This is a genomic window from Chitinophagales bacterium, from assembly GCA_041392475.1.
Lineage (GTDB): Bacteria > Bacteroidota > Bacteroidia > Chitinophagales > UBA2359 > JAUHXA01.
In genome coordinates this window covers 1,072,569-1,303,254 of the sequence record JAWKLZ010000003.1, presented here as the reverse complement: position 1 = coordinate 1,303,254, position 230,686 = coordinate 1,072,569, and the positions used below count along the sequence as shown (strand labels likewise).

193 protein-coding genes, 1 tRNA gene and 4 pseudogenes (1 of these 198 running past the window's edge) are annotated in these 230,686 nt (G+C 39.2%); 80 read left to right on the top strand and 118 right to left on the bottom strand.

What is annotated here, in order from left to right; all coding sequences use genetic code 11:
• Positions 1 to 38, bottom strand: partial view of a glycine--tRNA ligase gene (locus R3E32_27960; protein MEZ4888592.1) — the 5' portion only. It extends 1,522 nt beyond the left edge of the window; 38 of the gene's 1,560 nt are visible here — the first part of the coding sequence; its start codon is at positions 36 to 38; its stop codon lies beyond the left edge, outside the window.
• A 117-nt stretch (positions 39 to 155) separates the two neighbouring features.
• Between R3E32_27960 and R3E32_27955 the strand changes: the two genes are divergently transcribed.
• The gene (locus tag R3E32_27955) at positions 156 to 356 is read left to right on the top strand and encodes a hypothetical protein (protein ID MEZ4888591.1); all 201 of its coding nucleotides are present in this window, start codon (positions 156 to 158) and stop codon (positions 354 to 356) included.
• Here the strand turns inward: R3E32_27955 and R3E32_27950 are convergent.
• Positions 346 to 2,439, bottom strand: a complete 2,094-nt coding sequence (locus tag R3E32_27950; GenBank protein ID MEZ4888590.1) for an ATP-binding protein — start codon at positions 2,437 to 2,439, stop codon at positions 346 to 348. The genes R3E32_27955 and R3E32_27950 overlap by 11 nt on opposite strands.
• Positions 2,440 to 2,457: 18 nt before the next feature.
• On the opposite strand from R3E32_27950, the gene R3E32_27945 reads away from it, so the two are divergent.
• A complete protein-coding gene (locus tag R3E32_27945; GenBank protein ID MEZ4888589.1) occupies positions 2,458 to 3,300 on the top strand; it encodes a DUF6733 family protein in 843 nt (280 codons plus the stop codon).
• 20 nt (positions 3,301 to 3,320) lie between these two features.
• On the opposite strand, the gene R3E32_27940 is transcribed toward R3E32_27945, so the two are convergent.
• Complete coding sequence (locus R3E32_27940) at positions 3,321 to 4,640, bottom strand: glycosyltransferase N-terminal domain-containing protein (GenBank protein ID MEZ4888588.1); 1,320 nt, start codon at positions 4,638 to 4,640, stop codon at positions 3,321 to 3,323.
• Positions 4,641 to 4,862: 222 nt separating this feature from the next.
• On the opposite strand from R3E32_27940, the gene R3E32_27935 reads away from it, so the two are divergent.
• Positions 4,863 to 6,290, top strand: a complete 1,428-nt coding sequence (locus R3E32_27935) for a tetratricopeptide repeat protein (protein ID MEZ4888587.1) — start codon at positions 4,863 to 4,865, stop codon at positions 6,288 to 6,290.
• Between the two features lie 106 nt (positions 6,291 to 6,396).
• Positions 6,397 to 8,127, top strand: coding sequence for a M12 family metallopeptidase (locus tag R3E32_27930; protein MEZ4888586.1), 1,731 nt, complete (start codon positions 6,397 to 6,399; stop codon positions 8,125 to 8,127).
• A gap of 186 nt (positions 8,128 to 8,313) precedes the next feature.
• Here R3E32_27930 and mscL read toward each other — a convergent pair whose 3' ends face one another.
• From mscL to R3E32_27890, 8 genes are all read right to left on the bottom strand, one after another.
• The gene (gene mscL, locus R3E32_27925; protein ID MEZ4888585.1) at positions 8,314 to 8,745 is read right to left on the bottom strand and encodes a large conductance mechanosensitive channel protein MscL; all 432 of its coding nucleotides are present in this window, start codon (positions 8,743 to 8,745) and stop codon (positions 8,314 to 8,316) included.
• A gap of 146 nt (positions 8,746 to 8,891) precedes the next feature.
• The gene (locus R3E32_27920; protein ID MEZ4888584.1) at positions 8,892 to 11,606 is read right to left on the bottom strand and encodes a CHAT domain-containing protein; all 2,715 of its coding nucleotides are present in this window, start codon (positions 11,604 to 11,606) and stop codon (positions 8,892 to 8,894) included.
• Positions 11,607 to 11,732: 126 nt separating this feature from the next.
• Positions 11,733 to 14,033: a T9SS type A sorting domain-containing protein gene (locus R3E32_27915; GenBank protein MEZ4888583.1), complete on the bottom strand. Its 2,301-nt coding sequence runs from the start codon at positions 14,031 to 14,033 to the stop codon at positions 11,733 to 11,735.
• 183 nt (positions 14,034 to 14,216) lie between these two features.
• On the bottom strand, positions 14,217 to 15,443 hold the full coding sequence (locus R3E32_27910; protein ID MEZ4888582.1) for a hypothetical protein: 1,227 nt from the start codon (positions 15,441 to 15,443) through the stop codon (positions 14,217 to 14,219).
• Between the two features lie 185 nt (positions 15,444 to 15,628).
• Positions 15,629 to 16,543 carry a DUF3078 domain-containing protein gene (locus R3E32_27905; GenBank protein ID MEZ4888581.1) on the bottom strand — a complete coding sequence of 305 codons (915 nt, stop codon included), beginning with the start codon at positions 16,541 to 16,543 and terminating at the stop codon, positions 15,629 to 15,631.
• 3 nt (positions 16,544 to 16,546) lie between these two features.
• Entirely contained in the window at positions 16,547 to 17,503 is a 957-nt protein-coding gene (locus R3E32_27900; protein ID MEZ4888580.1) for an HTTM domain-containing protein, read from the bottom strand.
• 25 nt (positions 17,504 to 17,528) lie between these two features.
• Positions 17,529 to 18,086: a hypothetical protein gene (locus R3E32_27895; GenBank protein ID MEZ4888579.1), complete on the bottom strand. Its 558-nt coding sequence runs from the start codon at positions 18,084 to 18,086 to the stop codon at positions 17,529 to 17,531.
• 196 nt (positions 18,087 to 18,282) lie between these two features.
• A complete protein-coding gene (locus tag R3E32_27890) occupies positions 18,283 to 18,684 on the bottom strand; it encodes a hypothetical protein (protein ID MEZ4888578.1) in 402 nt (133 codons plus the stop codon).
• Positions 18,685 to 18,811: 127 nt separating this feature from the next.
• Between R3E32_27890 and R3E32_27885 the strand changes: the two genes are divergently transcribed.
• Positions 18,812 to 19,378, top strand: a complete 567-nt coding sequence (locus tag R3E32_27885) for a sigma-70 family RNA polymerase sigma factor (protein MEZ4888577.1) — start codon at positions 18,812 to 18,814, stop codon at positions 19,376 to 19,378.
• A gap of 115 nt (positions 19,379 to 19,493) precedes the next feature.
• Positions 19,494 to 20,438 (top strand): hypothetical protein, encoded by a 945-nt coding sequence (locus R3E32_27880; protein ID MEZ4888576.1) that lies wholly within the window; start codon positions 19,494 to 19,496, stop codon positions 20,436 to 20,438.
• A gap of 73 nt (positions 20,439 to 20,511) precedes the next feature.
• Here R3E32_27880 and trmB read toward each other — a convergent pair whose 3' ends face one another.
• Both trmB and R3E32_27870 read right to left on the bottom strand, forming a co-directional pair.
• Entirely contained in the window at positions 20,512 to 21,225 is a 714-nt protein-coding gene (gene trmB / locus R3E32_27875; protein MEZ4888575.1) for a tRNA (guanosine(46)-N7)-methyltransferase TrmB, read from the bottom strand.
• A 99-nt stretch (positions 21,226 to 21,324) separates the two neighbouring features.
• Entirely contained in the window at positions 21,325 to 21,996 is a 672-nt protein-coding gene (locus R3E32_27870; protein ID MEZ4888574.1) for a phosphatidylserine decarboxylase family protein, read from the bottom strand.
• Positions 21,997 to 22,161: 165 nt separating this feature from the next.
• Between R3E32_27870 and rplS the strand changes: the two genes are divergently transcribed.
• Together rplS and R3E32_27860 are read left to right on the top strand one after the other, a co-directional pair.
• The gene (gene rplS, locus R3E32_27865; GenBank protein ID MEZ4888573.1) at positions 22,162 to 22,524 is read left to right on the top strand and encodes a 50S ribosomal protein L19; all 363 of its coding nucleotides are present in this window, start codon (positions 22,162 to 22,164) and stop codon (positions 22,522 to 22,524) included.
• A 135-nt stretch (positions 22,525 to 22,659) separates the two neighbouring features.
• Positions 22,660 to 23,031 (top strand): MmcQ/YjbR family DNA-binding protein, encoded by a 372-nt coding sequence (locus R3E32_27860; protein ID MEZ4888572.1) that lies wholly within the window; start codon positions 22,660 to 22,662, stop codon positions 23,029 to 23,031.
• A gap of 162 nt (positions 23,032 to 23,193) precedes the next feature.
• On the opposite strand, the gene R3E32_27855 is transcribed toward R3E32_27860, so the two are convergent.
• Positions 23,194 to 23,997, bottom strand: a complete 804-nt coding sequence (locus R3E32_27855; GenBank protein ID MEZ4888571.1) for an endonuclease — start codon at positions 23,995 to 23,997, stop codon at positions 23,194 to 23,196.
• Between the two features lie 129 nt (positions 23,998 to 24,126).
• Between R3E32_27855 and lepA the strand changes: the two genes are divergently transcribed.
• On the top strand, positions 24,127 to 25,917 hold the full coding sequence (gene lepA, locus R3E32_27850) for a translation elongation factor 4 (protein MEZ4888570.1): 1,791 nt from the start codon (positions 24,127 to 24,129) through the stop codon (positions 25,915 to 25,917).
• Positions 25,918 to 26,016: 99 nt separating this feature from the next.
• Positions 26,017 to 26,901 carry a tetrahydrofolate dehydrogenase/cyclohydrolase catalytic domain-containing protein gene (locus tag R3E32_27845; protein MEZ4888569.1) on the top strand — a complete coding sequence of 295 codons (885 nt, stop codon included), beginning with the start codon at positions 26,017 to 26,019 and terminating at the stop codon, positions 26,899 to 26,901.
• 146 nt (positions 26,902 to 27,047) lie between these two features.
• Here the strand turns inward: R3E32_27845 and R3E32_27840 are convergent, their stop codons facing one another.
• Complete coding sequence (locus R3E32_27840; GenBank protein ID MEZ4888568.1) at positions 27,048 to 27,797, bottom strand: ParA family protein; 750 nt, start codon at positions 27,795 to 27,797, stop codon at positions 27,048 to 27,050.
• A gap of 60 nt (positions 27,798 to 27,857) precedes the next feature.
• Here R3E32_27840 and R3E32_27835 point away from each other — a divergent pair, with 60 nt between their 5' ends.
• Positions 27,858 to 29,192: a DUF58 domain-containing protein gene (locus R3E32_27835; GenBank protein ID MEZ4888567.1), complete on the top strand. Its 1,335-nt coding sequence runs from the start codon at positions 27,858 to 27,860 to the stop codon at positions 29,190 to 29,192.
• A 161-nt stretch (positions 29,193 to 29,353) separates the two neighbouring features.
• Here R3E32_27835 and R3E32_27830 read toward each other — a convergent pair whose 3' ends face one another.
• From R3E32_27830 to R3E32_27815, 4 genes are all read right to left on the bottom strand, one after another.
• The gene (locus R3E32_27830) at positions 29,354 to 29,671 is read right to left on the bottom strand and encodes a HEPN domain-containing protein (GenBank protein MEZ4888566.1); all 318 of its coding nucleotides are present in this window, start codon (positions 29,669 to 29,671) and stop codon (positions 29,354 to 29,356) included.
• Positions 29,668 to 29,997, bottom strand: a complete 330-nt coding sequence (locus tag R3E32_27825) for a nucleotidyltransferase domain-containing protein (protein MEZ4888565.1) — start codon at positions 29,995 to 29,997, stop codon at positions 29,668 to 29,670. Before R3E32_27825 ends, R3E32_27830 begins: the two co-directional genes overlap by 4 nt.
• A 381-nt stretch (positions 29,998 to 30,378) precedes the next feature.
• Positions 30,379 to 30,723 (bottom strand): DUF5615 family PIN-like protein, encoded by a 345-nt coding sequence (locus R3E32_27820; GenBank protein ID MEZ4888564.1) that lies wholly within the window; start codon positions 30,721 to 30,723, stop codon positions 30,379 to 30,381.
• Complete coding sequence (locus tag R3E32_27815; GenBank protein MEZ4888563.1) at positions 30,717 to 31,031, bottom strand: DUF433 domain-containing protein; 315 nt, start codon at positions 31,029 to 31,031, stop codon at positions 30,717 to 30,719. The genes R3E32_27820 and R3E32_27815 overlap by 7 nt, the downstream gene beginning before the upstream one ends.
• Before the next feature lie 48 nt (positions 31,032 to 31,079).
• On the opposite strand from R3E32_27815, the gene R3E32_27810 reads away from it, so the two are divergent.
• Positions 31,080 to 31,250 (top strand): hypothetical protein, encoded by a 171-nt coding sequence (locus R3E32_27810; GenBank protein ID MEZ4888562.1) that lies wholly within the window; start codon positions 31,080 to 31,082, stop codon positions 31,248 to 31,250.
• Positions 31,251 to 31,315: 65 nt separating this feature from the next.
• On the opposite strand, the gene serA is transcribed toward R3E32_27810, so the two are convergent.
• Both serA and prfA read right to left on the bottom strand, forming a co-directional pair.
• Positions 31,316 to 32,566: a phosphoglycerate dehydrogenase gene (gene serA / locus R3E32_27805; protein ID MEZ4888561.1), complete on the bottom strand. Its 1,251-nt coding sequence runs from the start codon at positions 32,564 to 32,566 to the stop codon at positions 31,316 to 31,318.
• Positions 32,567 to 32,659: 93 nt separating this feature from the next.
• Entirely contained in the window at positions 32,660 to 33,733 is a 1,074-nt protein-coding gene (gene prfA / locus R3E32_27800; protein MEZ4888560.1) for a peptide chain release factor 1, read from the bottom strand.
• Positions 33,734 to 33,907: 174 nt separating this feature from the next.
• On the opposite strand from prfA, the gene R3E32_27795 reads away from it, so the two are divergent.
• On the top strand, positions 33,908 to 35,086 hold the full coding sequence (locus R3E32_27795; protein ID MEZ4888559.1) for an AI-2E family transporter: 1,179 nt from the start codon (positions 33,908 to 33,910) through the stop codon (positions 35,084 to 35,086).
• Between the two features lie 220 nt (positions 35,087 to 35,306).
• On the opposite strand, the gene R3E32_27790 is transcribed toward R3E32_27795, so the two are convergent.
• The 3 genes from R3E32_27790 to R3E32_27780 all read right to left on the bottom strand — a co-directional run bounded on the left by R3E32_27790 (position 35,307) and on the right by R3E32_27780 (position 41,746).
• Positions 35,307 to 36,953 (bottom strand): T9SS type A sorting domain-containing protein, encoded by a 1,647-nt coding sequence (locus tag R3E32_27790; GenBank protein MEZ4888558.1) that lies wholly within the window; start codon positions 36,951 to 36,953, stop codon positions 35,307 to 35,309.
• Between the two features lie 166 nt (positions 36,954 to 37,119).
• Entirely contained in the window at positions 37,120 to 40,836 is a 3,717-nt protein-coding gene (locus R3E32_27785) for a T9SS type A sorting domain-containing protein (GenBank protein ID MEZ4888557.1), read from the bottom strand.
• Between the two features lie 19 nt (positions 40,837 to 40,855).
• Positions 40,856 to 41,746: a hypothetical protein gene (locus tag R3E32_27780; GenBank protein MEZ4888556.1), complete on the bottom strand. Its 891-nt coding sequence runs from the start codon at positions 41,744 to 41,746 to the stop codon at positions 40,856 to 40,858.
• A 710-nt stretch (positions 41,747 to 42,456) separates the two neighbouring features.
• Here R3E32_27780 and fabG (R3E32_27775) point away from each other — a divergent pair.
• Complete coding sequence (gene fabG, locus R3E32_27775) at positions 42,457 to 43,203, top strand: 3-oxoacyl-[acyl-carrier-protein] reductase (GenBank protein MEZ4888555.1); 747 nt, start codon at positions 42,457 to 42,459, stop codon at positions 43,201 to 43,203.
• Between the two features lie 70 nt (positions 43,204 to 43,273).
• On the opposite strand, the gene R3E32_27770 is transcribed toward fabG (R3E32_27775), so the two are convergent.
• The gene (locus tag R3E32_27770; protein ID MEZ4888554.1) at positions 43,274 to 43,726 is read right to left on the bottom strand and encodes a hypothetical protein; all 453 of its coding nucleotides are present in this window, start codon (positions 43,724 to 43,726) and stop codon (positions 43,274 to 43,276) included.
• Positions 43,727 to 43,809: 83 nt separating this feature from the next.
• Here R3E32_27770 and R3E32_27765 point away from each other — a divergent pair, with 83 nt between their 5' ends.
• Together R3E32_27765 and R3E32_27760 are read left to right on the top strand one after the other, a co-directional pair.
• On the top strand, positions 43,810 to 44,334 hold the full coding sequence (locus R3E32_27765) for a hypothetical protein (GenBank protein MEZ4888553.1): 525 nt from the start codon (positions 43,810 to 43,812) through the stop codon (positions 44,332 to 44,334).
• Positions 44,335 to 44,411: 77 nt separating this feature from the next.
• On the top strand, positions 44,412 to 45,143 hold the full coding sequence (locus R3E32_27760; GenBank protein MEZ4888552.1) for a YebC/PmpR family DNA-binding transcriptional regulator: 732 nt from the start codon (positions 44,412 to 44,414) through the stop codon (positions 45,141 to 45,143).
• A gap of 86 nt (positions 45,144 to 45,229) precedes the next feature.
• Here R3E32_27760 and R3E32_27755 read toward each other — a convergent pair whose 3' ends face one another.
• Entirely contained in the window at positions 45,230 to 46,843 is a 1,614-nt protein-coding gene (locus R3E32_27755; GenBank protein MEZ4888551.1) for an AAA family ATPase, read from the bottom strand.
• Between the two features lie 129 nt (positions 46,844 to 46,972).
• Complete coding sequence (gene pruA / locus R3E32_27750; protein MEZ4888550.1) at positions 46,973 to 48,604, bottom strand: L-glutamate gamma-semialdehyde dehydrogenase; 1,632 nt, start codon at positions 48,602 to 48,604, stop codon at positions 46,973 to 46,975.
• A 238-nt stretch (positions 48,605 to 48,842) separates the two neighbouring features.
• Here pruA and R3E32_27745 point away from each other — a divergent pair, with 238 nt between their 5' ends.
• Positions 48,843 to 49,343 carry a hypothetical protein gene (locus R3E32_27745; GenBank protein ID MEZ4888549.1) on the top strand — a complete coding sequence of 167 codons (501 nt, stop codon included), beginning with the start codon at positions 48,843 to 48,845 and terminating at the stop codon, positions 49,341 to 49,343.
• Between the two features lie 483 nt (positions 49,344 to 49,826).
• Here R3E32_27745 and R3E32_27740 read toward each other — a convergent pair whose 3' ends face one another.
• The 3 genes from R3E32_27740 to R3E32_27730 are packed head-to-tail and all read right to left on the bottom strand — an operon-like array spanning position 49,827 to position 55,547.
• Positions 49,827 to 51,494: a TonB-dependent receptor gene (locus tag R3E32_27740; protein ID MEZ4888548.1), complete on the bottom strand. Its 1,668-nt coding sequence runs from the start codon at positions 51,492 to 51,494 to the stop codon at positions 49,827 to 49,829.
• 29 nt (positions 51,495 to 51,523) lie between these two features.
• Positions 51,524 to 52,417: a hypothetical protein gene (locus R3E32_27735; protein ID MEZ4888547.1), complete on the bottom strand. Its 894-nt coding sequence runs from the start codon at positions 52,415 to 52,417 to the stop codon at positions 51,524 to 51,526.
• A gap of 22 nt (positions 52,418 to 52,439) precedes the next feature.
• The gene (locus R3E32_27730) at positions 52,440 to 55,547 is read right to left on the bottom strand and encodes a tetratricopeptide repeat protein (protein ID MEZ4888546.1); all 3,108 of its coding nucleotides are present in this window, start codon (positions 55,545 to 55,547) and stop codon (positions 52,440 to 52,442) included.
• Positions 55,548 to 55,708: 161 nt separating this feature from the next.
• On the opposite strand from R3E32_27730, the gene R3E32_27725 reads away from it, so the two are divergent.
• Together R3E32_27725 and rnr are read left to right on the top strand one after the other, a co-directional pair.
• On the top strand, positions 55,709 to 55,840 hold the full coding sequence (locus tag R3E32_27725; GenBank protein MEZ4888545.1) for a hypothetical protein: 132 nt from the start codon (positions 55,709 to 55,711) through the stop codon (positions 55,838 to 55,840).
• A gap of 383 nt (positions 55,841 to 56,223) precedes the next feature.
• Positions 56,224 to 58,473: a ribonuclease R gene (gene rnr / locus R3E32_27720; GenBank protein MEZ4888544.1), complete on the top strand. Its 2,250-nt coding sequence runs from the start codon at positions 56,224 to 56,226 to the stop codon at positions 58,471 to 58,473.
• 287 nt (positions 58,474 to 58,760) lie between these two features.
• Here the strand turns inward: rnr and R3E32_27715 are convergent, their stop codons facing one another.
• Positions 58,761 to 62,906 (bottom strand): tetratricopeptide repeat protein, encoded by a 4,146-nt coding sequence (locus R3E32_27715; protein MEZ4888543.1) that lies wholly within the window; start codon positions 62,904 to 62,906, stop codon positions 58,761 to 58,763.
• A gap of 904 nt (positions 62,907 to 63,810) precedes the next feature.
• On the opposite strand from R3E32_27715, the gene R3E32_27710 reads away from it, so the two are divergent.
• A complete protein-coding gene (locus tag R3E32_27710) occupies positions 63,811 to 64,239 on the top strand; it encodes a (4Fe-4S)-binding protein (GenBank protein MEZ4888542.1) in 429 nt (142 codons plus the stop codon).
• Here the strand turns inward: R3E32_27710 and R3E32_27705 are convergent.
• On the bottom strand, positions 64,229 to 65,653 hold the full coding sequence (locus R3E32_27705) for an aminotransferase class I/II-fold pyridoxal phosphate-dependent enzyme (protein MEZ4888541.1): 1,425 nt from the start codon (positions 65,651 to 65,653) through the stop codon (positions 64,229 to 64,231). The two genes, R3E32_27710 and R3E32_27705, sit on opposite strands and share 11 nt — an antisense overlap.
• A gap of 90 nt (positions 65,654 to 65,743) precedes the next feature.
• On the opposite strand from R3E32_27705, the gene R3E32_27700 reads away from it, so the two are divergent.
• The 4 genes from R3E32_27700 to R3E32_27685 all read left to right on the top strand — a co-directional run bounded on the left by R3E32_27700 (position 65,744) and on the right by R3E32_27685 (position 75,030).
• Positions 65,744 to 67,045: a dicarboxylate/amino acid:cation symporter gene (locus tag R3E32_27700; protein ID MEZ4888540.1), complete on the top strand. Its 1,302-nt coding sequence runs from the start codon at positions 65,744 to 65,746 to the stop codon at positions 67,043 to 67,045.
• A 53-nt stretch (positions 67,046 to 67,098) separates the two neighbouring features.
• Positions 67,099 to 68,412, top strand: coding sequence for an NAD(P)/FAD-dependent oxidoreductase (locus tag R3E32_27695; GenBank protein ID MEZ4888539.1), 1,314 nt, complete (start codon positions 67,099 to 67,101; stop codon positions 68,410 to 68,412).
• Positions 68,413 to 68,678: 266 nt separating this feature from the next.
• On the top strand, positions 68,679 to 69,995 hold the full coding sequence (gene ahcY, locus R3E32_27690; protein MEZ4888538.1) for an adenosylhomocysteinase: 1,317 nt from the start codon (positions 68,679 to 68,681) through the stop codon (positions 69,993 to 69,995).
• Between the two features lie 352 nt (positions 69,996 to 70,347).
• Entirely contained in the window at positions 70,348 to 75,030 is a 4,683-nt protein-coding gene (locus tag R3E32_27685) for a hypothetical protein (protein ID MEZ4888537.1), read from the top strand.
• 132 nt (positions 75,031 to 75,162) lie between these two features.
• Here the strand turns inward: R3E32_27685 and R3E32_27680 are convergent, their stop codons facing one another.
• Complete coding sequence (locus tag R3E32_27680) at positions 75,163 to 76,050, bottom strand: dienelactone hydrolase family protein (protein ID MEZ4888536.1); 888 nt, start codon at positions 76,048 to 76,050, stop codon at positions 75,163 to 75,165.
• A 597-nt stretch (positions 76,051 to 76,647) separates the two neighbouring features.
• Between R3E32_27680 and R3E32_27675 the strand changes: the two genes are divergently transcribed.
• The 3 genes from R3E32_27675 (at position 76,648) to R3E32_27665 (ending at position 79,806) form a co-directional block, all read left to right on the top strand.
• Positions 76,648 to 77,556, top strand: coding sequence for a Stf0 family sulfotransferase (locus R3E32_27675; GenBank protein ID MEZ4888535.1), 909 nt, complete (start codon positions 76,648 to 76,650; stop codon positions 77,554 to 77,556).
• A gap of 68 nt (positions 77,557 to 77,624) precedes the next feature.
• Positions 77,625 to 78,296: a DUF6000 family protein gene (locus R3E32_27670; GenBank protein ID MEZ4888534.1), complete on the top strand. Its 672-nt coding sequence runs from the start codon at positions 77,625 to 77,627 to the stop codon at positions 78,294 to 78,296.
• A 190-nt stretch (positions 78,297 to 78,486) separates the two neighbouring features.
• A complete protein-coding gene (locus R3E32_27665) occupies positions 78,487 to 79,806 on the top strand; it encodes a glycoside hydrolase family 140 protein (GenBank protein MEZ4888533.1) in 1,320 nt (439 codons plus the stop codon).
• A 22-nt stretch (positions 79,807 to 79,828) separates the two neighbouring features.
• Here the strand turns inward: R3E32_27665 and R3E32_27660 are convergent, their stop codons facing one another.
• The 3 genes from R3E32_27660 to sucD form a co-directional block, all read right to left on the bottom strand.
• A complete protein-coding gene (locus tag R3E32_27660; GenBank protein MEZ4888532.1) occupies positions 79,829 to 81,214 on the bottom strand; it encodes a hypothetical protein in 1,386 nt (461 codons plus the stop codon).
• A 362-nt stretch (positions 81,215 to 81,576) separates the two neighbouring features.
• Positions 81,577 to 84,108, bottom strand: a complete 2,532-nt coding sequence (locus R3E32_27655; GenBank protein MEZ4888531.1) for a hypothetical protein — start codon at positions 84,106 to 84,108, stop codon at positions 81,577 to 81,579.
• Between the two features lie 642 nt (positions 84,109 to 84,750).
• Entirely contained in the window at positions 84,751 to 85,623 is an 873-nt protein-coding gene (gene sucD / locus R3E32_27650; protein MEZ4888530.1) for a succinate--CoA ligase subunit alpha, read from the bottom strand.
• A gap of 202 nt (positions 85,624 to 85,825) precedes the next feature.
• On the opposite strand from sucD, the gene R3E32_27645 reads away from it, so the two are divergent.
• The 9 genes and pseudogenes from R3E32_27645 to R3E32_27605 all read left to right on the top strand — a co-directional run bounded on the left by R3E32_27645 (position 85,826) and on the right by R3E32_27605 (position 92,018).
• Positions 85,826 to 85,911, top strand: a tRNA-Leu gene (locus R3E32_27645).
• A gap of 642 nt (positions 85,912 to 86,553) precedes the next feature.
• On the top strand, positions 86,554 to 87,228 hold the full coding sequence (locus R3E32_27640; protein MEZ4888529.1) for a hypothetical protein: 675 nt from the start codon (positions 86,554 to 86,556) through the stop codon (positions 87,226 to 87,228).
• Entirely contained in the window at positions 87,176 to 87,535 is a 360-nt protein-coding gene (locus tag R3E32_27635) for a hypothetical protein (protein ID MEZ4888528.1), read from the top strand. The genes R3E32_27640 and R3E32_27635 overlap by 53 nt, the downstream gene beginning before the upstream one ends.
• A 22-nt stretch (positions 87,536 to 87,557) precedes the next feature.
• Positions 87,558 to 87,686: pseudogene (locus R3E32_27630) on the top strand (IS4 family transposase).
• 341 nt (positions 87,687 to 88,027) lie between these two features.
• A complete protein-coding gene (locus R3E32_27625) occupies positions 88,028 to 88,543 on the top strand; it encodes a VUT family protein (GenBank protein ID MEZ4888527.1) in 516 nt (171 codons plus the stop codon).
• A 75-nt stretch (positions 88,544 to 88,618) separates the two neighbouring features.
• A complete protein-coding gene (locus R3E32_27620) occupies positions 88,619 to 88,924 on the top strand; it encodes a metalloregulator ArsR/SmtB family transcription factor (protein ID MEZ4888526.1) in 306 nt (101 codons plus the stop codon).
• A 286-nt stretch (positions 88,925 to 89,210) separates the two neighbouring features.
• Positions 89,211 to 90,536 carry a hypothetical protein gene (locus R3E32_27615; GenBank protein MEZ4888525.1) on the top strand — a complete coding sequence of 442 codons (1,326 nt, stop codon included), beginning with the start codon at positions 89,211 to 89,213 and terminating at the stop codon, positions 90,534 to 90,536.
• Positions 90,537 to 90,660: 124 nt separating this feature from the next.
• Positions 90,661 to 90,915: a DUF4212 domain-containing protein gene (locus R3E32_27610; GenBank protein ID MEZ4888524.1), complete on the top strand. Its 255-nt coding sequence runs from the start codon at positions 90,661 to 90,663 to the stop codon at positions 90,913 to 90,915.
• Between the two features lie 56 nt (positions 90,916 to 90,971).
• Positions 90,972 to 92,018, top strand: coding sequence for a sodium:solute symporter family protein (locus R3E32_27605; GenBank protein MEZ4888523.1), 1,047 nt, complete (start codon positions 90,972 to 90,974; stop codon positions 92,016 to 92,018).
• Here the strand turns inward: R3E32_27605 and R3E32_27600 are convergent, their stop codons facing one another.
• Positions 92,019 to 92,900 (bottom strand): hypothetical protein, encoded by an 882-nt coding sequence (locus R3E32_27600; protein ID MEZ4888522.1) that lies wholly within the window; start codon positions 92,898 to 92,900, stop codon positions 92,019 to 92,021. It lies immediately after the preceding gene.
• Complete coding sequence (locus tag R3E32_27595; protein MEZ4888521.1) at positions 92,875 to 93,258, bottom strand: hypothetical protein; 384 nt, start codon at positions 93,256 to 93,258, stop codon at positions 92,875 to 92,877. The genes R3E32_27600 and R3E32_27595 overlap by 26 nt, the downstream gene beginning before the upstream one ends.
• Before the next feature lie 15 nt (positions 93,259 to 93,273).
• Here R3E32_27595 and R3E32_27590 point away from each other — a divergent pair, with 15 nt between their 5' ends.
• Both R3E32_27590 and R3E32_27585 read left to right on the top strand, forming a co-directional pair.
• A complete protein-coding gene (locus R3E32_27590) occupies positions 93,274 to 94,029 on the top strand; it encodes a hypothetical protein (GenBank protein MEZ4888520.1) in 756 nt (251 codons plus the stop codon).
• A gap of 186 nt (positions 94,030 to 94,215) precedes the next feature.
• The gene (locus tag R3E32_27585) at positions 94,216 to 94,407 is read left to right on the top strand and encodes a hypothetical protein (GenBank protein ID MEZ4888519.1); all 192 of its coding nucleotides are present in this window, start codon (positions 94,216 to 94,218) and stop codon (positions 94,405 to 94,407) included.
• A gap of 70 nt (positions 94,408 to 94,477) precedes the next feature.
• Here the strand turns inward: R3E32_27585 and R3E32_27580 are convergent.
• A pseudogene (locus tag R3E32_27580) lies at positions 94,478 to 94,813 on the bottom strand (element excision factor XisI family protein).
• 120 nt (positions 94,814 to 94,933) lie between these two features.
• Here R3E32_27580 and R3E32_27575 point away from each other — a divergent pair.
• The 9 genes from R3E32_27575 (at position 94,934) to R3E32_27535 (ending at position 106,922) form a co-directional block, all read left to right on the top strand.
• The gene (locus tag R3E32_27575; GenBank protein ID MEZ4888518.1) at positions 94,934 to 95,131 is read left to right on the top strand and encodes a hypothetical protein; all 198 of its coding nucleotides are present in this window, start codon (positions 94,934 to 94,936) and stop codon (positions 95,129 to 95,131) included.
• Position 95,132: 1 nt separating this feature from the next.
• Positions 95,133 to 97,841 (top strand): sensor histidine kinase, encoded by a 2,709-nt coding sequence (locus R3E32_27570; protein ID MEZ4888517.1) that lies wholly within the window; start codon positions 95,133 to 95,135, stop codon positions 97,839 to 97,841.
• A gap of 123 nt (positions 97,842 to 97,964) precedes the next feature.
• Positions 97,965 to 99,329, top strand: coding sequence for an ATP-binding protein (locus R3E32_27565; GenBank protein ID MEZ4888516.1), 1,365 nt, complete (start codon positions 97,965 to 97,967; stop codon positions 99,327 to 99,329).
• Positions 99,304 to 99,915, top strand: coding sequence for an RloB family protein (locus R3E32_27560; GenBank protein MEZ4888515.1), 612 nt, complete (start codon positions 99,304 to 99,306; stop codon positions 99,913 to 99,915). Before R3E32_27565 ends, R3E32_27560 begins: the two co-directional genes overlap by 26 nt.
• A gap of 13 nt (positions 99,916 to 99,928) precedes the next feature.
• Positions 99,929 to 101,911, top strand: a complete 1,983-nt coding sequence (locus R3E32_27555) for a DUF294 nucleotidyltransferase-like domain-containing protein (protein MEZ4888514.1) — start codon at positions 99,929 to 99,931, stop codon at positions 101,909 to 101,911.
• 61 nt (positions 101,912 to 101,972) lie between these two features.
• Entirely contained in the window at positions 101,973 to 103,589 is a 1,617-nt protein-coding gene (locus R3E32_27550; GenBank protein MEZ4888513.1) for an AAA family ATPase, read from the top strand.
• Positions 103,590 to 103,622: 33 nt separating this feature from the next.
• Positions 103,623 to 104,315, top strand: coding sequence for a 3'-5' exonuclease (locus R3E32_27545; protein ID MEZ4888512.1), 693 nt, complete (start codon positions 103,623 to 103,625; stop codon positions 104,313 to 104,315).
• Positions 104,316 to 104,401: 86 nt separating this feature from the next.
• A complete protein-coding gene (locus R3E32_27540; protein ID MEZ4888511.1) occupies positions 104,402 to 104,779 on the top strand; it encodes a response regulator in 378 nt (125 codons plus the stop codon).
• Between the two features lie 244 nt (positions 104,780 to 105,023).
• Positions 105,024 to 106,922: a propionyl-CoA synthetase gene (locus R3E32_27535; GenBank protein MEZ4888510.1), complete on the top strand. Its 1,899-nt coding sequence runs from the start codon at positions 105,024 to 105,026 to the stop codon at positions 106,920 to 106,922.
• A 13-nt stretch (positions 106,923 to 106,935) separates the two neighbouring features.
• Here the strand turns inward: R3E32_27535 and R3E32_27530 are convergent, their stop codons facing one another.
• On the bottom strand, positions 106,936 to 107,754 hold the full coding sequence (locus tag R3E32_27530; GenBank protein ID MEZ4888509.1) for a PepSY domain-containing protein: 819 nt from the start codon (positions 107,752 to 107,754) through the stop codon (positions 106,936 to 106,938).
• 112 nt (positions 107,755 to 107,866) lie between these two features.
• Between R3E32_27530 and R3E32_27525 the strand changes: the two genes are divergently transcribed.
• Positions 107,867 to 107,989, top strand: coding sequence for a hypothetical protein (locus R3E32_27525; GenBank protein MEZ4888508.1), 123 nt, complete (start codon positions 107,867 to 107,869; stop codon positions 107,987 to 107,989).
• 37 nt (positions 107,990 to 108,026) lie between these two features.
• On the opposite strand, the gene acs is transcribed toward R3E32_27525, so the two are convergent.
• The 3 genes from acs to R3E32_27510 all read right to left on the bottom strand — a co-directional run bounded on the left by acs (position 108,027) and on the right by R3E32_27510 (position 111,950).
• Complete coding sequence (acs, locus tag R3E32_27520; GenBank protein ID MEZ4888507.1) at positions 108,027 to 109,928, bottom strand: acetate--CoA ligase; 1,902 nt, start codon at positions 109,926 to 109,928, stop codon at positions 108,027 to 108,029.
• Between the two features lie 84 nt (positions 109,929 to 110,012).
• The gene (locus R3E32_27515) at positions 110,013 to 111,377 is read right to left on the bottom strand and encodes an NAD-dependent succinate-semialdehyde dehydrogenase (protein MEZ4888506.1); all 1,365 of its coding nucleotides are present in this window, start codon (positions 111,375 to 111,377) and stop codon (positions 110,013 to 110,015) included.
• A gap of 213 nt (positions 111,378 to 111,590) precedes the next feature.
• Complete coding sequence (locus R3E32_27510) at positions 111,591 to 111,950, bottom strand: helix-turn-helix domain-containing protein (protein MEZ4888505.1); 360 nt, start codon at positions 111,948 to 111,950, stop codon at positions 111,591 to 111,593.
• A gap of 292 nt (positions 111,951 to 112,242) precedes the next feature.
• Here R3E32_27510 and R3E32_27505 point away from each other — a divergent pair, with 292 nt between their 5' ends.
• The 4 genes from R3E32_27505 to R3E32_27490 all read left to right on the top strand — a co-directional run bounded on the left by R3E32_27505 (position 112,243) and on the right by R3E32_27490 (position 115,358).
• Positions 112,243 to 113,007: a type 1 glutamine amidotransferase domain-containing protein gene (locus R3E32_27505; protein MEZ4888504.1), complete on the top strand. Its 765-nt coding sequence runs from the start codon at positions 112,243 to 112,245 to the stop codon at positions 113,005 to 113,007.
• 38 nt (positions 113,008 to 113,045) lie between these two features.
• Positions 113,046 to 113,657 carry an NAD(P)-binding domain-containing protein gene (locus tag R3E32_27500; GenBank protein MEZ4888503.1) on the top strand — a complete coding sequence of 204 codons (612 nt, stop codon included), beginning with the start codon at positions 113,046 to 113,048 and terminating at the stop codon, positions 113,655 to 113,657.
• Positions 113,658 to 113,737: 80 nt separating this feature from the next.
• Complete coding sequence (locus R3E32_27495; protein ID MEZ4888502.1) at positions 113,738 to 114,730, top strand: bestrophin family ion channel; 993 nt, start codon at positions 113,738 to 113,740, stop codon at positions 114,728 to 114,730.
• Between the two features lie 10 nt (positions 114,731 to 114,740).
• Positions 114,741 to 115,358: a hypothetical protein gene (locus R3E32_27490; protein MEZ4888501.1), complete on the top strand. Its 618-nt coding sequence runs from the start codon at positions 114,741 to 114,743 to the stop codon at positions 115,356 to 115,358.
• A gap of 14 nt (positions 115,359 to 115,372) precedes the next feature.
• On the opposite strand, the gene R3E32_27485 is transcribed toward R3E32_27490, so the two are convergent.
• The 8 genes and pseudogenes from R3E32_27485 to cysQ all read right to left on the bottom strand — a co-directional run bounded on the left by R3E32_27485 (position 115,373) and on the right by cysQ (position 121,550).
• Positions 115,373 to 115,627 carry a hypothetical protein gene (locus tag R3E32_27485; GenBank protein MEZ4888500.1) on the bottom strand — a complete coding sequence of 85 codons (255 nt, stop codon included), beginning with the start codon at positions 115,625 to 115,627 and terminating at the stop codon, positions 115,373 to 115,375.
• A 32-nt stretch (positions 115,628 to 115,659) separates the two neighbouring features.
• Positions 115,660 to 115,959, bottom strand: a pseudogene (locus R3E32_27480) (PD-(D/E)XK nuclease domain-containing protein).
• 108 nt (positions 115,960 to 116,067) lie between these two features.
• Entirely contained in the window at positions 116,068 to 117,234 is a 1,167-nt protein-coding gene (locus R3E32_27475) for an AAA family ATPase (GenBank protein MEZ4888499.1), read from the bottom strand.
• A gap of 81 nt (positions 117,235 to 117,315) precedes the next feature.
• Entirely contained in the window at positions 117,316 to 118,521 is a 1,206-nt protein-coding gene (locus R3E32_27470) for a glycoside hydrolase family 130 protein (protein MEZ4888498.1), read from the bottom strand.
• Positions 118,522 to 118,543: 22 nt separating this feature from the next.
• Positions 118,544 to 119,596 carry a Gfo/Idh/MocA family oxidoreductase gene (locus R3E32_27465; protein ID MEZ4888497.1) on the bottom strand — a complete coding sequence of 351 codons (1,053 nt, stop codon included), beginning with the start codon at positions 119,594 to 119,596 and terminating at the stop codon, positions 118,544 to 118,546.
• 155 nt (positions 119,597 to 119,751) lie between these two features.
• On the bottom strand, positions 119,752 to 120,330 hold the full coding sequence (locus R3E32_27460) for a hypothetical protein (GenBank protein ID MEZ4888496.1): 579 nt from the start codon (positions 120,328 to 120,330) through the stop codon (positions 119,752 to 119,754).
• Between the two features lie 82 nt (positions 120,331 to 120,412).
• Entirely contained in the window at positions 120,413 to 120,742 is a 330-nt protein-coding gene (locus R3E32_27455) for a hypothetical protein (protein ID MEZ4888495.1), read from the bottom strand.
• Positions 120,743 to 120,776: 34 nt separating this feature from the next.
• Positions 120,777 to 121,550 carry a 3'(2'),5'-bisphosphate nucleotidase CysQ gene (gene cysQ / locus R3E32_27450; GenBank protein ID MEZ4888494.1) on the bottom strand — a complete coding sequence of 258 codons (774 nt, stop codon included), beginning with the start codon at positions 121,548 to 121,550 and terminating at the stop codon, positions 120,777 to 120,779.
• A gap of 554 nt (positions 121,551 to 122,104) precedes the next feature.
• On the opposite strand from cysQ, the gene R3E32_27445 reads away from it, so the two are divergent.
• On the top strand, positions 122,105 to 123,109 hold the full coding sequence (locus R3E32_27445) for an ankyrin repeat domain-containing protein (GenBank protein MEZ4888493.1): 1,005 nt from the start codon (positions 122,105 to 122,107) through the stop codon (positions 123,107 to 123,109).
• Positions 123,110 to 123,112: 3 nt separating this feature from the next.
• Here the strand turns inward: R3E32_27445 and R3E32_27440 are convergent, their stop codons facing one another.
• The 9 genes from R3E32_27440 to R3E32_27400 all read right to left on the bottom strand — a co-directional run bounded on the left by R3E32_27440 (position 123,113) and on the right by R3E32_27400 (position 136,890).
• A complete protein-coding gene (locus R3E32_27440) occupies positions 123,113 to 124,186 on the bottom strand; it encodes a DUF2855 family protein (GenBank protein MEZ4888492.1) in 1,074 nt (357 codons plus the stop codon).
• 118 nt (positions 124,187 to 124,304) lie between these two features.
• Entirely contained in the window at positions 124,305 to 125,624 is a 1,320-nt protein-coding gene (locus tag R3E32_27435) for a hypothetical protein (GenBank protein MEZ4888491.1), read from the bottom strand.
• Positions 125,625 to 126,146: 522 nt separating this feature from the next.
• On the bottom strand, positions 126,147 to 126,608 hold the full coding sequence (gene tnpA, locus R3E32_27430; GenBank protein MEZ4888490.1) for an IS200/IS605 family transposase: 462 nt from the start codon (positions 126,606 to 126,608) through the stop codon (positions 126,147 to 126,149).
• A gap of 463 nt (positions 126,609 to 127,071) precedes the next feature.
• Entirely contained in the window at positions 127,072 to 128,187 is a 1,116-nt protein-coding gene (gene lpxB / locus R3E32_27425) for a lipid-A-disaccharide synthase (GenBank protein ID MEZ4888489.1), read from the bottom strand.
• A 3-nt stretch (positions 128,188 to 128,190) separates the two neighbouring features.
• Positions 128,191 to 130,302, bottom strand: a complete 2,112-nt coding sequence (locus tag R3E32_27420; GenBank protein MEZ4888488.1) for an ATP-binding protein — start codon at positions 130,300 to 130,302, stop codon at positions 128,191 to 128,193.
• A 292-nt stretch (positions 130,303 to 130,594) separates the two neighbouring features.
• Positions 130,595 to 131,851 carry a transposase gene (locus R3E32_27415; GenBank protein MEZ4888487.1) on the bottom strand — a complete coding sequence of 419 codons (1,257 nt, stop codon included), beginning with the start codon at positions 131,849 to 131,851 and terminating at the stop codon, positions 130,595 to 130,597.
• A gap of 142 nt (positions 131,852 to 131,993) precedes the next feature.
• The gene (locus R3E32_27410; GenBank protein MEZ4888486.1) at positions 131,994 to 132,584 is read right to left on the bottom strand and encodes a hypothetical protein; all 591 of its coding nucleotides are present in this window, start codon (positions 132,582 to 132,584) and stop codon (positions 131,994 to 131,996) included.
• A 99-nt stretch (positions 132,585 to 132,683) separates the two neighbouring features.
• The gene (locus R3E32_27405; GenBank protein ID MEZ4888485.1) at positions 132,684 to 133,727 is read right to left on the bottom strand and encodes a hypothetical protein; all 1,044 of its coding nucleotides are present in this window, start codon (positions 133,725 to 133,727) and stop codon (positions 132,684 to 132,686) included.
• Between the two features lie 121 nt (positions 133,728 to 133,848).
• Complete coding sequence (locus R3E32_27400; protein ID MEZ4888484.1) at positions 133,849 to 136,890, bottom strand: CHAT domain-containing protein; 3,042 nt, start codon at positions 136,888 to 136,890, stop codon at positions 133,849 to 133,851.
• Positions 136,891 to 137,094: 204 nt separating this feature from the next.
• On the opposite strand from R3E32_27400, the gene R3E32_27395 reads away from it, so the two are divergent.
• The 4 genes from R3E32_27395 to R3E32_27380 all read left to right on the top strand — a co-directional run bounded on the left by R3E32_27395 (position 137,095) and on the right by R3E32_27380 (position 139,793).
• Complete coding sequence (locus R3E32_27395) at positions 137,095 to 138,204, top strand: hypothetical protein (protein ID MEZ4888483.1); 1,110 nt, start codon at positions 137,095 to 137,097, stop codon at positions 138,202 to 138,204.
• A gap of 99 nt (positions 138,205 to 138,303) precedes the next feature.
• Positions 138,304 to 138,942 carry a hypothetical protein gene (locus R3E32_27390; GenBank protein MEZ4888482.1) on the top strand — a complete coding sequence of 213 codons (639 nt, stop codon included), beginning with the start codon at positions 138,304 to 138,306 and terminating at the stop codon, positions 138,940 to 138,942.
• Between the two features lie 13 nt (positions 138,943 to 138,955).
• Entirely contained in the window at positions 138,956 to 139,315 is a 360-nt protein-coding gene (locus R3E32_27385) for a hypothetical protein (GenBank protein ID MEZ4888481.1), read from the top strand.
• Between the two features lie 115 nt (positions 139,316 to 139,430).
• Entirely contained in the window at positions 139,431 to 139,793 is a 363-nt protein-coding gene (locus R3E32_27380) for a DUF1801 domain-containing protein (GenBank protein ID MEZ4888480.1), read from the top strand.
• A gap of 3 nt (positions 139,794 to 139,796) precedes the next feature.
• Here the strand turns inward: R3E32_27380 and R3E32_27375 are convergent, their stop codons facing one another.
• The 3 genes from R3E32_27375 to R3E32_27365 all read right to left on the bottom strand — a co-directional run bounded on the left by R3E32_27375 (position 139,797) and on the right by R3E32_27365 (position 141,879).
• Positions 139,797 to 140,363 carry a hypothetical protein gene (locus tag R3E32_27375; protein MEZ4888479.1) on the bottom strand — a complete coding sequence of 189 codons (567 nt, stop codon included), beginning with the start codon at positions 140,361 to 140,363 and terminating at the stop codon, positions 139,797 to 139,799.
• Positions 140,364 to 140,650: 287 nt separating this feature from the next.
• Complete coding sequence (locus tag R3E32_27370; GenBank protein MEZ4888478.1) at positions 140,651 to 141,142, bottom strand: dual specificity protein phosphatase family protein; 492 nt, start codon at positions 141,140 to 141,142, stop codon at positions 140,651 to 140,653.
• A complete protein-coding gene (locus R3E32_27365) occupies positions 141,142 to 141,879 on the bottom strand; it encodes an FkbM family methyltransferase (GenBank protein ID MEZ4888477.1) in 738 nt (245 codons plus the stop codon). The genes R3E32_27370 and R3E32_27365 overlap by 1 nt, the downstream gene beginning before the upstream one ends.
• Positions 141,880 to 142,044: 165 nt before the next feature.
• Between R3E32_27365 and R3E32_27360 the strand changes: the two genes are divergently transcribed.
• From R3E32_27360 to R3E32_27345, 4 genes are all read left to right on the top strand, one after another.
• A complete protein-coding gene (locus R3E32_27360; GenBank protein ID MEZ4888476.1) occupies positions 142,045 to 142,404 on the top strand; it encodes a hypothetical protein in 360 nt (119 codons plus the stop codon).
• A gap of 225 nt (positions 142,405 to 142,629) precedes the next feature.
• Positions 142,630 to 143,661: a PorP/SprF family type IX secretion system membrane protein gene (locus R3E32_27355; protein MEZ4888475.1), complete on the top strand. Its 1,032-nt coding sequence runs from the start codon at positions 142,630 to 142,632 to the stop codon at positions 143,659 to 143,661.
• Between the two features lie 123 nt (positions 143,662 to 143,784).
• Positions 143,785 to 145,299: a GH3 auxin-responsive promoter family protein gene (locus R3E32_27350; protein ID MEZ4888474.1), complete on the top strand. Its 1,515-nt coding sequence runs from the start codon at positions 143,785 to 143,787 to the stop codon at positions 145,297 to 145,299.
• Between the two features lie 270 nt (positions 145,300 to 145,569).
• Positions 145,570 to 147,333: an exonuclease domain-containing protein gene (locus tag R3E32_27345; GenBank protein ID MEZ4888473.1), complete on the top strand. Its 1,764-nt coding sequence runs from the start codon at positions 145,570 to 145,572 to the stop codon at positions 147,331 to 147,333.
• A gap of 98 nt (positions 147,334 to 147,431) precedes the next feature.
• Here R3E32_27345 and R3E32_27340 read toward each other — a convergent pair whose 3' ends face one another.
• The 6 genes from R3E32_27340 to R3E32_27315 form a co-directional block, all read right to left on the bottom strand.
• A complete protein-coding gene (locus R3E32_27340; GenBank protein MEZ4888472.1) occupies positions 147,432 to 148,097 on the bottom strand; it encodes a cyclase family protein in 666 nt (221 codons plus the stop codon).
• A 41-nt stretch (positions 148,098 to 148,138) separates the two neighbouring features.
• Positions 148,139 to 148,495 (bottom strand): XisI protein, encoded by a 357-nt coding sequence (locus R3E32_27335; protein ID MEZ4888471.1) that lies wholly within the window; start codon positions 148,493 to 148,495, stop codon positions 148,139 to 148,141.
• A complete protein-coding gene (locus R3E32_27330) occupies positions 148,471 to 148,896 on the bottom strand; it encodes an element excision factor XisH family protein (GenBank protein ID MEZ4888470.1) in 426 nt (141 codons plus the stop codon). Before R3E32_27330 ends, R3E32_27335 begins: the two co-directional genes overlap by 25 nt.
• A gap of 139 nt (positions 148,897 to 149,035) precedes the next feature.
• On the bottom strand, positions 149,036 to 150,268 hold the full coding sequence (gene rocD / locus R3E32_27325) for an ornithine--oxo-acid transaminase (protein MEZ4888469.1): 1,233 nt from the start codon (positions 150,266 to 150,268) through the stop codon (positions 149,036 to 149,038).
• Between the two features lie 62 nt (positions 150,269 to 150,330).
• Positions 150,331 to 150,825 (bottom strand): CBS domain-containing protein, encoded by a 495-nt coding sequence (locus tag R3E32_27320; GenBank protein ID MEZ4888468.1) that lies wholly within the window; start codon positions 150,823 to 150,825, stop codon positions 150,331 to 150,333.
• Between the two features lie 62 nt (positions 150,826 to 150,887).
• Positions 150,888 to 151,631: a hypothetical protein gene (locus R3E32_27315; GenBank protein ID MEZ4888467.1), complete on the bottom strand. Its 744-nt coding sequence runs from the start codon at positions 151,629 to 151,631 to the stop codon at positions 150,888 to 150,890.
• Positions 151,632 to 151,800: 169 nt separating this feature from the next.
• Here R3E32_27315 and R3E32_27310 point away from each other — a divergent pair, with 169 nt between their 5' ends.
• The 3 genes from R3E32_27310 to R3E32_27300 all read left to right on the top strand — a co-directional run bounded on the left by R3E32_27310 (position 151,801) and on the right by R3E32_27300 (position 154,365).
• Positions 151,801 to 152,670: a hypothetical protein gene (locus tag R3E32_27310; protein MEZ4888466.1), complete on the top strand. Its 870-nt coding sequence runs from the start codon at positions 151,801 to 151,803 to the stop codon at positions 152,668 to 152,670.
• A 234-nt stretch (positions 152,671 to 152,904) separates the two neighbouring features.
• Positions 152,905 to 153,654, top strand: a complete 750-nt coding sequence (locus R3E32_27305) for an SDR family oxidoreductase (GenBank protein ID MEZ4888465.1) — start codon at positions 152,905 to 152,907, stop codon at positions 153,652 to 153,654.
• A gap of 129 nt (positions 153,655 to 153,783) precedes the next feature.
• Complete coding sequence (locus tag R3E32_27300; GenBank protein MEZ4888464.1) at positions 153,784 to 154,365, top strand: TetR/AcrR family transcriptional regulator; 582 nt, start codon at positions 153,784 to 153,786, stop codon at positions 154,363 to 154,365.
• 213 nt (positions 154,366 to 154,578) lie between these two features.
• Here the strand turns inward: R3E32_27300 and R3E32_27295 are convergent, their stop codons facing one another.
• Positions 154,579 to 155,001 (bottom strand): hypothetical protein, encoded by a 423-nt coding sequence (locus R3E32_27295; protein MEZ4888463.1) that lies wholly within the window; start codon positions 154,999 to 155,001, stop codon positions 154,579 to 154,581.
• A gap of 1 nt (position 155,002) precedes the next feature.
• Positions 155,003 to 156,172, bottom strand: coding sequence for an RHS repeat-associated core domain-containing protein (locus R3E32_27290; GenBank protein MEZ4888462.1), 1,170 nt, complete (start codon positions 156,170 to 156,172; stop codon positions 155,003 to 155,005).
• Between the two features lie 247 nt (positions 156,173 to 156,419).
• On the opposite strand from R3E32_27290, the gene R3E32_27285 reads away from it, so the two are divergent.
• On the top strand, positions 156,420 to 157,967 hold the full coding sequence (locus tag R3E32_27285) for a hypothetical protein (GenBank protein MEZ4888461.1): 1,548 nt from the start codon (positions 156,420 to 156,422) through the stop codon (positions 157,965 to 157,967).
• A gap of 41 nt (positions 157,968 to 158,008) precedes the next feature.
• Here the strand turns inward: R3E32_27285 and R3E32_27280 are convergent, their stop codons facing one another.
• The 9 genes from R3E32_27280 to R3E32_27240 form a co-directional block, all read right to left on the bottom strand.
• Positions 158,009 to 158,320: a hypothetical protein gene (locus R3E32_27280; protein MEZ4888460.1), complete on the bottom strand. Its 312-nt coding sequence runs from the start codon at positions 158,318 to 158,320 to the stop codon at positions 158,009 to 158,011.
• Positions 158,321 to 158,345: 25 nt separating this feature from the next.
• A complete protein-coding gene (locus R3E32_27275; protein ID MEZ4888459.1) occupies positions 158,346 to 159,533 on the bottom strand; it encodes an RHS repeat-associated core domain-containing protein in 1,188 nt (395 codons plus the stop codon).
• A gap of 213 nt (positions 159,534 to 159,746) precedes the next feature.
• Entirely contained in the window at positions 159,747 to 160,244 is a 498-nt protein-coding gene (locus R3E32_27270; GenBank protein MEZ4888458.1) for a hypothetical protein, read from the bottom strand.
• A gap of 111 nt (positions 160,245 to 160,355) precedes the next feature.
• Positions 160,356 to 160,541, bottom strand: coding sequence for a hypothetical protein (locus R3E32_27265; protein MEZ4888457.1), 186 nt, complete (start codon positions 160,539 to 160,541; stop codon positions 160,356 to 160,358).
• Between the two features lie 154 nt (positions 160,542 to 160,695).
• A complete protein-coding gene (locus tag R3E32_27260) occupies positions 160,696 to 161,304 on the bottom strand; it encodes a hypothetical protein (GenBank protein MEZ4888456.1) in 609 nt (202 codons plus the stop codon).
• Positions 161,305 to 161,377: 73 nt separating this feature from the next.
• Positions 161,378 to 161,806 (bottom strand): RHS repeat-associated core domain-containing protein, encoded by a 429-nt coding sequence (locus R3E32_27255; GenBank protein MEZ4888455.1) that lies wholly within the window; start codon positions 161,804 to 161,806, stop codon positions 161,378 to 161,380.
• A gap of 199 nt (positions 161,807 to 162,005) precedes the next feature.
• Complete coding sequence (locus tag R3E32_27250) at positions 162,006 to 162,608, bottom strand: hypothetical protein (GenBank protein ID MEZ4888454.1); 603 nt, start codon at positions 162,606 to 162,608, stop codon at positions 162,006 to 162,008.
• Complete coding sequence (locus R3E32_27245; GenBank protein MEZ4888453.1) at positions 162,581 to 169,231, bottom strand: RHS repeat-associated core domain-containing protein; 6,651 nt, start codon at positions 169,229 to 169,231, stop codon at positions 162,581 to 162,583. Before R3E32_27245 ends, R3E32_27250 begins: the two co-directional genes overlap by 28 nt.
• 78 nt (positions 169,232 to 169,309) lie before the next feature.
• Positions 169,310 to 170,911: a T9SS type A sorting domain-containing protein gene (locus R3E32_27240; GenBank protein MEZ4888452.1), complete on the bottom strand. Its 1,602-nt coding sequence runs from the start codon at positions 170,909 to 170,911 to the stop codon at positions 169,310 to 169,312.
• 556 nt (positions 170,912 to 171,467) lie between these two features.
• Between R3E32_27240 and der the strand changes: the two genes are divergently transcribed.
• The 3 genes from der to R3E32_27225 all read left to right on the top strand — a co-directional run bounded on the left by der (position 171,468) and on the right by R3E32_27225 (position 173,838).
• On the top strand, positions 171,468 to 172,772 hold the full coding sequence (gene der / locus R3E32_27235; GenBank protein ID MEZ4888451.1) for a ribosome biogenesis GTPase Der: 1,305 nt from the start codon (positions 171,468 to 171,470) through the stop codon (positions 172,770 to 172,772).
• Between the two features lie 127 nt (positions 172,773 to 172,899).
• A complete protein-coding gene (locus tag R3E32_27230) occupies positions 172,900 to 173,172 on the top strand; it encodes a hypothetical protein (GenBank protein MEZ4888450.1) in 273 nt (90 codons plus the stop codon).
• Between the two features lie 135 nt (positions 173,173 to 173,307).
• Positions 173,308 to 173,838, top strand: coding sequence for a shikimate kinase (locus tag R3E32_27225; protein MEZ4888449.1), 531 nt, complete (start codon positions 173,308 to 173,310; stop codon positions 173,836 to 173,838).
• Between the two features lie 23 nt (positions 173,839 to 173,861).
• Here the strand turns inward: R3E32_27225 and R3E32_27220 are convergent, their stop codons facing one another.
• The gene (locus R3E32_27220) at positions 173,862 to 174,548 is read right to left on the bottom strand and encodes a hypothetical protein (protein ID MEZ4888448.1); all 687 of its coding nucleotides are present in this window, start codon (positions 174,546 to 174,548) and stop codon (positions 173,862 to 173,864) included.
• A 102-nt stretch (positions 174,549 to 174,650) separates the two neighbouring features.
• On the opposite strand from R3E32_27220, the gene R3E32_27215 reads away from it, so the two are divergent.
• Positions 174,651 to 175,265 (top strand): hypothetical protein, encoded by a 615-nt coding sequence (locus R3E32_27215; protein MEZ4888447.1) that lies wholly within the window; start codon positions 174,651 to 174,653, stop codon positions 175,263 to 175,265.
• 119 nt (positions 175,266 to 175,384) lie between these two features.
• On the opposite strand, the gene R3E32_27210 is transcribed toward R3E32_27215, so the two are convergent.
• On the bottom strand, positions 175,385 to 176,155 hold the full coding sequence (locus tag R3E32_27210) for an alpha/beta fold hydrolase (GenBank protein ID MEZ4888446.1): 771 nt from the start codon (positions 176,153 to 176,155) through the stop codon (positions 175,385 to 175,387).
• A gap of 223 nt (positions 176,156 to 176,378) precedes the next feature.
• Between R3E32_27210 and R3E32_27205 the strand changes: the two genes are divergently transcribed.
• Positions 176,379 to 178,793 (top strand): transglycosylase domain-containing protein, encoded by a 2,415-nt coding sequence (locus tag R3E32_27205; protein MEZ4888445.1) that lies wholly within the window; start codon positions 176,379 to 176,381, stop codon positions 178,791 to 178,793.
• Between the two features lie 77 nt (positions 178,794 to 178,870).
• Positions 178,871 to 180,811, top strand: a complete 1,941-nt coding sequence (locus R3E32_27200) for an N-6 DNA methylase (protein MEZ4888444.1) — start codon at positions 178,871 to 178,873, stop codon at positions 180,809 to 180,811.
• On the opposite strand, the gene R3E32_27195 is transcribed toward R3E32_27200, so the two are convergent.
• The 3 genes and pseudogenes from R3E32_27195 to R3E32_27185 all read right to left on the bottom strand — a co-directional run bounded on the left by R3E32_27195 (position 180,749) and on the right by R3E32_27185 (position 183,384).
• Positions 180,749 to 181,579: a hypothetical protein gene (locus R3E32_27195; protein ID MEZ4888443.1), complete on the bottom strand. Its 831-nt coding sequence runs from the start codon at positions 181,577 to 181,579 to the stop codon at positions 180,749 to 180,751. The two genes, R3E32_27200 and R3E32_27195, sit on opposite strands and share 63 nt — an antisense overlap.
• A gap of 102 nt (positions 181,580 to 181,681) precedes the next feature.
• The gene (locus tag R3E32_27190; GenBank protein MEZ4888442.1) at positions 181,682 to 182,311 is read right to left on the bottom strand and encodes a polysaccharide deacetylase family protein; all 630 of its coding nucleotides are present in this window, start codon (positions 182,309 to 182,311) and stop codon (positions 181,682 to 181,684) included.
• Positions 182,312 to 182,400: 89 nt separating this feature from the next.
• Positions 182,401 to 183,384, bottom strand: a pseudogene (locus R3E32_27185) (type IX secretion system membrane protein PorP/SprF).
• A gap of 124 nt (positions 183,385 to 183,508) precedes the next feature.
• Between R3E32_27185 and R3E32_27180 the strand changes: the two are divergent.
• Complete coding sequence (locus R3E32_27180) at positions 183,509 to 183,823, top strand: transposase (protein ID MEZ4888441.1); 315 nt, start codon at positions 183,509 to 183,511, stop codon at positions 183,821 to 183,823.
• A gap of 184 nt (positions 183,824 to 184,007) precedes the next feature.
• Here the strand turns inward: R3E32_27180 and R3E32_27175 are convergent, their stop codons facing one another.
• The 3 genes from R3E32_27175 to R3E32_27165 all read right to left on the bottom strand — a co-directional run bounded on the left by R3E32_27175 (position 184,008) and on the right by R3E32_27165 (position 187,013).
• Positions 184,008 to 185,414, bottom strand: a complete 1,407-nt coding sequence (locus R3E32_27175) for a hypothetical protein (GenBank protein MEZ4888440.1) — start codon at positions 185,412 to 185,414, stop codon at positions 184,008 to 184,010.
• Positions 185,415 to 185,697: 283 nt separating this feature from the next.
• Positions 185,698 to 186,003: a DUF952 domain-containing protein gene (locus R3E32_27170; GenBank protein ID MEZ4888439.1), complete on the bottom strand. Its 306-nt coding sequence runs from the start codon at positions 186,001 to 186,003 to the stop codon at positions 185,698 to 185,700.
• Between the two features lie 5 nt (positions 186,004 to 186,008).
• On the bottom strand, positions 186,009 to 187,013 hold the full coding sequence (locus tag R3E32_27165) for a hypothetical protein (protein ID MEZ4888438.1): 1,005 nt from the start codon (positions 187,011 to 187,013) through the stop codon (positions 186,009 to 186,011).
• A gap of 239 nt (positions 187,014 to 187,252) precedes the next feature.
• Between R3E32_27165 and R3E32_27160 the strand changes: the two genes are divergently transcribed.
• Both R3E32_27160 and R3E32_27155 read left to right on the top strand, forming a co-directional pair.
• On the top strand, positions 187,253 to 187,885 hold the full coding sequence (locus R3E32_27160) for an RNA polymerase sigma factor (GenBank protein ID MEZ4888437.1): 633 nt from the start codon (positions 187,253 to 187,255) through the stop codon (positions 187,883 to 187,885).
• Positions 187,886 to 187,927: 42 nt separating this feature from the next.
• Entirely contained in the window at positions 187,928 to 188,644 is a 717-nt protein-coding gene (locus R3E32_27155; protein ID MEZ4888436.1) for a hypothetical protein, read from the top strand.
• Between the two features lie 144 nt (positions 188,645 to 188,788).
• On the opposite strand, the gene R3E32_27150 is transcribed toward R3E32_27155, so the two are convergent.
• From R3E32_27150 to R3E32_27125, 6 genes are all read right to left on the bottom strand, one after another.
• Positions 188,789 to 190,387 (bottom strand): T9SS type A sorting domain-containing protein, encoded by a 1,599-nt coding sequence (locus R3E32_27150; GenBank protein MEZ4888435.1) that lies wholly within the window; start codon positions 190,385 to 190,387, stop codon positions 188,789 to 188,791.
• A gap of 108 nt (positions 190,388 to 190,495) precedes the next feature.
• On the bottom strand, positions 190,496 to 192,262 hold the full coding sequence (locus tag R3E32_27145) for a T9SS type A sorting domain-containing protein (GenBank protein MEZ4888434.1): 1,767 nt from the start codon (positions 192,260 to 192,262) through the stop codon (positions 190,496 to 190,498).
• 159 nt (positions 192,263 to 192,421) lie between these two features.
• Positions 192,422 to 193,597, bottom strand: a complete 1,176-nt coding sequence (locus R3E32_27140) for a hypothetical protein (GenBank protein ID MEZ4888433.1) — start codon at positions 193,595 to 193,597, stop codon at positions 192,422 to 192,424.
• Between the two features lie 174 nt (positions 193,598 to 193,771).
• Complete coding sequence (locus tag R3E32_27135; protein MEZ4888432.1) at positions 193,772 to 195,013, bottom strand: aminotransferase class I/II-fold pyridoxal phosphate-dependent enzyme; 1,242 nt, start codon at positions 195,011 to 195,013, stop codon at positions 193,772 to 193,774.
• A gap of 253 nt (positions 195,014 to 195,266) precedes the next feature.
• Positions 195,267 to 196,022 carry a glucose 1-dehydrogenase gene (locus tag R3E32_27130; GenBank protein MEZ4888431.1) on the bottom strand — a complete coding sequence of 252 codons (756 nt, stop codon included), beginning with the start codon at positions 196,020 to 196,022 and terminating at the stop codon, positions 195,267 to 195,269.
• Between the two features lie 16 nt (positions 196,023 to 196,038).
• Positions 196,039 to 196,494, bottom strand: coding sequence for a DinB family protein (locus R3E32_27125; protein MEZ4888430.1), 456 nt, complete (start codon positions 196,492 to 196,494; stop codon positions 196,039 to 196,041).
• A gap of 94 nt (positions 196,495 to 196,588) precedes the next feature.
• Here R3E32_27125 and R3E32_27120 point away from each other — a divergent pair, with 94 nt between their 5' ends.
• A complete protein-coding gene (locus R3E32_27120; protein ID MEZ4888429.1) occupies positions 196,589 to 196,819 on the top strand; it encodes a VF530 family protein in 231 nt (76 codons plus the stop codon).
• Positions 196,820 to 196,892: 73 nt separating this feature from the next.
• On the opposite strand, the gene fabG (R3E32_27115) is transcribed toward R3E32_27120, so the two are convergent.
• The 5 genes from fabG (R3E32_27115) to R3E32_27095 form a co-directional block, all read right to left on the bottom strand.
• Positions 196,893 to 197,630 (bottom strand): 3-oxoacyl-ACP reductase FabG, encoded by a 738-nt coding sequence (gene fabG / locus R3E32_27115; protein MEZ4888428.1) that lies wholly within the window; start codon positions 197,628 to 197,630, stop codon positions 196,893 to 196,895.
• A 70-nt stretch (positions 197,631 to 197,700) separates the two neighbouring features.
• Positions 197,701 to 197,853 carry a hypothetical protein gene (locus tag R3E32_27110; GenBank protein ID MEZ4888427.1) on the bottom strand — a complete coding sequence of 51 codons (153 nt, stop codon included), beginning with the start codon at positions 197,851 to 197,853 and terminating at the stop codon, positions 197,701 to 197,703.
• 12 nt (positions 197,854 to 197,865) lie between these two features.
• Complete coding sequence (locus tag R3E32_27105; GenBank protein ID MEZ4888426.1) at positions 197,866 to 198,210, bottom strand: hypothetical protein; 345 nt, start codon at positions 198,208 to 198,210, stop codon at positions 197,866 to 197,868.
• Positions 198,211 to 198,246: 36 nt separating this feature from the next.
• Positions 198,247 to 200,763, bottom strand: coding sequence for a PIG-L family deacetylase (locus tag R3E32_27100; GenBank protein MEZ4888425.1), 2,517 nt, complete (start codon positions 200,761 to 200,763; stop codon positions 198,247 to 198,249).
• Positions 200,764 to 201,151: 388 nt separating this feature from the next.
• Positions 201,152 to 201,757: a hypothetical protein gene (locus R3E32_27095; GenBank protein ID MEZ4888424.1), complete on the bottom strand. Its 606-nt coding sequence runs from the start codon at positions 201,755 to 201,757 to the stop codon at positions 201,152 to 201,154.
• 116 nt (positions 201,758 to 201,873) lie between these two features.
• Between R3E32_27095 and R3E32_27090 the strand changes: the two genes are divergently transcribed.
• From R3E32_27090 to R3E32_27075, 4 genes are all read left to right on the top strand, one after another.
• Entirely contained in the window at positions 201,874 to 203,016 is a 1,143-nt protein-coding gene (locus tag R3E32_27090; GenBank protein MEZ4888423.1) for an NAD(P)/FAD-dependent oxidoreductase, read from the top strand.
• Positions 203,009 to 203,362 (top strand): hypothetical protein, encoded by a 354-nt coding sequence (locus tag R3E32_27085; GenBank protein ID MEZ4888422.1) that lies wholly within the window; start codon positions 203,009 to 203,011, stop codon positions 203,360 to 203,362. The genes R3E32_27090 and R3E32_27085 overlap by 8 nt, the downstream gene beginning before the upstream one ends.
• Before the next feature lie 361 nt (positions 203,363 to 203,723).
• Positions 203,724 to 204,230 carry a hypothetical protein gene (locus R3E32_27080; GenBank protein ID MEZ4888421.1) on the top strand — a complete coding sequence of 169 codons (507 nt, stop codon included), beginning with the start codon at positions 203,724 to 203,726 and terminating at the stop codon, positions 204,228 to 204,230.
• Positions 204,231 to 204,295: 65 nt separating this feature from the next.
• Positions 204,296 to 205,855: a hypothetical protein gene (locus tag R3E32_27075; protein ID MEZ4888420.1), complete on the top strand. Its 1,560-nt coding sequence runs from the start codon at positions 204,296 to 204,298 to the stop codon at positions 205,853 to 205,855.
• 598 nt (positions 205,856 to 206,453) lie between these two features.
• On the opposite strand, the gene R3E32_27070 is transcribed toward R3E32_27075, so the two are convergent.
• The 4 genes from R3E32_27070 to R3E32_27055 form a co-directional block, all read right to left on the bottom strand.
• Positions 206,454 to 207,347, bottom strand: coding sequence for a DUF5777 family beta-barrel protein (locus R3E32_27070; protein MEZ4888419.1), 894 nt, complete (start codon positions 207,345 to 207,347; stop codon positions 206,454 to 206,456).
• A 188-nt stretch (positions 207,348 to 207,535) separates the two neighbouring features.
• Complete coding sequence (locus tag R3E32_27065; protein ID MEZ4888418.1) at positions 207,536 to 208,096, bottom strand: YceI family protein; 561 nt, start codon at positions 208,094 to 208,096, stop codon at positions 207,536 to 207,538.
• 323 nt (positions 208,097 to 208,419) lie between these two features.
• Positions 208,420 to 208,836, bottom strand: a complete 417-nt coding sequence (locus R3E32_27060) for a hypothetical protein (GenBank protein MEZ4888417.1) — start codon at positions 208,834 to 208,836, stop codon at positions 208,420 to 208,422.
• Positions 208,837 to 208,997: 161 nt separating this feature from the next.
• Positions 208,998 to 209,369, bottom strand: a complete 372-nt coding sequence (locus R3E32_27055; GenBank protein MEZ4888416.1) for a hypothetical protein — start codon at positions 209,367 to 209,369, stop codon at positions 208,998 to 209,000.
• Between the two features lie 232 nt (positions 209,370 to 209,601).
• On the opposite strand from R3E32_27055, the gene R3E32_27050 reads away from it, so the two are divergent.
• Entirely contained in the window at positions 209,602 to 209,979 is a 378-nt protein-coding gene (locus R3E32_27050) for a GxxExxY protein (GenBank protein ID MEZ4888415.1), read from the top strand.
• Between the two features lie 209 nt (positions 209,980 to 210,188).
• Here the strand turns inward: R3E32_27050 and R3E32_27045 are convergent, their stop codons facing one another.
• From R3E32_27045 to R3E32_26975, 15 genes are all read right to left on the bottom strand, one after another.
• The gene (locus tag R3E32_27045) at positions 210,189 to 214,424 is read right to left on the bottom strand and encodes a PKD domain-containing protein (protein MEZ4888414.1); all 4,236 of its coding nucleotides are present in this window, start codon (positions 214,422 to 214,424) and stop codon (positions 210,189 to 210,191) included.
• Between the two features lie 116 nt (positions 214,425 to 214,540).
• Positions 214,541 to 215,278 carry a hypothetical protein gene (locus tag R3E32_27040; protein ID MEZ4888413.1) on the bottom strand — a complete coding sequence of 246 codons (738 nt, stop codon included), beginning with the start codon at positions 215,276 to 215,278 and terminating at the stop codon, positions 214,541 to 214,543.
• Positions 215,279 to 215,394: 116 nt separating this feature from the next.
• Positions 215,395 to 215,655: a hypothetical protein gene (locus R3E32_27035; protein MEZ4888412.1), complete on the bottom strand. Its 261-nt coding sequence runs from the start codon at positions 215,653 to 215,655 to the stop codon at positions 215,395 to 215,397.
• A 53-nt stretch (positions 215,656 to 215,708) separates the two neighbouring features.
• A complete protein-coding gene (locus R3E32_27030) occupies positions 215,709 to 215,852 on the bottom strand; it encodes a hypothetical protein (protein MEZ4888411.1) in 144 nt (47 codons plus the stop codon).
• Between the two features lie 32 nt (positions 215,853 to 215,884).
• A complete protein-coding gene (locus R3E32_27025) occupies positions 215,885 to 216,916 on the bottom strand; it encodes a plastocyanin/azurin family copper-binding protein (protein MEZ4888410.1) in 1,032 nt (343 codons plus the stop codon).
• A gap of 173 nt (positions 216,917 to 217,089) precedes the next feature.
• Entirely contained in the window at positions 217,090 to 218,415 is a 1,326-nt protein-coding gene (locus tag R3E32_27020) for a plastocyanin/azurin family copper-binding protein (protein ID MEZ4888409.1), read from the bottom strand.
• Positions 218,370 to 218,624, bottom strand: coding sequence for a hypothetical protein (locus R3E32_27015; GenBank protein ID MEZ4888408.1), 255 nt, complete (start codon positions 218,622 to 218,624; stop codon positions 218,370 to 218,372). Before R3E32_27015 ends, R3E32_27020 begins: the two co-directional genes overlap by 46 nt.
• Positions 218,612 to 220,612: a PKD domain-containing protein gene (locus tag R3E32_27010; GenBank protein ID MEZ4888407.1), complete on the bottom strand. Its 2,001-nt coding sequence runs from the start codon at positions 220,610 to 220,612 to the stop codon at positions 218,612 to 218,614. Before R3E32_27010 ends, R3E32_27015 begins: the two co-directional genes overlap by 13 nt.
• 400 nt (positions 220,613 to 221,012) lie before the next feature.
• Positions 221,013 to 221,768: a PepSY-like domain-containing protein gene (locus tag R3E32_27005; GenBank protein MEZ4888406.1), complete on the bottom strand. Its 756-nt coding sequence runs from the start codon at positions 221,766 to 221,768 to the stop codon at positions 221,013 to 221,015.
• A gap of 912 nt (positions 221,769 to 222,680) precedes the next feature.
• Positions 222,681 to 223,472: a c-type cytochrome domain-containing protein gene (locus R3E32_27000; protein MEZ4888405.1), complete on the bottom strand. Its 792-nt coding sequence runs from the start codon at positions 223,470 to 223,472 to the stop codon at positions 222,681 to 222,683.
• 154 nt (positions 223,473 to 223,626) lie between these two features.
• Positions 223,627 to 224,391 carry a LytTR family DNA-binding domain-containing protein gene (locus R3E32_26995; GenBank protein MEZ4888404.1) on the bottom strand — a complete coding sequence of 255 codons (765 nt, stop codon included), beginning with the start codon at positions 224,389 to 224,391 and terminating at the stop codon, positions 223,627 to 223,629.
• A 175-nt stretch (positions 224,392 to 224,566) separates the two neighbouring features.
• Entirely contained in the window at positions 224,567 to 225,517 is a 951-nt protein-coding gene (locus tag R3E32_26990) for a PepSY-like domain-containing protein (protein ID MEZ4888403.1), read from the bottom strand.
• Positions 225,518 to 225,794: 277 nt separating this feature from the next.
• Positions 225,795 to 228,875, bottom strand: coding sequence for a two-component regulator propeller domain-containing protein (locus tag R3E32_26985; protein MEZ4888402.1), 3,081 nt, complete (start codon positions 228,873 to 228,875; stop codon positions 225,795 to 225,797).
• The gene (locus R3E32_26980) at positions 228,844 to 229,404 is read right to left on the bottom strand and encodes a YceI family protein (GenBank protein MEZ4888401.1); all 561 of its coding nucleotides are present in this window, start codon (positions 229,402 to 229,404) and stop codon (positions 228,844 to 228,846) included. The genes R3E32_26985 and R3E32_26980 overlap by 32 nt, the downstream gene beginning before the upstream one ends.
• Positions 229,405 to 229,543: 139 nt before the next feature.
• Positions 229,544 to 230,167 (bottom strand): hypothetical protein, encoded by a 624-nt coding sequence (locus R3E32_26975; protein ID MEZ4888400.1) that lies wholly within the window; start codon positions 230,165 to 230,167, stop codon positions 229,544 to 229,546.
• Positions 230,168 to 230,686: the final 519 nt, after the last annotated feature.

Genomic DNA, 230,686 nt, shown 5'->3' with positions numbered 1-230,686 from the left:
GCTATCAGTGTTTTGAAGTCGTCTGTTGAATTTTTCATATTGGACGCAAAGGTAAGGAATAAATCAAAAATAATATGATGCTTTTGTTTACAAAAACCCAACACCTGATATTAACGAATATACAACATCAAATTCCACACTAAAAACCCAACAATATGCAAACTTTAAATGCTTTTTTCACTCAAATATTGAATTTCTTTGCAGATAAAAATACTATTTTGAGTACTCACAATCAAAACAATACACCTGAATTAAAGTTAGAAACTTATTCTTCAGAATCCGTACAAAGAGATTTTTTTGAAGAACTTCCTCCTATGGAATACTACATTCTGAGTGCACATTTCTTTATGCCGTAATTGCAGATACTCTAATCGTTGCTTTTGGAAGTGTGAAGTAAAAAGTCGTTCCTACATCTGGCTCCGACTCTACCCAAATTTTCTCACCATAATGTTCCGCTATTTTTTTGCAGGTCGCCAAACCCAATCCTGAACCATCGTATTCTGATCGAGTATGTAAGCGTTTGAAAGGTTCGAATATTTTTTTAAGATTGGAGGGATCCATCCCAATGCCATTGTCACTTATGCTGATGGTATATTTTGCCCCATTTGGTTGAACAGAAATATGGATATGGGGTTGATTATCTGCTTTTTGGTATTTAATGCCATTTGCTATGAGGTTTTGAAAAAGCTGCATGATGGGCGTAAAATGAGCGGCAACTTTAGGCAGTTCATCGTGTTCGATTTGTGTCTGTGTGTCTTCAATTTTTAGACGCAAATTGGCTTTGGTAGCCTCCAAAACCTTATTCAAATCTACTGTTTCCAAAGCATGAGTTGTTCCTATATCTGCCCGAGCAAAAGCAATCAAATCCTCTAATAAATGGTTCATTCTATCGGCAGCATCTTTGATAAATTTCACAAATTCAATATTTTCTGAATCTCCTTCAAAATTCATCTGCATCAACTCTGCCAATCCTGTTATATTTCGCAATGGCTCCTTCAAATCGTGAGAAGCCATTCGAGTAAAGTGATTGAGTGACTCATTCTTGGTTGCCAATTTTTCTGCTAATTGTGAAAGTTGGTGATTTTGCTCTTCCATTTTGTGACTTTGCTCAGAAATTGCTTTGTTTTGGTCTTCTATTTTTTCTTTTTGAAGTGTTAGTAAACTGAAAGCTTTTTTGATTTTTTTCTGACTTCTAAACAACGCAAAAGCAAACAACAATACCAAACCGACTGTTCCCATGAGTGCATAATTCTGTACCAACTTTTTGTTTAAATTAGCTTCTAAAATTTCATTTTCTATTTCCTTTTGCTGGAGTTCAAAACTCGTTTGCAAATCTTTAATCGTCTCCAATTTTTGTTTATTATACAAGCTATCCTTGTACAAAAGATTGTTGTTTTGTGCTTCAAGAGCCTTTTGATAATCCCCTTGATTGGCATAGATGGCACTTAGGTTTTGATATAATTTGGTGACAAACTGCAATGAACCAATGCTTTTCGACAATTCCAATCCTTCTTCAGCATAAGCCATTGCCTTATCGTTTTCACCGATCAATGCATAAATTTCAGATAAATGTACTTGAGCTTCTGCCAGATTGAAGACTGCCTCTAAATTTTTGAAAACATCATAAGCAGCTAAAAAATTCTCAACAGCACACTCGTGTTTTACCCCTTCATGGCAGACTTGTGCAATACCCAAATAACCAAATCCTACCCCCATCAAGTCGCCAATTTTTTCGGATATAGCCTTGGCTTTGATGTAGTAAATCATTGCAGAAGAATCGTTTTTCTCAAATTGGTAAATGGTCGCAATATTGTTGTATTGAAATGCCATTCGCAGGGAATCCTTGTTTTTTTCTGCAATATGAAGTGATAGATAAAAATATTCAAGTGATTTAGGGTAATTCCCCTGATTGGCATGAATCACTGCAACATTGTTGTAGCACGAACTCAAGCCTTTGTCATCTGTTATTCCTTCAAAAATTCGCAAACTTTTGAGATGATAATCCAACGCCAAAGTATCATTACCCCGTTGTTGATATGTTGCTCCAATATAGTTCAACGACCGAGCAACCCCTTTCTGATCCTTCATTTCTTCAAAAAGAGTCTGAGATTTTTGTAAATACTCCAATGCTGAACCAAAATCAGAAATCACCAAATAGCTGACTCCCAGATTGTAAAAAGCTGTGGCAATGCCTTGTTCATAGCCTATTTCTTCAGCTAATTCAAGGGCGAGGTTCCCTTCTTGAATAGCTTGCTTCGTATTATTGTACCAATAAGCTTCCGAAAGTTGGTTCAGAATATCCACCCTCACTTTGCTACCATCGATGTACTTCAATACTTGCGTTAGGCTGTCAATCTCTTGATTTTGTGCTATGGCAACATCAAGAGAAGTAGTCGTAGTCATCCAAAATAAAAAGAAATAAAATACAAAAACCTTCATCGTTTATCATTTCAAAAAATGGAGAATCAATCTCTACTATACTGCATAAAAGATGCCAATTCAATCATACAGGAATTTCATATCTTGGAGCGTCTATTTTTTTCTTCTTTAAATTTTTCGCTCATGGAAATGCTGAAACACTGCACCTTATTTTTTGTATTCTTCTTACTTCCTATTACCTGTTTTGCACAAACCAATCTGGAAGAAAAAGCAACTTCCACTTTCGATATTGCATTAGATTTAGACAATGCCTATGGCTTTTACCCTGGCGTTTATGGTAGTTTTGGGTTGAACAAACGTTTGAGTCTTACCTTCTATGCTTTGATGTGGACAAATCCAACTTACGGTGTGCCTACTCCTTCCCAAGGAACAGATTTATGGTTAGAAACGGGTATAGGTATTGGGTTTTCAGTCTTTAGCGAAAACCTGTATGTCAATCCTTCAGTTGGCATTACACACGGCAAAGTGCTGTCAGGAGGCGAAAATAGCTTGGTGGGAGAAGGTATTACCCCAAATTTGGTGCTGACTTCAATACACGATAAAATAGACGGAGAATTGTATGTAGGTTACTACGATGCACTACGAAAAGGAGGTGATATACAATACAAATTAATTCAATATTGGCTTTATACGGGAATGTTTGTTCACGAAAACATTGCATTGGGCTTACACTACGAGATTTATTCGTTGGGAGATTCCGAAACCTCTTTGCAGAAGCAATATGAATGGTTGGGTGGCTATGTCAAATTTCTAATTGGCGAGAAATATTCATTTCGATTTGCAACAGGAAAAAACTTTTTGGAGAATGACCAGTTTTCACCAGAATACTACAAACTGAGTTTGTATCTATCGTTTATGTGATTACAAAAACAAACTCTCCGTTATTTCGTCAAATAAATATCCAACTTTTTCAATATCACTTCACTTCCACCTTTATTCCTCAATACATATTGCCGACTTGCTTCCGCAGCATTTTTGTACAAAGTTTTATTTTGCTCCAATTTTGCTACCTTCAATATAAAATCTTCGACTCCTTCAATGGGATATGCAGCACCTACTTCAATCAAGTCGATTGCCTCTTGAAATTTGCGGTAATTGGGGCCAAAAAAAATAGGCCTCCCAAAAACAGCGGCTTCCATCGTGTTGTGAATTCCTGCGCCAAAGCCTCCACCAATGTACACATACTCGCCATATATATAAATTCCTGACAATAAGCCAATATTATCAATAATCAGGACTTGAACATCTTGAAAATCAGTCTGTTCATCACAGCTCGAATACCGAATACTTTTATCCTTGAATAGGTTTTCAATTTGCTGCAAATGTTTCTCACCAATTTCGTGTGGAGCGATGATTAGACGGCGGACGGCGGACGGGGAACGGTGTATGGATTCGCTTTTATGTAAAAAATCGGCTAAGATTTCCTCGTCTTTTGGCCACGTACTGCCTGCTACCCAAAGTACATGATTGCCTTTGAAAGCTTCAATAATGGGAATGGTGCTAATGGATTCGCTGTGGTCAAATACCCGATCTAAACGGGTATCACCTGCAATGCTTACTTTATGAATACCAATCTTCTGCAACAATTGAAGCGATTCTTCGTTTTGCACAAAAATATGCTCACAATATTGCAACAAGGCGCGAAACAAACTGCCGTACCATTTGAAGAAATGCTGCTGTGGACGAAATATGGCGGAAATGATAAAAATGGGAATATTACGCTGATGTAAGACTTCAAAATAGTAGTACCAAAACTCGTATTTCACAAAAACTACTATATCTGGCTGAATGGCTTCAATGAATTGCTGGGCATTGCGGCGGCTATCCAAAGGTAGGTAATAAACATAGTCAGCAACGGTATAATTTTTGCGTATGTTATAGCCAGAGGGTGAAAAGAAAGTCAACACAAGTAAGCAATCAGGATATTGTCGTTTGATGGCTTCCATAATCGGTCGTCCCTGTTCAAACTCTCCCAAACTTGCAGCATGTAGCCATATTATTTTTTTGTGTTTGCCATTTTCTATTCGTTGGGTTTGATCAAATTCTTGCTGAATTTTTTGCAGTAAATTTTTTCTTCCCGCTATCCATTGTTGTGCTTTGGAATTGAACAATGCAGCAATGCGAATGGCGATAAAGTAAACATACAAAACGATGTTATACAGCAACAAAGAACTCTTAAAACGCTTATTGAGAGATTTCATTTCCTTTTTTTGATTCGCTGCAAAGTTCGCAAAAAATAAAATGAACCTCCCTTTTTTTGACATTGAAACTAATTGAAGGAATAGGACGTTAATACAAACGTGATTTATTTAAATAGAAGGTTGGGTTTTACCTTAAAAATAAACTCTGTGCGTGCGAAAAATAAAATTTACAATCACCTTGTTTTTCGTTATCTTTGTAATAAGTAACTCAATATACACCTTATGTCTAAAGACAATTTTCATCACGACTTAAACAGCAAGGAAGTTCGACAATTGGTTATCCAGTTTGAATCCATGCTCAAAAACAATGAAAACTGTTTTTTTGAACAACTTAGTTTTCAGCAAATTATTGACTTTTATGAAGAACAGCTTGAATATGAAAAAGCCGTTGAGGTAGTCGACATAGCATTGAATCAACATCCTTATTCTGCCATGTTTTTGGTCAAAAAGGCACAGTTTTTATACGAAGCAAAGTCGTGTGATGAGGCGATTGAGCTTTTAGATACGGCTGAAGTATTGGCTCCAAATGAAATTGAAGCGATACTGCTACGTGCAGAAATTTACAGCTATTTGGGAAATGCCAATGAGGCAGTCGAGTTGTTGGAAGGAGCAATGCCTATGGGAGATGAGGACGAAAAGATAGACATTTTGTTGTCTTTGACTGAGATTCACGAAAACAACGATGATGAGAAAGAGGCATTTGAGACCCTCCTACGTGCTTTAGATATAGATCCTACCAATGAAAACATTTTACACAAAATGGATTTTTGTGTAGAAATGCTGGGCAACTATGAAGAAAGCATTGATATTCACAAACGTATCATTGATATAGATCCTTACTGTTATTTGGCTTGGTATAATTTGGCAAATGCTTACTATTCAGTACAACTCTACGAAAAGGCTGTAGAGGCCTATGAATTTGTGACCGTTATCAACGACAAATACGATTTGGCTTACCGTGATTGTGGTGATGCGTATTTTGAAATGGAACAATACGATAAAGCTAAAGAACAGTTTTTGGAGGCCTTGAACTTGGAAAAAGAGCAAGACGATGAGCTTTTTTACAACATCGGTATATGTGCCTATCAACTGAAAGACTACACTGAGGCCATTGAATATTTCAAACGTGTCATTGAAGTAGTGCCTTCTCATAGCGATGCTTATTTTCAAATTGGCGAATGTCACCGAGAACTCGAACAATGGGATGATGCTTTTGCATCTTATAATCAGGCAGTTAAATTTGCCCTTTCCAAAGATGAATACCTTGTAGCCATAGCAGAACTGTACTACGATTTAGAAAACTACGATATGGCAGTGGTCACATACCGAGAGGCGATTGACATTAATCCAAATGACATCAATTATTGGATTGGCTGGTCGAGAGCTTTTTTCGCTTTGGAGCTTTTTGAAGAAGCTTTGCAAATTGCAGAGATTGCTCAAAAGGATGTGGAGTCGGAGGATGATTCCGAATTGCTGATGATGATTGCTACTTGTTTGTTTGCTTTGGGCAAGAAAAAATTGGCTACTACTTATTTTATTGAAGCGATTCAACTAAATTATGAATCCTATGAATTGTGCTTTGATTTGATGCCTAAATTGCAAGAAAATTCAGAAATATTGGCATTGTTGGAGTTGTATCGGGAGGAATAAGGAATATTTATTTCCCCATAGCGGTAACATCTACAAACAAGTCTGCATAAAGAGGTAAATCAACAACATCAGTTGATACATTATTTAACCTCAAAAGCAGAAAATCATGAAAACTTCACATCATGTATCCTTCAACATTTATTTCCTTTTTGTCCTTTTAATAGTCAGCAGTTTGGGCAATAACATCTATGCCCAAAGATTCAACAGAACTACCAACAGCCGTACAACTGAGGCATTGAAGTTGAACAACAACAATCTCAAAATCGCCCCTACAGACAACAATACCGAAGAATTTAGTCCCAACGCCCAAACACGTCAAGTCGTTGAAGTCATGGCAGAACTGCCATTTCACACATCGGCTCAAAAAGTGAGTGTTGAGTTGGTAGATGGTCTCGCAGTTATGGAAGGGGACATAATATTAGGTCCTGCCATTCTCTTCAATCCTGATGTTCAAGCGTCAGTCGTCATCAAAGGCAATAATTTTCGTTGGCCCAATGGTAGAGTTCCCTACATCATTGACGGTAATCACCCCAAAAAACAAACCATTCTAGATGCCATCGAGCATGTCAATGAAAAAACCAATGTTTGTGTGCTCCCTCGCACCAATGAAACAGACTACATCAAATTTGTCTATAAATCAGGCTGTTGGTCATCGGTAGGTCGTCAAGGAGGCGCACAAGAAATCAGCATTGGCAATGGTTGTGGATTCGGTTCGGCCGTTCACGAAATTTGTCACGCCATTGGTGCTTGGCACGAACAATCTCGTGGTGATAGAGACAGTCACATCAACATTCTGTGGGAAAATATCAAAGAAGATAAAAAACACAACTTCAACAAACATTCAGCAGATGGTATAGACATTGGCAGCTATGATTTTGGTTCGATTATGCACTACGGTGCAACTGCCTTTAGCAAAAATGGCAAGCCTACCATCAGCAGCAAAGTAGCAGGCAAATCATTTGGACAACGAAGTGGAATGAGTGCCAAAGACATAGCAGGTATCAAAGCCATTTACCCAACTTCAGTAGGCTGTGGCAGCGACATCACTTGGGTTTCGCATCACGGAATGACTTCTGCCGAATATCAAAAGAAATTCAATCAATATGTTGGTGAAAGCAAAATGACCTTGACCCATATAAGCGGCTACAATGTAAATGGAACAGATTACTACGCTGCAATTTGGGAAAAACAAAGCAATCCTCCCCAGTGGGTTGCCCGACATGGAATGACATCAGCTCAATACCAAGCAGAGTTTGACAAATGGACGAAACAAGGCTATCGCCCTACAACTGTAAGTGGTTACAGCGTAGGCAACTCTGCAAGATATGCTGCCATTTTCAGAAAAGTACCAGGTGGTTCGTGGGTAGCTCGACACGGTTTGACATCAGCTCAATACCAAGCTGAATTTAACAAATGGACAAAAGACGGTTATCGTCCTGTAGTGTTGAGTGGTTATGGTGTCAATGGAACTGATTACTATGCGGTTGTGTTTGAAAAAACATCGGGAGGTGCTTGGGTCGCAAGACATGGTTTGACCTCGGCTCAATACCAAGCAGAGTTCAACAAATGGACAAAAGACGGTTATCGCCCTGTAAATGTAAGCGGCTACTATGCGAATGGAAGTGACAGATATGCCGTCATTTTTGAGAAAACATCAGGCGGTGCTTGGATTGCAAGACACGGTTTGACTTCAAGACAATACCAAGCAGAGTTCAACAAAAACAGCCAAGCAGGTTATGAATTGATTGACGTAAGTGGTTACTCCAATGGTAGCAGTGCAAGATATGCTGCAATATGGCAAAAACCTACCAATAGATTCAAAATCAGAATGAACTAAATGCATTGATTGGTGACTCGTTACTGGTTTCTCAACACAGTAAGTTTGAATTAGCCATAAAAACAATACGCAGCCACTTATTTATTTTTTATACAAAAAAGGGCAAGACTTTCTGATAAGTCTTGCCCTTTTTTATTTGCATCATTTTCAATGAAGTTTGACAGAATATATCTACACTTCAATGGATTATTTAGCACTCAATAAGTCTCTGATTTGAGTCAATAAAACTTCTTGATTAGAAGGTGCTGGCGGAGCGGCAGGTGCTTCTTCTTCTTTCTTTTTCATTGCATTGACCGACTTAACCACAAAAAACAAAGCTGCTGCAACAATCAAAAAAGCAACAAACGCATTGAAGAACAAACCATAACCCAATGCGACACCGCCTGCTTCTCGCACAGCAGCAATGGATTCGAGGTTTACATCTGCACCAGTCGGTGCTTGCAGTATCACAAACAAATTACTAAAATCTGGTGAGCCAACAATTGTTGCAATCAAAGGCATCAATATATCATCTACCAATGACTTAATCACTGTACCAAAAGCAGCACCAATCACAATACCTACTGCCATGTCAATCATATTGCCTTTTGCAGCAAATTCTTTGAATTCGGAAATCATTCCCATGTTTTTGAATTATTTAGAGAGTTAATAAAATGGACGTTTGGATGAGATGTATTTGAGTTAAAGGGAGATGGCTTTGTGACGTTGTTGTTGAACAGGGTCACAAATATTGATGAAAAAAAAATCCTCAATACCCGCTAAACTCATTTAATCCTCCAATAAAGACCAACAGCAAACAGCAGAACAATTCCAAACCCTCCAAACCACAACCAAAAACTGCTGCCCGTTGTCTGCAAATAAGTAGGCGTATTCTGCCCAATATATACCATTCCCGCCCAATAATAAGGCAAAAAATAATCATTACTTCTTGCGTCAAAATCATGGAGGTACTTCAATTTGGCAAGATAGAGCGCAGTCGCTTTGGGTTGCCCTGCTGCCAGTTGTCTGTAAAATTCCTGCATAAGATATTGAGTAGATTCTTCATCAACCGACCACAAACTCGCCATCAAGTTGGAAGCTCCGCTATATACAAAACCTCTCGACAAACTCATTGCTCCTTCTCCCTTCAACAAAACACCCGCTCCCGTTTCGCAAGCCGATAAAACCACTAAATCTGCTGATAACTGCATGGCATACAAAGAAGACAAAGAAAAAGGACTATCTGCAAAATCAATGCGAGGTGCGTCTGAGGCATAGGCATGAGTAGAGAGGTGAATTACCTGCGCTTTGGGAGCATATTTCGTAAAACCCTCAACATTCGCCTCCTCATCCATTAGGTATTTTCCTTCAAAGTGTTCTTGAAACCAAACTTTGTCCGCATCTTGAAAATCCAGTTTTTTGCTGCCTTCAAAATTGGGAAAAAAACCAAGTAGCTCCTTTGTTTCCTTTCTTTTCTCTCTATTCTGCAAAAGTATGGTGGCAGAATAGGCATACTGTATTGGAGTTTGATACAATAGATAACTCCAATATCTCGGATAGTTTTGGCTAAAAAGACTTCCATCCTTCAATTGGGTGGTATCTGTCAATAAGGCTTCAAAAGGCAAAAAATTCAATAAGCCATCGGGAACTATGGCTATTGTTTTCACCTTCGATTCATCAACATTCACCCACTTACTCCAATAGTTTTGATAGAGTTGGTATGCCAATTGAGGATAATTCTCTGCATTTCCACTCTTGTTTTGAAGTAAACTCAAATAAGATTGAAGGGTGGTCTTGAAGTGAGCAAGTGTATCCAATTGAGCATTATCGGAACTGATTTGCAATAAGTACAAATGTTGTTCTCCCCAAAAATATTCCACAAAATGAGTGGTAGGCATTTGTTTTTGAAGTGCCTCAATGTTTGGAATCTGAAAAGATAATGAATGAAATAACTTGGCAAAAACAGGATTGGTATGAATACCTTTTTCAAACCTTTCATACACCAATTTTAGGCTATCATACATTTTCTCATTCCCCAAACCTTTGGAGTTCCACATAGCCAATTGCAAATCATTGAGCCGCCATCTAAGGGAATCGGGAATTTGCTGCAAGGCTCGATTGCGTACCATCGCCTCCTTCAAGGCTTTGGCTTTGGACTGTTCCATGATGCGGAAAGCTGCATTGAGGTATTTTTTTTCTTGGGTTTGGGTATAGAGCAAAAAATTGGTGTGGAGGGCTTGTTCGTAGTAGTTATAGGTGTAATCGCTCAAATAATGCTTGGAAGTATCGGCAGAGTAACTTTGGTGTAAATACTGTACTGCTTTTAAAGACAAGTCATAACTATCTGCTGCATTCTTCAAATCTCCAATATCTTCACTTTTCTCATACCGTTTTTGAAGTAATCCTGCTTTTTGGGCTGCTGCGGTCATGATCCAAGATTCTTGATAAACTTCCTTCAATGGTGGATTTTGGGAAGGGTCTTCTTCATTGAAGTTGGGGAATACTTGGATGAGGGCTTGTTGGTAGTGTTGGAGGGCTTTGTCGTTATTTCCCCATTTTTGAAGGGCATCTCCAAAAGTGGTGTGCAAACTTGCTTTATCTCTGCTTTTTTCTCCTTCTGGATATAGTGACAAGGCTTTGTTGAAGTAAAATATGGCTTTGTCTTTTTGTGTTTCTTGGGTGTAAATGTTGGCTAATGAGGCATAGACTGCGGGAAGGTATTGGTTTACATCATTTTCGATAAAAAAGTCCAGTGCTTCTTGTGTTGTTTGCAGTGCCTCCTTACTTTTGCCCAAAGGCAGTAAAAATTCTGCTGCGTTTGCCTTCAATTTTGCTGCTTCAAAAGGGGCATTTTCAGCTTCTTTCAATCCCAATTGGTACTGAAGATAAGCAGAATCATAGATTCCTAAATCAGCATATAAACCAAGAAGGGCGTTGTAAATAGAGGCAATATACTTTTCATTATTCTTTAGCTTTAGTGCTTTTTGTAGGTAATTTTTCTGCTTGTCACGTTCCAACATACGGCTACATGTTTGGGCTGCATTCTTGTAGGCATAGGCAACTATTGGAATGTCTGTTTGCAGGGCTTCAAACAGTTCTATTGCTGATTCGTATTTTTCTAAGCAAGTAGGATAATTCTCCAAGCGATTGTAGCTAAGAGCCAAGTAAACATACGTTTCAGCCAGAGTAGTATTGGGTTCAAAACTTGTTTTTTTGATTTTTTCAACAAGAGGCAAAACCAATCCAACGACTGCTCTACTCTTTTGGCTCACTACCAAAGATTTTACAATAGGTTGGTAACAATTGAGCACCTTTTCCCATTCTCCTCTTTTTTCAAATTCTTTAGCTGCCTTTTCATAGGCTATCAAGGCACTGTCTATCTTCTCTTCTTTCGCCCATTCCAACGCTTTTTGATACCATTTCTCCCCTTCTCCGCTATTTGCTGCAGAAAAATTTACGTGTGATACAAGTAATAAAAATATGGCTATTGACCTCAACATGCCTACAATATAGGAATTTGAAGGCAAAATCAGAATAGTTGTATCTAAAAAATCAAAATAATATCATTAAATACAAATATATAGGTTTGCCAAGCTCTCAGAGTTTGGCAAACCTATGAAGGATGATTATTTCACCACCATCAATTTGGCTGTTTGATGAAATTGTTGATGGTTCACTACCACAAAATAACAACCGCCTGCTATGTTTTGTAAATCAAGACTTAGTTCATGCTTTCCACTTTGCAAGGCATAATCCTTGTGTGTGTATATACGCCCATAGAGGTCAAAGACTTGAACCTGATATTCACCTGCTTTATTTACTGCAAACTGCAATTGGGCAGATTTGCTTGTAGGGTTGGGATAGAGAACTAAGTCTGAATGATCGAAAGGAGAGAGTGTTTCAATTCCCACTATATTGCAACTTGCATCTGTTGAAAAAGATTGCACAAAGGTACATCCTTTAGCATCGGTGACGGTTACAAAATATGAGGAGGAAGGGGCAACGGAAATATTTGAATTAGTGGACAAATTGCTCCATTGGTAACTTAGAGATGAACCAAAACCACCACTTACCAAGGCATAAGCGGTACAATTGTCTATATCTATATCTACCCACAAAGGCAAAGGTGCTTCAATGTGAATGAGGGTATCGGCGGAACATCCATTGGCATCTGTTACTTGTAGATAATAAGAACCTGCAGACAAGTTGTTTAGGTTAATTGCGGAGGTGGTTTCACAACTATTCCAAGTATAAGGGGTGAATCCTCCTACTACTTGGGCAGAAATGTCTCCTGTTTCGGATGGCTTGCATTTTTGAGTCGCAGTTGCAGTTATCTTCAAAGAAGAGTTACATTTTGCTACCACGACTCTCTTCTGAAAAATATACCTTTGGCAAGATGGGCTGGAAACCACCAAAGTAAAGTCTGTTGTTTGGTTCGGAAAAAGAAAGGGGTCGGGGATTTTTGGATTGTCTATCAGATGGCTTGGATACCATTCATACTGAAAAGAAGGGTCGAAACCAATCTTACTGCTCACTTCATTGCCTATGGGAACTTCTCCTCCTGCAACCGTTATTGTATCTAAAAAAATCAATTTCTCACTGCAATCTGAACACATAAAACAACTGATTGTACTCAAAGCATTGTTGGTGTAAATGGGCGAATTGCAGTCAAAGATGATTTCGGCACGGTTGGGAATTGCTCCACAGGCGGGCAATTCAGCATTAATTTTGGGATGGGCATAAAATTTTATCCAGCCTTTTGTATCGTCTGGGTGAAAATCTGTGCCATAGCCAGGTTCTTGCATTCCTCGCAACGTAAGCCCTTTAAAATCCCATTTAACTATGCCTAGGCCATTTGGTGACGGAAAATTGGAGAGGTTACTTGGAAATTTGGTAAAAAAAGGTGTAGCATCGAAATTAACCGTATTCCAGTCAATATCAAGGTAAGTGTGTAGTTGATCAATCACGACAACTTCACTGGCAGGGCCTGCTCCAATGTTTTGAAATTCGATGTAGTATTCTCGCATTTGTGTATTAAAGGGTGAATCTACGCATATTGATTGGTCTTGAATCTGTTTGAAGTTGGGATCATGAGAAAGAACTACTTTTTGTTGAAGGCTAACGGGAGCATTGTTCGTTGCACATAAATCAGTATCTGTAAATTTCAGAAATGTTTTACATTCTACTGGATTGCCTATTCGTGCTTCCGATTTGGTTTGGAGGGTGATAAAAATACTTCGTTGTTCGTTGGATGGAATGTTGAAGTCAACTTCTATACGATTCATGCTGGTTATTGGAGGAATACTTGTTGTTTCATCTAAATAATAAGGCTGTACCGAATTTGAATTTACATCAAAAATAGTATTGTCAAACTCAAATACAATGGTACTAGACACTGGATTGGGACATGTATTTTCATAGCTAAGAACATAGGTCACATCATCTTGTGGTCTTGGGTTGCGGTTGGCAATCAAACGCAGAGCCGCATTATCCATATTGACTGGATTATTAGGGCGTGAGGCATTCAAAATTCCAAGTTTTGTAAAATCAATATTGGTAGTATTTGTCCAAAATACGCTGAAAGGGTCTTCTTTGTCGTCTTTTATTCGAGTGACCAATAGGTAAGGTTGATGCGTGGCATTTCGATGGTAGGTATGCACTACGGTTTCTCCCAAATTGGCAAAGTCGAAAGTACCATCTCCAAATACCCAAAGTAAGGAATTGTTTCTTTTTGGGATGTGTTGGGAATTCCAACTAGAGGGTAAGGTAGCACTGAATTCAAAGGAATTTGCATATTGTCCGCTGCTACTCGTTCCACCTTGATAGGCTAACTTTTGAACATTTATCTGCTGTTGGGCATTGAGGTTTAGAGCAGTTACAGAGAAAATAATTAGGCTTGCGGTTAAAAAACGGAAAATATTACTCATCGTTCTTATGTTTGATGTAAAAAATATAAACTACGACCTTATATGCCTAAGTTATACTTTTTATGACAGTTTTTCTATGAAAAAATAAAATCAAACCTCTACAAGCCAGAACTTGGAGAGGTTTGATGCTAAAAAAATCAAAGTTAGTGTCTATTTGCTTGAGTTATTCTGTTGCTCAATCAATCAATTACAGGGTCTTAAACTAATGTCATCCACTGCATAATCATTACCTACAGAAGCAGTTGCAGTTGTTTTAATTTCAATTGTAGCACTGCTAGCACTGCCAGAGTTCCATATAGCTTTCATATTCACCCATAGATCAGGTTTTTCAGGCAATGCAGTTGGTCCAATAATACGTGTACCATTAATATACACTTCAATGATAGGGTCGGTATAATTTTTATTGGCCTTTACGAGGTTGTTGAAAAAAGCACAGAAAGAATACGTTGTCTTGGGATCAACTTCTATTTTTTGTTTCCAACTCACAGAACCGCCTTTACCATCACAAGCCAAAAACAAACCTCGGGCAGAGCCAGTTGTATGGTCAGTAGCAGCCCATTGACCGTTCACTAAATCAGCACTATTTCTCACCCCATATTGACCATTCGATAGCAAGCCATTTGCTTTGTAGGTTAGAGCAGAAGAAAAGTCTGTATTTCCAGATGAAAAATCACCATTTGTCACCAAATTGAACCCAGGATAGCTTCCTCTTGGGCAGTTGTGACAAACACCTTCTTGTGGAACACAAGCTCGAAAACTAAGGTCGTCTAACGCCCAATCATTACCTACCGATGCAGTCGCTAGGGTCAATATCTCAATTGTCGCAGTTGTATTATTTCCAGCATTCCAACTAGCAGATAATACTTGCCATTGATCGGGGCTTTCAGCTATAGTTTGGGTAACAACTGGAACATTGTTGATGCGTACTTCAATACGAGGGTCTGTATAATTTTTATTGGCTTTCACCAAGTTGTTTACAAAACCACAGAATACATATTTGGTTTCTTTTCGCACACTTACTGTTTGTTTCCAACTTGCACCATTACTACGACCTCGACCATCACTTACAAAAAACAAACCTCGGGCAGAGCCAGTTGTATGGTCAGTAGCTGCCCATTGACCATTTCCTAAATCGGCACTGTTGCGTATTGAATATTGTCCGTCACTAAGTGGACCAGAAGCCTTATAAGTTGAAGAAGAAGTGAAATTTACATTTCCAGATGAAAAATCACCGTTTTTGATTAGTTCCGTTCCTTTTTTAGCTCCTCTAGGACATTCTTTACAGACTGCAATAAAACTAGGTTCCTTAATTGTCCTTTGAGTATCTATCACTTTGCGCTGAGCATGAAGATTGGTAGAAAAAATCAAAAATACTGCAATGAAACTGAAACTTAACATGAAATATCTCATAATAAATGATTTAAAAAAATTAAAATAATACCTACTCTATTCCCATTGAGGCTTTTCGGTTTCCGCCTATCTAAAGAGTTGTAAAAAAGAATATAAAACATTGATAAATAGGGAGGTGAATCGAAAATGTGTATTTTTAATTGGTTCACCTTTTTGTTAAATGTTGCTGAAAGACAGTGCTTCAATTAGAAGAAAACACCTAGCAGCATCTCGTTCTTCAATTGGAGTTTGTGTGTAATTGCAGGTGCAAAAACCAAATCGGTATTGAGTCCGAGTTTCATGAACTTGTTGATTTTGAAGTTGAAGCGGTTTATTATATTCAGGTTCACCTGTAAATCGGTGTAGTTCATAAAGACATTGGAGCGATTTTCCCAAAAGAGGTTTTTTCCAATTTCTTGATTGAAGTCAAATTCAAAGTTGAAGCCTGATTGCCATTTGGTATTCTTCAATTCTGATACACCAAACAAGGTTTCGGAGTCGCTAATGAGTTGTTGTTTGCCTTTCTCTCGAATGTAGGTAAACTGTCCACTTGCCAAGCCAAAATTCAAACGCAACCAATCAGTAGGTTTGTAAGCCCATCCCAATGAGAGCGTTATATAAGCAGGAGTGAGAAAAGAGGATCGAAATTCTTTTTGGAAATTACCTGTGCTATCCTCTACCATATCGAAGGTTGGTGCATATTGACTTTGAAAGAAAGTGCTGATGCTGACAGCCCCATTTTCACTGTGATGAAAGTCATATTTAGAGTCCAAATAGAAGTCATCGGCATGTTTGATAAAGTATTTTTCTTGGAATTTTTGGTAGCCATATTCTGTGAAAAATTCATGGCTCATTTCAAATCGCTTGGCTTTGTACTCCAATATAGCTTTGTAGTTGGCAACGAGTGTGAGGTTGCCGTTTCCACCTTCTTGCCAATCTACGAAAGTAAAAAAATGTCCTGCTAAGAAAATTTCGTGGTGAAAATTGAAGGGAGAGGAATTTTCTTCTTCATTTTCAACACTTTCTTCAATTATGTCTTCTTCGGTTTCTTGTGCAAAGCAAAAGGGGCTTGATAGCAAAAAGGAAAATACAAGAATTGTGTGAATGATATAAGTTTTCATTGATTAGGAATTTTTAAAATTGAGTGAATAAATGTGGGTTGAGTAGCGTTCTTTAGATTTCCAGAACTGTGGCATATCTTGAAGAAGATAAGACCCAAAAGCAGACACGTTTATGATTATCATGATGGATGCAAAAAACCACAGGTTTAAGGTGAAACCTATACCAATGTGCATCAAGACAATACTTATCAACCAGAAGGAACGTGTCTTGGAATAATAAATAAAAAAGGGGTAAGTGGTTTCCAATACCAATACGGAACAACTTAAAATGGCTGCTAACCATGGCATTTGTGCCAACCAACTTACTTCAAATCCATTTTGCATGAATATCCGCCACATCGCTTCTCCATCCCACCATTGCGTTCCCAACATTTTGCAGAAACCTCCAAAGAAATAGACCAAACACAGATGCAGTTGCAGCACTCTAACAGAAAAGGCATTTAAAGCATGGTTGATTTTTGTTCTTTTGAACAACAAGGAATCAATTGAAAACCCTTTTCCTACGGGCATGAATACACAGTAAAACAAACAGGTTGATGTAAAAAAATCAACACCATAGGCAAACAACTGACCAGAACCTACAAATAAGAGGTGAATGAAACATGCTCCCATAGCAGATATTCGGGTACAAAAGCCAACCAATAAACCGAATAAGGCAATAAGGTATAGGCTGAATAGTAGGTAAATGCATGCTTGTTCAGAAAATCCGAAACCCATCATCCAATCACTCACCCAATTGATTCGAGGCATTTGAGCACTTAACACTGCCTCTACCAATTCTGCTCGCACATAGCCATTCCTACCATACAAATCCAACAGGTCTTCAGCTATCACTCCAATATGCACTATACAAAAAATGGCAACTACTATTCTGAAGATATACAAGCTATTAGAAGGGGCAGCGTTAAAAAAGAAGGTGTCTATACCCTTATTTATCTTTTGATAAAAGGCAGTTTTCATAGGAGTATTTAATTTAATGTGGATATTAATTCAATTCAAATTCATATAACCCAGTAGATTCCAAACTTGGTCTTTCTCCCTTTCGGTAAGCCTCCATAGAAGGAATCACATAGGCACTCATCATTACCTTAACTTGTTTGCTTTCAGGATTTAATTCCAACATTCGCAGTCCCCAGCACCTCGCTTGTAAATCTTGCAAGACTTCATTCTGTTTGAACAAAGAAACATTTGAACTGAACCGAGTCATCCCTTCTTGACTACTAATGGCAGGCAACTGAACGGAGGAAACTTCATCCTTATCCGTCAATTCAAAATGCACATAATGTTTAGTTGGCACATTTGGAGAAAAAAAACCATACCCAGTATTGGTTCCTGCATAAATAGAATATACTGAACTGGCTTCCAATGCAATATTCGATTTTTCAGGAGAAATGGTTTTCAAAAAATCTAAGATAATTTCAGAATATCGGGGCAATTCCAAATCTTTAGTAAAGGAATTCGCTACTCCAATATTGTTCAATACGATAATGAATAAATGAATGGAGAGAAGACTAATTAAAGCAATTTTATGATTGGTTTTCATGATGATGGGGATTTATAAGGGCGATTTCATTCACTGATTCTGATACTTATTCAGCAATTGAAGTCGCCCTCATTGTTAAACAATATTCAATTTCTCCAATACGCATCTTCAAATTCAACCTTTTTCAATTTCCCGCCACCTTCATATTTTCCCATAATTGCTTCAATCTTACTGTTAAGTGTAGCTTCATTAGGCATCAAAGCGGCGTTATCACACTTCCAGATACAATCACTGAAAACCCTGCGCTTCTTTCCAAGCCATTAGAGCTTCCTTTTTTGGTCATTCGGATGCTACCTAAATCCAAACTTCCATAAGTTTGTTGTTTGTTACGAGAATTGATGGTAAAGCGGTAATTCTTCTCATCTGCCTGTTCCAAAAGCTTCAGCAAAGATTCTTGATCTGATTCACTCATTTTTAGGCCATTGACCAACCATGAGTTTTTTTGTTTCGCAATACTAGGAGTGTCTTCCTGAAGGCTAACGTCGCTGATTGTACCAACTTTAGAGGGATTTCCTCTGGAAAAGCGTTGAGCGTAAGTGTTGGAACTTAGGAGAAATAAACTAAAAATAAGGATGTTTAATAATTTTGAGGTTTTCATTTGAATTTTTTTTAAGTGATTAAAAATAATGTCACATTTTCGTTGTAACACCCTTATATGCCTCGCACTTCAATTTTATGACACCCTCATTCCAAAAAAAAAACTATTTTTAAGAAAAATATCAATTATGCAATCAAAATCTCATTCCGACCATCAATTTATTCAAGCATTATTGGAGAACAATCGAGAGGGAATAAAAGCTGTCTATCAGTATTTTATGAAAGAGTGTATAGGGTTTGTACAAAAAAACAATGGCACAGTAGAAGATGCGTTAGATATTTTTCAAGAAAGTTTGAAAGCAATCACTTTGTATATTCGCAAAAGACCAGAATTTATTTTGACCGTACCCTTTGGCGGCTTTTTGTATCCCTTCTACCGCAGTTTGTGGTTCAAAGAATTGAAGCGAAGGCAACAAGAAAGTGTCATAAAAAGCGAATTGAAGGCATATAAGGATAACAACCAAGATTCTTTTAATCCCACCATTGAAGAAGAAATCAATCAAGACCAAAAAAGACTCAATAAACTACTCCAACAACTAAAAGGACTGAGTGAAATATGCCAAAAAATTCTGCAACTAACGTATTGGAAAAACCAAAAGCCACGAGAGATTGCTCCCATATTGGGCATTAGTGCCAATTATGTGGCAGCACATAAAGTTCGGTGTTTGAAGAACTTGAAGAAACAAATGTTGTAGTGATTGGTGAATAACTTTCTTAATCATTTACGTTAAACGTATCATATATATTAAAAAATCATTACTACTAACCATTAACTACCAATCAACGAATAATATAAAAGAAATATAGGCAATGATGGATACTTTACAGTTAATAGCAGCTTATTGGAGAGGAGACCTGAAAGGTGAAGTCTTACAACAATTTGAAGAACGGCTTCAATCGGATGCGACTTTTGCAGAAGAAGTGGCAGATTACCAACGGGTGGAAACCATTGGTAAATATTTGAATCACGAGTTGAAAGGGGCAGAATTGGAGGCTTTTGAAGCGCAGTTGGTTGTGGATAAAGACTTGGCAGCCGAATTAATGGAATACGCAGATGAATCCATCTACGAAGATTTGACAACTTACCTTCAATTGTTGGGAGAACAAGTGGAACTCGAAAAAACCTTTAAGGAATTGAGTGAAGCGTACAAAAAAGATTTGGAAGGTGAGTCATTGAAGGTGAGTCATAAAGCAACTTCTACCAGCACTCCAAAATCAACTAATACTACTCTTCCAAAATCTATCTCTGAGACTTCCAGACGTTTGTGGATAGTTGCGGCGATTGCGGCTGTTTTGGCAATAGCCTTTTTTATCTCTCCTTTTTTCAAGCAACCTTCTCTTGAAGTCCTTTATGCCAGCAACATTGAAGTGGATAAAAAAGCCTCTTTCAGTACCAAAGGAAACGCAGAAGATGTATTGTCGAAAGGAGCGCAAGCCTTCAATCAAGGAAAATACACCGTTGCCATTGAAGCTTTTGAAAGTTATTTGAGCACACATCAAGACGACAATGAGGTGAAAAGATATACAGGCATTGCCTATTTAGAATTGAAGCAACCTGACAAGGAAATAGAACGAGATTCATTTGACAAAGCGATACGCCTGTTTGAGGCATTGGGGGAGGCTGACAAAAACTGGTATTTGGCTTTGGCTTATTTGAAGCAAGGGAATACTGAAAAAACAAAAGAATATTTGCTGCAAATAGCGACTCACAATATTCACTACTCAAAGGCGAAAAAAATATTGTCACAATTATAGCTGCTCGGTGTTGAGTTCTTTGGCAAAATATGAGGTTGAAGGCTTTTGAAGTTTATTCTAATTTTTCTTCCATTTACACCCGAAACCGAACATACTTAATCGTTTCTCCCATCTCGGAATGAATTTTTTCATAGCGGGTTTTCACGCTTGTTGCGAGTTGATAATTGCGGTCATTGGCAGCCAAATTCTGAGCCAAATTGTCAGCATACACATCTCGATGATGTGCCACAACCTTGCAATTGTCTTGCTCTAAAGATTCCAAAGAATATTCGTAGAGCAAGGTGCTATCGGTTTTGAGATGAACAAAGCCTTCTTTTTGAAGAATTTGCCGATAAAGGTGAAGATATCGAGGTGCCGTCAGACGTTTGTGTGCTCTTCGCTGCTCTTTGCGAGGATCGGGAAAGGTGAGCCAAATTTCACTCACTTCTTCGGCATCAAAATAATCGGTCAGTTGTTCGATTTGTGTCCGTATAAAAGCTGCATTTTTCAGGCCTTCATCCAATACATATTTTGCGCCTCTCCATATTCGATTGCCTTTTACATCAATCCCAATGACATTCAAATCAGGATAGCGGGCTGCAATCGCCATAGTATATTCACCATAACCGCAGGCCAATTCCAGAATTAAAGGGTTATCGTTCTGAAAAAAATCACTGTGCCATTTGCCTTTCATCAACACATCCTCGCCTTTGTGGTTTTGAAGCGTAGGAATTCGCCAATTGACGTTTTGAAATACATGTGGCATTTCCGAAATTTCGGAGAATTTTTCGAGTTTTCCTTTTGACATAAAATATAGAATTCTTCAAGCTCAAGTTTTTAATTCAACGCCAAACTTTGGCTGACTTTGTATTTTAGCTTATCGTTTGTATTTGAGTTTTCACAGTTTTTACTTCAATTCTGCAATCACCGTTTCCCCTCCCTTTACTTTTTGGTTCAAGCTCACTTTAATCTCTGCATCCAAAGGCAAAAATATATCTACTCGTGAACCAAACTTAATGAACCCCAATTCTTCACCTTGCTCAATATCAGTACCTTCTGTTAGATAGTTGGAAATTTTTCGAGCCAATTTACCTGCAATTTGACGCACCAATACTTCGATTTCAGAATCAGCCGATTCGATAACACTGGTAAAACGCTCGTTGAGTTCAGAAGATTTAGGATGCCAAGCTACTAAATACGCACCAGGATGGTATTTGGTATATTTCACTGTGCCACTGATGGGACTGCGATTGACATGCACATTAGCAGGTGACATAAAGATGGATACTTGAATACGACGGTCTTTGAAGTATTCTTTCTCTTCTACTTCTTCAATGACCACAATTTTGCCTTCAGCAGGCGCAATCACCAAAGCATTGTCGAAATACTCCATGACTAACTGCGGAATACGAAAAAAAGACAACATACCTAAATAGAGTACAATAGAGAAAATCAAAACACTCGTTGTAATCCAATCAGGAATTGAAAAGGCATATTGAAGTAGAATGTTGAGAAGTAACAATCCAATTGCCCAACCGATTAAAATATATCGTCCTTCTCGATGAAGTTTGTATTTCATAGTGCTTGTTTAATTAAGTAAAGGGCAAATATAGATAAGAAAAAAGGATAGCACTAATGAAACCGTTAAAATAGTGCATCGAATTTGTAAAGTATTCGACCTACTAATCATTTTTTTTGTACTTTTGCAGGCGCATTTGAAAACAACGGCTAAAACGATAAAAAAATGGATATTTTAAGAACCATAGAGGACGAATTGATTGACAAGTCCACCATTCCCGAATTTAGTGCAGGAGACAATGTAACAGTTTACTATCGCATTAGAGAAGGTGAGAAAGTAAGAGTTCAGCCTTTTAGAGGCAATGTCATACAAATAAGAGGAGGCAAAAGCAACCCCAAACGTACATTCACTGTCAGAAAAATATCTAGCGGCATAGGTGTAGAGCGTATTTTCCCTATTTATTCGCCTAACATCGAAAAAATTGAAGTGAACAAGTTTGGTAAAGTTCGCCGAGCACGATTGTTTTACTTACGTGAATTGACAGGTAAGAAAGCACGTATTCAAGAAAAAAGATACGTTAAAAAATAATCGAACAACACCGAAAATCCATTGTGGAAAAGGTTTGTTATTATTTTTTTACACAAAAGCCCTCAGTGACTAAAAAACTGAGGGCTTTTGCTGTTTAAAAAATTTTGAATGATATCTAACTCAAAATCAATTCCAATGAATGTCGAACAAGCAAGGAATTACTGCCTATCAAAAAAAGGAACAACTGAGGCAATGCCTTTTGGAGAAGGAGTACTGGTATTTAAAGTCATGAACAAAATGTACGCACTCCTGGCTTTGGATGCTGTACCTGCTACCATGAATCTGAAGTGCGTCCCTGATTGGGCATTGGAGTTGAGGGATGAGTATGAGGGTATTAAGGCAGGCTACCACATGAACAAAACCCATTGGAACACCGTCACTATTGAAGAATCAGATGTGTCGGATGAAATGATTTTGAAGTTGATTGACCACTCCTATGATTCGATTGTGGCGAAATTAAAGAAGGTGGATAAGGAAGCGTTGAAGAAGTTGAAGGAGGAAAACTAAAGATGAATATTTTTGGTTCTGTGACAATTTTTGTGGAAGCAATAAAGACTTCGGAAGTTTCATTTTATAAGAGGTTAATTTTTAGCGAAATAGTTTTTTGATTTTGTAAGCGGCAAACTTCCGAAGTCTCAAATCACAGATTTTGTCAAAGAACAATATTTTTTAATCAAAAAACACCCTCCTCACCAACGTTGTATCCTCAATAAATGGATTCACCTTACCATCTTGATACTTAGAAATGAATCGATTGCGATGCGCTTCAAAATCATCCACAGGGTCTGCAATGTGCCACTGCAATAAAGTACTTTTTTGTCCTTCAAAAAATGCCTCATTGAAGCCACTTTGGTCGTGATACATGGTGTAGAAATAAAACATCGCCCTCGCAATGTCACCTTTCACGTCTTCTTTGGGTTCAAAATACCCCGAATCACTGTCCAATTCGCTGTATGCGTCAATATTTTTGGTTGGAATATCATTTTGTATTTGATCCACTAAATACCATCTATCTGTTTCTTCGTCAGGAATTTCGCCAAAAGGATGGTTGCTGCGTGCCGCATTTACACCTTCTCTCGTTGGAAAAAGGTGGTGCATATCGCTCTTTGCTTGTCCTTTTGCACCCATGCTTTGCGGCCATGTGTGTTCACAATTAATACCCTGTTCATAGGCGTTGGTACTTGGATCTTGTCTCGGATCCAACCAAATGCCATAGCCTGTGTAAATACAAACCAGCCTATCTTGTTGGTAACGTGCCGTTTCTTTGAACAACACATCCCTACATTCACCATAAGACAATACTTGATGAGGCTTATAGTTTTCCTGTAACTTTTGCAGTAGTAGTATTCCTTTTTCGTTTGGAAAAATACCTTCTTGTTTGTTCTTTGTAGAATGAACATTTGCCTCAGTTGAAGGGTTGTTGCAGTAATTGAAGAAGAAAAGACTGGCAATGAGTAAGAATTTTACGAACATACTATTTTGATTTAAAACCCCAAATTTCAACTAATTTGCATCAAATACCAACAAAACCTGTTTTCTACAAAACTAAATAAACTCCTAAAACCTACAAAAACACGAAAATTACGTAATTTTGCAGAACGTATGAAACATATTAGAAATTTTAGCATTATAGCACATATTGACCATGGCAAAAGTACTTTGGCAGATCGGTTGATAGAAATTACCTCCGCTGTGGCGCAGCGTGACATGAAAGCCCAACTCCTTGACAATATGGATTTGGAGCGAGAACGGGGTATCACGATTAAAAGTCATGCTGTTCAGATGGATTATATTCATAATGGACAACCCTATGTATTCAATTTGATTGACACACCGGGTCACGTCGACTTTTCTTATGAAGTGTCGAGAGCAATTGCAGCATGTGAAGGAGCATTGTTGTTGGTAGATGCCGCACAAGGGATTCAGGCACAAACTATTTCCAATCTTTATTTGGCCATTGAGCAAGACTTAGAAATCATTCCGATTCTCAATAAAATCGATATGCCCGGGGCAATGATTGAGGAAGTGTCCGACCAAATTATTGATTTGATTGGTTGTAATTTGGAGGATATCATTCCTGTAAGTGCCAAAACAGGCGAAAATGTCCATGCCATTTTTGATGCCATTATCAATAGGATTCCACCTCCAAAGGGAGATGTTGATGCACCATTGCAGGCATTGATTTTTGATTCAATGTTCAATTCCTATCGGGGAGTGATTGCCTATTTCCGTATCTTGAACGGAAAGCTAAAGAAAGGCGATTCCGTCAAATTTGTGAATACAGGTAAGGCTTATGAAGCAAATGAAATAGGAATTTTACGCTTGGATTTGGAACCTAAAAAGGAATTGTTGGCAGGTGATGTTGGCTATATAGTTACAGGAATCAAGGAATCAAGAGAAATCAAGGTCGGAGATACGATTACCCACGAAAATGACCCTGCCCCTTCTATTCAAGGATTTGAGGATGTAAAACCAATGGTATTTGCAGGTATTTATCCGATGGATACCGAAGACTATGAAGATTTGAGGGATTCTCTCGAGAAGTTGCAACTCAATGATGCTTCTTTGGTCTATGAGCCTGAAACTTCCTTGGCTTTGGGATTCGGCTTTAGATGTGGTTTTTTGGGTATGTTGCACCTCGAAATCGTGCAAGAACGCTTGGAGCGAGAGTTTGATATGACAGTGATTACCACTGTTCCAAACGTGAGCTATTTTTATTTAGACAGGAAGGGTGAGCGATTTCCTATCAACAATCCAACCGACATGCCTGACCCTACTCTGGTCGATCATATCGAAGAACCTTTTATTTCTGCTCAGGTCATCACCAAACCCGAATACATTGGGCGTATTATGACGCTTTGTATCGAAAAACGGGGGGAATTGAAGAATCAAATTTACTTGTCCGAAACTCGGGTAGAATTGAGTTTTGACCTCCCTCTTGCCGAAATCGTTTTTGATTTTTATGACCGATTGAAGTCCATTTCTCGCGGCTATGCGTCATTTGATTATCAAATGGATGACTACCGCCCAGCTGATTTGGTGAAAATGGATATTCTGTTGAATGGGGAGAAAGTAGATGCTTTTTCAGCTTTGATTCACCGTTCTAAAGCCTACGAATTGGGACGTAAACTGTGTGTCAAATTGAAGGAATTACTTACCCGACACCAATTTATGATTGCGATTCAAGCTGCAATTGGTGCAAAGGTGATTGCTCGTGAAACCATCAGTGCTTTGCGTAAGGATGTGACTGCAAAGTGTTATGGTGGGGATATTACTCGTAAGCGAAAACTGCTGGAGAAACAAAAGAAGGGTAAGAAAAAAATGCGCCAAATTGGGAACATTGAAGTTCCTCAAAAGGCATTTATGGCGGTATTGAAGTTGAATGATGATTAGGGAGGTTTGATATTTGATATTTAAAAATTCAAAACACCAATACAAACAACCTTAACACATTAACACCGCAAAACCTTAACATATTAACACTAAAAAGATATGCAAATTCTTAGTGGAAAAGATCTTTCCAAAATCATACAGGCACAAGTAAAAGAAGAAGTAGCAGAATGGGTGGCAAGCGGTGGCAAACAGCCGCATTTGGCAGTCATTTTGGTGGGTAGTGATGGAGCGAGTGAAACGTATGTGGGGCATAAAGTACGTATGTGTGAGCAATTGGGGATTAAATCTTCATTGGTCAAACATGTTGACACAATTTCGGAGGAAGCACTATTGAGTGAAGTCGAAAGACTCAACAATGATGCAGATATTGACGGCTTTATTGTTCAATTGCCGCTTCCCAAACACATTGACGTGGACAAGGTGATTGAAGCGATTGACCACCGCAAAGATGTGGACGGTTTTCATTCTATCAACGTAGGTCGGATGGCGCAAAATGTGCCTTGTTTTTTACCCGCTACGCCTTATGGCATCATGCAGATTTTGGAGCATTATCAAATTGAAACACAAGGCAAAGAGTGTGTAGTTTTGGGCCGCAGCAATATTGTGGGCCGACCTGTGAGCATTTTGATGTCAAACAATGGTTATCCCGGCAATGCAACGGTGACGGTTTGTCACAGCCGAACGAAAGATTTGAAGAAACACACCTTGAACGCCGATATTTTGATTGTGGCTTTGGGGATTCCCGAATATGTGACTGCCGATATGGTGAAAGAAGGGGTGGTCATTATTGACGTGGGTACAACTCGTGTGGCAGATGCTTCTAAAAAAAGTGGCTATAGATTGGCGGGTGATGTGAAATACAGCGAGGTCGCTCCAAAATGTAGTGCGATTACTCCTGTTCCTGGAGGTGTTGGGCCAATGACCGTTATTTCGTTGATTAAAAACACAATGAGGGCGGTGAAAGGAGAGGTATATCCGAAATAAAACCGTCGTCTGTCAAAATTTATGGTGTGAGACTTCGGAAGTTTGCCTTTTAAAAAATCAAAAGTTATTTCCCTCAAGGCTATCCTCTTCTAAAGTAAAACTTCCGAAGTCTTTGTGTACAAAGGGGAAGTTTATTCAAAGTAAACCTACTGATTTCGCTTCAAAATCTCCTTCGATAGATTCATATAATCTTTTGCGCCATTGCTTTTGTTGTTGTAGTTGAAGATGTCTTTGCCCAAAGAGGGAGCTTCTGCCAATGCCACATTATCCCGAATTTTGGTTTTGAATACTTTGTCTTTGAAGTAGTTAGAAACCATTTCGGCTACTTCTCGGTTCAGTATTTTTCGGCTATCGTATTGGGTAAGAAATACCCCTCCAAGCTGCAAATTTCGATTGAGTCTTTTCTGGATTTTGCGAATAACCGATGTCAATTTGGTCAATCCCTGCAATGCTAAATATTCCGCTTGAAGGGGAATATACACCGCATCAGCTGCCGTCAAAGCATTGACAGTCAGCAACCCCAAAGAAGGAGGTGTATCTATCAATACAAAATCGTATTGATCTCTGATAGCTTCTATCAGCTCCTTCAAAATAAACTCCCTCCCCGGTTCTGAAACCAATTCTGTTTCGGCTCCCGAAAGGTCTAAAGTGGAAGGCACAACATCCAAATTTTCGGTGATGGAAGTCCATCGAAGTTCATAGCGACCAATGAGTGATTCGTAGATATTGAAGTTGACTTTGGTGATACCAAAACTTTGCGTTAAATTCGCTTGTGGGTCTAAATCAATCAACAAGACTTTTTGCCCCATTTCGGATAGTGCAACCCCAACATTGACCGTCGAAGTAGTTTTACCTACACCGCCTTTGTGGTTGCTAAAAGTGATAACTTGACCCATTCTTGTAAATAAATTTAGTTGGTCGCTAAAATAACGCCTTTTGTGCTAAAAACCAAAACCATGCTTTCATTTTTTAAAAGCTTGTTTATTCACCAACGTTTTTTTGTACTACTCGGTTTAGTGGTGCTGCTATTTATGCTCGCCTACTCCTATCCTGCGCTCTTGGGTATAGCCAAACTCGCAGTATTTGCTTTGGTTTTGGGATTGCTGATAGACATGACATTGTTGTACCGAATCAAAAAGGGACTTTTTGGCTATCGAGAAACGCCCGAATTGTTCTCCAATGGCGACCAAAATGATGTCCACATTTACCTCGAAAACTACTATCCCTTCAACATACAAACCCAAATCATTGACGAACTGCCTTTTCAGTTTCAAAGACGGGATGTTTCATTCATCGAAAATCTGAAAACAGCGGCTTCAAAAAGCATTGTCTATCAACTCCGACCGACCGAAAGAGGTGAGTATCATTTTGGTGCGCTCAATGTGTTGGTGGCTTCTCCCCTATCGCTTGTCAACCGACGCTATGTTTTTTCGGCGGATAAAATGGTGCCTGTTTATCCTTCATTTCTGCAAATGCGAAAATTTGAGTTGATTGCCTTTTCTAACCAAAAACTGGAATACGGCATCAAAAAAATACGCCGTATTGGTCACAGCATGGAGTTTGAGCAAATCAAAGAATATGTGATGGGCGACGATTACCGCATCATCAATTGGAAGGCAACTGCTCGGCGCAATCAGTTGATGGTGAATCAATTTCAAGACGAAAAATCGCAGCAAATTTTCTCGATTATTGACAGTGGACGTGTCATGAAAATGCCCTTTGAAGGGATGTCACTTTTGGATTATGCTGTCAATGCGAGTTTGGTGATTTCCAACATTGCCATCAAAAAGGGCGACAAAGCGGGCTTGGTGACTTTTGCCGAAAAAATGGGCATTCTCCTCCCCGCCAAAAATCAAATGCGGCAAATGCGGACGATTCAAGAGGGTTTGTTCAACCTACAAACCCGCTTTTTGGAGTCGGACTACGAAAAACTCTACGCCAATATCCGCCACAAAATCAACCGCCGAAGTCTCCTACTTTTGTTTACCAATTTTGAGAGCCTTTCTGCCCTTCAAAGGCAACTTCCTTCTATCCGCAAAATTGCCAAAAGGCATTTGGTGGTGGTGATTTTCTTCGAAAACACCGAACTTAAGGAACTTCTTGAAGCTCCTGCCGATGGTGTTCTACCGATTTACCAAAAAACCATTGCCGAAAAGTTTGCTTTTGAGAAACGACAGATTGTGAAGGAATTGCAGCTACACGGCATTCAAGCAATTTTGACAAGTCCGCAAAATTTGACGGTGAATACGATTAATAAGTATTTGGAATTGAAGTCGAGGGGATTGATTTGAGGCTCGGAGGCACAGAGGTTTTTCTTTTGCGGTTTTGGAGTTTGAACGCAGAGATGAAGAGGCGGAGAGTTTTGTTTGACTTATTTTTTACAAGAAACCTCTATCCTCCAGAAATTTCTTAAGAAACTCAATGTATAATTTAGCATCCTCTAAAATTTGTTCTACCTCAATATCTGAAATATTTGCTTCAATCTCATAATCACACAATTGTCTTTTTCCAATGCTTTGCCCAACATTTTGCCATATTCGAGGGGTATTTCATTTGTCTTGATAAAGTGCAAACTAAATTGAGCAATTTGCCCACTATGAGAATGAGCGACTACTCCTTTGGTGAGCAAAGTAGCCTCCGTTGCATAATACATCGAATAGTATGTCCGTGAAACAGCCGATTCCTTACTACCTCTTTCTTCATAAAGAAAAGTTGCATCTTCAAGGTTTTCTTGAGCTTTAGAAATCAAAATAACGTAAGTATTTGTCATAACAATATGCCCTGTTTTCTGATTTGTATATACAATGGATTCAATTGATGTTCATATTTATCTTTGTTGGTAGGTACTACTTGAATGACTTTTCCTTTGTCCAATAGCAGTTGAAAAGTAATGTCACTAATTTTGTCAATTTCGGTAAAAGGAGCAATTTCGTCATCGTTTAATACCATCAATATGTCAATATCAGAGTCTTCTCGTGCCTCGTTTCGGGCATAAGAGCCAAAAAGAATCAGTGAAGCCAAACGTTCTCCATACAATGTTTGTAATGATTGCTTTAGGTCTGTAAGAATCGGTTGTATATTTTGGAAAGTATTCATTGTTATTTATTAAATTGCTATTACTTTCATCAAACAGTCAAGATCATTCATTGGTTCAATAAGTTAGCTCATTCCTATAAAAGAACCATGGTTCATCGAAGATTTTAGTGGAATGAGACTTTTGTAGTTTATTCTTAAAGATATGGAATGTTTGAAAATCAGTATACTCTCAAAAGAAAACTACAAAAGTCTTTAACTGCTCCACTAAAAATATCCATGAGTCAGAACCATTGCCGAAAAGTTTGCTTTTGAGAAACGACAGATTGTAAAGGAATTGCAGCTACACGGCATTCAAGCGATTTTGACGAGTCCGCAAAATTTGACGGTGAATACGATTAATAAATATTTGGAATTGAAGTCGAGGGGATTGATTTAATCATTCTATAAGGGCAAATAAACTACTTGATTTTCCATTTCTTCAAGTGTTGCCAATTCAGCTATTAATTCTAAATCCCTCACACATTCTCCAACAGTAACCCTCAAAGCATGTGCATAGACAACACCTACAAAATTAAAGCCCTCCATTTGTCTGCTATGTGCCTCTTTGAGAAAATCGTTGTCAAATGAAAATACGATACGATTTAAAACTCCTGCTCTATCTAAAATTTTAGCATCCTCCATAGTTGTTGCATTGTCTTCCTGTGCAGTCAAAACATCAACTCCTCTGATTCGCAAACCATTGGTAATTGCTCTTGGAATATGAACATCCATATAGAAACCTACCATGTTTTTGCTGATTTAAGCTTAGTCACCAAAGGACTTTCTTTCACATTCTTTGCCATTCTATCGAAGACTTTCAAATCCTGTTGAATACTTTCATCCATCTCCTTTTGATGGTCATAATAAAATGCCAATGCAGAATAGATTTGTCCTAAAGTCAAATAATCATGCTGTAATGACAATGCTTCTGCATCCCAACCATAAGCCAGTTTTTCTACTATAAGTTCAGTGACTTTGGTTCTTGTTCCTTCAATGTAAGCTTGTCCACTTTTTTGCAAATAGATATGCTTGTAAGCTGTTGATTTGTTAATCATTTTAATAGATTTTAACCTGTAGAAATTAAAAACACTCATCTTTGGTCAATGGTTCAATCCTACCAAAAAACCATTGCCGAAAAGTTTCCCTTCGAGAAACGACAGATTGTGAAGGAATTGCAGCTACACGGCATTCAAGCAATTTTGACAAGCCCCCAAAATTTGACGGTGAACACGATTAATAAGTATTTGGAATTGAAGTCGAGGGGCTTGATATAAAAAAGCCTTTATAGATATCCAAATATCCATAAAGGCCTTTTAATTCTCAATTTATACACAAGAGACTAATACAATATTCTTGCTTGAATTGTATGTTTGATCTTTTTGATTTCCTTCAATGCCTTGTGTGAACCTGATTTGGCAACATCAATTACAACATAACCAATCTTATCATTAGTCGCTAAGTGCTGTCCCAAAATATTGATGCCATGCTCCGACATTTTGCCGTTGATTTCACTCAAAACACCTGGCACGTTGTGGTGAACATTCAATATACGGTGGGCATTTTTGTAGGGGGTCAAGCTCAATTCGGGAATGGTGTGAGAACCAACTGTTGTGCCTTTTTCAAGGTAATTAATGAGTTTGTTTGCCGCATCCTTACCGATGTTTACCTGCGCTTCTTCGGTCGAACCACCGATATGAGGAGTCAAGATTACATTTGGAAGCCCTTGAAGTGGTGAGCGGAAAAGTTCACCGTCTTCTTTGGGTTCCAATGGAAACACATCAATTGCAGCTCCTGCAAGGTACTTTTCGTCCAAAGCAACTTTCAAGGCTTCAATATCAACAACCGTACCTCGACTCAAATTGATAAGGAAAGCACCTTTTTTCATCTGAGCAATTTGCTCTGCCCTGAACATATTTTTGGTCATTGAAGTAGCTGGTACGTGAAGTGTCACCACATCCGAACGGTTCAACAATTCTTCCAATGTATCAACAGGTTCTGCATTTCCCAAAGGTAATTTAGGAACGATATCGTAGTATAAAACCTTCAAACCCATAGATTCAGCCAACACACTGACCTGCGAACCAATATGGCCGTATCCGATGATTCCCATTGTTTTACCACGCACTTCAAAACTCCCCTCTGCTTGTTTGAGCCAGCGACCTTCGTGTGCAGCTGTACTTTTTTCGGGAATTCCACGCATCAACATCACCGTTTCTGCAATCACCAATTCTGCCACCGAACGGGTGTTGCTATAAGGCGAATTAAATACTGCTACGCCGTCTTGAGTAGCTGTTTCCAAATCCACTTGATTGGTTCCAATACAAAAACAGCCAATGCCCAATAGTTTTTTGGCGTGTTCCAATACCTTTGCCGTAATCTGAGATTTAGAGCGAATTCCAATTAGGCGAACCGATTTTATTTTTTCAATCAATTCTTCTTCCGACAAAGCTCTATCCAGTAGTTCTACATTGCTGTAACCTGCGGCATTGAAGGTTTCTAATGCAATTGGATGGATACGTTCCAAAAGTAAAATCTGAATGTTGTCTTTAGAAAATTTTTCTTGCACTGCCTCAGCAGCCATTTGTTCCATACTCATATTCGTTAAATGATTTTTTTACTGTTGTGTTTTAGGCTGTAAAATTATAAAATGAAACTTCTACGTTTTTGTTTTCAACCTATATTATTAAAAAGATTCTCCTGACTTCAATTTCTCTGCATTTTCTGCAATCTGTAATTGGTCAATAATATGCTGAACATCACCATTCATGATGCTATCTAAATTGTATAAAGTCAATTTGATTCGGTGGTCGGTCACTCGACCTTGCGGATAATTGTAGGTGCGAATTTTTGCAGAACGGTCACCTGTCGAAACCAAAGTTTTTCGCTCACTTGCTATGGCATCCATGTGTTTTTGGTATTCTCTCTCGTAGATACGTGTACGCAACACTTCCATTGCTTTCTCACGGTTTCGCATTTGCGAACGTTCATCTTGACATTCTACCACTATTCCTGTGGGAATGTGGGTGATGCGAACGGCTGATTCTGTCTTGTTTACGTGCTGTCCACCCGCTCCAGATGCCCTGTAAGTATCTACCCTCAAATCGGCAGGATTGACATCTACATCTACTTCATCGGCTTCAGGCAATACGGCTACGGATGCGGCCGAAGTGTGTACTCTTCCTTGTGATTCAGTGACGGGAACTCGCTGAACACGGTGAACACCTGATTCGTATTTGAGTGTGCCATATACATTGTCACCATCTATTTTTGCGACAATCTCTTTGTAACCTCCGATTTGGTTTTCACTCAAACTGACCAAATCCAGTTTCCAACCCTTTGTTTCGCTGTACCGTTGGTACATTCTAAACAAATCTCCTGCAAAAATTGACGCTTCATCACCTCCTGTTCCAGCACGAATTTCAAGTACCGCATTTTTGGAGTCTTCGGGGTCTTTGGGAATGAGCAAATATTTGATTTCCTCGTCCATTTTGGATTGTTCTTCCAACAATTCATCCAACTCCATTTTGGCCATTTCTTTAAATTCTGGATCATCGGTTGTTTGTATGATTTGTTTGTTATTCTTAATATTACTCAATAAATCACTATATTTTTCATACACATCTACAAACACCTGCAATTCTTTGTAGTCTTTCCCCATTTGAGCATACCGCTTCATGTCATTCATGGCTTCGGGATCTATTAGCTGTTGCCCAATATCTTCCCATCGCTGTTTGATGGCTTGTAATTTATCCAGCATCGTTTTTGTTATTTGAAGTAATAAACAGGTACAAAATTAGTTATTTAAAGACTTATAGCACTATTTTTGTTGCTTAATTAAACTATGAAGGCATAAAATGAACTAATTAAGTAGAAAAACCTTTATAGTATCAGAGAGGTGAAATGGTTGTATCTCTCTATTAACCCTATATTTATGAACAGAAGCACTTACTGGTCAACTCATTTTGCCAACTTGATGCTTGGCTTTCTTGCCCTCACTATGATACTATATATGGGGAGCACCATTTTTATACCCATCCTTCTGGCGAGTATCATTGCTTTCGCTATTTACCCTCTCGTACAAAAGTTTGAGAAATTAGGATTTCCAGAAGGTTTGGCCATTTTCAGTTCAATGTTCATTGTTATATCTATTATTGTGTTACTTATCATTTTGATTGGCGCACAGCTCAATAGTTTCATCACCGAAATTCCTACCCTCATCAATAAGTTTGAAAATCTTTTGCTTGATATTCAAGATTTTATTGAAGATAAATTTGCCATCACATCAGAAAGCCAATTGGATATTTTGAGGGATAATATGGTCAATTTGTTTAGTACAGGAACCTCCATTGTTCGAGGCACGATTAGCACTACGACCAATATTTTGTTTTATGCTGCACTTGTTCCGATTTACATTTTCTTTATGACCTACTACCACAAGATTTTCAGGAATTTCATCATCGAAATTTCTCCTGCCAACAAAATGACCTTGACAGAGAAAATTTTGAGTGAAATCAAAAGTGTGGTACAAAACTATGTAGGTGGTTTGTTTTTGGTCATTCTTATTATTGCAGCCCTCAATAGCATTGGTTTATTGATTGTAGGAATTAAATATGCTGTATTTTTTGGCTGCGTGAGTGCTTTGTTGTGTATCATTCCCTATTTTGGCGTGTTTATGGGTGGTTTTATTACTGCGCTTTATGCCTTGCTGACGGGCGATGCTTTTTGGGCTCCTATTGGTGTGATTGCAGTTTATGGCACTATCCAGTTTTTGGAAGGGAACTTTATTACGCCTTTTGTGATGGGTACAAAAGTAAGTTTGAATCCTTTGGTGGTGATTGTCACACTTTTAGCTGGTAGTGCATTGTGGGGCATTGCAGGCATGATTTTGTCGGTGCCAATCATTGCAGTGATGAAAATGGTTTTTGACAATATCGAAAGCCTAAAACCGTATGGTAGGGTTTTGGGAACGCACATTCCGCAATTTGACATCAATCGCTATTCACCCGAACAGGTACAACAAGGTATCAGTTCTAAACTCCCAAATCAAGTGGAAGAAGTAGAGGTGAGCCATCAGAGAAAGACGGAACTGAGAGAGATAAAAGCGGATTGAACACAAAAAATTTTAGCACACAGACCACAAAAGTTGGTTCTTTGACAAAATCTGTGATTTGAGACTTCGGAAGTTTGCCGTTTAAAAAATTAACAAACTATTTCGCTAAAAATTAATCTCTTATAAAATGAAACTTCCGAAGTCTGTAGCCCTTCCAAAAATTGTCAAAGAACCCAAAAATTTTGTAAACTTTTGTAGCCTAAAATTCTAAGTCGACCACCTATTCCACCACCAATCGCTGCGTCGCTGCTACTTCCCCTTCGACCTTCAATTGCAGCACATACATTCCTCGCCTCCAATCCGAAACGGCCAATTCCCAAAAAGAGCGTTCCTTTCCACCTAGCAGTTCTTGTTCAAAAACCAAACGCCCCTGCAAATCAAACACTTCCAACACCACTTCTTTCCCTTTCAATAGATTCGTGTTGGGAAAATACAACTGTGTTTGGTGTCGAGTAGGATTGGGAAATACCTGAAAAAGAGGAACTTCGGAAGCGGTAAGAACCGAAGGGGAAAGGTCGGGAATGTCGACATATACAACATCATTGTCACCACAATCAGGATACATACAGCCATCTAAATCGGTTTTGACCACCCATATATCTCGGTTGAAAATGACAAACAAACTGTCCAACTCTTCTACATATACCTCGTTTCGGTTCCAAATCTGTCCTGTCATGATCAAACCTCCATCAAGGGTCAGTTCCACATCTCTAAAACCCATCACAGGGGTAATCGCTCGGTCGTCATAAAAGTGTTTTTCCCACAACAATTCGCCCTCCGAACTCAATTTTGCCATCCATCCATAAGATTCTCGGATGTTGTAAATATTGTCTTCATCGGGGATTTGAGGCACATTTTCATCAAAGCCCACGATGATAATGCTGCCATCTTCCAATTCTACAAAATCATCGGGGGCTTTGAATTTTTGGGAAGCAAAATGACGTTCCCAAATAATATCACCCTGAGCATCCAAGCCATAAGTAAAATGCACGGTTTTGGGTTCTTGGTTTTCCACCAAAGTTGTATCTATATAAACGGTCGCTATATATCCTTCTCTGGTGTGAGTAGCTTGAGCCTGTACTGCTCCTTCTTCTCTACTACCTCCAAATAGTTTCTGCCAAAGCACATTTCCCTCACTGTCCGTTTTAATCAAAATGCCATCTCCATTGATTTCGGCAGGTGCACTGCGGCTGTGTCCACCAATCAACAAACCTCCATCTTTGTCAAATTCAAATCCTACGCTCCTTTCAAATTGGTCTCCTCCATACGTTTTTTCCCAAATCATTTTCCCATTTTTGTCAAAGTTGACCAAGTATATATCCCAAGTAGGCAAATCGTTGTAAATCCCTTTTTCTGCCAAAAAAAGAATATTTCCGTCCTCCCCCTGCAAAATACCCGATGTTCTTCCTCTTTCCCATTGACTTCCTCCATACCGTTTGAACCACAATTCATTGCCCGCAGAATCCAATCGCATCAAAAACATATCCTCATTGGTTGTTTCGGTATAGCTACTCCCTGCCATCATAAATCCTCCATCTTGTAAAGGCAATAAACCCCAATTAGCAGGAAGAAGGGATAAAGGTGGAGTAGGGGATTTATAGAGTTTTTTCCAAATCAACTCTCCTTCTGTATCTATTTTTGTCAAGGAGATTCCCCCCACAAGATTATGTATTTCATCGGGATAACGACTTTGGGTCAGTATCATAAAATCACCACTTTTCAAACAAACCACTTGTTCTGGTAAATCTGTAAAAAAGCCACCAGGGCCTGTAACATCAATGATATTGGAGAAAGTATTTACTTGAGCAGAAATTGTAGGAAAAGAAAGTAAAATAATATATATACAAAACAAAACTTTATTAATCACGGCTTTACATTTATTGAGTCAAAAAAAAGGTTTACAAAAAACAAAACACCCATTGGACTTTAATTTGCTCAATAACGTAGGGTTTCGAAACCCTACGTTATTGAGCAAATTATCCAAAATAGATTTAACAAAACCCAATAGGTGTTTTTTAAGTAAAAAGAAGGTATTATTTCAAGACCACCATTTTGACTTGTTCTTTCTGTTCTCCATTGACTTTCAGTACACAAATATACATGCCTTCGGGCAAATCGTTTGTCGTCAGCCATTGTTTTTGTTGATTCGGTTCAAATCGGTGTGTTTGCCATTGTTTGCCTTGAAGGTCGTAAATGACTACTTCGATTTGCTCACCTACCAATCCTTCGGTCAATTGAAGTAAAGTTGTTCCTCGATTTGGATTCGGTTGAAGGGTCAATAGTCGCTGTTGGCTTTCCCATATACCATTGAAGTGCTTGCTCGAAGCATTGGGCAGGCTCGGAATAAACAAGGCAAAAGTTTCGCCTGTCACCAAAGTCAAAATACTTCTCGCTTTTGCAGCAGCTTTGGTATTGGAGTTGGCGATGTTTCGCACCATTGTTTCCTCCGCAGCCGTCATGTCAAAATAGGTTTTGCCATTTTGCTGCAAAGCAATGTAGAGGTTTTGCAAGTCTTTGAAGTAAGTATTCTCCAAAGTATTACTGTGCATGACATTCAAAAGGTTTGCAGCACTGCTGATGTCGTTGTTTGCCAAATGCAAACGAACCGATAATTGATGGGCCTCATCCGTCGTTTCATACTGCAACAAATCCAATGCTGCCGTCCAATTGTCCGTTTGGACATGACCTTCCAACATATCGTAGAGGGCAGTATTGCGTTTGTGGGCTACAGTAGCTATCCAATCTTGCAATACTTGACGAGTTGAAAGGCTTCTCGGGTCGGCAGCCTGTTGAATTGCTGTGATAGTAGTGCTGCTAAAAGTGGGCTGTCGGTCGTCAATTGCTGTCCATACAGACGGACTTAGAGGTGCATTGGCTATCAACACATCTTTGGCATCGTTTTCTGCCATAGCTGTTTGATTGACCACCATTGTCAGCACTTCATCCGAAAGATAAGGACTTTCATTCAACAATGCCGCTTTGGTAGCAGCACTTGTAGGTGCATTGTTGATGGCATCTTTCAGACTTTGAGCATCTCCATCCTTCAAAGGCTGTTCTTCGGCATTGATATACGTTGCCATTTCTGCCAAACAAGGTTTATCGGTACAAGGATTGTAAAAACCCATAGGAAGACCTCCTTGTGGACTACCGCCCCCACCATTTGGATTACAAGCATTGTAACTATTGGCCTCATTTGGAAGAATAATGTTGGATTGTAAATTGAATACAGGGTGGAAAGTTTGGTCGGTAATACATCTCGGCACCCACCTCAGATTGTCTGTGCTGAAAATATACCTAAAATAGGCATTGTCTTCATTGTTGGCATTGGTGACATGGGTATCGGGAAAAGGACAGGTTACAAAATCGGAGAATAAATTCCCCGCAATGGTTGCATCTGCTGAACCGTCAGGAGCAGGTCCGCCCCCTTGAACGGGATTGATAGAACCAAACATTCCGTCGTTTAAAACTGCAATGTCGAAATTCATTCTGTCCATATCGTTGCAGGTAATTAAAAGACCATTGTTGTCGCCCAAAGCACTGATGGCAAAGTTGCCATCTCTAACTGTATTTCCCCAAATATCGTTTGGAAGTCCTTGACTACGTGCAGAAAAGATACCTCCATGAAGGTTTTGGAAATTGTTGTCGTAAATGTCGAATAAATCATCTCCAAAACAATAGATACCCGATGATACCAATTGATTGGTACTGGATTCTGTTAGTCCTAAGAATGATGTATGGTGAATGTCCGCTTCAAAGAAACCATTGATGTGGATACCCAACAGGTTTTCGTGGAAATCGTAGTTCGTCAAATCGTTATCACCTATCACCCATACATCTCTAAAGAGGTTGGGCGTTCCCCAAGCATCTACTCCTATCTCCATCCATATAAAACGGCTGCTGTTTACATAAAACTGGGCATCCTCTGCGTGTAAAGCATACAAGGCTCTATGTGTCATTGCAACTTTGCCATTGGCAACATCCCAAGGATTGAAAGGGCTTTCAAATAGGCAATCATTGAAAGTAAATACAGGATTGACTGCATTGAGATCGGGTTGTTCCCATTGCACATCCCATATAGTTACGAACCTATAGTCCCCTACTCGGTGGTAATCTTGATCTACATGGAAGGTACAGTTCTCAAACCGACTGGCGTTGAAGGGATAAGCACCAGGCCCAAACTGCAAAAACTCCACTGCTCGACCATTGTTCAAAAACTCGCTGTCTTCTGCATAAACGATTCCTCCATGAAAAGAAGGATCTTGATTGGCGTTTTTGGTAGAAATAGCCGTCACTGCGTTTTCCAATCGTGCGCCATTGGTCAATACAACGACTCCATGGTCGGTCAGTGCTTGTGGATAGCTGCTTGCATTGGTTGCCAATAGTTCGGCAGGGCTAATGGGCTGTCCGTTTCCATTCCAGTGCGGATTGGCTGCATTTCCCCATACCTGTATGCCGCCCCACATTCCTGTGATACCGTTGGCAGGGTCGGGTTCGCAAGCGTTGGTGATGCTTCCGCCATCTAAGATGAGTTTTGCGCCTCGTTCGACAACCACTGTTGCATTATCAGGGAGGCGAACGGAGCAGGTAACAGTCAAAGTGTTTCCAGAACGAACTATAATATCTCTGTATAGTCGAATGTCAAAACTCCATGTTTCGTCTTTTGTAATCTCCAATGGAACATTGGAGTAAGGACAACCATCTACATAATTTCTCATATTGGAAAAAGCCAATGCTCGGTGCATTTTTCCTGCTTGCATGGGAGAGATGTAATGGTTGCCAGCCCATTGTCCCATTAAATTATTCGTTACATTATCTGTGGGACTACTAAAAGCATCAAATGTATCCCAATTTGCATCTACATGTGGGCAAGATAAAGGGGAACTGAATATGTCACTTAAATAATCAACATCATTATTATCACAAATTGCACTTGCCCCACCCCCTAAATAAGTATGATTTAAGTCTAAAGTATGACCAAGTTCATGAGCCAACGATGCTAAACTAACATGGCTTTCATTAGTAAACATGAAAATAAATGCCCTAGTTGCTAAATTACTAAATGACTCTCCACCTGTTAACCCACCTGCTGCTCCACCGCCTGATGTCATATAAGTACCTTGAGTCCAAAATACATTTAAGTGGGCATCTATGTCGAAATTAGGGTTATTTTGTGCAATATGGTTAAAACACGCTGTACTTGAAATAGTTGATTGATTTAATATATCATCTTGATAGAAAAATATTCTTTCTTCTCCAGGGCTTCCTAAGTCAAACATAATCTTTGAGTCGAAATTAGGTAATTCTTGAGTAGGAGCCAATACAGGATCCGAGGGTTCACATGATGATTGCCAGCCGCAAGTGTACCTTGTATTATTTATATATGCAACAACATTATTCATAAAATCTACGGTTACCTGTGTATTCAAAAAATAATTTGGGTCAGGCGTAGTAGGTTGAAAAATATGAAACGCCAAACGAATGGTTTTTACAGGTGCTGTACGAATAGCAGTATTATTATCAGGAACCCAACTATTGAGATTTCCATAGAATAATCTATCTACATCTGTAATACCGTTTATGTTATTAATAAAATTATTTGCATTTGTACCGCACTGGTAGTGTGTTTTAGGAATTCCATTACTTCCATTATTATTCAAAAATACACATTCAAATGACTCTTGATTTTGAGCATAAATGTTAATAGAAAATGTTAATAGAAAAAGAGTAACTAATAATAATATTTTTTTCATTTCATTGTAATTTAATTAGTTAAAAAATAAATATCCTAACAGGCTTACTAACAAAAGCATCACTTTTCGAATAAACAAAATAGCTGCCTTTGGGTAAAGAAATGGGTATTGAAAGTGTTTGAGTTGAAAAAGAAACTTGATACACCACTTTTCCTGTATAATTAGTGATGAATAAGGTTTGGGAGTGATTGTAGTATTCCGACAAATTGATGTTGAGTAAGTCATTGGATTTAAGAATAGATGGATAAATATTTACCGATAAATCCGCCCTATGTACATCGTCAATCGCCAAAGGCAAACTATCACACTCTATGGCGAATGGGCTTTGAAAAACTAAGGCATCATTTTCTTCTACACAAGTTACAATCTGGGTAGCATCTATAACAAAAGCTGTATTTCTTAATGGACCAAATTCACTGCCAATTCCTTCATACCAAACATATCCATCTAATTCAAATACTTTCCTTTCTATTCCGATGTAGGTTTCTAAACGAATAAAATCAACAACTACATACTGATACTCTCCAAATACGAAATTATAAACAGTAGTAGATTCTCCGCTCTGCAAAGAAAAATCATACATCAATCGTTCGTCTGTTGCGCCTACAGGTATACCCCAAACTTGTTTTTGTTCATTTTCTCGATAAGCAGTCAAATATTCACTGTTGCTGATATCAAAATCGAAAGTAGGTGACACGTACATTTTAGCATATAAAATATCGTTAATTAGGGTATCTCCAACTACTCCATAACTAATAAAAGCACTATTGATATGGCCTCCACCTGCAACATGCCAAACAGCCCCTTCTTTTGGAAAAGGTATATAATCAGCCTCCTGCGCCTGCAATTGCAGCATCAAACTCCCAAAAGCCATAACTGCCAAAAGGAGTCTTATCAATTTGTTTCTCATAAGTGTGTATATTTTAAAAAGGTTAAAAAATAAGTATGATACCTCTACTTCTCTTTTTTGGAGTAAAAAGAGGATATGGGTAAACGAATTCCATCAAAAAAACAGGTACAGCATACGCAATCATGGAATAAGCTCCATGTTACATCAATCAGTTGAACGTCGGTGCGAGAAAGTAAGCTAAGACGGGTGTAGGTTGGGGATTGTTTTGGTGTATTATTTAGGCATCATTTGAAGGGGTTTTAAAGTGAATGAATGGAGTTTTAGGGTTCTCATTTTCAAGTCATTTTCATTATGAATTTGTGGTACTGCTAATATACAGTATTTTTTTGAGACATGCAAGCCCGTTTTGAAGTTTGATGTGGTTTTATTGCCTAAATACAGGACAAAACATTTTATTGACTGGGAATCTAAACCTTTAATCTGTGTTACGAAACTGAAAAACTGTAATGTGAGTCAAAAAAAGGCTTATAATTGGGGTATGATTCTATCAAAAAACAATCCCGCGTTTAATAAGTCTGCCGATACTGAGGGTATCATGGAAGCTAAACTACTGAAATTATTCGAAGTTAACCCAAGAACGAAAAAAGAAAAAGTGAGGAATAATTAAGGGAGGAAAAGTTCCTTCTTTCAGAAAAAAAATAGTGTATTTTTGTGGCATGATTGAAGCTACTTACAATCAATTTTTATCAAATCTTTAATCAAACAATCTAATGGGATTACTCGATAACAAAACTGCCCTTATTTCGGGCGCAACACGAGGCATTGGTCGTGGCATTGCGGTCAAATTTGCACAGGAGGGGGCTAATGTAGCTTTTACCTACCATTCATCTGTCGAAAAAGCACAGGCATTGGAGGAAGAATTGAAGGGGTATGGCGTAGAAGCCAAAGGGTATCAATCGGATGCGGCTGATTTTGAAGCGGCGGAAAGTTTGTGCAAAGATGTAATCAGCACTTTTGGAGCAATAGATATTTTGGTGAACAATGCGGGCATCACCCGTGATACCTTGATTGTGCGAATGAGCGAAAAACAGTGGAATGAGGTCATTCAAACCAACCTCAATTCTGTATTTAACCTCACCAAAAACAGCATTCGCTCGATGATGAAAACCCGTAAAGGTTCTATCATCAACATCACTTCAATTGTAGGAATGAGAGGCAATGCTGGACAATCAAACTATGCAGCTTCAAAAGCAGGGATCATTGGCTTTTCCAAATCCATTGCTCAGGAACTAGGGTCACGCAACATTCGCTGCAATGCCGTTGCTCCTGGGTTCATTGCAACCGAAATGACCGACGAACTCAAAGACGAAGTACGGGATGCTTATCTCAAATCCATTCCCCTCAAGCGTTTTGGCAGCGTTGAAGAAGTAGCAGACGTTTGTTTGTTTTTGGCTTCTGATATGTCCAACTATGTATCGGGACAAACGATAAGTGTTTGTGGAGCAATGAATTGCTAAAAAAATAAAAAATCGGCAACAGGATTTTGAAGTGTTCATCTTCAAAAGTTTGTCTTCTTTCAATTTTCATTTACTCCAAAGGCATTTCCTTCATTTTGTTCCATTCTTCGAGAGTGATTTTTTGTCCCGACAAATCATCGTAGTAAAAAATCTCTTTTGTTTTTTCGTCAATGGCAAACTGAAAGTGAGGCACAAAACTGCTTCCATTGTCTTCTCCCGCTTCAATCCAATAAAAAGGGTCGTTGGCGGAAGGTTCTTGTTGCAGCTTTAATTCCAATTTTCGCTTACCATCCGATTGTTTTTCCACGTATTTAGAACGTTCTTGCACTTTGGGAAATTTTCGAATTTGGTCGAAAATTGCATCCAATGATTGAGGGCTTTTTGGAGTGGTCATTTCTTGATTTTCTGTTGGTTGCAGCATTTCAGAAGGTTGAGTTGAAGTTTCTTCTTCAGTGGTCGTAGAAGAAGTGCAGGCAAAGAGGAGGGTAGAAAAAAGGAGGATTAGAAGGTTTATTTTATACATGGTGTTGTTTTTCTTTTGGTTAAACAATTTTGATTTTAAATAGTTAAGGCAAATTCGTGATGAAAAATATTTTTTACTGCTTGATGTATTTATGTTTTATAACAAGTTGTGTTACCAATAGTTCGGAAGGTATGGAGGATGGTTCGGAAAGGAAGGCAAATACAACTGAGCCGCTTTCTATTGCAGCGATTCACCAAAAATTGTATATTCACAACAAGTTTGAAGGCTCTGAAAGCATTGATTTGGAGAAAAGCAACCCATTGAAGACCGTCGGGATTGTCAAGGCATTTCGCTACAATTATTTGGCAGAAGAAGGCATAGATGCGAGCATGAACGCCAGTTTTTACTTGGCAATTTTTCAATACCAAGATTCTGACATTGCTGTTGCTGCAATCAGAGATTTCATGAAAAATGCCACTACTTCCAATGGCTCTTGGCGTTTCAATGATTTTTTGATACCGATTGGTGAAAATGTGATTTGGTTACATGCGGACTGCACACTTCCCGACCAAAATTGGCAAGACCTCACCGAAGTCATTACTGGCAGTTTGTCTGAAGTGCCGAAGTCTATTAACTGTGAATGTGGCGAGGATTGCGTGTATGATTAGAGTATTTGCTTTTTCGTTTTAATTTTCATTCAATACTTAGTAATTTTGCAGTTCATAAATTGACAATAAATCAAATCATGGGAAGAGCATTTGAATATAGAAAACACAGAAAATTCGCACGTTGGGCGAAAATGGCGAAGGCATTTACCAAAGCAGGTAGAGAGATTGCAATGGCGGTAAAGGAAAGTGGGCCAGAGATAGACTACAATCCGAGATTGCGATTGGCAGTACAAAACGCCAAAGCGGTCAATATGCCAAAGGATAGAATTGACGCAGCCATCAAACGGGCCTCAGAGAAAGATTCGGGCAACTATGAGGAAGTCAGCTATCAAGGTTACGGGCCTCATGGTGTAGCGGTGATTGTAGATTGTGCAACGGACAACACAACTCGAACGGTGGCGAATGTGCGTTCATACTTCAATAAATGTGGTGGTTCTTTGGGCAAGACGGGGTCTTTGGACTATATGTTTGACAAAAAATGTGTGTTCAAAATCAGTGGTGAAGGGGTAGATGTAGAGGAATTGGAGTTCGATTTGATTGACTACGGAGCAGAGGAAGTCGAAAAATACACTGATGAAGAGGATGAAAAAGAATACATCATGATTTATGCAGACTTCAATGATTTTGGCAACATCCAAAAAGCGATTGAAGAGAAAGGTTTTGAGCTTTTGGAGGCACAGTACGAAAAGAATCCAACCAATACGGTCAAATTGGACGAAGAACAACAAAAAGATTTGGAGAAGTTATTGGATAAATTTGATGAAGACGAAGATGTATTGAACGTGTTTCACAATATTGAAGGTATGTAGGATTTAAAAATAAAATTCAATTTTAAAGTGCAAATTCAAACAAAACAGGCGATAAAGTCGATAGATTTTATCGCCTGTTTTTGTGATTACCGCCTCCATTGCTCTGCCTTCCAGCTTTTTACATTCCTTTCCTCCTTGTCAAAACTAACTCCAAGCAATACCACCGTTTTGGGAGAATTTCGGTAAGAAGCCAAATATTCTCGACTTTTGATTTGAGTAATTGCATCGGCTGCGTCTTCCTCCAATTTCAATTCCATCAAATACAAATAATCCTCTGCTTCAATCAACAAATCCAAACGCCCTTTGTGGTGCGTGATTTCTGATTGAACTGCCAAACCCAAAAAGGTTGTCATCAAATAAATCACCGTTTGAAAATAACCCTCCCACACGTCAAAAGCCTTTGCCTCATCCGCCTCAGTTGCATCTTTCCGCTTGATTTTGGGTAGCAGGTGATAAGAAATATTGGAGAACAAAACCTTCAATTGGCCAATAAACTCCTCCAAATCATTGTCTTGAAGCGCATCCTCCATCCGCACCATTGCATCACTTACAATCGTTGGCGATTGGTGCGTATAAGCTTCTAAAAGGTTGTGTGTAAACGCCTCCCTCACTTCTTGATTCGGATAACCCAAAGTGTATCGAAGCCGATAGCGTCTGCGTTCTGTTTTTTTGACCGTCAAATAACCCGTCTGAAACAGCAGCATGTAAATATCGAGATGATCAAGGTCGAACTTATCGAAAGAACTTTCCGTTACGATTTTGCCTTCAATATCCTTTGGTTTAGCGTTCTCCTTTTGCAGCAAACGCACCAAAAAAGTGGGTGTTCCTGTGCTGAACCAGAAATTACCAAAGCGTTTTTTTCTAAAAAAATTGAGCAAAGAATAAGGATTGTAAACAAAATTTTCGCCATCCCAAGAATAACCATCATACCATTCCTTCATGCCTTCAATGAGCTTTTCTTCACTCATGTCCAAAACTTTTGCAGTCGCTTCAATATACAAACCAAAGTTATCCGATAATTCTTGATGCGTAATTCCCAGTAAAGTATTGGCAACAGGGTCTATGGTTAAATCCGTTAAATTGTTCAAATCAGAGAAAAGAGAAACTTTTGAAAATTTGGAAACACCCGTGATGAAAAGCAAACGCAAACAACCCTTAGCCTCCAAATCCTTCAAAGGAGAAAAAAAACTTCGCAAAGCATCCCGATTTATTTTTGCTTGCACTTTATCGGTGATGAAATCAATGATCGGCTTATCGTATTCATCCACCAAAAAAACTACAGGTTTATGGTTTTCAGAAATTGTACTTACCAATTCTTCCAATTGAAGAGATAATTCCTTATGTTTAAGTTGAACATTAAATACTTCGGCATATTCTTCTACTTGATAACTTAAAAGTTCGGTAAGGTTCGTAACTTTATGCCCAAATTTGGCAAAATTAAACTGCAAAACAGGAAATTTTTCCCATTCCCAATCTGCCTTTTCTGCAATGTGCAGCCCTTCAAAAAGTGCCTTTTCTCCATTGAATAGATGTGCAATCGTAGAAAGAAGCAGCGATTTTCCAAATCGGCGTGGACGAGATAAAAAATACAAAGATGCCTCACTGACTAATTGATGAACATAATGGGTTTTATCAACATACAAATATCCATCTTCAATAATTTCTTTGAAATTTTGTTTGCCTAATGGTAATTTTTTCATAGTTGTGTAAGATAATGCAAAATTTTCATTTTTGGATGAAGGACAAAACAAAAAAGACGCAAGATTTGATTGTGTATATTCAAATCTTACGCCTTTTATCTTACGTCTAAAGTCTGACCCATTTACTTTTTACTTCTCGCTCAAAAACGGGTAGCGGTAATCCTTCGGAGGATTGAAGTTTTCCTTTATAGAACGAGCCGAAACCCAACGCACGAGGTTGAGGTAAGAACCCGCCTTGTCGTTTGTGCCAGAAGCCCTTGCGCCGCCAAAAGGTTGCTGATTGACCACCGCACCAGTAGGTTTATCGTTGATGTAGAAATTGCCCGCCGCATTGCGGAGTTTATGTGAAGCTGTTACAATTGCCTGACGATCTTGTGAAAAGATAGCACCCGTCAAAGCATAAGGAGAAGTCTGGTCGAGTATTTCCAGCGTTTCTTCAAACTTGTTTTCATCATACACATAAATTGTCAAAACAGGCCCAAACAACTCATCACACATTGTAGCAGATTTTGGGTCTTGGGTGTGAATGATAGTAGGTTTGATGAAATAGCCCTTCTTTTTGCTGTAAGTCCCGCCTGCAATGATTTCCACATTTGGGTCTTTTTTTGCCGCTTCAATATAGGCTGCAATATTGTCGAAAGATTTTTCGTCAATTACCGCATTGATAAAATTTCGGAAATCTTCCACCGTACCCATTTTGAAGGAATTGACCATCTCAACCAAGCCTTTCTTCACTTCGCCCCACAAATTGGAGGGAATGTAAGCCCTTGAAGCAGCCGAACATTTTTGTCCTTGATATTCAAAAGCTCCTCTCGCCAAGGCCACTATCAATGCTTGTGCATCAGCCGAAGGATGCGCCATCACAAAATCCTTGCCGCCCGTTTCGCCTACAATGCGGGGATAAGATTTGTATTTCGATATGTTTTCGCCAATCGTTTTCCACATAAAGTTGAACGTGCCAGTCGAACCTGTGAAGTGAATCCCTCCAAAATCTCGGTGCGAAAAACAGATGTTTCCAGTCGTTGGACCATCGGTATAAATCATATTGATGACTCCGTCTGGAAGCCCCGCTTCACGGAATAACTGCATCAAAACATGGGCCGAATAAATCTGTGTAGTCGCTGGTTTCCAAACCACTGTGTTGCCCATCAAAGCAGGAGCCGCAGGAAGATTGGCCGCAATCGAAGTGAAATTGAAGGGAGTCACCGCAAACACAAAACCCTCCAAAGGACGGTATTCCGAACGGTTCCAAATGCCTTCTGCTGAATCGGGTTGACCGCCATAAATTTCGACCATGTACTGCACATTGAAGCGAAAAAAGTCAATCAATTCGCAAGCCGCGTCAATTTCTGCTTGATAGGCATTTTTGCTCTGCCCCAACATCGTTGCAGCGTTGATTTTTTGTCGAAAAGGTCCAGCCAACAAATCGGCTGCCTTCAAAAAGATAGCCGCACGGTGTTCCCACGGCATACTTTCCCAACTTTCTTTGGCGTTCATTGCCGCTTCAATGGCTTGATGGACGTGACTTTCATTGCCGTGATGGAAATAGCCAAGTGTATGCGACAATTCGTGCGGAGGATGCACTGCTACTCGGTTGTTGGTTCGTACTTCTTTGCCCCCGATAAACATCGGCATATCAGCCTCTTCACTTTTCATTTTTTTGAGCATCGCCTTCAATTCCGCTTTTTCGGGAGAATTGGGTGCATAACTTAATACGGGTTCATTATCAGCATAGGGAATATTGAAAAATCCTTTTGACATTGTTTGTTTTGTTTTTTAGCGTTATAAATTTTGCTACAAAAATAGTGGTTTCTTCTGTCAACAAAGAATATTTTAAGTTGTACCAAACTTAGCATGGGCTATATAGTCAAATAACAATGGTTTGAAAAAACAATGCACCCCTTTATTTCTTCAATTGGTTTTAAATCATTGAACCAAAATGAATTCATAGGGGTTATTTTATTAAAAACTTGATGTCACCAACCTAAACCTATTGCGTATGTCTATTTTCATTACTTCAGTAGAGAGTATCAATTGGAAAAATTCGGGATACAATTTTTTGGTAGTCGAGGCAGAAAGCCGTTTGGCCGTCGCTGAAATGATCAATGGTAAAGCCTTCACCTGTTTGGGAATCAAAAAATGGGAAGGTGTGGAAACAGTGGAGGATGGCCTCAAAATTTTGATTAGAAAAATGGTGCAAACCATTCAAACTGTGTCTATTCAGCAAGGTTTGGAACTGAGTTATTCTGGATGGGTTATGTGGGCGGTCAATCGCCTATATCGAGACAAAGAAGTGGCATTTGTCATTGAAGGTCAAAATCGTGACCTCGCTCGCCGCACCTTGACCAACAACGCTTATTGGACTTACCTCGATTCAAGTCCCTGTTTTATAGACTGTGCACCTCCTTTGGAGGCATCGGTGATTTGCCAAGTGTTGGGTACTCAGAATCAACTGTGGATGTTGGAGGGCAGAAACCCAACTGATAAATACTTGATGTAGGCTTGAGTAAAGTACAAAATGTTTTATGGATTTGATATTATTTGTTTTGGGTATTGACAGAAGTTCGCTGTTTCTTTTGCATTAGATAGTGTCTGAACGGAATCTTGCAAGAAGTTCACAGTCAAACTATTGGATGCAAAAAATTATTTGAACTTTTTTGGATTTTCAAGAATACCAATACCTTCAATAAATTCCTAATGAATTAGGAACAAGTTATTACAAGAATATAGAATCTTCGTGAAATATAGGCAAAAAGTTCGTTTGTTTAAACAATTAGCTATGTTTTGATAGTCAAATGATTGAGAGTTTCCGTTCAGGCACTAGATAGAAGACTATAATCAATACAATTTGCAGGTTGATTACGCCGTTTAACCTCAAAAAAATAGCTTGATAACCCTCTTCCATCAATAGAAGCAGAATCATCAAGCCCATCAATTATATTAAATATTCAATTTTAACTATACGGAGAAAGGTTGTATAATCTCAAAATCTCAATATCGCTCCACCCAATAGATTCAGCCCATAAGTTGGATAATTCAAATAGCGTTCAGCCTTGATGCCGAGCGCATTGTTGAGGTTGGCAAAGACTGAAAGATTCTCAAACAATTTGTATTTGGCTGCAAAGTTCAAATCCATATAATTTTTTAAATCTTGCGCTGTGCCATCCACCAATTTTCCTTTCATGCCATTAATCACAAACAGTTCACCCATCAAATCAAGATTTTCAATCATTTTGAACTCTGCCCTTAAATCAATGCGAGCACTCGGTAAATGCCAAGCTTCTACCTCCTCCTGCAATGTGTAACTGTACGCATTGAAGACCAAAGAAGTAAGGAGTTTTTCGCCCAACTGATACGCAATCTCAACCTGTGGGTGAATGGTTTTCATTTCAGGCTCAAAAATCACCTGAAAGGTTTTACCATCCACTGCGTCATTGACATACAATGGCTGCATATCTGTGATTTCTTGTCCTACTCGTGCATTGAAGGAGATACCATTTACTGCGCCTTTTGCACCAATATATCGGTCTTCCTTTTCTGAGTTTTGAAGCGAAAAGAAAGGCATCACAAAAGGATTGTCTTCGGTAATAGACATGTAGCTGTTTTTAAGTACCTGCTTTTGCCAACCTCCGTAAAGGGTCAATCTATCTGGAACGAGACGGGCTTCTAAGTTTAAATAAGGAAAAGGAGATATGTTATTGTCGTCAAAACCCAAGTTCACCCCACCTGTGAAAGTCCCAAAAGACGATTTGTAAGTGATTTTGGGAAGCAGGTTCAAAACCACATTGCCGACATTACTCGTATCGGTGTCGGTTACATTGTTGAAGTGCAAAAAAGCATCACCTCCTACAAACCAATCGCTGTTCAAAGGTCTTTCTGCATTGCCTTTCACAATGAAATTATTCTCTGTGACGTTAAAGTTTTTATTTTGGTAGTTGTGAAAACCGACTTCTGCATGGTAATCCATTTCGGAGCGGGTTTCGGCAGTATTGCCCATTTCACCCCTCACAGAAATTTTGTTGTATTGTTGTTTCACCTCATCTTCTGTAAACACCAACGTTGTATCGGTTTGGTCGTAGCCATATTGGTAAAATACATTGCGGTTGAAGTTAATGTTGCCGCCAAAGAACGCATCATTGGTAAATACTTTTCCATATACACCTACTTTGGTACGGCTGTAATCCTGAAAATCCAATTTACCTTTTGAAGAAATATATCCTCCATTTGCGCCAATCACATATTTATCTGATTTGCCACTGCTCAATGCAATATCCAAAATAGGCGTACTTTGTGTACCAAAACCCGCACGAATCCATGCATTGTGAAGGTCTTCACCGTCTTTTTTACCATTTTTTTCCGACTCATAAGCCAAGGGCTTCAAGGTAGGAGGCTGATAGGCAATGGTTAAGAAGCGATTCGGAACTTGATAGTTGCCAAAAGTAGGTTGGTTTTGTTTGATTTCTTCGGGACTCGGCAAATCGGGTGAAAACTCGACCTTTACTGCATCCGCCAAGGTGGGTTCAAAGGGTTTTACAATGTCAATTTCTTCGGGGTCAATGTCCAACCCATTGTCTCCGTCAGGATTCTGTGCTAAAAGCAATCCTACCTGACTGAAGATAAGGAGGAAAAAAAATATGGTTTTATGATTCATTATGTACGTTTGGTTTCGTTTTTTTCTGTTTATTTTTTGCGCTTTTCGTCAATATCTTGTACTTGAGATATACTAAGCCCAGTCATAATCGCTATTTCTTCGTAGCTTTTGCCTTGTTTGAGACAGTTAATAGCTACATTTTCAAGAGTTTTTTGAATTCCTTCTTGAATTCCTTCTTGAATTCCTTTTTGGATTCCTTTTTGGATTCCTTCTACAATTCCCTCTTGAATCCCTTCTTCCTTTCCTTTTTTGTAAAGAGCATCTTTTTTGATATCATAAGTTATCGGCATATCTTGAATTATTTTAATCGTTAAATCTTCTAAAGTACGCAACCTCGAAAGAACAATTAGTTGTTGAAGGTACTTTGATAGTTCCTCGGGAGTTTTACTCACCGCTTTGAGTTGCATCACTATTAAACGCAAAATAGCGTCTGTTCGTTCCACCTCATAATTACTCAATAAGGCTAAAAGTACAATTTCTGGAACTTGAGAACCTAGCAATTGAGTTGTATTAAGTTCGTGGATATTTATCAAGTCAAAACCTTCAAACTTTTCTTCATCCTTCAATTTGGTTTTCATGCTCGGCTTGCCTTTTCCCAAATAAATGACAATGTGCTTGATAGGTAGTTTGTGTTTTCTAAATGCCAAACCATGATATTCAACCATACGGTAAATCATGTTTTTGTCATTTTGAGTTTGAAACTCAATGTGTAGCAAAATTTTCTTGTTCTCATCTGTCACAACTTGGTAAAAGAAATCCATTTCTCGCTCAATCGTTTTGGTCATTTTCTCTTGAAGCGGTTTGTACGAAATGATTTTGATGTCAAGTTCTTGCTCAATCAATGGAATGAAAAGTGCTTCTGCATTTTCTTTGAAGATTCTATCATACAGATTCCCTGATGGGTTGTTTTTTTCTTGCTTCATATTGGTAGTCCAAAATTAGTTTTTACTGATTATCAAACTCAAGATCCCCACCAGTATTATCACTTTTCAATTTACTACCTGATTTCTCTAATTCCAAGATTTTGTTGAGTTTGGCACGAGCCTCTTTCTTCAATTCATCCTCAGGTGCATAATTTTCAATCACACTCACAAGGGTTGCTTTGGCTTGGAAAATGTCTTTTTTGGCAACATAAACATCTGACAACAGAATGAAACTCTTCACCATCCAATATTCATAATCTTCCGTTTCTTTGATGACCTTGAAGGCATATTCTTGTGCTGCATCGTATTGACCGTTTTTGTATTTGATGTCAGCGATATAGTAGCGTGCTTTTGCGCCCTGTTCGTTGGTTGTTCTTTTCACGACTTCATCCAAATTGGTGACCGCAAGCGGATATTGCTTGTTTTGGTAAGCCAATTCTCCCACCGCAAAATAGCTATCCAACTTATCTTCAGCAGTTGCATTTTCGTGTTTTCGCAATAAATCACCGTATTTCACCACATCCGCAAGCCTTCCAAGTTTGTGAGCCGATTTGACCAAGCCCCTAATCGCATTGACTGCCAATTCTTTTCGAGAAGTGATAGCATAGAGTTGTTCATAATATTTGAAGGCTTTGGCATAGTCATCGTTGATATAGAGAGCTATTCGAGAACCTTTGTCCAGTGCTTGTTCGGTGAAAATACTTCTTGGCTGTGCTAGAATATAGTCATAATCTTTACCTGCTAGTTGATAACTTTCTTGACTGTAAAGACACTGACCACGGTAGAAATAAGCATACAATTGGTAAGAACCGTTTGGATATTCTGCCAAGTATTTGGTAAATTCTTTGACAGCACTGTTGCAATCACCTTTGGTATAGTAGTTTTCTGCAATGCGGAAAGTCAGCGTATCTTGTGCCGAAGGATTGATGTTGATGCCAGGGAAACGTTTGAGGAATTGAACGTAACCTGCTGCATCTCCTTTGGCGATGAATACATCTTTGATTCCTAAAATAGCTCCTTGTCCTTCATCCGATTTTGGGTATTTCTTCAATACTTCTTCATAGTACTTCAAAGAATTAGTGTAGTCGCCTGTGTTGTAATAAATAAGTCCTAAATTCAACAAAGATTTTGGAACGTATTCACTATCAGGCTGTTTCGTTAAAAGTTGTTTGTGGGTATTGATAGCAGCTTGCGGATTGTTCATCAACAAATGGGTTTCTGCAATCTGAAACAAAGCATCATCTACATAATAGGAGGTCGAAAAATTGTTGGTCATAGAAGTGAGTTGGTCAATTTTCTGTTTGTATTGACCCATCAATCCCGACAACATACCTTTTTGGTAATACGCATAATCGGCACCTCGCAGCTTGTATTGTAGTATTTTATCGTATTGAGCAAGAGCAGCAGCGTATTCTTTTTTGATGAAATAACAATCGCCCGTTCTGAGGATGGCATCAGGATACACTTGTGCCAACACTGAATTTTGGTCCAATAAAATATCAGGTTTTTTTGCCAACAGATTGACAGTATTTTCAAAGTAGGTTTTGGCATCACCATATTCTTTTTGATTGAATAAGCTGTAACCAATCGTATAATTTGCAGTAGCAGGATTCACCTTATCACTCACAACTCGTCCTTGTGATGTACCTATAAATGCCTCCATGCTACCGAAAGCATCGGGGTATTGGTTTTGACGAAACGCAATATCTCCTTTCCAAAAATGTGCCAATGCAACGACTACTTCATCATAAGGATTTTGGAGTGATTTGTTGAATAATTCCGTTGCTTGAGCGAAATTTTTATCGCTAAAGTATTCTACACCACGGTAATACAAAGCTCTCTGATAAGAACGAGCCAAGGCAGGTGTTTTGTTGGGAATGCTTTCAAGCCACTCCAAGGCACTTTGATAGTCTTGTGTATTTTCAAACAAACTTGCCAGCAATTGTGTGGCTTCGTTGTAATATTGAGAATTCGGATAGTTGGCAATGAAATAGCGAAAACGTGCGCTTGCAGTGCTGTGAAATCCCAATTCGTAGGACAATTTGGCGTGATTGAAGGTAGAAATTTCTTTGATAACTGGGTCAAAATCCAATCTTGAAGCTTGGTCAAAAGCATTGAGGGCTTTCGTTTTTTGGTCGACCTTCAAATGGGTTGCCGCCAAATGGTACATGGCGTTTTGACCAATAGAATCCTTCAATGTGTTGAGTTCGGTGAAGTTGGTGATGGCATCTTCGTATTGACCAACCTGATATTGGGTGTATGCCAATTGGTAAATGACATCTTTGCGAACTTGCGGAGTGTTTTCAAAATAATATTGAAGGTAAGGAAGCGCTTTGGTAAACTGCTGCTGATTGAAATAGGTTTGACCAACCAACTGATTGATTTCGTTGCGGTATTTGATGTTTTGACTGGTTTTTGGTTCTGCATATTGCAGCAATTCACTGTATTGACCTTTGGAATAATAAATATAGGTGATGTAATACGGAATGGCTTGTGAGTAGGTTTTTTCTTTTTCTACCTTTCTGAAACTCAACAAAGCATCGTCATAATCTCCTTCAAAAAAAGAAATCATACCATAATAATAGTTGGAAGGATAGTAGTAATCATTGCGGGTATTGATGCCTTTGGACAAATATTCTTTTGCCTTGTCAAATTTTTTGCTGGAAAAATAACTGTACCCCAATTGAAACTGTACTTCGCTACGTTCTGCTTCGGATAAGGAAGCCAAATCAATGTCTTCGTAAGCGGAAATAACGTTTCGGTATTGTTTTTTATCAAAGTAGATTTTGCCCAATTGATAGTGCGCCAAACCCTCATAGTAGGGATTGTTTTGTTCATCTATGAATCGGGTTAGCAACATTTCGGCATTTGGTTGTTCGAGTTTCAAGGCACAAATTGCTTGATAATAAAGTGATTGCACTTTTGCCAATTCCATTTCATCCGTAAAACTGTAATTGGGTAGGTCAAGGGTTTTCTCAAAATATTGCTGTGCCAAGGAATAGTTTCCTTCGTTGTAGTGTTCTTGTGCTTTTTTGAAGTCCCTATAGGGTTGGGTATATATAGCCGTTTCTTGTGCTAAAAGAGGAAGGGAACTGATAAGAAATAAAAAAGTTACTTTTAGGATATTCATAAGGTTTTTGAATACTATTAAAGGGGTAAATGTAAAAAAAAGTGGTGAAAAATTCAATTTATATGTCAGATGGATGGCTTTCTTCAATAGAAATAACGTACAGGAAACAAGTTAGTATATTTAGGGGAATAAAAACAATTTTGAGGGTAAAATAAAAAAGGTTGTTTGGTAAATCTAATCCCAATCGTGGGCAGCAATGGGATGTTTCCGATTTGCGGGCAGGCGTTTACATCGCTAATTGGCTACAAGATGGACGAGCATTGAAGCGGGAGAAAGTGGTGGTATTGGAGTAGGTTTTTGAACAGAGCTTGCTCCGATGAATGAATCGGAGAATGCCCAGTACAGCAAAAAGTAAATCATACTGTACATAAGTTCTTTTTAGGAGAGCAGTTCTTGTTCAAAAAGTAATAAAATCAAACATGGAATGAACTTTGTGTGCATAATAATTGTATTTACCATGGTCGCACTTTTTTTGAAGAAGAAAATGAGAAATTTAGACAGGAAGCCAAAGACCTCATAAAATATAAGATACGTTCCTTTTTTTTAGTGTATCTTTGTAATAGACGACAGCCTCTTACCCATATTGATAACCTGCCTTTTAACTCCAGTATTTATACCAAAAATCGCTTTTACCAATTGACAAGCAACTATTTAACAAACAAAAAATAATAAAAAATTGAAGAAACCCAAAAGATCCAGTAGAGGAAATTCCAATAAGAAATCTAGCCCCTTAGCCAACAAAATTGTGAAAATTTTTAACAACGACCACACCTTATCGCTTACCTACACTGCAATATGGCGCAAACTCGGAAAAAGCAAAGTCGACAAAGATGAAGCCATTGAAGCGACAAATGAACTGTGGAAACGAGGTTTGCTGAACAAAAGCGAGCGAGGTAATAGATTCAGTATCAATAGTGATAAAATTCGCTCTGGTAATCGTGATAAACGCAGAAGTGGTAGAAGTACCGAAAAAATAGAAGTTGAAGGTGTGGTGGATATGACAAGCAGTGGATCTGCTTTTATTGTATCGAGCCAACTGGAAAGAGATGCGTATGTGCCTGCAAGTCGTTTGAATCGAGCTATTGACGGTGATAGAGTGCGTGTGTCTGTGGAAATGGACAGAAAACGGGGCAAACGACCCGAAGGTAAAGTATTGGAGATATTGGAGCGAAGCCAACAAGAATTTGTGGGCATCATCAAATTGTCGAAGCGTTTTGCTTTTTTTATTGCAGACAAAACAAGTGTCACTTTCGACTTTTTCATTCCCCTTAGCAAAACCAAAGATGCCGAAGATGGTGATAAGGTTTTGATTCGGGTGACGGATTGGGAGACCGACGAAAAAAGCCCTAAAGCGGAAGTCATTGCAGTGCTGGGCAAACCTGGTACCAATAATGTAGAGATGCAGTCCATTTTGGTGGACAATGGTTTTAGATTGACCTTCCCCAAAGAGGTCCAAAAAGAAACCGAAGAAATCAGTCAAATTATCCCCGAAGAAGAAATTGCCAAGCGGCGTGATTTTCGTCAGATTACCACTTTCACCATTGACCCAAAAGATGCCAAAGATTTTGATGATGCCTTGAGCCTTCAAAAATTGGATAACGGAAATTGGGAAATTGGTGTACACATTGCAGATGTAGCGCATTATGTAAAGCCAAGTTCTGCAATGGATGACGAGGCCTACAAAAGAGCAACTTCTGTTTATTTGGTGGATCGAGTACTACCGATGTTCCCCGAAAAGTTATCGAATCTCGTGTGTTCACTTCGACCTCATGAAGAAAAACTGTGCTTTTCGGCTGTATTTGAAATGACAGAAAATGCAAAGGTGGTAAAAGAATGGTTCGGCCGAACCATCATTTATTCGGATAGACGCTTCAATTACAGCGAGGCGCAAGAGGTGATAGAAACAAGAGAAGGAGATTATGCCGAGGAAATGCACGTTTTGAATGAATTGGCCAAAAAACTCCGAGCCGAACGCATGAAAGCAGGTTCCATTAACTTTGGCAGCAAGGAAGTTAAATTTATTTTGGACGATGAAGGCAAGCCGATTGATGTCTATATCAAAGAAACGAAGGACTCTAATTTACTGATTGAAGACTTCATGTTGTTAGCCAACCGTTCGGTGGCGAAATTTGTGAATACCAAAAAATACGCTGACAAAAATGTGCCTTTTGTCAATCGAGTTCACGCTACACCCGATGAGGAAAAATTGGCGGAGTTTAAAGATTTCGCAAAAGCGTTTGGTTATGAAATGGAATTTGATTCGGTGGAAGAAATATCGAACTCTCTTAACAAGCTACTAAACGAGGTGCAAGGAAAGCCTGAACAGCATCTTTTTGAAACCCTAGCGGTTCGGACAATGGCAAAAGCTGCCTATTCGACCAAAAATATTGGACACTATGGTTTGGCATTCAAACACTATACGCATTTCACATCACCAATTCGCCGCTATCCTGATGTGATGGTACACCGCATTTTGGCGGAGCAATTGAAGGAGAACCCTAAGCCTAAATTTGACATTCACGCCCTTGAAAAGAAATGTGAACACACGTCTGCAATGGAGCGAAAAGCGGTGACAGCCGAGCGTGCTTCAACGAAATACAAACAGGTCGAATACATGAGTAGTCGCATTGGTCAAGTCTATGAAGGCGTGATTTCGGGTGTGGTGAAGTTTGGTTTTTTTGTAGAAATGAAAGAAAACATGTGCGAAGGTTTGGTGCATATCAATACCTTGATGGACGACCATTACACTTTTGAAGATTCAAAACACGCCATTGTAGGCTACAATACGGGTAGAAAATACCAGTTGGGTAGTGAGGTGAAGGTAGTAGTGGTCAAAGCAGATTTAGCCTCTCGAAAGATTGACTTAGAGGTAGTGAGTGCTGCAAATGTAGGCAAGATAAAGGGCTTTGATTCGATGGATGTTTAGAAACAAGCATCAATGTGAGAAAGACTTTTGAAGTTTATTCTGAAAGAGCTGGAATGTTTGAAAATCAGTAGGCTCTCTAAAAGAAACTTCAAAAGTCTCACCATAAAAGAAAACCTCCCTGCCTCAGCGTCTCTGCGTTCAATTTTACGTCAAATGAGTTAAAAACCTCCCCGCCTCAGCGTCTCTGCGTTCAATTTTACGTCAAATGAGTTAAAAACCTCCCTGTCTCAGCGTCTCTGCGTTCAATTTTACGTCAAATGAGTTAAAAACCTCCCTGCCTCAGAAAATCACTCCGATGTTTGATAGGCTTCCATAATCTGCTTATTCACCTCCACATTGTTCAAAAACGAATAACCCATTGCCTCATCGGGAATTTTCGCCACCGCTTTTTGAAGCAATAGGTAGGCCTTTTTCAAGATGTCATTCGCACGAGCATCTTGTTGCTGCAAAAGCACTTGATAACAATGCAAGTAAGCCTTCAATACATCAGGAGTACTCGGTATATCTCCCGCACTTTCTGCAAAAGCCAATATTGCAGCAGCATATTGCAGAGCTTGTTCAGACTTGTTTTGAGCCAAAGTCACCAATGCCAAACCCGCCAAAGGTTCAAGGCTGGATTTCCCTTGTTTTCGCAAATCTAACGCCGATTGATAAGCCGTTTCTGCTTCTTCATACTGCCCCAATTCGGAGGTGATATGCCCCAACAATATAAGTGCATGACTTTCGATGTGTCCATCTTTCAATTCTTGCGCCAATTTCAAAGCTGTTTGGGCAAACTCTTTGGCTTGTTGATAATCTCCTATATGTAGATGCAACTCGCTGAGATTCGACAAGGTATATTTTTCCTCACTGCGATTGCCCACCTTGCGGTTCAATTGAAGGGCCGCTTCAAAAAGAGATTTTGCCTCATTGTACAAGCCCACATTTTGCAGTGTACCCCCCAAATATCCTAAGGCTGAACTTTCCACATACGGATTATTGGTTTCTCGACAGAGGTTGATGGCTTTTTCGTAGTATTTTTTGGCTTCTACATAGTATCCCTTCAAGAAATTAAGCGTTCCGAGATTGAAGTTGACATAACTCACATTTCGTCTGTCACCAATTTCTTCATACAAATACAAAGCTTTGGAAAGTGTATCTTCCATCAATTTGAGCTTGCCCTGAATGTTGTAAACAATGCCAATGTTGTGAAAAATCGTACTTTGCAGCCTTCTATCACCGCTTTGTTCTGCAAACTCCAATGCCTGCTGATAGAAATTCATTGCAGCTTTTGGTTCACCTTGCGTTCTTGCCAAAATTCCCAAACCTTGAAGTGCCTCCGCTTGACCTTTCGCATTTTCCGTTTGTTGATAAATAGATAACGCATCTTTGTAATAGGATTCAGCATCTACATAATTTGCTTGCTCATAAGCAATCACTGCCCCCCAAAAGTAAGCATCAGCAATCAATCGAATATTATCCACCTTATTGTTGTCAGTCACTATTTCTTGGACTACTGCAATTCCCTGTTCATGATCAGAAATGGTTTTGTAATAATTGACCAATCGCAATTTTACTTCGATTTCGTTATCAAAATTATCCAGTTGACTTGCCACTGCCATCCTTTCCTCCACATCCTTCAATTGTTCTGTTCTTTTACCGAGCAAGTCATAGACTTTTTCCCGATTTTTTAGAATCTCATAGCGGATTTCATATTCATCTTCATCCGTCAATTCCAATGCACGGCTAAAATATCCGACCGCCATTTCGTTGGCAAATTGTCGGGCAGCTTGTTCGCCTGACAATTTCGAATAATGTCTTTCTTGTTTTGTGTCCTCGGCTATCTGATAGTGATAGGCCAACAAGGGATAATATGGTGCAAGCATATCAAAGCCTTCTTTGCGGAAAGTATCTTCAAACCATTTGGCAACTGTGCGGTGTATTTGTCGTCTTTGTGCGAACAAAAGTGTCTGATAAGCAACTTCTTGGGTGATGATGTGTTTGAAGATATAAGCCAAATCAGGTTCAGGGATTTCCAAAGGTGTAAGATCTAAAATCTCTAATTTGTTCAAATGATCATTGATTTCCCCTGCATCTAGCGGAATGTATTGATTGAGCGTGTAGTGTAGGGGTGTATAAGCAAAAGTACGTCCAATGACTGCACCTATTTTCAATATCAATTGACGCTCAGGAGGTAGGCGGTCAATACGTGCCAAAATCAAGCCCTGAATACTTTCAGGTAGTTTTTGGGTCGCCTTTTTTAAATCTCCTTTTACAACACATTTCATTTTCTCACCCTCTTTCTTCAATTCGATAAAGCCTTGATCTCGAAGTGTAAATATCAATTCTTCGGCATAAAAAGGATTTCCGCCTGCTCGTTTCAATACTGCATCTGCCAGCATTACAGGTAAATCTCCCGCTTCAATTTTTAGGCGGTGAACCACCAACTCAATGATTTCTTCTGAACTCAATACTTCTAAAGTCAGCTTTTCGGCAACTTCCAACTGTTGCAGTTGATCGTAATACATTCGGTTGAGATAGTTGTCATCCAAAGGACGCAAGATGTTCACCAACATAAGCGGCACTTTCGCTACCAAAAGTGAGCGACTTACATTGAGCATCAGTTCCCAAGACATTTTATCAAACCAATGCACATCGTCCATGATCAAAATCATGGGATTTTCTTTTGCCCAAGCCTTGAGGAGTTCGATAATTAATATGTTCAAACTTTGTTGTCGCAACTGAGGACTTAACTGCTCGGTCAGTTCATTTTCTACAATACCAAGATTTAGAATGTCATTGATTAATGGGAGACGTTCGATTTGATCGGGAATCAAATCTGCTATGGTAGTTGCTACAAAAATCTGTTTTTCGATAGGATCTTTGATGGCTTCCAATCCAAAAAAGTCACTCAATATATCTCGCCAAGCACGATAGGGTGTTTTTTGTTCGATGCTCGATCCTGTTCCGATAAGATAGGTAAAAGCACTTTCTTGAAGGTACTGCATAAAGGATTTGACCAACCGTGATTTACCTACTCCTGCATCTCCTTCAATACTCAATATACGTCCTTCACCATTTTGGACGCTGATAAAAGTATCCATCAAGTGTTGTAGTTCTGTGCGACGACCAATCAGTTTGCTGCTTATTTTTTTGTGCAACTTACTGCTGGCTGCTCCTGTAGGTTGATATACACGAATCAAACCACTCTTACCTTTCACTCGAATGGGTGTAAGGCTATTGAAGGTAATTTGGTTATTTGCAGAACGGTAGGTCTCATAATCACACATGATATTGCCGCTACCTGCTTTGCCCATAAACCTTGCGGACAAGTTCACCACATCTCCAATAACTGTATATTCGGCTCTATTAGGACTTCCCATAGGCCCCGAAAATACACGTCCAGAAGTCACTCCCACACTCAAACTAAATGGGAAGTCAGGATGGTCGCTTATCCAACTTTGTAAATCCATTGCACACCGCACTGCTCTTGCAGGATCGTCCTCATGTGCAAAAGGGGGCGCACCAAACAAAATCAACAATACTGTTCCTTTGTCATCTACAGCTAATTGGCGAATAGCACCTTCGTAGCGATAAGTAGTTGCTTGCGCCATTTGTACAAACTGCTGCAAATATTTGATGGCTTGTGGGTGATCGTAGTCTAATCCTTCGATTCCCACAAAAATAACACTCATCGGACGCAACTCTGCTAACCATCCTTGCAATGATTTGTTGAGCCAAGACAATACCGAACCCGCCAAAAATCGCTTGGCATATTGCTCTACAAAATCTTTATTGTCAAGTGTTTCGTAATTTATAGGCTCAAGAGGTATGGGGGTTAACCAATTGGGATAAATCACCTCCAATGCTTCATCGCTTAATACTATATCCCCTTTTTGCGCCTTTTGCTCTGCTTCTCCGATTTGTCTAAGAGGATCTCCTGCAATGATATATTCCCACCTGTTGAAAACACCACCTACTTGAATTCCTTTGAGGTGTCCCACTCCAATGCTGATGGTCATTTGAAGGGCAACAATACCAATACTGGTCTTCAATTCTCTAAAATCAGACATTGCAGCTTGCATGGCTTTTGCAGCTTGCATGGCTCTTTTGACTGCCATACCCATTGTTTCACCTCGGGTTGGGAAAACGACTGTCACAGCATCACCACTGAATTGAACCGACTCTCCACCTTCGCTTTCAATAATAGCAATCATGCGGGTGAAATAACCATTCAATATACGGGTTAATTCTTCTGGCCCTTCTGCTCCTTTTTCTGCCAATGCCTCTGTTAGGGGGGTGAATCCCGAAATATCTGCAAACATGATAGCTGCATCAAATTCTTCCACAACAGGCTCTAAGGGTAGTTCTTTGGCTGCAGTGATGGTTTTCATCAAGGTAGGCGGTACATAAGGTGCTATGACAGATAGCTTATTAGATTGTTTATCAGACATAATAGAGGTAGTTTCATTTTTTCTGGCTTAGACAATCTAAGCCAAGTATTTGGTCAAATAGTATTGTTCTACTCCACTTGATAGTTTTATTGCACAAGGATCAAAAATGTAAACAATCAAACCGCAATTTTTGTGCTAAAAATCAGTGTTTTACTTCTTGCAGTTGTTTTTACTAGAGATAAATAAATTATAATCAGTGAGTTAATATAATTCTTTCGATTCTTTTTTGTTGATTTAAATGAGGAAATGAATTGATTTATTATTTGCATATAGAAAGGAATTAAAAATTTTATACACTAAAGTTCTTGATTAGAAAAAAGAAATCAAAGTTCAATAAGCAAATTATCTGTCTCACTATCAAAATATTGGATTATTAGATATGTGCCAAAAATCAAGATGAAAACTTGATTTTTGCAAAATTACATTATTGTAATTGGATAGGTTTTGTAATAAATTTGAAAAATCAATTCATATTTCAATTAATCACCGCATAAATATTTTTAATTAATGTATAAAAAGTGAAATTTAATGCAATAAATGAATGGCATACAAATTTTTTAAATTTTGATCCACCTTATGCGTTTACGCATTTTGTTAAAACCACTTACAATTTCGTAAACGCTATTTCAGAAACGATAATAAAAAAAATATTTAATTAGATAACTTTGAAAGCTTAAAGCCATTCTCATAGTAAAAAACTTAAATCTGCTACTGAACTGATATTGAAAAGACGGGAAATCTGAAATTTCAGAATAGCTATGCCTAAAAAATCGACACAATACATAGGGATTATTTTCTTTTGTATTGTGTCTTTTTATTTTTTGCCAATCCTAATAAAAATGCACGCAAAAATTTTGAACAATTTTGTGTTTTCATGCTTTACATGATATAAATTTTCAACACTATGGCAACTAAACAACCTACTAAAGAGTATTCAAACGGTGAAATTACAGTGGTATGGGAACCTAAAAAATGTATTCACTCAGGCATTTGTGTTCAGACTTTGCCAAATGTATATAAGCCGAACGAACAACCGTGGATCAAAATTGAAAATGCTTCTACAGAAGAATTAAAAGCACAAGTAGAGAAATGCCCCTCAGGTGCATTGAGTTATTATATGAATGGCGAAGAAAATCAAGAAACAGAGTCTCTAGAAACCAAGGTAGAAGTCTTACCCAATGGACCTCTGTTGGTTTATGGAACACTGAAAGTAACCGATAAAAGTGGTAACATGGAAGTGAAAAACAAAACAACTGCTTTTTGTCGTTGTGGAGCATCGAAAAACAAACCTTACTGCGATGGCACACACGTAAAAGTAGATTTTAGAGATTAGCCAATTCCCTTAATTTAGCCAAGAGTTCTGTTAAATCTGCTAATGTCGTAAACGGATTCATCAAAGAAACCCTCAAATAAATCTGTCCACGAATCGTAGTTTGGACGATAAAAAAACGGCCATCATGCAGCATGTCTAAACGCAATTTGGCATTGAAGTCATTGATAGAGTAGTTTTTTGGAAGTAAATACCGAAAGCAAACGATATTGCAGGAAGGTTCAATCGCTACTTCAAAATCATCACTTTCTGAAATCATTGCTGCAAATTGTTTTGCCAAGTCAATGGCAGCCGTCACATAATTCCCAATTGCCGTTCCTCCATAAGCTCGCAAAACGGTGTAAACCCTTGCGCCCATCATCGGACGGGTACATTCAATCGTTCTTTTCAAAAAATCAGACCAATTATCTTCGCCCTCTTTCACTGCCAGATAGTCTGCTTTTTGGGTGAAGGCCTTCAGTGAAGTTTGTCCATTTTGAAACAAAACGGCAGTCACCAAGGAGGGAAACAGCATCATTTTGTGAAAATCAATCACCACAGAATCAGCCGCTTCAATGCCCTTCAATAGGTGTCGGTAGCTATCCGATAACAACAATCCACCACCATGCGCTGCATCTACATGAAGCCAAAGTTGGTACTTTTTGCAGAAAATAGCCAATGCCTCCAAATCGTCAAAAGAACCCGTTGAAGTAGAACAAGCATTGCCCACTACGGCAATGATTTTTTTCCCATCTTGAAGTGCCGATTGATACGTTTCTTCCAGTTTAGAAATATCTATCCGAAACTCGCTATCAGTAGGTATTTTTACCATCCCCTTTTCACCCATTCCCATCATTTTCACCGCCCGACTGATAGAGTAATGCGATTCGTCTGACACCATAATCGCCAAGTCATTTTGCACACCTTCCTCCCACACATCGTAGCCCGCTTTTGCTTGTCTTGCAGCCAAGAGGGCAGTGAGATTGCCCAAAGTGCCACCAGAGGTCAAAATGCCATTGGCGGACTCGCCAAAGCCACAATGTTGCAGCATGAAATCCACAACGATTTTGTCCATTGCAGCTCCCGAAGCACTCATTTCGTACATCGAACCACTGCCATTCATTACGCTTGTCACCATTTCTGTCAAACCACTCAAAGGAATAGGAGCAGTCACTTGATGCCCTACATAACGAGGATGTTGTAGATGCGTAGTTTGCTCAAAGATGGGTTTGAAAAGTTCTTCAATAGAAAGGTTAGAAGGAGCAGTTAAATCCAAATCCAATTGTGCAAACATTTCTTCGGGTGCTATCAAAGCGGAAATAGGAATGTCTTGGCGGTTTTGAGATTGTTCTAAATAGTCCGCCAATAAATCCACAAGTTGATGTCCCTGTTGGCGAAATTCGCCTGGATGATATGCTTTCTTGATGTCATTTTCCATATTTCAAAAGTAAGGAAAAGTCTCAAGAGAGTTCTCAATTCTACAAAAATGTTTATATTGAGCAATCAACAAAAAACATCTATACATCGTATGAAAAAACTTGCACTACATTGGAAAATCTTATTGGGTATGCTCTTTGGAGTTGTGTTTGGTTTGATAGCTAACACAATGGGGTGGAATGGATTTGTGACCGATTGGATCAAACCCTTTGGAACGATTTTTATCAATTCTCTCAAACTCATTGCCGTTCCTTTGATTATTGCCTCTCTAATCAAAGGTATTTCTGACCTGAAAGATATTTCCAAACTTTCGCAAATGGGCGGACGTACCATCGGTATTTACATTCTCACCACCATTTTTGCCGTTTCTTTGGGTCTGTTGGTCGTCAATGTATTGCAGCCAGGAAAGTCTATTTCGGAAGAGACCCGACAACAATTGGTAGAAACGTATAAAGAGGATGCCAACAAACGGATTGTAGATGCAGAGGGGCAAAAAAAGCAAGGTCCACTGCAAGCATTGGAGGATTTGGTGCCGTCCAATATTTTTGCAGCTGCTTCCAACAATGGCAATATGTTGCAGGTAATTTTCTTTGTGATCTTTTTTGGTATTGGATTGATTCTTATTCCTGTAGAGCAAGCTGCTCCCGTCAAAGCTTTTTTTGACGGATTGAATGAGGTGATTTTGAAGTTGATAGACTTGATTATGTTGGCAGCTCCGTATGGGGTTTTTGCACTTTTAGCGTCTCTGGTAGTCGAGTCGCCGAGTGCGGATTTATTCATTGCCTTGTTGTGGTATGCTTTTTCAGTATTGATAGGTTTGGGCTTGCTTACCTTCGTTTTGTATCCTACTTTGGTTAAGATTTTCACAGGCAAAAGCCCTAGTTTTTTCTTCAATGGCATTGCCCCTGCTCAGTTGTTGGCATTTTCGACAAGTTCAAGTGCTGCAACTCTGCCTGTCACGATGGAAAGAGTGGAGGAACATTTGGGCGTAGAAAAAGAAGTAGCGAGTTTTGTACTGCCCATTGGAGCAACGGTGAATATGGATGGAACTAGTCTGTATCAAGCAGTTGCGGCTGTATTTATTGCACAAGCTTTTGGAATGGATTTGAGTTTATCGGCTCAGTTAGGAATTATTGCTACGGCTACTTTGGCTTCAATTGGTTCAGCGGCGGTTCCTGGCGCGGGCATGGTCATGTTGGTGATTGTCTTGGGTCAAGCGGGGATTCCAGAAGCGGGTTTGGCTTTGATTTTTGCGATTGACCGCCCTTTAGATATGTGTCGAACAGTCACAAACATTACAGGGGATGCAACGGTTTCGATGTTGGTGGCAAAGTCAGTAGATAAATTGGGTGAACCACATGTAAAAGATTGGGATGACAATTATGGAAAATGAAATCTATTTTGCTTCAAAAGTGTTCATATATTGAATCAAATAGAATGAAATAAATGCAAAAAATTCCCTTGCCACAAACCAACAATCCTCGTGTCGTCATCATCGGCGGCGGATTTGGAGGCATAGAATTGGCTAAAAAATTGCGAAAAAAAGCGGTGCAGGTGGTGATGATTGACAAAAACAATTTTCATACTTTTCAGCCCTTACTGTATCAAGTAGCTACCGCAGGTCTAGAACCCGACTCCATCGCATATCCTTTGCGAAAAATCTTCAAAAACCAAGAAAACTTCCATTTTCGCTTGGCAGAGGCGCAAGAAATCATTGCATCGGAGAACAAATTGCTGACAAGCATTGGAGAGGTTCGCTATGATTATTTGGTGATTGCAACAGGTTCTACTACGAATTTCTTTGGAATGAAGGAAATAGAGGACAATAGTATGCCGATGAAAAGCGTGGCAGAAGCCCTTGACCTCCGCAGTTTGTTGCTTCAGAACTTTGAAAAGGCACTGCTCGCTACAAGTATTGAAGAAAGAGAAGCATTGATGAATGTTGTTGTTGTAGGTGGTGGTCCGACTGGTGTAGAAACGGCAGGTGCTTTGGGTGAATTGAAAGAGCATGTATTACCCAAAGATTACCCTGAGTTGGATGTACGGCAGATGCAAATTCACCTCATTGAAGCAACAGGCGGCTTGCTAAATGGTATGTCAGAGGTATCGGGCAAAAAAGCGGTTCAGTTTTTAAAGAAATTTGATGTGCATGTGTGGCTCAATACGGCGGTGAAGCACTATGATGGTCATATAGTTTACACAAATACTGAACACCAAATTCCTACAAACACCTTGATTTGGTCGGCTGGCGTGAAAGGTGCGGTCGTTGAAGGCATGGATGAAAATGTGATTGGTAAAGGTAGTCGAATCTTGGTCAATGAGTTCAGTCAGGTGAAAGGGTATTCCAATATTTTTGCACTCGGTGATGTAGCTGCAATGATTACCGAAAAGAACCCAAAAGGTCATCCAATGGTGGCTCCTGCAGCCATTCAGCAAGGGCAGTTGTTGGCGAAAAACTTGGATAATTTGCTGCAAAACAAAACGATGCAGCCATTCAAATACAAGGATAAAGGATCGATGGCAACTGTTGGACGCAATCGGGCAGTGGTAGAAGTTGGGAAATTCAAATCACAAGGTTTTATTGCTTGGTATATGTGGATGGCAGTACATTTAATGTCGTTGGTGGGCTTTCGAAATAAATTGGTGACATTTGTGAACTGGATGTGGAGTTACTTCAATTATGACAAAGGGATACGACTGATTATCAGACCCTTCAAAAAGAAAAAAAAGGTAGAAGAAGTGATGGTAGATGAGGTATAAAACCAATACATTTGAAGTTTTCTTTTAAGAAAAAACTGATTGTCAATCTCTCCACGTTTTGAGGATAAACTTCAAAAGCCTCCTGCCTGCAAAATCTTCCGTGAACCTTAATCGTTCAATTCTAATTTTAATAGATTACTTGGTATCTTTGCAGTCTAATTCACAATAAGCCATCGGGCGAACCAAATTGATTTTGGTTTGTTGAGGAATAATAAATTTAACAAGAATATTTTATTTAATAAAAATCCATAAACACAAAGTATCGTATGGAATTGACAGTAGATTTAAAATTGCCATATAAAGTAAAAGACATCAACCTGGCAGATTGGGGACGCAAAGAAATGGAATTGGCGGAAGCAGAAATGCCTGGTTTGATGGCGATTCGTGAAGAATTTGGCGCAACACAACCTTTGAAGGGCGCACGCATTGCAGGGTGTTTGCACATGACAATTCAAACGGCTGTTTTGATTGAAACTTTGACCGCTTTGGGCGCAGAAGTTCGTTGGTCGTCTTGCAACATTTTTTCTACGCAAGACCATGCTGCTGCTGCAATCGCTGCAACGGGTGTACCTGTTTTTGCTTGGAAAGGCATGAACGAAGAAGAATTTGACTGGTGTATTGAGCAGACTTTGTTCTTTGGAGATACTTCTCGACCATTGAATATGATTTTGGACGATGGTGGTGATTTGACCAATATGGTTTTGGATCGTTACCCTGAAATGGTAGAGGGTATTCGTGGTATTTCGGAAGAAACAACGACTGGAGTTCACCGCTTGTACGAGCGCATGAAAAACGGTACTTTGACCCTTCCTGCTATCAACATCAATGATTCGGTGACAAAATCCAAATTTGACAACAAATATGGCTGCAAAGAATCTTGTGTAGATGCGATTCGACGTGCTACGGACATCATGATGGCTGGTAAAGTAGCAGTTGTAGCTGGTTATGGTGATGTAGGAAAAGGTTCTGCTGCTTCTTTGAGAGGTGCGGGATGCCGAGTAATCGTAACCGAAATTGACCCAATTTGTGCTTTGCAGGCTGCAATGGACGGATTTGAAGTCAAAAAAATGGCGGATGCTGTAAAACGTGGTGACATCATCGTGACAGCTACAGGCTGCAAAGATGTAGTAGCTGGCGAGCATTTCCGCAACATGAAAGACAAAGCGATTGTTTGCAATATCGGACACTTTGACAATGAGATTGATGTGGCTTGGCTGAAAGACAATTATGGTCATACGCATGTAAACATCAAACCTCAAGTTGATAAATATACTGTGGATGGACAAGATGTGATTTTATTGGCAGAAGGTCGTTTGGTAAACTTGGGATGTGCTACGGGACACCCTTCTTTCGTAATGTCTAACTCCTTCACCAATCAGGTGATGGCGCAGTTGGAGCTTTGGGAAAACAGTGATAAATACGACAATGCAGTCTATATGCTTCCCAAACACTTGGACGAAAAAGTGGCTCGTTTGCACTTGGCAAAAATCGGTGTGGAATTGGAAGAATTGACTACCGAACAGGCTGAATACATCAATGTGGAAGTCGGTGGACCATACAAGCCAGAATACTATCGTTATTAGTGGATTGGGGATTAGTTATTGGTTTATTAGCGAAATACACTTAGAAATATAAAACGGAAGGGATGTGATTTTTAGGAATTGCATCCTTTTTTTGTGTTTGAGTGTTGTGTAAACACTCACCCAATGCCTTAACACAACTACGATTGCGGATTTGTGGGTGTACCATGAGAATCCTAGTGCGAGGTTTTTTTGCATACTTTAGATGAGTGTTGGGGGAGGAAGGTATAAGACCAAAGTTTTACATGACCTTTTTTTGTGCTCAAAAACGAACTTCTTGATTTTACTTTTAGAAAAACCCAACTCCATAAAATTACGTTTACTCCACAAAACAAACTATCAAAATAAAAACTCCATGCAAACCCCCAACATATTAATTCTCCTATTCCTCCTTTCCTCCACCTTCCATTCCCTTCAATCCCAACCCCCTGCAAACGATGATAGTCCACTTGCCATCAACCTATCAGGCATTGTTTCTTGGGCAGAAGGCTATGCTTTTGTGGATGTTTTCAAATCTGCAAGACCTTGGATATCACAGCATCCAGATGCTGCATGGGGGCAAGGCCCTGCCATAGCCACCGATAATTTGGGTTGGGTCACGAGTTTGTCAACAGAACAATATGTCGAAACGGTCATGTTGGACGGAGTAGCAGACCGACCTGCGGGGATTTACAACCTCTATTATGAAGGTGAAGGAACGTTTGCTTTTGTAGGTGATGTAAGTTCGTGGACACAGGTGGCTTCAGGACATATTGAAGTAAATGTATCGGCAGGAAACGCAGGTATTTGGCTGCGAATCCTCGCCACCGACCCCAACAATACAGGCAATTACCTCCGAAATATTCGCCTCGTGATGCCAGGCTTTGAATCCACCTACCAAACCGAACCCTTTCACCCCACTTTTTTGGATACTTGGAAAAACTTCAAAACCATTCGGTTCATGGATTGGCTCAACACCAACAACAATCCCACGCAGACTTGGGCTGAACGCACCAGCCCAAACCACCAAAGCCAAATGCGTTCCAATGGCGTGGCATTGGAGTATTGCATTGATTTGGCAAATACTTTGCAGACCGATGCGTGGATTTGTATTCCGCACCAAGCCGATGACAACTACATCACCCAATTTGCGACCATGCTCAAAAACGACTTAGACCCCAATCTCAAAGTCTATATCGAATACTCCAATGAAGTCTGGAACGGACAGTTTGACCAAGCTACCTATGCTGGCGAACAGGGCGTAGCACAAGGTTTGGCGGACAATGAGTGGGAGGGAAGAAACTTTTATTACTCCAAACGTTCAGTTGAAATTTTCGATATTTTTGAAACTGTATTTGGCGGCACAGACCAATTGCAGCGGGTATTGGCTTGGCAAAATGTGAATGTGTGGGGTTCGGCGCAAATTTTGGACTACAACAATGCTTATTTGAAAACCGATGCCTTGGCAATTGCACCTTATTTTAGCGGAAATTTGGGAAGTCCAGATACCCAAAACGAGGTCGCCGCCATGTCCATTGACGAAATATTGGATAGGTGCGAACACGATATTTCTGTGATGATGGAAGGCGTTCGGAAGCAGGGCATCAATGCTGCCGACCACAATGTTTCCATGATTGCCTACGAAGGTGGACCACATTTGGTGGGGTATTATGGCGCAGAAAACAACCAAACTTTGACCAATCTCTTTATTGAAGCCAATCGACATCCCCGAATGAAAGACTTGTATTTGGACTATTTGGAGCGTTGGAAATTGGCAGGAGGAGAACTTTTTGCCGTTTTCAGTTCGATGGGAAGCCCAAGTAAATGGGGCAGTTGGGGCATTTTAGAGAATTATGGACAAGAATATATGTCCGTTCCCAAATATGCTGCTGTACAGCAGTTTATGGAATGCAATTCACCGGCTTGGTGGCTCAATCCGACAACTGAAAATAGTCCTGTAAATGGTACTGTTTTGATTGATTTTCAAGGAAATGAATTGCAGGCTTCCACCGTCACAACGAATCGAGCGCCAACTGTTGAAGCCAACCGATTATTTTTGCCTTTTAGCACAGCCAATGGCGACCACAGTTTCAATTGCAGTGGCTATGCACAAGGTGAATTTTATGGAGGTTTGACGATAGACTATGCCAGCAATCCTTTGGGCGGCTACCTTTACAATTTGAGCAATTGGGGAGCAGGAAACGTATTTGTAGCAGCTTCACATGGCAGCGAGAATATTTATACCAAACTGAACGGCATCTTTTTGTGGAAAAAAGCGCAGTTTTTGAACGGTATGAGTGCGGCTGCAAATGTAACGGTTGGGAAATTGCAGCTTCATACTCCTTCGATGTATTCGGATGGACACTTGCGTTTTGTGGTCAAAAATGGCTCGATCTACTACATTTCCGATTACATACGTTCGGGCCCCGACGGAACGTTTGATTTAGAGCTTTTCAACCAATCAAGTCAGCCTACCAAACGTTGGCGAATCTTCAATCCAACTACCAACAATTTTGAAATTCCCTTTCCATTGGTGGATTTTGAAGCGGTGAACTTCGATGATGTCACTGAAGTAGGATTTGTGTATCAAGCCGAAAGAAGTGGTTGGAGCCATGATTTTCAGTTTGATACATTCACCGTTTACAGCCGGAATGCAGAAGAATTTACGGTCACGCTCAATCAATCCGATACCCAAAACGACCCAACCGCTAGCAGTCCGATTCACTTCACTGCAAAGTTTAGCGAACCGACCAATAACTTCAATAACAGCGATGTAACGATAGGAGGAACAGCTTTGCCGACAAACGTTACTGTCACCGAAATCGTCCCCAACGATGGCACAACCTACGATATCCTCCTCAGTGGCATGAGTTTGTCAGGTTCAGTAATAGCCCAGATTCCCGTCAATGTTTGCACCAACAGTGTAGGACATCCCAATCGAGCAGCAACTTCTGCCGACCACATTGTGCAGTTCAACATTGCCAATCCACCAACGGTGACGCTCAATCAATCTGCCAATCAAGCCGACCCCGCTTTGACCGCACCCGTCTATTTCACCGCTATTTTCAGCGAATCGGTTACAGGTTTTACAGCCAACGATGTGCAGTTGAGTGGAACGGCAAATCCAACAACGGTAATTGTGACAGAAATCGCACCGAATGACGGCACGACTTTTCAGGTTGAAGTGAGTGGGATGAACACAGATGGAACGGTCATTGCAGCGATTCCACAAGGAGTAGTTGTGAATGCTTTGGGAGCTGCAAATCTGGCTTCAACGAGTACTGACAATGTGGTGGATTTTTACCTTTCCAATCCTCCTTTGGTGACGATTAATCAAGCTGCCAATCAAGTCGACCCCACTTTTGCGGAAAATGTGCATTTTACAGCAGTGTTCAGCGAATCGGTTTTTGGCTTCGATGGCAGCGATGTGGATTTGAGTGGAACAGCAAACCCTTCAATGGCAGTTGTCACCGAAATCGCACCCAACAACGGTACAATCTTCAATATTGAAGTGAGTGGCATGACATCGGACGGAACGGTTATCGCCGATATTGCAGCAGGAAGTGTGCAAAATAGCAGCACAGGAACGGCAAATTTGGCTTCAACGAGTACGGACAACGAAGTGCAGTATTTTCTTCAATTGCCTTCAATGGCGACCGTTATTGACTTTCAAGGAGCGAATGTACCTGACGAGGTAAGTTTGAATCGAAATTTGCAGGGCATCAACGGCAATACGCAGTATTTAGCAGAATTTAGCACAGCCGATGGCAGCCATTTTTTTAATACAGGTGATTCACAATCTGAGTTTTATGGCGGTGCTTTCATAGATTATACACCGATGGCTGATTTGGGGTACAGTTGGGATCTTCGCACGAATGACAATGGTTTTGCGTCCAATAGATTTTGGGCTTTTGCAGTTGCACCCGAAGGTCAGCCGAGTACACTTCGCACCTTGTTTATGTGGCGCAAAGACCAGTTTTTGAACAACATGGACTTGGTGCAAGTGGGTTTTGACGAAGATGCTGACAACAGTTCTTTGGAAGTAAACATACTGATAGCGAGTGGAGAAGGCTTTGAAGTACGGTTTGTGGTGAAGCAAAACGGAGGCTATTACATCTCGGAATTTGTTGGCAACACAGAGGGAGCGATTGGTTTGGAGGGCTTCAACAATTCTAATTTGGTAGGCAAACGATGGACAGTATTCAATCCTACGGCTACGGATTTCGATTTTTCGGGTGCTTCGGAAACTTTTGCAGCAGTGGATTTTGACGATATTGAGGAAGTGGGATTTTACTATGAAGGAGTACGGTCGGGTTGGGCACATGCTTTGGAGTTTGATGCTTTTAGCGTGAATGCGGTCAATCGTGCGCCAAGTGAAGTTCGCCTAAATGCAAGATTGCAAGCAGCTTACAATCCTTCAACGGGAATGATGAACACCGATTTGCGTCAAAACAATTTACTGCCTTTGAGTCAGCCCTTCAATGTCGCACCGTGGAACTACAACGGTTCAGAAAGTGTGACAAGCAGTACCGATTTCCCTGCAAATGTGGTGGATTGGTGTTTGGTGGAGCTGCGAAATGCCAACAATGCGGGGCAAATTTTGCAGCAAAAAGCGGCTTGGTTGTTGGCGGATGGGAGTGTGGTCGACATTGCAGCGAAAGAGGATGCAAACGTGAAAGGAGTGATTTTTGAAGAATTGGGGAGTGGTGATAACTATTTCGTTTCCATCAAATTTCGCAATCATTTGGCTTTGCTTTCTGCAAATACTATTTCTCTGTCTAATGCACAAATTTTAGACTTCACGAACCCCAACGAAGTGCTGCAAGGTGCTACACAGTTGGCAGATATGGGGAATGGCGTTTATGCTTGTTTTGCGGGGGATATGGATGGGAATGGCGTGGTGAATGTGGAGGATTTCAACCGTTTTGTATCTGAAATTTCGCAGTTGAATGGCTACTATTCAGGTGATTGCAATTTGGACGGTGCGGTTACGGTGACGGATTACAATTGGTATTTGGGTAATGCGAGTGTGATTGGTGTGGAAGAAGTGCGGTATTAAGTAGTAAATCAAAATTAAAATGAAAAAAACACACTGATAAACAGTTGTTTGAGGAATTTTAATTGTTAAGATAAATATGGCTGACTACTGAATGCAAAAAACCTTGGTTCTTTGAAGAAAAGGTTGATTTCTTTATTGCAACTTGTCATTGAAAAATGCAATGGTGCGGCTCCACGATAAATTGGCTGCAACTTCATCGTATCGAGGAGTTGTATTGTTGTGAAATCCATGATTTACTTCTGGATAGAAATGAGCTACATAGTCTTTATTATTGGCTTTGAGGGCTGCTTCATAAGCCTCCCAACCTTTATTGACTCTCTCGTCCAAACCTGCATATTGAAGCATCAGTGGAGCATTGATTTGTGGTACATCTTCTTCCGAAGGTTGACTACCATAATAGGGAACTGCTGCTGAAAGAGTAGGAATCCTTACGGCCATCATGTTGGATATCCAACCTCCAAAACAAAAACCGACAACCCCTATTTTGCCATTACAACACTTGTGAGATTGAAGGTATTGATAGGCTGCAATAAAATCTTCGAGCATTTCATTTTTATCCCTTTTTTGCTGCAAAGCTCTTCCCTCGTCATCATTGCCAGGATAGCCGCCTAATGGGGTCAGTGCATCTGGAGCGACTGTTATAAATCCTTCAATTGCAGCCCTTCGCCCAACATCTTCAATGTAGGGATTGAGCCCTCTATTTTCATGGACTACAATGATTCCTGGGAACTTCGATTTACTTTTTTTGGGTCTGGAAAGAAGGGCGCGAATTTTTCCGCCTCCTTTTGGTGATTTGTATTTGATGTATTTGGACTTCAATCTTGGATCATTGGGTTCTACCAAAATGGAATCCACATAATTGGGCAGGATGAAACTGAGGAGGGAAGAAACAGTTAAGCCGCCTACTGCATAGACTGACAGTTTTTCAATAAATTGCCGTCTATCCAACTTATTGTGGGCATAGTCATCATATAGCTCAAAAACTTCTTGATTTATATCTTCTTTTTTCAGTGGATTCATGGTTTGGTATGTTTGTTTAATTTACTTTAGCGGAATCTATTTAAAATACTGTTTTTGAATTGTGTAAACAGTGTTTCCTCTCAAGAGTTTTGTGAAAATACCTTAAATCCTGCAAATCAGCAAATTTTCAAGAATGACTATTTTAGTTTGCCTAAAATTAAGAATGATTGTTACAATAATGCTGCAATGGTCATTCTTCAAATGCGATAAAAAATTGTTGATTATAAGGTTTTGCTGTGACCTAGACTCAAGTCAAGAATTACAAGCCTTAAACAACTTACCTCCAACTAAAAAAACTTACAGCCTTGCCACCTAAAATCCTACGGATAGCTCTCAAACAATTTCTCCATTAGCGGATTAACCAAGGTTTCGCTGCTCAATTAGAACCAATTTTGTTATTTTTACAATATTGGAGAGTTAGGCAAAAAACACAATTTTCCCCATACCTAATTTTATTTAAATTAAGTATTTGATTTTAAAATTATTTTTAAGTTAAAAATTTCAATTAATAAAATCGTTATTTGATACTTTTCTTGTTGCTTCAAAAAGCCTCAGGAAATAAAGCCGTATTAACTAATTTCAAACAACTTACGGTCAATGGGATTATATCTTATTTGTACTTCACCTCGAACAGGAGGTAGCGTATTTAGTTCAACTTTAGCCCAAACGGGTTTATTAGGGACACCTGGTTCTTATATATATACTTATCCTGCGAATGAGGTACTAAACAAATTGAATAGAGATGAGTTTGAAAAATATTTGAAAACGGTTCTTGAGCGGCTTCATCAAGAACAGCATATCACTAAAAAATATTCAAATGATTTATATTGGTTATATGAAACCAATATCTTCCAAAGTTTAGGAAGCCCTATAGAGCGACTTCGGTTTTTTTATGATCATTTGAAGGCATCTAATATGTTTGAGTCCTTGGAGAATATTCGTACTTCTCCATTTGGAGGTGAAAATTGGGGCATTAAAATCTTATCCAATGACAATAACTATGATGGTGGGTTCAACTTTTTGATACGTCATCTTAAAAACACAGCACACAATGCCAATAAAAAATCTACCCTGCAATTATTACAAGAAGTATGTGTGGACATTAAATTTATTTGGCTGATTAGACGCAATAAAGTACGTCAAGGACTGTCTTACTGGAAAGCCGACCATACTAAAAAATGGCATCAATATCAAAAAGAAGCACCCAAAGAAAAAGTTAAGAACTTTCTACCTACAAAGAAAGAGCTTAATAAATATGTTATTCAATTAGCTTTAGATGATGCACATTGGGAAGAGTTTTTTACTAAAAATCAGATAATTCCACTTACTATTGTCTATGAAGATTTCATTCTCAACCCAGATCAAACCATTAAAGATGTTTTAAATTATTTAGGAATAAAGCCAACTAAGAACACTTATTTTAATAGTTTTAGCGAATTTAAGATGGCTTGTGATGATTCAAATGATTTTATAAATAATTACTATAAAACTTCTTTTTTTTGGTAAACAACCTTAACGCGGGCGCAGATATTCCTTAGATTTGGAGGTCATTAAAGAAAAAAGACAATTCAAACATGGAAGATGAAAAATTAAATGAAGCTATAAAATTACATTCAGCAGGAGCAACAGTTATGCATAAATCACCATTTGAAAATTTACAATCCTACCAAAATGAAATCGAAATTGACCAACTGTTTCGAAGAAAATGGGTAATTCCTTTTTACCTTAAACTTCATAGAAATGACAACGAATGGATAAATAAAATAGTGGGAATATATCAAGAAATAAGTGATGAAGTTATCCTCAAAAATTTGGGTGATTTTAATTGGCGAACACGCTCAATAGGTGCATTCTTCGCAGCAATAAAAGACAAAAGCGAATTTATCGAAATAATTGGAACACATTTAATCAAAAGTGAAGTTTGCTATGCTGGAAGAACTTATGCAAAAGTTTTAGCCTATTTCAATGACGAAAAGGGGAATGAATATTTAGAAAGGTATTTAGAATATTACCTAAAGCAGAAAGACCTTTATTTTGACCAAATAAATGTTTTTCGTGCAGTAAAATATATAGATGAAACTAATGCGACAAACAAAATAGAGAGGTATTTAAATGATTGGAAAGAATATGCCAAAGGAAAATTTCTATATGACGAAGAAGATAAAGAAATAGAAACAGATGATTTAAGACAGCAAATAGAAACAATTGAAAAAATAAAAAATATGGCTACCCTGCTTGCGACATAAAGTCGCTCAACCTATTCTTAATCGAACTAGTGGTTAGGTAAAATCTTGATAAGGAATGTCAATAAAATAATTTCCCGATTTAGACTATGAACAACGCTCAATCATTGAAGTTTATAAAAAATTAAAAAGAATGAGAATGTTTTTATTCTTACTATTTATACTTTTGTGTTTACAATGTAGGCAAAAACAAATGGGAATGCCGCTTTTGAAGGTTTCGGAAAACAAGCGTTTTTTAATGAAAGAAAACGGCGAACCATTCTTTTGGTTGGGGGATACAGGATGGTTGGTGTTCTCAAAATTAGACCGCCAAGAAGTTGAAAAATATCTCAGCAATCGAGTCGAAAATGGCTACAATGTCATTCAGGTCATGGTACTTCACCAATTGAAGTTGACCAATATATATGGGGATTCAGCATTGATTCAAGGAGACATCACTCTCCCGAATACCACAAAAGGGAATTCATTTGAAAAGGCAGATGAATATGACTATTGGGACCATGTGGATTATGTGGTTGATTTGGCTGCAAAGAAAGGATTGTATATGGCAATGGTTCCTGTATGGGGAACGAATATAAAACAGGAAAATATAAGCCAATCGCAAGCAGAAAAGTATGCAGTCTGGTTGGCAAAACGTTATGCAGATAAAACCAATATCATTTGGCTGAATGGTGGTGATACCAAAGGAGGAGAAAATAGAGAAATTTGGAACGTCATTGGTCAAAGTCTCCATGAAAATGCACCAAAACATTTGATTACCTTCCATCCTTTTGGCAGAATGAAGTCTTCCATGTGGTTTCATGAAGCAGACTGGCTTGACTTCAATATGTTTCAGTCAGGTCACAGAAGATACGATCAAGATGATACAGAACTTGCTTATGGTCAGGACAACTGGAAGTATGTCCGTGACGATTATGCACTCACTCCTATCAAACCTACAATTGATGGAGAACCGTCTTATGAGGGAATTCCTCAGGGATTGCATGATCCTTCGGAACCCTATTGGGATGAAAATGACCTTAGAAGATATGCCTATTGGTCGGTATTTGCAGGAGCTTTTGGTTTTACTTATGGTCACAGTGCTGTGATGCAAATGCACAAATCAGGTGATACATCTCCAGCCTATGGTGTGCGTGAATATTGGACTGATGCACTGAACGCCCCTGGAGCAACACAAATGAAATATCTCAAAGACCTAATGCTTTCAAAACCGTTTTTTGATAGAATTCCAGATCCATCACTCATTGCATCAGAAAAAGGAGAGCGTTATGACTACCAGATAGCTACCTGTGGAAACGACTATGCTTTTGTTTACACCTTCAATGGTCGTGAAATAGATGTGGCAATGGGGAAAATCAAAGGCTCGAAAATAACAGCTTCTTGGTACAATCCACACAACGGAGAAACTATATGGATTGGTGAATTTGACAACACAGGAACTAGGATTTTTAATCCTCCAGGAGAGATACAAAATGGAGTAGATTGGGTATTGGTGTTAACATCTATTGAATAGAAGAATCTGTAATAACCACGAATCAAGCACCACAAATCGCCTGAATCTTTCGCATCAACCATTGTTTTTCCATAACATGACTCTTTTCGTTCAGTGTTTTCAACAATTGTTCTGCCTTTTTGGTCTCTCCCCTTTTGAGAGAACTCAGTTTTTTGATGAACTTAAGCATGTTCTTATAGTTTCGCTTATTGGAATCAGAAAGCACTTTGTTTCGGCGGATGTAGGTGCTAAAACTATGGATCAAAGAAAACAGGGCATCCTCCTCGTGTAGTTCGTAGTAAGACTTCAATAAAATGGACTTTGCGCCCAGATTGTAAGACAGGTTGCGGCTGTTCACTTTCAAGAGATTGGTCATGGCATCTTGGAATTTCTGTTGGTAAAAATTTAGATTTCCCATGTTGTAACAATAGGCATCAGCTTGGTCTTGTTCGGGCAGTTTTTTGTGGTTTTCTTCAATAAATTTTCGAGTCCATTCAAATTCTTGGAGTCGAAGTGCAGTCGTCACAATATTTTTGAAGTGCTGCAAATTTAAGCCGCCGCCTTCTTTCAACAATACATTCTCCAGCATATCTTGGTATAAGAGAAACAAATCTCTCAGGTATTCCTCCTTACCCGTGTTCAGTTTTTTGACCAAGTAGTTTTGCAAATATTGGTAAATATCTTTCGTTTCATCTTTTGCCAATAGGTCTTTGTGGTAATTGAGGAGCGATTTTAAGGTATGATAATTTTCTTCTTTTTCGGGATGAACCAAAGTCATTAATGTAAGTTTGTACATTCTTAACACTGCTAATTTGCGAAGGTCAAATTGGTTCAAATAATCAATAAAAGCCTGAATTTCTGCCTGTTCTTCTACCTGCAATAAATCCTTACGGTTCAAAAAACTGCAAAGGTAGCGCAGCTTCGCCACCAAATAATAGTAATCGAGACTTTGAATGACCCCCAATAAATTGCGCTGTTGGGAGTTCGGTTGATTGTAAAAATCCTCTTCTACCTTCAATAAATAGTCGTGGTAATAGTAATCCGCATTCCGAAGTGATTGGTCTTTTAGCTCTGTTTGGGTTGCGTCAAATGTCCGTTTGAAGTGTTTGAGGGTTTTTCGGTGAAGGCTCGCACGAAGGGTAAATATCTGTCGTGTAACATTCACTTCCTGAATGTATTGATAAGTTATGTAATCTGTGCATAACTTATCTAATTTCGACATAAGTATAAACAGTCGTTGGTCATTGTATTTTTTGGAAGGGAAAAGTTTCTTCCATAGATACTCTTTATTGGGAAATTGCTGTTTCTGATAAAAAAGACACTTATATATAATATCCAACAATTCAATTATATGCTTGTTTTTATTGAAGAAAGGAGAAGCAACATATTCTTTTAGATTTCGCCATTCTTTTTGGGAAATGCTGGACAATATTTCAGATAATTTACTGCCTTCCATATATTGAGTTGAAAAATATTTGTCGAAAAAAGGAAAAAAAATGAATAGAAATAGGTAATTTGATATTGTATTTAATTAAAAATTATTAATTTTTGTTTTTTAATTTAAAATGTGTTATTTCATGCATTTTTTGAAGGGTCTATTTTGCCTTATTTAGTAGAAAAACATCTTAAATAATGTATAGAAATAAGATAAAAAGTTCTTTTTACTCGAAAAAAACTTTCCGATATTTACAATATCAAAACAAAACAATTAGAGAAAAACAAATAAAGTGTTCCCATTAGTTAAATTCCCATTACCCTCAAGCGTGCGTAAACTTGAGGGTTTTTTTATGCTTATCGGTAAGCCTTCAAATCGGGACATTCCTCAATAATCTCCTTGAAAAACTCCGTATCTCCAAAGTCGTTTATCAAAATTTTGGCATAAGTCGGATCTTCATCATTCCCCGCATGAATACTTGCTTGTGGATTCTCCTGACAATATTTAGCCAAATAAGCAGCTTTTGCACCCAATTCTCGGTTGTTGTTCTTGGCTCCGTCTAAGACCTTTTTGTAGTAGTTCATAGCAATATCTCTTGTGCCATATTGCTCGATGAAATGTTCGATACTGTTTTGAAGTGTATCGGTCATAGAAGCAAGGTTAAAAGGATAAGTACCAACACCGTATTGACCAGAAACAGGTTGTTCGTATTCTCTCAATGTCCATATCAAACTGCCCTGCCACAAATTGCCCACATAGCCCCAAAAAGGGGTATTCACAAAAGCATTTCCCAACTTGTAGTAAGATTCAGCAGGCGCATCTTTGGTGTTTTGCAGCAAATCCACCACTTTTTGGGCAAATTCCATTTTATTGCAGCGTTGATCTGATGCCTCTTTGCTCAACGGATTATGGTCAAAATCACAACGGAGATTGTTGTAATCCGAATCAAACCAAGTATCTTCTTCTGGAGTCGTTTGCCAATATTCGGGGCTAATTTTTTGGTACTGCTTCAATGCCGCTTCAAACTGTTGATTCCGCATCATTTTGGTAGCCATGAGGTCCAATATCAAATTTTCGGTGAGCAAACTATCTTCAAAAAGATGGGCTTCAAAAGCAGTTTTGTTAGGTTTGACCGCCAATGTCCTCAAAGTTTCCAAATCAGTTTGTGAAGCGTAGAAATCTATCAATATGCGTGCAGCATCTTCTTCTTTGGCACGATTGAAGCAAAGGAAAGATTTAGCTATATCGCCTTGAAGCATATAGTGTTGAGCAATGTGCATGAGGGTTCGGCTATACACACTGAAGTTTTCATACGCCTGTTCGGGTTGGGGTAAATCCTTGATGGCTTCGTAAAAACTGTTTTCCAAACCTTCGTCCATTTTTCCCTTTTGGGCTAAGTTGGCAAGTGAGCGCACCAAAATCGCCTGTTGTTTTAGTTGGGGATTGGCAGAGGTATTGGCAACCAAATTTAATGTTGTGTAGGCTTCGTCATAGTTTTGAAGTAGGTAATCAAGGTAAGCAGAGGCAGTATGCCACAAAGGGAGGGTTTGTACTTTTCCTGCTATGCGAATGGTGTCTATAAAGGTTTTAAAATCTTGAATATATGCCTTGTTTTCTGGGTTTGGAGCAAGCGAAAAATCACTTTCTTCAATATTCTCTCCAATGCCAAACCAACTTTTGATGGTATTCCATATTTTTTGGAAAAATTCTTGGATGGTTTCTCCAATAGAAGCCTGAGAAGGAGAACGGAAGGCAGAAAGTTTGGCTTTTTCTGTGTCACCATCAGCATTTTCTCCCATCGGAACGGCTTTGGTCATGGAGGGTGAAAGAAGGAGTTGTTCTATTTTGTTGATTTCTCGGATCAGCATCACCTCCAATATACCGCTTTCTGGAGCTTCTTCATACATTTTTTGCAGCACTTCTAAATCCAACTGTTCTTTGTTTTTCAAGCCACGAAGCATCCACAAAGCCGCCGCAGAACCTGGCACTCTTGACGACAATTCCAACATGAGTTGCCAGTCCTGTTCGCCTGTGTATTCAAAATTTTGGAGCGCCAACTCTTTCTTGTCTGGACTCTCCAAAAATATTCTCGAAAAGCCATACATCGCTGGTGGGTTTTGTCCCAAACGTTTGTGTGCTCCTGCTCTCAGTGCCATCGTCCAATAGCGAATAATGCTTTGACCAATCAAATCGCCATTTTCTGAATTTTTACCAATAATGCTGGATGCTTTTTTGGTATAAATATCAATGGCTTCTTCGTAGCGACCTGTATAGAGTGCCAATCGAATGGCTTGGTAAGCATATCTAAGTTTGATAAAATCTGTGCGGCAACTTTGCAGTCTGACCAAAACATCTTGTATCAAACGATTGGTTTTGGTTGGGTCTTTTTCCGTTTCGTTCCACGGATCATACGCTGCAAAAGGTTCGCATTGTTTAGCTGTCACCAAATAGTTAATGGCATCAATGTCTTTGGTTTGGTAGAGGTATTGCAGTAGGGTATTGTTTTTCCATTCTGGGGCTACAATGTTGTAGGGTTTGCCAAAGGCTATTTGGTTGTATAATTTTTGAAGTAAAATCGTATCTGCATCATAGACAACGGCTGCAATGTCATCTGCATTCGGTTTCCCTTCAAAGTATCGTTGCCAATCTGCTACATTGTAGGAGTGTCTTTGTGCCAAAGTCGCATCCCATGGCAATTCTTGGCGGTAACGCCCTGCATCCCAATAGGCTATCCGATAGCTGGTGTCTGATACTACATCGGCATTGAAGAATGTTACCCTGTTTTCGTAGGGGTCTTCCATCGGGCCGCAAGCCAAAATATCTATTGTGGTGAACAATAGGAGGGCAATAGTGAGTACAAAAAAAGGAATAGATTGATAGGACTTCATGGATATTGTTGCTTTTGAGAATTTACCCAAAAATATCAACAATATCTCGTTTTTTTGAATATTGGGGGTTTTAAAAATTAAAATCGGTTTATTGGGTAGGAAGAAGGAGTTGTTTCTTCAATGCTTAACAATAAAATCACATTAAGCTCCAAAAGAGATTTGCATTTCCCCAAAAATTATTGTAAATTAACAACATCACAAATTTATAATAAAAATGACTTGAAAATAACAATAGTTCGTGATAATTTTATGTATAAAAATTATCACGAACTATTGTTTAACATTGAAGGAAAAAATCCCCAATGGTGTGTATTTATTGAAAATCATCAACGAGAAAAAACAAGTGACTACCCATAAGATTGTGAAGACAAATAATTGATTGACAATCAATTATTCAAAAAAAGAAAAAGGGCAAGTTTTGTATAAAACTTGCCCTTTTTTAGCATTGTATTTCTTTGTTTTAGGATTGCCCATGAAATGATATCCCGATTTAGACTTTTGAAGTGTATGCTGAAAAAGGTGAAATATTTGAAAATCAGGATGCTCTGAAAAGAAAACTTCAAAAGTCTTTACGCCTTCGAGGAACTTATCTTATTGGCGTTCCAAAATCTCATTTCACAGATTTTATCAAAGAACCGAATCTTACTGCTTCAATGCCTTCGCCATCGTTTCACCGATATACGCAGGAGAATCCACTACATGAATCCCACATTCCCGCATGATTTTCATTTTTGCCTCAGCTGTATCTTCCGCACCGCCAACGATTGCACCTGCATGGCCCATTGTTCTACCCTTTGGAGCAGTCTGACCAGCAATGAACCCAACAACAGGCTTCGTACCGTGTTCTTTGACCCAATAAGCAGCCTCCGCTTCCATGCTTCCTCCAATTTCACCAATCATGATAATACCATCGGTATCAGGATCTTCCATCAACAATTTGACCGCATCTTTGGTCGTTGTGCCGATAATTGGGTCGCCACCAATACCGATACAAGTAGATTGTCCCATACCCGCTTTGGTCACCTGATCCACGGCTTCATAAGTCAATGTACCAGAGCGAGAAACGATGCCAATTCGACCAGGACGGTGAATAAATCCAGGCATAATCCCCACTTTCGCCTCACCAGGAGTCATCACCCCAGGACAATTAGGCCCTACCAAACGGCAATCTCTATCTTCAATAAAAGCCTTTACTTTCACCATATCCTGCACAGGAATACCCTCTGAAATACAAATAATTACCTTGATACCCGCTGCTGCTGCTTCCATAATTGCATCGGCCGCAAAACGTGGAGGTACAAAAATAATGGACGTATCTGCTCCCGTTTCAGCCACAGCATCTGCCACCGTATTGAAGACAGGACGCTCCAAATGTTGTGTGCCACCCTTGTTAGGCGTTACACCACCGACTACGTTGCTGCCGTACTCAATCATTTGTCCTGCATGAAAACTACCTTCTTTACCAGTAAATCCTTGTACGATGATTTTAGAGTTTTTTCCTACTAAAACTGCCATAAGATATTGACGATTGTTTGATTAGAGATTCAATTAAAATGAGTAAAAAACACTTTACACTATTTTTGATTTTCAAAAAACCAACTGTAAAGGTCTTCCGTCATGCCACAAAAATACAATATTTTTTTTCCGAAAGAAGGAACTTTTTTAGTTTAAATTTTGCTTATCTTTGCGCCTCCAATGAAAAAACACAATCTGCAATGCCCAGGTGGTGAAATTGGTAGACACGCCAGCTTGAGGGGCTGGTGCCCTTCACTGGGCGTGCAAGTTCGAATCTTGTTCTGGGCACACAAAATAAAAAAGGCTTACAGTCAATAGATTGTAAGCCTTTTTTGTTTTATTGCAAAAGATACTCAATACATCCTCTCTACTAAGTCCAATAGGACACTTTCTCGATTTGGAGTAAAGACCTCCGAAATTTTCGCATTTAAAAAACCTTGTTAGTAAGAATAATCCGCTTTCTTTGAAGAATAAATTTCAGAATCCCATTATAATTTATTCATTTGAAACCTCTTACCAATTCTTACTCTACTCCTCAGCATACATTTGTCTTAGACAAAAAATGATATGGTTCTATATAAACAGGACATATTTTTATGATAGTTTCGTGTCTTGTTTCTTACATTCAACCCAAAAACTCAATTTCAATATGGTAAAAAATGCACGCACTGGATTCAAATTGGGAAGGCTTCCGAAATTGGCTGTTCTATTTCGTAGTAGTCATGCTGTTTTTCACAAAACTTTATTGAAGAAAATAAATATATTCTTTAATAATGAATTTCATGCTCTTAGATACCACACCCTCTTTTGTGGGCGGGTATTCTTTGGGACAAACCGACCAATTCGCTCGTCACATGGGCGTTTATAGGTCTTCACGTTAAAAAGGAATAAATCGCAACCCACCCCTGCCCCTCCAAGGAGGGGTAAGGGGTGGGTTTAAGTAATATAAACAATCAATGCGGAAACCAATACTTCAAAGACGAAGTGGGCAAATTTGAATACCGCCTTGCCTTCCATGATGCACTTCAACCCAATCTACAAGTTGGTAATAGCATTGCAGCCTTAAACACGGGCAACACGATTTACAATGCCAACAATCTGTATGGAGATACCAAAGGTGGCTTGGTGATGGAAGGATATTTCCGCTATCAATTGTGGGACAAAGAATCCAATAAATTGCCTTATGTAGTAGAAACCTATCTAGGTGCCAAAAAAATCTTTAACTTAGGCGTAGGTTTCTTTGTGCAGCCGAATGGCTCGATTCGATTGAACAATACGAGCAATCCTGTAGATGAAACGCTTACAGGAACGACTCTTTACAATGTCTTAGACATTCAAGTAAGTACGGAGAGTGTTTCGCATTTTGCAGTAGATGCTTTTTATGATGCTCCTGCTGGCGAGGGCGCATTGAATGCCTACCTGACTTTCATGAGCTTCAATTATGGTGAGAATTTCACGTACCAAAACGGCAGTGGCACACTTGATTTGGGAACAGGCAGTGTTTTGTATGGATATGTGGGCTATTTACTTCCTAGCAAAAAGGTGATGCCTTATGTGGCTTTTCAAAACGCTCAAAGAAGATTTATGGAATGGGCGTATTTATGAAATCAAGAGAAAAATCAAGCTGCATATGGAAAATGAGCAGAAAACTGTTCCGCCAGAATTAGAAACAGAATTAGAGTATTTCAATAAGCATCAAGACCGTATGCAGTACAAAAAATTTAAAAAGAAAAAATGGCTATGTGGAAGTGGTTTAGTAGAATCGGCTATCAGAAGAATAATTAATTTGAGATTTAAGTCTCCTTCATCCTTTTGGTTGCCCGAAAATTTAGAGAATCTTTGTTTTCTCAGAGCTACTTTTTTGGCGGGGAGGTGGACTAATTTAAGCCATGCCTTAACTCGAAATAATTAGTGACAAATCACAATTGCGCCCAATTGAGTTTTTATATAGGGATGCAAAGCAGTTTACAGGATTGGAGCATTGTCAAAGCAGAAACGAGCAAAAGCTCGACTTTCATTTCAATACTTCGCTGACCACTGTTTCTTTAGCCAAAGCAGCTTATCATCTTGACAAGTCCATCGAAGAAAGAAAATCTTTTTCAATGAGAGATATTAAAACTCAGATGTTCAATGAGTTGATGATGGACATAATAATTAAGGAATGTGGGATTGCCCCGAACTGCCCAAATATTCAACGAGCTCGTTTAAAGGTTAGAAATTGGGGCAAAATTTACCAAATGGTGGCTTAGATTCAGCTCTTTTTGGGTTTTTGCCCCAAAAAAAAACATCATTTTACTGCAATTGATTGTCGAATTTGCAAAAAATAGTAATCGACACTTAATTCTTATGTATAAAATTACCACGAACTATTGAATGATAACTTATTCAATAATTTAATTCTTTGGTGAGTTTACTATCCAACTATTTAACAACTCAAAATAAGGACTCGATTTTACAGCGAAAAGATAGATTGTTGTTTGTTATATTGGCAGGTTTCTTTTTGACCAATGCTTTAATTGCCGAGTTTATCGGGGTAAAAATATTTGCACTCGTAGAAACTTTGGATCTTTCTCCCTTCAATTGGAATTTGTTTGGTCAATCTGATTCACTCAACCTCTCGGCGGGCGTTTTGCTTTTGCCTGTCGTTTTTGTGATGACCGACATCATCAACGAATACTTTGGAAGACGAGGTATCCAAATACTTTCTTTTTTGGCGGTAGCTCTCATTTCTTACTCCTTTTTGATGGTCTATGCGTCCATACAACTTGTGCTGCTTTTATCATTGGACTACTGGACTTGGCACAATACGGTTGAGTTAAATAGGGGAGGTTTCCCAAGTTGGTTATTTTATTTTGTAGGTTTGCAGTCTGTATTTGCAATAGTTATGCTATTTTTCACAAAACTTTATTGGAGAGAATAAAAACAAAAAAACTATTTTCGCTATTATCTCTATGTATTTATTATCTTCAATACTCATATAATTAAATATTTGTTTATGCCCAATTTTACTTCTACACTAAACATTGACCTGTTAGAACGTGCTGCTGAAGCACTACGATCCATAGCCCATCCCATTCGACTGGCTATCTTGGCGTTGCTTAGAAATGGAGAACAATTATCTGTTACCGAAATCCACACACACCTAGAAATAGAACAAGCTGTTGCTTCCTATCACCTCAATAACCTCAAAAACAAAGGAGTTCTTACCTCCAATAGAATTGGCAACAAAACCTTTTATTTTATTAAACACGCAGAAGTCGTCAAAATATTGGAGTATGCCGAGCATTGCTTTCAGAAGTAGGATTTTGAACAAAATATACAAGTAGAAAAATAAAGCAGATGCAGTATTGATGGTGTCCGAATCATATTTTCTGATGTGCGCTTGTGCAAATGTTTAATTAGCATTCATTTATCTTATCCCCTTAGTTCCATTCCCAAAGTATAAATTCTTTTTCAAGCATCATTTTTTTTGCGGATTAGAAAAAAATTCTAAAAAAGTCTATTTAATTTTGAAAGTATATAAATATTTACATACTTTTATGCTGTAATAGTCGAAAAATTATTTCTAAACGTAAAACAAGCATACTATGAAAAGACTTCAACCCTTCATTTTTACACTTCTCCTAATTGGATTTTGGGGGATGAGTACTGCTTATGCACAAGAAGAAAAAAAAGAAGTGGATCACTCCTACAAACCCCTGACCTTGAAGATGAGTGAAGATGGCAGCAAATACATCCGCTTCATCACTTGGCACCAATTCTGGTTAACTTCTCAAAATTTATCAGATGACAATGCTGACTTCAAAATTACTCCCTCAATTCGCCGATCTCGTTTGTTGTGGTTTGCACAAGTTTCGCCTAAGTTTATGATTTTGATGCATATTGGTTTGAACAGTTTGAATTCAACCAATATGAATCCAACAGGTGTACAAAGCAATGGCCCACAAATGTTTTTGCATGATGCTTGGGGGGAATACAAACTAACCGATGCACTTTATGTAGGCGGTGGTTTGCACTACTGGAAAGGCATGAACCGCTTGGCAAATTCTTCAACGTTGAATTTTATGACCCTAGATGCTACAACCCCTTTTGTCGGTTGGCATTCTTTGGGGCAAACCGATCAATTTGCTCGCCACATGGGCGTTTACTTCAAAGGGGAAATGGGAAAATTTGACTACCGACTTGCCTTCAATGATGCACTCCAACCCAATCTGCAAGCAGGCAACGGAATTGCAGCTTTGAACACGGGCAACACGATTTACAATGCCAACAATCTCTATGGGGATACCAAAGGTGGAATGGTGATGGAAGGATATTTCCGCTATCAGCTGTGGGACAAAGAATCCAATAAATTGCCTTATGCTGTGGGAACTTACTTGGGTTCTAAAAAAATCTTTAACTTGGGAGTAGGTTTCTTCACACAGCCCAATGGCTCAATTCGATTGAACAGTACGGGTAGTCCTGTAGATGAAACACTTAGTGGAACAGCTCTTTATGATGCGTTGGACAATCAGGCAAGCACCGAAAGTGTGTCGCATTTTGCAGTAGATGCTTTTTACGATGCGCCTGCTGGTGAGGGCGCACTGAATGCTTATGCAACTTTTATGAGTTTCAATTATGGTGAAAATTTCACCTACCAAAATGGCAGTGGTTCGCTGGATTTGGGAACAGGTAGTGTTTTGTATGGACATATAGGGTACTTGTTACCAGGCAAAAAGGTGATGCCTTATGTTGCCTTCCAAAACCGCAATTACGATGGTTATACCGACAATGGTAGTACCTTCGATTTGGGTCTTAACTATTATGTAAATGGTCATTTTGCCAAAATCACTTTGGAGTATCATAGTGCGAAATGGGGTAATCGAGACCAAGATTTGAGTCAATTGCGCTTGCAGTCTATGATTTTCTTATAGTCAAGTCAGTAGCGAGGTATGAGGAGTTAGGTGTTAGCCACAAAGAAATATGCTGCTGCCTCCTGACTCCTATTCTTGACACCTTAAAAAAACAATTTTTCTCAACATAAAACAAACAAATCTTATGGCACAAACAAAAATGCAAGAATATTGGAGTAAGAACATCCGATACTTGACAATTCTACTTTCAATCTGGTTCATTGTATCCTATGGCATGGGTATTTTCTTTGTAGATGCACTGAACAATATTAAAATTGGAGGCTTTAAACTGGGCTTTTGGATGGCACAACAAGGGGCGATTTACGTATTCGTAGCCCTTATTTTCGTGTATGTCGCATGGATGAACAAGCTCGACAAAGAGTATGATGTGGATGAATAGATGTGATCTTCAATCCAACAATTTTCCAATTAATTCAATTCAAAAAAATAAAGTAAATGGACTATATATTTCTACAACCAATTTTAGCCCTGAGCATCCAAACTTGGACGTATATCTTGGTAGGGGCGACTTTCAGCCTATACATCGGCATTGCGATATGGTCAAGGGCTTCTTCAACAAGTGATTTTTATGTAGCAGGCAAGGGCGTACACCCCATAGCAAACGGATTGGCTACGGCAGCAGACTGGATGTCGGCAGCTTCTTTTATTTCAATGGCAGGTTTGATTTCCTTCATGGGCTACGATGGTGCGGTCTATTTGATGGGCTGGACAGGCGGTTATGTACTGTTGGCTCTTCTACTCGCCCCTTATCTCCGAAAATATGGAAAATTCACCGTTCCCGATTTTATTGGCGAACGCTATTATTCCCAAACTGCTCGTTTGGTGGCAGTCGTTTGTGCGATTTTTGTATCGTTTACCTATGTAGCTGGTCAAATGCGTGGGGTAGGTGTGGTCTTCTCTCGTTTCTTGGAAACTTCCGTTGAAATGGGCGTGGTCATTGGTATGGCAATCGTGTTTTTCTATGCCGTAGTCGGCGGGATGAAAGGGATTACTTACACACAGGTAGCGCAATATTGCGTATTGATTTTTGCCTTCCTTGTTCCTGCAATCTTTATCTCTATCCAAATGACTGGCAATCCAATTCCTCAATTGGGTTTTGGCAGTACGGTTTCGGATGGTACTTATCTATTGGACAAACTGGATGGCCTGAATCAGGCACTGGGCTTCAATGCTTATACCAAGGGGAGTAAATCAACTATAGATGTATTTTGTATTACTGCAGCTTTGATGGTCGGTACAGCAGGTTTGCCACACGTAATCATTCGCTTCTTTACCGTTCCCAAAGTATCTGATGCTCGTTTATCGGCAGGCTACGCTTTGTTGTTCATCGCTATTCTTTATACCACTGCTCCTGCTGTTGCAGCATTTGCACGTACCAACATGATTGAAACCGTTTCCAACAAGCCTTATGCAGAAGTGCCTTCTTGGGTATCGAACTGGGAAAAAACAGGCTTGATTACTTTTGAGGATAAAAATGGCTGATTATAACGGATTGCTGTGATTTCGATATCCTCCTAACGAAGCCGCGATTAACAAATTCTGTAACCAGTCATGATGATAGACAAATCCGTTGAGTCTTGCCGCAGGACTGATTAAGACAGCTGATTCATCCCAAGCCTGTAAACAAGAGGGTGAAAAATTATGAAGAAGGGCAAAAGCTCTGAAATTATGAGTAGTGCTAAGTATATCTCCATGAAACATTTGGGAGTTGTTGGCATGTCTATTCATTGCCCTCATGGATCTATCTATCATGTTGGAGGTTTTGTGTGCTTTGGGAAAGTCAAAATGTGCTAACCACTTGTTTTTCTTTTTACAGAGTTTAAGAATATTATCTTTCATGGGGCAGGAAGGCACATTCTTAGCTGTCCATTCCCGAAGCCTTCTTATATGTTGTGCGAATTGTCTTTTTGAAGTAGTTCGATAAGCCTTCCACACCTTATCTGCTGCTGTATTGAAATAGTCTTGAATCTTTTTTGTAGCTCTGTCTCTAATTTTTAGAAAGGCGTGTAAGAAACATTCAATGACTTGAATATTTGGATAGAGTTTTTGCCATGCGTTCTGTGTAGCTGTCCACCCATCTGTATTTACTGTATTAGGTTGGTAGTCAGATGACACATCCTCTGCTTCTTGTTTGAATACACCATAAGCTTCTTCCAAAGAATCCGCATCTGCGCCAGAAGAAACTTCCATACCTAAAAAACAGTTTTGTCCCACAGTTGTAGCCACATAAGCTTTTTTACCTTGTATTTTTACATGGTGTTCATCTGCTAAAATATCGGAAGGTAATTTTTCTGGGTCATGGATGGTTGTGCCTACAATGCTATAATCACTAAAACAATTATAGAGGCGACCACCACATCGCATTGTATCCAAAAGCAAATGCCAATGCCCAGAAAGGAACACCGAACCGCTTTAAGAACAAGCCTTTAGAAGCTATATACGTCTTCGCTCTGCAATAAGGCAGAATGAAACTTGGGCGTATTTGATAATTTTGTCCCGCTACTTTTATTTTTCGCATTTGGATATTCATTTTTTTCGACGGTAGAGTTTTGCCGTTAAGCACATAACCTTTAGTCATTTGTGCAGGAAATAACTCGGGGCTTGTTGCCCATATTTCGCTAATTATTTGGCGAGCTATTTTTGGGTCGTTTAAAAATGAATCGTATTTATTTTCCAAAATCGGTAATACAATCGTACAATTTTTGTTAATTTGAGATGCCATTGAATTTGCACTTGTTTGGTTCGTACTTTAAACATAAGCTTTTTCAGTGGCTTTTTTATTATCACAGCAAAACGTTACAATCAGAAAAATGGTGATGGACTCATCAACTATGTTGCAGACAAAGAAAAGAACGAATTGACGGTTGACCGTGACATCATGGTGTTGGCGAATCCCGAAATTGCGAATCTTCCTGCATGGGTCATCGCATTGGTGGCAGCAGGTGGTTTGGCAGCAGCCCTATCTACGGCGGCAGGTTTATTACTGGTGATTTCAAGTTCGATTTCCCACGATTTGTTGAAGCAATCCTTCAAGCCCGATTTGACCGAAAAACAAGAATTGTTTGCCGCTCGTGCAGCAGCAGGTGTAGCAGTAGTGATAGCAGGTTATTTCGGCATCAATCCTCCTGATTTTGTCGCAGCAGTAGTCGCTTTCGCCTTCGGTCTGGCAGCCTCCTCCTTCTTCCCTGCCATTATATTGGGAATTTTTGACAAACGCATGAACATGCAAGGTGCGGTTTCGGGAATGATTGTCGGTCTCTTATTTACGACTGCCTACATCGTTTACTTCAAATTCATCAACCCAGCTTCAAATGTTCCAGCCAATTGGTTCTTAGGTATTTCTCCTGAAGGAATTGGTTTTGTTGGAATGTTGGTCAATGCTGCCATTTCTTTGGGAGTTTCTCGAATGACAGATGCACCTCCACAAGAAGTTCAAGACATGGTGGAAGATATTCGTGTGCCAAGAGGAGCAGGAACGGCTCATGCACATTAATTTTAGATATTGGATATTGGATATTGGATATTGGATGAATAATATCTTATTATCTAATCTCCAATATCCAACTTGATTAAAATAGTTCCGTAGTGATTTGTGGCATGGGTAAAACAAAAAATCTCTAATATTGAGAATTTGTTTGCCCATGCTTTTTGATTCATCATAAAAAACCTTTCTTTTCTCATGAAACTCAATAGAAAACAATCCATCTATTTCGTTGTTTTTTTCGGCTTAATTACCATGTTGGGACGCTTTTATATCGAACCCTATTTGGCAGGGCAGTATTGGATATCCGTAGCCATTGGAGTGTATTGTTTGGTGATTCTTTGGGGTTTGACTTACAAGAAAGTCCTTAATTTTGAAGAAGTAAAATAAGATGATTAGATTAATTAATTGATAAAAATTTGGTGTTAAGTTTTTTGGAAACAGAAAGATAAATAACTATTTAAAGTTCAGTAGATTCTGCTAAAGAACGTTGGAATTCGGTAAAAAAACCAATGACGATATCTTTTCGTGGAATACCGTTTTTGACAAAAACTTCGACCAAATCTACATCGATGTTATTTTGATATATTCAAACTTGGTTATCTTTTATTTGAACATGAAAAGTTACATAATGTTGAAATTTTTCACCTTTCCAACCGAAAGACAATACGACAAAATCAGTTCTATCAACATTCATAACCAAATGACGTTTGACATCAGAGTTGGCACTCCTTGCTCCAGCTCTATAAGTCATTTCGTCTTCTACAACATTTTTGTATTTTTCTATTCTATCCATTGTATCACAGCTTCGTGAATAATATCTTTTCGTGCCATAATTTGAAATTGGACTATTCCAAATATAAGCGTTTTTTCGTTATTTTCCAATCCTTAACTTCATGAAAAACAAATCCAATACTTGAAACACATCAAAGCATACCGTCTATTTGGCATATTTGTGCTTTTCTTCTTGCTCTTTAACTTTCCACTCATCAGCATCTTTGACAAAGAAGGTTTCATTGCAGGAATGCCCACCCTGTATTTTTATTTATTCGGTATTTGGATGTTGATGATTGTTTTTTTGTTTATCATTATGGAAAACAAAAAACGGCGATAGCATGATTCCTCTTTGGCTCATCCTTCTCATTTCCTTGGGCTATTTTGCCCTGCTATTCGGCATTGCCTACTATGGCGACAAGCGACAAGCAATGGGCAAAAGCATCATCAACAACTCCATAACCTACGCCCTTTCCTTAGCCGTTTATTGCACTGCATGGACATTTTATGGAAGCGTAGGTCGAGCTGCAACCGATGGAGTAGGTTTCTTGCCCGTTTATTTAGGTCCCGTTTTGACCGCTCCATTATGGTACATTCTTTTGCGAAAAATCGTAAGAATCAGCAAGATACAGCGCATCACCTCCATTGCAGATTTCCTTTCAGCCCGTTACGGAAAAAGTGCATTTTTAGGAGGCTTAGTCACACTCATTGCAGTCGTCAGCATCATTCCCTATATTTCCCTTCAATTGAAGGCTATCAGTTCGAGCCTCGATATTGTACTCGGCAATCAATTCAGCAATATTTCAGATAGTGCTTTTTTTGTGGCTGCAATATTGGCGATTTTCAGCATCCTATTTGGCACTCGCAACATTGACGCAACCGAACAAAATGAAGGCTTGGTCGCTGCCATTGCTTTTGAATCCGTATTCAAACTCTTGGCTTTCATCGCCATTGGAGTTTTTACCACTTTCATGATTTACGACAGCCCTACCCAATTGTTTGCAGAAGCCTCCCAAACACAAGCCTACAAAGACCTCTTTGTGTGGAACAACAATGGCACAAACAGTTATTGGGATTGGACAGTCATGATATTGCTTTCCGCTTGTGCATTCGTTTTGTTGCCACGCCAATTTCAAGTAGCCGTAGTCGAAAACGTGGACGAAAAACACATCGAAAAGGCAATATGGCTCTTTCCACTCTACCTATTTTTCATCAATATTTTCGTACTTCCGATTGCCATTGGCGGCTTGATGTACTTTGAAGGAAGCAATGTAGATGCCGATACTTTTGTATTGACGCTTCCTTTAGCCGAAAGGCAATTCTTCCTAACCATCATCGTGTTTTTAGGCGGATTGTCGGCCGCAACGAGCATGGTCATCGTTGCTACGGTAGCCCTCTCCAATATGATAAGTAGCAATTTGGTGATGCCCATTTTACTCAATTCTTCGACCATCAATCTCCGAGAAAAACGCTATTTCACCCGTTTCATTCTTTATGTAAGGCGAGCAAGCATCGTTTTTGTAATGATTTGGGCCTACATATATTTTGAGATTATTGGTTATCAGTATTCGTTGGTTTCCATAGGTTTAATATCCTTTGTAGGGGTTACCCAATTTGCGCCTGCGGTTATTGGCGCTTTGTTTTGGAAGCGAGCCACAAAGATTGGAGCAATCAGCGGCTTGATGATAGGCTTTGCAGTATGGACTTATACGCTGCCTTTTCCAACGCTTATTGAAGGCGGTTTTTTCTCCTCCAATATGGTTTCGGAAGGTTTATGGGGAATAGAGCTATTGAAGCCATACCAACTATTTGGGTTAAAGGGAATGAATCAAATCACCCATGCCTGTTTTTGGAGTTTGTTCTTCAATATAGGCATTTATGTAGGCGTTTCGTTGTTTACACTGCCCTCGTCGGCTGAATTGAGCCAAGCCTCTGCTTTTGTGGATGTTTTCAAATACCACAAGCCTGACAGCAATACCAATATCTGGAGAGGGAAGGCCTATTATTATGAAATCAAGCAACTGCTAAATCCTTTTTTGGGTAAAAACCGAACGGCAAATATTCTTGAAGAATACGCCCTGCAAAACGAAATTCACTACAAGGATGCCGATGAAGTAAGCCCTGAAATGGTCAGCTATATCGAAAAAATATTAGCAGGAGCGATTGGAACAGCCTCTGCTAAAGTGGTTATTTCTACGGTTTTGAAAGAAGAAATTTTTAGCCTAACCGAAGTCATGCAAATTTTGGACGAAACCCAGCAAATCATTTTGCACAGCAAAGAAATAGAACAAAAATCGAAAGAACTGGAGGAAGTAACTGCCGAATTGAAGGCTGCAAATGAGCGATTGAAGGAATTCGACAAACTCAAAGACGATTTTATTTCCACCGTCACGCACGAACTCCGAACGCCCTTGACCTCCATCAAAGCCTTCTCTGAAATCCTATTTGACAATGCTCATATTAAAGCGGGTAAAAGACAGCAGTTTTTGGGAATCATTGTCAAAGAAAGTGAACGTTTGACCCGACTCATTAATGAAGTTCTTGATTTTCAACGCTTGGAAATGGGCAAAATGAAATGGAACATACAAAAAATCGCCATACAAGAGGTCATCCAAAATGCGGTCAATACCACCAAACAGATGGCTTCAAGCAAAGGCATAGAACTGAAAACTGCAATGCCTGAAGAAATACTCTATATCCAAGCTGATGGGGATAAAATCATGCAAGTGTTGTTGAATCTTATCTCCAATGCCGTCAAATTTCGAGCAGATAAAAACCCCTATATCCACCTCCAATTGAAGCCCTTCAATAAGCATATCGAAGTGAGTGTTGCCGACAACGGGCGGGGAATCCCCATAAAGGAACAAGCCCTCATTTTTGACCAATTCAAACAAGTCCACACCCAACACATTGGCAATAAACCGCATGGCAGTGGCTTGGGTTTGGCGATTTCAAAAAAGATTGTGGAACATCATGGCGGTAAGATTTGGGTGGAAAGCATTGAAGGAATGGGTTCGGTGTTTTATTTTAGGTTGCCAATTGAAGGTTGATTTCAACGTTTTTTTCTCTAAAATGATTTGTATTCCACTTCAATAAATGCTTCAAAAGTACAAAACGCTTGTTTTACGTGAAAAAATCTCTTATTTTTGAAAAAAGAGAAAAACACATTGCTTATGCTGATTCGTTTCGTAGTATCTAATTTTTTGTCTTTTGCCGAAGAAACCGAGTTCAATATGTTGACAGGTTCGGTTCGGCGAAAAAAAGACCATGAATACCATTTTGGAGATTTGAGCCTGCTGAAAACGGCTGCAATCTATGGCGCAAATGGGGCGGGAAAATCCAATTTGGTGAAAGCGATTGGCTTGCTGCAAAAAATAGTGACGACTGGAGAGTGGAACTATTTTACAGATATTCAAACTTTTCGACTCAATCCAGATTATGCCGAAAAACCGACTTCTTTTGAAATTGAGTTTGTGATGGAAGGTAAGTCTTACAGTTATGGTTTGAGCCTTTTTCAAAATGTGATTGTAGAAGAATGGTTGTATCTGACCAATTTTGGAAAGGAAGATATATTGGTTTTTAATCGAACTACAAACCAAGATGGAATTACTAAAATTGAAGTAAATGATAAGTATTTTCAAAGTGCGAAGGATAAGTTGCGGATTAAATTGTATGAAGATGAATTGTTGCTGAATGACAAGCCTTTGATTAAGCAGTTGGCGGAGGCGAAGCAGGTTTTTGAAGAAGTCGAGGAAGTAAATAATTGGTTTATTGATTCTCTTCTAATTTTAAGTCCATTATCAAAACCCACAGAAATAGTAAAATATATGGCAATTAATAAGAACTTTCGCACTTTTATAGGAAAGTTTATTAGCTCATTAAATACTGGGATTAGTGGAATAGGTGTTCAAACATATAGTATAAACGATTTTTTTGGTAAAAATGAAAAAGAAAAGATTGAAGATGTTTCTAATCAAGTAAAAAATAAAGGTAATGCTATACTTAAACGCAGTGATAGTTTAGAGGAAGTTTTAGCAGTAGAAGAAAATAACAATGTTTTAATAAAGAGGTTTTATACAAAACATTTTGACGGAAAAGGGAATGAGTATTCTTTCTTACTTCCAGAAGAATCAGATGGAACGAAACGACTAATTGATTACATTGCTATGTTTTTCATGTATTTGCATGATGAAGTAGTTTTTATTATTGATGAAATAGAAATAAGTATTCACCCTTATTTACTAAAAGAGCTATTATCGAAAATTATGAGTAATGAAAACTCTAAAGGACAACTCATATTCACCACCCACGAATCCCACCTCCTCGACCAAGAAATTTTCCGACAAGATGAAATTTGGTTTACCGAAAAAGACAAAGGTGGAGCTACAAACTTGTATCCTTTGAGTGATTTCAAGGTTCGCTTTGATTTAGACATTCGAAAGGGCTACTTGAATGGACGTTTTGGAGCGATTCCATTTTTAGCTGATTTAGAAAATTTAAACTGGAACGATTATGCCGAAGAAAAAGCGGGGGTATAAAAAAGGAGAGCAACACAAAGATGCACGTCTTTTTGTGATTGTGGCAGAAGGAGAACGAGAAGATGCCTATTTCAAATGGTTTCACGAAAAGAACTTACGCATTAGCGTGGAAATTGTAATGAGAGAAGAAAACAAATCTGCTCCCAAACATTTTTTGGAACGATTGGATAAATACATCGATTCAACAGGTTGGCGAGAAAAAGATGGAGATTTGGTTTGGTTCGTTTTGGATGTAGATAGGTGGGAACGCAAAGAGATTGAAGATTTACGTATTCATTGCGAGCAAAAAAACAATTGGAACATCGCTATTAGTAATCCCTGCTTTGAAGTATGGGTAATTTTCCATTTGCAGAAGGAAATCGAAGACAAGGGAGAAATGCCCAAAGATTTGAAACACCTTATCCCTCAACTAATTCAAGGTGGCTTCAACCTCGAAAATATTTGCCCCTTGATAGAAACTGCAACTGAAAATGCCAAAAATGCAGATGCAAACTCTGCCCATCATTTCCCCTATAGAATGAAAACCAAGGTCTATCAATTGGCTGAACAAATGCTGGAATTGTTGGGAAAAAATTGGCAAACTTAAACAACAAAACCCTATGCCCTCCAATCACATATCAACTCGAATTTACGACTTTCTAAAAAAGTTTCCTCCGTTTTCCTACCTCCAAAAAGCGGCACTGATGAAGGTATCAGAATCAGTCGAAGTACAGTATTTTGGGAAGAAAGAAACGATTTTTGAAGAAGATGCGGAAATTAATCCCTTTGCCTATGTATTGCACAAAGGGCGAATAGACATTGTGAAAGCCTTTGAAGACAGCACACAACTCATTGATATGTGTGACGAAGGAGATATTTTTGGGGTGCGGGCAGTATTGAGTGACAAGCCTTATTTGGGAACAGCGATTGCGGAGGAAGACAGTTTGTTGTATGCGATTCCAAGTGCCGTTTTTCTGAGCCTATTGGAGGAATATCCAAGAGTTGCTTTGTTTTTTGCTTCGGGATTTGCATCGGGAATGCCTGTTGTTCGTGAAGAGGCAGAAGGAGAGTTTCAGGATATGGTTGAGGAAGCGAAGACCAAAAAGGGCAGAAAAGAAATGTATTTTTTTGAAAGGGATACAAGCGTCCAATTCATGAGTCAAGAGGACATATTGATTGTCAATCCTATAGAAGATGTCGCTACTTGCCGCCCTACTGCAAGCATTCAAGAAGTTGCCCAAAAAATGGCGGAACGTAGAATTGGCTCGACCATCGTGACCAACGACCAAAATCACCCCGTTGGCATTGTGACCGATACTGATTTTACCCGAAAAGTGACGGCAAGAAACATTGACCATCAAGCTCCAATAGCCAAAATCATGAGTAGCCCTGTGCATACGATTTTGCCCCATTCTACCGTGTCTGAATATATCATCCAGATGATGAAACACAAGGTGCGGCATTTGGTGGTGACAGAAGATGGCAGCTCTGAATCTCCAATTTTGGGCATTGCTTCCGAACACGATATTCTCTTGCTACACGGCAATGACCCCGCTATTTTGGTAAAGCGAATGTTGAAAGCTCGAAGCATTGACAAGCTGGCGCAGATAAGAAATCGTGCCGAACAATTGATAATCAATTACTTAAAACAAGAGGTGAGCATTGAGTTTGTCACCGACATCATGACCGAAATCAACGATGTCATGATTCACCAAGCCATTGAGTTTTCGCTGCAAAGATTGGAAAATGAAGGAGTTGAGCGTCCGCCTTTGCAGTTTTGTTGGCTGTCTTTGGGGAGCGAAGGAAGGGGCGAACAATTGTTGCGAACCGACCAAGACAATGCCATTGTGTATGAAAATCCGTCAGAAGAATGGGCGGAGAGAGCAGCAGCATATTTTTTGAAGTTGGGAGCATATACCGTTGAAATCATTCATGCTTGTGGTTTTGCGCTTTGCAAAGGGGGAATCATGGCGAGCAACCCCAAATGGAATCAACCTTTGAAGATTTGGAAAGACTACTTTGCAGATTGGATTGGAGTGCCCGAACCGATGGCGTTGATGCACAGTTCTATATTTTTTGATTTGCGAGGAACACATGGAGAAATAGCTTTGGCGGAAGATTTACAGGGATTTATCATTGAAAAAATTGAAGAAGGGCGAGGAGGATTTTTGAATTTCTTAGCGATGAATACTCTAAAAAATCCACCTCCTTTGAGTTTTTTCAAAAACTTCATTGTCGAAAAATCGGGTGACAACAAGGACTTGTTTGACATCAAATTGCGGAGCATGATGCCGCTTACCGATGCTGCAAGGTTGCTTACTTTGGCAGAAAATCAGGTGAACGTAAACAATACCTTCAAGCGATTTGAAGGTTTGAAGTCCTTGATTCCTGAACGAGCCGAATTATTTGACGAAGCTGCAATGGCTTATGAATTGTTTGTGCGTTATCGGGCTTTGAATGGCTTCAAAAACCATGATTCAGGGCGCTTTATTCAGCCAGATGATTTGAACAAGATTGAACGCCAAATGCTTAGAGCTGCTTTTGGGGTTGTGGAGAGCGTGCAATTGTATGTGAAAAATCGCTTTGGAGTACTTTACTATTGAAAAACAGAAACTTTTGTATCTTCCCTTATGTTTTCCTTCAAAAGATATCAAACATAATTAGATGAAAAAATTACCAATAGCTAAGTCAAGTTTTGAAAAAATAATTGAAGAAGGTTTTGTCTATGTGGATAAAACCAAAGAAATATACGATTTGATTAATTACAGCCCTTATGCCTTTTTATCTCGCCCACGCAGGTTTGGAAAGTCTTTGTTGTTGAGTACTTTAGAAGCGATGTTTCAAGGCAAAAAAGAATTGTTTAAAGGCTTGTGGATTGAAGATAAGATAGAATGGAAGGAGTACCCTGTGATTCGGATTGATTTTGGGGACATGAACTACCAATCACTAGAACTTTTTGAGCAGCAAATGACTCAACTTCTAAAGAGATATGCTACGCAGTATGATATTGAATTGCAGTCTTCTCATTATTTAAGCAATATAAGACAATTAATACTTGATATTTATGAAAAAACAGGAAAGGAAATAGTTATTTTGATTGACGAATACGATGCGCCAATTGCTCGCCATATTACAGATTTAGAAACTGCCCAAGATTACCAAAACTCCCTTCGAGATTTTTACAGTATCTTGAAAGCCCGTAATAATGAACTCAAATTTGTATTCTTAACAGGCATTTCCAAGTTTGCCAAGATGTCCATTTTTTCGGTTGTGAACCTGATGAAAGATGTGAGTTTGAAGCCGCAGTTTACGAATATATTGGGTTTTACAATGGAGGAAGTACAGCAATATTTTGGAGCGTATATTCGCCAATTTGCTGAAAAAGAGGCACTAAGTGAGGCGGAATTATTGGAGAAAATCACTTATTGGTACGATGGTTATTCGTGGGATGGTACAAATAGGCTTTTTAATCCTTATTCGATTGTCAATGTGTTCCAAGACCAAGAATTTAATAATTATTGGATTGAAACAGGAACACCCACAATTTTGATAAAATTGATAGAAGAAAAATATGCTTTAGAACGAGAAAATATTCCACAAATGGAAGATTTTGAAAATTATGAAACAGTGGCATTGGATAGTAGCTATGATTTAAGTGACCAAATTCCTTTAGAAAAGCTATTGTATGAAACTGGTTATTTGACAATTGATAGTTTGGAGAAAATAATGGATGATAAACTTTATACTTTGAATTATCCCAATTATGAGGTTCGTCATTCCTTCAATACCTTTATTTTATCTGCTTTTTCAACCCAGCGTAAAGATGTAATTCAGTCGAAGGGGACTTTGTTGAAAAGAGCCTTGTTGAACAATGACAAGGAGAGCTTTTTGGAGATTTTGCGCTCTCTCTTTGGTGCATTGCCTTATCAACACCGAAAACAAGCAAGTGAAGCCTACTATCATGGTTTGTTTTATTTGGTATTGTCGCTTTTGGGTGTTCGCTCTACTTTGGAGGGTTCTACTGACAAAGGGCGTATAGATTGCATATTGGAAATGGATGACAAAGTGTATATCATTGAGTTCAAGTATGGTGAAAAGGGAACGATGGATTATTTGTTGAAGCAAGCGATGAATCAAATCAGCAATCAAAAATATTTTGAGTCTTTTGAAGGTTTGGACAAGGATATTTGGCTGTTTGGAGTGGGTTTTTTGGTAAAAGAAGATGAAGAGTTGAAGAAGCCTGTTTTAACGATTGAGGGAGAACTGAGGAGGCATAAGTAGAGGAGGTACTAACTAAAAATCAAAAATCATCAAATGTCTTTTTTCAAAAATATCTTCTCCAAACCCCCTCTTCCTCCCGATTGGATGAATCCCTACTTCAATGCAAAATCGAACCTGCCATTGAAGCATACCTCCATAGAAAACCTACGATTTGTGGTATTGGATACCGAAACAACAGGCTTGGACATTCAAAAAGACCGACTACTTTCTATCGGAACGGCATGTGTTGAAGGAAAGGCAATTTTGGTGAAGGATTCGGTGGAGTGGGTATTGTATGAGGAAGAAGATTTACCAATGGACAAAAAAGGAATTGCCATACATGGATTGCGTCCGATAGATTTGAAGGAAGGAACAAAAAAGCAAGCTGCCCTTCAAGAATTTTTGGACTATTTAGACAACAGCATCATTGTGGCTCACCATACCGCTTTTGATGTGGCGATGTTGAACAAAGCCCTTTCCGCTTTTCACCCCAAGTTTCAACTCTATAACCCTCAATTAGATACCGCAAAATTGGCGATTCGATTGGAGCGAGGACTTTTTGCAGAATTGTCAGCGCATGACCGCAAAAAATACACTTTGGATACACTTTGTGAGCGATACGAAGTCGAAACAATAGAGCGACATTCGGCTTGGGGAGATGCCTATACAACTGCTGTTTTGTTTTTGAAGTTGCTTCATTTATTGCAGAAAAATGGCATTTACACCTTAAAAGATTTATTGCGATAAATTCGTCAAGAGAAACTACAAAATTTCAAACGATTTTCCCTATATTAGTGCTGCCTCAAACAACAACGAAAAGATTACAAACAACTATGAATAAAAAAATATTAATCGTCGATGATGAGCCTAATATTGTTACTTCACTTCAATTCTTGCTACAACAGAATGGCTATGAAGTAGATGTTGCTCAAAATGGCGTTGAAGCCTTGCAGAAAATAGAGGTCAATGTTCCAAATTTGGTTCTGCTAGATGTGATGATGCCAGTGATGGATGGCTTTGAAGTATCAAAGCGAATCCGTGAAAATTCGGAATGGGATGAGGTGTGCATCATTTACCTGACTGCGAAAGGTAGGCAGGAAGACAAGGTGAAAGGTTATGCGAAAGGAGCGGATATGTATATCACCAAGCCCTTTTCAACCAGAGATTTGGTCGAGCAAGTAAATGATATGCTGGAACATATTTCGATTTGAGAGGAATTGTTTTGCAAGCTTTGAGTATGAATGGATTCCAGAAAGGAATTTTCCTCGTTTGATGGACGAAATTCTTAGTAACTTATGATAATATTCGTGTTTTTCTTGGCAGAATATTGGTTATGGCTTGTCCAAATTAGGTTGCACAAGATTCTTTTTCTTAACCAATTCATGTTCAAAACATCGAAATACATTTTTTTTGTCAAAATACATTCAAGTATATAACTACTTAAATATGTTCATTATGAAGAATTACAACAACGATTACCAACAAAGTATCGAAAACCCAGAGACGTTTTGGCTGCAACAAGCCGAAAAAATAGAATGGTTTACACCACCATCACAAGGTCTGACCCAAAACGAATTGGGTTTGTACCGATGGTTTGAAGGCGGAAAATTGAATACCTGCCATTTGGCATTGGATTATCATGTAGCCAATGGAAGGGCAGAGCAGTTGGCGGTGATTTACGATTCGCCTGTCACCGATACTATCCGAAAAATCACCTACCGAGAATTGCGAGATGAGGTAGCTTTATTTGCAGGGGTATTGAAGAGATTGGGAGTAGAGAAAGGCGACAGAGTGGTTGTTTACATGCCGATGATTCCTCAAACGGTTGTAGCGATGTTGGCTTGTGCAAGGATTGGAGCGATTCATTCTGTTGTGTTTGGCGGTTTTGCAGCAAGAGAGTTGGCGATTCGGATAGACGATGCTCAACCCAAACTGATTTTAGCCGCAAGTGGAGGGATTGAAGTGAGTAAAAAAATCCACTACAAACCCATCATTGACGCTGCCATCAAACAAGCAACTCACCAACCAAACCATGTAGTCGTTTATCAACGCCCTGATATGGAAGCGCAAATGCAAGAAGGGAGAGATTTGGATTGGGATGAATTGATGGCAAGTGCAGAACCTACGGATTGTGTGCCTGTAGATGCAACCGATCCACTTTACATACTCTATACTTCTGGCACGACTGGCAAGCCCAAGGGAATTGTGCGTGACAATGGTGGTCATGCTGTAGCGATGAAATACAGCATGGAAGAAGTGTATGGCGTGGCTTCGGGAGATGTATATTGGGCAGCTTCGGATGTGGGTTGGGTCGTTGGACATTCCTACATTGTGTATGCGCCTTTGATTCACGGATGCACCACGATTTTGTTTGAAGGAAAACCCATTAAAACGCCTGATGCAGGTATTTTTTGGCGGTTGATTGCAGAGCATGGCGTGAAAACTTTGTTTACCGCACCCACTGCAATTCGTGCCATCAAAAAAGAAGATTCGGAAGGCGAATTGTTGAAAAAATACGATATTTCTTCCCTTCAATATTTGTTCTTGGCGGGCGAACGTTGTGATGTGGCGACCTACAACTGGGCAGAGGATTTATTGGGCATTCCTGTAATAGACCATTGGTGGCAGACCGAGTCGGGGTGGGCAATGTTGGCAAATATGGCAGGTTATCCTTTGCATGAAACCAAACCTGGCTCGGCTACAAAACCCGTTTGTGGCTACGATGTGCGAATTTTAAGGGCGGATGATACCGAAGCAGATGCCAATGAAGAAGGCAGTGTGGTCATCAAATTGCCGCTTCCTCCAAGCTGTTTGCCGACGCTTTGGAAAGACGATGAGCGATTTATAGAGAGTTATTTGATGCCTTTTGAAGGTTATTATTTTTCGGGTGATGGTGGCTATAAGGACGAAGATGGATATGTGTTTATAACGGGTCGAATGGATGATGTAATCAATGTGGCTGGACACCGATTGTCGACGGCAGATATGGAGGAAGTTGTGGCTTCACATCCTGCAGTGGCGGAATGTGCCGTGACGGGTATTGCAGATGAATTGCGAGGGCAAGTGCCTGTGGGTTTTGTGGTTTTGAAGCAAGGGGTGACGATTTCGGAGGACGAATTGCAGGCGGAATTGGTGCAAATGGTTCGACAAGAGGTAGGTGCGGTTGCGTGCTTCAAACAGGTGGCGATTGCGGAGCGTTTGCCGAAAACAAGGTCGGGAAAGATTCTCCGAAAAATCATGCGCCATATTGCGGATGGCAAGGAATACCAAATGCCTTCTACGATTGAGAATCCCGATGTATTGGCCGAAATGGTGGAGGTGATGAAAGGCAGAAGGATTGGAGTTTTTGGGTGATATTGGATCTACTTCAATTATCTGACAGGTAATTCATGTTTGATATCTTTTTGACGATGTTATATGGAGGTGATTCCGCATTTATATAAATGGAAAAAGCATCATAGGGTTCAGAAGTAGTTAGATTGACTTCATAAGCCAATTGAGGATTGCCATAACGACCACCAACAAGCAGCAACTTTGCACTGGGAAAGAATGATAAACTATCTGTTGATGACAATTGGGTGGTAGAAAAATCCCACTTTTCCCACGGAAAGACAACCGAATCGGGAAAACTTTTCATGGCTATTTCGATGGCTTCTTCTTTGCTAATCTGTGGGTTAACCTCCATGTCAATATTGAGTATCAAGTTCCCACTTACCGTTTTTATAGCCTTGTTTGTATGTTCTATTTTAAGGAAAGCATCTTCTACCAATAGCCCTTTATAATACTGATGGTAATGGGCTATTTTTCCTTTCCCTTTATATTCATCAAATTCTCTAACTATCGCCATACTGTCAATTCCTCTCAAACCAAGTAGGTGTCTGTAATTAGTAAACAAACTATCGGTATTGAAGTGAGGGAGAACTCTTGTAAGTCCTTGTTTGAATTGATAACTGAAGTGTCCAGAACTTGTAGAAATCTCTGCTATATCGGTTATTTTTAGTTCTTTGATGTAGGCATTCCTTTTTTCCATCATCTTTTTGCCCGTTTTGCCTTTTGTCTTTTTGATGGCTTCAACAATTGGAGGATAAACAGAGCCTTCCCATTTCCATTTCGGACTTGTACAACTGAGCATCATGGTTGATAATGCTACAAATAAACAGAGTAAAATGAATACGAACTTTTTCATAATGAATGATTTAACACACTCAAATTTTGATGCCCTACAAATATACTAAAAAGAAAAACCACTATTCACAAGCCCAAAATGGAACTTTTCACTCACCAAAATTGCGAATTGCATGGTGGACGGAAATGGCGAAATATTGTCTTATAGTGAGGAAGGTGTGTTAAAAAAAGGTGTTCCATCCTCCAATGAAACACCTCCACTACAATTATTTAAAACAGACTACAAAAGTCTCTAAGACTTTAGTAGTCTCAGCTTGAATTTCGGTTTTAAAACTACTCCAATCCAGCGCCTTTCTTAATCTCCTCCACCACACTCGGATCCAGCAAAGTAGAAGTATCACCCAAATTAGAAGCATCGCCACTTGCAATCTTCCGCAAAATTCGGCGCATGATTTTACCCGAGCGAGTCTTAGGCAAACCGCTTACTACCAAAACTTTATCAGGTTTCGCAATAGGGCCAATCTCTTTTGTCACCACATCTCGTATTTCTTTGGTAAAAGCAGCCGTATCCTCCACCGCTTTATCTACAATGATATAGGCATAAATCCCCTGGCCTTTTATGTCGTGCGGATAACCCACCACAGCCGATTCCACCACATTCGGATGTTCATTGATGGCATTTTCAACCTCCGCCGTACCCATTCTATGACCGGATACATTGATGACATCGTCCACCCGACCAATAATTCTATAAAAACCATTTTCATCTCGGCGTGCACCATCACCCGTAAAATACTTGTCTTCAAAATGGGAAAAATAAGTAATTCTGCAACGCTCATCATCGCCATAAGTCGTGCGAAGAATGGAAGGCCACGGAAATTTTGTACACAGCAAACCTTCCACTCCATTTTCTTCAATCTCATTGCCGTCTTTATCCACCAAACAAGGTTGAATACCAGGCAGAGGAAGCGAAGCATAAGTTGGCTTCAATTTGGTTACGTTTGGAATTGCAGTAATCTGAATACCACCCGTTTCGGTTTGCCACCAAGTATCCACTAAGGGGCATTTTTTCTTGCCAATGTGGTCGTAATACCAGTGCCAAGCCTCCTCATTAATCGGTTCACCCACCGTACCCAACACCTTCAAACTGTCCAAACCATACGGTTCAACATACTTCAAACCCTGCGCCATCAATGCACGAATGGCAGTTGGAGCCGTATAAAATTGATTCACCTTGTGCTTGTCCACTACCGCCCAAAAACGCCCTGCATCGGGATAGGTCGGAATCCCTTCAAACATCACCGTTGTTGCACCAGCCGCCAAAGGGCCATACACGATGTAGGAATGTCCTGTAATCCAACCAATATCTGCCGTACACCAATACACATCATTTTCCTCGTATTGAAATACATTGAGGAAACTGTAATAAGTGTAAACCATATAGCCTGCCGTAGTATGCACCACACCTTTGGGCTTACCCGTTGAGCCAGAAGTATATAGAATAAACAGCATGTCTTCGGCATCCATGATTTCGGCGGGGCAATTGTCGTCCACTTTCGCCATTTCTTCGTGCCACCATTTGTCCCGCCCTTCTTTCATCACCACATCGCTGTTGATTCTTTGATACACAATACTCGTTTCAATCGTAGGACACTGCTCCAAAGCCTCATCTGCAATGCCTTTCAAATCAACGGTTTTGTTGCCTCTATAAGAACCATCTGCGGTCAAAAGCACATTGCAGGTCGCATCGTTGATTCTGTCCGCCAATGCTTGCGCCGAAAAACCTGCAAAAACTACGGAGTGAATCGCCCCTACCCTTGCACATGCCAACACTGCAATCGCCAACTCAGGAACCATCGGCATATACAAACAAATTCGGTCGCCTTTTTTGACTCCATTGTTTTTCAACACATTGGAAAACTTACAGACTTCGCTGTGCAGTTCTTTGTAAGTAAAAGTTCGCACCTCATCGGTAGGTTCATTGGGTTCCCATAGAATCGCTACTTTGTCGCTACGGGTTTCGAGGTGACGGTCTATACAGTTTTCGGTAATGTTCAATTTTCCTCCTTCAAACCATTTGACATTTGGTTCTTTGAAGTTCCAATCCAATACCTTATCCCATTTTTTGTGCCATTGAAAACTCTCTGCAATATCTGCCCAGAAGCCTTCGGGGTCTTCTACACTGCGCTTGTAGTCGGTTTGGTATTGTTCCCAAGAAGTTATTTTGTGTGACATATTGTTTGTTTTGTAGGATATTATTATTTCTATCACCCCAAAATTAAAGAAAAAAATGAAAGGAAAAACAATCTCAAATGCTTGTTACTTGATGTAAACCGTCTTTTTGTTCACAAACTCCATGATTCCATTTTCCGACAACTCCCTTCCATAGCCAGAAATTTTTGTGCCGCCAAAAGGCAAACGAGGGTCGGATTTGACCAATTCATTGACGAATACAGCACCACCTTCAAAGTGTGGAATCAACTTTTTGGCACGTTCCATATTGCTGGTACATAGACTATCCCCCAATCCAAAATTGGTAGCATTTGCCAAGTTGACTGCTTCTTCGTCGGTTTTGACGGTGAATACAGAAGCTACAGGACCAAAGAGTTCTTCATTGAAGGCGGGCATTCCTTTTTTGACGTTGGTGAGAATCGTTGGGGTAAATTTGGCATCTGTTCTATTCCCGCCTACCAAGACTTTTGCTCCTTTGTCAATGGATTTTTGCATTTGTTCCTCCAATTCTTCCGCAAGGTCAGCACGAGCCATTGGGCCAATTTTGGTATCTTCTTCAATGGGATTGCCCACTTGCATTGCTTCAAATTTGGTTTTGAAGCCTTCCATAAATTCTTCTGCAATACCTTCTTGTAGTATAAAACGCTTTGCAGCAATGCAGCTTTGGCCTGTATTTTGAAGCCTCGCCCAATAACCTACTTCAACGGCTTGGTCAATATCTGCATCGTCCAACACTACAAAGGCATTGCTTCCGCCTAATTCCAAAACCGATTTTTTGATGTGTTTTCCAGCCTTTGAAGCAACAGCCGAACCTGCGCCCTCACTACCCGTCAGCGTGACAGCTTTCACCCGCTTGTCCTCCAAAATACCTGCAACTTTATCGCTTGAAATGGTTAAATTTTGAAAAACGCCTTCTGGAAAATCCGCTTCCAAAAAGATTTCTTCCATCTGTATAGCACAGCCAAAAACGTTGGAAGCATGTTTGAGAATCCCCACATTTCCTGCCATGATGGTCGGAGCGGCGTATCTAAAAAACTGCCAAAAAGGATAATTCCACGGCATGATTGCCATCACGCAGCCAATTGATTCGTAGCTCACCCAACTTTCACTTGCATCTGTTTGGATGTGTTTGTCCTTCAAAAATTTCTCTGCATTTTTGGCGTAATACTCACAAACCCAAGCACATTTTTCGATTTCGGCGCGAGCTTGAGTGATGGGTTTTCCCATTTCGGCGGTGATGGTTCGGGCGTATCTATCGGTTTCGCTCTTGAGTAGTTTAGCTATCTTGAGCATTCTTTCTCCCCTGTTCTCAAAACTCGTTCGAGACCAATGCTTGTAAGCTTCATCTGCTTTTTGCAGTTTGTTTTGAATTTGTTGATCATTTAGTTCTTCGTATTCTGCAATGGTAACAAGGTTGTAGGGGTTGATGCTTTTGAAGATTTTGGTTGACATATATTTATTCGGATTTTGATTAGAGTTAATAGGATTTGTAGCTAGTGTTTCGTCAAATTTGGTCTGCTGATTTGAACAGGCAACCTATCAATTTAATGTGAACACAGCACTATCAATTCACTGTTAACAACGTGAAAACCTACATTTTGATTAAGAAACGGTAAGATTTTATAGAAAGATCACATCATGCCTTTTTCATTCCAATGATGCGAATTAATTCTCATAATGCTCTATGTCAATGCCTTCTATCTCCATCAATTGTATTCCAAAATTGCGAATGGTTTCTACTATCGGAATACTCAACAATCCTTTTGGAGTGATGCTGTATTCAGTTTTTGGAGGGACGACTGCATATACTTTTCGGTGAATAAAACCGTCCTTTTCCAGTTGCCTCAATTGAGTGGTAAGCATCTTATCCGAAATGTGGGCGATAGAACGCTTCAATTCACTATATCGGTAAATTTTGTCTTTGAGTCGCCATAAAATTGGCATTTTCCATGTGCCACCCAATCTGTCCATCGCAAACTCTACGGGATTGTAATACATTTTTCCATCGTAAATAAAATCAGGCATTAGTTTAATATTTTGATTGTCAATATACTTTCTAAAAAGTGAGTATCATACAAATTGGTCAGTATATTGTTAAAGGTAGGTATATCCTTTAAATTTGTCAAAACTTACAACAAAATATTTTGGACTTTGGATGAAAGAAGTAGGAAGCAAGATGCGAGATATAAAGAATTGATAATCAAAACCTTTACTCGTTTACATAAATAACTGACTGTCAATTAATTAAATTCTTAATTCTTGCATCTTTCCTACTTTGTCCAAAGTTAAAATATCAAACCCTTAATTTTTTATAAATATGTCTCAAATAAAAGAAGTTCAACAATACGTACATTTTCACGGCGCACCTTCAAAAGGAAAAATATTGATGGTAGCGAGTAGTCCAACGGTTTCTAAACAAACAGGTTGGCCGATTGGATTTTGGGCTGCTGAATTGACCCATCCATTAAGGGTATTCCAAGAAGCTGGTTTTGAAGTAACTTTGGCTTCTACTGAAGGTGGGAAAATTGAAATGGATGTTTATTCCAATCCAATAGATGCAAGTGGCTATTCTGCTCACGATGTGGTTTCTTTGGGCTATTTGCAGCAAGAGAGTTTCCTTCAAATGCTCGAAAATACCCAGAAACTGGAGGAAGTGAAAATTGGTGATTTTGATGCCATTTTTTTAGTAGGGGGTCAAGGGCCAATGTACACTTTTAGGGGAAACAAAAGCTTGGAAAAGTTGTTTGTAGCTTTTTATGAATCGGCAAAACCCAGCGCTGCGGTTTGTCATTCAACAACTTTGCTATTGGAGGCTAAAAAAACGGATGGAGAACTTTTGGTGACAGGTAAAACTTGGACAGGTTTTGCAGATAGTGAAGAAGAGTTTGCAGATCAAGCCGTGGGAATGAAAATTCAACCTTACCGCATCGAAACTGAAGCTAAAAAAATAGCAGGAACGACTTTCAAAGTAGCTGCTCCTTTTTCCGCCTATGCCATTGCAGATGGAAACTTAATCACAGGACAACAGCAAAATTCAGGTGCTGCTGCGGCTGAATTGGTTGTAGAAATGTTATCGGTTTAAAATAAGTATTTCATTCACTTTCACTTAAAAATTTATCTATGAAAATCGCAATCATAGGAACTGGAAATGTTGGAGGAGCATTGGCGACTCAATGGTCAAAAGCTGGACATGAAATTCACTTAGGAGTTCAGAATACCAACGATTTCAAAGGCAAAGACTTGTTGGAGAATGACCATACATCGGTGCATACTGTTTCGGAAGCAGTTGCATTGGCAGAAGTAATTTTGGTCGCAACTCCGCCGCATATTGCACTTGATTTAGCAGATGAATTTGGAGATGTTGCAGAAAAAATAATAATTGATGCGACTAATGTTGTTCAAAAAAATCCTACTCCTTACCCCACTGCTTTCCATGCTTTTGAGGATTTGACCAAAGCGGAAGTTGTCAAGTGCTTCAATACCACAGGGTTTGAAAATATGCAAGACCCAAAATATGGTGACTTTCAACTGGATATGTTCATGGCTGGAAACAGCAACCGAGCTAAAAACACTGCAAAACAACTTGCTAAGGATATAGGTTTTGCCAATTGTTATGATTTTGGAAAATCGGATAGAGTAGAATTATTGGAGAAATTAGCTTTGTCGTGGATAAACTTAGCCATTTTTCAAGGGGTTGGCCGCAATATTGGCTTCAAAGTATTGGTGCGTTGAATTTGTTTTTAGTATTCTGACATTTTGTTTTAATTTAGAGGCGATAAAAGGCTTGGAATCACCTAAAAACGGCAAAGTATATGTACACTAAACGGCACTACGGATTTTGGATGACCTTCAATTGGTCAAAGAAACCGTTTTTTTATGCACTAATTTACGCCTTCACTATCAATTTATTGCATGTTTTTCTGCACGATCATATTGAACTATCGCTGCCTTGGCAACCTATTAGTATCATCGGTATAGCAGTTGCTTTCTATTTGGGCTTTAAAAACAATAGCTCTTATGATAGGACTTGGGAAGCTCGAAAAATTTGGGGAAGTATTGTGAACAATAGTCGTTCTTTTGGGGCTGCAATAGTTGCTTTTGTCCAAGGCGAACAGGCGGATACTGTCAAGAAAGAACTGATTTATAGACATATAGCTTGGATGACTGCTTTGCGTTATCAGTTGCGTTTGAGCAAAGAGTGGGAACATACCGAAGAACGGGTAAATGGTTTGTATACACCTAATATTTCTGAGGAATATTACGAAAAATTGGATGATGAGGTAATGAACTTTATCTCAGAAGCAGAATTTGAAGGCTATAAATCGAAGGCAAACATTGCGACTCAAATTTTGGCGACTCAATCCAAACGATTGCAGGAGTTGAGAGATTTGAATTATTTTGAAGATTTCCGACACATCGCCTTTCACGATTTGATAGTATCTTTTTATGAAGACCAAGGCAAGTCCGAGCGCATCAAAAACTTTCCATTTCCTCGCCAATATGCTTCTACTGCGCTTTGGGTGACGATAGTTTTCAGCATTTTGTTTCCTTTGGGTATGTTGGGCATTTTTGAGGATAAGGCCCCTTTACTATTTTGGTTATCCCCTGTTTTTTCAGCTTTGGCAATATGGGTGTTTTTCTTGATGGAAATGATTGGTGATTATTCCGAAAATCCTTTTGAAGGATCCTACAATGATGTGCCGATTACGGCGATTGCTCGTGGCATTGAGATTGATATGCGGCAGATGATCAATGATGAGAATATTCCTGAAGGTGTGAAGGCGGAGAATGGGTTTTTATTGTAAATTACTGAAAATGAAATTCCTAATAATCATTCTTCTATTTGTAGTAAATTGGACTTTCGCACAAGTAGAATCGGGTTATTGTGAGATATATGAACTCATATTGGAGGAACTAAAAGAACAAAGATATGAGTACTACGATGCTCCAGAAGATTTTCGACTTGATGGAACAAATTGGGATACCTATTTTTCCTTTCCTGTGGTAGAAGATACGGTTTACTATAAGTTTTTCATCAACAATGATATCTGGGATTTTCGAGAATCTGATGTAGAAAATTACTGTGCAAAGTACTTTGATACCATACCTCAAGGTAAGTTTCAAAAAATGAAAATTGAAACTCCAAGAGATTGTAGTTTCAAGAATAAAGTCAAATACGAATTTACTGATTATTGGACGCAAGGCTTTGAAGAAACAGATTACGACTTCGAAGTATTTGGCACAGACACCATCACTTACTCTCCTATGCGTATCGCCTTTTCTGATGTTTTATCCAATGGTAATTTTGCAGTGGCTTATGCAAAATATAAATTCCCCAATAGTCCTCTAGGATATTATTGTATGTTCGCTTTTCAGCGTGAAAACGAAGACATTGATTGGGTTGTGTATGGTTTTAAGATAGATAGGCCGTAATAGATTTTCCATTCTTAAACATTTTTACAATACCCCCCATTTTTCATCCCTTCCAATTCCTTCACATAATCCAATCGAATTTCCAAGTCATTCTCGAGCAGGACATACTCTACTTTGTTGCGACTGAAAAGGTCTTTGATACGAGATTCAACCGTTTCGGTATCACCGTTTTCATTGAAGTAAACGATGGTAACGACTTGTTTTTTGACTGCAAAGGCTTCAAAATAATCGTAGAAGCTACAATTGATGGGGGTGTATTCTGGAATCATGTTAAAAAAATATTTTTTTTATAAATGGATTTTTATAGTATCTCTACTTCAAAACCTACTTCCTTGTTCAATACCCCAATTCCCAAAAGCAAAATCTTGCGCTGAGGATTTTCCCCAATGAAAGGACGGGCATAATCTTTGGTTTTGATTTGGTGAAGCGCATCATTCGTCAATCCTTTCATGGTTCGGCGACCATCTTTGCTGTACTTAAATTCAATTATATATACCTTGTTTTTGAACTCCAAAACCCCATCAATGTCTCCCTTGCAGTAGCGTTCTTCTAAGCGAAGTTTGACACCTACTAAGGTGAGAATCATGTAGAAAAGCGAATGGTAATAATACTCATGTTAGATGTGAAGTTTTGAAGGGATTCCTCCAATAAATCGCTGCAAAAGTTGAATGAAATCTTTGAAGTTTTCTTCAAATAGATGCTGCTTCAATCATTTTACATCGGTTTCAACTTGACTCAGATTGTAGTTGGTGTAAGTTGACAAAATGTGTTTGACAAAAGAAATCCGCACTTCATTGTTCGGAAAAGACAAGGTGTAATTTACTCCATATATAGTAGCATCTGCTTTAGTGATGGTCAAATAACCTGTCTGCCAAAGAAGTGCATCCAAAGGCATATCTTCTACTTCAAAGCTTTCAAAAGTCGTATGTGTAACTTCTATTTTTTCATAATTAGCAATAGATTGGTTGTTTTTTTTGATTTGTTGAACCAACAAAGTAGGAGTGCCTGTTGAAAACCAATAATTTGTAAATTCCTTTCTGTCAAAAAAATGCAACAATGAATACGGATTGAAAAATTTGTCTCGCCCATTCCAAGAATAACCATTGTACCACCACCGAATGTGTGCCAATAAGGTTGTTCTATCCATTTGAAACTTTTCTTCCAATACGAGCAAATAATCATGAAAATACTTTTCCAAGTCTTCAATGCCAATTCCAAGAATAGCATGATATCTTGGATGTATGCTAATATCGGTAATATTGTTGATAGCTGAAAACAAGGATAATTTGGCGTATTTGGTAATTCCTGTTACAAACACAAAACGCCAATACCCATCCAATGCTTTAGTCGTTTTGTAAAATTCTCGAATGACATCTTGAACGCCCTTCAATGTTTGGGGTTCATCAATAAAACTGTTAATTGGCGCATCGTATTCATCAATCAGTAGCACCACTTCAGCTTGAGTTTTCTCATATATTTTCTCCACCAACTCTGCCCAGCTTTCTTTCATTTGTGGTTTCTCCAATGCTATCTCATGCTCTTTCGCAGTCGCGTTGAACAGAGAAATAATCGCTTGTTCCAATTTCTCACCATTCTTATAGGTGAGTTTGCTAAAATCAATCCGTATAACAGGGTGTTTCTTCCAATTTATTTTGTCATAGATATACAAGCCTTTAAAAAGTGCTTTATTCCCTTCAAATATTTCTTGTAAAGTACTTACCAATAACGATTTGCCAAACCTTCGAGGACGAGAAAGAAAATAGTATGCAATAGGAGATTCGAGCAATTTACAAATCTCTTCGGTTTTATCTACATAGAGTATTTTTTTGTCAATAATACTTTTAAAAGTCTGGATATTTAGAGGTAATGGTTTCATACGCTTGATTTTGGTACTCAACAAAGATACTAAAAAGGTCTTTCTTCTATCTCTTACATTCGATTCACTTTTCCTTAAATTTTACTCTTTCACTGCTACCGCAATCTTAGAATCTGCCGTTCCATAGTACAAAAACCACTTGTCTTTGAAATAGACCAATCCTTCCACAAAACACACCTCATTGACTTCACCCACTTTCTCGTAATCCTTGTCGGGATGAATGAAATAAGTGTCCGTTCTGTCTATCAATTTGTAAGGTTGATTTTTGTCGAACAATGCCTGACCTGCGCTGTATGTAAATTTGGGTAGTTCGGGGTCATTGAAGTTGGCGGCATTGCTGCCGTTGTAAATCAACAAAATACCCTCTTTTTGCAGCAAAGCATAGGGACCAGGTTCTACCAAGCGGCTGTCGAAATAGCCCATTCGAGGATGCAGCACTTCAATCCGTTTTTTACTCTCCTCATTTTCTGCCACCGTCCAGTGAATCAAATCCTTAGAAGTTGCCATAAACAAATGAGTATCTCCGAAATACATCCAATATTTGCCGTCAATTTTGGTCGCTACCACTTTATTTCCCACCAATTTGGAAACAATCGCTCCCGATTTAGACCAAGCATCTCTGTCTTTTTCGGAGTTCAAGACCAAACCGTGTTTCGTCCAGTTCATTAAGTCCTTAGAAGAAGCCAAACTCAAACGAGCCGTTTTGCCATCATAGGCGGTGTAGGTCATGATGTACGTTCCCGCTTCATTTTCAACGATTCGAGGGTCTTCCGCACCGTCAAAATAACAGGACACACAATCTTCTTTGTTTGCTGCCCTATCACCTTCCAATTTTCGATAGTTCCATTCATAGACTTGCATAGAATCGTTGTCGGGATAAAAAACAGGCATAGGATTTTTCTCAAAATGCAAGCCATCCAAACTGATTGCTAAGCCAATACGAGAAGTTCCCTTCAAATCTTGCGCTCTATAAAAAAGATATACTTTGCCGTCTTTGACCACTGCCGAAGGATTCAAGACATTGCGTTCTTCCCATTTCATGGTGCGTTGGGCGATGGGACATTGAAAGATCAGATTGGTCGAAGGTTTGAGAATTGGATTGAGGCTATCAACTTTCACAAAGTTGGTTAAAGCCCAATTTTTTTCGGTTGTTTGCTTGGTAGAAGAAACATTTGGATTCACTTCTGATTTACAAGCCCAAAAGGTAAGGGAGGCCGACAAAAGTAGGAGCAAAAGCGTTTTTTGAAGAGTCATATTGGAAGGCATTTGTTTTGTTGCATCTTCCAAGATAGGAATAATTTACAGGCTTTTAAGCATGACAACTCTCATACATCGCTTCAATAATTTCCACCACCTTTCTGCCATTCTCTCCATTCGTGGCGATTTCTGCCCGACCTTGCAGCGTATCTACCACATTTTCAATTACTTTATCGTGGTTGGACATCGAACCTTTGTAACCTCCCACATAGTCATTTGCACCATTTCCTTGTGGTAAATCTGGAATTTTGAAGCCTTCAATATTTTGATAATCAATTGTATTCAAATATTGACCACCGATTTTGACCGTTCCTTTTTCGGCTAAAATAGTAATCGAACCTTCCATGTTCTGCTCGTAACTGCAATTGCTGAAATTGAAGTTAATCAAAGCCCCATTTTTTCCCTTCAATAAAAACGTCCCTGCATCTTCAAATTCGGCTAAATCTTGATGATTGAAGTTGTGGACTATCCCACTGACTGCTTCCACATCACCCACCAAATAGTACAGAATATCCACAAAATGACTGCATTGTGTAAACAAACAGCCGCCGTCCAAATCCTTCTTGCCTCGCCAAGTAGAATTCAGATAATAATTGGCATTTCGATTCCAAAAACAGTTGATAGATACCTGAAAAACCTGTCCCAACTGCCCCGCTTCAATGAGTTCTTTCACCGCTTTGACAGGCGGATTGTAGCGGTTTTGCTTCACGACAAACAATTGACGGTCATTTTGTTCGGCAGCTTCAATCATTTCTCGGCATTGCAGCGAAGACATAGCCATTGGTTTTTCACAGACTACGTGTTTTCCCGCCTTCAATGCTTCAATCGTCATGGGATGGTGCAGGTAATTTGGAGTGCAAACATTTACTACATCAATATTCGTTTGCTGCAACAATAGACGGTAATCACTACAAAGTAGGATGTCTTTATTTGCTTCAATGAGTTCGTGTTGCAGCTTGGATTCGTCTATGTCACATACAGCTACCAATTCTGCATCGGGGTGATTGACAATGTGTTTGGCATGGCGAGTGCCGATATTGCCGAAGCCGATGATGGCGAAGCGGGAGGGAGGATATTGGATATTAGATATTGAAGAGGTTACCATTTGCAAAAGAGCCTTTATAGGTTATCTATTATTGACAAAAAATTGGGGGTGGTGATTTTTAAATATCGATTGTATATGCGGCGGTGGACCGTTAGGAACACTAAACGTCATAGGCGGTGTTGCCGATAGTCTTTTCTTCTAAGGTTCGACTTAGCTCAAAGTCGTCTTTTTAGTTTAAAATCATTCTTTTCTTCATAGTAGTCCACCCCAATCTTATCTTTCCTATAAATATTGAAATTTATTATGTTTTTTGAATCAGTCGAACCATCTTTAAATTGCAAGTTATCAAAACAAATTGCTGATTTTCCTTTATATAGTTCAGTCAGAACATAACTCGTTAATTCTATTTCAGATTGAGGTGATAACCCATAATAGTCAAAGATAACATTTTTGGATTTCTGGAATTCGCAAATAATAGAAAAGGCTTTTTGGTGGCCAGAACCTAACCTGTTTATTTTATATTCTGGTTTGATTTTAAAAAAGTTTAATTTTTCTGATATTGAATCATCATCAAGATTGAAGTTTTGTTTAAGATATTCATGTACCGTTCGTTTCTTAAAAACCTGCCACCATTTATTGTCAATTCGATACGGACTTACTCTCAACTCCTCATAAATCTCAATATTTGAATTCGGTTCTAATCCAACAAGGCTTTTCTGGAATTCTCTCATATCAAAATACGTTCCTTTCTCGTCTTTAAACTGTGGGAGAATCTGCACCCAGAGTCTAACCATTCTATTTGATTCTAAGGTGAATTTAGGAATTTGAAAATTACTGTAAATGAATTGATTAACATTAATTATCATAACTTACTTTTTAGTTGATAGAAGGCAAAAAAACAGTGTGATGGATTTTGTTAAATTCCTTGTTTTGGACAATTTCTTTAACATCTTCACGAACAGCAATTAAATAATCCAAAGTAGGAGGATTTAGTTGCTGATCAGAAAATGACCAGCCTAATTCTTGAAGTTCGCTTTGATAGGTATTTTTTTGAAGAGTATATTCTATAAATTCTTCTAAACTTAAGCCAAAGGAAGTTTCTGCTTCACTTTCACTTTGACCATAACCCACTATATCTAAAGCAGGAACAAAGAAAAAATGAATACCATCGTCAATAAATTTAAGTACTGCTAATTGTACATTCAACTGTGACTTAACATCTACAAGCAGGCCTTAATTTTTAACAGGTGACCAAAAAGTACGGATTCAACAAGTTTTCACGATTATAACGCAATGGAACGCCCTCTGGTTGTTTGGTGACAGTCGCCCCTGCCGCTTCTGCAATGATGTGACCTGCTGCTGTGTCCCATTCCATTGTAGGTGCAAAGCGAGGATAAATATGGGCTTCTCCTTCGGCTATCAAGGTGAATTTCAACGAACTACCCGCCGACACCATTTCTATCTGCGTATATTTTTTCTTCAATTCATCGACATAGTTTTGGGTGTCTTCATTGAGGTGCGAACGGCTGATAAACACTTTGACGGGTTTGTTGGGCTCGATTGCAGTGGTGTGAATTTGGGTTGTTTCACCATCCTCTACTTTAAAAGCCCCCATACCCTTTTTGGCGTAGTACATCTGTTTTTTGACAGGAATATAAATCACGCCCAATACACTTTCCCCATTGTGTACCAAGGCAATATTGACGGTAAATTCCCCATTTTTTTTGATGAACTCTTTTGTGCCATCCAATGGATCTACCACCCAACAGTATTCCCAACTCTTTCGCTCATCATAGCTCAACAATTTGGTTTCTTCAGAAATAATCGGGATATCGGGAAAATGCTTTTGCAGTCCTTCAACGATTACCTGATTTGAGGCTTTGTCTGCTGAAGTGAGTGGTGATTTGTCGGCTTTTGTTTCTACTTCAAAATCTTGTTGGTAAATTTCCATAATTGCATCGCCAGCAGTTTCTGCAATCTCGGTAAGTATTTGTATGTCTATGCTTTTTAACATGGTTTTAATTTTGACTCATGGATACTTTTAGTGGGTCAACTAAAGAATTTTGAAGTTTTCTTTTAAGTGAATGCTGATTTTCAAATATTCCATACCTTTTAGACTTTGGACGAAAGAAGTAGGAAGCAAGATGCGAGATATAAAAAATTGATAATCAAAATCTTAACTCATTAATGCAATTAAACACAAACAATTGACTATCAATCAATTAAGTTCTTACTTCTTGCATCTTTGCTCCTTCGTCCAAAGTCTCATTCCACTAAAATCTTCGATGAGATTAATTTTTGAGCAATCTGCTTCTAATTCGCTACAAATGTAAAGAAGGGAATATTAAAATGACAATAAACTTGCTGTTTAATGGTACAATTTTGTTAACTTAGTAAAACAAATAAGGTTCTTTGACAAAATCTGTGATTTGAGACTTCGGAAGTTTGCCGCTCACAAAATCAAAAAACTATTTCGCTAAAAATTAACCTCTTATAAAATGAAACTTCCGAAGTCTTTATTGCTTCCACAAAAATTGTCACAGAACCACAAATAAATCAGCTACGCTTATGAAAACACTTTCTCAAATCACTTGGGGACTCATTGTTTTGTATAGTCTGTTTGCCCTTTTTGTCATTATTGATTTTGCCCGAACCAGTAGCAAAATGGATGCTGCGGGGCGGGGGATGTCAGGAGGCTTTATTATAGTGGGAGTTGTTGCACTTATCGTGTTGATAATCTTCAATTTTTTGCCATTTAGATTGACAAAAATCATCAGTTTCTTCATCGCATTGGTTCCTTTAATCAGCCTATTGTCAAATTTGCGGCACGAGTTATCGTACCGTATCCAAAAAAACAAAGGCTCAATTTATTTCGATGCTAAACCCATGCAAGATATGGCAGTAGCCATCCAAAAAGGCTATGTAGAAACCGTCGAGGAACTTGCACCACAAATACAGTCTGATATCAATCAAATCAGCAAAAACCAAACTACCTTGTTGCATTTGGCGGTTCAGGGCAGATATGGCACGGAATTGATAGACGGTAAGCTCTTAGAGGGTAATAGGATGTTGGAAATGGTTGAAATATTGTTGAAAAATGGTGCAGATCCAAACATTCACCACCATTATTATGACCCTCCATTGGTCTATGCGAGTGATTTTAATAGCACACAACTTTTAGGTTTGCTTCTTCAATATGGTGCCAATCCCAATACTAAAGACAATACTGGAGTGCCTATTTTGTGTAAATTCATTCGACAAAACGTGCCACAATTGGAGGAAAAAGTAGCTTTGTTTTTAGAAAATGGTGCGGATCCGAACATTGAATTTAGCAATGTGGGATGGAGCGGTACTTTGAGTTTACTCATGATGGCAGCCGAAGAGCAGCAATGGGGTGTTTGTAAACTACTCCTCGAAAAAGGGGCAAACCCTGATTTTCAGCCCTCCTCAGAGTATGCCAAGACTTTTGGGCAATGGCTCGAATATCATCAAGCGGATTATGCCGAAAAAGGTGAAGCACTGCCTGATGATTTCAAGGCATTTTTGGAGTGGGTAAAAAACAGAAGCGAATAATGCTTATATTTTCACGATATATCCTTTCTTGGGATTCACCTTACCTCCCAGCATTTCCAAATACAGTTGGGTCAAGGTATCTTTATCTGTGACATACTCAAGCTCTATCATATTTTTGACATCTTTCACAAAACCCATCAAAGCCGAATTGAGTAGAGAATTCGTTTTCTCAGCCCCCCATTCTTGATATTTCTGTTGAATGTGCGTGGGCGCAAAGAAAAAGGCGGATTTCGGAACTTCTTTGAAGGACTTATCCGACTGCCAATCCGTCAAACCCACCAAAACAATGTTCTTCAAATCATCCCCTAAGACCCCATTGCAGTCTTGTAATAAAGTTGCATTTCCTGCAAAGTCCACAATTGCAGATGGTGTAATCGTCAATTTTTCGGCATAATCATCATAGGTCATCACCAAATCATAGTAACCTGTTGAAGCCACAAAATCCACATTTCGAGCAGAGGTCAAACCGATGATTTTTTTACCATCAGCTGCTTGTTCTTGCTTCAACATATACGCCAAAGCCAATGCTGTTTTGGAGGAAGCACTCGTCAAGATAACCTGCTCGGCTTCAAAAAATTGACTTTCCTTCAAAAAATGGTAAATCAAAAAAGACGTTGCAAAAAGTGGTTTGATAATCGGTAGATAATCCGCTAGCACTTCGTCAAAGCTTGGGTCGGCTGCTAAACGGGTGTAGTAGTTGTAAATTGGTGACAAAGCCCTACGGTGCGCTACCACATCCGAAAAACCATATTCACTGATTTTTCCTGCTGTCACTTTCAAATAGTCTGCCATCGGAAAATACCCATAACACCTCTCTCCTACTTCAATTGCAGCGTGTCGAGACTCCACCACCTCCGCAAAACCCCAAACAGGGATGATGCCCCAACCTTCGATTTTTGAAGGGAAAAAATCCCAATATTTCAAATTGAAGCCACAAACAGCGTATGTGATGTTGTTGGTAGTCAAGGCGTATCTGTCAATTTTGAACAAAATTTCTCCTTCCTCCAATTCAGGTTTAGAGTCGGTCGTTTGCTGTGTTTTGTTGAGTTGTGTTTTGTGAATCAGTAAATGAGACATATTTATTTGTTTTGGTGTGTTAATGTGTTAATGTTTTGAGGTGTTGAGGTGTTAATGTTTTGAAGTGTTGAGGCTTTACTATATTTGTATTTTTGGTTCTTCATTTTAATTCCTGCATTTAGTATTCCAATTCTGTCACCGAAATTCCAAAGGATTTCAACATTTCAGGTGTATAACCCTTCACTTCAAACGTGCGGTCTAAGATGAAGCGTTGCCCGGGTTTGAGGGTAGTCGTTGAAGAAGGGCTGACCAACAAAACCTCCTCTGCTTGTACCATTCTCGGCTCAAAATTGACCCACGAAACGCCGATTTTTAGTTGTTTGATAGGGTATTTTCCTCTATTCGTCACTTCCAAGATGATTTTGTGGTACGAGCTTTTTTTGTTGATACTTGCACTCAATTTAGATTGGCGTTCCCTGATTTCAACATCCATATTTTCAGGTTTGTTCAGTCCCCACGCAAATGGTTTTTTAGTGGACGGAGGGCGCATATTGGAGAGGATTTCCATTTTCATATCTACTACCGACACTTCAGCAGAGGTGATTTTGGGAACTGGTGTCACCTCATTGTAGAGGGTCATCACCACAGGAATAAAATCATCGTGCAAATAAGCTTCGTTGGATACCACTTGTTTCTCCTGTGAATAAATCTCCTGCCGTTTTTCGTCAAACAGTGCTACCCTTATCCTCAAACGAGTGAGTTCTATACCTTGTGGTAAAACATTCATTTTAAGGTTATAACCAAACGAATTTTCAAAATTCTGCAAATAACTATCGTCAATCATCCACTTCAATCCCTTGTTTTTGTTGTCGTAGCGAATATCAACCTGCAAATTTCCATAGTCAATCGCATCATTTTCAATCGTCTTTTCAGTAGGAGCTGTAGTAGGTGTTTTTGAAGTAGATTCTTCTTTTTGGCTTAGATTATATACCAACATATTGCCAACAAATAGCAATACAACAACCAATGCCAACCACTTTTTCCACCAATTTGGGTTGTTCGTTTGGGCACCAGCCATTGCAGCAGCAGGTTTTTTTAGGCTCGAAATCAATTGCAGTGAACGCTCGTGATTGGGCTGAATTTGGAGGCAACGCTTGGCATATTGCTCTGCCAATTCTTCATCAATGGGAGAAGAATTTTTCAACCAAAGTTGATGGTAAGATTCCGACAATTCCATCAAAACCCCCAAGTGAAAAGGGTTGATTTGTTCGGCATGTTTCAGTTCTTCAATGGCATCATCCCAATTTTCGTATTTCATAAAGCCCTTTCCACGCATCACCGAGTCCTGCAATTCTTTCTGAAGTCCATTCCACGCTTCTTTGCTCATGCCCAAATTGGCAGCGATTTGCTCCAATTCTTCTGATGAATAAACATGATTGTTTTGATAAGGCAGTTTCTTTACCGCCTCGAAATATTGTTGTTTTGTGCTGTTTGTCATATTATTCAGATAAAAAGTATTCGTATTTTTTAGTGCCGAGGCTACGCCCCTAACTATATGTGATAATCTTCCTTCTACAAATGGTATCAGGGCTAACGCCCTTTTCTTCAAAATAGCGAATCTTAAAAGAGCGTTAGCTCTGACACTATTTGTAAAAAACAACTGTCATTCTCTCTCTTAGGGGCGTAGCCTCGACACCCAAATCTTGAATATATTTTACCACTACATCAAGTTGAGAACGAGAATAACAAAACCCCTTTTCTTCAAAATAGCGAATCTTACAAGAGCGTTAGCTCTGACACTATTTGTAAAAACAACTGTCATTCTTTCTCTTAGGGGCGTAGCCTCGACACTCAAATCTTGAATATATTTTACTACTACATCAAGTTGAGAACGAGAATAACAAAACCCCTTTTCTTCAAAATAGCGAATCTTACAAGAGCGTTAGCTCTGACACTATTTGTAAAAACAACTGTCATTCTCTCTCTTAGGGGCGTAGCCTCGACACCCAAATCTTCTAAATTAATCAAAAAATTCAAAAACATAACGCTCATCATAATCTACTTCAAATTTCTCCAAAAACGCTAAATATTCTTCTCTAAATGTTGTAGTTTGGTGGTGAACCTCTTGGTTTTGAATATATTTTACCACTACATCAAGTTGAGAACGAGAATAAGAAAATGCTCCAAATCCTTTTTGCCAAGCAAAATCAAATTTCATCCAAGGCTGTTTCTTGATAAACTTTGTTGCTGCCGTTTTGGTTTCTTCCGCTAAATCCGAAATACTCTGATTAGGGTGTAAGCCAACAAAAACATGCACATGGTCAGGCATTCCATTGATTGCAATAAGTTTATGTTTTCTATTTTGGATAGCACCTGTCATGTATTTATAGACTTGGTCTTTGTGGGTTTTGGGAATTAGATGTTGTCTTGCTTTCACTGCAAAAACAAAATGAACATACAGTTGGGTATAAGTATTTGCCATTGCTTGGATTTTGGTGTTGAGGCTAAGTACACTTTAACGAAAGTTATTTGACAATTACAAGGGCGTAGCCCTGGCACTATTTGTAGGAAAATCGGTAAGCATAGAAACCTAGGAGCGTAGCTTCGACACCTATAAAGAACGGGGTTTTATGGTGTCGAGGCTACGCCCCTCCTGAAAATCTATCCATCATCATTTCTACAGATAGTGTCGCAGCGATGCTGCTGAAATCTAAAGAAACTTACGGTGCACGGTACTAAGCCATTTATGTGAAAAATACATTAATTTATTTTTACAAATATTTTTCATTGTTTAAAAAATAAATAATATCAAATTTCATAATAACTGTTGAATACAAAATTAAAAATGTAAAGTTATTACTTAACAAGAGCGTTAGCTCTGACCCTATTTGTAGAAAATAAATGCCATAAATTCTCTTAGGGGCATAGCCTCGACACAATATCATTTAAACCACCTCCAATACCAACCTCGCCGCCTCATCCGAAGCCCCTTCCCTACCCAATTTCTCATACAATTGTTCATATTCTTTTTTGATGCTTAGATAACGACTACCATTGGGCAATATTTTTTGCAGTTCTGTTTGCAGGTTTTTGGGATTCAAATCCCCTTGAATCAACTCCTTCACCACCTCCTTTTCGCTCACCAAATTGACCAACGAAATGAACGGCACATCCACCAAACGTTTGGCAATCCAATACGAAATCCAATTACCTTTGTAACAAACGACTTGTGGCACGCCAAACAAGGCTGTTTCGAGCGTAGCCGTTCCCGAAGTCACCAAAGCCGCTTCTGCCAAATGCAACAATAAATAGGTCTGATTACTCACCACTTGCACATTTTTTCCCCACGTAAAAGTCTCGTAAAAACTATGACCCAAAGAAGGTGCCCCTGCAATAACAAACTGGTATTGAGGGAATCGGTCAATCACCGACAACATCTGTGGCAATACAATGCTGATTTCTTGTTGACGACTGCCTGGCAGTAGCGCAATAATGGGTTTATTGCTCGTCAAACCCAAATCGGTAGGCTGTAAATCATTGAAGGCAGCTTGTTTTTGTGCAACGACATCTAATAGCGGATGTCCCACAAAATCAACTTCCCAATTCCATTTTTCTGCAAAATAATCCTTTTCAAATGGCAGAATCACCATCATTTTGTCAATGACTTCCATCATCTTAGGCACTCTCGAACTGTGCCACGCCCACACTTGCGGCGAAATGTAATACACAATCGGGATGCTCGCCTTGTGGGCAAATTCTGCAATCCGCAAATTGAAGCCGGGGTAGTCTATCAAAATCAGCACATCGGGTTGATACGCCAAAATGTCTTCTTTGCAGAAGCGAATGTTGCCCAAAATCGTGCGTAGATTGAGCAACACCGTCACAAAACCCATAAAGGCTAAGTTTCGGTAGTGCTTCACCAAATTACCGCCCGAGGCTTCCATCAGGTCTCCTCCCCAACACCTAAAATCTGCCTCTGCGTCCTTTCGTCGCAAAGCTTTCATCAAATTCGAGCCATGCAAATCACCCGATGCTTCTCCTGCAATGATGTAGTATTTCATGATTCAATTTTTATCTTCCAAACTCTTCCGAATCCCGTCAATCCCATACACAAACGCCTTAGAATAATCATCCAATCCTTTCGCAATTGCCGACATCTGCCCCACCATTTGCGCCATTCTATCGGCATTACCCGCACCGCCCAAAAGCGTATTTCGCTGAAAGGTTTGAATAATTTCCTCCCAGCGTTTTTGCTCCACATCCGAAAGTAAACCATTGATAGCCTTGAACTTCAGTAAATTCGCTTCTGCGCCAGTCGTCAAAGTTTGGGATTCACTCTCATAGTGACTCAAAATCAAGGTCTGCAATTCCTTTTCGTTCATCACAGGCATGATTTTCTCCGCCATTTTGTTCATGTCTCGATACGAACCCTGCAATTTGAAAGGCGGTTCTGTTCTGTATTGATCCTCTTGCGCTGCCGAGTGAATGTATTGCAAATTAACCTTCAAAACAATGTCCCGCACCTTCAACAATTTCTCCAACACATTGAGGTATTCCTTCACTTCTTCGGGCGAATGACTTGCTTCAAAATCCAAATTTTCTCGACTGCCCGTTTCTGCTGCACGAATCAACACCAAAGCATCCTTATGGCTCTTGATCGCCAAACGATTCAATATAAAATTGGAGGTCAAGCAATTTTCGATATAACTCAATTTGAATAAATCAGCAGAATCGCCAATGATGTCGCCCAAATTGTAGGTATCTGCACGGTTGGCAAGCATATCTGGAATCTGAAATTTTTCGCCACTTTCGGTATAGGGATTGCCCGCCATCACCACACACACTTTTTTACCCCTCAAATCGTAGGTTTTGGAGTGACCTTTATAGACTCCTTCAATTTTTCGCTGGCCATCGCAGAGTGAAATAAACTTTTGCAGAAATTCGGGATGGCAGTGTTGAATATCATCCAAATAAATCATCACATTATCGCCCATTTCAAAAGACAAATTCAACTTCTTCAATTCTTGCCGAGCCGCTGCATTGGGAGCTTCTTGTGGGTCGAGTGAAGTGACCTGATGCCCAATCGCAGGTCCGTTGATTTTCATGAAAATCAAACCCAAACGGCTTGTGATGTATTCCATCAAAGTCGTTTTGCCATAGCCTGGAGGTGAAATCAACAACAACATTCCCATCAAATCTGTCCGTTTGTTTTCGCCCACCACACCAATTTGTTTTGCCAAATTGTCGCCAATCAAAGGCAAATACACTTTGTCTATCAACTGGTTGCGAACAAAAGAGCTCAAGACTCGTGGTTTAAATTCCTCCAATCGCAGGTCTTTGCGGAACTGTTCGGTGAGTTGTTTTTTGAGTTGCAAAAACTGCTCATACAAAGGAACAGTTTCTTGTTCGTATTGACGCATTTTTCGGCTGAAAGCGTTGAAATCCAACAGGTATTTTCCTCCTGACTCCAAAACCTTGTGCGTTCCCTGCAATCCTTCAATCGTTTGTTTGGTCGAAACGGCGATTACTTTTTCGGGTTTGTAATCGTCCAACAGCAACAATCGGGCAGTTTCATTGACATATTCGCCATAATGTGCATGACCATTGGAATTCACATAAGCCCACAACCAATTGCGAATCAACTCATACTGAGCAGTGTTTTCTCCCTTCAATTGTGCGAGTGAATCCACATATTTTTGTTCGGCAGCTTGGCTTTTGAGTAGGTCATTGAAGGCTCGCAAAAGGTCTGCGGCTTCTTGACTGATGATAAAATCGTTGGCACGGGTGAGTTCGTGAAACAAATATTCAGCGGCTTGTGAAGCGATTTTGAGTTCAAAAAGTTGGGTTTCCTCCAAAAAAGCGGTGATTTCTGCCTTCAATTTTTGCTGCAATGCGCCCAGTTCTTTCGCATTGGGAAACAACTGCATGATGATTCCCATTCCCTTCAATTGGCTGTTCAACAGTTTTTTATCTTGTTCTTTTTCATACACTTGCCAATACAAAGCGGCACAAGCTCTTGCATTGGGTTCATATCGAAGGAGGTCTATTTTGGATTGAAGATTTTGAAGGGCATCCAAAATTTTGGCAGCATCTTGGTCGTGTACGCCTTTCACATATCCCTCGCTGTATCGAGGTGCCATGAATTGTTGGAGGTTTTGCAGCAGGTTTTCGGACATAGTTTTTTGGATATTGGTGATTAGGTTTTAGCGGATTAGTGCTTTGTTTTCGCATTAAATTGATTCACACACTCCTATTTATCTAATCACACATGGATACAGAAAGTTCCCAAAAGCTTTATCAAAATTAAATTAAGGATTAAAAATCAAAAATAAAGATTTTAAAGGAAGGCAATGAAAAAATACAGTGTAAAAGCTGAAGAAAGTCCAGAAAATAAAAAGTCCGTCATTTATCGCAATAAATGATGGACTTTGAGTTATCAAACTTTCGCTCTGGTGACTGCTCCCGCCACTAACCTAACGGTATAGTGGGGGCATCATAGGCATATAGCCCTAAACTCTCCAGTCCGAGAGTCAATATGTTTATGGCTGCATTGTGGTCACGGTTTGCAGTAAAACCACACTCATTGCAGCTATGTGTTCTAACTGATAAGGCTTTCTTTACTGTTGCGCCACAACCACTACACTTCTGACTTGTGTACTGTGGCGCAATAGCTACGACTACCTTTCCAAGTTCCTTAGCCTTATTTTCCAAGATTACACGAAAGGAGTACCAACCTGCATTTGCAATAGATTTACTAAGTCCCGATTTCGCTTTTCTGCCGTTGCGAGTAAAATTACCTTCTTCGTCTTGCTTAGGCTTGGCTTTGCGAATCATGTTTTTAATAGCCAAATCTTCAATAGCTATCAAATCATAGTGTTTTAACAACCAATTCGCTACTTGATGATGAAACTCTTGCCGTTGCATTTTGACACGGTAATGCGCTTTCTGAACCGCTTTAAGTAGTTTGTAATATCTTGCGCTTCGTTTCTTAGCCTTGGATAACTTGCGCTGCACCTTAGCCAAATGCTTTTCTCGTTTTCGGTAAAACTTGGGTAGTGGTTCTGATAAACCGCCACTGGTATAAACAAAATCATTCAAACCCATGTCTATTCCTACTGAATGTGTTAGCAAGTCCTGTTTAGGCACTTCTTTAACAGCTTTTTCAAACTGAAAGGTGAAACAGGTAAACCACTTGCATCCATCCTTGATGATGGACATGGTTTTCACGACTGCTCCTTTGGGGAGTTCTCGGTGCCGTTTTATTTTGACAAAGCCTATTTTTGGAACAGGGATATGGTTATTCGCTTTTTCTTTACCGATTTTGCGATTCATGGTAGAAAAGTAACTTGGCATATTTCTGCCGTAATCGGTATAGTTCAAGCTATTCCACTGTCCTTTTTTCTTGTATTTAGGAAATCCTGTATCGGTGTTTCCCTCTTTCTTGGATTTAAAAAATGTAATGAGTGCTTTGTGTAGTCTTCTATTGGCGTCTTGCAGCACCATGGAATAAACATTCTTAAACCACGGCTTTTCTTCCTTTAGTTTAGGCAGTAGGTTTTGTTGTTCAATCATCGAAGGAAAGGTTTTGCTATCCTTGTACTGCTTCATCATTCCGCCTAAATGCCAATTCCAAACATACCGACTCATATTCATGTGGTTAGTCATCCTACTTTCTTGTTTTTGGGTAGGATAAATTCGGTATTTGTATGTTTTGGTGATTAGCATAAGATGGTGTAAATTTACATAAAATAGATGTTATTAAAAAATACATCCAATCACAAGGTCAATAATGACGTAGCTAAATTCCTCCCTCCACTAACCTTAGGTATAGTGGGGGAATCCTTTAGCTGTTTTGTTGAAAAATAGTTTACTTTACACCCTTACATTTAATCATCACCGTTCTAAAAGCATCATTGTTGTTGTCGTTGAGTTCTCGTAATGTATTGTTTGGATCTATGTTAATGCCAAATTGACGGGCAACTCGATTGTTTTCACACACTTGACAGCCAATTGGCACAGTTAAATTATCATCTACAAATACAACAGTTTGTCCTGGTTGGATAGTCTTTCCTGAAGTACGTCCTCCTTGTAACAATGCATCTTCTACACAACGATTATTTCTAAATATCGCCTCACCATTAGGAGAGACTACATCTGTTGATAAAAACAGGTTAATGAAATAACCTTCTCCTTCTGGGTCATCTTCAGCTGACAGTGCAGGAGCATTACCTATATTTTTGACTTTGTATATAACTCTTCCAAAATCTCCTCCTTCAGCAAAAATATCGAACTGGAATGATATATCTACCACAACTAAATCAGGCAATTGTATAATGGGGCGCAAATTTCGATTGTTCAAATCTTCTATATTGAAATCATGAGAGTTATTGAATTGAGCGAAAATAGGGCTAAACATAAGGAAGCTGAAAACAGCAACAATGACTTTTAAATTTTTCATGAGATTTTAAATTAATAATTTTTAAATTGGTTTTTAAAGTGAGTAAGAGTGTTTATCAGTGAATTGAAGTAAGAGGGTAAGAGTGGTTGCAAGGTGAACTTATCGAATCGTAAGTTCGGGGAGTTGAAAGTGATTATTTATTTCGCTGGTTTCGACTACTCGACAAGGAGCGGCATCAGGTGCGTCCAGGCAAGCATCTACTTTGATTTCCAATTGGTAGCGGTAGCCTATGGGCAAGCCATTTGGCACATAAGCAGTAAAAGCTTTTTCTTCATTACTGACAAGTGGGCTGATCTCAAAATTGTCAAAATTACTGCCTCCTCTGTCTGCCAATAAGCTTTTGATGACTCTCCCCTGATTGTTATTCAGTGGATACTGTACCAAATTGATGGCTACTTGTGTTCTGGCTTGGACAGCTTGTGTACCAAAGTTTTTCACTTTGAAATTCACTTTGTAGGACTCACGACTGTTATTTCTATTGAGAGCAATCATTTCAGCTTCAGTGATTCTGAGATCTTTGCCATTCACCAAATCTGCATTGGGAGTGAATATTGGAGTACCAAAGTCGGGTAAGTTCATTCCTTGAGAAGGGATTTGCTTTTTCTTAGTGGTGAGTTTGGGATTGAGGGTTAAATCTGGTAAACGGTAGTGATTGTTGTTTTCAATCGCTTCTGCAACTCTACAAGGAGCGGCATCTGGTTCATCCAAACAGGCATCCACTTTGATTTCTACTTGATAGCGATATCCTACGGGAAATCCATTGGGAACATATGCGGTGTAGCTATGTTCTTCATTGCTGGCAAGTGGGCGGGTTTCAAAGTTGTCAAAATTGCTGCCTCCTCTGTCTGCCAACAAACTTTTGATGACTTGACCATTGTTACTATTCAATGGATACTGCACCAAGTTCAAAGCTACTCGTGTTCTGGCTTGGACAGCTTGTGTGCCATAATTTCTTACTTTGAAGTTTACTTTGTAAGGAGCACGATTGTTACTGTGGTCACCATTCGGAATGAGTTCTGCCCAAGTAATGACCAAATCTTTGCCGCCTACCGATTTTCTTTTTTGAGCGTAAGTCGTTTGTGTGAAAAAGAAGCCCATCAAAGCGATGGCTACGAATGTGAAAAAAATCTTTGAGGTTTTCATGTTTATACGTTTATGTTTAAAAAGTTTAAGAATAATTCAATAATTTGAAATTCGACCTCTTTAAACGTATTGGAAAAACGGCTCGGAAACTTTCGGATTTTTTTCTGTATTTTTTTTTCGATTAACCTCCAATTAAAGCAAACGCTGCCCAATCCTGAGGCGTAACTCCTTCTTGTTGAAGAATGTGTAATTTGGCTTTTTTTAGAGCAAGGGCATAATTTTTATCTTCCAAGATGTATTCAAATAGCTTTTTGACCAGTAAACTACTCGTTTCGTCGGGAATATCGAATTGGGTAAAAACAATATTGCTCGCTCCTGCATACAAAAATCCCCTATGCAGTCCCATCATCCCTTCTCCTTTCTGCAATACGCCAATACCGCTGCTGCAACTACTCAACACAACTAAATCTGCATTGAGTCGCAGCAAATAGGATTCTGTAGTGGTCAATAAGGAGGCTTCTGATTCGAAGACAGCCGACCTGCCGTTTGGAGAAATATCTTCTGAAGTAGTAGAATTGGATTTTTTTGAAGTATTCAAATTCATTGAAAGCGTAGTATTCTTTTTACTGCCCTCCCACTCTCGTTCGTTTGCCAAATAAATGCCTGATAAATTTCCATCTCCATCGTAGTTGAATCCATGTGTTGCCACCAATAAATACTTGTGCTTGGGTGCTTCCTGAAAGAAGTTTTTCTTTGAAGCAGCACCGTATAGAAAGGCTTTTGCAGAAAGTTTTTGACGATTGAATAGCTGATACACTTCATTGACTTCAATGGCAGTATTTGGCAAATTCGCCAGTGCTTTTTTACCCAATTGATTGCTCCTAAAAATCTTGCTTTCGCCTCTATGGGTTTCCATTGCCAAAAGCGTGGTTTTGCTATCGGCTGCAAAAGAAACAGGAGCCAAGCCCAAAAAACTATCTTCTCGCTGCCGATTTTCAGCATTTCTCATTTCGCCCTGCAATAATAAGGTAGCAGAATAGTGATAGGCAATATTGAAGTGATAGACCAAATAGTCTAAGTCATGAAAATCAAATACTTCGGCAGTTTTTATTCTTTCATTGTCAATAGGAAAAAACAGGGCATCGAAGGAAAGATAATGCAGTACATCGTGTCTAAGAATCGTCAAGGATTGACTCGTATTCTTATCCATTTGCAATTGAAGTGGAGCTAACAACAAAGTATACAATTGACTCCCTGCATCCATGTAATCCTCCAACTCTACAGTTGTGATAGCTGTATTGAAGTCTTTTACAAGTGCTGCAAAATGAGATGGTTTTTCGACCGCATACATTTGACAATCCACAGCACTCATTTTGAAAATATAAATATTCTGTTCACCTACAAAATAGGAAATGAACAAATGTTTTTGATAGCTATTTCGTTGAAGGAGATACATTTGAACATCTTCCACACTAGCTGTGTAGTCACTATACTTCAATTGATGGTATTCTGGATAATCTTTTTCAAATTGAGTGATAAGCTGTTGATTTTCTCGCTTCAAATCAAAAATTTGGTTTTTATGAGAAACCGCACTCATTTCATCTAATTCATTTATGTGAATTCCTCCCTTTAATATAACATCTTGCAAACGAGTTATTTCCCTCCTTAAACTCTCTTCTTTTTTCAATAATGTTTTTGGGATACGAGCTTTTGATTTGGCTGCTGCATCAGTGATAGCTGTTCTCAATAGATGCACTTTTTCCTGTTCTGAAATCGAAAAGCAATTTGACAAATAATGACTATCTTGGGTTTGTTCAAAAAGTTCCTTACTGACTGCTATGCTTTGTTCGTAAATCTTATTCACCTCTTGACTAAATAATTCATTAGAAGTATCTTGATAGTCTTTTCGCAATAATTTTATGATACAATCAGTGTATTCATAGTGTCTATTTGCAGCCAGTAAATCTTTGAAATTCTTGCCACTTTTTTGATATTTTTCATAAAAAGTAGCTGCTTTATTGTAGATGATTTTGAACAGTTTTTGACTTGAATAACAAGATTCTATTTCAGGTAAACTATACACATCTTCCTTTGAAAAATTCTCTAATAAAAGAATTATCCCTTTTTGAAAATACTGAAGTGAAGATTCAAAGTCTTCCTTTACCCTCTCATAATCTGCCATATAAGTATAGGTGCTGATAAGGTGAAAAGGACTGTATTTAATTCGTTCTAACAAAACTTTGCTCTTCAAATAGTGACTAAAGGCTACTTCGTTATCTCCTTTTTTGAACAAACATCTTCCTAAACGTTGGTGAGCACATCCCGTCTGTAAGCTATTTTCATCATTGAATTGATAAATTTCTAAAGATTTTTCATAGAAAGGTAAGGCCTCATCATATCGTTTTTGATAAAAATAAGCAAATGCCATTTTATCTGAAACGGATGCAATATTGGGATGTTTTTCACCAAAAATGCTTGTCCAAAGTTCCAATGCACGTTGACAGTATATCAGCCCTTTATCAAATTGTGTTTTGTAAATATATGAACTTCCTAAAAGAGCAAAAACTACAGCTCTTTTATCACTGTCTTGGTCATCATTCTGATTCAATATATTTAAGGCTTTGTAGCAATAATTCAATGCCTCTTCATAATCCCCATTTTTGCGATAACAAGCTGCAATATTTGTATGGTAGGCAATAGAACTAATTTTTCCAGATACATTCACCTCGGCTTCAATAGCTAAGTTAAAGTGTTCTATGGCCTTATCAAAATTTGCTGTATACGAATAGTACAAACCTGTTGAATTGTAAATAAAGGGCAATGGCACTAACAAATTTGTTTTTTTTGCTGTTGACAAGGCTTTCTCCAAATAGTAAAGAGCATCAACCAATTCTACACCTTTACCTAAATTTACTTGTGCCATACCCAACAACGACTTAACCAGTTCGCTATCTTTAGGTTGCGACAATTTACTTTGTATTTCTAAAGCCAACTGATAACTCTCCTTAGCCGAATCATAATTTGATTGACGATAAAAAATTTTCCCTTTAAGATTCAGATTAACAATCTGCCATTCACTTTCGGTAAATCCTTCTTCCTTCAAAAAAAAATCAACCTCCTCTATCAATTGTAAACAAGTGTCAAATTTTCCCTCATCGTAAAATCTTGTTATCTCCGACCGATAAGACTCCATTTTTTGCTCCTGATTATTAGCTTGCTTCATTGTCGTACTTTCCTTTTTTGTTAAATAGCCATCTATAAAATCTTGTTCAAATATACAAAACACACACCTTTCCTTTACTTCAAACGTTTCTCATTTTGCATTTCGGCAACACTGAACTATTTTTACTCCAAATAATAACTTCTTTCATTAATTTATTCAATTTAACGTATCTTGTTTAGCCTTTTATCATTCAACAATTAAAAAGTGATTTTCAAAAAAAAATCCACCGATGAAATACTCTTACAGGACAATCCAAATCGTTTGGTTGAAAAATACGAAAAAGTAGTCCTGCAATTGGTACATCAGTTTTGGCAAAAAGTGGGCGTATCGGATAGCGAATTAGAAATCATCGAAACAATTGTATTTCAGAGACTCCCGCTAAGGCTGGCAAAATATCAGGACAAAGCCGAAGGCAAAACCTATGCTTTGACCTTATTGGTGGAATGCACACAAGTGATTTGCAGCGATATTTTAGACCTTCAATTGCTTCGCCAACAGTCACCACAATTGATAGTAAAATACATTCCCTATATCAGCGCACGATTGGATTATTTGGTCAATACCGATTTCATCAAAATGCAAGACGCAGAAGATGTGCTACAATGGGTACAACAAAAACTAATCGAACGCCTACAAAATGGACAGTTGCAGCAGTTTGAATCCAAACAAGAAACCCTGTTTCGCACCTATCTCTATCGAGTCGTTCAAAACCTATTCACCGACATTCACCGTTCGCTCTATCAAACCCAAAAAAATCGCAATTCTCTGGAATTGAAGGCTTCATTAATAGAAAACAAAAGCAATAACGTCAATCCTTTCGACCAGCTTTCAGATGATTTAAGTCTTTCGCTCCAACTCAAACGCTTGCAGCAACTCCTGCAATTATTTTCAGCGACCAATCGTCTAAAGTTTGAACTTTGCTTGAAAACAAGTTATCAGCTCATCCTCTATCATTCGGATGTAAAAAACCTACAACTCACTACAAAAACAGAAACAAAGATGTTGGCTTTTTTTGGTGCAGACTACACCCACGAAAGCTCAGGGAACGTTTGGAGAACCCTCAATGAATACCTCGATATTTGGGAAAACAAACAGGGAAATCCCGATACTTTACGAAAATGGTTTACCCGACAGCGCAACCAAATCATTGCAAAATTACTTTTATTGACGGTGATAGACCGAGGAGTAAACGACAAAAAATCAACAGAACAGTTCTACAAGAATCTATTGCAGAAAATCAACAAAGACAGAAATGTTGCCAAATACGCTTATGAGTGGTTTGGAGAGAGAGTTTATGTTTTTTACCACAACTAAATTTCCAAATACTTGCCGAAACGGACACACAAAAACGTTATGAGCAGTAAGGAAAAGTAAGTTCAACTCTTATTATTACATCAATCAACAACATTTACCATGCAACAAAACTACCCTATCTATTTTGACTCTGATGGTCATTTGACTACCATTGCCCGTGCGATGTATGCAGATGCCATGAAATTGGACAAAGTCACTCAACTACCTGATAGTGTGCAAGAACACACCAATGTTTGCAACTATTGCAGTAGCTTAATAGTGGTTTTGTTTGATGCCATTGAAGGAATTGATTACCAAGACTTAGCTCCTCATCCCGTATTTGAACAAAACGAAAAAAGCCATTATTCTATCTCTGATAATCCACAAAATATTGAGGCTATTTTGCAGCAATTGATGGCAGAAGCAGTAGAAATACCTTCCATGGAACGCCTATTGAAAACACAAAGCAACTATCGAAAATCAGACATTGAAGACCTACAAGTAATTCAACCTCTTCCCAATGCACTTTACTTCAATAGCGTTGATTTTCAGTTTGAAAAACCACTCTCTCACATAACTGACCTCAGCATCCGAAACCACAAGGGTAGAGTTTTCAAAGCATCATTACCTATCGACACAAAAGACTACACACTCACCTTCTCTCCCAGAGAAAATTTCCCAAGTGGTCTTTATTATTGGAAATTGACTTCTCGAAATAGCAAACCTTTGGTGGGTAAACTGTATATTTATCATCCATAAACAAAGATTTTCTATGAAATTACGATGTGTTCAAGACAGTATTCGATTGAGAGTCAGAAAGTCAGACCTCCAACAACTGCAAGAAACTGGCATGGTCTCAGAAAGCATTGACTTTGGTGTAGGAGTGACCTTTGTCTATTCATTGACAATTCGGGAGGAAGTAACATTGGTAACGGCTGAGTTTCAAAACAATGAATTGCAGGTGTATATTCCTGTTGCAACAGCTAATCAATGGATGAACTCCAATGAGGTAGGCATTGAAGTAGAAGCATCTGCTGGGCAACCTCACATTTTGATTGAAAAGGATTTTCCTTGTTTGGATAGGGTAGAGAATAATAAAGAAGATACTTTTTGGGAATTGACGGAAGGATAATGGTTAATTGTTAAGCACGGTTTTTTTTTCAAAAAATCAATTTCATTTCCAATTGTTGATTATGAATCATTTATCTAATAATCTTGACAATTGGTAAATTATTTAGGTTAAAAATATGCTTCTCCATAAACCCAAAAATATTGACGAATACATCGCAGGATTTGAAGCAGACATTCAAAATATCCTAAAAGATATTCGAGCATTTATTAGAGAAACTGTACCTGATTCAGAAGAAAGTATCAGCTATGGTATGCCTGCTTACAAATTGAAAGGTAAACCTTTGGTGTATTTTGCGGCATTCAAAAACCACGTTGGATTATATGCGCTTCCGAGCGGAAATCAAGCATTTCAAGAAGAACTGTCAAAATACAAAACGGGAAAAGGCTCGATTCAATTTCCTTTGAAGGAAGAGATGCCTTTTGAACTGATGGGGAAAATAATAGCGTTTAGAGTAACCGAAATTGAGGAGCAAAATTAACCCTTATTTCCACTCAAAACTCTCCACAAACTTATCTAAGTCCTTGCGAATGAACTTTGCCACAGGTGCAATCGAATCCTCATTCGGCGTATTGGAGAAATAAAGTGAACCCCATATAAAATGGTGCAGACTATCAGTGAGGTAAAACTGCGTAGAAGAAGCCGCATCACCACCTACTTCATACCACAATCCCATCACTCCATGTTGGTTGTGAATGGGTACTTCTTCGATGTAATCTGCCTTTCGGACGTGCTTAGAATTGAGTTTGTAGGCATCGTTGATAAGTTTGGGCAGGTTATCCGCTTTTCCGCCTACTTCCTTGTAGGACAAATGTACCTTGGCATTGAAGTCGGGATATTGAAGATTCATCCAACAGGTATTTTCTGCTCCATTGCTCACATCTTTCTGCACCTGTGCATAGGTTGGGCGTTCAAACGCAAAAGGACAATCCTCAGATACATAAGGGGTATAGGCAGGTTCTGGTAAAACGATGCGAAAATAACCCTTGGGCTTCGGAACATAGTCTTCTTCACCACAACTTTGCAGTAAAGTAACACAAAAAATACCCATACCTATAAAGAAACTTAAACGAAGAATATTCACAGAATTCATAAAAATTAAAATGATACTAAAAAAACTTTCCGCCCTTAATACAGCGTAAAATAAATTGTTTGATTATTTCAGCAGCATAGCTGCGACCCTATTTGTAGAAACGACGCAAATAATTGATTCTTTAAGGGAGATAGCCTCGGCACAGCAGAAAACCAGTTATTTAATTGTGCCGAAGCTACGCGCCTATTGTAAATAACTAAATCTATTGTGCTACAAATCGGGGCTTGGCTACGCCCTTTTAGCTGTCAAAAATTTTCATGCCATTGTTCAAAACGCTTCACCCAATCTATTTGTTGCTGAGTATCAGGAACACGCAAACCTCTCTCTATGGTAATCGCCTCAAAAGCCGTTTCAGTCGTATGTGTTCCTAAAGCCACCAAAGTAGCAGCTGCAATTGTTGAAGAACGCCCGATACCCATTCTACAATGTATGACCACCTTTTTACCTGATTCCACATATTCTTTTAATTGCAGAATCAACTTATTCGTCATTTTTTCATTTGTAGGCAATCCAAAATCTGCAATCGGAAAATGAATCCACTCCATTCCAGCCTTTTTGCAGTCATTCGCTTCTTCCTCCAACTGCAATTCATACATTTCTTCTTTTTCCAACAAACAGACCAAAACCGTAACCTCTCTCTTCTTCAAAGACATCAAATCGTCCTGCAACCAATCACCTCCCCTCGGGCGAGCCATTGTAGCCAATAAGGTATCCGCTATAAGATAAATTCGGTTCATTATTCAAAGATAAAATTATTGCAGTAATCAGGTGACATCCAATAACGCCCGTCCATTATTCTTTGGTGTTTTCCGACCGAAAAATGAATCAAAGGTTTCCACTCATTTTGATGAATAAAATAACCCTTGTAGCCCAAATCGAGTAAAAATTGAAATACTTGGTCAATACTTGTGTCATGTAGATGTCTTTGTTCACATTCCACCAAAATTTTTGGTTTCACTTCCTTCAATAATTGTTCTCCCCCTTTAAACACTTCCAACTCATGTCCTTCCACATCAATTTTCAGAAAATGCGGTTTCAAATAACGTTCCTTCAAAAAATATTCATCTAAAGTAGTTGTCTGTATTTCGATGCTATTGTGGAATTTTGAAGTCGTCTTGTGATGTTTTTGCAGACTTGCGCCAGGTGAAGAGGATTTACCGTTAGGAAGAAACAAGTCAAAGCTACCTTTTTGAGCAGAAACCCCCATATTTTCAATGATTACATTCTTGTATTTCTTTTTAGCACAAATTTTCAACAAATATTGACTCAATTTTGGCTGTGGCTCAAAAGCAAATACCCAACCTTTTGACCCGACTTTTTTTTGAAGCCAATACAAATAACCTCCTTTGTGTGCGCCAATATCTACTGCAATTTGCCCTTGCTTCACATTCGCCAGGATATAGCGAATTTCGACTTTATCCAATTTGTATTTGTATCGAACTGCCCGATACCAATATTTTATCCGTTCAAACATGCTAAATTTATTATTTGCAGTGCAAGCTAAATAATAATTTTCAAATGCCAAGCAGCAAAAGTAGTTTTGGAAAAGTCTTTGAATTTTGCGTGAATTGGTAAAAAAGGCTATACTTGTAGCTGGAAATCTATCTATCCATAATAGTTTTTACAAAAACCAGTTATCATGCCTTTACCAGAACAAATATTAGAAAGCGTACAGCACGATGTGGAAGTATATTCGGATTATCTACAAAAAGTCGCTTTGGGAGTAATCAGCAAACAAATATCTGATTATCCGATTTTTGTAGCACATCGAGAAACTGCAATCAATATCGGTCGTCCGATTGTCATAGCTGAGCAAATGCAAACAGATTGGTCCTTCAATGCTTCATTAGTTGAAGAATTTGTCAACAAATCTCTTATTGATGCCAAAAAAGTAGCTACTTTTAAGCATGTTTACAAAGACCCTTCAAAATTTGCCTGCTTGTTTATCCTATCTGGTGAAGATGACGCAAGTTTCGCTTTTTGCCCCTATAAGGTCTAAAAGAAAAATTGCCATTCAGCTAACAATGAATATGAAAGTTTGCTGACAAGCAATAATAATCTCAAAGAATTGTACGTTTATTTGAGTATATTTGTTAGAGTCAGTGTATTGTAGCATATATAAACACTCATTCACCAAAAAAAAGATTGAATGTTTCCTATTTACTACTTAACTTTAGCGGTTCTAAAGTTTAAGAAATAACTCCTTTATTAAACATTTCCTATGATGAAAACGTGTACTAAGTTATTTGTCGCAATGATACTCTTGGCTGCCACTCAAATTGGCTTTGCTCAAGACATTCATCTATCTCAATTTTACTCTCAGCCATTGATGGTCAATCCTGCAATGACTGGAAATCTCAACGGAAGCTATCGAGCAGGTTTAACCTATCGCAATCAATGGGCTTCTATTCCAGCACCCTACGAAACTTTCGTTTTGGGCTTCGATATGTCTTTGTTGAGCTGTCAGTTAGGTGGCGATCACGTAGGCGCAGGAGTGGTGTTGTATCGTGACCAATCTGGTGATGGCGTGCTTACCGAAACCTCTGCTTTGGCATCTTTGGCTTACCACAAAGCTTTGGATCAAGAGGCTCAGTACGTGCTAAGTTTGGGCGGGCAGTTTGGTTATACCCAAAAAAGTGTAGATTTCACAAGATTGACTTTCGATTCCCAAATCGAAGACTATCAAATCAACTCTGCATTGCCAAACAATGAATCCATTGATAATGACCAATTCAGCTATATGGATTTGCGCTTAGGAGGTTTGTTTACCGCTTCGGTCAATGAAACTGTAAGCCTCTACGCAGGTGGAGCGTACAATCACGCTACCAAACCCGTAGAAACTTTCTTGACTGCTGAGGGAGAGAAAAATCAACTTTCTCCAAGATTGGTGTTGCATGGTGGTGGTAGCATCTTCGTCAATGATCAATTTAGCATTTCGCCAAGTGTCATGTATATGAGTCAGGCAAGCAATACTTTGACAATTTTGGGAGCAGCATTTGGCTACCATTTCGATTCTGGTCGCTACGACACAGGTTCAGCCCTTTATTTAGGCGGATGGTACCGTGCAAATGATGCGATTGTGATGCTTTTGGGTATTGACTTTTCTTCCTTCAAATTTGGTTTCTCTTATGATATCAACGTTTCGGACTTGGAGAGAGCAAGTAATGGTCAAGGTGCAGCAGAATTGTCGCTTACGTATAGCGGTAAAACGGCTGACTGTAAACCGAATAGAAAAATCTATTGTCCACGGTTTTAATACAGTGATGAATAGATTGGCGACTAATGCTTAGTCAAAAAAATAGGTCATATCTAATATTAGATGTGACCTATTTTTTTTTGCCTAATATTCCCTATTTTCACCCCTTCAAAACAAACCAATATGCACCTCCTCAACACCATTGCCTCCAAATACCTATCGAGCCGTCAATCCAGCATTGACCATTGGCTGCAATCTCCCATTGAAGCCCAAAAACAGGTTTTCAAAGAATTGGTTCACAAAGCCAAAAATACTGCTTGGGGCAAAGACCACGACTACCAACATATTTCCAGCATTGCGGACTTCAAAAAAAGGGTTTCGATACAAGATTACGATAGCCTCAAACCCTATATCACCCGCACAATGGCAGGCGAACAAAATGTACTGTGGTCACAACCCATTCAATGGTTTGCCAAATCTTCGGGAACAACGAGCGACAAAAGCAAATTTATACCTGTCAGCAAAGATGCCCTAAAAAACTGCCACTTCAAAGGTGGAATGGACAGCATGACCATGTATTGCCACACCCATCCCAAAACACAAGTCTATACAGGCAAGGCCATCATTATGGGCGGCAGTCACAGCATCAGCGAACTCAATCAACACAGCAAATATGGAGATTTGTCCGCCGTTTTGATGCAAAATATGCCCTATTTCGCCAAGTTCTTGAATGAACCCAAACTTTCTATTGCGCTGCAAGACAATTGGGAACTAAAATTGGAGCAAATTGCCCAAAGCACTGTTCACCAAAATATTACCCACCTTGCAGGTGTGCCGACTTGGACGATTCTACTCATCAAACGCCTCTTGGAAATCACTGGTAAAAATCACTTATTGGAGGTTTGGCCCAACTTTGAATTGTATATACATGGAGGCGTGAGTTTTACGCCCTATCGAGAACAATTTGCAGCCCTGATTCCGCCCAACAAAACCCAGTATTGGCAAACCTACAATGCCTCTGAAGGATTTTTTGCGGTGCAAGATGCGCCCAACCGAGACGATATGTTGTTGATGTTGAAGCACGGAATTTTTTACGAATTTATGCCAATGGAAGAATTGGACAAAGCGAATCCGCAAACCCTGCAATTGCAGGAAGTGGAAGTGGGCAAAAACTATGCGCTGATTATTTCGACCAATTCGGGGCTTTGGCGGTATAGGATTGGCGACACCATTCATTTCACCACCCTTTCGCCTCACCGCATCAAGGTTTCGGGGCGTACCCGTCACTTTATCAATGCTTTTGGCGAAGAAGTGATTATTGACAATAGCGACCAAGCGATTCACAAGGCGTGTGAACAAACGGGCGCAAAGGTGCAAGAATATACGGCTGCTCCTGTGTATTTTTCGGGTGACGAAAATGGTACACATGAATGGCTGATTGAATTTGACGAAGCCCCAGCCGACTTACTTCAATTCGCTACCATTCTCGACCAAGAACTGCAAAAACTCAACTCCGACTATGAGGCCAAACGCTTCAAAGGCATGGCAATGCGTTTCCCATTGGTGCAAAGCGTTCCGAAAGGCACGTTCTATCAATGGCTCAAAAATCGGGGGAAATTGGGCGGACAGCACAAGATTCCGAGGTTGGCGAATCATCGGGAGTATTTGGAGGATATTAAACAGTTATTGGTGGATTAGTGACTGGTAAATGGGAGCTATTATGCTCATCTTGGAAACGATTTTTTGTTTAACAACATCCAAATTTAACTTATTCGAAGCAAAATAGATGAGAAGTAAAACGTCCGAAGTCTATCCATACTAAAAAAGAGAGCATTTTGTTTCCTTCAAAATTGTATTTTTGCATTTGGCTAAAAGATACAAAAACTACAATGAGCTAATCATCAATTATTTGATAATAAAAACTCTGTGTCTCAGTGCCTCTGTGTTCAATAAAGCGACAGAAACCAAATGTCAGAAGTTGTATTCACCATCATTGACCTCGAATTTACGGGAGGCAGCCCACGCCATGACAAAATCATGGAAGTGGCACTGGTGAAATATGCCAACGGCAAAATCATTGACCGCTTTCATTCCTTGGTCAATCCCGAAAAAGAAGTATCTGAATTTTTGATGGCATTGGTCAATTTCTCCGAAAAGCGATTGAAGAAAGCTCCTCTCTTTGAAGACATTGCAGAGCAAATTTTTGAATTTACAAAAGACACCGTACTCGTTGGCTTCAATATTCGATTGAGCTACGGTTTGTTGAAAAGTGCCTTTAAACCCACTCCTTTTCGCTTTCAACGCCCACACCTCGACCTCAAAATGTTGATAGAACAGCGATTTGATACGGCTGCAAATCTGGAGGACAAACCCAAGAGCAACAGTTTGGGAGGATTGTGTCGCTATTTTGGATTGAAGTACGACAATGCTTATAACTTAAAAAAAAGAGCAAAGACCATCACCCAAGTATTTGAGAAACTGTTTATTCAGCATTATCCTACCATTGACAAAAAACTGGTTCGCAGCATTGCCGTCACTGCAAAATTGCCGCCCAACCTTCCACCCGAAAAAGTAGAAGGTTTGCCGCAAGCAACGGGGGTTTATTATTTTTTGGACAAAAAAGGACGCATTGTGTATTTGGGAAAAAGCCTACACATTCGAGACCGAATCATGAGTCACTTCAATACGGATTTGGAGTCGGGCAAAAAACAAAACATGAAAGCGGTGATTTACGACCTTCAATACCGCTTGACAGGCAGTGAGTTGATTGCCCTTTTGTTGGAGTCGGACGAAATCAAACGCTATATGCCAGCCTTCAATCGGGCGCAAAGAAGGATTCGCTATAAATATGGGGTTTACATTGAAGTAAACGAAGAGGGCTTCAAAACTTTGGAGATTGACAGTTTGAAGCCTGAAAGGTCAGAACAGCTTTTCCAAAAATTTTCGTCCAAATGGCAGGCATTTAACTTTGTTCTGCGTTCAGCACTTCAATATCAATTGAGTTTGGAGCACTGTGATTTGCAGTCTTTTGGGGCTTGGCTTCGACAGAGTGAATATGAGAATGAGGATTTTGTGGAAGTCCAAGACAGTATGGAAGTCCACAACGCCAAAATGAATCGGTTGGTCCATCATTACAGCTATCCTGCTGAGAATATGTTGATTATAGACAAAGGGCGCAGCGAATTGGAGAAGTCGGTGGTGTTGATTGAAAACAATCAATATTTGGGTTATGCGTATGTGCCTATTGAGAAAATGAAACCTTTGTTGGTGGAAGATGAACTGGAAGATACGGTCGAAAATGAGGAGGTGGAGGACATTGATGACTCTATTGAAGGGGAATCATTGGAGGAAAATGAGTTTTTAGAAGAAAATAATCTTGTTGAAGGAAATGACAGTGATTTTGTGATAGAATACGATGCGGATGCTTTGGTGTATGAGGAGCAAGAAACCTATATTGAAGCGGATGCAGATTTGGTGGAAGAAGAGGAAGGTGAAGCGGCTGCAATGGAAGAAACAATTGCCGAACCTTCTGTTATTGAGGTAATTCAATTGGATACTTCAAAAAAATCGGATGCCAACGAAATCTATGAATTGACCACATTCCACAAACTCACCATTTTACCACACGTCCGAAAAGAGCTGATTCCTTTTAGAGAAAATCCTGATGTTCAGCAAATTATTAGAGGATATTTGCGGAAACGAAGAACAGGGGTTTGGGTTTATGGGTTTTAGGTAAATTCAAATTAAAAATTTTAATGCAATTTCAAACAATACTTTGGAAACAAGTACATTGTATTTTAGAATTGGCTAATTTAATACTTTAAATTGCCTTAACTTCCCAAAACCGCAAACGCCCTTACAGGAAAAGTTCCCATCCCTCTGACTTTTGGAGGCACTGCAAAAAATCGAAAAGGAACATCAAAAGGAAGTTCATCCAAGTTGCAGAGATGCTCGGCTATCAATACATTGTCTTTCAGTAAAATAGAATGAACTGGGCGGGCATTGCAGCGGGTATCGTCAATATTATGAGAATCAATTCCTACTAATTTGACTCCTGCCTCCTTCAAAAAAATAGCCGCTTCTTTGGTTAGAAAAGAATGGTTCTCATAGTATTGTGGCGTATTCCAGTGCTGCGCCCAATCGGTTCGCACCAAAACTGCTTTCCCTTCTAAATCCTTTCCTTCAAAAAATGAAACACCGACCGCCAAGCCATTCTGAAAAGGCGCATGAATACACACCGCCTCCAAATTGGCAAAGGCTTCTACTTCAAATTGAGACAAATCTTTACCATCCTCATATCGGTGAAAAGGCACATCAATATACGTTCCCGTATTGGCAACCATTTCGATTTTACCAATCTGAAAACTTACCCCATCAGCATACACACCTTTGGAAGCCTCCCGACTGAGATAATCACAAATAATGGGTGCGGGCAAACCTTTGTAAGTCACCAACCCATCTTCAATCGTATGGCTGAGGTCTATGTATTGGGGCATTTGAAGTATTTTATAAGCTTTTGATTTGTACAGGTTTGAAATCAAGCCACCGCATAGCCTGTTTCTGGTCGAACAATTGGAGGGTGAAAACCCAAGACAATTTCGCTTTTTGAAATACCTGTTTCTAAAAGCATGTCAGCAATAATATAATCAGTTCGATCTTCATGCAACCATACCATTCCCGATTCTTTCACTTCAATGTGAATCAAAACGGCATAAAAGCGACTTGTTTCCTTCCAACCACTTCTAAGAAGTATATAATTTCCTGTATCATCATCTATAATTGTGTGATATTCTATGTCAAAATACTTTCGCTTTCCCTTTCTATTGCCTAATTCTGTGATGATATTGCGAGCAATGGCACGGTATTTTGCTACTTTATCGGAGATACTGTCCATAATTTTATATTTTTATCACTAATACTGTAAACAATAAATTTTAACTTATTGATTTTAGAGATTTCATGCGTGTTTGGATCTCTAAACAAAAATTCGTAGGCTGCATCTGGGATGGCAAGATAAAGTTCTCTATCTGGTTCGGCTTCTTTCAGAGCTAGGTAGTAAAAAGCAAATTGACCAACAGCCTTGAAAAAATCATGGAGTACAGAGCGTCCAATAAAACTTTTTATTTCAACTGCAATTTTTTCCGTTCCTTTTTCTGCAGTAATAATCTTTTCTGCCCCTAAATCAATTTCAAATGTTGAAATTAACGAAGGTACTTCTAAAGGGTCATCTGTTATTGTCCAACCTTCGCCTATCAGAGCTTCTTTTACTAAATCATGGTATAGGTCTTTTGCCATTTTTGCACTTTGATGTAAAACAAAAATAGGGAAATAAGGTTCTGCTTTTGTAGATTGCGAAGCATACCTCTTAAACCAAAAAACCATAACCCTTTAAAAGAGTTATGGTTTTTTAATATCATATTATTTTTTATGTAAATCATTCAAACGATAACACTGTCTTTCGAATAATGTCCACACATTCATAGAGTTGTTCTTCGGTAATCACCAAAGGAGGCGCAAAACGAATTTTATTGCCATGCGTAGGTTTCGCCAACAATCCATTGTCACGCAGCTTCATACAAATATCCCATCCCAAAGAAGAATGTTCGTCCGAATCAATCACAATCGCATTCAATAAACCTTTTCCTCTCACTTCGGTAATCAAATTGGAGGGAATCGCACGCAATTCTCGGCGCAAAATTTCACCCAAATATTCCGCATTTTCCGACAAATTTTCTTCTACCAAAACCTCCAAAGCTGCAATCGCTACCTTACAAGCCAAAGGATTGCCACCATAAGTAGAGCCATGTTGCCCAGGTTTGATAGATAACATGATTTCGTCATCAGCCAAAACTGCCGAAACGGGTAAAATGCCACCAGACAAGGCTTTACCGAGAATCAAAATATCAGGATGCACGTCCTCATGGTCACAACAAAGCATTTTACCAGTCCGAGCCAAACCCGTTTGTACCTCATCTGCAATGAACAACGCACCATATTGTTGACACAAATCGTACGCACCCTTCAAATATCCATCCGAAGGCACAAACACACCCGCCTCGCCTTGAATCGGTTCGACTATAAAACCCGCCACATTTCCATTTCCTTGCTTCAAAACGCTCTCCAAAGCCTCCAAATCATTGTAGGGAATCACCTCATAACCAGGCATCAAAGGCCCATAACCACCATAACTATCAGGATCAGTTGAAGCAGAAATAACACCCATTGTTCGACCATGAAAATTGCCTTCTACAAAAATAATTTTAGCTTGATTTTCGGCAATACCTTTCACTTCATACGCCCATTTTCTGCAAAGTTTAAGCGCAGTTTCAACCGCCTCAACTCCTGTATTCATCGGCAAAACCTTGTCGTAACCCAACAGATTGGTGATGTATTGTTCATATACTCCCAAAGTATCATTGTAAAACGCACGAGAGGTAAGTGTCAATTCAGTAGCTTGATTCACCAAAGCTTGCACGATTTTAGGATGGCAGTGTCCTTGATTGACCGCAGAATAGGCCGATAAAAAATCGTAGTACCTTTTACCCTCTGTATCCCAGACGAATACACCTTCGCCTTTACTCAATACAACTGGAAGTGGATGGTAATTATGCGCTCCATACTTATCTTCCAATTCCATAAAATATTGACTACTAACTGTTGTTTGCATGATTGTTTGTATTAGCTGTTAAAACCGTACAAAATTAGTAAAAAAACAGAAAGGACAGAAGATTACTTTTTCTTCTTATAATGCGTTGTTTTACTAGCCAGTTCAACAGGGGTTCTGTTTTGCCATGAGGAAGGTGTGACTTCAATGTTTCGTGCTTCAATCGTCATGATACCCTTCAAAACATCTCGACGACTAATTTGTCCTACCAATTTTCCTTTTTCCATCACAGGAAAACGACGATAGTTGGAGTGAATAAATTCAAACGCTGCTTCTGTAACCGATAAACCTGCATCCATGGTCTTTACATCACGAGACATATATTTTTCTACTGTTTCTTTACTTGCCCCGAGATCATTGTAATAATCTCTGTTGATAATCACCTTCAGGCAATCTTTTTCAGAAATCACTCCCACCAAGTTTTTATCACTATCCAATACAGGCGCACCAGATACTTTGTTCTTCAACAAGGAATTCATGGCTTCTCGAATATCAGTATCAGGAGAGAAAGTCACCAAATTTGTTGCCATGTACGTTTTAATAGATTCGTAAGGGTTCATATTTTTTTGCATTTTGTGATGAATGAAAGTACATATTTTTTGTGAATTCTTCAACAAAAAAATCACCATGACCATTTTAACACTGCTTGAGGCGCACTTGTTTTGACGACCTCATTTGTATGGATGTACCAATCACAGCCAATTTGCAGTTTGCCAACCGATTCTTTTGAAAAACAATTACCTAAGTCCCACAATAATTTGGGCTGAGAAATGAAATCTGTGCCAAAAGAATCATTTCCTGCCAAATCAAAATAACCATCGAAAGAAAAACGGGCTTTTCCAAGTTGAATTGGAATTTGCCAGATTGTAGTTATTTGGAGGGTTTCAGTTCCAAAATTATCGTTTTTATAAAAGGTATTTATATCAAGCACATTGAAGCCTTTGACATTGAAGGTAAAGCCCAAACCCACTAAAGTTGCATGAAAATTATTGCTCCCTTGATTGAACTGAGCAGCAAGCAATACATCTTTTAGAAACCCCTCCGAAGTCTTGCCATTCAATACTTTGCAGATACTCAATCGAGCAGTGTACTCCCCATACATTCGGTAACGTTCTGATGTAGAATTACCTGCAAAATCTAAAAAATCTCCTTTGAAAAACTGTACAAAAAAGTAGTGATCACCGTATTTCCATGTACCAAAATGCTCCAATTGGAAATTGAACATATCACCATCTTCGGTATTGTATCCAAATAGTTGGTCATCGAAGTCGAAACCATAAAATAATTGTAAATTGGTAGTAGAAAAGTTCTGTGCATATAAAGGAATAGCACTTACCAACATCAAAATAATTAGATACTTTTTCATCGTTTAATTAGGTTGGGGGGTTAAAAAATATTTGTTTTTCTCCTCATTTTTTGCTATTTTGTAAAAAATGAGAATTAAACTAAAATTAAATAATAAATTTTAATTTGTATCATTTATTTTTCTGCTAACCCCTCACCTTATTTTCTATTAACCTATAAAATGTTGATTTATGAAGTCATTATCTAAACTTGTGTTGGTGCTTTTGAGCATATTTATTTTTGTTGGCTTTCAGTCATTTAAAACATCTAATAATGATAAAATCAAAGCTGATATTGTGAATCTGGATTTGGATGCTTCGCCCAAGAAACTGCAAAAAATGGCCTTAAAAGGGGAAATGCCTATTGGCATTGAAGCACTTGATTTCTATGCAAAAATTAAGGGGAACAGCTTTGAAAAAAATGTACAATTCAGTAATAACTGGATTGAGAGTCATGTTGTGTATTACGAAAAAACAAGAGATCGCAAATACAAAGAGTACATGAAAGAATCCATTGAAGGAGGTGGTCCCGAAAAAGGTCTGGGCATGAGAGGTTGGATTTCAGACAAAAAAAATGTGGCAAGATGGGACAAAGATGTTGCGGCAACTATTGGAGAAGATGGCTATGCTCGTTTGATTGCCTTGAATGCGGCTTTCAAACCGGGTAGTGATTCTCACTTCAAAATGATTTACGGTGGAGAAAGGTTGTATGACCAAAAAAACGACCAATTTCTTATGAACAGCCGTGCAATGAAGGATGCCAAACTCCAAAAAGACTACGTACAGTTCAATAGTCGTAAGCCTTCTTATGATGACATGTTCAAAACTTTGCTGGTATTTGCAGATAAAATTAGAACACAAACCTTCAATTTCTATGCAGATTTCAGGGCTGGAAAAGTGTCTGAAGAGCAAGTTGCTACCTTCAATAAAGCCTATGTAGTTGTAGGAGGTTGTGCAATGGCGAGTACAGATGTGATGAACGACATCAAAGGGCTTCGCTATCTTAAAGGCTTGAATTACATGGCAGCAACCTTGACTGAATTGGGGTACCCTGTTAATTAGTTGAAGTGATGCAACGATAATTAGAATGATTATCTTCCCTTCACAATCATAAAAAACCGCAATAGGACATCCTATTGCGGTTTTTTTATTTTGGTAAATGTATCAAAAAAAGATTTTTTTTTCAATCCCCTAAACCTTTTTCTGGAACAATCGTTCCAGTATCAAGAATCAAATAACGGAACGAATATTCCAAAATAAAACTCTCTCTTTTAACAATTTAAATTTTTAACCAAAATGGGTAAATTACAAAACAAAGTCGCTATCGTTACAGGCGCAACCAGTGGAATGGGATTGGAAACAGCCAAATTGTACTTGAAAGAAGGTGCAAAAGTGGTTTTGACTGGACGCTCAGAAACCAAACTCAAAGCCATTGAAGGTGAGCTAAGTGGTGATTATTTGTTGGTCAAAGCCGAGGCATCCAGTGTTGCAGACAGCAAAACCTTGATTGCCAAAACTGTTGATGCTTTTGGAAAAATTGACATTCTTTTCCTAAATGCTGGAATTCTTCGAATGGAACTTATTGGCAATTTAACAGAAGCAATTTTTGATGAATTACACAACATCAATGTCAAAGGTCCAATTTTCACCGTCAATGAAGCCGTTCCTTATTTGAATGAAGGCGCAAGCGTGATTTTCAACACCTCCGTTGTCAATATCAAGGGATTTCCAGCCATGTTGGCATACGGATCTGGAAAAGCAGCTTTGCGCTCTGCTACCCGAATTTTGGCAGCAGAATTGGGCAGCAAAGGCATCAGAGTGAATGCCATTGCCCCAGGTCCTATTGACACACCAATTTATGGCAAACACAATGTACCACAGGAGCAAGTCAATGATATGGCAGCAGGTTTTCCTTCAATGATTCCATTGGGTCGTTTCGGTGGCTCAGGTGAAATTGCAACGGTTGCTTTGTTCTTAGCTTCCGAAGATTCTTCCTATATCAATGGAGCAGAAATTCCTGTAGATGGAGGTTTTGCACAAGTGTAGTAAGGAAAGACATCGGAAGTTTCAAAAACTTCCGATGTCTCCTTTCACCATTTTTACCAAGAAATTGATTAATTTGCAAAACTGACAATCAGTAGTAATAGGAGTCAATAATTTACAAACACCAAAAACATGCCTCGAACCAAAACATTCTGTGAAGTATCAGTTCTCGAAAAAGCCATGGAGTTTTTTTGGAAAAATGGCTACAATGCTACTTCCATAAATGATTTGGTAGGTTATATGGGCATTAACAGACAAAGTCTTTATGATACTTACGGCGACAAGAAAACGCTGTTTATCAAAGCCTTCAAACACTACCGAAAAATCAATAAAGAACGAATCAATTCTTTTTTCGCTGAACAACCATTCGTAAAAGAAGGCATCAAAAAACTATTCCTTTCTTCTATTCAAAGTGCATTGGAAGACACTGACCGCAAAGGTTGTTTTGTCATCAACTGCACCACCGAACTCCTTCCAAACGAGCAGGAATTCCAACCGCTCATCTTGTGCAATCAACAAGAAATGCAACAAATTTTCAAAGATTACTTACAGTTGGGTATTGACCGTGGCGAAATTGCAGAGGATAAAAATGCTGACACCATTGCAGCTTACCTCTTCACACTTTATGGCGGATTGCAGGTAAATGCCAAAGTTAGCCCCAACAAAGCTGCTCTTACCAATACCATTTTATTGGGTTTGTCGGTATTGGATTAAAATCTATTAAACATTGAATTAATACAAAATTTAACCCAGATTCCATCACCGAGCACAAAAACGTGTTGACGAGCTGCTTCTGTATCTGATTCTTGTTCTATTCGAAGCACTTTATCATTGTTGATACTTGCTACTGCGGCACTTGTGCTTGCATAGTAAAATCCAAATCTTCCAATAGCTCAATGCTGTTGAATAACAAAATAATATTTAATATTATTCGTTATTTTGATTAGCTAAAAAAGACAATACCTGTAAAATACCTGAAAAAGGTTCTCCTTCTTCAATATAAACAACACATGAATAATTATTATTATAAAAAAGTTTTATTCTTGTGAATAACTTCATATCTAAAACCCCATCGGAAAATTCCTCATACATAGCAGGATAGATGCTTTTTAATTCACGGTGATTAACAATTATTCTATCTCCTTCATGCAATTGAAATAATCTAAAGTTAGTTATTAACAAATAATTTACTTTGTTTTTATAATAAAAAATCAATATTTCCTCATTAGATTCTAATTCAGATAAGATATTTGCACTTACTTCTTGAGGTAAAATTTTTGTATATTTTCCTTCACCCCCTTTACGCTTGAAAATAGATAGAATAATTGATGAATAATCTTTATTTCCCATTTTAAAATATTTTTTGAAGAAAAACACTACTGTTTGATTGCTGGAAAGAATACCCGAATCTTTTTGCAAGATTTGGACTTAAAAACCCTTTATTAACTACTGAAGATCCATAAATAGAAATTTTATTTTCTCCAAGACCAATAGCTTCTTTTTCCATTGAACTCATTAATGATCTAAAATTTGCAAGGTTTTTTGCGTTTTTAGGGCTATTTATATAAAAAATATTCCTATTGAATGTGTTCCCTACAAGCCCCTTAGTTCCATAAATAGAATAGTTACCAATTTTTTCAGTAAGACCAAAGCTTTCCCTAAATACGGCCTGTGAAAAAGTTTCATCAGTAAGCGATACCAATGAGGTACTTCCCTTTTTAGCTACAATTTCAATAGGCTCAGTCACTCCTGCACTAAAAGCCGTCTCACCAACAGCCCCTCCTGTTCTAACGATCGGGCCTCCTCCTCCCCATCTTGTAAACCACCCAAATTTATCACCTAATTTTGTTGCTAAATTCTTACCCAAATTAGCTCCTTCTACTGCTGCTAAAAAGTCTGTTCCCACATCGAATGCCAATCCTGCAACATCCCATGCACTATCAATATCTGATGGAGACCATTGACCATTTACTATCTGAACGGCCTTATTTCCAACAGTCTGTATAGTCCCAGCCAAAGCTGTACCACCACCAGGCACCGCATAAGCTACTCCTGCTACTGCTCCCACTGCGAAATACTCTAAGCCTTGCCAAAAATTTGCTACATTACCCTTTAAAGCTTGATTAACTACATTTAATGTTCCATTTACTAATGCTGCTCCTGCAATCAATAACGGAGCAATATCTCCGTGAGGGTCATTGAAATACAAAGGATTATTCATCATCCCCGTATAAGTACTGAAATCATATAGCATTTCCGCCATCGGATCCACCTGCCACCACCTACCAATCGCCGCATCATACGACCGATAAAACGCAAAATTCACATTCAAATCCAAATCCTCAAACAACTCAATGCCATTGAATTGGTAGTGGTTTTTAGTGGTGTTTGTAGCATCGGGACACCATGGACCTTCCATGTTGAGGCCGAAGGGGTAGTAGTGATTTTCTTGCAAAATCTCCGAACCGTCAACTCTGCCGTCTTTGTTTAAGTCGGAAAAGAGGATGCGGGCGTTGCCCAAGTGATCGGAATAGATATATTCGATTTGTAGGCTTGTTTCGTTTGTATCTTCATTCGTTTGTTGGGTGATTCTACCTTCTGAAAACGAAGTAGTATAAGAAGAATTAATGAAAAACAGGGCAACAGTTCGATAAAGGATAAACGTGTTGCCCTTATAAATTCATTGATATAACTTCTTATCAATTTTAGACTTTGGACGAAATAAGGTTGAATTATAAAAAGAGGCAAAAGTTCTGGATATTTGAAGTGTGAAAAAAAACAAACCAGAACAGTTTTGCCTCGATATTTTGAACCTTGACAATGTGCATGTCAAAGGTTTGGTAAGTATATTGCTTTCATTAGGGAGTGAGTTAAATGCAAGAAATCCCACAATGTTGAGCAAAAATAAGCTATTTCAGTATCATTACAGTATCCTCAACAAAGTTACAAAAAATCTAAGTAAGGAGTTAAAGTTGAGTAAAGATACAGAAGATTGTTGTAATGCGAAGGAAGTAAGTGACTTGCGAAAGCACTTGCAGGTGCACTGTATGAAATACGGCCCAAGAAAAAATATCTATAAGCTTCAATCGGATTTGACCCCTAATCGGAAAGCTTATTCTAACTGTTTAGCTTGTCGTGGTTATGTTTCGATACCCAACAACAAAATAAAAGGGAACAAATCCATAGATATAGGTTATAATTATTCTTATGTGAATTTAGGTTTGTATGATGCTGAACATCCGAATGCATGGAGTTTACCCTTGGATAATATACGAATAGGTTTGAATGACAATCCATTAAGTGTGTCGTCTGCTCAATTGTTGGGAATGATGGAGTGTGCGGATTTGCCTTTTCAAGAGGCAGAACGTGTGGTCAATAGTGCCGATAGTGGATATAGTCATCCTTCTTATATACATCCTTTGGTGAGTCAATGCCCAAATCTGAACTTAGTGATTCGCTTTCGAGCAGGTACGAAAGTGTATAAAAAGTATTCAGGCAAACAGATTGCAGCAGGACGAAATAAAGTATATGAGGATGAGCCCTATTATTTACAGATCGAAAGAGAACGAAAGTGTTACAATCCTAAGACAAAAAAGAGTTTCCTAAAAGCCCAACGTCCCATTTTCGATTTGCCAATGGATGAAGAATTGAGTTTTGAAACAACTACCCGAAGCGGCAGAAAGCTAATTATCCAGCTCCATCGTTGGAATGATTTGTTGATAACAGGTTCACGAGAATACGACATGAGTAACTTGTTTTTTGACTTAGTAGCGGTTCTGTGTATAGATAAAGAAACAGGAGAAATGGTTTTTAAGCGTCCCATGTTTTTAACTTTTTGGGGTTGCAATAAAGCACAATATACAACAAGAAATATTCATGAAGATTATCGACATAGGTATGATATTGAAGTCCATAATCGTTTTTCTAAGCAATCCTTATTATTGGACAAATATGAAACACCAGAAGTAGGTCATTTAGATGCTTGGGCATGGGTGGTTCAACTCACTTATTGGTTACTTTATACTGCTTCAACAGAAGTAGAGGTTCATGTGAATGAATGGGAAAAGTACTTGCCTGAAGTCAAAAGAGCGCAAAAAGAAACGGCTCCAAAGTCCGTTTCTATGACTCGAAAAGGGGCAGAGGCCTTTTTTTCTACTTTTGATATAAAGCCCTTTGCGCCCAAGAGTTCAAAAAATGGAAAGGGAAGAAAAAAGGGGGAAAAACCAACACCAAGAACATGGAAATCTCCCCGAAAGAAGTACTCAAAATACAAAAAACAGGCAGAAAAAGATAAAAATGTCGTCAAATTGGAATAAATATATCTTAAATAATATAATTTGTGTGTGCTAACTCATAGTTAGCTGGAATTCCTTTGTCCAAAGTCTAAATCAATTACTCTACAGTCTGATTTGGATATCGTTATTTCTGCTCCTCCTCCTCTCATTGTTTTATCTTTTAATGTATATATAACAACAAAAACTGTGTCTTGTTCCTTTATCATCACAGTATATAAAGCTATATTACCTTTTATATTATCTATATAGGTATTAGATACTTCCTTAGCAGCATCTACAGTACAGGGGATTATAGTTTGTAAGGCTGGAGAAGGTGTTTTGCAACTATATGCATAAACACATACGGTTAAAATAAAAAACATTAAAATCTTCATTGCTTATATTTTTAAAATAGACATATTATCTATAACCAAAACTGTTATATGGGTAGGGGGTAAAGAATTTATTTGTGTATTTTAGTGTACCTGGTCTAGTAGCGTACTCATACCTACCATCAAAAGAGAAAACCTTGGTTCTACTTATCACATAACTGAAAGTTTTATCATGTCTACTACTGGGGACATCTTGATCATGACTATGAATTTCGCTATAACCTCCTCCTAGGTTAGGATGTGTATGAAACTCTCCCCAAGCATTTGTCGGTTTGGGACCAGGATCTATATGATCATTGCCAGTAGAAGCTACCTCCCACCATTCTATTCCACCACCTTTGAGTAGCCAAGCCCCATATTCTTTACCTGTTATAAATGATTTTTGTGTAGCCCTAGTCATTGCATTAAACTGTTTTCGGCTTAATAACGTACTACCGAAATTCTTATACCTAATCTCATTCATCATGGTATAAGAACTAAATGAAGTTAAACCACCTATCAAAGCAGAATACGCTATATTTTGACCATCTAAAGCTGCTGATAATCCACCCGAAGTAACTCCACCCAAAAATGCTCCTAATCCCCCTGAAATACGTGCTCCAATAAGACTTCCAGCAACGCTAGCTACTGCCCCTTTCAAAGCACCATTTAGCACATTTTGACCAGATAGTGCAGCAAAACCACCGCCTCCTATAATACCTCCTGTTGCCCCTCCTGCTGCTATAGCAATTGCACCTGCTTGTGTTCCAACAGATGTTACAGTTAAGCTTTTTCCTAATGCAGTAGAAACACCAGACCCAGCGAGAGTGGATAATCCTCCAATTGCTGCGCCCAATAATGAATGTCCCAACAAACCGAAACCTGATAAGCCTTTTGCTTTTCCAATTGAATGTCCAGATAATCCTCCTAAAACTGCCCCTATTGCTATAGGTACAAAACCAATATCTCCCTGAGGATCCACCACAGAAACAGGATTATTCCCCATCCCATTATACACCGTCATCCCATAAAAACTCTCCGCCTTAGGATCCACCTGCCACCACCTACCAATTGCAGGGTCGTAAGACCGATAAAACGCAAAGTTGACATTCAAATCCAAATCCTCAAATAACTCAATGCCATTGAATTGGTAGTGGTTTTTGGTGGTGTTCGTTGCGTCGGGGCACCATGGGCCTTCCATGTTCATGCCAAACGGGTAGTAGTGATTCTCTCCGATTAATCATCGGAGCAGGCCGTGCAGTACTTCCGAACCATCGACTCTGCCGTCTTTGTTTAAGTCGGCAAATAGCACTCGGGCGTTGCCTAAATGGTCGGAAAGGACGTATTCGAGTTGTAAGGAAGTTGTCCCTTCTTCGTCGGTTTGTTGGGTGATTCTGCCTTCTGAAAACGAAGTAGTGTGAGTGAGATAAATAAAAGGCGACTGTGGTGTTCAATTCTTGATATACAAATTCCCTCCTGCAATTTTCACCTCCTCCCCATTCTCAAAAAACTTGGTTGTTTTTCGGGATTTGGGTACAGATACAATTAAGAAGGGAGTTATTTCTTCTTCGGCAGTAGCACTCGGTTCATCGCCTTCTTTTGTTTCGTAATGGACCTTTATCAGGTCTTTGTTCTCTTCAATTTTGGTTAGGGTAATTTTTCCCTTTGTAGCTGCATCAGTACCTAAAAATATTTCTACCAACATATTTTCTCGGAAATCAACGGTATTCAAATTATGACTGCTGATGAAATCGCTGTCAAATTGGCTTTCATTGAAGTATTTGTTGTAAGCGACTATCAGCAGTTTGTTTTTGATACCCGAATCATTGCCTTTTGCGACTACTTGATATTCTATGTTTTGAAATTCTACAGTATTGATGTTATTGGTAGGTGTACAAGAGGCAAAGAAGGTGATAAGGGTTAGAATAGTTAAGAGTTTGTTTTGCATGGTTTTGTGTTTTATATGTAACTAAGTATAGTTATAGTTAAAATATAAGAGAAGCCGATTATAATTATAACTACAATCGACTTCTCTTATATTTTTACTTCTGAAATAAAATTAATTTTCTTCCTTCATAAAGGAATAAGCGGTACTATCAAAATCTTCTATGAGGTAAATGATATTACTATTTGCTTCTTTGAAGATTTTATCACCTCTGTTCATATCATTTTCTAAATCATTTATGTCATAACCATAAGTCAAAGGAAGAGCATATCTCTTATTGATATAGATAACCCCATTCATAATATAGTGGGATTTTACAACGAAAGAGCATGGTGTTGAATAGCTAACAATCTCATGATTTTTATAGTGTAGATATAGTAGCTTATCACCAATTACTGATATTATAATAAAACCCAAAAATATAAAAACAAGAAATTTTATAGAATTCATATTGTCAATATTTAGAAATGGTTGTGTATCCTGTCTCAAAACTTCCACTTAAGGGAATTAGTGGAAACATAGAGACACCAAAACCAATCGTATTATGTATTCCAAGAATAAATTTATTATTAGCTACATTAGCACGGCTTACAGATGCGCTAAAATCTATTCCAAAGGAAACTCCTATATTAGCTTTATAGAAAAAACCATTAAAAAGTTTTGATGTAAAGTTCGCTGCTTTACCTGAATAATAATATCTAGTTGTAGTAGCTCCTATACCAATATCATTTCCTACTCCTCCAGTAATATCTACTGCACTATGAAACTCACCTGCTTCTGGACCAGTTAACATTAAAGCACCTTCTATTGAAGTTCCTGTACCTAAATAAGCGTATAATGTTCCGTCAAAAGATCCAGCAATTGCATCGGGCGTAAAAATATGTCGTATCTGTCCTGTAACTAAGGAGGCTGCAAAACCTTCACCAAAAATACCTGAATGAGCCGTATGATTCAACCCTCCTACTAATAGACCATTTGTTGCACCAGCCATAAAGCTTCCTCCTCCCAGCACACTGCCAACACCACCTGATAGACCTCCTCCTGCAATTTGGGCCGCCGCCATAGCCCCGCCTTTTAGTCCAGAAGCACCAATACCAGAACCCACACCCGAAGAAAATGCACCACTTAAAAATCCACTACCAAAATTCCCCCCCCGCTAAACCGGATTGAATGCCTCCACTGAGTCCGTGTACCCCTGCTCGTGCTAATTCTACCCCCAAGCCTTTCAAACCGTTGAAAGCTTCTCCTATCCCAAAAGAAGCAGCACCGCCTAATGCTCCAAACAATGCTGCTTTTCCAGCACCTTGAAAAAATCCATTGCCATTAGCAACGTTATTTATACCATTCATTAACAATCCCACACCTGCACCCAAAATAGCTGAGGGGATGAAGTCTCCATTATGGTCGCTGTACTTGATAGGGCTGTTGTGCATTCCATTGTAAGGAGACAAATCTTTAGATGCTTCCGCCTTAGGATCCACCTGCCACCACCTACCAATCGCCGCATCATACGACCGATAAAACGCAAAATTCACATTCAAATCCAAATCCTCAAACAACTCTATGCCATTGAAATCCTACCATACTCAAGATACTCAACGATATTGCTAAGTTTCCTGAACATGATAGGCCTTGTACCATTTATGTTATTGACGCAATTATTAACTCTGTCAAGCAAGAATAGCTTTATAAACCATGAATTTGAGAACTGAGTCTCCTCTCCATGAAATATCCTAATTGTTTCTATATCAATTTTCAATGCAATTACTCCTTGATATATTCTATACAAGCCCCCATTCTATTGGCTCTTCTAATTATTCGGTCTATTTTCTCATTCATTTCTTTGTAATAAACTCCTATACTACATGTGTAATGAGGGTAAAAACAATAACTACCATCAATATTGTAGAACTTTAAAGAATCAGTACCTTTCACATTAATCACAATAGATAGAACAAGGTCAAGTAATTGGTTCCAGTTGAGTATTTCACAGTAGCCTTTATAGTCATACTCAATTCCATTTTCAACCATCATTTTCATAAATCTTACTTCAAATTCATTATCATATTTAGAATCGAGTCTGATAGGAATCTCATAATTTTCTATTTCTTCTACAATATCAGCAAAATCATTCCATGGTATCCCAGTTGCACAAGGTCCAATGACTAAAGACCTCCTATCATCATTGAATAATTTGTAAATTAAATTCTGTAAATTTTTAATCTCACATTTATTTTTAAAATCATATATTTCAATTTTTTCGTATGAGACAGAATTGTTACTCAGTAAGCTTAACCAAGAGAATCTTTCATCAATATTAGCAGTCTTTTTTAATAGCATTAGAATAATTTTTTTAGTTTGCTCCAACTTATAAATTTGCCTTTTGGACCTTTATGTCGCGTTATATAGTCTCCATCTTGATTTGCATGGGTTTTAAATTCAAGCCCTTTGGGAGTCTTATTATATACTTTATATTGTGTTCCTCCTCCATGGTTATCTATGTCTTTTGACCAAACAGTCCCATCTTTCCCAAATTCATAATAGCCACCTTTTTGTCCAGTCCATTTATTGGTAGTTTGAGGCCCATTTATATCCCATAGACCTAAGCTTTTACTAGGGTTTACTCCTAAGCCAGTATTTAAAGCTCCTAAAACAAGATTCTCTGCTGCCCTTGATCCCCAATTAATCGCCTTAGCAGTAGTTTGAAATGTAAAGCCTGTGCCTACTGTCTCTCCATACCATTCTAATGTCATCTCGGCAAGCCCTGCTCCTGAATCACCTATCAAATTAAATACCTGTTCTTCCCCTACTTCTTTAACTGCCTTTAGAGCTGCCTTTTCAAGGCTTGATTTAGCAATTTTTCCAAAGGCTTTCGCTGACCCAGCTGTGGTAAAAGCATCTAATGCTGTTCCTCCTACATAGCTCGCTACATCTGCAAAGCTATCAAAACTTGGTATATTCCCAGAGGCTATATCTGTTGCAACATTTCCTCCTGCGAGAATTGCTCGTGAGGCTGCAATACCTCCAGGCAAGGTTGCTGCCACTCCAGCACCAACTCCTGTTACAGCATATCCAAAAGCACTAACTGGATTCGTTAATATTTTATTCCAGTTATTAACAACATTCATGACCCCTCCTACAACTCCACCAACTAATTGCGGGATAAAGTCTCCATCAGAATCTGAATAAAGTATTGGATTATTCCCCATCCCATTATACACCGTCATCCCATAAAAACTCTCCGCCTTAGGATCCACCTGCCACCACCTACCTATTGCCGCATCATACGACCGATAAAACGCAAAATTGACATTCAAATCCAAATCCTCAAACAACTCAATGCCATTGAATTGGTAGTGGTTTTTGGTGGTGTTTGTAGCATCGGGACACCATGGGCCTTCCATGTTGAGGCCGAAGGGGTAGTAGTGATTTTCTTGTAAAATCTCCGAACCGTCAACTCTACCGTCTTTGTTTAAGTCGGCAAATAGCACTCGGGCGTTGCCTAAATGGTCGGAAAGGACGTATTCGAGTTGTAGGGAAGTAGTTCCTTCTTCGTCGGTTTGTTGGGTGATTCTGCCTTCTGAAAACGAAGCAGCGTACAATTCATTGTTTCGGTATTCAGCAATTCCTGCGTAGGTATGGGTGTAGGTATCGTCTCCTACTGTGACAGTTCTTTGAAGGAGGTCGCCGTCGGCTGAGTAGGTCATGGCTATTGTTCCTCCACCCGTTCCGTCAGCTTCTGGGTCTTTGGCAATAATGCCAGGTAAATCCAAAAAATTGTTTTGAATCGCTATTTTTTTGCCTGTATCTGTTGTTAGGTTGCCATTTGCATCATAATTATAGGTACTAACTTCTGGCACAAAACCTTTGGGTTGTCCTGCTCCCTGTACTGCATCTGTCACTGTTGTCAAGCGGTCGCCATTGTAGCCATAAGTCAAGTCGTCTATCAGACCATAAATGGGTTCACCCGATTGAGGATTGATTCCCGCTACCCCTTTTCGGATAATTCCTTCTATGTTGCCGATACCATCATAGCCCAGTATATTTACATCGTATCGCCCCAATACATCATCCTTTGCAGGGAAAAAGGTGGTGTGGTCGGCTTTCAAGAGTCGGTGCAATGGGTCGTATTCCATGGTATAGGCTTGTTTGTTTCCACAAGTGACTTGCCAAGTAAAGGTTTGTATGTCGAGGTGGTCGTAGTCCAAAGACATGGCAAACAGGTCGGGGCTGTGGTAGTTTTCGGGGATGTCAATCGCTCCTCCACTACCTGCATTGGACTCAGATTCAGCCACCAATGCTGCTCCACAACAATCTTGAAGTGTAGGCACATATTCGCCTTCATTGATGCTGGTGAAAGGTACATTTGTTGCTTTGATGCCAATTTCGATGTGTGCAGGAATGTCCGTTTCTTTGAGGACTACTTCCACTTTGTCAAACTGATATCCTTCTGCGACCATCCAATTTTTCAAATCCGCTTGCAAACCATCGTCATTGAAGGTGGGTTTGCCTTCTGGCAAGCCTGTTCGGGCATTTACGCCGTTGTATTGAAGCGAGAGATGATAGGGATAGTTGGGAAGAGGAATGGTATAAGGAGTTGCGTTGGCATCTCCTCTATCTGTTTCCTGTATTGCTTCCATTCTTCCAATATCGACTCCTTCATTGGGGTCGGAAAGGTCGACATCTATCGCAAAAGTGTAATCGCATTTGACAGGTCCACATTTGTTCAAGGCACGACAAGTACCAATGCCTTCTATATTGTCAAAGTCATTGATTGTCAATAATCTTCCCACTTCATCATAGGTATAGTTTACTTCTTGTAGAAAACTGTTCTCTTGCTCATTTTGTCCATGTAGGTACTTGGTTATCACCCTGTCTTCTCCATCGTAGCCAAATTTGTTGAGCAAAAAGGTTTCCTCTCCGAGTGTCATATAGGTTTTTTCCAATCGAAGAATTTCATCTGTAAAGTTTTCATACTCATAGCCAATTCCCTGGCTGTTATGCGATTCAAAATAAGCAATACCTGCATCGTTGTAATCTGTATGGCTGGTCGCTTCTATGACACTGGTCGCTTCTATGCCACTGGTCGCTTCTATGCCATTCAAATATTGTTTGGTGACATCGGTTTGTCTGCCGAGTTCATCGAAACCATAGGTTGTTGTAAAAAAATCATTTCCTAAACTACCATTAGGTAGTATCTCTCTTGCTTTGGAAGATTCGGGTCGTGTAGAACCTGCTGCATACACTGTATGTGACAACAGCCTGTCCTCTACTTTTTCTCCCAAATAAGTTTTAACAGCACGATCATACTCATCGTATTCGGGGATAATTGTTTTTCCATTTGCATCTGTGCTGCTTTTCAATCTATACTGATCATCATAGGTATAGTGAATTTCGCCATCTACCCCTGGTATTTTTTTGGTTTCCATTTGTCCGTTTCCATTGTAGGTATAGATATAGGCAGATCCTGTAGGGGGCTGTACTGTATGCAAATAGCCTTCTGGATAATATGCATACAAGGTTTGTTCATTTTTGGCATTCATCACTCCTGTTGTTCTTCCCAATAAGTCCACAGAACTGATGGTTGTATGTTCATTCGCATCCTTGACCATTGTGCTTCTAAAGGCATTTGTACCGAATAAGCCCTGTAGATAAGTATATTCGGTTTCATTTCCCTCCTCATCAGTGACTTTTAAAACTCTGCTCAAAGGAGAGGCTTCAAAGGTTTTTTCAATTGTACCTGAACCCATTGAATATTCGTATTTAGGGCGACCAAAGTTATCGTAGCCCATACTATGGGTTACTTTTTCAGTGCCACTTGCTGCTACTCTCGTAGTGCTTAGATACTTTCCAAATCCGTCATGAGTTTTAAAACTTTTCTGTTGAGGAGTTTTATGTTCTTCGGGAACACCTTCATCTGTAAAATCAACTGTAGTTGTTACTTTATTGGCACTGTAATCATGTATGGTATTGGTTGTTACACGTACTTTTTCGACACCTCCATCTGCTGTAATCAGTTCGCTGGTTTTTAGTCTGGTAGGTAATAAGGCATCGTAGTAATATTTGGTTTTGATGCCTTCTGCATCCGTTTTGCTCTCCAATAAGCGGTTGTCATAGTAAGTATAGTTTGTTTCAAAGTCAATGTATTTTTTCGTTTTTAGCTGCCCTGCTTCCCACTCTAGTTCATGTGGATTGGGAAATTTTGTTCCATCTTTCTTCAACTGATACACCTTTTTCATTCGTCCACCACTACCCATATCCCATTCTTCGGCTTTCCATACTTTTTTGAATCCACCATTCTGTACTTCATGATGATATTGTGGTACGACTACTCCTATGTGCTGAACGAAATCGGTCTTAGAACCACCAATCAAAACTCCATCTAATTTTTGGGTAGTCGAAATAGGAACCCCATACCAATTCAATGACAGCATTTTATTGATGAGTCCTGAAGCAGGGGTCACATCTTGCGGATAGGTGATGGTAGAAGTAATGGTTTGACTTCCTCCTGTAGTTGTACTTCCCTTGGGTAAATAGTGATTTACCAAATCGTAGTCATAAGTAGTAGTTGTGGTAACACCATCAACGGTTTGAGTTTGTTGGTCTAAATAGACAAATTCGGAAGTGATGGTGGTTTCGCCTGTTCTTTTGAAGCCATAAAGCTGTTTAAATTGCTCTTTTAAAGTAAAAGAGAACTCTTTAACTAACTTAGTTTTATAAAAAATATTAGTTGTTTGTACTGTAGCTCCATTCTTATCTTTATCTAATTTGGTTTTTAAGAGACCTCTACGATGATCCATGTCTTCACTTGGAGCAAATGGAAAATGATCCCATTTTCCCGTAAGGTCTATAAAATTAGGATTACATGAACCGTTCCCTACTTCTTCATAGGAAGTAATTCCTTGTATATTGGGGTTTGTTGAAGGGTTGGTAAAAGTATAAATGCTTTCTCCGAGACCATCGGTTTTTTCTATCACTTTTGCATAACCGACATGACTACCCTGAGTAGCCTCCATTTGAGATTGGCTGTCTGAAAATATCGCTAAGTCATCGTCAATAACATTCAAATATTCAAACCCAGGAGCAACAGAATAGGTTAGTTCCTTACAGGCATACGCAAATTGTGGCATACTTACTAAATGACCACTTGTTTCCTCATTGGAGTTTGTATATATATACTGAACTATTAATTTTCCTTCTGCTCCACCGTTGGCTTCTTTTTGGCTAACTCTTACTCCTCCTCCGTCATAAATATCTCCATCATAGTTGAAGGAGTGTATTTCATAATCGAACTCTATACTACCACCTGTTGGATATTTAACATTAGTCAATAAGCCCGCCTTAATAGCATCTGCATTACTCTCCCGATTAGCACCACTTATTGAAAGCACATATTGTGTGGTATTTTTTTGTAAAGGTAAAAAAGAGGTTGCATTGGCTTCATTAGGGTAAAACCATAATTGAGGAATTAGAGTTCCTGTTTCTCCTTTACTATCTTCACCATTTCTATTATAAAAACCCCATATATCTTGTTCCTTGGATATTCTAGAAGGCAATGGAGGAGAATTGTAGGAAAATATATAAGGTAGAATCTCTTTTCCATTTTCATCTATCCTCTCTCCGTTTTTGTTTTGTGTGAAAATTTTATGGAGTTTTAGTCTTCTTTCTAAATGAGCATTATTGAGATTTTCATCACTTTCAAAATAAGTATGCTGAAATTGATAAGATTTTAAAAGATAATTTTGTGAGCATGTATTACACTGGCTTTGGCAATATTGATTTAATTCGTTGGGGCTATTACATAGCGGATCATTATCATCATTCCACTCATCATCACAGGGATAATTATTGATGCAATTTTGGACACATACAGGATTATTAGAGTTATTAGAAATGCAATTTTCAAAAGTATTTTTATCTTTAAAACTATATACTTTTACTCCTCCAATTCTATAGTCATTTTCCAAATCGGCTCTATACTTATGGTCAAAAACCACTTTTGAATATTTAGACTTTATAGACCTTATTACTTTAGCATTTTTAGTAAATTGAACCGTAGTAAATTCTTCATCTACATCGTCTTCAGTACAAGAACACTCTCCACTATCTGTTTTTTCAACTTCAGAAATTCCACTGATAACTTTTAATTCTGGAATATTTTCATAGTCAAAAGAAATAGTTTCACCTGTATTCAAATCTTTAATAGTAGATAGATACCAGGTAGAAATATACTCTCTATTCTCATAATTATTAGGTATTTCAGTATCACTTATATCTTCCACTATCCCAGTTAAAGTAATTTGATTACTCAATTCATACTGATCAAAAATATATTCTTTACCCTTATCAGTTGTTACTGAAAATTTTATAATTTTCTTATCATTTCCTTCAGTTATTATTGTCTTATCAAATTTTAAATTACTATGCGGAAGCAATACTATATCTTGATTTTCATCGAAAACAAATTTACCTGCATAACCATCAAAACTAAAATAGAATAGATCGGGCATTTTATCGATGAAAAAGTTTGTACAAGTTCCTTCTGTATTATAAAAATTTCCACATACATGAAATGCCCCTGAACCAGTTCCATACGATTGATATGTTTCATCCGCATACCCTCCTCTCACCATTCTGGTAATAGCCCCACCTGCACTTAATCCCCATCCCAATCCAACTCTTGAAGCCATTTCATTTACTCTTATACCATTGGATTGATAGGAAAGTCCTACACTATGAGATAGATTATCTCCTTCCAATGTATGTAACGGTACGCCTACTGCTGCAGCTCCTGTATAAGTACTTACATTTGTATTTGCTTGTGCCATAATATCTCCTCCACCAGCAGAAGGAGAAACATTCCCTACAAATGGAGCAGGAATATCACCAGTAGGAGGTGAACTTATTTTTAATGCTGCCGAAATTCCATAACTAAAAGCCATTAAAGTAAGTATGGCAGTTCCTATAAGAAAAAGAGATTTATTTTTCATTTCAATTGATTATTTTATATTTATGATTTATCAGCTATTTTTATAGCCTATACTTCGAGTGATAATCTACCTATAAATCTACTTTGCAATGTGCAACAGACTTTGGTGGTAATTGCCCACTTTGCTTTGCATTTGTAATTGATACACTCCATTACTATGGTTCTCGTCTAGTTGAATCTGGAGTTTGTTTTTTCCTTTATTGGGTGTGATGTTCTTTTGATAAACTACTCGCCCCAACATATCGAACAAATAGATTTGTATTTCACTTGCTTCGCTGATGCTGTATTCCATTTGTAGGTGATTGTTGAATGGATTGGGAAAAAGGTTTTCGATGTGCAATCCATTGGGAATATCTGAACCGATTGATTCAGCCGTTTTGAAAGAAACCAAATCACATAAATTGTTGATAAATTGAATGTTGTAATAACCATTGGGTCGCCCTGGCGTTGGTATTTCATCACATAATATCATATTGGTATAGGGTACAGGTGCATAACTCACAGAAGATTGCGGGTCTTCTCCCCGCAACAACAAAACATGGCTTTCATCAACTGTTGTTTCCAAACGTAGATTATCAGGCCCTCCTGTCATTTCAGTAGCAGACCCATAACCTATACCATGGCAATATTCGCCTGAAGGATAGCGAATTTGAATCGCATCTTGTTGAGTAGCTAAATGTAAATACTGCCATTTGGCACTTGTAGTATAACTTCCCGAATAGCTCGAATTGGACAAACTCGGTTTTAGGGCATTTCCTTCTAAACCACTATCATTGACAGGCAAAATATATACGCCATCTCCATTACTATCACTTGGGTCAGATGTCAGGTTCATTTGACCATTGTAAGCAGGGTTGTAAATAACAATCATACTGCCCACAGGCAAAGCCGCCCAACGGCTGATGTTTTTAAAACGAATATGCCCTGTTGATATATTCCCATTGGATAGCTGCTGAGGTTTGGAAAAATCTCCATTGTTGTCATCAATGATGAATCTTCGAATATCAATGTGTTCTTCACAGTTTTCATTGCCAGTAATGAGCAATTCCAAATAGCTCCACGGAACGCAGTTATTAGAATAGCCTCCTGTTGGAGGATCAGTAACTACCTCATTGACAACAATTGGTGGTCCCTTCGGCAAACACGTAGATAGATACAAACTACTATTGGTATCGGTAAGTTCAAGTACTTCAAAACATTCGTAAAAAGAACAGCCATGTTCTAAATCTGTCACTGTGACACAATACATACCAGGAGTAGTGATATTGGTTAAATGTTTGGTTGTTGCACCATTATCCCATGTATAAGAAAAATCCCCAACATAAGGTTTTTTTACTTTGATTGTCGCGGTTGTACTCATACCTGCACACAAATGCGTAATATCTGCATTGATGACTGCTGCACATTCAATAATTTCTATGGTTTCGATTATTTCACAACCATATATATTGGTTGCAGTTAGAGTATAAGAACCTGCACAGAGTCCAGTCAGGTTAGGAGTAGTTTCGCCATTGCTCCAAGAAAGGGTATAATCTTCTACTTCTCCATCTATTTCTATGGAAATAGCTCCATCACAAGGGAATGTAGTAACATAATCAACTATTGTAACAGTAATATCTCCCTGTATAACATTGCTCGAAAAACAAAATAAAAATAATAGATACATCGATTTCCATTTCATAAGGAATGATTGTTATAGTTAAAAAAAGTATTTTTTGTGAATATAGCATTAAAAGTTACTATATGTGTCTTCTATTTAAAATAACGGCTAAAGAAAAAAAGGTAAACAGGTTTTTGAAGCAAATACATTAAATTGCAAACTCAATAAACATATTTATCCTTATAAGTTATAATGGAGTTTATAAACTTGTAATCAAAATCTGAAATAATCAATAAAATAGGAGTGTATCAAAAAATTGATGCGTTATTCGGAATACGTGTTGCGGGAGTATTTTAAAAAAAAGAAGAATCCAATATAAATTATAATTTGTTTGTTAAGATTTATTATCTTAAAAATATTTCATTATCATTTTTTTCCTCTTTATATCCGCAATAATAAATTATAAAAAGTACATTACAAAATTAAACATCAAAAAAACAAGTATTTTATACTTTCTGTTCCATTTTTTTACATTACAATGACATAATAAATAATCAACTGCATCTTTATACCATTCATTCCTTCATTTTACCTAACTTTGTAGTTTGTCTGATTTAAATTTGAATAAAAAACCAAAATGGGATTTACCGTAGCGATAGTAGGACGACCAAATGTTGGCAAATCAACCTTGTTCAACCGTTTGATAGGTCAGCGAGCATCCATAGTAGATGATGAAAGCGGCGTAACGAGAGATAGAAAATATGGCATGAGCGTATGGAATGGCAAGACCTTCAATGTGATAGACACAGGTGGATTTGTACCCAACTCCAATGATATATTCGAAAAAGCCATCCGAGAACAAGTAGCGATTGCGATTGAAGAGGCCTCTTTGATTGTATTTGTGGTAGATGTATTGACAGGCATCACCGATTTGGACGACAGCATGGCCAATTTATTGCGGCGTTCGGACAAGACTGTTATTGTAGCAGTCAATAAAGTGGACAATAACCGCCGAATTTTAGATGCGGCCGAATTTTACAGTTTAGGCTTTGAAGAAAACTATTTTTTATCTTCCATCAACGGCACAGGAACGGGTGAATTGTTGGATGCGGTGACAGCACATATTGCAGAAGAAGGCGAAGAAGAACCGAGTGAACTCCCCAAATTTGCCATCATCGGGCAGCCCAATGTTGGAAAATCCTCATTGCTGAATGCACTATTGGGAGAAACCCGCAACATCGTGACCAACATTGCAGGAACAACTCGTGATACAACCCATACGCATTACAACATGTATCAAAAAGAATTCTTATTGATAGATACAGCAGGAATTCGCAAAAAATCGAAAGTTCACGAAAATTTGGAATTTTACTCTGTCATGCGTGCCATCAAAGCCATGGACGAAGCCGATGTGTGTATCATAGTCATTGATGCTCAGATGGGTATAGAAGCACAAGACATGAGTATTTTCCGATTGGCGGTCAAAAAGAAAAAGGGAATTGTGATTTTGATCAACAAGTGGGACTTGATTGAAAAAGACAGCAATACCATCAATGACTACAAAAAAAATGTACTCGAAAAATTTGCCCCTTTCACGGACATTCCCATCATTTTTATCTCGGCACTCTACAAACAACGCATTTTCAAAGCTATAGAAACTGCAATAGAAGTGCAAGAACGCCGAATGACCAAAATTCCTACTTCTCAACTGAACGAAGTAATGCTCAATGTGATTGAAAAACACAATCCTCCTGCCATCAAAGGGCGGTATGTGAAAATCAAATATGTAACTCAATTACCCGTCTATACACCTACTTTTGCCTTCTTCTGCAACTATCCTCGTTATATCAAGGAACCCTACAAAAATTATTTGGAAAATCAACTGCGCCAACATTTTAGTTTGACGGGTGTTCCTATTTCATTGTTTTTTAGAAAAAAATAAATAGTCATATGACTAACAAAATGTAAAAAAATGTTAATTTTGATAAGCTAATCCAATTATTTTTCATTCTAAATTAATTTATATGAAACATGTAATTCTTTTACTTTGTGTAAGTATGCTATCATTCATGGTCTCTTGTGGTGGCGAATCTCAATCTGCTGGTGACAAGATGAAAGAGGCGGCTCAAGAAGCGGCAGATGCAGCAGAAAAAGCAGCTGAGGCAGCTCAAGATGCAGCAGCAGATGCAGTAGAAGCAGCCGGTGAAGCAACAGAAGCAGCTGGTGAAGCAATTGATAATGCGGCAGATGCAGCTAAAGAAGCTGGTGAAGATGCAGTAGAAGCTGTAGAAGAGGCAGCAGAAGATGTGAAAGATGCTGTAAAAGGCGATGATCACAAGTAAGCATACTTGTAATACTGACTAATATAAGACTGAAACTGAACAATCAAGACTGTTATTAGTAGTATTTTTTGAAGACTTAAATGGCTTTGTGTTTAAACAACATAAAGCCATTTTTTTTATTTTCAAATTTTGACAATGAAGCACACCCGTATTTTTTTAGTAGGATTCATGGCAAGTGGTAAATCTCGTATCGGCAAAATGTTGGCCAACAAGCTGCATTATACCTTCATTGATACAGACCAATACATTGAAGCCAAAACCCAACAAACTATTTCACAGATTTTTGAAACACACGGTGAAAATCATTTTAGAGCCTTGGAAAAGAAGTGCTTACACGAGCTTTTGCAGCAAGAAAACACGGTGATTGCCACTGGTGGAGGCATGGCGTGTCATTTTGAAAATATGCAGCAGATGAACGACAGCGGTTTGACCATTTTTTTGGAAGTTCCCCCTTCCATCATTGTCAGCCGCTTGTTGCAGGCAAAAAACACCCGTCCACTCGTTCAACAATTTGAAGAGGATAAAGCTGCTTTATTGGATTTTATTGAAGCCAAACTCGAAGAACGGTTGCCTTTTTACCAACAAGCCCATATCACTGTTGCCTGTAAAACACTCACACCAACCAAAATTGTGGCTTTGTTGGTAGAGCAGATGGTGGGATGGTAGTGAAAACCCCAACACAGAAAATATTACTTCGCCCGATAAGGCATATCTTTCGCCAAATCTCGGTTCAGCTTGTCAATCACCTCAAAACTTGGACGTTGCCAATCCGTTGAAGCAGTTTCCTTCATAGACCACAAAACACTACCATCCTTGCCATTTACGATGCTGCAATTGGCATTGATATCGCTCGTTTTACTGATTTCATTGGTGACAGCCAAAGACCTAAAGCGGGTCAAAATGTCAATAATCCGCTTGCCAATGCTGATACCCATTGAAGCGATATCCGACATATAGCGTTGTTTTTCAACCTGCAATCTAACCACTGCATCCACCTCCAACAGTTCTGCCAATTCCTCTGCGGTCATTTTCCAAGTCCTGCGAACAGAAATTTCATGCTGCCCCAAAATCTCATTTGTTTTCTCCACACTTTGAAAAACCACCAACGAATGTTTCGATTTGGGTGGACTCCAATGGATTTGATTGTAAAGTGATTTTTGAAATGCCTTGCTTTCGGCCTCCTCCAATGCTTCAATATCAGAATCATCCATACCTTCAGGCATTTGCCCCGTCAAAATCATTTCTACAGGTACAATCGCTATGGTTTGGTGGTTTGCACTGATTTTATTGAAATCAGAGTTAAGATAATAAGCTTTCTTGGCGCAACTTGTGAAAACCAAAGTAATCAAAAGGGTGCTCATCAGTAATCTGTTCATAAATAAAATGGAAGGTTAAAAAAAACGATAATTTTGTTATTTTGTGACGCAAGTTCTTTGGTCTTGTCACTCAATACGTACATTCAATATTCGCTACATCGTATGAAAAATTTCTTCAGAAAACTTTTTGGTCCCAGTAAAAGAGAGGTATGGCAACAAGTTTCCAAAGCTGTCAATGCACAATATATTGATGATGGGTTCTTTAGCGTTCCGAAAGTAGTAGCCTACCACGGAGAATGGGAAATCACGCTTGACACCCACACCGTTTCGACTGGCAAAAGCAGTACGACTTATACCCGAATCCGTGCGCCGTATGTGAGCAAAAATGGTTTTGAATTTCGCATTTACCGAGAAGGTTTTTTTAGCAAAATCGGCAAAGTCTTTGGGATGCAAGACATTGAAGTAGGGTATGAAAACTTCGATCGTGACTTTGTGATTCAAGGCAACGATCCCTACAAGGTAGAATTGTTGTTTGAAAACCCCGCTATTAGAGATTTATTGATGAATATCAATCAAATTGACCTGCGGGTAAAAGACGACTCTGGATGGTTGGAAAACCGAAAAACCATCAAACCTATTGATAGCCTACACTTTCAAGTAATAGGAATAATCAAAGATGTGGAACAACTCGAACTTCTCTTCCATCTTTTTGCAGAAACGCTTGACCAACTTTGCAACATTGGAGCTGCATACAATGAAGAACCGTTGGAAGAATAAAAATTGGTTGTTGTAATTAGCAATGATTTATGTTAAAAATTAAAACTTTACAATTAATTGTCCGTCAACATTTACTTCTTTTGTCTTTCTACTTATGTCTTTTGTCCAAAGTCCAATACTTAACCAATATGTAACTTCAAATCCCTATGTAGTTGCTGCTGCAAAAAACTGGGTTTGAATTTTCGCCAATAGCCATCTCTTTGTGACAACCTATCTGCAATGCAAAACAAAGCCACAGGATTGTGTCCCAAACCACAATGACTGCCGCTCACTTCTACATTTTGTGTTTGGTGGTCTTCTATCATTTCTATACAGCACTTCCAAGAAACAATCCCATCTCCTTTGGTGTAAATAGCCGTTGAAGGAACAGGTGGCGGATACTTCATATCTTCAATCAACTGTGGGTCTATGCCTTCAATTTCATTTTGGGTCACAAATTCATAAATCCACTTGATATTGTTGCCATGACCAACGTGTTGAAAAGGAGAACCCAAGGTGATGACTTGCCGAACAATACCAGGATGCCGCCGAGCCACTTCCCTTGCAAATACACCTCCCAAACTCCAACCAACCAAGCTGATTTTTTGTCCGTGTTGATGGGCAATTTCTTGCACTCGAACAATAATATCTTCCAAAAAATCTACTCCACCTAAATTTCGCCCCAGTTCCCATGCGTAGGGTGTAAAGTTCTGTTTTTTAAGAAAATATCGAAGTGGATGGGTAGAAACATCTGTTGCACCAAAGCCTGGTAATACCAAAACTGGATGCCCGTCCCCTTTTGCAGCCATGTTAAAGATAGGGATTGAAGCGAAGTAGTTGGCTAGCCCTATAAGTCCTCGACCTATATCCGTAGCAAATAATAGGGTCGACGGTCGTTGTACCTCATTCATATATTGGGTGTTTTCTTTTCAAAAAAATTGTTTGTAAGCTAAAGTTTGTGTTTGTAGTGCTTTATGAAGGGTGAGAAGGGTTGAAAAAAAAGTTTGTATGAATATTTAGACAATAAATATAGCAAACAGTTTGAAGCTTTCCAAATATCATTTCTTTCAAAATGAATTAATCTGCAAAGAATCCTTATTTTTGACTAAAGATTCTGTAATAACCATTGCGTACATGAAAACTAAGGTATTATTCCCCAATCCCAACCATCCAAATAACAACAACAATAATTCATCTAATAAGCCTTCTTCGTCCAAAAAGGAAAAATGGCAAAAAGTCGCCATGATTGCAGGTATCGCCTTATTATCGGGCTTACTTTTGTTTTTCATCTTCTTCCTATCTGTTCTATGGGGTGCATTTGGCAAATTACCCAGCGAATCAGAATTATCGGACATTAAAAATCCCTTATCATCAGAAGTTTATGCAGCAGACGGCAAACTATTGGGCAAATATTACATCGAAAACCGCAGCTACGTTCCCTACAATCTAATTTCGCCCAACATCATCAATGCCTTAGTTGCCACCGAAGATGCTCGCTACTTCAAACACAAAGGCGTGGATACAAAAAGTTATTTGAGGGTATTGTTCAAAACCATTTTGATGGGCAATGAAAGCGCAGGAGGCGGCAGTACCATCAGTCAACAATTGATTAAAAACCTGTATGGTAGAGAAAATCACGGCATCTTTACCATTCCCGTCAGCAAAATCAAAGAAGCCATCATTGCAGTACGCTTAGAAAAACAGTATTCCAAACAAGACGTTTTAGCTCTTTACCTCAATACTGTTTCGTTTGGAGAACGAGCTTTTGGAATTGGCACTGCTACGGAGCGTTTTTTCAGCACTACTCCAAAAGACATTCAATTGGAGGAAGCAGCTACGCTGATAGGAATGTTGAAAGCAACAACTGCCTACAGTCCCCGCCGCAATCCCGAAAAATCGAAAGGCCGCCGAGATGTCGTATTGGGCTTGATGGCAAAAGAAGGCTACATCACCGATGCCGAGAAGAAAGCCGCCCAACAAAAACCTCTGACATTGAAGTACAACCGCTTGACACAAAACGATGGACTTGCGCCCTATTTTCGTCAATATTTGAAGGAAGAATTGAAGGAATGGTGCAAAACGCAAACCAAAGCAGACGGCACGCCTTACAACTTGTTTACCGACGGTTTGAAAATTTACACTTCGATTGACAGCAAAATGCAGGAATATGCCGAAAAAGCTGTGAGTGAACACTTGGCTGAACTTCAAAAAATCTTCGACAAACAGTGGAAACCGCCTTATCCGTGGACACGCAATCCGAGTATGTTGGACGATTATATCAAACGTTCGGAACGCTACAAGATGAACGAAAAAGCGGGAACATCGCAGTTGATGATTGACCGAGATTTTCGCAAACCTCGTGAAATGGAAGTGTTTAGTTGGGAGGGTAAAGTTGACAAAACCATGAACGCCAAAGATTCCATTTTGTACTATTTGCCATTTTTGCAGGCGGGATTTATGGCAATGGATCCTGTGAATGGCGAGGTAAAGGCTTGGGTGGGAGGCATCAACCACGAATATTTCCAACTTGACCATGTAACCAATCCCCGACAAGTTGGCTCAACCTTCAAACCGATTGTCTATGCAACCGCTATTGAAAAGGGCATTTCTCCCTGCAATTATTACCAAAATGAACTCCGCACCTACGTTGACTACGACAACTGGACTCCCCGCAATTCGGACAACAAATATGGCGGGTACTACACCATGAAAGGTGCGCTTGCCAACTCGGTCAATACGGTTTCGGTGCAGATTTTGCTGCAAATGGGTGTGGATACCATCATCAACAATGCACACAAAATGGGCATCGAATCAGAACTGCCTGCCTATCCTTCTATCGCTTTGGGAACGCCTGAAATCACACTGAAAGAAATGGTCAGCGCATATAGTGTTTTTGCCAATGGCGGATATGAGCGAAAACCGACCTATCTTGTTAGCATCAAAGACAAAAACAACCGCTTGCTCGAAAAATTCTCGAAGCCCTACTACCAAGACCGAAAGCGTGCCTTGAGCGCAGAAACGGCTTATACCATGGCGCACATCATGGAAGGAGTAATTGATAGCGGAACTGCTCGCCGACTTCGCTGGCAGTTCAATCTTCAAAACGACATTGCGGGTAAAACGGGTACTACGCAAGACCAAGTAGATGGCTGGTTTATCGGTTATACGCCCAAACTCGTGGCAGGTGCTTGGGTAGGTGCAGAAGATAGACGTATTCACTTCAAAAGTATTGAAGACGGTCAAGGTGCAAGAACGGCACTTCCGATTTGGGGTAAGTTCTTCAAAAGTCTTGCAGACGATAAAAACTACAAGCAGTATGTTGCCAGTTCCTTTACCCAACCTTCTGAGGAAACACTCGCCAATTTGGATTGTGAGTTTTTTGTGGATGTGTTGCCCACTGTCGAGCCACCTGTGGTAATAGAAGAACCCAAACCGACTTCTCCAAGTCCTCCCATTACGCCTCCTACTACCCAACCTCAGCCGAATAAACCTGTGAATCCTCCTGATGGGAATCGCCCGAAAACGAGGACAAGGGTGAGGGTGAATTGAGATTTAGATTGAAATTATTTTTGAAAAAAATAGAAAAAAACTAATTTTATGATTAAAATACCACAAAATCATAGCAAATGATTCCCAAAAACACCTTGAGTAAATTTGTTGAAGAATATTCTATTGAAGTAATCGAAGGGCATTTGATTCACCTTTATTTGACACAAAAAAAGTTGGATTATTCGGTTAATCCGATGCTGCAAAACTATTTCAATAATCTTGAAAATGCCCTATCTAAAGATTCGATATTAAATTTTAACATTGAGCTACATTCTGTCAAAGACCTTGAAAACTGCCTCGAACTAATCATCCCTCAGGAAGATAGAAAACTCAATGGCGCATTTTTTACGCCTACCTATATCGTTGATTTTATCATTGAAGAACTGCAACCCAATGAAAAAGATGAGTGTATAGATTTGAGCTGTGGAACAGGTGCGTTTTTGATAGGTTTGGTGGACTATTTCAAAAATAAGTACAATAACAGTATCAAAACCATTATTCAACAAAATATATTTGGCAGTGATATTTTGGAATACAATATCAAAAGAGCCAAGGTATTGTTGTCAATTTTGGCTTTGGAATATGGGGAAAATTTGGAGGAATCGGACTTCAATTTGTATCATCAAGATAGCCTCAGAACCGATTGGCAAGAGCGGCAATTTGATGTTGTGGTAGGAAATCCGCCTTATGTTAAGTTTCAAGATTTATCGGAAGACAACCGCATGTTTTTATTGAAGGAATGGAAAAGCATCAATAGCGGCACATTTAACCTCTATTTTGCCTTTTTTGAGTTGGGTTATCAGTTATTGAAGGAAAACGGACGTTTGGGCTACATTACTCCAAACAATTATTTTACTTCTTTGGCTGCCAAAACTTTGAGGGGATTTTTCACCGAAAACAAATGCGTGTATAGAATTATTGACTTCAGCCACAAAAAGGTTTTTGATGCCCAAACTTATACTGCTTTGACCTTTCTGAACAAGCAAAAAAACGAAGCAATCACTTATGATAGAATCAAAAACGAACAAATTCCCAGCAATTTTCTATTGAATGTGAACGGCTCGCCCAACTATCTCAAAAATCTAAAGGTCAAAAAATGGCGTTTGCTCAAGACCAAAGAACAGAACAATATTCGCCTTATCGAAACGGTCGGAACTCCTATCAAACAACTGTTTGATATTTGCGTGGGAATTGCCACATTGAAGGACACCGTGTTTTTTGTAGATATGACGGAAACGGAAGATAATTACTTGATAAAAACTACTGAGAAAGGTACATTTAAGATTGAAGTGGCAGCGACCAAACCTGTTTATAAAATTTCTGACTTCAAAAAACAAGCAGACATTGCCTGCAATGCCCGTAGAATTATTTTTCCGTACAATATTGTCAATGATTCAGCAAAACCTATTGAAGAAGAAGAATTTAAAAATAGATTTCCCAAATGTTATGAATACCTGCTGTCTGAAAAGGAGGTTTTAGAAAAACGTGACAAAGGAAAGGTAAAATTCAGTCCTTTTTACGTTTGGGGACGCACACAGGGATTAACCAAAATGGGTAAAAAAATGCTGAATCCTACTTTTAGTCAATACCCCAGATTTTTGCTGATTGAAGAGGTAGATGCGTTTTTTACGAATGGATATGGCATCTTTTTTAGGAAAGCAACAGCAGGTGATTTGTTTGCAACATCCATACATCCTTTGATGGATGTAAAAAACAGAGATGTGAGTCAAAAAATCCTTAATTCGGTGGTGATGCACTATTATGTCAGCCAAACAAGCGTTTCGATTGCAGGAGGTTATCCTTGTTACCAAAAGAATTTTATCGAAAAATTTACGGTTCCTAATTTTACTTTGGAAGAAGTGGAAAGGCTTAGAAATATGAATGATTGGAAGGAAATAGATGATTTTTTGATAAACAAATACGGTTTAACTATTGAGTTCGATAAAGGCTATGTCTCACATAAGGAAAAAATTAAAAAAACCATTTCCTCCAAAACGGTGCTTGTAAATCCTCAGTAAGTTCGGCACAAAATTCTCCCATTCAAGCCCTTCCATTGTTATACTGGAATTTTCATTCAACAAACCATCCTTTTTGAGTTCTTCAATGGTTGTATAAATTTTAGGTCGGTCTGGACGAAAATCCACAATTAGTAAACATGCACTTTCGTACTGGTAAAAATTCTTTTGGATATTTTTGCGGTGATTAATAGCTTGGAAAGATTTGATGTATTTTTCTACTAATCTTGGGTTTATGTTTCTAAAATTCACCTTCTTATTCACAAATTGCCTGTCATCATATTCTGGAACTGCAATCATATATACTTCCCCTAAAACCATATTGGGGCATCTATCATGTAGGTTTTGTGCTTCGGATATTGTTCTTTCGTACATGGTATCAAAATTCTTCTGAATACTGCTTACCTGACTTCGTACATTGATAGAAATGGTTCGGGAAGTAAAATGAATCCCAAAAGGATCTACTGTACCTTCCAACAAACCATCAGGCAAAATTTCTTTCTTACGTTTTATGTTTGGAATGATACAAATATCTTGATCTTTCTTTTTCAATGACCCAGCTATCTTCAATTCTGGTACTCTCTCGCCCAAAGGTGGAAAAATCTTATTTTCATCTACTCCATTTCTAACCAATTCATGCTTAACGGCTTCATGTATATTCAAAATAGGTTTAGATGAACGAATAATAGCAGTTTTTGCTTTATTTCCTCCCTCTGTTATAGCGTTCTCTATCAAGTATTTAAAATTGGCAACTGCTTCTTGAATGGTCATGTTATTTTTCTTGCTAAGATAATCTCTTTTGTATAAAAAGGAAAATTCTAATACTATACCTGAAAACAATTATTCTTGTCTTTTAGACTGTGAAATGTTCTGTTAAATATGCCACAACCCTTCAAATACAAACCCCCTCTCCTTCAATTCCTTCAAAACCCTCGGCAACACATATTCCAACAAACGAAATGCCTTCACACTATCGTGAAAAACCACAATATCACCGTCTTTTACATTCGCCAGCACATTCTCCAAACACTTTTCTTTGGGCAAACTTTCGTCAAAATCACCACTCAAAACCGACCACATAATGATTTGATAGCCTTCTTCTTGCAATGCCTTTGCCTGTTGCCGTTTGATGCGCCCATAAGGTGGGCGAAATAGCTTAGAATCCATTACATTGCTGCAATCGGCTACATTTTGAAGGTAATCACCTGTTTCTGTCTGCCAACCATTGAAGTGATGGAAGGTATGATTACCGACTCGATGTCCGTTTTTTTCTATTTCCCGAAAAATAGTAGGATGTGCCACTACATTTTTACCAATACAAAAAAAAGTCGCTTTGGCTTGATACTCCTTCAATTGCTGCAATACCCAATCGGTGATTTCGAGCGTAGGTCCATCATCGAAGGTGAGATAGACCGTTTTTTGACCCGCAATTTTCCGCCCACTCCAGATGTATTGAGGAAATAACCATTTTTTGACGAGGAAAGGAGTTTTGATCCAATACATTATGTTGAATTAATTGGTTTTTATGCAATAGAACGAACAAAATAGCATTATATTTAATCACTTAGACAAATTCAAATTAAAAACTCGACTCAAAACTTGTCCCTAATATCAGGTCCACTCATCTTGCATCCAAATAGTCCATTATTGGAGGAAAAAACAAAAGATAACTCTAATGCACCTAAAGAGTTAGAACCAGCTAACCCACTTGTCTGAAAATCATAACTTACACTTATTTGATAAGTATGGTCATAATTTTTGAACTGTGTGCCTAAAATACCTATAAGCGCATTGGTATGGGTATTGAAGTCTATCCAATCTCTATTTCTATATTGAACACCTACAAAAAAACCTGTTTCAGATGGATTATATATCCAATAGCCTCCAATACTTAGGGTTTTCAACACTTGTTGCTGTTCATATTTTCCAGACAATAAAACGAATTGATTTTTTGCCAAGAAAGGATGGTAAAAATAAGAGTGAACAGTCAGCCTTTCTGGTCTAATGTTTTCTTGACTATCTTCCAATAAATTATCTTGGCTACGGATATTATCAAGCGAAACGCCTATATTGATATGTCCTTCCAACATATTGAATGAAACGACTCCTCCTACTCCCATGTCCCAAAAATTTTTCTGTAAATTTTCGGGAGTTGGAGCATTGGGTAATAAGCTGGGGTTGTAGCCCTACACAGGGTCTAACTGACCACTAAAAACCCAATCATCTGCGCTTAGAGACAGGTTGTTATTTCTCATTTTTAACCCCAAACTAGCAAAACGGAAAGGGGCATTAGGCGACACTCCTCTAAGAGCTATTCCAAGAAGAATACCTGACTGTAGCGTATTCGATGGTATGATTCCCTCTGTACCAAAGGTAATCAATGCACCTATACCATAACTAAAATCAACATCAGATACTTCATTTTTAGATTTTCTACAGTAACCAAAAGTGGTATTGAAGCCGAATTGTGAAAACCGAAATGGATGAATACCATTCCACTGTTCTCGATGTTGTAAACTTATATTTGTGCCCATTTCTGAAGCAACATAGCCAGCGTTCAAGTTCATTCTACTCATAAAATAGGTAAATTAATTACCCCCCTGCTGAAACCAGACTGTCGCCCTAAGCCATTGAAAGTCTTTTATTTACTCAAACGCTTGATAAATAAATTACGCCAAAAATGGAAGCAAACTATCTTCATTGTTAGAGGAGACACCCATTTTTGTAGCTCCGATTTTATGGATTGGGCGATGGGGGAAAATCATATCTACTTTAATTACGGGTTTAGCAGGTAATTCAGTGCTGCATAAAAAGAGTGAAATCACACGTGACAGTGCCAAAAGTTGGTATGACCAACACCAAAAAACCATTCAAAGATTTCATTCTTTCTCCTATCAAGCAGGTTCTTGGAAAAACCCTCAAAGAGTAATAGTCAAAGCAGAACATACTTCTAAAAGCATGAATGTTCGGGTACATTTCAAAAATCACAAAATGTTTATTATTAACTTTTTGTGAAGATTCCAATATCCTTCTGAATTCTTTAGGTTATATTCGCTGATATAGAGTATTCCTAAAATCATCAACAATAAGGCTAAGATAATTAAGCCCCATTGAGAGAGGGTGGGAACTTGTGGTGGAGGTGGGGGAGGCAAAAAACTTTGAAAGGTATTGTATTCCCCTGCTTCAAGTGTATAAGAATTTACTCCAATATTTGCGACTGGACAACAGCTACTGGACAATAAGTCACTCCATGAAATTCATCAGAACAAAAAGCATTGGTTTTATTTAGTAAAGTAGCGATAAAGGTGAAGGAATCACCCGCTACTAAACCCAAATCTGCCATAGAAATATCGCTGAATTCCCTTGTAGTACCACCTGAATTTACAGTAAGCGTTGCAACAAAAGTAAGATTATTGGTAGGGCTGAGTTGAAACAAACTTTGACTCCCATCTTGAATCACAATGGCATAATCAGGATTAAAGTCACTAGGAAACGTCAGGTCTGAACTTCCTCCTCCTGTGCCATTACCCGAAATAGCCGCACGTCCACCATCCGCTGCATCGGTCAAATCAGAAGTAGAAGTAATTCCACTGGCTGTTCCATCCACATCCATATAAATCACTATTGTATTTGGATCGGTCAATGCACTACCTCCATCCAATGCCATTGCCAAATTCCCCAAATCATCTGAGTCAAAATGCAAAGTAGTAGCACCCAAGATACCTCCAAAACCATCGCCACAAGCATTTGAAAACCCTGCATACTCACCACTATTCACCGTTCCATCATTGGTAGCGATTGTTGCAGCATTGTCCGTAATGGTAGTAATATTTGGAGTTTGGTCAAAACTATGGAAAGTATTGAAGTCTCCTGCTGCCAAACTAATAGGATTTGAACCAATATTTCCAGTATTTGCAGTGGACTGAGCCACTCCATGGAATTCATCGGAGCGAAAAGCATTGCTGCTGTTTAGATAAGTGGCAACATAGTTAAAGGATTGTCCTGGGCTTAATCCTATATTTGCCATCGTAAAACCGTCCATTTCCCATGCACCAGCAGCAGTATTTCCAGAGGGCGTAATTCCTAAATCCACAATGAAAGTATGCGAACCTCCATTGACCAGTTGCCACAGACCTGCAAAGGTTGCGTTGAATGCAATTGCATAATCAGCGTTGAAGCCACCTGCAAAAGTCAAATCAGAAGTTCCACTTGTTGTTCCTTGCCCAGAAATTGCTGCTCTAAGTGCATCCGCTACATCGTTAAAGCCACTTGTCGTATTAAATCCACTACCTGTGCCATCCACATCAATGTAAATCACCACAGCATCATTCAAATCACCTCCACCACTTGATAAGCCTACAGACAAATTTCCAGTATCGTCACTATCAAAATACAAAGTAGAGCTTGACCCAATTACATTGCCAAAACCGCTATTGATACCAGTTGAAGAACCGACATATTCTCCTCCATTGATAGTCCCGTCTTTTGTGGCAGTTCCTGCTGTATTGTCGGTAATCGTAGTAGGTCCTTGAGCAGAACAATTGAAGCTAAAAAAAAATAATAAGCAACATGCTAATAAAAAACAGTTTACGGTTTTAGATTTCATATTGAATTGTTTGTTTTAGTAAGATATTTTGTAGTCTAATTTTAAAAAATCATATTCAAACATAATTAAATATTTGTAATTGTAATGAATATGATATCTGTTGAGAAAAAACAGAAGTCAATAGCATAAAGTTAAAAATAATTCTATCACCTTTTAATTTAGTTCTGCACAAATTTACCTATTCAACCATATTTTTTAGTCATTGAAGGCTTCTTGAGTATTTACTAAAAAAGGCATAATTCCTGAACTTTTATTTTTACTTTACCCAGTTTACATAGAAGCATCATATGTTTTTTACCTCCACAATTGCCCCCTTATTGATACTCCCATAAATATGCGGATACCATTCATTACCCGTAGATAACTCGTACTTCAATTCATTTTCAAGTAGTTGTGGATCAATTTGCAACAGAAGTAGTTCTCTCACTTCCCTGAAATAACGTTCAATCACTGCTTCAATTTGTTCCGCTTTGCTGCAATGAATGAAACCTTCTTCCTTCAAACTAATATGTGTATAGACTTCTGAATCAGCTTGTCCATTCCAATCCTCGGGTGTTGTGATGTGGTAAATCATTGTCTTATCACTCATGTAGTTTATTTTAAATTTGTTGAATAATTATTGATGAAATTCCTCACCCTCACCTCGCTCTGCCCATAACTCACAATCGCTACTTCCAGAGGAACATCTGCAAACAATTGCAGTGCACGCTCTATGGCTGCAAAAATCCAAGAACTATCATTGCCAAAAACGCCTCCACCTACAAGGGTTAAAAAAACTTTATTGTTGCCCGTTTTCTCACAATTAAGCATTGCAGCCGCAAGGGTTGCTTCATAAGTTGCCTCCAAAACAATCTGAGCAAAATCTGCCCATAATGCTGAAGAATGAGCAGAATAGGCCACAGGTAAAGCAGAGCAATATGCCTGACTAACAAAGTGTTGGCAGCCTGCAATTGTCACTTGTGTATCCCATTGCAGCCCAATCCGCAAGGTACTTCTCAATTCGTCTAATTCTTTTGAGTTCATGGCTTGTATGTGTTTGGAAATTTCGATTAAGCCTTCTTTGGTTGCCAAAGCATAGCCATTTTGCATTGTCCACAAACGGTTGTCGTCATTTCCCAAGGCATTGCCCATGTCTTTGAGGCAGTCGATTTGATTGTGGGTAGTTTGACCGATTTGACCATTTACCGATGCGAAATAATTGCGGTAAATCGTTCCTGCTCCTGCTGCAATCGCACAAGCTGGCCCTTGAGTACGGTCGTACTCGTAGATTCCTACACCTGCTTCGGGTGAAACGGACGGGCTTACCATTTCTAACAAATTGAACTGAGAGGCAGCTTGAAACATTGCCCCTGCATTGGCGGAATCGATATGCAAAACCTGAACATTTCCAACGACTTCTTTTAAGGTCAAAACACCTTTAGGTACACTACAACTTTTCACCTTTTCTCTCAATTCAGCCAAGGTAGGAGTTTCGAGTCGGCCACATACATAGGTTTTGCCGTTTACTTTTGAAGTAAGGGAATTCCCTGATACTTGTAAATTTGCCCGCACTTGTTCGGGCGATTCTTCTTGAAATCCAGTTAAATCATTGAACCACATAATTTATTTATTTTACTTTATTATTTCTCACCCAATTTATTCCATCAACAAACAATTGAAATTGAAAGTTCTACATTGAGAAACAGTATATCAAAAAATAGCAAATAAAAATATTTTTTAATCATATATAAAGACATTTTCAATCAATTCGCATTTTTCCTCTCAAAAAATATTTTTTATTTTTCGTACTTTTGGTAACGCTTCTCTATTTTTTGAAGATACTAATATAGAACATGGCTATGAAAAACACTGTTATTGGCGATACACTTACCAATCAAACCATTATTGAAGGTTTTCGCAATGGCGACACTCGAATGATAATCAATGCTTACAAAATTGCTCGACCGAGGATTTATGCCTATGTATTGCGAAATACAGGTACAGAAAATGATGCGAAAGAATTGGTATGGGAATGTATGGAAGCTTTCAGAAAACGATGCCTTAAAGATACGAACTTTGAATTAGAAGTAGAGTTTGGTTTGTATATGTATGGCATTGGTCGCTATAAATGGATTGACAAAATGAAAGCAAATGCAAAGGTAGAAATCAGCACTAGTGTGACCGAAATAGTACATCATGCTGCGGATGATATTCAGCAACAACATGAAATCAGGGAAATGCTGGATTATGTGAAAACGTGTATGAAATCATTGCAACAAGGCTGTCAGGTATTGTTCAAACTCTATTGTTTTGACAATCTTCCACATGAAGAAATTGCTGCAAAATTGAACATTCAGGTTGGCAATTCTCGAAAACGCTTGTTGGATTGTCGAAAAAAACTGGCAATACTGTTGAAGCAAAACCCCAGTTTTCATTCATTTAAGAATGAAGCTTTGATTCACCAATTCGTATCAAAAGTGATGCGAAAATAAAACAGACAACCATTCAACAATTTATAAAGATATTGATTTGTTATGCTAACAATAGAAAAGGAATTGGAGGTAATGCGGCTTTACTTCAATGGAGAATTGAAGGGAAAATCATTGGTTGAATTTGAGCAGCAATTTCAGAAAGACCCAGATTTTAGACTGCGTGTTTTTAGAGAAAAAATGATATTTGAGGCGATGTATGGACTTACTATAACAAATTCATCTTCTTCTGCGGATGCCTATTCTTCAAACGCTTTGCTGCAAGCTAGGAATTTGGCGGATCAATTGGAGGAGGATTTATTTGAAGAGGATTTTTTGGAAGATTTTGAAGTAGATATTGACATCACTCCTACTTATTCATTGCAAGAACTTTTGGATTTTTTCAAACCTATTGAACATTTTGAAACAGCCAATAGAAGGAGTTCATCTGCTCAAGCCAATGGTTTGGACGATTTGGTTTTGACTCCAATGAATGAAATGGATTGCCGCAATTTTCGCTTGAATTTTCAATTGACCGAAGCTTTGCCTTTCGATTTGGAACTAACAATAATGAACAATCATGAGGAGATTTTGTACACCCAAATCATTGAAGCAAATACCTTGATTTTCAAAGCCTCTCTTTTCTTTTTACAGTCCAAAGCGGGTAAATATTATTGGCGATTGAAGGCAAATACGAGAGATAGAGTGATTCGCAAAAAATATATAAGTGTCGTCAGAAGTTTTTTTTTAAAAAAGCACCTGAATCCTTACCAAAGTCATTGAATATTATTCACGCACGTCTTAAAGATTGAAGCAAAAAGCCCCCAACATTTGCAAATGTTGGGAGCTTTTCATTTTCTAAAAACTGCTTGCAGTTATCATATCTATCTATTGAAGCCATCGGAAAACTTCGATGGATACAACTATTCACTGTTTCACAAACTTTCCTACAAACTTTCCCTGTGTATTGCTCATAGAAACAAAATAAATACCTTTGGGATAATCGTTTACCTCCAATGAATAGTTATCATTACCGATTGAAGTCGTTTTGTCGCTTATCTTTTGGCCATAGTTGTTGAATACCTCAATCAAATAATCTCCTGACTTTGAAGGCAAGTCAATGCGGATATTTTGGCTTGCCAAAGTAGGATAAATGTTCAATTTGCCAATGAGTCTATCTGCAATATCGGTGGGTTCTTCTTCCAAAATGGTGAAATTTCGAACAAACACTTTTTGAGTTTCTATATCAGTAATGGTGACGGTGTAATCACCTATTGGTAAATTTATTGCTTTATTGGAGGTCAAATTGGAGTCGTGTGACCATTGATAGGTGAGTTGTTCAAAAGTTTCGATGTGAATCTGACCTATAGATTGGTTTTTAATTGTGTTTTGAAGATAAAAAGTAAAAAGAGGATAAGGAGTTTCTTCTGTTGAATAATCTACTAAATAAAAACTTTTGAAAGCCTTGCACCCATTGGCATCTACTACTTTTACTCGGTGCGTATAATCAGGAGGCTGCGACATGAAAATATCGAAATAGCCTTTTAGGTTTTCTATTTTCATATCGCTACCCAAGTATTGTTCATTGAAGTCATACCATTCGATACTATAAGGCGGAGTGCCATTGGTGATGGTAAGTTCAATACTTCCATTTGATGGTCCCGAATCAGCAGGGTGCAATACTTCTGCTTCAATTTTAGGGCCATCAGTATCATTGATGCCAATGAAACGCATAGGACTACATTCGTAATTTCCTATAATCTGCTGCATATTTATTTGGAAGTGGTAAAATCCAGCAGACATATTGGTTAAATCTTTTTGGCTACCTACTCGTTTTATTGTGTTTTCAGAATAGTCATACCAAGCATACATGTCTTCCGTTTCGGCACACCCCCCTGTTCCACCGACATCCACCCAAATATTGCCATTCGCTGTATGACAATCGGCATTTTCGACTTCTGCAAATGCATACACTCCATAAGCAGGTTGAATCCACTTCAATTCCTCTACGTCAAAGCCCATTTCGTCCGCCCATTGCTGCAATTCTTCAAGAGGCATATCCTCAATATAGGCATTGTTCATCGTATTGGCAATCCAATGTGCTTGTTGCACCGCACCGCTTTCACGCATCAAATGCCCGACTGCACAAGCGGTATTGAAGTCGTCAATAAAATATGGAGTAATGGAAGCATGACGGGTATTTTTTGGAAACTGCTTTTGCAGTGCATATTTCTTCAGTACCTTCAATGCCTCTTTTCGGTTCTCTTTTTGAAGATTAGACAAATGACTGATGTCTTTCTCTTGAAGGTTTTGTTCTACCAACTGCAAATGCAATTGAATCAAGTCTTCATGTTCTGTGAATTGAATTTTTTGTTGCAGTAACTCTTTGAAGTCGGTTTGTTTCTCCCAGTATTTGTTGAGTTCACAGAGTTGTTCGTAAACCGTTGAAGGTTCACATATTGCAGTATTTGTAGCCATGAGCATACCGCTTGCGGCAAGAAGTAGGGAAAAGAGTAGGGTTTTCATTGTAGAGGTATTTTTTGAGTGATGAAAAAGGGTTGTCTTATATAAACGCTTTTTTTGCTGTAAATGCTGCTTATATGTTTTTTTGTTAAAGTGATTATTAAAATGAGCTTAGTCCTTCAACAACTTTTCGGTATAACTATTGAAGCCGTCCGAAACCTTCAATAGATAAACTCCAATGGGATAGCGGCTAACATCTATTTCCATTTTTTGAGTAAAATGCGTTTCTACCAATATTTGTCCTTGTGTATTGATTAGCTGCAATTGCAGTTCATTGCTTTGATTTTCAGGGGCTTCAATAACAAAGAGGTCTTTGGTGGGATTTGGGTAAATTTGGATTTGTGATAGCGTGTTTTGTGCTTCAATGTCGGTGAAAGTTAAGATTTCACAGTATTGGTCGTTGTTATGGTTTGTGTCAATTTTTTGATTGGGGATGCTGGTCCAGAAGCAGAGTTCATAAGAGGATTGGGTGAGTTTATTAGGAATAATGATATCCCCTAAAGCGAAGGTGTAAGTTTCATTTTCTTCAATCGTGATATTGTTTAGTTTTTCCATTATAGTAAAGGTACTCAAGCAGATATTCGAACAAGAATTATTAGACCTAAAATTAACTTGTATATTTTCAATGGGTTTTTCTCCAAAATTCCTAATTGTCAACTCAACATCTTTCAGTGCAATTTGGCTCAAATAAGGACCAAACCAACAACTTCCACCATCAAGCAAATCTGCCGAAGAAAAATTGAAGGCTTCAATACCTGCATCTACTGAATGGATATTCGGAGCAACGAAAGGAGAAACTACTTGGATAAAAGAAGAAGCTGTTCCTTTTGCCCCCGTCAAGCCCCAAAAAGAATCATAGTTAGATGAAAATGGATAGGGGGGAGAAAAATTTCCTCCAACAATTGCCATTAAATCACCACTGTATCCAATAGAAATAGGAACTAAAAGAGGATTATCTAAATAGAAGTCATTTACCAAAATCAAAGATTTCGCCTCTAATACAGCAACTCTAAATTGTCCTTGATGTCTGCCCAAAACGGCCAAAAGACCATAGGGAAGGAGTGATAGTTCAAGCATATCTTCAAACAAGAAATTTGTATTATGCGAATTTGTCACCTGTAGATTAGTATCTATTTGTAAAATATTGTTTTGAACTATTGCTACATACCCCTCATTGTCTGCAGAAGACGCAAGCCCCGAAACCCTGCCCTCCAATTCTTGATGTTGCAGCAAACTACCATCGTCTTTGCTATAAAGGTTCAAAAATTCTTTTCCACCTACTAAAAAATCTCCCTGCTTTGTGATTATCAAACTTTTTTTATGATAATCAGAAGAAACATTCAAAGAACTCGACCAGATGACATTCCCCTCAAAATCAATAATGGATAAAGTGCTTATCCCCAACAAAACAACCCGATTATTCGGTAACAAGGACATTGAAGTGGTATTATCGGTTACTGCACCTTCTTTATACCAAAGGGCTTCACCGTCTGAGTTCATTTGTAGAAGGTAGGTAGCTGGGCCTACATCACATAAACCAATCAAACCTCCGACCAGTATTTTTCCATCAGGCAATGCCAAAACAGTATTTACTGAGCCTATTTCCCATTGAGTCAGGTTATTGACTTGCCACAATAAATTTCCTTTCCCATCAAATTTGCTGATATACCCATCAAAATGGGGCCAATTATCCAGCGCAAAATTGCCATTCTGCCCACCTACAATCCAAGTGCTATCGTATTCAGAATAAGCAACATCATAAGCCGCCGAAAGAAAAAAATCCTGCCAACAGTGCTCAAAACTTTGCGCTTTTGTCTGAAAAATAATAGTTTGTGAGAATAGGCAAACAAAAATAAAAGTGTAAATGGAATGTTTCATAAGATGTTAAATTTAGGGTTGAGTAATTATCGAAATAACTATCAGTCTAAATTACAATTTTTTACAAAAAATTCCAAATACATTTTTGCAGCTTTATCGAATATTTTTGGGTAGGTGATTTTGGAGTAAATTTTATCTGTATCACCTGCAAATTCGGAATTAGATCATCGGATACCGCTCAAAAACAGCATTTTCATCAAACAATTTCCTATAAGTAGCATGTTGACGATACGGCTCACCCCCAATATTTTTGCACATATTGATCATCTTCACATTGTAATCTGCAATCCAAGTAAACTCCATGTCCTTGTAAGCGTCCTTGTGTTCCCCCTCTTGCACCGTATCCGAAGCAACTTTTATCAAAGCAGCAACCGCACCTCGACGTTGGTATTTCGGCACTACTCCAAACGACATTCCATACATCCGTTTGCAGTCCTTTGCGACCTTCAGTCGCCACATAAATTGCAGCTTTTGCCACCAACCAAATTTGCCATTGAAGTCTTTGAGAATTGAATTGATTTCGGGAAGATTGATAAACACTGCAATCGGGTCTTCTTTGTGGTAGCCAAAATACACAATTTTTTCGTCCAAAATCGGCTTCAAAGAGTTCATGATATTCATTGCAGCCTCGTCACTCAATGGCTCAAACTCTTCGTAAGCACCGCCCCAAGCTTGATTGTAAACCGTTGCAAAATCTTTGGCGTATTTGTCGAGTTTTCCTTTTTCGGCATAGCCAAAATGGTATTCATCGTTCTCCAATACCATGTTTGCCCAGCGAACTTCTTTTTCAGAAAGTGCGATACCCAGTTTTCGGTAAAAGGTGATTTGTTTGAAGTAAACTTCGAAGCCGTAATTTTCAAAAAGTTGCTGGTAATAAGGCGGATTGTAGTTTTGAAGGTAGGAAGTCGGGCTAAAATTTTCGACCAACAAGCCCCAAAATCTATCCCTTTCTCCAAAGTTAATCGGTCCATCCATGCCCTCTTTTCCTCTCGCTTCAATCCATTTTTTACAAGCATCAAACAATTGATTTGCCGCAGATTGATCGTTGATACATTCAAAAAAACCCATGCCTCCAACAGGAATATCGCTCCCGATTCCAGCTTTTGGGTCAATAAAAGCAGCAACTCTTCCGATTACCTCACCATTCTCTCGCTGCAATATCCACCGAATCACTTCGCCTCCATCTTCAAATTTTTTATTTTTTTGAGGATCAAACACCGCTTCAATATCAGGATTGAGAGGGCGAATATAGTTGTCTATATCTTTGTAAATCAAGTTGGGAAGGTCTAAAAAAGCCTTGACCGTTTGAGGGGAATTTACTTCAATGAGGTTCATTACTTCAGTTGTTAGGGAGGGATAAAATTAAGTAGTCAGCAAAGAATGATACAATTATTTGTTAACAAGAATGGCAATAACTTTGGTTCAAAAAACAAAGAGGCAATCCCAATCAACACGTTTTTTGAAATTACCTCTTTGCATTTGAGTTTGTAAATTGGATTTGAGATTTGCTTAACCTGCCACCAATTCGGTATCGTATTTACCTGCCTTCAATTTGTTGGCAACTGCTTCTAGCGCATCCAAAGTTGGGTAAATTTCTGCATCGGTATGAGCAGCCGTAGGAATCAATCGAAGCAACAACATACCTTTTGGAATCACAGGATACATCACCAAAGAACAGAAAATCTTGTAGTTTTCACGCAAGTCACCAATCAAGTTAGCCGCTTCAACGGGGCTTGCTTTGAGGTAAACAGGCGTAACAGGTGTATCGCAGTAGCCAATATCCAGACCACGTTCCATCAACCCATTTTGCAATTTGTGGACATTTTCCCACAATTTTTCTCTCAATTCAGGATGCTGCTGCATCAAGTGCAAACGCTTCAAAGTACCCTCCACATAAACCATTGGCAAGGTTTTGGCAAAAGCCTGAGAACGCATATTGTAGCGCAAATATTCAATCATTTGAGGATTATTGGTCGCAATAAAAGCACCAATTCCCGCCATAGATTTAGCAAAAGTAGAGAAGTACAAATCTACTCCGTCTTGACAACCTTGTAGTTCATCGGTTCCACCACCAGTTGGTCCCATTGCACCAAAACCGTGTGCATCATCAACCAATAGGGTAAAATCGTATTTCTCCTTCAATGCCACCATTTCTTTCAACTTGCCCTGAACACCTCTCATTCCAAAGACCCCCTCTGTAACTACCAAAATTCCACCGCCTGTTTTTTCGGTGATTTTTGCAGCTCTCTCCAAGTTTTTCTCAAAACTCTCCATGTCATTAAAGCGATACGCAAAACGTTTTCCTGCGTGAAGCCTTGCGCCGTCCACTATACAAGCGTGTCCTTCTGCATCATACACCAACACATCATGACGATCGAGCATACAGTCAATGATAGACATAATACCTTGATAGCCAAAATTCAAAAGGTAAGCCGCTTTTTTGTTAACCGCTGCTGCCAATTCTCTCTCCAACTGCTCATGTTGGTCTGTATGGCCAGACATGATTCTCGATCCCATTGGGTAAGAAAATCCCCATTTGGCTGCAATTTCGGTGTCGGCTTTCCGTACTTCAGGATGGTTTGCCAAACCCAAATAGCTGTTAATACTCCAAACAATTTTTTCGTCCCCTTGAAACTTCATTCTAGGGCCGATTTCGCCTGTTAACTTAGGAAAGGTATAATACCCAAATGCCTTTTCGGCTTCTGTTGCCAAAGGGCCTAAGTTTTGCAGTCGTCGTTCAAATAAATCCATAGCAAATATATATTAGTTGTTAGTAATTTAAGGTGAAAGCAATATGCTTTAAATATTTGAGGTAGAAGATGTTTATATAGGGATAAAAAATGGTTACAAAGTTACTATTTTTTGTAGAGATTAACAATTAATCGTGTTATTTTGGCTATCGCATTGTTCTACAAAATATTGATTTATAGATTATTATTGCGAAGTCAAATATTTGCAGTGTGGCATTTTGTTCATTTTTTGGGGCAAACAACTCAAGGGTGATTTAGGCCATCATTCCGCCATCTATTCGAATTGCATGACCAGTGATAAAACTCGCATCTTCACTGCAAAGCCAACCCACAGTTCTCGCCACTTCTTCGGCCTCTCCAAATCGTTTCATGGGAATGGTTTGTTTGATCAATTCGGTGATTTTTGGATCGCTCGAAATGTAGGAATCGCCCATCGGTGTTTTGATAACCGTTGGACAGATAGCATTGATGCGAATCCCATACTTAGCATATTCTACCGCAGCCGTTTTGGTCATTCCGACCACTGCATGTTTACTCGCCGCATAAGCACCCATCCTTGCAGCCGAACCAATTCCCGCCACCGAAGCAGTGTTGACAATACAGCCTTTTCGCTGTGCTTTCATCACCTTCAATGCCGCACGCATACAATAAAAAACGCCTGTCTGATTGATGGCAATGATTTGCTCCCAACTTTCATCGGTGATTTGGTCGAAAAAACATAGTTCTCCGCCAATGCCCGCATTGTTGACCATGATATCCAATTTGCCGAAATAATGCACACATTCTTGCACCAAACTTTTCACCTCTCTATCGTTGGCTACATTCGTTTGCACAAAAACAGCTTTGCCGCCCATCGCTTCAATAGCTGCTACAACCTTATTTCCATTCTCTACATGAATATCGGACACTATAACATTTGCTTCTTTTTCGGCAAAATACATGGCAGTTGCTTTTCCGATTCCCGAACCAGCTCCTGTGACAATTACAGATTGATTGTTAAATGATTGCATTTATCTCTATAGTCGTTTACCTCGCCAAAGCGAGTTCAATTTGATGAATATGATTTTGATTGTGAAGGGCAACTTTCTCAAACTCCTCCTTCAATGTTCTAAGCCCTGTTTCACTATGCACAAATTCATTGCTGCCCAAAGGTTCATAATATTCGTCTGCAAGGTAAATAATTGATTCTCGAACAGCACTGTAAATATTTTTGTTGATTGCTATTGGAAAATATTCATAATGCAGTTGTTTGGCCCAAGCTTCTTGGTCAAAGGCCCATATTACCTGTTTGGGGACTGCAATAATCCTTCTAATTCTGTCATACAACACTGTTTCTGCATCCGCCAAATGGTTAAGAATTTGCCGAATCGTCCACTTTCCTTCTCCATACGATTTTGACAATTCATCTTCGGACAAATTGAAGTAGTAGAGGGTAGTGGTTTTGGTATCTTGCAACAATGCAATTAGTTGTATTTTGTTCATTTATATCGTTTGAATAGATTTTCTGTTGAATAAGGTATTGAAGTCAAGAGCAATGAGCTTATCTTTGTAGATGTTTCTTCAAATAAAAAATCTCATGAGCAAAGAACAACCCAACAATCCCTTACATGGCGTAAAGTTAGCAGACATACTCGAATATTTGGTGTATGAATATGGCTGGGAAGCCTTGGGGGCAAGAATCAATATCCGATGTTTTACGCACGACCCTTCTATTAAATCCAGCCTCAAATTTTTGAGAAGAACACCGTGGGCAAGAACGAAAGTGGAGGATTTGTATCTCTATACCAAGGAGTTGACCAGTAAATAGTTGATTGGTAACTGGTGAATAAAAGTCCAGTTACCAACCAATCACCAGTTACCAATCACTAATACTTCAATCACTACCTTGTCACTCCGCCATCAATTGGCAAACAAATACCCGACACAAATCGAGCTTCTTCCGAAGCCAAGTACAAATAACCATAAGCAATGTCAATTGGTTCGGCAGCCATTCTCACAGGAATTTGTTGGATAAAACCCTTGCTAATCTCCTCTGGAATCGAAGCGGTCATCTCCGTCAGCGTATAGCCGGGCGCAATCGCATTGGCAGTGATTCCGTACTTGCCCAATTCAGTAGCCCAAGTTTTAGTCATGCCGATGATGCCTGCTTTTGCAGCCGCATAATTGGTTTGTCCATAATTGCCCCGCAAACCCGTAGTAGAAGAAGCCGAAACAATGCGTCCGTATTGATTTTGCTGCATATACGGCACAACGGCACGGGTGCAGTAAAACACACCACTCAAATTGACGTGAATAGAGGTCGCCCATTCATCATCACTCATTTTCAGTAGTGTTTTGTCTCTCAAAATACCTGCATTGTTGATCAAAATATCCAAGCGGCCATTTTCTTCAAAAACAGCCTTTGCAGCAGCTTCTACCTGTTCTTTGTCCGTCACCGATATTTTCTGAAAAGAAGCCTTGCCACCGTTTGCTTGAATTCCTTCGGCGGTTTCTTGTCCGACATCCAATAAATCCCAAATTACAACCGTTGCTCCTTCTTTGGCGAACAATTCGGCAATCGCTTTGCCAATACCTCTTGCACCACCTGTAACGATGGCGACTTTGTTTGCTAACCTCATGTTATTAACTTGATTTTTAAATTGTTGTGATTATTGTATTCGATAAAACTATTGCTTTTTTCATTTGTACCTAAGCATAGGCGTGTGTGAAAAAATAGAACAGAGCGATGATAAATGCGTGTAAAATTAACACAAAAGCATAGACTTGATTCCATTTATTGAAGACAGGAGGTGTATCGTCGTTGGTTTCTATTTCTGGGTTGTTTTGTGGTTCTGTTTGCATAATATTGTTTGTTTATTGTTTGTCATCTAAAAAAATATAACGATACGAAAAATCGTCTGTATTTCTATTCGCTTCCAGCGTATTGTAATATTGTTTGAAGGTTCGTTTTCTTGCTTTTGACCTATCTGTGTAATTGAGTTTGTACATTTCCAATGTTATCATTGCCCGTTCTTTGTCTTCTTGTGAAATAGCATCATCTTGTCGAACTTCAATATCGAAGGTTCTAAAATTGAAGGTAAAATAACGCTCAAATTCGTAAGCGATGTCATCGGGCTTCAATAGTTTTTCATCAAAATCATCTCCTTTTTCTTGGCAAAAATGACACGCTATGAATAAGTTTTCCCATTGATACGCCAACAAGGGATATTTGGATTTTGGGCGAATATCTTTTATCTACTTCCCAATAGAAATCAAATTCGCAAACAAGCGATACGCCCCAGGCACTCCCGCAGGCAATTCCCTAAACCAAGAATAGCCAGAATACACATAATAACCTTCACCGTATTTCGCCACCAACAAACCACCATCTAAAGGTTCTTCATCAGGGTCATTGCTCGACAAAATCGCTTCAAAATTTTCGTCCCACTCATTCGGAAAATACAAGCCACGCTCTTGCACCCAACCGTCAAAGTCGGCAGATGTAATTTTGTTGGGTGTATTCAAAACAGGATGCTCGGGCTTCAAAAAGCGCACTTCAGCTTCTTCAATCGCCACACGGTCACGAGACAATTTCAATGGATAAGGTGCAATATCTTCTGTCACCAAACGGTGACTCGTATTGTACTGCACCATCACCGTACCGCCCTCTTTCACATATTGCATCAATTCTTTGTTCTTAAACTTCAAGGCATCCACCGTATTGAAGGCACGAATCCCCACGATTACCGCATCGTATTGCGCCATTTTTTCGGCTTCTATATCCTTTTCCTCCAACAAAGTCACCTTGTAACCAATCTGCTCCAAACTTTCGGGAATCGCATCACCAGCCCCTACAATATAGCCAATTTTTTCGCCTTTTTTCTTCAAATCCACCCGAACAGCCTTTGAAGTAGCGGGCATCAAAATCGTTTGTGTAGGAATGTGGTCGTATTCCATCACAATCATTTCATCCGTAAATGCTTCATTTGTTCCTGACATTTTTGCTAGTGCGGTAATCTCTCCCACACTTTGATTTTTGGGTGGGATCAATTGAAATTCAAAGGTTCTTTCCTCGCCTTTTTGCTGCAAATCAAACTTAGCGGCTTCTGGCTGCAAGGTCCAACCTTGTGGGCGGGCAATGGTGATAACGCCTGCCGCATTTTCACGGCCAGCTTTCACCATTACTTTGATGGTCTGTGCTTCATCGTTTGGATATAAATACACCTTTTCAGTCAAAGCCACCGATACAGGCGGAATCACTTCAAAAGGTCGGTAGGTTTCACCTTTCACAGGGTCATTACTTTTGTAAACTACCTCCGTTTCGTACTCAAAAGGCGTACCTGCAATGTCCAATACAAACTTCACCCGAAACTGTCGAGGCGTATTCGGCAAGCCCCGCAGAGTCTGGTCGGGAACGCTGTACATACCCAAACTTGCGTCTTTGTTGAGCCAATAAGGAGAAGTTGAAGGCATATTTGCAGGAATTTTTAGCGTTTTTTTGAAGGAAACATCTTGGTTTTTCTCCAACTTAGTGTTTATGCTGCTATCCAAATTCATGGGTAAATATTGCACACTTTTCAGAGTCACAGGTGCATCCGAACGGTTGATGGCTTCCATGCTCAATTCAATTTCTTGCCCTTTCGTTGCCGAAAAATCGCTGGCGACGGCCTCCAAATACATCCCCAAACAGGCTTTGATCACCTCTTTGATGTCTTTTGATTTGACTTCACGCCAATAATTGTCCTCCAATTTTTCGATTAGCTTCAATGCTTCCAACAATTTTGGAACGCTTGTAGAAGGGTCGTTTGCATCAAAATTATCTCGCACTGAAGCTAAAATTTTGCCAATCGCATCACCGCCCTTCAATCGTGACCAACCTGTATTAATACCCGAAAGAGGGTCATTGTCGGTCGGTTTTTCGCCATCAATAAACTGCAAATATTCCGCCATCGAACCCCGTTCGCCTGTCGAACCAAAACCTTGACACTTATGCATACTGCGGGCTTCTGCTGCAATTTCGGTATTCGATTTTCCAAGCAATGGATAATACGCTCCCGCATCAAAACTCACCAAACCGCTTTTGTCTGCTTTATCAAATTCTTCACGACTGCCATAAAACCACCAAGAAGTATTGAAGAAAATCCGATGAGGTTGCCAAGTGTTCACATACTTCAATTGTTCGGGATAAGCCGTTTTGTCGCCCACCAAATCGAAGGCTTCAACGGATAAAATGGCTGAACCTGTGTGGTGTCCATGTGTTTTGCGATCGCCTTCATGGTTGAAGCGATTGATGACAATGTCGGGTCGAAACTTACGCATGGCCCACACAACATCGCCCAAGACTTCTTCTTTGTTCCAAGTCGCAAAGGTTTCTTCTGGATTTTTGGAATAGCCAAAGTCATTGGCTCGGCTAAACATTTGCTCACCACCATCCACGCCTCGAGCCTGCAATAGCTCATTGGTACGCAAAACACCCAACAATTCTCGGATTTCGGGGCCAATTAAATTTTGTCCTCCATCTCCTCTGGTCAAAGACAAATAAGCGGTTCGCAAACCTTTTTCGTTGGCAAAATAGGAGATAATCCTTTGATTTTCATCATCTGGATGAGCTGCAACGAATAAAGCTGTGCCAACTACATTGAGTTTTTTAAGGGCGTGTTGAATGTCGCTTGTCGTCCATTTTTTGGGAGCTTGTGCTTGTGTGGTGTTCCATTGAAGGGAAAAACCAATCAGACAAACAAGCATGAGTAGGGTTTGAATTGTATTTCGCATAAAGTCGGATATTTGATATTGTTAAACGGTTCACTCTTTACATTTGAAGGTGAGTGAATGTTTTATTCTTCGTCAAATATCTGAAATATTTGGGGGATTTGGACGTTTTTGCAGTAAATATGGGGAAAGGGTATAAGTATCATGAGTTTTTCAATAAGTGAAGAAACGAAAAGGAAATGAGTTAACCTCCACTTCAAAACCACTACAGCATTCACCAAACCCCGATAAGAATCCAAATTAGAAGCATTGATAAAAATCGTTTCTCCAATTTTCTCCTTTCCATAACTCGCATGAATATGTCCAAAAATAGGGTATTGAGGTTTGATTTGATCTACGAATAATTACATCCCCTTTCGGTAATTGCAGTTCTTCGTGGAGGCTGTGGGTATCAGAAATGATTACGAATTTCATATTTTTGATTATCAGTATTTTGCTTTAGAAATTCTTCGATTTTAACGGCCCACTTTTCGTCTAATTTTAGTCCTGTTTGAGTGATTTTTTTGCCATTCACTCCTAAAACTATGAGTTGATTGGGAAGCAGATAAATCGATTCAATTTCCTCTATTTCAATAGGTTTATCATCACATAATAAATCTAAATGCTTGTTTTCAATTTTTAATTTTCCATTTGAAAAATCCAATATGCCATTTGCTAAAACCAATCCTCCCATCACCAATCCAATATATGGAATAAAAATTAACTCAGTTGTTAAAACCAACCAAATCACAGCTCCCAGTATTACAATTGTTCCTAAAGTCAGTGAAGTAACTTTGTAATAAGTATCATTCTGAGTTGGATATCTTATCTCATTTGGATATTTTCCCTGCCGATAACGAATTTTGTCATAAACACCATACACAAGAACAATCCCCAAAAAAAACACAAAAAATACATTAGTAATGGGATTATCACTAAACAAAGAAGTAAAAAAACCTATCAGAATCAACAGTTTAATAAGGTTTTCTTTGTGTTTTCTTATTTTTCTCGTATTCATTTTTTAATCTGTTTGTCTTCCTAAAATTAGGATAAAATTTTACTTATTCCAATTTTCAGGTATCTAAAAAATTCCATTTTCTTCTTACATTGTAGCTCCAAAACAATTCATAAAATATGCCTACTACAAAAACTCCCAATCTCATCATTGGTGCGGGTCCCGCAGGATTAGCCGTTGCAGGGCGTTTGCGAAAAATGAATATTCCCTTTGAAGTCGTTGAGCAAAAAGATAAAATTGCTTGGTCTTGGACAAATCACTATGACCGCTTACACCTTCACACTGTCAAGCAATTATCGGCATTGCCGCACCTCCCTTTTCCAAAAGAATACCCAACCTATGTGCCTCGTTTAGATTTGGTAAAATATTATGAGACTTATGCCCAAACGTTTGACATCCAGCCTCACTTCAATACTTCGGTGACTTCTATTCGCCAAAAAGCCAACAATCATTGGTTGGTAGAAACCAATACGGAAAAGTCTTTTGAAGTCGAAAATGTGGTGATTGCTACGGGCATTAACCGCATTCCCAATTTTCCGACTTGGAAAGGTCAGAAAAGCTACCAAGGGCAGATTGTTCACAGCCGAAATTATAAAAATCCAGCTCCTTTTGCAGGTCAAAAAGTGTTGGTCGTGGGTATGGGCAATACAGGTGCGGAAGTGGCTCTGGATTTGAGTGAAAAGGGAATTGATACCTATATTTCGGTTCGCAGTCCGATTAACTTTGTTCCAAGAGATGTCAATGGGCGACCTGTTCAATTGACTGCCAAACAATTGGCGAAATTGCCTTTTGGTTTGGGGGATTGGTTGGGGATGCAGATTCGCAAGATAGTGATTGGCGATTTGACCAAGTACGGTATTCCCATGTCCAAAATGAACCCTACTGTTCAACTAACAACTACGGGGAAAACACCTGTGATTGACATTGGCACAGTAGCGCAGGTCAAAGCAGGTAAAATCAAAGTTCTGCCTGATATTGACTACTTTTATGAAACGGGTATCGCCTTCAAAAATGGAGAACGCCACGGTTTTAATGCTGTGATTGCTTGTACGGGCTATCGTTCGCAATTGGAGGATTTTTTGGAAACAACGGATGGTTTGTTGGACAAATATGATGTGCCTAAGCAAGTGGTTGGAATAGGTGATTTTGAAGGTTTGTATTTTGTAGGTTATGACAATTACAAATTGGGTGGTATTTTGGGAACGATTGTGACGGACTCGGAAACGGTGGCGGAGGCAATAAAAGGGTCGCAAAATGATTGACTTCAAAAAAATGACACCAAAAGTTAGTTTATGGGTACTATTTGTGTTGCTGGTTTCTTGTCAAACCTTATTATTCCTTCAATCCTGCACTATTGAAGAGGAAAGGATTTTTAAATTGAAGAACAAAGTCATTCCATTGGATAGCAAAGTAGTAAATTGCTGCAAAGCAAAAGAAGGCTATATTTGCCTTACGCAAAATAAAGGATTCCTCTGCTTGGATAATAATTTTAGACTTTGGACGAAATTTGTGTTTAGTGATTACAAATTTTGTATGGTATTGAACCAGTTACGATTAAACCAACCATTTAAGGCAGCATTATTTGGACTCTTGAAAATTACCCCATAAGTTCAAGAGTCCAAATAATGGTTTGAGTCACAAAAAACTAACTGTCAAATACTTGAAAACAAGCATTTTTCAAGTATTTGATAACTCTAAATCTGTCCAAAGTCTAAAAAATTACCCCATAAGTTCAAGAGTCCAAATAATGGTTTGAGTCACAAAAAACTAACTGTCAAATACTTGAAAACAAGCATTTTTCAAGTATTTGATAACTCTAAATCTGTCCAAAGTCTAAACAGATTGTAAACCAATGTTTACAACAAAAAAATAATCAAATGCCCCATCCAGAAATCAATATTCCTCATTCAGCAACCTTTTTTGCCCTTCAATAACATAACCTGTTTATCTTTGGTAAAAAAGCACAACAATGAAAAAAACTATCTTCACACTGATTGCTCTATTGGCTTCCTTTTCTGTTTTCGCCCAAAAAAACCTAAACGTCTATGTGTTCCTTGCCGAAGAATGCCCCATCAGTATTTACATGGCGCAACCCTTACGTATTGCGGTTGAACAGTTTGGAGAAAACGCTACATTCTATGCCGTTTTTCCTTCCGCCAAAAGTACACAAGCAACAGCTTCCCAATTTTTGCAGAAATACGAATTACCACAATTTGAGGTAAAACTGGACATAGACCAATCTTTCGCTGCAAAATTGGGCGCAACCATCACTCCCGAAGTAGCCATTACCGACAGTCAAACAAAAGATCTTTTATATCGAGGAAGAATCAGCAATGCCTATGCAGCTTTGGGCAGAATGAGGCACGGACAACGCATCAACGATTTGGTGAACATGCTGACCCGCATCACCCAAGGAGAAAAAATCACTCCCCCCTGGCTTCCCGCCATTGGATGCTTCATCACCTTCAATCAATAACCTTCCCAAAAAACACCCCCCTTTTGCATACTTTCCACCTTTGCGAGAGAAAAAACACCCGATCCATGTCAAAATCAACCTTTCCCCTCATTCTATTCTTACTGATGCTCACCTTCAATACCTACGCACAAACACAGAACTCCATCAACTATCACCAGCACATTGCTCCCATCCTTCAATTGAAGTGCGTACCCTGCCACCAAACTAACCAAATCGGTCCCATGTCTTTGAGTAACTACAAGGAAGTAGCAGCATACGGCAAAATGATTGCCCATGTTACCCAAATCGGTTTAATGCCCCCTTTTTTGGCAGACGAACCCACCAAACCACATACCTTCAAAGGCGACAAACGACTATCGCAAGAAGAAATCAACAAGATTCAATCATGGATGCAACAAGGTTTTTTGGAGGGTGAAGCCAATCAAAAAAAACAACCATTCCCAAAACCTCTTTCATTAAGTGAACCAGATGCGGTCATATCTATATCCGAAGCCTTTGAACAATACGGTGTGTATTACGACCAATACCGAGTTTTCGCTTTACCAACCAATTTTGAAGAAGATAAATGGGTGAGTGCCATAGAATTTGTAGCAGGAAATCCGAAAATTGTACGCCATGCCACTATTTCGGTTGATACTTCAAATCAGGTAAAAGTATGGGATGATTGGGACCCGCAATATGGTTATTTCAGTTTTGGAACCCCGGGATTTGTACCTACTGAAAGCCTTTGGTATTCGTGGAATCCATCACAATCTTACAGTCAATTCCCTGCAAATCAAGCCAAATTTCTACCCAAAAACGCCACCTTACTCCTCCACATTCACTATGGTCCAACAGGCGTTCCCCAAAAAGATTCCTCTGCCATCCGATTGAAGTTTTCGCCCAAGCCCACACCACAAACGATTCAAACTGCCCCACTCATCCACCCCTTCAATATGACCAACGATACATTTTTGATTGCAGCAAATGAAAGAACACGTTACCACGCCAAATTCACTGTGCCTTTCGATATAGAACTCTTTGGACTTTATCCACAAGCGCATTATTTGGGACGCAAATGGGAAATTTTTGCAGTCGCCCCCAATAATAGAGAGGCAGAAGTATTGTTAAAAATCAAAGATTGGGATTTTCATTGGAAGCAGTTTTTTGAGTACCAAGCTCCCAAAATATTGAAGAAAGGAACCGTCATTCATGCCCTTGCAGAATACGACAATACACTCGAAAACCTCGCAAATCCCAACGACCCACCTCGAACCATGCTTTGGGGAAAACGTATGTATGAAGAATTGTTTTTGGTTTATTTTTCTTTTAACCCTCATACAAATCCGACTATGAACACATCTAAATTTTACCTTTTGCCTACTGCTACCAATATTATCCACTCCGATTTTGAAGTTCAAATTGAAGCAAAAAAAAGTATTGAAAATCTTACCTTTGAAATTATTGATTTTGAAGGAAATACTGTTTTGCAGTTCTTTGAAAATAAAAGCTTCAAGAAAGGAAAACATAAACTACAAATAGATTTAAAGAAATTGAAGTACGGCAATTATTATTTTCATTTGCAGAACGAAAAAGTTGAAGAAAATCGAATATTTGCTTATTTCCCGAAAGGATTTTTTGAATAAATTAAAACTTTGCGAGACCTCCAAACCTCTTTGCGTACTTAGCGACTTTGCGAGACCTCCAAACCTCTTTGCCGTACTTAACGACTTTGCGAGACCTCCAAACCTCTTTGCCGTACTTAACGACTTTGCGAGACCTCCAAACCTCTTTGCGTACTTAACGACTTTGCGAGACCTCCAAACCTCTTTGCCGTACTTAACGACTTTGCGAGACCTCCAAACCTCTTTGCCGTACTTAACGACTTTGCGAGACCTCCAAACCTCTTTGCGTACTTAACGACTTTGCGAGACCTCCAAACCTCTTTGCGTACTTAACGACTTTGCGAGACCTCCAAACCTCTTTGCCGTACTTAACGACTTTGCGAGACCTCCAAATCTCTTTGCGTACTTAACGACTTTGCGAGACCTCCAAACCTCTTTGCCGTACTTAACGACTTTGCGAGACCTCCAAACCTCTTTGCGTACTTAACGACTTTGCGAGACCTCCAAACCTCTTTGCCGTACTTAACGACTTTGCGAGACCTCCAAACCTCTTTGCCGTACTTAACGACTTTGCGAGACCTCCAAACCTCTTTGCCGTACTTAACGACTTTGCGAGACCTCACTTCCTTTTTCGCTTCTTCACCGTAAACACCCTCGACACATTAAACCCAAAATGAATATCCCCATTCAACCAATTACCCACCGTTTCCGTCACAAAACCCTTTTCAATCATCGAAGTAGAATTGGTAAAATGCAGTTGAAAAACGTGCCCCCCCGTTTCGATGTCAAAACCAAGAGATAAAGAATTGGTGTATTTATCCAAAATTTGGTCGGGCAGCACATAGTAGTATTCAAAATTCAAAGCGATGCGTTTCGACAATTTTTGCCGCCCTGCAATCCCCAACGCCAATACATCATTTTTCTCTGTCGTCATTTCCACCAAATTGCGGTGAACCAAAGTAGGCATCAATTGCAGCGTAGTTGATTCACTAAATTTACGCCCCAAAATAAATTGATGTGTAAAAGTGAGGCGAGAACTAAAATAGTTTTCCCTATCAAGATTGCGCCATTCTAGTGTTTTGATGGCAACATTTGAAGCAAAAGCCAAGGTAATCGGAATTTGTTTTGCCCCCTGACTCTGGCGAATCAGCTTAAATTTCACAAATCCATCATACGTTTTTTCAAAGCTGCTGCGCCCCAAACCGACCATCAGCCAATCAGTTATCCCATAATCACCACCAATGCGAATCGTAGCTTGGTCTAATCCAAAGAGTTCGTACAAACCGCCATTCAAAAATCCAAAACGATGCGATATTTTGATGTCCAAAACGCCACCAGCCGTATTTTCGAGTGAATGAGCATTGATAACCCTCGTAGTTTTGAAGCTCGCTTTTATATATTCAGTTTCGGGTACAGCAGTTTCGTCCTCGCCCAGTAAGTCCAAAAGGTCATCTTGGGCAAAAGCGCAGGAAGTAAAAAGAATTAAAATGATGGTAAAAAGTGTTTTTTGCATGGTTATAATGTTGATGTTGGGATATTGAAAAAGTAAGTAGTTGAACAAAATAATTTTTTATAAAATATATTTTTAACATGTTTGTTGAAGTATGGCTTCTCATTTCTGTCTTTCTACTTAATAGAACAAGGTTGAAACAGATACCCATTCCAACCTCATTCCTATATATTTCCTAGTTCAAAAAAAGATTACTTTTCTAAGCGTTGATATTTCATATCAACCGTTACTTCAATTTCTTTGGCAATATTTTCTACCACCACAGTTGGAATTTCAATATCGTAATCCGCCACGGCTACCTTGAATGTAGAGTTAGCGCTAATCGCACCATTCTCCACCACTATTGTACCCTTGGTAGTGATGTTTTTGGTGACACCGTGAATCGTCATATCACCAATTACTGTCACCTCATAACTGCCATCTTCCGTCCAATTAATCACCGAAGCATTCTGAATCTGGCCTTTGAAAGTCGCTTTAGGATATTTGCCCGACTCCATGTAGTTCTCATTGAAGTGTTCTTGCATCAAAGCCTTTTCAAACTCAAAAGCCTTAATCAAAATCGCAAACTCCATGCGTCCGTTTTCAGTATCTATAATACTCGTTGCCTTATAGTTTTCCGCTTCAATATTCTCCATTGGAGCAGCCGAAAAGAAAGAGACATGACCATCACGTGTGAAATATTTGCCTTGGGCAAAAGTAGATTGAATTGAAGAAAAAGCAAATAGGGCTAAAATTAAAAAGATGTTTTTCATTTTGTTGTTGTTTATTTGTAACTACTTAGGTATTTTAAGAGAATGATTATCAATAATAAACAATCATGTAAATATTAAATAAAAATTATATAAATATAATTAACTTGCTGTTTATCAAATATTTATAAAATTTACGGTTAATTAATAAAAAATGCATGTATTTGATTTTCAACATTATTAGTACCTAAGTAATTACGTTTATTTAATGGTTTTAATGGATGCTTTTTTCTGAAAGTTTGAAAAAGGTGACTCTTCAATAAAGTGAAAAGCCACCGACTAAATCAATTACTATAATGACTATTTTAAAATATAATAAGGATTCTCTATGATTCGATAGGTACACAGCGTACCAATACAACGTCCATCAACATTCCTGTACAAACGCCTTTGAGCTTGATGTTATCACCTTCTTTGTAGCGAGTAAGGGTTTCCAATTTGGTCGTATCCATTTGACAATTAACTCCAAACATCATGCTTCCACTATCCAATACAACGCTTGTCTGTCCGTTGTCTTCCGTTTTGATACTCTGTATCTTCCCCTCCACTTCCACCACTCTGTCCAAGTATTTCGCATTTGCGGTTTCTTCGTTGGACTCGTATTCGGTAAACAAATCAGTAGCGTTCAAGGCGAAATCTGCCTTTGCCTTTTGGATGTTTTTATGAGGTTTGTTGTACATAAAATAGGCAGATGAAATTCCGATAACCGCCAGTAACAAGATGTATTTGATGTATTTTTTCATGATGATTTGTTTTTTTAATCAGAAGACAAATAAGAGAATCAAGAAGTCAGACTTCATTTTTTGGACATAAAAGATTGCTATTCATACTTTTTGAAGTGAGAGACTTATATTCCCTTCTTATAAAAATTAAACATGTATCTAAATTTGTTCATCATCCACCGTCAGTCGTCCAACGCCCCCGCATCTATCCAAGCTCCAATTTGCTGAATATCACACTCCAACAATTGCGGTGCACCTTGCGGCATAGGAGAAAAACCCAAATTGTGAGAAATCGCCCCAAACAAACGTCCATCGTTCGCCACCTTTAATACCTCAGAATGACCCTCCAAAATGATTCCACCCAAAGCCACATCTGCCGCATGACACACATAACAATTGGTTTGCAAAATCGGAACAACCGTAGCAGAAAAAGAAACATCTTCTGTATTGCAGGTACTTCCCTCTGGCTCAGGATACAAATCTTCTTCAATGTCGTAGTAACACGCATTCAAAAACAATAAGCTACTAAGCACAAGGAAAGAAAGGTTTTTCATATTCGGTTAATTGATGAAGGGCAGAAATGTTGCCTTTTATTTACAATTCAAAGATAAGGACTACTTCAATCACTACCACACAAATACAGTCGAATGGGAAGAAAGGACTGCTGAATAGGAAAGAGGAATCAATGTTTAGGTAGTTTTTCTGATTTTCCATAACTTTAGCCTATCAAATCTACTATATACACTCCAAAAAACATTACATAACTTCAATCAAAACACACTTCCCATGCACGAAAACGAAATTGCAAAAATCATAGTAAACACCTGCTTCAAAATCCATAAAAAATTAGGTCCAGGTCTATTAGAATCCGTTTACGAAACCGTCTTGTGCTACGAACTCCGAAAACTAGGTTTATTCGTAGAAAGACAAAAAGAAATTGGACTCATCTACGATGACATCAAAATGGAAATCGGTTTCAGAGCAGATTTAATAGTAGAACACAAAGTCATTGTAGAACTCAAATCCGTACAAGCCATGCACCCAGTATTCTTTAAAACCCTACTAACCTACTTGCGTCTAACCGAAAAGAAATTAGGCTTACTCATCAATTTCAACGAAGTCCTAATAAAAGATGGAATTAAGCGAGTAGCAAATGGATTATAGTCTCGCCAAAGCCGCCAAGTACGCCAAGCATTACAAAAACCCTTTGCGTACTTAGCGCCTTTGCGAGACCCCATACAAAAACCCTTTGCGTACTTAGCGCCTTTGCGAGACCCCATACAAAAACCCTTTGCGTACTTAGCGCCTTTGCGAGACCCCATACAAAAACCCTTTGCGTACTTAGCGCCTTTGCGAGCCACAAAAGTTCACGCCTACTCCAAAACTACCCTCCCAAAATACCTCCTATCCCCACCTTCCAATCGCATCAAATACATCCCTTCCGCCAAAACTAAATTCTCCTCCAATCGAACCTCCACCGTTTCCCTACCAATCACCTCAGCTCCATACACCAATTTTCCCTGCAAGTCATACAATTGTAGCAACAACCCCCTCCCAAAATCCCTTGAATCAATCCCCACAATGCGCCAAGTCACATTTTCACGACTCGAAGGATTCGGAAAAATCACCAAAGGCACTTGCCGCAAATCCAAATCCTCAATACCCACCACATCACCCACCGTCACCACCTTACAAGTCGGTTCAAAACAATCCGTTTCAGAATTGCGAGCCAACAAACAAACCGTATAATTTCCAGCCTGCGAATAAGCATGAGTAGGATTCTGAACATTAGAAGTCACTCCATCACCAAAACCCCAAAGCCAAGTATCCACCCCACCTTGCGTCAAATCAAACAATTGCACCGTCAAATCACCGTGATTCACCTCATACGCAAAATCCGTTTCAAACAACAAACACACATCCGTCAAGTCCAGCGTTTCGCAATATTGATGCGTACAATCAGCAGTTGTAATCTCCAAACAAACAGTATAAGTACCCAAATCCGAATAAGTATGCGTTGGATTCGGCAAATCAGAATCAAAACCATCTCCAAAATCCCAAGACCATTCCACAACAACATCACTACTCACCGAAATATCCAAAAACTCAACCGTCAATCCTTCATTTTCCACTTCAAAATTTGCCTCACAAACCACTTCCCCCACTGCAATTGCAGTACAAAAAGTATCACTACATTCCAAGCCTACATCTTCCACCGTCAAGCAAACCTCATAGCTACCCTCATTCTCAAAAGTATGTATGGGGTTTTCCTCCATCGAAGTCATACCATCCCCAAAATCCCACATCCAATTATCCACGCCAACCGTTGAAGCATCGTTGAATTGCACCACCAAACTACCTGCCACCACATTGAAGGAAAAAGCCGCATGGAAGCCCAAACAAACATCATTACAATTAGGCATCTGAAGTTCAATCGTTTCCTGACAAGTTGGGTCGTCCACATCTTGCACCGTAATCAAATGCGTTTCACCATCACCCGTCACTTCAATCATCACCTCATTCTGCCCCATTCCGTTGTAATTCAAAGGACTATTCGCAGTCAATTGAGCATCCACCAACACATTGAAACCATTGAAGCCCGTACTCAAAGCATTGAAGAAAAGCCTAACAGGTAGATTTCCATTTTCACAAGGGTCAATTGCCGCAATCACACCCGCCATTCCCACACCATTTGGCGCACCATGCGGAATACAATAATACCAATGTTCACCCACCGATTGAATGACCACTTCATAACCCGCTCCTTGCCCCAACAAGCCCGAATCCCAAACATCTACGCCCGCTGTTGCATCCGAAGTCGTTGTATGCGGCACTGCTCCCGTCCAAACAAATTCCACCACATCGCCCACATTGACGGTCAAATTTGCTGGAAAAAAGTCAAAATCTCTCACTTCAATCGTGTGCTTTTTGCCTTCATTGACGCTTGCCGAAATATTGGAAATCTCACAAGCAGCCCCACATTGCGGCAAAAATAACTGGGCATTGTCGGCACAAATTACACTTTCCACATCTTGAACCGTCACCGTATGTACTGCTCCATCTCCTTCCAAACGAATGATTTGTGAATTTACCCCACTAGAATTGTCATAAGGATATGGACTTTCAGGCAGCAAACTCCCATCCACATACACATTAAAGCCCACATCCCCGCCATTGATTGCCTCAAAATCCAACTGCACCGTCATTTCATCATTTTCGCAAGGCATTGCAGCGTGAATCACTCCCGACATACCAATGCCATTCGGTCCACCATGCGGAGTGCAGTAGTAAGGATGCTCCCCCACCGTTTGAATCACCACATCAAAAACCGCCCCTTCTCCCAACAAATCCGAATCCCAAACATCCGCCCCCAAAGTCGCATCCGAAGTCGTTGTGTGTGGAATCACACCTTTCCAAACAAAGCGCACCGTTTCACCCACCGTCACATCAATCTCTTTTGGAAAAAACTCAAAGTCACGCACTTCAACAATATGCCTCACGCTTTGACCCGTAAAAGCTGCCAACTTCACAATCTCACAACCTCCCGAACCACAAATCGGAACTTCAAAGGCCACACTTGCCGCACACACTTGATTGTCCCAATCTTGCAGGGTCAAAATATGCGTTTCACCATCTCCCAAAATCGGTAAATTCAAGTAATTCACACCCATTGCATTTTGATACACAAAAGCCGTTTCAGACACCAAAGCACCATCCAAAAACGCCCGATAGCCATTCGGACTGCCATTCGTCACTTCAAAACTTGCCACCACATTTGCCGTATTCACCGTACACTTCGGCAAAGACCTAATCGTACCCACCATGCCAATACCCCCAGGACCGCCATGCGGAATACAGTAGTAAGGATGATTGCCAACCGTTTGAATAATTACTTCAAAAACAGAACCTTGCCCAATAATGCCCGAATTCCAAACATCCGCTCCCGAAATCGCATCCGAAGTAGCAGAATGTGGAATCGCTCCTGTCCAAACAAAAGAAACCGTATCACCCACACGTACTTCAATATCTTTCGGAAAAAACTCAAAATCACGCACTTCCACCACATATTTCACCGCCTCCTCTGTCGCCACCTTCAAATTCAACACCTCACAAAACTCTCCACAAAGCGGAGCCACAATTGAAGTCGTAGCCCTACAATTTGCATCGTCCACATCTTGCACTTCAATCTGCCGACTTGTTCCCGTTCCCACCATCGAAATTGTCTGAACAGTCGTTCCCGAAACCGCATAATTAAAAGGACTTTCCTGCAATAAATTACCATCAATCAATAAGTTAAAGCCATTCTCACCCACTTCTATTCCTTCAATGCTCACCTCGACTTCAATCTGCCCATCAAAATCACAATCCGATATTTGTTCGGATGCAATACTCAAGCTGCAAAGAGGTTCAGGGCAGCAATCAATCGTTGTTATAGCCCCTTCAATACTGCAAAAAACATCTCCAACGTCCTCCACTTCAATGATATGACTCAATCCATCTGCTGCTACATTCACCACAACCTCATTCACGCTTATATCGCTGTAACTGTATGGACTTCCCTCAGTCACCGTCCCATCTACCAACACTCGATACCCTTCAAAACCACCATTTTCTGCTTCAAAACGAGCCAATACAGGTACAGAATTGCTTTCTCCATTCCACAAAGCAGTAATCACACCCGACATACCAATTCCGCCTGGCGCACCATGAGGAATGCAATAATAAGAATGAACACCCTCTGTCTGAATAGTCACTTCAAAAATTGACCCTTGCCCCAACAAACCCGAATCCCAACTATCCACACCCTCCAAAACATCAGAAGTAGTTGTATGAGGAATCGCTCCTGTCCATTCAAATCGCACAACATCTCCTACATTAACCGTCAACTCTTTTGGCACAAATTCAAAATCCTTCACTTCAACAATATGTGTTTGTGGTTCATCACTCAATAAGGTCAAATTACTCAAATCACATACCGCAAAACAGTCTGGAAGTATAGTTGTGGTGCTTGCCGAACAAGTCGAATCGTCCACATCCTGTACTTCAATCGTGTGGCTTTGTCCATCGCCCGAAAGATTTAGATTGACAATTGTAGTTCCACTCGTATTGTAAGTTTGTGTTGAAGTAATGACTCCATCCACCAAAATATTGAAGCCGCTTGCTCCTTCATTGTTTGCCGTTATGGTCAATTCCAAAGGCACTTCATTGGCGGTATTGCAGCCCGATGTTTGGGTGGCGGAAAGGCTCAATTCGCAAGGTGGGGTGAAACTGCAATCTACGGTGCTTATTGAAGTGGAAGCAGCACAAGTCCCGTTGTCCACGTCTTGCACTTCAACGGTATGGTTTTGTCCATCGCCATTGATTAAGACATTGACCGAATTTGAGCCGCTTGCAGCGTAGGTGTAAGGGCTATCGGCTGTTGCCGTGCCGTCCACCAACACATTGAAGCCACCAAAACCGCCATTAGCTTCATTGAAGGTCAAGGTTGCCGAAACTTGGTTGTTGTTGCAGTCGGGAACGACCGTTATCACTCCTGACATTCCCACGCCATTCGGTGCGCCATGCGGAGTGCAGTAGTAAGGGTGATTGCCCAAAGTCGTAGGGGTCACTTGAAAACTTGCGTCTTGATTCAATAGTCCTGAATCCCAAGCATCTACGCCTGTCGTGGCATCGGAAGTCGTGGTGTGGGCTACTGCGCCTGTCCACTGGAAATCAACAATGTCGCCTAAGGTGATGCTGATATTTGCAGGAAAAACTGGAAGTCTTGGACTTCGATGATGTGGGTGGTGACAGAACCTGTGCTGATGTTGAGGTTGGTCAAATCACATACCGCAAAACAGTCTGGAAGTATAGTTGTGGTGCTTGCCGAACAAGTCGAATCGTCCACATCCTGTACTTCAATCGTGTGGCTTTGTCCATCGCCCGAAAGATTTAGATTGACGGTTGTAGTTCCCGAAGGATTGTAATTTTCGGTGGTAGAAATCACACCATCTACCAATACATTGAAGCCATTCGCTCCTTCATTGTTTGCCGTTATGGTCAGTTCCAAAGGCACTTCATTGGCGGCATTGCAGCCCGATGTTTGGGTGGCGGAAAGGCTCAGTTCGCAAGGTGGCGTAAAGCTGCAATCTACGGTGCTTATTGAAGTGGAAGCGGCACAAGTCCCGTTGTCCACGTCTTGCACTTCAACGGTATGGTTTTGTCCATCGCCATTGATTAAGACATTGACCGAATTTGAGCCGCTTGCAGCGTAGGTGTAAGGGCTATCGGCTGTTGCCGTGCCGTCCACCAACACATTGAAGCCACCAAAACCGCCATTAGCTTCATTGAAGGTCAAGGTTGCCGAAACTTGGTTGTTGTTGCAGTCGGGAACGACCGTTATCACTCCTGACATTCCCACGCCATTCGGTGCGCCATGCGGAGTGCAGTAGTAAGGGTGATTGCCCAAAGTCGTAGGGGTCACTTGAAAACTTGCGTCTTGATTCAATAGTCCTGAATCCCAAGCATCTACGCCTGTCGTGGCATCGGAAGTCGTGGTGTGGGCTACTGCGCCTGTCCACTGGAAATCAACAATGTCGCCTAAGGTGATGCTGATATTTGCAGGAAAAACTGGAAGTCTTGGACTTCGATGATGTGGGTGGTGACAGAACCTGTGCTGATGTTGAGGTTGGTCAAATCACATACCGCAAAACAGTCTGGAAGTATAGTTGTGGTGCTTGCCGAACAAGTCGAATCGTCCACATCCTGTACTTCAATCGTGTGGCTTTGTCCATCGCCCGAAAGATTTAGATTGACGGTTGTAGTTCCCGAAGGATTGTAATTTTCGGTGGTAGAAATCACACCATCTACCAATACATTGAAGCCATTCGCTCCTTCATTGTTTGCCGTTATGGTCAGTTCAAAAGCACTTCATTGGCGGCATTGCAGCCCGATGTTTGGGTGGCGGAAAGGCTCAGTTCGCAAGGTGGCGTAAAGCTGCAATCTACGGTGCTTATTGAAGTGGAAGCGGCACAAGTCCCGTTGTCCACGTCTTGCACTTCAACGGTATGGTTTTGTCCATCGCCATTGATTAAGACATTGACGAATTTGAGCCGCTTGCAGCGTAGGTGTAAGGGCTATCGGCTGTTGCCGTGCCGTCCACCAACACATTGAAGCCACCAAAACCGCCATTAGCTTCATTGAAGGTCAAGGTTGCCGAAACTTGGTTGTTGTTGCAGTCGGGAACGACCGTTATCACTCCTGACATTCCCACGCCATTCGGTGCGCCATGCGGAGTGCAGTAGTAAGGGTGATTGCCCAAAGTCGTAGGGGTCACTTGAAAACTTGCGTCTTGATTCAATAGTCCTGAATCCCAAGCATCTACGCCTGTCGTGGCATCGGAAGTCGTGGTGTGGGCTACTGCGCCTGTCCACTGGAAATCAACAATGTCGCCTAAGGTGATGCTGATATTTGCAGGGAAAAACTGGAAGTCTTGGACTTCGATGATGTGGGTGGTGACAGAACCTGTGCTGATGTTGAGGTTGGTCAAATCACATACCGCAAAACAGTCTGGAAGTATAGTTGTGGTGCTTGCCGAACAAGTCGAATCGTCCACATCCTGTACTTCAATCGTGTGGCTTTGTCCATCGCCCGAAAGATTTAGATTGACGGTTGTAGTTCCCGAAGGATTGTAATTTTCGGTGGTAGAAATCACACCATCTACCAATACATTGAAGCCATTCGCTCCTTCATTGTTTGCCGTTATGGTCAGTTCCAAAGGCACTTCATTGGCGGCATTGCAGCCCGATGTTTGGGTGGCGGAAAGGCTCAGTTCGCAAGGTGGCGTAAAGCTGCAATCTACGGTGCTTATTGAAGTGGAAGCGGCACAAGTCCCGTTGTCCACGTCTTGCACTTCAACGGTATGGTTTTGTCCATCGCCATTGATTAAGACATTGACCGAATTTGAGCCGCTTGCAGCGTAGGTGTAAGGGCTATCGGCTGTTGCCGTGCCGTCCACCAACACATTGAAGCCACCAAAACCGCCATTAGCTTCATTGAAGGTCAAGGTTGCCGAAACTTGGTTGTTGTTGCAGTCGGGAACGACCGTTATCACTCCTGACATTCCCACGCCATTCGGTGCGCCATGCGGGAGTGCAGTAGTAAGGGTGATTGCCCAAAGTCGTAGGGGTCACTTGAAAACTTGCGTCTTGATTCAATAGTCCTGAATCCCAAGCATCTACGCCTGTCGTGGCATCGGAAGTCGTGGTGTGGGCTACTGCGCCTGTCCACTGGAAATCAACAATGTCGCCTAAGGTGATGCTGATATTTGCAGGGAAAAACTGGAAGTCTTGGACTTCGATGATGTGGGTGGTGACAGAACCTGCTGATGTTGAGGTTGGTCAAATCACATACCGCAAAACAGTCTGGAAGTATAGTTGTGGTGCTTGCCGAACAAGTCGAATCGTCCACATCCTGTACTTCAATCGTGTGGCTTTGTCCATCGCCCGAAAGATTTAGATTGACGGTTGTAGTTCCCGAAGGATTGTAATTTTCGGTGGTAGAAATCACACCATCTACCAATACATTGAAGCCATTCGCTCCTTCATTGTTTGCCGTTATGGTCAGTTCCAAAGGCACTTCATTGGCGGCATTGCAGCCCGATGTTTGGGTGGCGGAAAGGCTCAGTTCGCAAGGTGGCGTAAAGCTGCAATCTACGGTGCTTATTGAAGTGGAAGCGGCACAAGTCCCGTTGTCCACGTCTTGCACTTCAACGGTATGGTTTTGTCCATCGCCATTGATTAAGACATTGACCGAATTTGAGCCGCTTGCAGCGTAGGTGTAAGGGCTATCGGCTGTTGCCGTGCCGTCCACCAACACATTGAAGCCACCAAAACCGCCATTAGCTTCATTGAAGGTCAAGGTTGCCGAAACTTGGTTGTTGTTGCAGTCGGGAACGACCGTTATCACTCCTGACATTCCCACGCCATTCGGTGCGCCATGCGGAGTGCAGTAGTAAGGGTGATTGCCCAAAGTCGTAGGGGTCACTTGAAAACTTGCGTCTTGATTCAATAGTCCTGAATCCCAAGCATCTACGCCTGTCGTGGCATCGGAAGTCGTGGTGTGGGCTACTGCGCCTGTCCACTGGAAATCAACAATGTCGCCTAAGGTGATGCTGATATTTGCAGGGAAAAACTGGAAGTCTTGGACTTCGATGATGTGGGTGGTGACAGAACCTGTGCTGATGTTGAGGTTGGTCAAATCACATACCGCAAAACAGTCTGGAAGTATAGTTGTGGTGCTTGCCGAACAAGTCGAATCGTCCACATCCTGTACTTCAATCGTGTGGCTTTGTCCATCGCCCGAAAGATTTAGATTGACGGTTGTAGTTCCCGAAGGATTGTAATTTTCGGTGGTAGAAATCACACCATCTACCAATACATTGAAGCCATTCGCTCCTTCATTGTTTGCCGTTATGGTCAGTTCCAAAGGCACTTCATTGGCGGCATTGCAGCCCGATGTTTGGGTGGCGGAAAGGCTCAGTTCGCAAGGTGGCGTAAAGCTGCAATCTACGGTGCTTATTGAAGTGGAAGCGGCACAAGTCCCGTTGTCCACGTCTTGCACTTCAACGGTATGGTTTGTCCATCGCCATTGATTAAGACATTGACCGAATTTGAGCCGCTTGCAGCGTAGGTGTAAGGGCTATCGGCTGTTGCCGTGCCGTCCACCAACACATTGAAGCCACCAAAACCGCCATTAGCTTCATTGAAGGTCAAGGTTGCCGAAACTTGGTTGTTGTTGCAGTCGGGAACGACCGTTATCACTCCTGACATTCCACGCCATTCGGTGCGCCATGCGGAGTGCAGTAGTAAGGGTGATTGCCCAAAGTCGTAGGGGTCACTTGAAAACTTGCGTCTTGATTCAATAGTCCTGAATCCCAAGCATCTACGCCTGTCGTGGCATCGGAAGTCGTGGTGTGGGCTACTGCGCCTGTCCACTGGAAATCAACAATGTCGCCTAAGGTGATGCTGATATTTGCAGGGAAAAACTGGAAGTCTTGGACTTCGATGATGTGGGTGGTGACAGAACCTGTGCTGATGTTGAGGTTGGTCAAATCACATACCGCAAAACAGTCTGGAAGTATAGTTGTGGTGCTTGCCGAACAAGTCGAATCGTCCACATCCTGTACTTCAATCGTGTGGCTTTGTCCATCGCCCGAAAGATTCAGATTGACAATTGTTGTGCCACTTGCATTGTAGGTTTGTGTAGAAGTAATGACTCCATCCACCAATACATTGAAGCCATTCGCTCCTCCGTTGATGCTTGTAATATTTAATTCGTAGGGAACTTGGTTGGCAGTATTGCAGCCTGATGTTTGGGTGGTAGAAAGGGAAAGGGTGCAACTTGGTGCTGCTCCGCAATCGGGCGCATTGAAGTTTTTTTCGATGTCGCAGGTGGAATCGTTTATGTCTTCAATGCGAAAAATATGGTTTGTTCCATCGCCATTTAAGGTATAGTTGAAGGTGTTTGCTCCCGTTCCGCTATAGGTGTAAGGGCTTCCAGTGTCCAACACATTGTCCACATAAAGATTGAAACCACTTGGATTGGCTATGGTGGTATTGAAGGAAATGGCTAAGGTGACTTGGTTATTTGTGGGGCAGTTGGCAACGATTGTTCCTGACATTCCTGTACCGTTGGGGCCGCCATGAGGAATGCAGTAGTAGTTGTGAATGGCGGGTGTTTGGAGTTGGACATCGTAGGTTGAGCCTATGTCTATGACTCCTGAATTCCAACTGTCTGGTCCTGTGGTGGCATCGGAAGTGGTCGAGTGTCCTGAGCCTACCCATTGAAAATGAGCGGTGTCGCCTACTTCAAGTGTGACATTGCTGGGGCTGAAAAAATTGTCGCCGATTTGAATGTTGGTGGTACTTGGATTGGCGTAGCTGACATTGATGGCAGAAAGAAAACAATCTGAACTGCAATCGGGTACGGTGATGGTAGTGTTGGTGGCGCAACTGCCTATATCGGTGGATTGTACGCTTATGGTATGCTGCAGTCCATCGCCTGGAATATTGAAGGTTTGGGTGACGGGAGTGGTGGCATCTATGGGATAAGGTCCGCCTGCTTGAATGACTCCATCTACTAAAATGTCTATGTCTTTGGCATTGTCGAATACATCGGTGGCGGTTATGGTGACGGCTACTTCGTTGTTGGCATTGCAGTTGGGATTGATGGAAACGGATAGGTTGACTTCACATATTTCGACATCGGCGCAAAGTTCATTGCTGCAGCCTGAAGATGTGGTTATTGTTAAACAAATTTTGTATTTGTCCTCTTCGCTAAAGGTGTGGATGGGGTTTTGTTGGTTGGATGTTCCTCCATCGTCAAAATCCCATGACCAAGAGGTGATGGTGCTTCCGTCGGTGGTGAGGGATTGGTCTGTAAAATTGACTTCTAAGCCATTGAGGTCGGCAGTGAAAGCGGCTTTGCAGGCAAATATTTCTGCATTGTCTAAGCAAAAGGTGTTGGTGCAGTTGTTGGAGTCTGTAATGGTGAGGCAGATAGTGTAATCGCCTGCTGTTGAAAAAGTATGGACAGGATTTTGGTCATTGGAGATGCTGCCTACACCATCACCAAAATCCCATGACCAATTGGTTATCGTTCCTGATGTGGTGGTGGATAGGTCAGAAAAGGTGACGGTTAAGCCGTTCATTTGGTAGTCGAAACTGGCGGTGCAGTTTTGGGCATATAGGGATTGGGAATGAAAACTGGATAAGAGTGAAAAGAGCAAAAAAAGTATTATGGAGTAAGCGTTTTTCATTTTTTGAAAATTTTAAAATCAACTGCAAAATTTTTTATTACATGGGTTGTGAATACAGAACAAAAAATCTAAAAATTCAAATCAAACTTCAATAGTAAATTGGATTTGGTGGATATTATTACTCCGTAAAGTTTAAAATCAGTGGTTCAAATTTGCAAGTATATTTGTAGATATTCTTATTTTTTTTGCTGAATGGTCTGTCTGTATGGCTGAATGGGAAGAAAAAAACAGCCCCCTGCAAGCAAGTGGCTGTTCGTAACGCTTTTGACCTCTCTTAACCCATACTTACATTGTTCTATAATCGAACAATACGTTTTATTGTATCTATCACACCCATTGTGAAAAAATAAAAAACATGTATGCTTTCAATAATATCTTTCTTTATTTTTCGCTTGAGCCGCTATTTTTTCCAAACAAAATTGCCGCTTTGGTCGAAAAACAATCGCAAGCTATTTTTTAAATCTACTCGATAACTGCCTGCTTGCATTCTTTTTGCTTTTTTAATGCTGGTATTGGCGTAATTGGTAGCGATGTAGTTGCGGGCTTTGGCAGGTAGGCTGGATGCTGAAATGGTTGCTTCGTTGTCGTTTTCGAGTTCGTAAAACAAGAACGTTCCTTGTGCATTGAAGTACAGGTCTGTGCCATCGGAAAGGTCAATTCTGTAGGTTCCAATATCGTTGCGCTTTACTTCTCTTACAGTAGTATTTGGGTAGTTGCTTGTTATGTAACTGCTGATATTGGCAGGTAAACTATTGACATTGCCTATGTTGTCATCGTTTCCATTTCCGCCGTTATCGTCTGGAGAATTGTCATCGTTTCCATTTCCGCCGTTATCGTCTGGAGAATTGTTGTCATTTGTATCATCTCCCGCTTCCGCTTTAATGAAAGTACCGTTGTTGGTAAAGTAGAGTTGGAGGTTGTTGCTAAGGTCAATTTTGTAGCGGTTTTGTTTGTCTAATCTTGCTCTGGTGATGGTTGCGTTGGGGTAGTGTGACTGCACATAGTTGGTAATAGAAGCAGGTAAACTAGCCATGCTTACTGTTTCTGCTTTGCTGGATTGAGCAGTTTCGTTTTCGAGTGATTGTAGGTCGCTTTCACATGCGGTGAAAGACAGGGTACTTACGATTGTTAATAAAATTACTACTAACTTTTTCATTTTGAATAACATTTTTGTGGTTAAAAAAAAAATAGGATAGAGGTTTTTGTTTGCCTCTGCGACAAAGGTATTGTCAAATATTTATTTGTCATAAAAATGTCAGCCGAGTGAGGTTAAATTTCAGTTGAATGAGGAATGGGCAGAGGAGTATTGGGGCATTTTATATTTGCTTGCTTTTGCTTGAGCCTATTTATTTCCTTATTCGGCTGATGGAAATACCTGTTTAGATATTCCTGAGTGTTTGGTAAGGTGAAAATTTAGTTGATTTGTACATTCTCTCATTGATTCCATTGTGTTTTTTAACAAAATGGTTTATTTGATTTGAGTACCTCAAAAAGTAGAAATTGTTTTTTTGAATCATCTAAAACAATGTATGTATGCTTGTCTATTCACCCTTAATTGCCCTTCTTTGTGAAGGTAAAAACATTATCATCGTTTGGCCTACGGATTACTAATACAGTGATTTGTCAAGTTGATAGCTATCTATTTCGCCTTTATAATACCTACAATTAATTGAATATAAAAATATTATAAAAGGCCTTCGAAACATTATTTTTATGTTTGCTTCTCTGTCTGTGGTCTCTGGGGATTGCTTGTGGTGTATATGGTTTTTCCATTGCATTTGTGGGAACGGCTTTTTCCTATTTAGCAGTGTTTTTGCAACAAAAAAGATAGTTTATTCTCTTTTGGGTGATAAAGCATTATTTCGTAAACCAATAATTCATGGGTTACGAATGGGGCTAATTTTTAGTGAAATATCGTCATAATAGTAGGAGTAATGAATGCCTTGAAGTTCTCTTTGCAGAATGGAAACGCTTCTGAGATTCTTCAATTGAATCAGGGTTTAGGAAGAATCTATGAAAAAGGGGAGGCAAGCGATCACATGGTTTTTTTCAATCCCTATTTCTACAACTAATCATTCAATGCTCCCGCATCTATCCAAGTCTTTATTTGCTCAATCTGGCATTCGGGCAGTTTTGGAAGATTGAAGGGCATTGGTGTGAATCCGCTTTGACGGCTTATTGCTCCGTACAATCGCCCATTGATGGCTAGGGTTTTGATGTTGGCGTAGTTGGTGAGATTGACATTTCCAGAAGGTGCGCCTCCGCTGTGACAGCCCAAACAATTGCTTTCGATGATGGGGAAGACATTTTGAGAGAAGGTGATGTTTTCGGTATTGCAGCCGCTTCCGCCTGTGCCTAATTCATCGCAAGTAAGATTTTTTGCTCCCTGTAGGAGCCATTGGGAAATGGTGAATATTTGATTGGAGGTGAGGGGTGCGTTTGGGGGTGGAGGCATGATTTTGTTGGGGTCGTTTTCGGTGATGTTTTCATAGAGGTCACCTGCTTCTAAATCGAAGGGTTTTATATCTGCTGTGTTTACCACATTTTCGTATGAATCTAAAATGACTCCTTTGGTTGCTGTTGCAGCATCGTGACATCCACTGAAGGCGCAATTGGAGAGGAAAATAGGCAACACGTCTTTTTCAAAGTATATGATTCCATCTTCGCAGGGTGTTCCTGTATTGGTGGTGTCAACAGGGTTTGTGTCGGTGGTATCAATGGGTTCGGTGGTTGTGGTGTCTATTGGTTCTCCTATTGGGTCGGGTATAATGGGTTCGTGTTCGCAGGCGGTGATGGCGAGTAGGAGGGTGAATAGTCCGATGATTAGGAAGTAGTTTATGAGGAGGTGTTTGGTTTTCATAGCTTTGGTTGAAAATAAAACAAAAGAAATCTTTAGTTCAAAAATAGGGCTTTGGAATGGTTTTTTGAGGAGGAATTTGGCTGAATGGGGAATTGGGGTGGCTGAATGGTTTTTTGGGGCTCGCTAAGGCGCTAAGGACGCTAAGAATAGAATTTTACTTACCTATTAGCCACTGTTTGAATATTGGGGAGCGTTGGGTGCTGACTACGGTATCTGCTCCTTCAAAAGGAGGTTTTAAGTCGAGTTTGACCCTAGATTTTGAATAAGCGTACATTCCTGTGATGGCATCAAAGTTGACAATGAATTGGCGGTTGATGCGGAAGAATTTTTGGGTATCTAGGATGTTTTCGAGTTCGTCGAGGTATTGGTCTATGACGTATTTTTTGTTGTTAAAGGTGATGATAAAGTTGGTTTTATTTTCAGTATAACAATAGGCTACGTCTTTTATGTCTATTGCTAAGAGTGTTTGGCCAAATCGAACTAAGAAGCGAGTTTGACGGTTGGCAGATTGTAATTGCAGCGCTTGGGCTAATTTTTGATAATCAATCGCAGGAGAAGTTTCACCATATCTTTTTTGGTATTTGTCAATGGCTTTCGATAGGTCTTCTTGTTTTATGGGCTTCAATAGGTAGTCTATGCTATTGTGTTGGAAGGCTTGAAGGGCATATTGGTCATAGGCGGTGGTAAATACAATGGGAGTGATTATATGAACTTGTTGGAAAATTTCAAAGCTTGAACCATCGGCAAGATGTATATCGAGAAACATTAAATCTGGATGCGTATGATTTTGAAGCCACTCTACTGCGGTTTCGATGCTGTCTAATACTTCGATGATTTCAATGTCGGGATTGATGTTCTGAATAAGTCTTTGTAGTCGTTTTGCTGCTGCAAATTCGTCTTCAATGATGAGTACTTTCATTTCTCTTTGTGATTTTTGTTTTAGGTTGTAACACCAATATATATCATCTTCTTACTGTAAGGCTAAAGTAATACACTTACTCTGAATCTACCTTCTAAAGATAGCTGATTGGGGAAAATAGTTGGCTGAACAATATGTTCAGCCAACTTAAATTATGATTCGATTTGATAGGTTTCTATATTTCCACAATTTCTAACACTTCACCTTGCATATTGAAGTAGATAATAAGGTTATTGGAAAGTTGGACTCTATATTGTTCATTGCTTTGTTTGAAGGTGTAATAGGGGGTTGCTTCGGGGTAATTGTTTTTGACAAACTTAATCGCAGCAATTGGTAACTCTTCGAAGTCCATTATTTTACTGATTATGGCATTGGGGGCATTGCTCAAATCTGCTGATAGATACGCACCGTTTGGGTCGAAATAAAGTAACAATTCATTCTCCATATACGCTTTGTAACCTTTTGTATTTTTGAAGGCTTTGCCAAATTCATACATTGAAAAATATATTTTGAGGTATTTTTGGGTATTGTTTGGCAGTTCATTCAATGCTACAAATATATCCGCTTCTTCTTCAACTTCGGTGTCCGTATCGTTGTCATTTCCTGTGCCGCTTCCTCCATTGCTGTCCTCCATAAATGTTCCATATTCATCGAAATAAATAAACATTCCATCTGATAAAAATACTTGAAATTGATTGTTATTGGTCTTAAATGTATGCCCAATGGGATTTTCGGGATAGGTGATTTTTAGGTATTTTAGGGCTTTATCTGGCAATACTTCGTTGGGTATGTTGGTGCTGTTGCCTTCCATAGTGATTGCTTTCATATATACTCCATTTGCTTTGAAGTACAATATCAAGTCGCTTTTGAAAAGCACAAAATAATAACCATCATCGTTGAAATAACTACCAATCATGGGAGCAGTAGGATAGGTAATCTTGAGGTATTTTTGAACCTCATAGGGTAAATCGCTTACTGCAATGGGATTTCCTGAGTTGTTTGTAAAAGCTGCTTTTTGCAGAAGTTCGCTGTCGTTTTGAGTATCTAAAGGAGGTAAAGCCTCTTTTTGACAAGCTGTAAAAGTGATAAAAAAAGCCGCTACTGAAACTAGGATTAAACGTGTCATGTTAAGGTGTTTTTAAAAGTTAAAGAATGATTTAGTTGCTGCAACTTGTGTTTTATTGTTGGTGTCAAAGTTAAGGTAAGATGGCACTTTGGAAAAGAAAGAATGGCTGATTAGGAAATTGGTAGAGCTGAATGAGGAAATTAAAATTTCTATATAATTTTGAATATCAAGAAAATAAGACTAAATAAAAATACATAAAATTTATATAGCAAGCATAATAAATGCTATGCGGGAATAAATTGCAGCTAAAAGAGGAAAAGGCAACCTTGAACGGGTTTTACAGCAACGGGAGTTTTACAACAAAAAATCCATCTATTTCTTCAATGTGGATTTGCTGTTCTGTGAGCAATTCGTAGCGTTTTTGGATATTTTGCAGCCCAACTTTGGTAGAAGGTTGAGAAACTTTACGGAGTTGAAGGGGATTTTTGACGAATAAAGAATCGCCTTCATTGTAGATGTCGACTGTCAGGGGTTTGCGCTTGGAAATGATGTTGTGTTTGACCGCATTTTCGAGTAGCATTTGCAGGGTCAAGGGGGGCAACATTTTTTTGGTTTTGGCAGGATCAACATGTACATTCAATTGAAAATTAGTGCCATATCTGTGCTGTTGGATGTAGTAATAATCTTGAATGAGTGCGAGTTCTTCCTCCAAAGTAATCAAATCTTTATCTCGATGAGTAAGAATGGTACGGAAAAAATCGGATAGTTTTTCTACGTATTTTGCTGCTTGTGTTTGGTTTTCTTCAATAACATTGAGCAGGGTATTGAAGCTGTTGAAAAGAAAGTGGGGATTGATTTGGTTTTTTAGTGCATCCAACTGAAAGCGAAGCTGTTGCTGCTCCAATGCTTGCTCTTTCTTGAGTCGTGCTTCTCGAATAGTAGTGGTATAGTAAATGGTAATAATGCTTAAAATGACAATTATTAGAATAAACCAAGTTGTTTCCCAAAAAGCAGGACGAATCCTGAAAGCATATTCGGTAATGGCAGCCTCTTTGAAATTGGGGTGGATAGATGAGCGCAGTTTGAAGATATAATCACCCGCAGGAAGATTGGGATAGGTAACAAACTTATCTTTGGTATTTATCCATTCTCGGTCATAACCTTCTAATTGATGTTGATAGGTGACTTGTTCGGGATGTGTGTACCACAAACCAATGTAATCGAAAGAGATATGATTTTGGTAGTAGGGAAAGCTTAGATGGGATTTTGGAACAATTGGCTCCAAAAATACAAATACCTGGTTGATATGGGTAGTTGGCTGCAATTGAAGGGAGTCTGCTAATTGCAAGTATTTGATAATGCTGTTTTGTGTTCCCAGCCAAATATTGCCTTGTGGGTCTTTGGAGATGGCATTGAGGGCAGGGGTAATATCATTGAGACCCACCTCTTGTCCATAATAGGTAAGGGTTAGGGTTTCGGTATTGAGTAGGTCAATCCCTTGTCGGTGAGCAATCAATAAATTGTTTTGACCATCCATCGCAATGCTCGAAATTTGCCGTTCTCGCAAGCCCTCTCGCAAATCAAAGTTTTTAAACTCTATGCCATCAAAACGATAAATTCCCGCATTGGCAGTGCTGAACCAAATATTTCCCTGTTTGTCTTCTGCAATGGAATACACTACTTTTCCCTTCAATCCCACATTGTCGGCATAATTGGTGAAATTACCCTTTTCTAAAACTGTAATTCCTTGACCATCTGTTGCAAACCAAATACGTCCTTTGGAATCGGCTAAGGTACTGTAAATGTAATTATTGCCCAAGCCGCTGTTTTTGTCGTAGTTTTCAAATTGAAGAGAAGCTGTATCAGAATTACTTGATTTGTCCAAAATACACTTAGATACTCCCCCCAAAGTAGCCAACCAAATTTCTGCATCTTTACCAGAAATGGACAAGACATTGTTGTTAATAAGTCCTTCTGATTCTGTTAAATGTTGCAAGTGTTTGTTCTTGGGATTGAGGCGATAAACTCCTTTGCCAAATGTCCCCAACCATATATAGCCCTGTATATCCTCGTAAATGGCAATAATGTGGAGGTCAGAATAATCACTTGATTTGATGCAGTGTTCCAAAACATTGAAGCCTGTAAAATGGATGCTGTGTCGAAAAAGTCCTTCTTTGTTGCTGAACCATATATTGTTTTGACTATCACTCAAGATGGCTTCAATATGGTTAAAAGATACGCCTTCATGCTGTTGGATAAATTCAAACTTGCGGTTGGTGCTGTGTAGGACATTGCTGCTGCCTGTAAACCATATATTTCCCTCCCAATCTGCCAACACGCTGTTGGTCATACCAAACGTATAATCAGTGTCTTGATTGTATGCCCTAAAATATTCACTGGATTGCAAAACGTACTGTATCAAGCCGTTTTGTTGAGTGCCTATCCAAACTTCTTGCTCCTGTACCTCCAAACTTTTGATACTGCCCCAAATCCAATCTTTCATTTGAGGCGAAATGTAAAAGTGTTCTTCTTCAAATCGGTATTGACAAACACCTTTATCGTTGGTTCCAATCCACAAATTTCCGTTTTTATCTGCTTCAATTTGTTGTATCAAATTATCGGGCAAACCATCGGTCATGTCTTTCAATTCGATGTGTTTTTTACCTTCTTCTATGCTGCAAATACTGATACCACTGTCAGTTGCTGCCCAAATCTTTCCGTTTTTGCCCACTGCAATATCGTACAAATCGTTGCTACTCAAACCTTCTTCTATATTGATATTGTAGAGGCGATTGGGGATGAAAAGCGATGTAGGAGAAGAATTTTGGAGGGCAATGGGAAGATAATAATACAAACCTTCGCCATAGGTGGCAAACCACATCGTGCCATAAGGGTCTTGTTCGATAGCAGTAATCGGAACTTTTGGCAATCCTTCTTCTGGCTCAAAGAGTGTCCATTGAAGGTTTTGGAAAGAGGCGATGATGCCATTTTGAAAACCCACCCACAATCGTTCTTTTTGGTCTTCAAAAATAGCCGTCACGCTTTGAGTTGTTTTCGTAAAAAGGGAGTCGGCTAATGGAAACAAGTGAAAGTCAATCCCATTGTATTGGTACAAACCTTCGGAAGTGCCCAACCAAATAAAACCTTTGCTGTCTTGAAACAATATTTGAGGCTTCAATTGACGGTTTTCTTTGCTGATTTCATAGGTTTTGAAGTGAGGAGTTTGAGCATATATCTTGGAGGAAATGATAAATAGCAGTAAGAGGAAAAAAAGAGCAGTACCGATTTTAGAATGGGAATGGAAGAAATGAATAGAAGCGATAGAGGGGCATTTGATTGACCAATTTCTTATCTCCTTCTTTGCGGATTTCTCCTCATTTTGTCTTTCAATTCTCAAATTGGGCGTTGATTTCCACATATATTTCAGTGGCTATTTTTTGTTCTACAATCCTTGGAATGGTGATGTTGTGGTCGGTCAAAGGTACGGTGAATTTGGAATGAACTTCCATTTGTCCTCCATTAATTTGGAGGGTAGCTTTGATGATGCGTTCCTGTTCAACTCCATGAATATTCAATTTTCCTTTGGCACGAACTTCATATACTCCATCTGATTCAAAATCCACATTTTCAATTATCTTTCCTGAAAAAGTTGCCTTGGGAAATAGGTTGGTTTCCATGTAATTTTCATTGAAGTGTTCTCGCTGCAATGGGCTGTTGAACCCTTCGAAACTCTCGATCGAAACGGTGTAAGCAAATGTGCGCTGTTTGGTATCAATAATTCCCTTCAATGATTTCGATTGTGCTTCAATGAGTTCTAAAGGTGCATCGGATTTGAAATAAATAGTACCTGAGTTTATTTGACGGAGGTTGTTTTGGTTTTGGGCAAAAGAACCGATAGGAGTACAACACATTATAAATATCCCTATTAGGGTGGAGGCAATTCGCATTCGATTCATTTATCGTTTTATTTCATTTAGATTGAATCTGATAAAATTAGTTAAAAGTGAGTTGGCCTGAAAAAAAAGTTGGCTGAATGGTCTTTTTTATACGTTGAAATGGAAGATTTAGTTTTTGGAGTATCGAATATCAATTGAACAATTCAGGCATCACATCCGAATACTCCACCTTCAACTTCTGACAATAGGTTTTTATCCACCCCAAAGCTGCCTTGTCAATATCGGTTTCAATAAGAGAAACAATCGCTTCCTCCAATCCTGTTATCTGTGCTTTTTCGGAAAGGGTCAATACAACGGCAGTATTTTGATTTTGTAACCATCCTTTTTCCGCAAAAACTGATTGGACATCTGCATAAAAACGTTTTTGGTCGAATCCTTCAATGCTTGGATATTGAACAATATACTCCAAAAAAACCTTTGCCATTAGCTGCAATGTGTCCGCTTCCGTTGCGTCCTTCAATTGTCGAATATCCACCTTCAACGCCATCTCCAAAATCTGTTCTTCTGTATCAAAGTCCACAAATTCATCGTGAAATTCGTTGTTGGCTTGAATCGCCAAAAAAGTACAGTACACACTTTTCACTGCTCCCCCATAGTTGGATAAGGTCAGTTTTTCGTTCAGCAATTCGCCCACAGCTTGAAAATTTACTTTGTCGGTGACATCCTTCCAAGTGATTGCCGTAAAGTGGAAATCTTTTGAGGCAGATTGAGAGTTTGTTGTATTTGGGTCTATATTTTGATTGTCGTTGTTCATGTTGTTGATTTATGAAAAAAATATAGGGTGAAGAGAGTTTAAACAAAATTAAGTGTTGGAAAAAATGTTTAAACTAGTGCCTGAACGGAAAGAGATAATTATCTGTCTATCAAAACATAACTAATGGTTAAAACAAACGAACTTTTTCCTTCAATTTTTATATTCTTATAGCAACTTGATGTTAATTTATTAGGAATTTATTGAAGGTATTGATATATGGGGAAACTTTAAAAAGTTCATTTGTTTAAGTGTTTAGTTATGTTTTGACATTCAATTAGTTAAGAGTTTTCGTTCAAGCACTAAACTATGTTTTAACCAACAAAAAAAGGAGCTACGAAAAAATATCGTAACTCCTTGATTATCTTGTGTCGGGGTAGCAGGATTCGAACCTGCGGCCCCCTGCTCCCAAAGCAGGAGATTTTATATTTCTGTTAGTATTTTTATAGTTGCAATTTACACATAAATAATTGTTTTTCAAAGAAATTATTATTTGTTTCTTTTCTTTAGTTTTCCTATATT

Excerpts from the sequence above, each read along its gene's own strand:
- R3E32_27860 (MEZ4888572.1), top strand. The coding sequence starts at position 22,660 with ATGAATGTCGAACAAGCAAGGAATTACTGCCTATCAAAAAAAGGAACA.
- R3E32_27735 (MEZ4888547.1), bottom strand. The coding sequence starts at position 52,417 with ATGAAGCAAGAAAAAAACAACCCATCAGGGAATCTGTATGATAGAATC.
- R3E32_27055 (MEZ4888416.1), bottom strand. The coding sequence starts at position 209,369 with ATGAAAAACCTTTCTTTCCTTGTGCTTAGTAGCTTATTGTTTTTGAAT.
- R3E32_27120 (MEZ4888429.1), top strand. The coding sequence starts at position 196,589 with ATGAGCAAAGAACAACCCAACAATCCCTTACATGGCGTAAAGTTAGCA.
- R3E32_27915 (MEZ4888583.1), bottom strand. The coding sequence starts at position 14,033 with ATGAGTAATATTTTCCGTTTTTTAACCGCAAGCCTAATTATTTTCTCT.
- R3E32_27505 (MEZ4888504.1), top strand. The coding sequence starts at position 112,243 with ATGTCTCAAATAAAAGAAGTTCAACAATACGTACATTTTCACGGCGCA.
- R3E32_27620 (MEZ4888526.1), top strand. The coding sequence starts at position 88,619 with ATGCCCAATTTTACTTCTACACTAAACATTGACCTGTTAGAACGTGCT.
- R3E32_27510 (MEZ4888505.1), bottom strand. The coding sequence starts at position 111,950 with ATGCCTGATTTTATTTACGATGGAAAAATGTATTACAATCCCGTAGAG.
- R3E32_26990 (MEZ4888403.1), bottom strand. The coding sequence starts at position 225,517 with ATGACACGTTTAATCCTAGTTTCAGTAGCGGCTTTTTTTATCACTTTT.
- R3E32_27155 (MEZ4888436.1), top strand. The coding sequence starts at position 187,928 with ATGCTAACAATAGAAAAGGAATTGGAGGTAATGCGGCTTTACTTCAAT.
- R3E32_27025 (MEZ4888410.1), bottom strand. The coding sequence starts at position 216,916 with ATGTCAGGAGTGATAACGGTCGTTCCCGACTGCAACAACAACCAAGTT.
- R3E32_27895 (MEZ4888579.1), bottom strand. The coding sequence starts at position 18,086 with ATGAAAACCAATCATAAAATTGCTTTAATTAGTCTTCTCTCCATTCAT.
- R3E32_27345 (MEZ4888473.1), top strand. The coding sequence starts at position 145,570 with ATGTCAGAAGTTGTATTCACCATCATTGACCTCGAATTTACGGGAGGC.
- R3E32_27110 (MEZ4888427.1), bottom strand. The coding sequence starts at position 197,853 with ATGCAAACAGAACCACAAAACAACCCAGAAATAGAAACCAACGACGAT.
- der (MEZ4888451.1), top strand. The coding sequence starts at position 171,468 with ATGGGATTTACCGTAGCGATAGTAGGACGACCAAATGTTGGCAAATCA.
- R3E32_27365 (MEZ4888477.1), bottom strand. The coding sequence starts at position 141,879 with ATGTTTGAACGGATAAAATATTGGTATCGGGCAGTTCGATACAAATAC.
- sucD (MEZ4888530.1), bottom strand. The coding sequence starts at position 85,623 with ATGGCAGTTTTAGTAGGAAAAAACTCTAAAATCATCGTACAAGGATTT.
- R3E32_27670 (MEZ4888534.1), top strand. The coding sequence starts at position 77,625 with ATGGAAGATGAAAAATTAAATGAAGCTATAAAATTACATTCAGCAGGA.
- mscL (MEZ4888585.1), bottom strand. The coding sequence starts at position 8,745 with ATGATTTCCGAATTCAAAGAATTTGCTGCAAAAGGCAATATGATTGAC.
- R3E32_27945 (MEZ4888589.1), top strand. The coding sequence starts at position 2,458 with ATGGAGAATCAATCTCTACTATACTGCATAAAAGATGCCAATTCAATC.
- R3E32_27525 (MEZ4888508.1), top strand. The coding sequence starts at position 107,867 with ATGGTGGACGGAAATGGCGAAATATTGTCTTATAGTGAGGAAGGTGTG.
- lpxB (MEZ4888489.1), bottom strand. The coding sequence starts at position 128,187 with ATGAAATACTACATCATTGCAGGAGAAGCATCGGGTGATTTGCATGGC.
- R3E32_27380 (MEZ4888480.1), top strand. The coding sequence starts at position 139,431 with ATGCTTCTCCATAAACCCAAAAATATTGACGAATACATCGCAGGATTT.
- R3E32_27730 (MEZ4888546.1), bottom strand. The coding sequence starts at position 55,547 with ATGAATATCCTAAAAGTAACTTTTTTATTTCTTATCAGTTCCCTTCCT.
- R3E32_27545 (MEZ4888512.1), top strand. The coding sequence starts at position 103,623 with ATGTCTTTTTTCAAAAATATCTTCTCCAAACCCCCTCTTCCTCCCGAT.
- pruA (MEZ4888550.1), bottom strand. The coding sequence starts at position 48,604 with ATGTCAAAAGGATTTTTCAATATTCCCTATGCTGATAATGAACCCGTA.
- R3E32_27635 (MEZ4888528.1), top strand. The coding sequence starts at position 87,176 with ATGTGGCTTTTCAAAACGCTCAAAGAAGATTTATGGAATGGGCGTATT.
- R3E32_27840 (MEZ4888568.1), bottom strand. The coding sequence starts at position 27,797 with ATGGGTCAAGTTATCACTTTTAGCAACCACAAAGGCGGTGTAGGTAAA.
- rplS (MEZ4888573.1), top strand. The coding sequence starts at position 22,162 with ATGGATATTTTAAGAACCATAGAGGACGAATTGATTGACAAGTCCACC.
- serA (MEZ4888561.1), bottom strand. The coding sequence starts at position 32,566 with ATGGAACAAATGGCTGCTGAGGCAGTGCAAGAAAAATTTTCTAAAGAC.
- R3E32_27570 (MEZ4888517.1), top strand. The coding sequence starts at position 95,133 with ATGATTCCTCTTTGGCTCATCCTTCTCATTTCCTTGGGCTATTTTGCC.
- R3E32_27535 (MEZ4888510.1), top strand. The coding sequence starts at position 105,024 with ATGAAGAATTACAACAACGATTACCAACAAAGTATCGAAAACCCAGAG.
- R3E32_27100 (MEZ4888425.1), bottom strand. The coding sequence starts at position 200,763 with ATGCGAAATACAATTCAAACCCTACTCATGCTTGTTTGTCTGATTGGT.
- R3E32_27495 (MEZ4888502.1), top strand. The coding sequence starts at position 113,738 with ATGTACACTAAACGGCACTACGGATTTTGGATGACCTTCAATTGGTCA.
- R3E32_27870 (MEZ4888574.1), bottom strand. The coding sequence starts at position 21,996 with ATGAAATACAAACTTCATCGAGAAGGACGATATATTTTAATCGGTTGG.
- R3E32_27540 (MEZ4888511.1), top strand. The coding sequence starts at position 104,402 with ATGAATAAAAAAATATTAATCGTCGATGATGAGCCTAATATTGTTACT.
- R3E32_27755 (MEZ4888551.1), bottom strand. The coding sequence starts at position 46,843 with ATGAAAAAATTACCATTAGGCAAACAAAATTTCAAAGAAATTATTGAA.
- rocD (MEZ4888469.1), bottom strand. The coding sequence starts at position 150,268 with ATGCAAACAACAGTTAGTAGTCAATATTTTATGGAATTGGAAGATAAG.
- R3E32_27815 (MEZ4888563.1), bottom strand. The coding sequence starts at position 31,031 with ATGATTAACAAATCAACAGCTTACAAGCATATCTATTTGCAAAAAAGT.
- R3E32_27900 (MEZ4888580.1), bottom strand. The coding sequence starts at position 17,503 with ATGAAAACTGCCTTTTATCAAAAGATAAATAAGGGTATAGACACCTTC.
- R3E32_27310 (MEZ4888466.1), top strand. The coding sequence starts at position 151,801 with ATGAAGTCATTATCTAAACTTGTGTTGGTGCTTTTGAGCATATTTATT.
- R3E32_27405 (MEZ4888485.1), bottom strand. The coding sequence starts at position 133,727 with ATGAAAACCTCAAAGATTTTTTTCACATTCGTAGCCATCGCTTTGATG.
- R3E32_27360 (MEZ4888476.1), top strand. The coding sequence starts at position 142,045 with ATGCCTTTACCAGAACAAATATTAGAAAGCGTACAGCACGATGTGGAA.
- R3E32_27910 (MEZ4888582.1), bottom strand. The coding sequence starts at position 15,443 with ATGAGATATTTCATGTTAAGTTTCAGTTTCATTGCAGTATTTTTGATT.
- R3E32_27415 (MEZ4888487.1), bottom strand. The coding sequence starts at position 131,851 with ATGCTAATCACCAAAACATACAAATACCGAATTTATCCTACCCAAAAA.
- R3E32_27740 (MEZ4888548.1), bottom strand. The coding sequence starts at position 51,494 with ATGAATCATAAAACCATATTTTTTTTCCTCCTTATCTTCAGTCAGGTA.
- R3E32_27445 (MEZ4888493.1), top strand. The coding sequence starts at position 122,105 with ATGAAAACACTTTCTCAAATCACTTGGGGACTCATTGTTTTGTATAGT.
- R3E32_27700 (MEZ4888540.1), top strand. The coding sequence starts at position 65,744 with ATGAAAAAACTTGCACTACATTGGAAAATCTTATTGGGTATGCTCTTT.
- R3E32_27780 (MEZ4888556.1), bottom strand. The coding sequence starts at position 41,746 with ATGAGAAACAAATTGATAAGACTCCTTTTGGCAGTTATGGCTTTTGGG.
- R3E32_27760 (MEZ4888552.1), top strand. The coding sequence starts at position 44,412 with ATGGGAAGAGCATTTGAATATAGAAAACACAGAAAATTCGCACGTTGG.
- R3E32_27560 (MEZ4888515.1), top strand. The coding sequence starts at position 99,304 with ATGCCGAAGAAAAAGCGGGGGTATAAAAAAGGAGAGCAACACAAAGAT.
- R3E32_27065 (MEZ4888418.1), bottom strand. The coding sequence starts at position 208,096 with ATGAAAAACATCTTTTTAATTTTAGCCCTATTTGCTTTTTCTTCAATT.
- R3E32_27600 (MEZ4888522.1), bottom strand. The coding sequence starts at position 92,900 with ATGCGATGTGGTGGTCGCCTCTATAATTGTTTTAGTGATTATAGCATT.
- R3E32_27400 (MEZ4888484.1), bottom strand. The coding sequence starts at position 136,890 with ATGAAGCAAGCTAATAATCAGGAGCAAAAAATGGAGTCTTATCGGTCG.
- R3E32_27160 (MEZ4888437.1), top strand. The coding sequence starts at position 187,253 with ATGAAAAACACTGTTATTGGCGATACACTTACCAATCAAACCATTATT.
- R3E32_27935 (MEZ4888587.1), top strand. The coding sequence starts at position 4,863 with ATGTCTAAAGACAATTTTCATCACGACTTAAACAGCAAGGAAGTTCGA.
- R3E32_27130 (MEZ4888431.1), bottom strand. The coding sequence starts at position 196,022 with ATGCAATCATTTAACAATCAATCTGTAATTGTCACAGGAGCTGGTTCG.
- R3E32_27845 (MEZ4888569.1), top strand. The coding sequence starts at position 26,017 with ATGCAAATTCTTAGTGGAAAAGATCTTTCCAAAATCATACAGGCACAA.
- prfA (MEZ4888560.1), bottom strand. The coding sequence starts at position 33,733 with ATGCTGGATAAATTACAAGCCATCAAACAGCGATGGGAAGATATTGGG.
- R3E32_27485 (MEZ4888500.1), bottom strand. The coding sequence starts at position 115,627 with ATGATTCCAGAATACACCCCCATCAATTGTAGCTTCTACGATTATTTT.
- R3E32_27410 (MEZ4888486.1), bottom strand. The coding sequence starts at position 132,584 with ATGAAAAATTTAAAAGTCATTGTTGCTGTTTTCAGCTTCCTTATGTTT.
- R3E32_27825 (MEZ4888565.1), bottom strand. The coding sequence starts at position 29,997 with ATGAATACTTTCCAAAATATACAACCGATTCTTACAGACCTAAAGCAA.
- R3E32_27260 (MEZ4888456.1), bottom strand. The coding sequence starts at position 161,304 with ATGGCGGCGGCCCAAATTGCAGGAGGAGGTCTATCAGGTGGTGTTGGC.
- R3E32_27855 (MEZ4888571.1), bottom strand. The coding sequence starts at position 23,997 with ATGTTCGTAAAATTCTTACTCATTGCCAGTCTTTTCTTCTTCAATTAC.
- R3E32_27005 (MEZ4888406.1), bottom strand. The coding sequence starts at position 221,768 with ATGAAAAAGTTAGTAGTAATTTTATTAACAATCGTAAGTACCCTGTCT.
- R3E32_27765 (MEZ4888553.1), top strand. The coding sequence starts at position 43,810 with ATGTATTTATGTTTTATAACAAGTTGTGTTACCAATAGTTCGGAAGGT.
- R3E32_27170 (MEZ4888439.1), bottom strand. The coding sequence starts at position 186,003 with ATGAGTGATAAGACAATGATTTACCACATCACAACACCCGAGGATTGG.
- acs (MEZ4888507.1), bottom strand. The coding sequence starts at position 109,928 with ATGTCACACAAAATAACTTCTTGGGAACAATACCAAACCGACTACAAG.
- R3E32_27300 (MEZ4888464.1), top strand. The coding sequence starts at position 153,784 with ATGCCTCGAACCAAAACATTCTGTGAAGTATCAGTTCTCGAAAAAGCC.
- R3E32_27930 (MEZ4888586.1), top strand. The coding sequence starts at position 6,397 with ATGAAAACTTCACATCATGTATCCTTCAACATTTATTTCCTTTTTGTC.
- R3E32_27350 (MEZ4888474.1), top strand. The coding sequence starts at position 143,785 with ATGCACCTCCTCAACACCATTGCCTCCAAATACCTATCGAGCCGTCAA.
- R3E32_26995 (MEZ4888404.1), bottom strand. The coding sequence starts at position 224,391 with ATGAAAGTACTCATCATTGAAGACGAATTTGCAGCAGCAAAACGACTA.
- R3E32_27240 (MEZ4888452.1), bottom strand. The coding sequence starts at position 170,911 with ATGAAATGGAAATCGATGTATCTATTATTTTTATTTTGTTTTTCGAGC.
- R3E32_27695 (MEZ4888539.1), top strand. The coding sequence starts at position 67,099 with ATGCAAAAAATTCCCTTGCCACAAACCAACAATCCTCGTGTCGTCATC.
- R3E32_27320 (MEZ4888468.1), bottom strand. The coding sequence starts at position 150,825 with ATGAACCCTTACGAATCTATTAAAACGTACATGGCAACAAATTTGGTG.
- R3E32_27565 (MEZ4888516.1), top strand. The coding sequence starts at position 97,965 with ATGCTGATTCGTTTCGTAGTATCTAATTTTTTGTCTTTTGCCGAAGAA.
- R3E32_27355 (MEZ4888475.1), top strand. The coding sequence starts at position 142,630 with ATGAAAACGTGTACTAAGTTATTTGTCGCAATGATACTCTTGGCTGCC.
- R3E32_27245 (MEZ4888453.1), bottom strand. The coding sequence starts at position 169,231 with ATGAAAAATAAATCTCTTTTTCTTATAGGAACTGCCATACTTACTTTA.
- R3E32_27710 (MEZ4888542.1), top strand. The coding sequence starts at position 63,811 with ATGGCAACTAAACAACCTACTAAAGAGTATTCAAACGGTGAAATTACA.
- R3E32_26975 (MEZ4888400.1), bottom strand. The coding sequence starts at position 230,167 with ATGAACAACGACAATCAAAATATAGACCCAAATACAACAAACTCTCAA.
- fabG (MEZ4888555.1), top strand. The coding sequence starts at position 42,457 with ATGGGATTACTCGATAACAAAACTGCCCTTATTTCGGGCGCAACACGA.
- R3E32_27785 (MEZ4888557.1), bottom strand. The coding sequence starts at position 40,836 with ATGAAAAAAATATTATTATTAGTTACTCTTTTTCTATTAACATTTTCT.
- R3E32_27190 (MEZ4888442.1), bottom strand. The coding sequence starts at position 182,311 with ATGTATTGGATCAAAACTCCTTTCCTCGTCAAAAAATGGTTATTTCCT.
- R3E32_27145 (MEZ4888434.1), bottom strand. The coding sequence starts at position 192,262 with ATGAAACATTCCATTTACACTTTTATTTTTGTTTGCCTATTCTCACAA.
- R3E32_27340 (MEZ4888472.1), bottom strand. The coding sequence starts at position 148,097 with ATGCCCCAATACATAGACCTCAGCCATACGATTGAAGATGGGTTGGTG.
- R3E32_27140 (MEZ4888433.1), bottom strand. The coding sequence starts at position 193,597 with ATGAACCTCATTGAAGTAAATTCCCCTCAAACGGTCAAGGCTTTTTTA.
- R3E32_27215 (MEZ4888447.1), top strand. The coding sequence starts at position 174,651 with ATGAAAAATTTCTTCAGAAAACTTTTTGGTCCCAGTAAAAGAGAGGTA.
- R3E32_27205 (MEZ4888445.1), top strand. The coding sequence starts at position 176,379 with ATGAAAACTAAGGTATTATTCCCCAATCCCAACCATCCAAATAACAAC.
- R3E32_27715 (MEZ4888543.1), bottom strand. The coding sequence starts at position 62,906 with ATGTCTGATAAACAATCTAATAAGCTATCTGTCATAGCACCTTATGTA.
- R3E32_27375 (MEZ4888479.1), bottom strand. The coding sequence starts at position 140,363 with ATGGGTATTTTTTGTGTTACTTTACTGCAAAGTTGTGGTGAAGAAGAC.
- R3E32_27475 (MEZ4888499.1), bottom strand. The coding sequence starts at position 117,234 with ATGAAACCATTACCTCTAAATATCCAGACTTTTAAAAGTATTATTGAC.
- R3E32_27280 (MEZ4888460.1), bottom strand. The coding sequence starts at position 158,320 with ATGAAGATTTTAATGTTTTTTATTTTAACCGTATGTGTTTATGCATAT.
- R3E32_27015 (MEZ4888408.1), bottom strand. The coding sequence starts at position 218,624 with ATGTCAGGAGTGATAACGGTCGTTCCCGACTGCAACAACAACCAAGTT.
- tnpA (MEZ4888490.1), bottom strand. The coding sequence starts at position 126,608 with ATGGCAAATACTTATACCCAACTGTATGTTCATTTTGTTTTTGCAGTG.
- R3E32_27270 (MEZ4888458.1), bottom strand. The coding sequence starts at position 160,244 with ATGCAAAACAAACTCTTAACTATTCTAACCCTTATCACCTTCTTTGCC.
- R3E32_27795 (MEZ4888559.1), top strand. The coding sequence starts at position 33,908 with ATGAACAGAAGCACTTACTGGTCAACTCATTTTGCCAACTTGATGCTT.
- R3E32_27200 (MEZ4888444.1), top strand. The coding sequence starts at position 178,871 with ATGATTCCCAAAAACACCTTGAGTAAATTTGTTGAAGAATATTCTATT.
- R3E32_27885 (MEZ4888577.1), top strand. The coding sequence starts at position 18,812 with ATGCAATCAAAATCTCATTCCGACCATCAATTTATTCAAGCATTATTG.
- R3E32_27440 (MEZ4888492.1), bottom strand. The coding sequence starts at position 124,186 with ATGTCTCATTTACTGATTCACAAAACACAACTCAACAAAACACAGCAA.
- R3E32_27465 (MEZ4888497.1), bottom strand. The coding sequence starts at position 119,596 with ATGGTAACCTCTTCAATATCTAATATCCAATATCCTCCCTCCCGCTTC.
- R3E32_27605 (MEZ4888523.1), top strand. The coding sequence starts at position 90,972 with ATGGACTATATATTTCTACAACCAATTTTAGCCCTGAGCATCCAAACT.
- R3E32_27820 (MEZ4888564.1), bottom strand. The coding sequence starts at position 30,723 with ATGGTAGGTTTCTATATGGATGTTCATATTCCAAGAGCAATTACCAAT.
- R3E32_27460 (MEZ4888496.1), bottom strand. The coding sequence starts at position 120,330 with ATGGTTAGACTCTGGGTGCAGATTCTCCCACAGTTTAAAGACGAGAAA.
- R3E32_27090 (MEZ4888423.1), top strand. The coding sequence starts at position 201,874 with ATGCCTACTACAAAAACTCCCAATCTCATCATTGGTGCGGGTCCCGCA.
- R3E32_27150 (MEZ4888435.1), bottom strand. The coding sequence starts at position 190,387 with ATGAAAACCCTACTCTTTTCCCTACTTCTTGCCGCAAGCGGTATGCTC.
- R3E32_27940 (MEZ4888588.1), bottom strand. The coding sequence starts at position 4,640 with ATGAAATCTCTCAATAAGCGTTTTAAGAGTTCTTTGTTGCTGTATAAC.
- R3E32_27010 (MEZ4888407.1), bottom strand. The coding sequence starts at position 220,612 with ATGAAAAACGCTTACTCCATAATACTTTTTTTGCTCTTTTCACTCTTA.
- R3E32_27080 (MEZ4888421.1), top strand. The coding sequence starts at position 203,724 with ATGAAAAAAACTATCTTCACACTGATTGCTCTATTGGCTTCCTTTTCT.
- R3E32_27745 (MEZ4888549.1), top strand. The coding sequence starts at position 48,843 with ATGTCTATTTTCATTACTTCAGTAGAGAGTATCAATTGGAAAAATTCG.
- R3E32_27830 (MEZ4888566.1), bottom strand. The coding sequence starts at position 29,671 with ATGACAAATACTTACGTTATTTTGATTTCTAAAGCTCAAGAAAACCTT.
- R3E32_26985 (MEZ4888402.1), bottom strand. The coding sequence starts at position 228,875 with ATGTGGAAATCAACGCCCAATTTGAGAATTGAAAGACAAAATGAGGAG.
- R3E32_27680 (MEZ4888536.1), bottom strand. The coding sequence starts at position 76,050 with ATGAATCCACTGAAAAAAGAAGATATAAATCAAGAAGTTTTTGAGCTA.
- R3E32_27555 (MEZ4888514.1), top strand. The coding sequence starts at position 99,929 with ATGCCCTCCAATCACATATCAACTCGAATTTACGACTTTCTAAAAAAG.
- trmB (MEZ4888575.1), bottom strand. The coding sequence starts at position 21,225 with ATGTCAAAAGGAAAACTCGAAAAATTCTCCGAAATTTCGGAAATGCCA.
- R3E32_27390 (MEZ4888482.1), top strand. The coding sequence starts at position 138,304 with ATGCAACAAAACTACCCTATCTATTTTGACTCTGATGGTCATTTGACT.
- R3E32_27675 (MEZ4888535.1), top strand. The coding sequence starts at position 76,648 with ATGGGATTATATCTTATTTGTACTTCACCTCGAACAGGAGGTAGCGTA.
- R3E32_27610 (MEZ4888524.1), top strand. The coding sequence starts at position 90,661 with ATGGCACAAACAAAAATGCAAGAATATTGGAGTAAGAACATCCGATAC.
- R3E32_27335 (MEZ4888471.1), bottom strand. The coding sequence starts at position 148,495 with ATGGACAGTATCTCCGATAAAGTAGCAAAATACCGTGCCATTGCTCGC.
- R3E32_27135 (MEZ4888432.1), bottom strand. The coding sequence starts at position 195,013 with ATGGATTTATTTGAACGACGACTGCAAAACTTAGGCCCTTTGGCAACA.
- R3E32_27585 (MEZ4888519.1), top strand. The coding sequence starts at position 94,216 with ATGAAACTCAATAGAAAACAATCCATCTATTTCGTTGTTTTTTTCGGC.
- R3E32_27230 (MEZ4888450.1), top strand. The coding sequence starts at position 172,900 with ATGGTCTCTTGTGGTGGCGAATCTCAATCTGCTGGTGACAAGATGAAA.
- R3E32_27880 (MEZ4888576.1), top strand. The coding sequence starts at position 19,494 with ATGATGGATACTTTACAGTTAATAGCAGCTTATTGGAGAGGAGACCTG.
- R3E32_27685 (MEZ4888537.1), top strand. The coding sequence starts at position 70,348 with ATGCAAACCCCCAACATATTAATTCTCCTATTCCTCCTTTCCTCCACC.
- R3E32_27295 (MEZ4888463.1), bottom strand. The coding sequence starts at position 155,001 with ATGGGAAATAAAGATTATTCATCAATTATTCTATCTATTTTCAAGCGT.
- R3E32_27075 (MEZ4888420.1), top strand. The coding sequence starts at position 204,296 with ATGTCAAAATCAACCTTTCCCCTCATTCTATTCTTACTGATGCTCACC.
- R3E32_27810 (MEZ4888562.1), top strand. The coding sequence starts at position 31,080 with ATGGTTCAATCCTACCAAAAAACCATTGCCGAAAAGTTTCCCTTCGAG.
- R3E32_27595 (MEZ4888521.1), bottom strand. The coding sequence starts at position 93,258 with ATGGCATCTCAAATTAACAAAAATTGTACGATTGTATTACCGATTTTG.
- R3E32_27515 (MEZ4888506.1), bottom strand. The coding sequence starts at position 111,377 with ATGTCAACCAAAATCTTCAAAAGCATCAACCCCTACAACCTTGTTACC.
- R3E32_27955 (MEZ4888591.1), top strand. The coding sequence starts at position 156 with ATGCAAACTTTAAATGCTTTTTTCACTCAAATATTGAATTTCTTTGCA.
- R3E32_27490 (MEZ4888501.1), top strand. The coding sequence starts at position 114,741 with ATGAAATTCCTAATAATCATTCTTCTATTTGTAGTAAATTGGACTTTC.
- R3E32_27370 (MEZ4888478.1), bottom strand. The coding sequence starts at position 141,142 with ATGAACCGAATTTATCTTATAGCGGATACCTTATTGGCTACAATGGCT.
- R3E32_27000 (MEZ4888405.1), bottom strand. The coding sequence starts at position 223,472 with ATGAAAACCAAACACCTCCTCATAAACTACTTCCTAATCATCGGACTA.
- R3E32_27655 (MEZ4888531.1), bottom strand. The coding sequence starts at position 84,108 with ATGAAGTCCTATCAATCTATTCCTTTTTTTGTACTCACTATTGCCCTC.
- R3E32_27500 (MEZ4888503.1), top strand. The coding sequence starts at position 113,046 with ATGAAAATCGCAATCATAGGAACTGGAAATGTTGGAGGAGCATTGGCG.
- R3E32_27770 (MEZ4888554.1), bottom strand. The coding sequence starts at position 43,726 with ATGTATAAAATAAACCTTCTAATCCTCCTTTTTTCTACCCTCCTCTTT.
- R3E32_27890 (MEZ4888578.1), bottom strand. The coding sequence starts at position 18,684 with ATGAAAACCTCAAAATTATTAAACATCCTTATTTTTAGTTTATTTCTC.
- R3E32_27165 (MEZ4888438.1), bottom strand. The coding sequence starts at position 187,013 with ATGTGGTTCAATGATTTAACTGGATTTCAAGAAGAATCGCCCGAACAA.
- lepA (MEZ4888570.1), top strand. The coding sequence starts at position 24,127 with ATGAAACATATTAGAAATTTTAGCATTATAGCACATATTGACCATGGC.
- R3E32_27835 (MEZ4888567.1), top strand. The coding sequence starts at position 27,858 with ATGCTTTCATTTTTTAAAAGCTTGTTTATTCACCAACGTTTTTTTGTA.
- R3E32_27665 (MEZ4888533.1), top strand. The coding sequence starts at position 78,487 with ATGGGAATGCCGCTTTTGAAGGTTTCGGAAAACAAGCGTTTTTTAATG.
- R3E32_27070 (MEZ4888419.1), bottom strand. The coding sequence starts at position 207,347 with ATGCAAAAAACACTTTTTACCATCATTTTAATTCTTTTTACTTCCTGC.
- ahcY (MEZ4888538.1), top strand. The coding sequence starts at position 68,679 with ATGGAATTGACAGTAGATTTAAAATTGCCATATAAAGTAAAAGACATC.
- R3E32_27385 (MEZ4888481.1), top strand. The coding sequence starts at position 138,956 with ATGAAATTACGATGTGTTCAAGACAGTATTCGATTGAGAGTCAGAAAG.
- R3E32_27175 (MEZ4888440.1), bottom strand. The coding sequence starts at position 185,414 with ATGAAATCTAAAACCGTAAACTGTTTTTTATTAGCATGTTGCTTATTA.
- R3E32_27950 (MEZ4888590.1), bottom strand. The coding sequence starts at position 2,439 with ATGAAGGTTTTTGTATTTTATTTCTTTTTATTTTGGATGACTACGACT.
- R3E32_27420 (MEZ4888488.1), bottom strand. The coding sequence starts at position 130,302 with ATGTCCGAAAACCTGCTGCAAAACCTCCAACAATTCATGGCACCTCGA.
- R3E32_27315 (MEZ4888467.1), bottom strand. The coding sequence starts at position 151,631 with ATGAAAAAGTATCTAATTATTTTGATGTTGGTAAGTGCTATTCCTTTA.
- R3E32_27195 (MEZ4888443.1), bottom strand. The coding sequence starts at position 181,579 with ATGACCATTCAAGAAGCAGTTGCCAATTTTAAATACTTGATAGAGAAC.
- R3E32_27265 (MEZ4888457.1), bottom strand. The coding sequence starts at position 160,541 with ATGAATGGGGTTATCTATATCAATAAGAGATATGCTCTTCCTTTGACT.
- cysQ (MEZ4888494.1), bottom strand. The coding sequence starts at position 121,550 with ATGTTAAAAAGCATAGACATACAAATACTTACCGAGATTGCAGAAACT.
- R3E32_27530 (MEZ4888509.1), bottom strand. The coding sequence starts at position 107,754 with ATGAAAAAGTTCGTATTCATTTTACTCTGTTTATTTGTAGCATTATCA.
- R3E32_27550 (MEZ4888513.1), top strand. The coding sequence starts at position 101,973 with ATGAAAAAATTACCAATAGCTAAGTCAAGTTTTGAAAAAATAATTGAA.
- R3E32_27435 (MEZ4888491.1), bottom strand. The coding sequence starts at position 125,624 with ATGACAAACAGCACAAAACAACAATATTTCGAGGCGGTAAAGAAACTG.
- R3E32_27060 (MEZ4888417.1), bottom strand. The coding sequence starts at position 208,836 with ATGAAAAAATACATCAAATACATCTTGTTACTGGCGGTTATCGGAATT.
- R3E32_26980 (MEZ4888401.1), bottom strand. The coding sequence starts at position 229,404 with ATGCGAATTGCCTCCACCCTAATAGGGATATTTATAATGTGTTGTACT.
- R3E32_27920 (MEZ4888584.1), bottom strand. The coding sequence starts at position 11,606 with ATGTTGAGGTCAATAGCCATATTTTTATTACTTGTATCACACGTAAAT.
- R3E32_27305 (MEZ4888465.1), top strand. The coding sequence starts at position 152,905 with ATGGGTAAATTACAAAACAAAGTCGCTATCGTTACAGGCGCAACCAGT.
- R3E32_27125 (MEZ4888430.1), bottom strand. The coding sequence starts at position 196,494 with ATGAACAAAATACAACTAATTGCATTGTTGCAAGATACCAAAACCACT.
- R3E32_27705 (MEZ4888541.1), bottom strand. The coding sequence starts at position 65,653 with ATGGAAAATGACATCAAGAAAGCATATCATCCAGGCGAATTTCGCCAA.
- R3E32_27210 (MEZ4888446.1), bottom strand. The coding sequence starts at position 176,155 with ATGAATGAGGTACAACGACCGTCGACCCTATTATTTGCTACGGATATA.
- R3E32_27615 (MEZ4888525.1), top strand. The coding sequence starts at position 89,211 with ATGAAAAGACTTCAACCCTTCATTTTTACACTTCTCCTAATTGGATTT.
- R3E32_27050 (MEZ4888415.1), top strand. The coding sequence starts at position 209,602 with ATGCACGAAAACGAAATTGCAAAAATCATAGTAAACACCTGCTTCAAA.
- R3E32_27905 (MEZ4888581.1), bottom strand. The coding sequence starts at position 16,543 with ATGAAAACTTATATCATTCACACAATTCTTGTATTTTCCTTTTTGCTA.
- fabG (MEZ4888428.1), bottom strand. The coding sequence starts at position 197,630 with ATGAGGTTAGCAAACAAAGTCGCCATCGTTACAGGTGGTGCAAGAGGT.
- R3E32_27225 (MEZ4888449.1), top strand. The coding sequence starts at position 173,308 with ATGAAGCACACCCGTATTTTTTTAGTAGGATTCATGGCAAGTGGTAAA.
- R3E32_27085 (MEZ4888422.1), top strand. The coding sequence starts at position 203,009 with ATGATTGACTTCAAAAAAATGACACCAAAAGTTAGTTTATGGGTACTA.
- R3E32_27220 (MEZ4888448.1), bottom strand. The coding sequence starts at position 174,548 with ATGAACAGATTACTGATGAGCACCCTTTTGATTACTTTGGTTTTCACA.
- R3E32_27330 (MEZ4888470.1), bottom strand. The coding sequence starts at position 148,896 with ATGGCAAAAGACCTATACCATGATTTAGTAAAAGAAGCTCTGATAGGC.
- R3E32_27095 (MEZ4888424.1), bottom strand. The coding sequence starts at position 201,757 with ATGAATACGAGAAAAATAAGAAAACACAAAGAAAACCTTATTAAACTG.